This is a genomic window from Pelagimonas sp. KU-00592-HH (genome assembly GCF_040369695.1).
In the GTDB taxonomy this organism is placed as follows: Bacteria; Pseudomonadota; Alphaproteobacteria; order Rhodobacterales; family Rhodobacteraceae; genus Shimia.
Genome location: NZ_BAABWM010000003.1, coordinates 1 through 226,976, shown reverse-complemented (window position 1 = coordinate 226,976; position 226,976 = coordinate 1). Strand labels below are relative to the sequence as shown.

At 60.7% G+C, this 226,976-nt stretch carries 218 protein-coding genes, 3 tRNA genes and 1 riboswitch (1 of these 222 running past the window's edge); of the genes, 93 read left to right on the top strand and 128 right to left on the bottom strand.

Annotated elements, in window-relative coordinates; genetic code table 11:
• The 3 genes from ABWV42_RS13490 to ABWV42_RS13480 all read right to left on the bottom strand — a co-directional run.
• A protein-coding gene (locus ABWV42_RS13490) for a TRAP transporter large permease (protein ID WP_353340599.1) crosses the window boundary here: on the bottom strand, positions 1-1,205 show its 5' portion. It extends 175 nt beyond the left edge of the window; 1,205 of the gene's 1,380 nt are visible here — the first part of the coding sequence; the start codon lies at positions 1,203-1,205; the stop codon falls past the left edge of the window.
• The gene (locus ABWV42_RS13485) at positions 1,205-1,870 is read right to left on the bottom strand and encodes a TRAP transporter small permease (RefSeq protein WP_353340598.1); all 666 of its coding nucleotides are present in this window, start codon (positions 1,868-1,870) and stop codon (positions 1,205-1,207) included. Before ABWV42_RS13485 ends, ABWV42_RS13490 begins: the two co-directional genes overlap by 1 nt.
• A gap of 90 nt (positions 1,871-1,960) precedes the next feature.
• Entirely contained in the window at positions 1,961-2,965 is a 1,005-nt protein-coding gene (locus ABWV42_RS13480; protein WP_353340597.1) for a DctP family TRAP transporter solute-binding subunit, read from the bottom strand.
• Positions 2,966-3,326: 361 nt separating this feature from the next.
• On the opposite strand from ABWV42_RS13480, the gene ABWV42_RS13475 reads away from it, so the two are divergent.
• Both ABWV42_RS13475 and ABWV42_RS13470 read left to right on the top strand, forming a co-directional pair.
• Positions 3,327-4,289 carry a stealth family protein gene (locus ABWV42_RS13475; RefSeq protein WP_353340596.1) on the top strand — a complete coding sequence of 321 codons (963 nt, stop codon included), beginning with the start codon at positions 3,327-3,329 and terminating at the stop codon, positions 4,287-4,289.
• 46 nt (positions 4,290-4,335) lie between these two features.
• On the top strand, positions 4,336-5,424 hold the full coding sequence (locus tag ABWV42_RS13470; RefSeq protein ID WP_353340595.1) for a fatty acid desaturase: 1,089 nt from the start codon (positions 4,336-4,338) through the stop codon (positions 5,422-5,424).
• Here ABWV42_RS13470 and ABWV42_RS13465 read toward each other — a convergent pair.
• Together ABWV42_RS13465 and ABWV42_RS13460 are read right to left on the bottom strand one after the other, a co-directional pair.
• Positions 5,421-6,647 (bottom strand): sigma-54-dependent transcriptional regulator, encoded by a 1,227-nt coding sequence (locus ABWV42_RS13465; RefSeq protein ID WP_353340594.1) that lies wholly within the window; start codon positions 6,645-6,647, stop codon positions 5,421-5,423. The genes ABWV42_RS13470 and ABWV42_RS13465 overlap by 4 nt on opposite strands.
• Entirely contained in the window at positions 6,644-8,401 is a 1,758-nt protein-coding gene (locus ABWV42_RS13460) for a sensor histidine kinase (RefSeq protein ID WP_353340593.1), read from the bottom strand. Before ABWV42_RS13460 ends, ABWV42_RS13465 begins: the two co-directional genes overlap by 4 nt.
• Before the next feature lie 59 nt (positions 8,402-8,460).
• Between ABWV42_RS13460 and ABWV42_RS13455 the strand changes: the two genes are divergently transcribed.
• Positions 8,461-9,642, top strand: coding sequence for a cytochrome P450 (locus tag ABWV42_RS13455; protein ID WP_353340941.1), 1,182 nt, complete (start codon positions 8,461-8,463; stop codon positions 9,640-9,642).
• Here ABWV42_RS13455 and ABWV42_RS13450 read toward each other — a convergent pair.
• On the bottom strand, positions 9,639-10,115 hold the full coding sequence (locus ABWV42_RS13450; RefSeq protein ID WP_353340591.1) for an Lrp/AsnC family transcriptional regulator: 477 nt from the start codon (positions 10,113-10,115) through the stop codon (positions 9,639-9,641). The two genes, ABWV42_RS13455 and ABWV42_RS13450, sit on opposite strands and share 4 nt — an antisense overlap.
• A gap of 143 nt (positions 10,116-10,258) precedes the next feature.
• On the opposite strand from ABWV42_RS13450, the gene ABWV42_RS13445 reads away from it, so the two are divergent.
• From ABWV42_RS13445 to ABWV42_RS13420, 6 genes are all read left to right on the top strand, one after another.
• Positions 10,259-10,570, top strand: a complete 312-nt coding sequence (locus ABWV42_RS13445; protein WP_255106067.1) for a DUF2849 domain-containing protein — start codon at positions 10,259-10,261, stop codon at positions 10,568-10,570.
• A gap of 64 nt (positions 10,571-10,634) precedes the next feature.
• Complete coding sequence (locus ABWV42_RS13440; protein ID WP_353340590.1) at positions 10,635-12,302, top strand: nitrite/sulfite reductase; 1,668 nt, start codon at positions 10,635-10,637, stop codon at positions 12,300-12,302.
• Positions 12,292-13,053 (top strand): phosphoadenylyl-sulfate reductase, encoded by a 762-nt coding sequence (locus ABWV42_RS13435; protein WP_353340589.1) that lies wholly within the window; start codon positions 12,292-12,294, stop codon positions 13,051-13,053. Before ABWV42_RS13440 ends, ABWV42_RS13435 begins: the two co-directional genes overlap by 11 nt.
• The gene (locus ABWV42_RS13430) at positions 13,050-13,469 is read left to right on the top strand and encodes a DUF934 domain-containing protein (protein WP_353340588.1); all 420 of its coding nucleotides are present in this window, start codon (positions 13,050-13,052) and stop codon (positions 13,467-13,469) included. The genes ABWV42_RS13435 and ABWV42_RS13430 overlap by 4 nt, the downstream gene beginning before the upstream one ends.
• Before the next feature lie 100 nt (positions 13,470-13,569).
• Complete coding sequence (locus tag ABWV42_RS13425) at positions 13,570-14,427, top strand: ferredoxin--NADP reductase (RefSeq protein WP_255106057.1); 858 nt, start codon at positions 13,570-13,572, stop codon at positions 14,425-14,427.
• A gap of 154 nt (positions 14,428-14,581) precedes the next feature.
• Positions 14,582-15,859 carry a calcium-binding protein gene (locus ABWV42_RS13420; RefSeq protein WP_353340587.1) on the top strand — a complete coding sequence of 426 codons (1,278 nt, stop codon included), beginning with the start codon at positions 14,582-14,584 and terminating at the stop codon, positions 15,857-15,859.
• A gap of 54 nt (positions 15,860-15,913) precedes the next feature.
• On the opposite strand, the gene ABWV42_RS13415 is transcribed toward ABWV42_RS13420, so the two are convergent.
• Positions 15,914-16,477, bottom strand: coding sequence for a hypothetical protein (locus ABWV42_RS13415; protein ID WP_353340586.1), 564 nt, complete (start codon positions 16,475-16,477; stop codon positions 15,914-15,916).
• Positions 16,478-16,659: 182 nt separating this feature from the next.
• Here ABWV42_RS13415 and infC point away from each other — a divergent pair, with 182 nt between their 5' ends.
• From infC to ABWV42_RS13395, 4 genes are all read left to right on the top strand, one after another.
• Complete coding sequence (infC, locus tag ABWV42_RS13410; protein WP_502930969.1) at positions 16,660-17,217, top strand: translation initiation factor IF-3; 558 nt, start codon at positions 16,660-16,662, stop codon at positions 17,215-17,217.
• A gap of 169 nt (positions 17,218-17,386) precedes the next feature.
• The gene (locus ABWV42_RS13405; RefSeq protein ID WP_353340585.1) at positions 17,387-17,986 is read left to right on the top strand and encodes an SAM-dependent methyltransferase; all 600 of its coding nucleotides are present in this window, start codon (positions 17,387-17,389) and stop codon (positions 17,984-17,986) included.
• A 68-nt stretch (positions 17,987-18,054) separates the two neighbouring features.
• On the top strand, positions 18,055-18,429 hold the full coding sequence (locus ABWV42_RS13400) for a hypothetical protein (protein WP_353340584.1): 375 nt from the start codon (positions 18,055-18,057) through the stop codon (positions 18,427-18,429).
• Entirely contained in the window at positions 18,369-19,628 is a 1,260-nt protein-coding gene (locus ABWV42_RS13395; RefSeq protein WP_353340583.1) for a calcium-binding protein, read from the top strand. Before ABWV42_RS13400 ends, ABWV42_RS13395 begins: the two co-directional genes overlap by 61 nt.
• A gap of 71 nt (positions 19,629-19,699) precedes the next feature.
• Here ABWV42_RS13395 and ABWV42_RS13390 read toward each other — a convergent pair whose 3' ends face one another.
• The 7 genes from ABWV42_RS13390 to ABWV42_RS13360 all read right to left on the bottom strand — a co-directional run bounded on the left by ABWV42_RS13390 (position 19,700) and on the right by ABWV42_RS13360 (position 26,862).
• Complete coding sequence (locus tag ABWV42_RS13390; protein WP_353340582.1) at positions 19,700-20,488, bottom strand: FAD binding domain-containing protein; 789 nt, start codon at positions 20,486-20,488, stop codon at positions 19,700-19,702.
• Positions 20,489-20,500: 12 nt separating this feature from the next.
• Positions 20,501-22,864 (bottom strand): xanthine dehydrogenase family protein molybdopterin-binding subunit, encoded by a 2,364-nt coding sequence (locus ABWV42_RS13385; protein WP_353340581.1) that lies wholly within the window; start codon positions 22,862-22,864, stop codon positions 20,501-20,503.
• A 106-nt stretch (positions 22,865-22,970) separates the two neighbouring features.
• Positions 22,971-23,456 (bottom strand): (2Fe-2S)-binding protein, encoded by a 486-nt coding sequence (locus ABWV42_RS13380; RefSeq protein WP_255106043.1) that lies wholly within the window; start codon positions 23,454-23,456, stop codon positions 22,971-22,973.
• Positions 23,457-23,587: 131 nt separating this feature from the next.
• Positions 23,588-24,592 (bottom strand): molybdopterin-binding protein, encoded by a 1,005-nt coding sequence (locus tag ABWV42_RS13375; RefSeq protein ID WP_353340579.1) that lies wholly within the window; start codon positions 24,590-24,592, stop codon positions 23,588-23,590.
• Positions 24,589-25,557 carry an XdhC family protein gene (locus ABWV42_RS13370; RefSeq protein ID WP_353340578.1) on the bottom strand — a complete coding sequence of 323 codons (969 nt, stop codon included), beginning with the start codon at positions 25,555-25,557 and terminating at the stop codon, positions 24,589-24,591. The genes ABWV42_RS13375 and ABWV42_RS13370 overlap by 4 nt, the downstream gene beginning before the upstream one ends.
• Positions 25,558-25,716: 159 nt before the next feature.
• Positions 25,717-26,304: a DUF6691 family protein gene (locus ABWV42_RS13365; RefSeq protein ID WP_353340577.1), complete on the bottom strand. Its 588-nt coding sequence runs from the start codon at positions 26,302-26,304 to the stop codon at positions 25,717-25,719.
• A 3-nt stretch (positions 26,305-26,307) separates the two neighbouring features.
• A complete protein-coding gene (locus tag ABWV42_RS13360; protein ID WP_353340576.1) occupies positions 26,308-26,862 on the bottom strand; it encodes a YeeE/YedE thiosulfate transporter family protein in 555 nt (184 codons plus the stop codon).
• A gap of 128 nt (positions 26,863-26,990) precedes the next feature.
• On the opposite strand from ABWV42_RS13360, the gene ABWV42_RS13355 reads away from it, so the two are divergent.
• The 11 genes from ABWV42_RS13355 (at position 26,991) to ABWV42_RS13305 (ending at position 37,958) form a co-directional block, all read left to right on the top strand.
• Entirely contained in the window at positions 26,991-27,431 is a 441-nt protein-coding gene (locus ABWV42_RS13355; RefSeq protein ID WP_353340575.1) for a tellurite resistance TerB family protein, read from the top strand.
• The gene (locus ABWV42_RS13350; protein WP_353340574.1) at positions 27,428-28,162 is read left to right on the top strand and encodes a phosphate/phosphite/phosphonate ABC transporter substrate-binding protein; all 735 of its coding nucleotides are present in this window, start codon (positions 27,428-27,430) and stop codon (positions 28,160-28,162) included. The genes ABWV42_RS13355 and ABWV42_RS13350 overlap by 4 nt, the downstream gene beginning before the upstream one ends.
• A 128-nt stretch (positions 28,163-28,290) precedes the next feature.
• Entirely contained in the window at positions 28,291-29,067 is a 777-nt protein-coding gene (locus ABWV42_RS13345) for an ABC transporter ATP-binding protein (RefSeq protein WP_255106027.1), read from the top strand.
• 29 nt (positions 29,068-29,096) lie between these two features.
• Entirely contained in the window at positions 29,097-29,807 is a 711-nt protein-coding gene (locus ABWV42_RS13340; protein ID WP_255106024.1) for a transporter substrate-binding domain-containing protein, read from the top strand.
• Positions 29,808-29,915: 108 nt separating this feature from the next.
• Positions 29,916-30,800, top strand: a complete 885-nt coding sequence (locus ABWV42_RS13335; RefSeq protein ID WP_255106022.1) for an ABC transporter permease — start codon at positions 29,916-29,918, stop codon at positions 30,798-30,800.
• Complete coding sequence (locus ABWV42_RS13330; protein WP_353340573.1) at positions 30,797-31,603, top strand: ABC transporter permease; 807 nt, start codon at positions 30,797-30,799, stop codon at positions 31,601-31,603. Before ABWV42_RS13335 ends, ABWV42_RS13330 begins: the two co-directional genes overlap by 4 nt.
• Positions 31,604-31,715: 112 nt before the next feature.
• Positions 31,716-33,032, top strand: a complete 1,317-nt coding sequence (locus ABWV42_RS13325) for a glutamine synthetase family protein (protein WP_353340572.1) — start codon at positions 31,716-31,718, stop codon at positions 33,030-33,032.
• A gap of 133 nt (positions 33,033-33,165) precedes the next feature.
• Positions 33,166-33,846 carry a type 1 glutamine amidotransferase gene (locus tag ABWV42_RS13320; RefSeq protein WP_255106014.1) on the top strand — a complete coding sequence of 227 codons (681 nt, stop codon included), beginning with the start codon at positions 33,166-33,168 and terminating at the stop codon, positions 33,844-33,846.
• Positions 33,846-35,222: a glutamine synthetase family protein gene (locus ABWV42_RS13315; RefSeq protein WP_353340571.1), complete on the top strand. Its 1,377-nt coding sequence runs from the start codon at positions 33,846-33,848 to the stop codon at positions 35,220-35,222. The genes ABWV42_RS13320 and ABWV42_RS13315 overlap by 1 nt, the downstream gene beginning before the upstream one ends.
• A gap of 66 nt (positions 35,223-35,288) precedes the next feature.
• Positions 35,289-36,596, top strand: coding sequence for an NAD(P)/FAD-dependent oxidoreductase (locus tag ABWV42_RS13310; protein WP_353340570.1), 1,308 nt, complete (start codon positions 35,289-35,291; stop codon positions 36,594-36,596).
• A 144-nt stretch (positions 36,597-36,740) separates the two neighbouring features.
• Entirely contained in the window at positions 36,741-37,958 is a 1,218-nt protein-coding gene (locus ABWV42_RS13305) for a DegT/DnrJ/EryC1/StrS family aminotransferase (RefSeq protein ID WP_353340939.1), read from the top strand.
• Positions 37,959-38,014: 56 nt separating this feature from the next.
• Here the strand turns inward: ABWV42_RS13305 and phaR are convergent, their stop codons facing one another.
• The 3 genes from phaR to ABWV42_RS13290 all read right to left on the bottom strand — a co-directional run bounded on the left by phaR (position 38,015) and on the right by ABWV42_RS13290 (position 41,079).
• Positions 38,015-38,560, bottom strand: coding sequence for a polyhydroxyalkanoate synthesis repressor PhaR (phaR, locus tag ABWV42_RS13300; RefSeq protein ID WP_255106005.1), 546 nt, complete (start codon positions 38,558-38,560; stop codon positions 38,015-38,017).
• Between the two features lie 151 nt (positions 38,561-38,711).
• Positions 38,712-39,155, bottom strand: coding sequence for a phasin, PhaP (locus ABWV42_RS13295; RefSeq protein WP_255106831.1), 444 nt, complete (start codon positions 39,153-39,155; stop codon positions 38,712-38,714).
• Positions 39,156-39,285: 130 nt separating this feature from the next.
• The gene (locus ABWV42_RS13290; RefSeq protein WP_353340569.1) at positions 39,286-41,079 is read right to left on the bottom strand and encodes a PHA/PHB synthase family protein; all 1,794 of its coding nucleotides are present in this window, start codon (positions 41,077-41,079) and stop codon (positions 39,286-39,288) included.
• Positions 41,080-41,184: 105 nt separating this feature from the next.
• Here ABWV42_RS13290 and phaZ point away from each other — a divergent pair, with 105 nt between their 5' ends.
• Positions 41,185-42,468, top strand: coding sequence for a polyhydroxyalkanoate depolymerase (gene phaZ, locus ABWV42_RS13285; RefSeq protein WP_255106000.1), 1,284 nt, complete (start codon positions 41,185-41,187; stop codon positions 42,466-42,468).
• Between the two features lie 44 nt (positions 42,469-42,512).
• Here the strand turns inward: phaZ and ABWV42_RS13280 are convergent, their stop codons facing one another.
• The 5 genes from ABWV42_RS13280 to ABWV42_RS13260 all read right to left on the bottom strand — a co-directional run bounded on the left by ABWV42_RS13280 (position 42,513) and on the right by ABWV42_RS13260 (position 45,847).
• Positions 42,513-43,223, bottom strand: a complete 711-nt coding sequence (locus ABWV42_RS13280) for an alpha/beta fold hydrolase (RefSeq protein WP_255105998.1) — start codon at positions 43,221-43,223, stop codon at positions 42,513-42,515.
• Between the two features lie 86 nt (positions 43,224-43,309).
• The gene (locus ABWV42_RS13275) at positions 43,310-43,747 is read right to left on the bottom strand and encodes a VOC family protein (protein WP_353340938.1); all 438 of its coding nucleotides are present in this window, start codon (positions 43,745-43,747) and stop codon (positions 43,310-43,312) included.
• 18 nt (positions 43,748-43,765) lie between these two features.
• Positions 43,766-44,746, bottom strand: coding sequence for an alpha/beta hydrolase (locus ABWV42_RS13270; RefSeq protein ID WP_353340568.1), 981 nt, complete (start codon positions 44,744-44,746; stop codon positions 43,766-43,768).
• Positions 44,746-45,504, bottom strand: a complete 759-nt coding sequence (locus ABWV42_RS13265) for an alpha/beta hydrolase (protein ID WP_353340567.1) — start codon at positions 45,502-45,504, stop codon at positions 44,746-44,748. The genes ABWV42_RS13270 and ABWV42_RS13265 overlap by 1 nt, the downstream gene beginning before the upstream one ends.
• 70 nt (positions 45,505-45,574) lie before the next feature.
• On the bottom strand, positions 45,575-45,847 hold the full coding sequence (locus tag ABWV42_RS13260) for a hypothetical protein (protein ID WP_353340566.1): 273 nt from the start codon (positions 45,845-45,847) through the stop codon (positions 45,575-45,577).
• 247 nt (positions 45,848-46,094) lie between these two features.
• On the opposite strand from ABWV42_RS13260, the gene thrS reads away from it, so the two are divergent.
• The 5 genes from thrS to ABWV42_RS13235 all read left to right on the top strand — a co-directional run bounded on the left by thrS (position 46,095) and on the right by ABWV42_RS13235 (position 50,852).
• Positions 46,095-48,044 (top strand): threonine--tRNA ligase, encoded by a 1,950-nt coding sequence (gene thrS, locus ABWV42_RS13255; protein ID WP_353340564.1) that lies wholly within the window; start codon positions 46,095-46,097, stop codon positions 48,042-48,044.
• A 235-nt stretch (positions 48,045-48,279) separates the two neighbouring features.
• The gene (locus ABWV42_RS13250; protein ID WP_255105988.1) at positions 48,280-48,588 is read left to right on the top strand and encodes a BufA1 family periplasmic bufferin-type metallophore; all 309 of its coding nucleotides are present in this window, start codon (positions 48,280-48,282) and stop codon (positions 48,586-48,588) included.
• A gap of 90 nt (positions 48,589-48,678) precedes the next feature.
• Positions 48,679-49,536 carry an MNIO family bufferin maturase gene (gene bufB / locus ABWV42_RS13245; RefSeq protein ID WP_353340562.1) on the top strand — a complete coding sequence of 286 codons (858 nt, stop codon included), beginning with the start codon at positions 48,679-48,681 and terminating at the stop codon, positions 49,534-49,536.
• Positions 49,533-50,282 (top strand): HvfC/BufC family peptide modification chaperone, encoded by a 750-nt coding sequence (locus ABWV42_RS13240; RefSeq protein WP_353340561.1) that lies wholly within the window; start codon positions 49,533-49,535, stop codon positions 50,280-50,282. The genes bufB and ABWV42_RS13240 overlap by 4 nt, the downstream gene beginning before the upstream one ends.
• Positions 50,283-50,291: 9 nt before the next feature.
• Positions 50,292-50,852 carry a DoxX family protein gene (locus ABWV42_RS13235; protein ID WP_353340559.1) on the top strand — a complete coding sequence of 187 codons (561 nt, stop codon included), beginning with the start codon at positions 50,292-50,294 and terminating at the stop codon, positions 50,850-50,852.
• Here the strand turns inward: ABWV42_RS13235 and ABWV42_RS13230 are convergent.
• Together ABWV42_RS13230 and ABWV42_RS13225 are read right to left on the bottom strand one after the other, a co-directional pair.
• A complete protein-coding gene (locus ABWV42_RS13230) occupies positions 50,841-51,209 on the bottom strand; it encodes a hypothetical protein (RefSeq protein WP_255105979.1) in 369 nt (122 codons plus the stop codon). The two genes, ABWV42_RS13235 and ABWV42_RS13230, sit on opposite strands and share 12 nt — an antisense overlap.
• Positions 51,210-51,257: 48 nt before the next feature.
• A complete protein-coding gene (locus tag ABWV42_RS13225) occupies positions 51,258-51,569 on the bottom strand; it encodes an ArsC/Spx/MgsR family protein (RefSeq protein WP_255105977.1) in 312 nt (103 codons plus the stop codon).
• A gap of 206 nt (positions 51,570-51,775) precedes the next feature.
• Here ABWV42_RS13225 and ABWV42_RS13220 point away from each other — a divergent pair, with 206 nt between their 5' ends.
• Positions 51,776-51,982, top strand: a complete 207-nt coding sequence (locus ABWV42_RS13220; protein WP_255105976.1) for a cold-shock protein — start codon at positions 51,776-51,778, stop codon at positions 51,980-51,982.
• Positions 51,983-52,027: 45 nt separating this feature from the next.
• Here the strand turns inward: ABWV42_RS13220 and ABWV42_RS13215 are convergent, their stop codons facing one another.
• From ABWV42_RS13215 to ABWV42_RS13205, 3 genes are all read right to left on the bottom strand, one after another.
• Positions 52,028-52,327 (bottom strand): hypothetical protein, encoded by a 300-nt coding sequence (locus ABWV42_RS13215; protein WP_353340557.1) that lies wholly within the window; start codon positions 52,325-52,327, stop codon positions 52,028-52,030.
• Positions 52,328-52,436: 109 nt separating this feature from the next.
• Entirely contained in the window at positions 52,437-52,913 is a 477-nt protein-coding gene (locus ABWV42_RS13210; protein WP_353340555.1) for a dihydrofolate reductase, read from the bottom strand.
• A 4-nt stretch (positions 52,914-52,917) separates the two neighbouring features.
• Positions 52,918-53,751, bottom strand: a complete 834-nt coding sequence (locus tag ABWV42_RS13205; protein ID WP_353340554.1) for a thymidylate synthase — start codon at positions 53,749-53,751, stop codon at positions 52,918-52,920.
• A gap of 155 nt (positions 53,752-53,906) precedes the next feature.
• Between ABWV42_RS13205 and ABWV42_RS13200 the strand changes: the two genes are divergently transcribed.
• Positions 53,907-54,335, top strand: a complete 429-nt coding sequence (locus ABWV42_RS13200) for a VOC family protein (RefSeq protein ID WP_353340553.1) — start codon at positions 53,907-53,909, stop codon at positions 54,333-54,335.
• A 5-nt stretch (positions 54,336-54,340) separates the two neighbouring features.
• Positions 54,341-55,042: a DUF1194 domain-containing protein gene (locus ABWV42_RS13195; RefSeq protein WP_353340552.1), complete on the top strand. Its 702-nt coding sequence runs from the start codon at positions 54,341-54,343 to the stop codon at positions 55,040-55,042.
• Here ABWV42_RS13195 and ABWV42_RS13190 read toward each other — a convergent pair.
• From ABWV42_RS13190 to ABWV42_RS13180, 3 genes are all read right to left on the bottom strand, one after another.
• Positions 55,036-55,533: a MarR family winged helix-turn-helix transcriptional regulator gene (locus ABWV42_RS13190; protein WP_255105967.1), complete on the bottom strand. Its 498-nt coding sequence runs from the start codon at positions 55,531-55,533 to the stop codon at positions 55,036-55,038. The genes ABWV42_RS13195 and ABWV42_RS13190 overlap by 7 nt on opposite strands.
• 92 nt (positions 55,534-55,625) lie before the next feature.
• Positions 55,626-55,889, bottom strand: a complete 264-nt coding sequence (locus ABWV42_RS13185; protein WP_255105964.1) for a succinate dehydrogenase assembly factor 2 — start codon at positions 55,887-55,889, stop codon at positions 55,626-55,628.
• On the bottom strand, positions 55,882-56,307 hold the full coding sequence (locus ABWV42_RS13180; protein ID WP_353340551.1) for a helix-turn-helix domain-containing protein: 426 nt from the start codon (positions 56,305-56,307) through the stop codon (positions 55,882-55,884). Before ABWV42_RS13180 ends, ABWV42_RS13185 begins: the two co-directional genes overlap by 8 nt.
• Positions 56,308-56,394: 87 nt before the next feature.
• Between ABWV42_RS13180 and ABWV42_RS13175 the strand changes: the two genes are divergently transcribed.
• Both ABWV42_RS13175 and ABWV42_RS13170 read left to right on the top strand, forming a co-directional pair.
• Complete coding sequence (locus ABWV42_RS13175) at positions 56,395-57,597, top strand: pyridoxal phosphate-dependent aminotransferase (RefSeq protein ID WP_353340550.1); 1,203 nt, start codon at positions 56,395-56,397, stop codon at positions 57,595-57,597.
• A gap of 9 nt (positions 57,598-57,606) precedes the next feature.
• On the top strand, positions 57,607-58,014 hold the full coding sequence (locus ABWV42_RS13170) for a hypothetical protein (RefSeq protein WP_353340549.1): 408 nt from the start codon (positions 57,607-57,609) through the stop codon (positions 58,012-58,014).
• Between the two features lie 27 nt (positions 58,015-58,041).
• Here the strand turns inward: ABWV42_RS13170 and ABWV42_RS13165 are convergent, their stop codons facing one another.
• On the bottom strand, positions 58,042-59,409 hold the full coding sequence (locus ABWV42_RS13165) for an MATE family efflux transporter (RefSeq protein ID WP_255105952.1): 1,368 nt from the start codon (positions 59,407-59,409) through the stop codon (positions 58,042-58,044).
• A gap of 206 nt (positions 59,410-59,615) precedes the next feature.
• Positions 59,616-60,599 carry a polyphosphate kinase 2 gene (ppk2, locus tag ABWV42_RS13160; RefSeq protein ID WP_353340548.1) on the bottom strand — a complete coding sequence of 328 codons (984 nt, stop codon included), beginning with the start codon at positions 60,597-60,599 and terminating at the stop codon, positions 59,616-59,618.
• Positions 60,600-60,804: 205 nt separating this feature from the next.
• Between ppk2 and parE the strand changes: the two genes are divergently transcribed.
• Together parE and ABWV42_RS13150 are read left to right on the top strand one after the other, a co-directional pair.
• Positions 60,805-62,763: a DNA topoisomerase IV subunit B gene (gene parE, locus ABWV42_RS13155; protein WP_353340546.1), complete on the top strand. Its 1,959-nt coding sequence runs from the start codon at positions 60,805-60,807 to the stop codon at positions 62,761-62,763.
• 123 nt (positions 62,764-62,886) lie between these two features.
• Entirely contained in the window at positions 62,887-64,362 is a 1,476-nt protein-coding gene (locus ABWV42_RS13150) for a P-loop ATPase, Sll1717 family (protein WP_353340544.1), read from the top strand.
• Between the two features lie 120 nt (positions 64,363-64,482).
• Here the strand turns inward: ABWV42_RS13150 and ABWV42_RS13145 are convergent, their stop codons facing one another.
• Together ABWV42_RS13145 and ABWV42_RS13140 are read right to left on the bottom strand one after the other, a co-directional pair.
• Positions 64,483-64,896: a hypothetical protein gene (locus ABWV42_RS13145; protein WP_255105943.1), complete on the bottom strand. Its 414-nt coding sequence runs from the start codon at positions 64,894-64,896 to the stop codon at positions 64,483-64,485.
• 62 nt (positions 64,897-64,958) lie between these two features.
• Positions 64,959-65,393, bottom strand: a complete 435-nt coding sequence (locus tag ABWV42_RS13140; RefSeq protein WP_353340543.1) for a hypothetical protein — start codon at positions 65,391-65,393, stop codon at positions 64,959-64,961.
• 221 nt (positions 65,394-65,614) lie between these two features.
• Here ABWV42_RS13140 and ABWV42_RS13135 point away from each other — a divergent pair, with 221 nt between their 5' ends.
• Positions 65,615-66,355, top strand: a complete 741-nt coding sequence (locus ABWV42_RS13135) for a hypothetical protein (protein ID WP_353340541.1) — start codon at positions 65,615-65,617, stop codon at positions 66,353-66,355.
• A 43-nt stretch (positions 66,356-66,398) separates the two neighbouring features.
• On the opposite strand, the gene ABWV42_RS13130 is transcribed toward ABWV42_RS13135, so the two are convergent.
• From ABWV42_RS13130 to ABWV42_RS13115, 4 genes are all read right to left on the bottom strand, one after another.
• Positions 66,399-66,965, bottom strand: coding sequence for a PA14 domain-containing protein (locus ABWV42_RS13130; protein ID WP_353340540.1), 567 nt, complete (start codon positions 66,963-66,965; stop codon positions 66,399-66,401).
• Between the two features lie 44 nt (positions 66,966-67,009).
• Positions 67,010-67,669, bottom strand: coding sequence for a phosphoglycolate phosphatase (gph, locus tag ABWV42_RS13125; protein WP_353340539.1), 660 nt, complete (start codon positions 67,667-67,669; stop codon positions 67,010-67,012).
• A gap of 64 nt (positions 67,670-67,733) precedes the next feature.
• Positions 67,734-68,657 carry an MBL fold metallo-hydrolase gene (locus ABWV42_RS13120; RefSeq protein WP_502930965.1) on the bottom strand — a complete coding sequence of 308 codons (924 nt, stop codon included), beginning with the start codon at positions 68,655-68,657 and terminating at the stop codon, positions 67,734-67,736.
• 163 nt (positions 68,658-68,820) lie between these two features.
• On the bottom strand, positions 68,821-70,050 hold the full coding sequence (locus ABWV42_RS13115; protein ID WP_353340537.1) for a urate hydroxylase PuuD: 1,230 nt from the start codon (positions 70,048-70,050) through the stop codon (positions 68,821-68,823).
• A 102-nt stretch (positions 70,051-70,152) separates the two neighbouring features.
• On the opposite strand from ABWV42_RS13115, the gene ABWV42_RS13110 reads away from it, so the two are divergent.
• The 5 genes from ABWV42_RS13110 to lpdA all read left to right on the top strand — a co-directional run bounded on the left by ABWV42_RS13110 (position 70,153) and on the right by lpdA (position 78,613).
• The gene (locus tag ABWV42_RS13110; RefSeq protein ID WP_255105923.1) at positions 70,153-71,055 is read left to right on the top strand and encodes a LysR family transcriptional regulator; all 903 of its coding nucleotides are present in this window, start codon (positions 70,153-70,155) and stop codon (positions 71,053-71,055) included.
• Positions 71,056-71,407: 352 nt separating this feature from the next.
• A complete protein-coding gene (locus ABWV42_RS13105; RefSeq protein WP_353340535.1) occupies positions 71,408-72,748 on the top strand; it encodes a uracil-xanthine permease family protein in 1,341 nt (446 codons plus the stop codon).
• A 186-nt stretch (positions 72,749-72,934) separates the two neighbouring features.
• Positions 72,935-75,589 carry a pyruvate dehydrogenase (acetyl-transferring), homodimeric type gene (gene aceE / locus ABWV42_RS13100; protein WP_353340534.1) on the top strand — a complete coding sequence of 885 codons (2,655 nt, stop codon included), beginning with the start codon at positions 72,935-72,937 and terminating at the stop codon, positions 75,587-75,589.
• A gap of 23 nt (positions 75,590-75,612) precedes the next feature.
• Complete coding sequence (gene aceF / locus ABWV42_RS13095; protein WP_353340533.1) at positions 75,613-76,869, top strand: dihydrolipoyllysine-residue acetyltransferase; 1,257 nt, start codon at positions 75,613-75,615, stop codon at positions 76,867-76,869.
• A 13-nt stretch (positions 76,870-76,882) separates the two neighbouring features.
• Positions 76,883-78,613, top strand: a complete 1,731-nt coding sequence (gene lpdA, locus ABWV42_RS13090; protein WP_353340532.1) for a dihydrolipoyl dehydrogenase — start codon at positions 76,883-76,885, stop codon at positions 78,611-78,613.
• A 206-nt stretch (positions 78,614-78,819) separates the two neighbouring features.
• On the opposite strand, the gene ABWV42_RS13085 is transcribed toward lpdA, so the two are convergent.
• The 6 genes from ABWV42_RS13085 to mgtE all read right to left on the bottom strand — a co-directional run bounded on the left by ABWV42_RS13085 (position 78,820) and on the right by mgtE (position 86,596).
• The gene (locus ABWV42_RS13085; RefSeq protein ID WP_255105909.1) at positions 78,820-80,595 is read right to left on the bottom strand and encodes an SLC13 family permease; all 1,776 of its coding nucleotides are present in this window, start codon (positions 80,593-80,595) and stop codon (positions 78,820-78,822) included.
• A gap of 44 nt (positions 80,596-80,639) precedes the next feature.
• Complete coding sequence (locus ABWV42_RS13080) at positions 80,640-81,530, bottom strand: DMT family transporter (protein ID WP_353340531.1); 891 nt, start codon at positions 81,528-81,530, stop codon at positions 80,640-80,642.
• A complete protein-coding gene (locus ABWV42_RS13075; RefSeq protein ID WP_255105906.1) occupies positions 81,527-82,345 on the bottom strand; it encodes a TIGR00282 family metallophosphoesterase in 819 nt (272 codons plus the stop codon). The genes ABWV42_RS13080 and ABWV42_RS13075 overlap by 4 nt, the downstream gene beginning before the upstream one ends.
• A 103-nt stretch (positions 82,346-82,448) precedes the next feature.
• Positions 82,449-84,446, bottom strand: a complete 1,998-nt coding sequence (locus ABWV42_RS13070; protein ID WP_353340530.1) for a DEAD/DEAH box helicase — start codon at positions 84,444-84,446, stop codon at positions 82,449-82,451.
• 183 nt (positions 84,447-84,629) lie between these two features.
• Positions 84,630-85,187: a 5-formyltetrahydrofolate cyclo-ligase gene (locus ABWV42_RS13065; protein ID WP_255105896.1), complete on the bottom strand. Its 558-nt coding sequence runs from the start codon at positions 85,185-85,187 to the stop codon at positions 84,630-84,632.
• Positions 85,188-85,204: 17 nt separating this feature from the next.
• Positions 85,205-86,596, bottom strand: coding sequence for a magnesium transporter (mgtE, locus tag ABWV42_RS13060; RefSeq protein ID WP_353340529.1), 1,392 nt, complete (start codon positions 86,594-86,596; stop codon positions 85,205-85,207).
• Positions 86,597-86,840: 244 nt separating this feature from the next.
• Between mgtE and guaD the strand changes: the two genes are divergently transcribed.
• Positions 86,841-88,130 carry a guanine deaminase gene (gene guaD / locus ABWV42_RS13055; protein WP_353340528.1) on the top strand — a complete coding sequence of 430 codons (1,290 nt, stop codon included), beginning with the start codon at positions 86,841-86,843 and terminating at the stop codon, positions 88,128-88,130.
• A 46-nt stretch (positions 88,131-88,176) separates the two neighbouring features.
• Here the strand turns inward: guaD and ABWV42_RS13050 are convergent, their stop codons facing one another.
• On the bottom strand, positions 88,177-89,997 hold the full coding sequence (locus ABWV42_RS13050; protein WP_353340527.1) for a BCCT family transporter: 1,821 nt from the start codon (positions 89,995-89,997) through the stop codon (positions 88,177-88,179).
• 247 nt (positions 89,998-90,244) lie between these two features.
• On the bottom strand, positions 90,245-90,631 hold the full coding sequence (locus ABWV42_RS13045; RefSeq protein ID WP_353340526.1) for a nuclear transport factor 2 family protein: 387 nt from the start codon (positions 90,629-90,631) through the stop codon (positions 90,245-90,247).
• A gap of 196 nt (positions 90,632-90,827) precedes the next feature.
• On the opposite strand from ABWV42_RS13045, the gene hisB reads away from it, so the two are divergent.
• Positions 90,828-91,415 (top strand): imidazoleglycerol-phosphate dehydratase HisB, encoded by a 588-nt coding sequence (gene hisB, locus ABWV42_RS13040; protein WP_255105883.1) that lies wholly within the window; start codon positions 90,828-90,830, stop codon positions 91,413-91,415.
• 5 nt (positions 91,416-91,420) lie between these two features.
• The gene (gene hisH / locus ABWV42_RS13035) at positions 91,421-92,059 is read left to right on the top strand and encodes an imidazole glycerol phosphate synthase subunit HisH (protein WP_353340525.1); all 639 of its coding nucleotides are present in this window, start codon (positions 91,421-91,423) and stop codon (positions 92,057-92,059) included.
• Positions 92,060-92,114: 55 nt separating this feature from the next.
• Here hisH and ABWV42_RS13030 read toward each other — a convergent pair whose 3' ends face one another.
• Positions 92,115-92,840: an AraC family transcriptional regulator gene (locus ABWV42_RS13030; protein ID WP_255105878.1), complete on the bottom strand. Its 726-nt coding sequence runs from the start codon at positions 92,838-92,840 to the stop codon at positions 92,115-92,117.
• 92 nt (positions 92,841-92,932) lie between these two features.
• Between ABWV42_RS13030 and ABWV42_RS13025 the strand changes: the two genes are divergently transcribed.
• Both ABWV42_RS13025 and ABWV42_RS13020 read left to right on the top strand, forming a co-directional pair.
• The gene (locus ABWV42_RS13025; protein ID WP_353340522.1) at positions 92,933-93,469 is read left to right on the top strand and encodes a peroxiredoxin-like family protein; all 537 of its coding nucleotides are present in this window, start codon (positions 92,933-92,935) and stop codon (positions 93,467-93,469) included.
• Between the two features lie 202 nt (positions 93,470-93,671).
• Positions 93,672-93,926, top strand: a complete 255-nt coding sequence (locus ABWV42_RS13020) for a WGR domain-containing protein (RefSeq protein ID WP_255105874.1) — start codon at positions 93,672-93,674, stop codon at positions 93,924-93,926.
• Here ABWV42_RS13020 and ABWV42_RS13015 read toward each other — a convergent pair.
• Positions 93,923-94,315 (bottom strand): DUF2147 domain-containing protein, encoded by a 393-nt coding sequence (locus ABWV42_RS13015; RefSeq protein ID WP_255105872.1) that lies wholly within the window; start codon positions 94,313-94,315, stop codon positions 93,923-93,925. The genes ABWV42_RS13020 and ABWV42_RS13015 overlap by 4 nt on opposite strands.
• Before the next feature lie 134 nt (positions 94,316-94,449).
• On the opposite strand from ABWV42_RS13015, the gene hisA reads away from it, so the two are divergent.
• The 4 genes from hisA to ABWV42_RS12995 all read left to right on the top strand — a co-directional run bounded on the left by hisA (position 94,450) and on the right by ABWV42_RS12995 (position 96,841).
• Positions 94,450-95,172: a 1-(5-phosphoribosyl)-5-[(5-phosphoribosylamino)methylideneamino]imidazole-4-carboxamide isomerase gene (hisA, locus tag ABWV42_RS13010; protein ID WP_353340520.1), complete on the top strand. Its 723-nt coding sequence runs from the start codon at positions 94,450-94,452 to the stop codon at positions 95,170-95,172.
• Positions 95,173-95,246: 74 nt separating this feature from the next.
• A complete protein-coding gene (locus tag ABWV42_RS13005) occupies positions 95,247-95,702 on the top strand; it encodes a DUF2867 domain-containing protein (protein WP_353340519.1) in 456 nt (151 codons plus the stop codon).
• A gap of 63 nt (positions 95,703-95,765) precedes the next feature.
• Positions 95,766-96,527 carry an imidazole glycerol phosphate synthase subunit HisF gene (hisF, locus tag ABWV42_RS13000; protein ID WP_353340518.1) on the top strand — a complete coding sequence of 254 codons (762 nt, stop codon included), beginning with the start codon at positions 95,766-95,768 and terminating at the stop codon, positions 96,525-96,527.
• The gene (locus ABWV42_RS12995) at positions 96,524-96,841 is read left to right on the top strand and encodes a phosphoribosyl-ATP diphosphatase (protein WP_255105863.1); all 318 of its coding nucleotides are present in this window, start codon (positions 96,524-96,526) and stop codon (positions 96,839-96,841) included. The genes hisF and ABWV42_RS12995 overlap by 4 nt, the downstream gene beginning before the upstream one ends.
• Positions 96,842-96,925: 84 nt before the next feature.
• On the opposite strand, the gene ABWV42_RS12990 is transcribed toward ABWV42_RS12995, so the two are convergent.
• The 3 genes from ABWV42_RS12990 to rlmB form a co-directional block, all read right to left on the bottom strand.
• The gene (locus ABWV42_RS12990; protein ID WP_353340517.1) at positions 96,926-97,393 is read right to left on the bottom strand and encodes a CoA-binding protein; all 468 of its coding nucleotides are present in this window, start codon (positions 97,391-97,393) and stop codon (positions 96,926-96,928) included.
• A 198-nt stretch (positions 97,394-97,591) separates the two neighbouring features.
• On the bottom strand, positions 97,592-97,936 hold the full coding sequence (locus tag ABWV42_RS12985) for a hypothetical protein (protein ID WP_353340516.1): 345 nt from the start codon (positions 97,934-97,936) through the stop codon (positions 97,592-97,594).
• A 48-nt stretch (positions 97,937-97,984) separates the two neighbouring features.
• Positions 97,985-98,764, bottom strand: a complete 780-nt coding sequence (gene rlmB / locus ABWV42_RS12980; protein WP_255105856.1) for a 23S rRNA (guanosine(2251)-2'-O)-methyltransferase RlmB — start codon at positions 98,762-98,764, stop codon at positions 97,985-97,987.
• A 137-nt stretch (positions 98,765-98,901) separates the two neighbouring features.
• On the opposite strand from rlmB, the gene ABWV42_RS12975 reads away from it, so the two are divergent.
• Positions 98,902-98,985, top strand: a tRNA-Tyr gene (locus ABWV42_RS12975).
• A 198-nt stretch (positions 98,986-99,183) separates the two neighbouring features.
• Here ABWV42_RS12975 and nadC read toward each other — a convergent pair.
• From nadC to ABWV42_RS12930, 9 genes are all read right to left on the bottom strand, one after another.
• Positions 99,184-100,032 carry a carboxylating nicotinate-nucleotide diphosphorylase gene (gene nadC / locus ABWV42_RS12970; RefSeq protein ID WP_353340515.1) on the bottom strand — a complete coding sequence of 283 codons (849 nt, stop codon included), beginning with the start codon at positions 100,030-100,032 and terminating at the stop codon, positions 99,184-99,186.
• Complete coding sequence (locus ABWV42_RS12965; RefSeq protein WP_353340513.1) at positions 100,029-101,591, bottom strand: L-aspartate oxidase; 1,563 nt, start codon at positions 101,589-101,591, stop codon at positions 100,029-100,031. Before ABWV42_RS12965 ends, nadC begins: the two co-directional genes overlap by 4 nt.
• Before the next feature lie 7 nt (positions 101,592-101,598).
• Complete coding sequence (gene nadA / locus ABWV42_RS12960) at positions 101,599-102,648, bottom strand: quinolinate synthase NadA (RefSeq protein WP_353340511.1); 1,050 nt, start codon at positions 102,646-102,648, stop codon at positions 101,599-101,601.
• A 295-nt stretch (positions 102,649-102,943) separates the two neighbouring features.
• Entirely contained in the window at positions 102,944-103,744 is an 801-nt protein-coding gene (locus tag ABWV42_RS12955; RefSeq protein WP_353340510.1) for a phosphodiesterase, read from the bottom strand.
• A 10-nt stretch (positions 103,745-103,754) separates the two neighbouring features.
• Positions 103,755-104,369 carry an HAD family hydrolase gene (locus ABWV42_RS12950; protein ID WP_353340509.1) on the bottom strand — a complete coding sequence of 205 codons (615 nt, stop codon included), beginning with the start codon at positions 104,367-104,369 and terminating at the stop codon, positions 103,755-103,757.
• A 14-nt stretch (positions 104,370-104,383) separates the two neighbouring features.
• A complete protein-coding gene (locus ABWV42_RS12945; protein WP_353340508.1) occupies positions 104,384-106,435 on the bottom strand; it encodes a dipeptide ABC transporter ATP-binding protein in 2,052 nt (683 codons plus the stop codon).
• An 11-nt stretch (positions 106,436-106,446) separates the two neighbouring features.
• The gene (locus ABWV42_RS12940) at positions 106,447-107,289 is read right to left on the bottom strand and encodes an ABC transporter permease (RefSeq protein WP_353340507.1); all 843 of its coding nucleotides are present in this window, start codon (positions 107,287-107,289) and stop codon (positions 106,447-106,449) included.
• A gap of 1 nt (position 107,290) precedes the next feature.
• Entirely contained in the window at positions 107,291-108,241 is a 951-nt protein-coding gene (locus ABWV42_RS12935) for an ABC transporter permease (protein WP_353340506.1), read from the bottom strand.
• A gap of 72 nt (positions 108,242-108,313) precedes the next feature.
• Entirely contained in the window at positions 108,314-109,810 is a 1,497-nt protein-coding gene (locus ABWV42_RS12930; RefSeq protein ID WP_353340505.1) for an ABC transporter substrate-binding protein, read from the bottom strand.
• Positions 109,811-110,090: 280 nt separating this feature from the next.
• Between ABWV42_RS12930 and ABWV42_RS12925 the strand changes: the two genes are divergently transcribed.
• Positions 110,091-110,984, top strand: a complete 894-nt coding sequence (locus ABWV42_RS12925) for a LysR family transcriptional regulator (protein ID WP_255105833.1) — start codon at positions 110,091-110,093, stop codon at positions 110,982-110,984.
• Between the two features lie 3 nt (positions 110,985-110,987).
• Here the strand turns inward: ABWV42_RS12925 and ABWV42_RS12920 are convergent, their stop codons facing one another.
• The 5 genes from ABWV42_RS12920 to ABWV42_RS12900 are packed head-to-tail and all read right to left on the bottom strand — an operon-like array spanning position 110,988 to position 116,186.
• Entirely contained in the window at positions 110,988-111,836 is an 849-nt protein-coding gene (locus ABWV42_RS12920; protein ID WP_353340504.1) for a DMT family transporter, read from the bottom strand.
• A 57-nt stretch (positions 111,837-111,893) separates the two neighbouring features.
• Positions 111,894-112,676 (bottom strand): maleate cis-trans isomerase family protein, encoded by a 783-nt coding sequence (locus ABWV42_RS12915; RefSeq protein WP_353340503.1) that lies wholly within the window; start codon positions 112,674-112,676, stop codon positions 111,894-111,896.
• A gap of 9 nt (positions 112,677-112,685) precedes the next feature.
• A complete protein-coding gene (locus ABWV42_RS12910) occupies positions 112,686-113,846 on the bottom strand; it encodes a M24 family metallopeptidase (RefSeq protein ID WP_353340502.1) in 1,161 nt (386 codons plus the stop codon).
• Positions 113,839-115,032 (bottom strand): diaminopropionate ammonia-lyase, encoded by a 1,194-nt coding sequence (locus ABWV42_RS12905; protein WP_353340501.1) that lies wholly within the window; start codon positions 115,030-115,032, stop codon positions 113,839-113,841. The genes ABWV42_RS12910 and ABWV42_RS12905 overlap by 8 nt, the downstream gene beginning before the upstream one ends.
• Positions 115,033-115,037: 5 nt before the next feature.
• Positions 115,038-116,186 (bottom strand): amidohydrolase, encoded by a 1,149-nt coding sequence (locus ABWV42_RS12900; RefSeq protein WP_353340500.1) that lies wholly within the window; start codon positions 116,184-116,186, stop codon positions 115,038-115,040.
• Between the two features lie 114 nt (positions 116,187-116,300).
• Here ABWV42_RS12900 and ABWV42_RS12895 point away from each other — a divergent pair, with 114 nt between their 5' ends.
• Entirely contained in the window at positions 116,301-116,750 is a 450-nt protein-coding gene (locus ABWV42_RS12895) for an Lrp/AsnC family transcriptional regulator (RefSeq protein WP_255105819.1), read from the top strand.
• A 72-nt stretch (positions 116,751-116,822) separates the two neighbouring features.
• Entirely contained in the window at positions 116,823-118,775 is a 1,953-nt protein-coding gene (locus ABWV42_RS12890) for a sensor histidine kinase (RefSeq protein WP_353340499.1), read from the top strand.
• Here ABWV42_RS12890 and ABWV42_RS12885 read toward each other — a convergent pair.
• From ABWV42_RS12885 to ABWV42_RS12835, 11 genes are all read right to left on the bottom strand, one after another.
• On the bottom strand, positions 118,772-120,118 hold the full coding sequence (locus tag ABWV42_RS12885; RefSeq protein WP_353340498.1) for a sigma-54-dependent transcriptional regulator: 1,347 nt from the start codon (positions 120,116-120,118) through the stop codon (positions 118,772-118,774). The two genes, ABWV42_RS12890 and ABWV42_RS12885, sit on opposite strands and share 4 nt — an antisense overlap.
• Positions 120,119-120,126: 8 nt before the next feature.
• Positions 120,127-120,252, bottom strand: a complete 126-nt coding sequence (locus tag ABWV42_RS12880) for a hypothetical protein (protein WP_353340497.1) — start codon at positions 120,250-120,252, stop codon at positions 120,127-120,129.
• Entirely contained in the window at positions 120,249-121,571 is a 1,323-nt protein-coding gene (locus ABWV42_RS12875) for a c-type cytochrome (protein WP_353340496.1), read from the bottom strand. The genes ABWV42_RS12880 and ABWV42_RS12875 overlap by 4 nt, the downstream gene beginning before the upstream one ends.
• A gap of 4 nt (positions 121,572-121,575) precedes the next feature.
• Positions 121,576-122,766 (bottom strand): formate dehydrogenase subunit gamma, encoded by a 1,191-nt coding sequence (locus tag ABWV42_RS12870; protein ID WP_353340495.1) that lies wholly within the window; start codon positions 122,764-122,766, stop codon positions 121,576-121,578.
• A gap of 92 nt (positions 122,767-122,858) precedes the next feature.
• Positions 122,859-123,452 carry a formate dehydrogenase FDH3 subunit beta gene (gene fdh3B, locus ABWV42_RS12865; RefSeq protein WP_255105806.1) on the bottom strand — a complete coding sequence of 198 codons (594 nt, stop codon included), beginning with the start codon at positions 123,450-123,452 and terminating at the stop codon, positions 122,859-122,861.
• Between the two features lie 12 nt (positions 123,453-123,464).
• Positions 123,465-126,362 carry a formate dehydrogenase subunit alpha gene (locus tag ABWV42_RS12860; protein WP_353340494.1) on the bottom strand — a complete coding sequence of 966 codons (2,898 nt, stop codon included), beginning with the start codon at positions 126,360-126,362 and terminating at the stop codon, positions 123,465-123,467.
• A 105-nt stretch (positions 126,363-126,467) separates the two neighbouring features.
• The gene (locus ABWV42_RS12855; RefSeq protein WP_255105802.1) at positions 126,468-126,671 is read right to left on the bottom strand and encodes a twin-arginine translocation pathway signal protein; all 204 of its coding nucleotides are present in this window, start codon (positions 126,669-126,671) and stop codon (positions 126,468-126,470) included.
• Between the two features lie 49 nt (positions 126,672-126,720).
• A complete protein-coding gene (locus ABWV42_RS12850; protein WP_255105800.1) occupies positions 126,721-127,350 on the bottom strand; it encodes a TorD/DmsD family molecular chaperone in 630 nt (209 codons plus the stop codon).
• Positions 127,347-127,961 (bottom strand): DUF3306 domain-containing protein, encoded by a 615-nt coding sequence (locus ABWV42_RS12845; RefSeq protein WP_353340492.1) that lies wholly within the window; start codon positions 127,959-127,961, stop codon positions 127,347-127,349. Before ABWV42_RS12845 ends, ABWV42_RS12850 begins: the two co-directional genes overlap by 4 nt.
• Positions 127,958-128,527, bottom strand: coding sequence for a DUF3305 domain-containing protein (locus ABWV42_RS12840; RefSeq protein ID WP_502930964.1), 570 nt, complete (start codon positions 128,525-128,527; stop codon positions 127,958-127,960). The genes ABWV42_RS12845 and ABWV42_RS12840 overlap by 4 nt, the downstream gene beginning before the upstream one ends.
• 161 nt (positions 128,528-128,688) lie before the next feature.
• Positions 128,689-128,973, bottom strand: a complete 285-nt coding sequence (locus ABWV42_RS12835) for a hypothetical protein (RefSeq protein WP_353340945.1) — start codon at positions 128,971-128,973, stop codon at positions 128,689-128,691.
• Here ABWV42_RS12835 and ABWV42_RS12830 point away from each other — a divergent pair.
• Positions 128,861-130,810, top strand: coding sequence for a 4Fe-4S binding protein (locus tag ABWV42_RS12830; protein ID WP_353340490.1), 1,950 nt, complete (start codon positions 128,861-128,863; stop codon positions 130,808-130,810). The genes ABWV42_RS12835 and ABWV42_RS12830 overlap by 113 nt on opposite strands.
• Here ABWV42_RS12830 and ABWV42_RS12825 read toward each other — a convergent pair.
• Positions 130,804-131,502, bottom strand: a complete 699-nt coding sequence (locus ABWV42_RS12825; protein WP_353340488.1) for a hypothetical protein — start codon at positions 131,500-131,502, stop codon at positions 130,804-130,806. The genes ABWV42_RS12830 and ABWV42_RS12825 overlap by 7 nt on opposite strands.
• 115 nt (positions 131,503-131,617) lie before the next feature.
• Here ABWV42_RS12825 and ABWV42_RS12820 point away from each other — a divergent pair, with 115 nt between their 5' ends.
• Genes ABWV42_RS12820 through ABWV42_RS12805 form a run of 4 tightly spaced genes read left to right on the top strand, consistent with a single transcriptional unit; the run spans position 131,618 to position 134,062 of the window.
• The gene (locus ABWV42_RS12820) at positions 131,618-131,809 is read left to right on the top strand and encodes a DUF6494 family protein (RefSeq protein WP_255105791.1); all 192 of its coding nucleotides are present in this window, start codon (positions 131,618-131,620) and stop codon (positions 131,807-131,809) included.
• 5 nt (positions 131,810-131,814) lie between these two features.
• Entirely contained in the window at positions 131,815-132,882 is a 1,068-nt protein-coding gene (apbC, locus tag ABWV42_RS12815; protein ID WP_353340487.1) for an iron-sulfur cluster carrier protein ApbC, read from the top strand.
• Positions 132,879-133,586: a biotin/lipoate--protein ligase family protein gene (locus ABWV42_RS12810; protein ID WP_353340486.1), complete on the top strand. Its 708-nt coding sequence runs from the start codon at positions 132,879-132,881 to the stop codon at positions 133,584-133,586. Before apbC ends, ABWV42_RS12810 begins: the two co-directional genes overlap by 4 nt.
• On the top strand, positions 133,583-134,062 hold the full coding sequence (locus ABWV42_RS12805) for a DUF6505 family protein (RefSeq protein ID WP_353340485.1): 480 nt from the start codon (positions 133,583-133,585) through the stop codon (positions 134,060-134,062). Before ABWV42_RS12810 ends, ABWV42_RS12805 begins: the two co-directional genes overlap by 4 nt.
• Positions 134,063-134,163: 101 nt before the next feature.
• Here the strand turns inward: ABWV42_RS12805 and ABWV42_RS12800 are convergent, their stop codons facing one another.
• From ABWV42_RS12800 to katG, 5 genes are all read right to left on the bottom strand, one after another.
• A complete protein-coding gene (locus ABWV42_RS12800) occupies positions 134,164-134,931 on the bottom strand; it encodes a COG3904 family protein (protein WP_353340484.1) in 768 nt (255 codons plus the stop codon).
• Positions 134,932-135,122: 191 nt separating this feature from the next.
• Positions 135,123-135,926, bottom strand: a complete 804-nt coding sequence (locus tag ABWV42_RS12795; RefSeq protein WP_353340483.1) for an ABC transporter substrate-binding protein — start codon at positions 135,924-135,926, stop codon at positions 135,123-135,125.
• Complete coding sequence (locus ABWV42_RS12790; RefSeq protein ID WP_353340482.1) at positions 135,923-136,636, bottom strand: ATP-binding cassette domain-containing protein; 714 nt, start codon at positions 136,634-136,636, stop codon at positions 135,923-135,925. Before ABWV42_RS12790 ends, ABWV42_RS12795 begins: the two co-directional genes overlap by 4 nt.
• Positions 136,633-137,337 carry an ABC transporter permease gene (locus tag ABWV42_RS12785; protein WP_353340480.1) on the bottom strand — a complete coding sequence of 235 codons (705 nt, stop codon included), beginning with the start codon at positions 137,335-137,337 and terminating at the stop codon, positions 136,633-136,635. The genes ABWV42_RS12790 and ABWV42_RS12785 overlap by 4 nt, the downstream gene beginning before the upstream one ends.
• Before the next feature lie 368 nt (positions 137,338-137,705).
• Positions 137,706-139,871 (bottom strand): catalase/peroxidase HPI, encoded by a 2,166-nt coding sequence (gene katG, locus ABWV42_RS12780; protein ID WP_353340479.1) that lies wholly within the window; start codon positions 139,869-139,871, stop codon positions 137,706-137,708.
• 193 nt (positions 139,872-140,064) lie between these two features.
• Here katG and ABWV42_RS12775 point away from each other — a divergent pair, with 193 nt between their 5' ends.
• Positions 140,065-140,970: a LysR substrate-binding domain-containing protein gene (locus ABWV42_RS12775; RefSeq protein WP_353340478.1), complete on the top strand. Its 906-nt coding sequence runs from the start codon at positions 140,065-140,067 to the stop codon at positions 140,968-140,970.
• A gap of 112 nt (positions 140,971-141,082) precedes the next feature.
• A complete protein-coding gene (locus ABWV42_RS12770; protein ID WP_353340477.1) occupies positions 141,083-142,756 on the top strand; it encodes an FAD-binding dehydrogenase in 1,674 nt (557 codons plus the stop codon).
• Between the two features lie 75 nt (positions 142,757-142,831).
• On the opposite strand, the gene ABWV42_RS12765 is transcribed toward ABWV42_RS12770, so the two are convergent.
• Both ABWV42_RS12765 and ABWV42_RS12760 read right to left on the bottom strand, forming a co-directional pair.
• Positions 142,832-142,905: transfer RNA gene (locus tag ABWV42_RS12765), tRNA-Gly, on the bottom strand.
• 167 nt (positions 142,906-143,072) lie between these two features.
• Positions 143,073-144,074: a DUF2927 domain-containing protein gene (locus ABWV42_RS12760; RefSeq protein WP_353340475.1), complete on the bottom strand. Its 1,002-nt coding sequence runs from the start codon at positions 144,072-144,074 to the stop codon at positions 143,073-143,075.
• A gap of 213 nt (positions 144,075-144,287) precedes the next feature.
• Here ABWV42_RS12760 and ABWV42_RS12755 point away from each other — a divergent pair, with 213 nt between their 5' ends.
• Positions 144,288-145,121 (top strand): HTD2 family dehydratase, encoded by an 834-nt coding sequence (locus ABWV42_RS12755; RefSeq protein ID WP_353340473.1) that lies wholly within the window; start codon positions 144,288-144,290, stop codon positions 145,119-145,121.
• Between the two features lie 9 nt (positions 145,122-145,130).
• On the opposite strand, the gene ABWV42_RS12750 is transcribed toward ABWV42_RS12755, so the two are convergent.
• The 5 genes from ABWV42_RS12750 to ABWV42_RS12730 form a co-directional block, all read right to left on the bottom strand.
• Positions 145,131-154,577 (bottom strand): SPM autocatalytic domain-containing protein, encoded by a 9,447-nt coding sequence (locus tag ABWV42_RS12750; RefSeq protein ID WP_353340471.1) that lies wholly within the window; start codon positions 154,575-154,577, stop codon positions 145,131-145,133.
• Positions 154,578-154,611: 34 nt separating this feature from the next.
• Positions 154,612-155,532, bottom strand: a complete 921-nt coding sequence (locus tag ABWV42_RS12745; protein WP_353340469.1) for a hypothetical protein — start codon at positions 155,530-155,532, stop codon at positions 154,612-154,614.
• Positions 155,533-155,838: 306 nt separating this feature from the next.
• A tRNA-Leu gene (locus tag ABWV42_RS12740) sits at positions 155,839-155,924 on the bottom strand.
• Positions 155,925-156,000: 76 nt separating this feature from the next.
• Positions 156,001-156,528: a tetratricopeptide repeat protein gene (locus tag ABWV42_RS12735; RefSeq protein ID WP_353340468.1), complete on the bottom strand. Its 528-nt coding sequence runs from the start codon at positions 156,526-156,528 to the stop codon at positions 156,001-156,003.
• Positions 156,529-156,587: 59 nt separating this feature from the next.
• Entirely contained in the window at positions 156,588-157,064 is a 477-nt protein-coding gene (locus tag ABWV42_RS12730) for an Lrp/AsnC family transcriptional regulator (protein WP_255105745.1), read from the bottom strand.
• 99 nt (positions 157,065-157,163) lie between these two features.
• On the opposite strand from ABWV42_RS12730, the gene putA reads away from it, so the two are divergent.
• The 3 genes from putA to ABWV42_RS12715 are packed head-to-tail and all read left to right on the top strand — an operon-like array spanning position 157,164 to position 161,719.
• A complete protein-coding gene (putA, locus tag ABWV42_RS12725; protein ID WP_353340936.1) occupies positions 157,164-160,583 on the top strand; it encodes a bifunctional proline dehydrogenase/L-glutamate gamma-semialdehyde dehydrogenase PutA in 3,420 nt (1,139 codons plus the stop codon).
• A gap of 30 nt (positions 160,584-160,613) precedes the next feature.
• Positions 160,614-161,357 (top strand): rhomboid family intramembrane serine protease, encoded by a 744-nt coding sequence (locus ABWV42_RS12720; RefSeq protein WP_353340467.1) that lies wholly within the window; start codon positions 160,614-160,616, stop codon positions 161,355-161,357.
• On the top strand, positions 161,354-161,719 hold the full coding sequence (locus ABWV42_RS12715; protein WP_353340465.1) for a GFA family protein: 366 nt from the start codon (positions 161,354-161,356) through the stop codon (positions 161,717-161,719). The genes ABWV42_RS12720 and ABWV42_RS12715 overlap by 4 nt, the downstream gene beginning before the upstream one ends.
• 256 nt (positions 161,720-161,975) lie before the next feature.
• On the opposite strand, the gene ABWV42_RS12710 is transcribed toward ABWV42_RS12715, so the two are convergent.
• From ABWV42_RS12710 to ABWV42_RS12700, 3 genes are all read right to left on the bottom strand, one after another.
• The gene (locus ABWV42_RS12710; protein ID WP_353340463.1) at positions 161,976-163,010 is read right to left on the bottom strand and encodes a TIR domain-containing protein; all 1,035 of its coding nucleotides are present in this window, start codon (positions 163,008-163,010) and stop codon (positions 161,976-161,978) included.
• Positions 163,011-163,308: 298 nt separating this feature from the next.
• Complete coding sequence (locus ABWV42_RS12705) at positions 163,309-164,100, bottom strand: inositol monophosphatase family protein (protein ID WP_255105739.1); 792 nt, start codon at positions 164,098-164,100, stop codon at positions 163,309-163,311.
• 105 nt (positions 164,101-164,205) lie between these two features.
• Entirely contained in the window at positions 164,206-165,111 is a 906-nt protein-coding gene (locus ABWV42_RS12700; protein ID WP_255106826.1) for a LysR family transcriptional regulator, read from the bottom strand.
• Between the two features lie 97 nt (positions 165,112-165,208).
• On the opposite strand from ABWV42_RS12700, the gene metF reads away from it, so the two are divergent.
• From metF to dtd, 4 genes are all read left to right on the top strand, one after another.
• Positions 165,209-166,075: a methylenetetrahydrofolate reductase [NAD(P)H] gene (gene metF, locus ABWV42_RS12695; protein WP_353340462.1), complete on the top strand. Its 867-nt coding sequence runs from the start codon at positions 165,209-165,211 to the stop codon at positions 166,073-166,075.
• A 73-nt stretch (positions 166,076-166,148) separates the two neighbouring features.
• Complete coding sequence (locus ABWV42_RS12690) at positions 166,149-166,646, top strand: PaaI family thioesterase (protein ID WP_255105736.1); 498 nt, start codon at positions 166,149-166,151, stop codon at positions 166,644-166,646.
• A gap of 13 nt (positions 166,647-166,659) precedes the next feature.
• The gene (locus ABWV42_RS12685) at positions 166,660-167,568 is read left to right on the top strand and encodes a carbohydrate kinase family protein (RefSeq protein ID WP_353340461.1); all 909 of its coding nucleotides are present in this window, start codon (positions 166,660-166,662) and stop codon (positions 167,566-167,568) included.
• Positions 167,565-168,008, top strand: coding sequence for a D-aminoacyl-tRNA deacylase (gene dtd, locus ABWV42_RS12680; RefSeq protein WP_353340460.1), 444 nt, complete (start codon positions 167,565-167,567; stop codon positions 168,006-168,008). Before ABWV42_RS12685 ends, dtd begins: the two co-directional genes overlap by 4 nt.
• A gap of 3 nt (positions 168,009-168,011) precedes the next feature.
• On the opposite strand, the gene ABWV42_RS12675 is transcribed toward dtd, so the two are convergent.
• Positions 168,012-168,533 (bottom strand): PhnA domain-containing protein, encoded by a 522-nt coding sequence (locus ABWV42_RS12675; protein WP_353340459.1) that lies wholly within the window; start codon positions 168,531-168,533, stop codon positions 168,012-168,014.
• Positions 168,534-168,656: 123 nt separating this feature from the next.
• Between ABWV42_RS12675 and ABWV42_RS12670 the strand changes: the two genes are divergently transcribed.
• Entirely contained in the window at positions 168,657-169,775 is a 1,119-nt protein-coding gene (locus ABWV42_RS12670; protein ID WP_353340458.1) for a glycerate kinase type-2 family protein, read from the top strand.
• A 156-nt stretch (positions 169,776-169,931) separates the two neighbouring features.
• Here ABWV42_RS12670 and glpK read toward each other — a convergent pair whose 3' ends face one another.
• From glpK to ABWV42_RS12645, 5 genes are all read right to left on the bottom strand, one after another.
• Positions 169,932-171,416: a glycerol kinase GlpK gene (gene glpK, locus ABWV42_RS12665; RefSeq protein WP_353340457.1), complete on the bottom strand. Its 1,485-nt coding sequence runs from the start codon at positions 171,414-171,416 to the stop codon at positions 169,932-169,934.
• 71 nt (positions 171,417-171,487) lie between these two features.
• A complete protein-coding gene (gene glpD, locus ABWV42_RS12660) occupies positions 171,488-173,047 on the bottom strand; it encodes a glycerol-3-phosphate dehydrogenase (RefSeq protein ID WP_353340456.1) in 1,560 nt (519 codons plus the stop codon).
• A gap of 154 nt (positions 173,048-173,201) precedes the next feature.
• Complete coding sequence (locus ABWV42_RS12655; protein ID WP_353340455.1) at positions 173,202-175,100, bottom strand: acyl-CoA synthetase; 1,899 nt, start codon at positions 175,098-175,100, stop codon at positions 173,202-173,204.
• A 259-nt stretch (positions 175,101-175,359) separates the two neighbouring features.
• On the bottom strand, positions 175,360-175,782 hold the full coding sequence (gene lysM, locus ABWV42_RS12650) for a peptidoglycan-binding protein LysM (protein WP_255105723.1): 423 nt from the start codon (positions 175,780-175,782) through the stop codon (positions 175,360-175,362).
• Positions 175,783-175,851: 69 nt separating this feature from the next.
• Positions 175,852-177,651 (bottom strand): ABC transporter transmembrane domain-containing protein, encoded by a 1,800-nt coding sequence (locus ABWV42_RS12645; RefSeq protein WP_353340454.1) that lies wholly within the window; start codon positions 177,649-177,651, stop codon positions 175,852-175,854.
• Between the two features lie 280 nt (positions 177,652-177,931).
• Between ABWV42_RS12645 and ABWV42_RS12640 the strand changes: the two genes are divergently transcribed.
• Complete coding sequence (locus ABWV42_RS12640) at positions 177,932-178,735, top strand: RES family NAD+ phosphorylase (RefSeq protein WP_353340453.1); 804 nt, start codon at positions 177,932-177,934, stop codon at positions 178,733-178,735.
• A 217-nt stretch (positions 178,736-178,952) separates the two neighbouring features.
• Here ABWV42_RS12640 and ABWV42_RS12635 read toward each other — a convergent pair whose 3' ends face one another.
• Positions 178,953-179,657 (bottom strand): NAD(P)H-dependent oxidoreductase, encoded by a 705-nt coding sequence (locus ABWV42_RS12635; RefSeq protein ID WP_353340452.1) that lies wholly within the window; start codon positions 179,655-179,657, stop codon positions 178,953-178,955.
• 191 nt (positions 179,658-179,848) lie between these two features.
• Here ABWV42_RS12635 and ABWV42_RS12630 point away from each other — a divergent pair, with 191 nt between their 5' ends.
• Positions 179,849-181,054: an anaerobic sulfatase maturase gene (locus ABWV42_RS12630; RefSeq protein WP_353340451.1), complete on the top strand. Its 1,206-nt coding sequence runs from the start codon at positions 179,849-179,851 to the stop codon at positions 181,052-181,054.
• Here the strand turns inward: ABWV42_RS12630 and ABWV42_RS12625 are convergent.
• Positions 181,051-182,982: an acyl CoA:acetate/3-ketoacid CoA transferase gene (locus tag ABWV42_RS12625; protein WP_353340450.1), complete on the bottom strand. Its 1,932-nt coding sequence runs from the start codon at positions 182,980-182,982 to the stop codon at positions 181,051-181,053. The two genes, ABWV42_RS12630 and ABWV42_RS12625, sit on opposite strands and share 4 nt — an antisense overlap.
• A gap of 151 nt (positions 182,983-183,133) precedes the next feature.
• On the opposite strand from ABWV42_RS12625, the gene ABWV42_RS12620 reads away from it, so the two are divergent.
• Positions 183,134-185,494, top strand: coding sequence for a Tex family protein (locus ABWV42_RS12620; protein WP_353340449.1), 2,361 nt, complete (start codon positions 183,134-183,136; stop codon positions 185,492-185,494).
• 34 nt (positions 185,495-185,528) lie between these two features.
• Here ABWV42_RS12620 and ABWV42_RS12615 read toward each other — a convergent pair whose 3' ends face one another.
• The 6 genes from ABWV42_RS12615 to ABWV42_RS12590 form a co-directional block, all read right to left on the bottom strand.
• Positions 185,529-186,494 (bottom strand): GGDEF domain-containing protein, encoded by a 966-nt coding sequence (locus ABWV42_RS12615; RefSeq protein ID WP_353340448.1) that lies wholly within the window; start codon positions 186,492-186,494, stop codon positions 185,529-185,531.
• 3 nt (positions 186,495-186,497) lie between these two features.
• Complete coding sequence (locus ABWV42_RS12610; protein ID WP_255105704.1) at positions 186,498-187,085, bottom strand: heme NO-binding domain-containing protein; 588 nt, start codon at positions 187,083-187,085, stop codon at positions 186,498-186,500.
• Between the two features lie 64 nt (positions 187,086-187,149).
• Positions 187,150-188,907 carry a DUF4153 domain-containing protein gene (locus ABWV42_RS12605; protein WP_353340447.1) on the bottom strand — a complete coding sequence of 586 codons (1,758 nt, stop codon included), beginning with the start codon at positions 188,905-188,907 and terminating at the stop codon, positions 187,150-187,152.
• A 168-nt stretch (positions 188,908-189,075) separates the two neighbouring features.
• Entirely contained in the window at positions 189,076-190,638 is a 1,563-nt protein-coding gene (locus ABWV42_RS12600) for a trimethylamine methyltransferase family protein (RefSeq protein ID WP_353340446.1), read from the bottom strand.
• A 181-nt stretch (positions 190,639-190,819) separates the two neighbouring features.
• Complete coding sequence (locus ABWV42_RS12595; RefSeq protein ID WP_353340444.1) at positions 190,820-191,509, bottom strand: HAD family hydrolase; 690 nt, start codon at positions 191,507-191,509, stop codon at positions 190,820-190,822.
• Between the two features lie 81 nt (positions 191,510-191,590).
• Positions 191,591-191,875 carry a DUF3572 domain-containing protein gene (locus tag ABWV42_RS12590; RefSeq protein ID WP_353340442.1) on the bottom strand — a complete coding sequence of 95 codons (285 nt, stop codon included), beginning with the start codon at positions 191,873-191,875 and terminating at the stop codon, positions 191,591-191,593.
• 81 nt (positions 191,876-191,956) lie between these two features.
• Between ABWV42_RS12590 and ABWV42_RS12585 the strand changes: the two genes are divergently transcribed.
• Positions 191,957-193,351 carry a diguanylate cyclase domain-containing protein gene (locus ABWV42_RS12585; protein WP_255105696.1) on the top strand — a complete coding sequence of 465 codons (1,395 nt, stop codon included), beginning with the start codon at positions 191,957-191,959 and terminating at the stop codon, positions 193,349-193,351.
• 46 nt (positions 193,352-193,397) lie between these two features.
• Here the strand turns inward: ABWV42_RS12585 and ABWV42_RS12580 are convergent, their stop codons facing one another.
• The 4 genes from ABWV42_RS12580 to ABWV42_RS12565 form a co-directional block, all read right to left on the bottom strand.
• Complete coding sequence (locus ABWV42_RS12580) at positions 193,398-193,901, bottom strand: periplasmic heavy metal sensor (protein ID WP_353340440.1); 504 nt, start codon at positions 193,899-193,901, stop codon at positions 193,398-193,400.
• A gap of 4 nt (positions 193,902-193,905) precedes the next feature.
• Positions 193,906-194,274 carry a hypothetical protein gene (locus ABWV42_RS12575; protein WP_255105692.1) on the bottom strand — a complete coding sequence of 123 codons (369 nt, stop codon included), beginning with the start codon at positions 194,272-194,274 and terminating at the stop codon, positions 193,906-193,908.
• Positions 194,267-194,851, bottom strand: coding sequence for an RNA polymerase sigma factor (locus tag ABWV42_RS12570; protein WP_353340438.1), 585 nt, complete (start codon positions 194,849-194,851; stop codon positions 194,267-194,269). The genes ABWV42_RS12575 and ABWV42_RS12570 overlap by 8 nt, the downstream gene beginning before the upstream one ends.
• An 82-nt stretch (positions 194,852-194,933) precedes the next feature.
• Positions 194,934-195,437 (bottom strand): EF-hand domain-containing protein, encoded by a 504-nt coding sequence (locus ABWV42_RS12565; protein ID WP_353340437.1) that lies wholly within the window; start codon positions 195,435-195,437, stop codon positions 194,934-194,936.
• 215 nt (positions 195,438-195,652) lie between these two features.
• Between ABWV42_RS12565 and ABWV42_RS12560 the strand changes: the two genes are divergently transcribed.
• Complete coding sequence (locus ABWV42_RS12560; protein WP_255105687.1) at positions 195,653-196,042, top strand: DUF983 domain-containing protein; 390 nt, start codon at positions 195,653-195,655, stop codon at positions 196,040-196,042.
• Positions 196,043-196,066: 24 nt separating this feature from the next.
• The gene (locus ABWV42_RS12555) at positions 196,067-196,783 is read left to right on the top strand and encodes an NUDIX hydrolase (RefSeq protein WP_255105685.1); all 717 of its coding nucleotides are present in this window, start codon (positions 196,067-196,069) and stop codon (positions 196,781-196,783) included.
• Positions 196,784-196,791: 8 nt separating this feature from the next.
• Here the strand turns inward: ABWV42_RS12555 and ABWV42_RS12550 are convergent, their stop codons facing one another.
• The 3 genes from ABWV42_RS12550 to ABWV42_RS12540 are packed head-to-tail and all read right to left on the bottom strand — an operon-like array spanning position 196,792 to position 198,807.
• Positions 196,792-197,682, bottom strand: a complete 891-nt coding sequence (locus tag ABWV42_RS12550; RefSeq protein WP_353340436.1) for a DMT family transporter — start codon at positions 197,680-197,682, stop codon at positions 196,792-196,794.
• Positions 197,683-197,702: 20 nt separating this feature from the next.
• Positions 197,703-198,611: a fatty acid desaturase gene (locus ABWV42_RS12545; protein ID WP_353340434.1), complete on the bottom strand. Its 909-nt coding sequence runs from the start codon at positions 198,609-198,611 to the stop codon at positions 197,703-197,705.
• Entirely contained in the window at positions 198,604-198,807 is a 204-nt protein-coding gene (locus tag ABWV42_RS12540; RefSeq protein WP_353340432.1) for a DUF2061 domain-containing protein, read from the bottom strand. The genes ABWV42_RS12545 and ABWV42_RS12540 overlap by 8 nt, the downstream gene beginning before the upstream one ends.
• Before the next feature lie 125 nt (positions 198,808-198,932).
• Here ABWV42_RS12540 and ABWV42_RS12535 point away from each other — a divergent pair, with 125 nt between their 5' ends.
• Complete coding sequence (locus ABWV42_RS12535) at positions 198,933-199,790, top strand: helix-turn-helix domain-containing protein (protein WP_353340430.1); 858 nt, start codon at positions 198,933-198,935, stop codon at positions 199,788-199,790.
• Positions 199,791-199,872: 82 nt separating this feature from the next.
• Here the strand turns inward: ABWV42_RS12535 and ABWV42_RS12530 are convergent, their stop codons facing one another.
• From ABWV42_RS12530 to bcoG, 4 genes are all read right to left on the bottom strand, one after another.
• The gene (locus tag ABWV42_RS12530; protein WP_353340429.1) at positions 199,873-200,634 is read right to left on the bottom strand and encodes an SDR family oxidoreductase; all 762 of its coding nucleotides are present in this window, start codon (positions 200,632-200,634) and stop codon (positions 199,873-199,875) included.
• Positions 200,631-202,106, bottom strand: a complete 1,476-nt coding sequence (locus tag ABWV42_RS12525) for a carnitine 3-dehydrogenase (protein WP_353340428.1) — start codon at positions 202,104-202,106, stop codon at positions 200,631-200,633. The genes ABWV42_RS12530 and ABWV42_RS12525 overlap by 4 nt, the downstream gene beginning before the upstream one ends.
• A gap of 9 nt (positions 202,107-202,115) precedes the next feature.
• On the bottom strand, positions 202,116-202,427 hold the full coding sequence (locus ABWV42_RS12520) for a hypothetical protein (protein ID WP_353340427.1): 312 nt from the start codon (positions 202,425-202,427) through the stop codon (positions 202,116-202,118).
• A gap of 89 nt (positions 202,428-202,516) precedes the next feature.
• Positions 202,517-203,434 (bottom strand): 3-dehydrocarnitine:acetyl-CoA trimethylamine transferase BcoG, encoded by a 918-nt coding sequence (bcoG, locus tag ABWV42_RS12515; protein WP_353340426.1) that lies wholly within the window; start codon positions 203,432-203,434, stop codon positions 202,517-202,519.
• A gap of 77 nt (positions 203,435-203,511) precedes the next feature.
• Here bcoG and ABWV42_RS12510 point away from each other — a divergent pair, with 77 nt between their 5' ends.
• A complete protein-coding gene (locus ABWV42_RS12510; RefSeq protein ID WP_353340425.1) occupies positions 203,512-204,486 on the top strand; it encodes a GlxA family transcriptional regulator in 975 nt (324 codons plus the stop codon).
• Here ABWV42_RS12510 and modC read toward each other — a convergent pair whose 3' ends face one another.
• The 9 genes from modC to ABWV42_RS12465 form a co-directional block, all read right to left on the bottom strand.
• Positions 204,487-205,575 (bottom strand): molybdenum ABC transporter ATP-binding protein, encoded by a 1,089-nt coding sequence (gene modC / locus ABWV42_RS12505; protein ID WP_353340424.1) that lies wholly within the window; start codon positions 205,573-205,575, stop codon positions 204,487-204,489.
• Positions 205,572-206,270 (bottom strand): molybdate ABC transporter permease subunit, encoded by a 699-nt coding sequence (gene modB, locus ABWV42_RS12500; RefSeq protein WP_353340423.1) that lies wholly within the window; start codon positions 206,268-206,270, stop codon positions 205,572-205,574. Before modB ends, modC begins: the two co-directional genes overlap by 4 nt.
• Positions 206,267-207,010, bottom strand: coding sequence for a molybdate ABC transporter substrate-binding protein (gene modA / locus ABWV42_RS12495; protein WP_353340422.1), 744 nt, complete (start codon positions 207,008-207,010; stop codon positions 206,267-206,269). Before modA ends, modB begins: the two co-directional genes overlap by 4 nt.
• A gap of 43 nt (positions 207,011-207,053) precedes the next feature.
• Entirely contained in the window at positions 207,054-208,502 is a 1,449-nt protein-coding gene (locus tag ABWV42_RS12490; protein ID WP_353340421.1) for a cobyric acid synthase, read from the bottom strand.
• Positions 208,503-208,505: 3 nt separating this feature from the next.
• On the bottom strand, positions 208,506-208,850 hold the full coding sequence (locus ABWV42_RS12485; RefSeq protein ID WP_353340420.1) for a Lin0512 family protein: 345 nt from the start codon (positions 208,848-208,850) through the stop codon (positions 208,506-208,508).
• A 3-nt stretch (positions 208,851-208,853) separates the two neighbouring features.
• Positions 208,854-209,195 (bottom strand): Lin0512 family protein, encoded by a 342-nt coding sequence (locus ABWV42_RS12480; protein ID WP_353340418.1) that lies wholly within the window; start codon positions 209,193-209,195, stop codon positions 208,854-208,856.
• On the bottom strand, positions 209,192-209,662 hold the full coding sequence (locus ABWV42_RS12475; protein WP_353340417.1) for a metal-dependent hydrolase: 471 nt from the start codon (positions 209,660-209,662) through the stop codon (positions 209,192-209,194). Before ABWV42_RS12475 ends, ABWV42_RS12480 begins: the two co-directional genes overlap by 4 nt.
• A gap of 62 nt (positions 209,663-209,724) precedes the next feature.
• On the bottom strand, positions 209,725-210,333 hold the full coding sequence (gene cobO / locus ABWV42_RS12470; protein WP_353340416.1) for a cob(I)yrinic acid a,c-diamide adenosyltransferase: 609 nt from the start codon (positions 210,331-210,333) through the stop codon (positions 209,725-209,727).
• A gap of 81 nt (positions 210,334-210,414) precedes the next feature.
• Positions 210,415-211,584, bottom strand: coding sequence for an NnrS family protein (locus ABWV42_RS12465; protein WP_353340414.1), 1,170 nt, complete (start codon positions 211,582-211,584; stop codon positions 210,415-210,417).
• A gap of 36 nt (positions 211,585-211,620) precedes the next feature.
• Positions 211,621-211,834, top strand: a riboswitch (cobalamin riboswitch).
• Between the two features lie 83 nt (positions 211,835-211,917).
• On the opposite strand from ABWV42_RS12465, the gene ABWV42_RS12460 reads away from it, so the two are divergent.
• From ABWV42_RS12460 to cobJ, 7 genes are read left to right on the top strand one after another with little or no spacing between them, the layout of a single operon-like run.
• The gene (locus tag ABWV42_RS12460) at positions 211,918-212,301 is read left to right on the top strand and encodes a DUF1636 family protein (protein WP_353340413.1); all 384 of its coding nucleotides are present in this window, start codon (positions 211,918-211,920) and stop codon (positions 212,299-212,301) included.
• Positions 212,302-212,313: 12 nt separating this feature from the next.
• Complete coding sequence (gene cobW / locus ABWV42_RS12455) at positions 212,314-213,351, top strand: cobalamin biosynthesis protein CobW (RefSeq protein ID WP_353340412.1); 1,038 nt, start codon at positions 212,314-212,316, stop codon at positions 213,349-213,351.
• A gap of 6 nt (positions 213,352-213,357) precedes the next feature.
• Positions 213,358-216,645, top strand: coding sequence for a cobaltochelatase subunit CobN (gene cobN, locus ABWV42_RS12450; RefSeq protein ID WP_353340411.1), 3,288 nt, complete (start codon positions 213,358-213,360; stop codon positions 216,643-216,645).
• Complete coding sequence (gene cobG, locus ABWV42_RS12445) at positions 216,642-217,775, top strand: precorrin-3B synthase (protein ID WP_353340410.1); 1,134 nt, start codon at positions 216,642-216,644, stop codon at positions 217,773-217,775. Before cobN ends, cobG begins: the two co-directional genes overlap by 4 nt.
• The gene (locus ABWV42_RS12440) at positions 217,775-218,404 is read left to right on the top strand and encodes a precorrin-8X methylmutase (protein ID WP_353340409.1); all 630 of its coding nucleotides are present in this window, start codon (positions 217,775-217,777) and stop codon (positions 218,402-218,404) included. Before cobG ends, ABWV42_RS12440 begins: the two co-directional genes overlap by 1 nt.
• An 8-nt stretch (positions 218,405-218,412) precedes the next feature.
• Entirely contained in the window at positions 218,413-219,141 is a 729-nt protein-coding gene (gene cobI, locus ABWV42_RS12435; protein WP_353340408.1) for a precorrin-2 C(20)-methyltransferase, read from the top strand.
• Entirely contained in the window at positions 219,138-219,890 is a 753-nt protein-coding gene (gene cobJ, locus ABWV42_RS12430) for a precorrin-3B C(17)-methyltransferase (protein ID WP_255105633.1), read from the top strand. Before cobI ends, cobJ begins: the two co-directional genes overlap by 4 nt.
• Before the next feature lie 95 nt (positions 219,891-219,985).
• Here cobJ and ABWV42_RS12425 read toward each other — a convergent pair whose 3' ends face one another.
• On the bottom strand, positions 219,986-220,723 hold the full coding sequence (locus ABWV42_RS12425; protein ID WP_353340407.1) for a cobalt-precorrin-6A reductase: 738 nt from the start codon (positions 220,721-220,723) through the stop codon (positions 219,986-219,988).
• On the opposite strand from ABWV42_RS12425, the gene cbiE reads away from it, so the two are divergent.
• The 6 genes from cbiE to cobF are packed head-to-tail and all read left to right on the top strand — an operon-like array spanning position 220,722 to position 225,858.
• Positions 220,722-221,921, top strand: coding sequence for a precorrin-6y C5,15-methyltransferase (decarboxylating) subunit CbiE (gene cbiE / locus ABWV42_RS12420; protein ID WP_353340406.1), 1,200 nt, complete (start codon positions 220,722-220,724; stop codon positions 221,919-221,921). The two genes, ABWV42_RS12425 and cbiE, sit on opposite strands and share 2 nt — an antisense overlap.
• Entirely contained in the window at positions 221,903-222,283 is a 381-nt protein-coding gene (locus ABWV42_RS12415) for a cobalamin biosynthesis protein (protein WP_353340405.1), read from the top strand. The genes cbiE and ABWV42_RS12415 overlap by 19 nt, the downstream gene beginning before the upstream one ends.
• Complete coding sequence (gene cobM / locus ABWV42_RS12410) at positions 222,280-223,074, top strand: precorrin-4 C(11)-methyltransferase (protein WP_353340404.1); 795 nt, start codon at positions 222,280-222,282, stop codon at positions 223,072-223,074. Before ABWV42_RS12415 ends, cobM begins: the two co-directional genes overlap by 4 nt.
• The gene (locus ABWV42_RS12405) at positions 223,061-224,377 is read left to right on the top strand and encodes a cobyrinic acid a,c-diamide synthase CobB (RefSeq protein WP_502930963.1); all 1,317 of its coding nucleotides are present in this window, start codon (positions 223,061-223,063) and stop codon (positions 224,375-224,377) included. The genes cobM and ABWV42_RS12405 overlap by 14 nt, the downstream gene beginning before the upstream one ends.
• Positions 224,374-225,096: a uroporphyrinogen-III C-methyltransferase gene (gene cobA, locus ABWV42_RS12400; protein ID WP_353340400.1), complete on the top strand. Its 723-nt coding sequence runs from the start codon at positions 224,374-224,376 to the stop codon at positions 225,094-225,096. The genes ABWV42_RS12405 and cobA overlap by 4 nt, the downstream gene beginning before the upstream one ends.
• Positions 225,097-225,105: 9 nt before the next feature.
• A complete protein-coding gene (gene cobF / locus ABWV42_RS12395; RefSeq protein WP_353340398.1) occupies positions 225,106-225,858 on the top strand; it encodes a precorrin-6A synthase (deacetylating) in 753 nt (250 codons plus the stop codon).
• 6 nt (positions 225,859-225,864) lie between these two features.
• Here the strand turns inward: cobF and ABWV42_RS12390 are convergent, their stop codons facing one another.
• Entirely contained in the window at positions 225,865-226,719 is an 855-nt protein-coding gene (locus ABWV42_RS12390; RefSeq protein WP_353340396.1) for a glycosyltransferase family 2 protein, read from the bottom strand.
• Between the last annotated feature and the right edge of the window lie 257 nt (positions 226,720-226,976).

Genomic DNA, 226,976 nt, shown 5'->3' with positions numbered 1-226,976 from the left:
CCCACCGGTGGCGTGATCATCCCGATCTCCATGTTCACCACCATGATGATACCAAGGTGAATCGGGTCGATCCCCAGTTCGATGGCAATCGGGAACACCAGCGGCGCAACGATCACGAGAAGACCCGAAGGCTCCATGAATTGACCACCGATCAGCAGGATGATGTTGACCACGATCAGGAACATGACCGGACCAAAACCCGCCGAAAGCATCGCACCCGCAATGTGCTGCGGCACCTGCTGTTCGGTCAGAACATGCTTCAGGATCAACGCGTTGGCGATCACAAACAAAAGCGTGACAGTCAGCTTACCGGCCTCAAACAGGGTGTGTTTGGTGTCGGGGTGGACCCACGCCGTGAACAGGGCAATCGGCTTGCGCAGCAGGTTGCTTTTCTGTCCGCCATTCGCCCCTTCCGACAGCGGCCCCATGTCCTTGTAGATGAAGGACGCGATGAGGAAGGCATAGACAGCCGCAACAGCCGCCGCTTCTGTCGGCGTAAAGATACCACCGTAGATACCGCCAAGGATGATGACGATCAGGAACAGGCCCCAGCCAGCTTCGCGGCCAGACTGTACGATTTCACCAACGCCTTGCCATTCGCCTTTCGGCAGGTTCTTGACCTTGGCGATCACGTAGATCGTGATCATCAGCATCAGTCCGGCCATAAGGCCCGGAATAACGCCTGCAAGGAACATACGGCCAACCGAAACTTCTACGGCAGCAGCATACACAACCATCACGATCGACGGCGGGATCAGGATGCCCAGCGTACCCGCGTTACAGATCACACCAGCGGCAAACTCTTTCGAGTAGCCCACCTGACGCATCCCGGCGATCACGATCGAACCGATCGCCACAACCGTTGCCGGAGAAGAGCCTGAAAGGGCTGCAAACATCATGCAGGCAAAGACGCCCGCAATTGCCAGACCACCGGGAAGGTGACCGACGCAGGCAATCGAGAACCGGATGATCCGCCGCGCAACGCCGCCTGTCGTCATGAAGGACGATGCCAGGATGAAGAACGGGATCGCCAAAAGGGTAAAGTGCCCTTCAAAGGCCTCAAAGAGCGTACCTGCAACCGACGCAAGCGTCGCGTCCGAGAAGAACAACAGGAACAGGATCGAGCTCAGGCCAAGGCTGACCGCGATCGGCACGCCGATCAGCAACAGGCCGATGACCATGCCAAAAAGAAGTACCACGTCCATCAGTCATGCTCCCCTTGAAGTGCACGCACTTCTTCAATCTCGTCTTCGACCTCATGGCTCGCCACCAGACGGTCGGTTTCCCCACGCCAGATCTGGAGACCGGCCTGAATGAAGCGGAACAAGAGAAGAGCCATCGAAATCGGCAGCACAAGGTAAGGCACGACCTTTGGCAGTTTCTCGTATTCATCGCCGTAGTTGATCAAGTCTTCGAGGAAGCGCAGGAAGCCGACCATCGGTACGTCCTGAACTTCATAGAAGCTTTGCGAGCGGAATTTCTCTGCGAAACCGGTTGGGAACCAGCGTCCCGTTGTCGGCGGCAGATCCGCGAACACAGCCCAGTAGTCATAAGCGCCCTTGACCATGAACACCGCGAACAGCAGGCAGGCTGCCACGGAAATCAGGCCCAGCACGCGGGCAACGGCAGGCGATACCATGTTCAGGATCGCATCCACGCCCAGATGGCTGTGCTTTTTGACTGCGTATGACGCGCCCAGCAGGACCAGCCAGCCGAACAGGAACACGGTTAGTTCCAGCGCCCACAGAATGTTAGAATTGAACCCGAACCGGGCAATGACGTTGGCGAATGTGATCACCGTCATCAGCCCCAGGAGGATCGCGATCAGCGTCTCCTCGATCCGGTCCACAAAGCTATGCTTGTGTTGCATGTCCTCATGTCCCCGATTTTTGTTGAAAAAAGGGCGGACTCGTTGGCCCGCCCATAGTGTGACGCCCCGATTGCCGGGGCGCCGACGCGATTACATGGACGCGTTGATGGCTTGCGCCGCGTCGATGTTTTCTTGGCCCACGTCTTTCGAGAACTTGTCCCAGACCGGACGCATTGTTTCGACCCACTCCTGGCGCTGCTCGGCGGTCAGGGTGCGAATGGTGCCACCTGCATCAACGATCGACTGTTTCGCCGCGTTGTTCACAGCGGTCGATTCCGAGTTACGGACCGCGGTGACTTCACCCAGAATGGTCAGGAACTGGTCACGCACGTCGGCGTCAAGGCTGTCCAGCCAGTCAACCGAGGTCACAACGAGGTAGTCGATGATACCGTGGTTGGTTTCGGTCACACCGTCCTGAACTTCAAAGAACTTCTTGCCGTAGATATTCGACCAGGTGTTCTCCTGACCGTCCACAACGCCCTGTTGCAGCGCGCCGTACACTTCCGAGAAGGCCATTTTCTGGGGCGAACCACCGATGGCTTCCATTTGGGCAACCAGAACGTCCGACGACTGAACACGGAACTTCAAACCGTTTGCATCGGTCGGCGACACCAGCGGCTTGTTGGCCGACATCTGCTTCATGCCATTGTGCCAGTAGGCCAGACCTTGCAGACCGCGGCGTTGCATCGAGTCCAGCAGCGCCTGACCGTTTTCCGAAGCTTGGAAAGCGTCAACCGCGTTCACGTCCTTGAACATGAACGGAAGGTCAAAGATGCGGAACTGTTTGGTGAACTTTTCGAACTTCGACAGCGAGGGTGCTGCAAGCTGTACGTCGCCTTGCAGCATCGCTTCCAGAACTTTGTTGTCATTGTAGAGGGTCGAGTTCGGGAAGACTTCCATGCAGGCCTTACCGTTCATCTCGTCGTTGACGCGCTGTTCAAGCAGCGAGGCAGCGATGCCCTTGGGGTGCTTGTCGGTGTTGGTCACGTGGCTGAACTTGATGACGATCTCGCCCTCGTCGCAAGCGGCCTGAACGGCGGTGCCGGCAGTTACGGTAAGAGCCAGTGCGGTGGCTGCAGTTGTCAGGAATTTCATTGGTTTCTCCTCCCAGGGGTTTCCAATCCAAAAACTTACATCCGGCCCATCACGGACCGGGACGACAAAACAGTGACAATCCAAGAAATCTCGCTCAACACTTTGTTTGAACTTTTAGCGATCTGCACAAAAACTGTTTGTTTTCAGAAATTTGTCATGCACATCTTGCAACCCCGCCATTCGCAGCCAGCATTGTTGTGCGGTTTTCCACACACCCCTCAAAGCAATTGTGCGGAATTTCGCACAACTTTCCTTCGCCGCGTTTCGTCATCTGCCCCTGAATTCCATGGCACTTATCGGTACTGAACACTTGCCCCAATCGGAATGTTCCGAAATAGTTGGTCAAATTCGGCACGAAAAAATGAATAAACCAAACCAACCAATAGACGTTGTTTACACGTGGGTGGACGACGGCTTTCCTGGCTACTCAGACGCGCTTCAGCGCTACGCAGACGACCCGCGTGACAGCGACCCCAATCGCACACGCGACAACCTGGAAACCCTCCGATACTCGCTCAGATCGGTTTGGCAACACCTGCCGGATGTGCGGTCGATCTACATCTTTTCCTGCCGCCCACAGGTGCCCTCTTGGCTGGACACGAGCCATCCAAACATCAATCTTGTTCACCACGACGAAGTGATCGCCACGCGATACCTGCCCACCTTCAACTCTTTCTGCATCGTGTCGCACCTTCATCTCTTGCCCGGAGTTTCCCGCCAGTTCCTGTACTTCGAAGATGACGTGCTGGCGAACTCGGATGACCTGATGGATGCAATGTTCACCCCCGATGGCCACCCATGGGTTCATCTGGAGAGCCGCAAGGTCGTCCCGCACTGTAAGTTGGACACGGCCACCGCCAGCCCCTGGAACCTGTCGCTCGCCAATGCCGACAACGCCCTGACCAAGCGGTTCGGAGCCAAAGCTCGCCGCCACATCATTCACGGCCCACAGATCCTCGACTGCGATCTGTTGGAGCTGATGTGCCGGGAGTTCCCGGAACGGGTCGAGGCCACCCGAAACTCGAAATTCCGGTCGGGCGACAACATTCCGCCCGAGTTTCTCGCCCGCCATCTGGCGCTGGAAACCGGCGCGGCCAGCCTCGCGCCGTCTGCCCTTAGCAACAAGGTTCAGGGATACGCCTCGGTCGAGAACCTCAGACTTTGGACTTGGTATCAAATCAATCGCATCAACCGGCGCAAGCCTATGAGCATCACGCTGAACGACAGCTTTGGCGATACGCCGAACCCAAAGGTGGAAACCATGGTGAAAAAACAGCTGGAAACATGGTTTCACGATCCTGCCCCTTGGGAATTTCCCGCCTAGCCGCCTATAGTCCGACATAAAGCATCGAAGGGACACCATTTCGGAAATGACACAAGAGCCCGCCCCGAAACACGGCATTTCCCCGCAGTCACGCCGTCACAATGACATGCGCCGAGACGCCGTAAAGGCCCACCCCGAACTTGCAGGCCTGTCCGGCCCTGATCCGCGCACGGCTTTGGCTCTGCCGATCCTTCTCGCGGTGCATTGGGGAATCGCGTGGCTGGTATCGGATGCCGGCATCATCGTCATCGGCCTCTCGGCCTTTCTGGTTGGCCAGCTCGTCTACCACTCGGCCGCGTCGCTCATCCACGAAACCTGCCACAAACTGGTGTTTCGCGAACCGCGTGCCAAACTGGGCTTTGACCTCGCGCTGGAATTCATCCTCACGTCCTACGGCAAGCAACTGATCTACCAGCATCAGCACATCACGAGCCATCATCCCTTTGTCGGAGACTACGAACGGGATTACGAACACGAAGACATCTGCGCCCTGCAGGCCAGACAACACGTCATTCGCACAACACCAAAACGCCAGCGTGCGCTGACCCTCATAACCCTCGTCATTCACTCACTGCCCTTGGGCTTCATGCTGGCAGACGTCATTCTGCCGCGACTGAACGCCTGGGCATCCGGCCGGCCGATCAGCGATCCGGTAGATCGCTTTACCGGCACCCGTCCCACATCATCGGAAATGCGCCCCTTCATCGCGGTTTCGATCCTGTCTAACATCGCGATGATTGCCCTATTGGGGCCTTGGGCTCTACTCTACCACCTGTGGTCGCTGTCTTTCTTTCTTGGAAAGATGGGCATCTCCAACCTCGGCCAGTCGCTCAGCGAACATCCCGGCACGGACGACGTCAATCCGACCCGTTCCACCTATGGCCCTATCAACTGGCTGCTGTTCAACACCGGCTACCACAACGAGCACCACAGCTTTCCGAACGTCGCCTGGACCCGCCTGCCGGCCCTGCACAGGGGGGCGCCCGAGGTCTTTCATGCCGAGGCGGCGAAATCCTACCTCGGTTGCTGGTGGGACCACGTGAAAAACGACTTCACCGCCAGCCGTGCTTTGGAAATCCACGAACACGACCAGTCCGCCCGCTGCGAAGGACGGGACACAGCCCTCAAGACCTAGCGGAAATCCTCGGGTCGCAGACCGTGTTTGGCCAGCTTGTCATAGAACGTCTTGCGCGGCAGCTTGAGCGCCTCAGCCGCCGCCGCCGCACGCCCCTGCGCCCGCCGAAGCGCCTCTTGCAGCAAAGACCGCTCTACCTGCGCCATCTGTTCCGCAAGGCCCAGCGCGCCTTCGGTTTCGCTTTCGTCGTGCAGGCCCAGCGCAAAGCGCATCGCAACGCTCATCAACGCGCGGGCATTGCCCGGCCAGTCACGCGCCATGATATCCGCAATCACATCCGGCGTGATCTCGGGCGCCACCAATCCGGCCTGTTCCGCGGCCTGCGCAACATAGTGGCGGAACAACACCGGAATATCCTCGGGGCGTTCGGCAAGGGACGGAATACGCACCTGCATGGCATCCAGCCGATAAAACAGTTCGCCATGCAGCCTGCCATCATCCACCGCCGCCTTGAGATCGGCGGTGCTGCCAAAGATCAGGCGCGGGTGATCCCCCTGCTCCATCAGGGTCACCAGTGCAAACTGCGTCTCCATCGGCATGGCGGTGATCTCATCCAGAAACAGACTGCCGGAAGCGGCGGCAGCCACCGCCTCCTGAAAGCGCCCGACATCCATACCCGCCGCCGAATGCTTACCAAATGGGCCCTTCGAAAGTGGCGAACACAGGTGGACAACTTCCGCGACCTTGGAAATACCGACCCCTTGTTGACCCGTAACCAGAACTTCGGCCGTAGTCCGCGCAACCGATCGCACACGACCGCGCAGGTCATTGGCAAGACCAGAGGTGCCAAACAGCATCCTCGCCGCCGGATCCCCTGTTTCGAGTTGCAGTTTCAAGCGCCGGTTCTCAAGAACAAGACCTCGGGTTTTCAAAGCCCTTTCCACTACCCCGATCAGGTCTTTCGGCGCACAGGGTTTTTCAAGAAAACCGAAAGCCCCTTTGCCCATCGCAGAGACGGCCATCGGAATATCGCCTTCTCCGGTGAGAAGGATCACGGGCAACTCTGGGTCGACATCCTGCGTATAGGTCAAAAGATGGAAACCGTCCCTCCCCGGCATTCGGATGTCCGAAACGATCACACCGGGAAAATCACGCAGAATGTGATCCTTGGCTTCGATAAAACTGCCCGCCGCCGTCGCATCCAGATCGGCAAGCTCAATCGTCTGCTTGAGCGCCTCGCGCACATCGGCATCGTCGTCTACTACTAGAACCTTGGTCGTCATGCCGCCTTTTCCTCGTTCCAGGGATCAAGCTCAACCGTGAACATCGCCCCCCTCTCGGTATTGGTGCCACGGATACGCCCACCAAAGCTTTCGACAAGGCCATAAGAGATGGAGAGGCCAAGCCCCATACCTTCTGAACTGCCCACCGCCTTGGTTGAATAGAATGGCTCGAACATCTTCTCGGGGTCTTCAATACCCGGCCCGATGTCTCGCACGGAAACAGACAAACGCTCGGCATTTTCAATCGAGATGCTGATGCGCCTGTCCTCCTGCTCCATCATCGCATCGGCCGCGTTGTTAATCAGGTTCACGAAGACCTGCGCCAGACGCACCTCGCCCCCCCATGCAAGCACCGCCCCCCCATGCGTGTGGGGCTCCCATTCAAGCAACACCCGATCCGCCTTGAGCCTTGGCGTCGTCAACTCGACCGCCGTATTGATCACCTGCACGAGGTCCACCTTCCCCATCGGTTCGCTTTCGTTGCGGGCAAAGGCACGCAGGTTCTTGATGATCCGCGCCATTCGGGCGGCCATCTCGGATATCCGGCTCAGGTTATCCGAGGCCACCTCCTCCTTGCCACGTTGCAGGAACAAGGCCCCGTTCTCGGCAAACTGGCGGATCGCCATCAGGGGCTGGTTGAGTTCATGGCTGATACCCGCCGACATCTGCCCCAAGGCGCTCAGCTTCTCGGCCTGAACAAGCTCCTCCTGCGCCTTCTTCAGCGCCTTCTCGGCTTCCTGACGCTCCGTGATCTCGCGGCGCAGCTGAACGTTGGTCTCCGAAAGGGCGCGGGTACGCATGGCAACGCGTTCTTCCAAAATCGCATTGGCTTCGGCAAGGACCTGTCTTCGCTGCATCGCCTGATAGAGAAAGACCCCAAAGGCAAGGATCAGCGCCGCAACAACCGCAGCCTGCAATCCCGCAAGCCTTTGCGCAGGGGAAACATCAATCACCGCCTCTCCGATCAGGTCGATGATCGGCAGCGGTTGAACAAGGTGCAGCCCCCGCTTGGGCACATAATCCCCCCAGTCCAGCCGCCAGAGTTCATGGCCGGCCTGCGTATAGGCCCTGAACGGCGGTGCTGCCCCGCTTGGCGGCACCAGCCCGACATCCCCGCCACGCCGCTCCCAGAGCAACAGCTCGGAACGGTTGGTAATGAAGACAAGCCCCTCCTCGTCCACGAAAAACACCGCCGGTCCGTCCCCGCGCCAGTTATCTTCCACGTCAGCCACATCGACACTGACAATCAGCACACCCTGCACATGCCCGTCTGCAGCAAAGCTCGGGGCGGCATAGTAAAAGGCCCGCCGCCCATCCTTGCTCGACACGCCATGATGCGTCCCAAGGGCACCATGCATCGCGCGCATGAAATAGGGCGTTTTCACAAGCGACTCATCCGGCCCTTCAAAGGCAGACACAAGCACCCGCCCTTCGATATCGGCAAACATGATATTCAACGCGGTCGTCTTGTCGGCGGCATCCAGAAGCAGCATCCGCGCATCCCTCGGATTGCCTCGCCCTTCGACAAGGTCCGTCAACACCGGATGAGACGACATAAGCACCGCAAGCTCCTGATATCGCTGAAGCTGCGCGGTCAGCCTGTCCGCCGCAAGGGCAAGATCGGACTCGCCCTGTTCGACAAGCTGCGTCAGCGCCTGCCTGTAACCCAAGCGCCAAACCGTCGCCGAGGCCGCCACCATGACGATGACAAACACAAGCAGAATCATGAAACGGTGGCGCATCCAGGTCTTCATGCCCCCAACCTAACAATTGCCTGCTTGCATTGACCAGCAAGTTGGAAAACATGGGCGCTATGGAAATCCTGTCCCAATCCCCGACCGACCCCGCCTTCGTGCAGAACCCCTATGCTTTTTACGAAGAGGCCCGCGCAGAAGGGTCGATGTTCTATTGGCAGGACTATGACATGCCCGCGGTGGTCTCCCATGCGCGTGTCTCGCATCTCCTGCGGGATCGAAGCTTTGGTCGCGAAGTCCCGCCGGAAATGGCCCCCGATCACCCCGCGCACCTCAAGGCCTTCTATGACATCGAAGCCCACTCCATGCTGGAACTCGAAGCGCCGCGCCATACTCGCCTTCGCAAACTTGTTCTGCGCGCCTTCACAACCCGGCGCATCGAGGCCTTGAGAACCGAGATTACCAAAACCTGCCACGCGCTGATCGATAAATTTCCGGACGGCGAGTTTGATCTGCTCCCGACTTACGCAGCCCCCCTTCCTGTTGCCATCATCTGCCGTCTTCTGGGCGTCCCCGAAGACATGGGGCCACAGCTTTTACGCTGGTCGAACGACATGGTCGCCATGTATCAGGCCCGCCGCACCCGCGAGATCGAAGACGCCGCCGCCAAGGCGTCTACCGAATTCGCCGACTATATCCGCAGCTACGTCGACCAGCGCCGCACCTCTCCGACCGAAGATCTGATCTCGGAATTGATCGCCGCCGAGGAAGAAGGCGAAAAGCTCTCTACGGATGAACTCATCACCACATGTATCCTGCTGCTCAACGCGGGCCACGAGGCAACCGTACACACTCTAGGCAACGGCGTGAAAGCACTTCTCGAACACGGCTTTGGATCAGAGGCGCTGACACCTGAAACCGTTGGCGGGACCATCGAGGAAATCATCCGCTACGATCCGCCCCTGCACATGTTCACGCGTTATGCCTATGAAGATGTCGAAATCGGCGGCCATCATTTCAAACGCGGCGATCAGGTCGCCCTGCTTCTGGCAGCGGCCAATCGCGATCCCGGCCCCTGGGAAGACCCGGAAGTTTTCAATCCGTCCCGCCCCGTTGCCACCAACACCTCATTCGGCGCAGGCGTGCATTTCTGCGTCGGCGCGCCTCTGGCCCGTCTTGAACTCAGCATCGCCATGCCCATCCTCTTCGACCGCTGTCCGAACCTCGCATTGGTAGGCACGCCGCAATACGGCAATCTCTACCACTTCCACGGTCTCGAAGCATTGATGGTACGAACCTAGGACTTAGCAGGCAAAAGCGGCAGGTTGGTTGTCGACTTGATCTCTTCCATCGAAAGCAGCGCGGTCACGTTGTGAACCCGCACTTCCGAGATCAACGCCTGGTAAAAGGCATCATAGGCGCGGGCATTGGCCACCCGTACCTTGAGGATATAGTCAATGTCACCTGCAAGGCGATGTGCTTCCTGCACTTCCGGGCGATCCCGCAACGCCTTGAGGAAGTCCGCCTGCCAAGACGCCTCGTGTTCGCTCGTGCGTATCAGAACAAAGAAACAGGCCTCATACCCAAGGGCTTCGGCATCCAGAAGAACAGTCTGCTGACGGATCACTCCCGCGTCGCGCAGCTTGCGGATACGATTCCACACCGGCGTCTTGGAAGACCCCACGCGCTTGGCTATTTCATCAAGGGATTGTGAAGCGTCCCGCTGGAGCTCATCAAGAATTTTCCGGTCCAGTTCGTCAATTCGCAACGACATTCGCTTTTCCTTCAGGTTTGAGAATTTTCCTCGCCGCCGCGCAATCAGCAAGAACGATTATTCCTATTTACTCTCACACCTAGCGCAAATACGGAACAATTTCCTATATTGCAACCACAATCCACCACTCACGGAGCAAAGCAATGGCCCGCGCCTTCACGCCCAAAGTCATCACAGCCAACGACCTGATCGAAGGTGATGTGATCTATCTGACCGCAGATGACACATGGACACGTGAAATGTGTATGGCGGAATTGCTGACCGACGAAGCACATGCCGACCTGCGCTTGCTGGATGCGATCCAGCAGCCCGGCATCGCTGTCGGCCCTTATCTCGCGGATGCGAAGGCAGGCGAGAACGGTCCGGAACCAACGCATTTCCGCGAAGAGTTCCGCCGCACCGGCCCCTCGAACTACTTCCACGGCAAACAAGCCGATCTCGCCGCAGCCAGCTGAAATCTGCACTAGGTTTTTGACCGTCTCCCACCCCGAGACGCGCCACGCGAAAGGTCCCTGATCCATGTATCAGTATAACGAATTCGACTCCGCGTTCCTTGCCGAACGCAACCGCCAGTTCCGCCAGCAGGTCGAGCGCCGCATCTCCGGTGCCCTGACCGAAGATGAATTCAAGCCCCTGCGCCTGATGAACGGTGTCTACCTGCAACTGCACGCCTACATGCTGCGCGTCGCCATTCCCTATGGCACTCTCAGCAGCGCCCAGATGAACCAGCTCGCCCTTCTGGCCGAGAAATGGGACAAGGGTTATGGCCATTTCACCACCCGTCAGAACATCCAGTACAACTGGCCCAAGCTGACCGACATTCCGGACATGCTCGATGCGCTGGCCGAAGTGAACATGCACGCCATCCAGACGTCGGGTAACACCATTCGTAACGTCACCGCCGACCACTTTGCCGGCGCCGCCGCGGATGAAATCGAAGATCCGCGCCCGATTGCCGAACTGATCCGCCAGTGGTCGACCGATCACCCGGAATTCCAGTTCATGGGCCGTAAGTTCAAGATTGCCGTTTCGGCGGGCGAAAAGGACCGCGCGGTTCTCAAGGCACACGACCTCGCCGTACGTGTCGTGCGCAACGAGGCTGGCGAAACCGGCTACCAGATCCTCGTCGGTGGCGGCCTTGGCCGGACCCCGATGATCGGCAAGGTCCTCAATGACTTCCTGCCGCGCGCTGACCTGCTGCCTTATATCGAGGCCACCGTTTCCGTCTGGAACCAGATCGGTCGCCGCGACAACAAGTACAAGGCACGTATCAAGATCACCGTGCACGAACTGGGCCTGGACGAAATCCGCGCCCGTGTCGAAGAGCGTTTCGCCAAGCTGCGCAGCACCTTCGGTGGCTTTGACCAGGTCCTGTTTGACGAGATCAAGACCCACTTCGCCGCCCCTGCGTTCAAATCGGCATCGACCGAGGCCTTTGATGCGGCCTACAACAGCGATCCGCTGTTCCGCAGCTGGGCCGACACCAACCTGAGCGAACACCGTGCCGAGGGCCACACCATCGTGACCATCTCGATCAAGAAACACGGCGACACCCCGGGCGACGCAAGTGCCGCGCAGATGCGTGTGATGGCGGAAATCGCCAAGGCATATGGCTATGACGAGCTGCGCATCAGCCACGAGCAGAACGTGATCCTGCCGCATGTCCACAAATCGGACCTGCCTGCGATCTATGCCGCCCTGCGCGAAGCCGATCTGCACACCGCCAACATCGGTCTGGTGTCCGACATCATCGCCTGCCCCGGCATGGACTACTGTGCCCTGGCAACCGCCCGCTCGATCCCCGTTGCGCAACAGATCGCAACCCGTTTCGAAGAGTTGAAGCTGGAACACGACATCGGCCACCTGCAGATCAAAATTTCCGGCTGCATCAACGCGTGTGGACACCACCACGTGGGCCACATCGGCATTCTCGGCCTCGACCGTGCAGGCGTCGAGAATTACCAAGTCACGCTAGGCGGCGACGCCACCTGGGACGCGGCCATCGGCGAGCGCGCAGGTCCGGGCTTTGCCTACGACGAGATCGTGCCGGCCATCGAGCGTTTGGTAAAAGGCTATCTGGAACTGCGTCAGGATGAAGGCGAAACCTTCCTTCAGGCCTACCGCCGTCTCGGCCTCGCAGCGTTCAAACCTTACCTCTACCCCGAGGCACAGGCCCATGCCGCTTGACGAGATCCAGACCGAGCTGGGGGCCGACCGTCGTGCCCTCAGCGAAAAGGTCTCGGAGCTGAACGAACGCTATCGCCACCACAGCGCGACCGACGTCTTTCGCGGCGCGCTTCAGGATGGCGGCGAGATCGCGCTCGTGTCCAGTTTCGGGGCTGAATCCGTGGTGCTCCTGCACATGGCGGCCATTGCCGACAAGAACACGCCCGTTCTGTTCGTCGACACCCAGATGCTCTTTCCCGAAACCCTGGTCTATCAGGCCGAGGTGGCCGAGCGACTGGGTCTCAGGAACGTGCGCGTGGTGCGTGCCGAACAGGAAGACATCGACCGCGACGATCCCTACGGTGCCCTGCGCCTGAACGATACCGACGCCTGCTGCACCCTGCGCAAGACGATCCCGCTGCAACGTGCCCTCAGCGGCTTTGACGGCTGGATCACCGGGCGCAAACGCTTTCAGGCCGGCACCCGCGCCGCGCTCGATTTCTTCGAAGTCGAGGACGGCACCGGGCGCATCAAGGTCAACCCCCTCGCCCACTGGGCACCGGAAGACGTGCGCGCCTACATGGTAGAAAACCGCCTGCCCCGCCACCCGCTGGTGGCCAAGGGCTATCCTTCGATCGGCTGTGCGCCCTGCACCAGCCCCGTCAAGGAAGGCGAAGACCCCCGCTCGGGCCGCTGGCGCGGGCAGGACAAAAGCGAATGCGGCATCCATTTTGTAGATGGCAAGATGGTGCGAATTGGAGAGAAAACATGACTGTTATCGTAACCGACGCGGGCTTCGGCTCGGATGACTGGACCAAGGGTTTCGTTCCGTTCAGCGAAGCCGCAAATGACGTGATCTCGCTCGACGTGGCCTCGGACACCGATCCGGCCGCCCTGATCGAACAGCTTTCCGGCGTGGAAATGGTGCGGGTCGACTTCCCCTCCTTTGCCGATGGCCGCGGCTTTACCATCGCCCGCCAGCTGCGTCTGGCCGGCTACAACGGCCGCCTGCGCGCCAAGGGCCACGTCATTTCGGACCAATACGCCATGGCCCGCCGTTCGGGCTTTGACGAGGTCGAGATCAGCGATGATCTGGCAGCCCGTCAACCCGAAGGCGAATGGCAATTCCGTTCGGACTGGCGTGCGCATGACTACCAAACCCGGATGCGCGGTCACAATTCCGCTTGATGGATCACAATTTGCGTCAGATCAAAGCCGCAACCCAGATACATCTTTAAAAACCCTATCGAACTGCTAGTGAGGGGCGGCATTGTCCGCCTGTAATCTTATGACCGAGCAAAAACCCGTGACCGACGCCCAAGCAACCGCCGTACCCAAAGTGCCCACCCTGCCCGACGCACAGACCGTCACCGAGGTTCAGCACTACACCGACCGCCTGTTCCGCTTCCGCTGTACCCGCCCGGCAAGCCTGCGCTTCCGTTCGGGTGAGTTCGTGATGATCGGCCTGATGGGCGATCCCGACCCGAAAACCGGCAAACAGAAACCGCTCCTGCGCGCCTATTCCATCGCCTCGCCTTCGTGGGACGAGGAAATGGAATTCTATTCAATCAAGGTCGAAGACGGCCCGCTGACCTCGAAGCTGCAACACATCAAACCCGGCGACGAAGTCATCCTGCGTCCCAAGCCCGTCGGCACCCTGGTGCATGACGCGCTGATCCCCGGCAAACGCATCTGGTTCTTTGCCACCGGCACCGGTTTCGCACCCTTCGCCTCGCTCCTGCGCGAACCGCAGACCTACGAGGACTATGACGAGGTCATCATCACCCACACCTGCCGCACCGTGGGCGAACTGACCTATGGCCGCGAGCTGATCGAAGCCCTCAAGGACGACGAACTTCTGAACGAGGTGATCGGCGAAGGCTTCTGGAAGAAGATCAAATACTACCCGACCACCACCCGCGAAGAGAGCCCCAAGATGGGCCGGATCACCGACCTGATCCGCTCGGGCGAGGCCTACAAAGACCTCGACGTGGCCCCCCTCTGCCCGCAAAACGACCGCGCCATGATCTGCGGTAACCTCGCGTTCAACCTCGAACTCAAGGACATGCTGGAAGAGGCCGGCCTCGAAGAAGGCGCCAACTCCAAACCCGCCCAATACGTGGTGGAAAAGGCGTTCCTCGATTAAGACGCTGCGCAAATCCTGATTGGACAAAGCTGGCCTCGCGGCCAGCTTTTTCATTTGTAGCTCAACCAGATGACTACGTTTTTCCCCACCTTGACCCATCAAGGCGGACCGCGCACCATGCTGGCGAAAGTAAAAATTTCATTCGGATTTTCATATGTCAGCATTATCCCCCACCGCCAACGACGACAGAATAAACGGAACCGACTCGGGCGAACGTCTGAATGGGCTTGGCGGCAACGACACCATTCTCGGCGCAAGGGGCAACGACACCCTGAACGGCGGGTCCGGTGAAGACGAGCTCAACGGAGGTGCCGGTAACGACCGTCTCTTCGGGGGCAAGGGCAACGACTATCTGGCCGACGACAATGGCAACGACACGCTGGAAAGCGGCTCAGGGTATGACACGCTTACCTCGGGCGCCGGAGATGACAGCCTGATCTTGTTGCACAACGCAAAGGCAAAAGCCCGAGGCGAATGGGTGGATGGCGGTGATGGGCATGACTCTCTGTCCCTGCTCCTGACGGCCAATACTCCCCACACCTATGACTTTAATTTTCAGAATTTTCAGGTCATCAACACCAATTTTCTGGATATCCTGAAGGTCGAGGAAATCGAAGTCATAGCCAATGACAAGGCGGACACGCTGCGCGTCACCCTGTCGGAAAACGGCGAAGGCGTCAGCTTCTACGGCGAGGGCGGTGTCGACACGTTGTTCGTGGATGCCTCAGTCACTTCTGGCGTCATTGATTTCAGTTTTTCGGACAGTGGACGGGCGAGACGCACAACATGGGGCTCCGGAGGCAAGGAATGGTACGTCGCAACAAGCGATGTCGAGAAAGTCCATTTTACCGGCAATAAAACCCGTGACCTGATCTTTGGTGGCCAAAAATCTGACACCCTCGTTGGTGGCGGCGGCCAGGATGAACTCTGGGGCGACTATGGCAACGACAGCCTTTATGGCGGTCGGGGTGCTGACACTTTGAAGGGCGATCTGGGGCGCGACAGGCTATTTGGCGGCAATGGCGCGGACGATCTTGAAGGCGGGCACGGTAACGACACCCTGTTCGGTGGCAATGGCAATGACAGGCTCGCTGGCGGGGTTCACAATGACCGCCTGTTCGGCGGGGCCGGCGCTGACACTCTCGAGGCCTCCTATGGCACCGACACCCTGACCGGCGGCGGGGGCAGCGATGTCTTCTTGATCCTTTCGCTGGATGATCTCGATCAGGCCATTGTGACCGACTTCCAGGCTGGTTCAGACGTCATTCAGTTCCACGCCGACGGAGAGTTCGAATTTGACGACATGACGTTTACCCAGCAAGGCAACGATGTACGGATCACCGAAGGCAATGTTGGCTATGACGGGTATGTGCTTGTCCAGAACACGACGATTTCCGAAATCGACAACGCGGATCATTTCAGCTTTGTCTAAATGAAAAAGGGCGGCCCATAGACCGCCCTTTCCGCTCCCCGCGTTGGCTAGGGATTACATCCCCAGCGCCGCTTTCACGCTGTCCAGCGCGGTTTTCAGGAGGTCAGGATTGTTCTGCGCCTGCTCGACCGCGGTTTTCAGAGCGGCCTTTTTCAGCGCATCAAGCGACGATCCGTCAATCATCTCGCTGACCTTGGCAAAGTCGAACCCGTCGACACTCAGCACATCCGCCGCGGCCCCGGCCGTCTCGGTCGCGGTCTCGGTTGCGGCACCCGCCGTTTCAGTCACGGCTTCAGTTGCCGCTCCGGCAACATCCCCCGCCCCTTCAACGGCATCGCTCACCGCGCTCTCGACGTTTTCAACCGCCTCGTTCACGGCTTCCTCGGCAGCTTCCTTGGCCTCAGACACAGCTTCTTCGACTGCCTCAACGGCCTCTTCCACCTTTTCTTCAACCTCGGTAACAACCTCTTCCACCGGCGTTTCCTCGATCGCCTCGGGCTCTTCCACGACGGCCGGTTCCGTCACCGGCTGGGCAAGCTTATCTTTCTGGTTCATCATATAGAAATACCCGGCAGCAGCTGCGCCAAGCAGAACAACGACCCAAACGAGATTTTTCATTTCAAATTCTCCTGTCCGTACCGGGGCATTGGTTTTCCCGGCTTCTCGTGACAGATGCGGGCAGACAGAGGCCGCAACAAGGGGGAAACTCCCGAGATTTGCCTCACCCTTACCAAATCTCGGCTTGTATACGCCGACGGGCAGGCATAAATTAGCGCGCACATGAACTCCACCATTGAAGGATCAAAGCCATAGCCCGCAGACCCCATAACGCGCCTCCGCAGCGCGACACCGGCCCTCGCATCAACGAGCGAATCCGCGCTCCTGAAATTCGCCTGATCGGCGCAGACGGCGAAAATGTCGGTGTAATCCACCCCCGCGAGGCCTACCATATGGCTCAGGATGCAGGCCTGGATCTGGTCGAGATTTCGCCCAACGCAAACCCGCCGGTTTGCAAGATCATGGATTTCGGCAAGTTCAAGTACGAACAGCAGAAACGCGAGTCCGAAGCCCGCAAGAGGCAGAAGATCATCGAGGTCAAGGAAGTCAAATTCCGCCCCAACACCGATACGCACGACTATGACGTCAAGATGCGTAACGTGGTGAAATTCATCGAGAAGGGCGACAAGGTCAAAGTGACCCTGCGCTTCCGTGGCCGCGAAATGGCGCACCAGAACCTGGGTCGAGAACTGCTTGAACGTGTGGCCGAAGACGTCAAGGAAATCGGCAAGATCGAGAACATGCCGAAGATGGAAGGCCGCCAGATGATCATGATCATCGCGCCCCTGCCCCAGAAATAATCTGGCCTGACAATCCAATCGAAAACCCCGGTCCTGCCGGGGTTTTTTTTGTGCGCCCTGCAATGGCCTTTCATCACCAACAGACCTTTCGCCGCTGCGCGCCCTGATGATCCTTGCAATCCGCCCGCCATTCCTTACCTCTGAAGCAGTTAACAACAGGGATCGGCACATGTGGGAAGAACGTTTCGCCGCGTCAGAGGACTTTCTTTTTGGCAAGGCCCCGGCACGGTTTCTCGAGGAACACGCCGGCTATCTGAAAGCCGGCCAAAGTGCGCTGGCGGTCGCTGACGGCGAAGGCCGCAATTCCGTCTACATGGCAGAGCACGGCATGGACGTGACCGCCCTTGAATTCGCCCCCACCGCCATTGAACGGGCCCGAGAACTGGCCAAGGAACGCGGCGTGTCAGTCGATTTCCGGCAATCCGACGTCTTGACCCGCGAATGGGAAAGTGACGCTTACGATCTGGTGGCCGGTATCTTTATCCAGTTCGTCGGCCCTGACGGTCGCCGCATTCAGTTCAAAGGCATGCAGAAAGCCACCAAGCCCGGTGGCCTCGCCATGCTGCACGGCTATACGCCCAAGCAGCTCGAGCACGGCACAGGCGGCCCGCCCTTTGCCCAGAACATGTACACCGAGGTCATTCTGCGCGCGGCTTTTGTCGGCTGGGACATCCTTGAATGCCGCGAATACGAACGCGAGGTTCAGGAAGGGCGCGGCCACTCCGGCATGTCCGCCCTGATCGACTTCGTCGCACGCAAACCGGCCTGAGCCAAGAAAACAAAAGGAAAATGTGATACACTCTCCCGATGAACGTTTTCATTGGGGGATGGAACAACATGTCTGCGGAGCATTTTTTCAACTTCGGCACCACGTACCAGCGGTTCATCATCAACTTCCTGAACGACACAGCGAACAACTTCTTCCCAAGTTTTGACGGCACGAGTTTCTGGGTAAGTTCGCTGTTCGGCGCAAAGTTCTCGGTCACAATTTACGGCCAGAACCTCGCTATTGATGAAAGCGGCGCCGCCCCGGTCTTTTCCGGGACCTGCGATAGGATGGTGATCACCGAATTCGCAGCAACGGCCGGTTTGCATCCGACACTGTCCTCTGCGACGTCGATGGCCTTGGCGGCTTTGACTTCGGTGACTTCATGTCGGCTTGCAGCCAATGCGACGGCAATGAACCCGACTGGTCCGACCCCAATGTTCTGAGTTGTTATGACGCCCTGACGCCGAACCGCATTACCGGCTCCAACCAGAAAGACTTTCTGGAATGCGGGTCCGGCCCCTGCACGATCGAGGCTGGCCCGGGCAACGACGTGTGCCTTATCGGACCGGGGGGCGGCACAATCCGTATGGGCCTTGGCAAAAAGGACGCAATCGACGGCCGGAACATGCTGGATGCCATGACCGCCGATCTTGGCGCAGGCACAATTCAATCAGGCGGCTTCAACTGGACCATCGCAGGGGCCGAGGTTCTTTTCGGCACCGAATTTGCGGATCACCTCACAGGAAGCGGCGCAGGCGATCTGATTTTCGGACGCGCGGGCAATGACACAATCATCGGACTTTCCGGAGAAGACGTTCTTCACGGGGACGACGGTAATGACAGCATTTTTGGCGAACTCGGAAACGACAAGCTGTTTGGCGAAGCCAATCAGGACACGCTCAAGGGTCAGGAAGGCGACGACACGCTCAGGGGCGGCCTCGATGCCGACTTTTTGTTTGGGGGCAGCGGGAAAGACCTGCTCTATGGCGACAAGGGCGATGACATTCTCTACGGCAATGGCGGAAACGACCGGCTGTTCGGAGGAGACGGAGAAGACGTCCTGCGCGGACAGGCGGGGCAGGATGTGCTTTCCGGAGGCGCGGGCAAGGATTTCCTGAAAGGCGGCACGCAAAACGACCAGCTGTTTGGCAACTTCGGCCGCGATAGCCTGTATGGCAATGCCGGTGCTGACGAACTCTATGGCGGCGATCAGGCAGACCTCCTGTCCGGCGGGGACGGCGCCGACACCATGTTCGGAGGCAACGACAACGACAGGCTGTTCGCGGGCAGCGGAACTGACAGCCTTGACGGAGAAGACGGCAACGACAGGCTCTTTGGCGGCAACGGAGCGGACACGCTGACCGGCGGCGACGGCCATGACACGCTCGAAGGCGAACGCGGCAATGATGAAATGCAAGGCGGAGCCGGAAGCGACGACTTCGTGTTCAAGGGCACAGTCCTTGGCAAAGATACCATCACCGATTTCGATTTCGCGTTCGATGCCATCATCTTTGACGGACAGACATCCTCGGATGTCAGCTTGCAGAAGGTCTCGGGCGGCTACAACGTCACCCACCTGCACGGCGAAGTCCTTGTCCTGACGACGGATGATCTGGACGCAGACAGCTTTACCTATACCTAGGGTGCCCCCGCAGAAACAGAAAGGCCGCCAGGGATACCGGCGGCCTTGATTGGTGTTGATCAGGCAATCCCCTAGCCGCAGGCGGCCACGGCCCGACGGGCCATCACGCCCACAAGATGCGCGCGATAGGCGGAACTGCCATGCAGGTCCGAAATCATGCCATCTGCTGCCGGTGCCATGCCATCAAGCGCATCTGCCGAGAAATTCCCCGACAGCGCCGCTTCCGCTTCGCTCCAGCGGAACACGCCCTCTTCGGACGCGCCTGTCACGGCCACGCGCACACCGCCCGCCCCTTTCGAGACGAACACGCCAACAAGCGCAAACCGCGAGGCCGGCTGTTCGAACTTCTGGTAGCTCGCAGCTTCGGGAACCGGGAACGTCACCTCGGTGATGATCTCGCCTTCCTCCAGCGCCGTGGTGAACATGCCCTGGAAATAGTCATCCGCCGCGATCTCGCGCGCGTTGGTGACGATGGTCGCCCCCGAGCCCAGCGCCGCTGCCGGATAACAGGCGGACGGGTCGTTGTTGGCCAGCGACCCGCCAATGGTGCCACGGTTGCGCACCGCCGGATCACCAATGCCTTCGGCCAGGGCCGCAAGAGCCGGATAGCTTCCGGCACCTTCCGCGACATCGGCATGGCAGGTTGCGCCACCGATGCAGACCTCACCGGCATCCGACATGCAGATACCCTGCATTTCCGCGATCCCCTTCAGGCTCACCAGCTTGCTGGGGCTTGCCAGCCGCTGCTTCATGGTCGGGATAAGCGTCTGCCCCCCGCCCAGCGCCTGCGCGTCCTCGTCGGCAAGCGCCGCGACTGCATCCGCAATCGTGGAGGGCTTCTCAAAGTCAAAGTTATACATGGTCTGTCCTCCTTACTTGTTCATCGCGGCCCAGACACGCGACGGCGAGGCCGGCATGTCGATATGGGTCACATCATGGCCACCCGATTGCAGCGCATCCACCACGGCATTGATCACCGCCGGCGGAGAGCCGATCGCACCGGCCTCGCCACAGCCCTTTACGCCCAGCGGGTTATGCGTACAGGGCGTCTGGCTGGAATGGTCCACCGCATAGAACGGCACGTCATCGGCACGCGGCATCGCATAGTCCATGTAGGACGCCGACAACAGCTGGCCGTTCTCGTCATAGACGCAACTCTCGAGAAGCGCCTGGCCAATCCCCTGCCCGATACCGCCATGCACCTGGCCATCCACGATCATCGGGTTGATGATATTGCCAAAGTCATCAGCCGCGGCAAAGCGTTCGATGGTCACCTTGCCGGTGTCGGGATCAACTTCCACCTCGCAGGCATAAGCCCCCGCCGGATAGGTAAAGTTCGCCGGATCGTAAAAGGCCGTTTCCTCTAGCCCCGGCTCAATATCCTCAAGCGGATAGTTGTGCGGCACATAGGCTGCAAGGGTCACGTCTCCCCAGGCCACGGACTTGTCCGTACCGGCAACCGTGAACTGCCCATCCTTCAGCTCGATGTCGGCGTCCGAGGCTTCCATCAGGTGCGCAGCGATCTTCTTGGCCTTGGCAATGATCTTCTCGGTTGCCCGCACCATGGCCGAGCCACACACCGCAATCGACCGTGATCCATAGGTGCCCATGCCGAACGGGATTTTCGAACTGTCACCATGCACGATGTCGACCATGCCTTCATCGATGCCAAGCATATCCGCCACGACCTGCGGGAACGATGTCTCGTGCCCCTGCCCGTGGCTATGAGCACCAACCATGACACTGATCGACCCGGTCGCGTTCACACGCACCGTCGCGGCGTCGTAAAGACCAGCCCGCGCGCCCAGTTGCCCAACAAGGTTCGACGGCGCAATACCGCAGGCCTCGATGTAGCAGTTCACACCAAGCCCGCGCATCTTGCCCCTGGCTTCGCTTTCAGCACGCCGTGCCGCAAAACCGCTCAGATCGGCAATCTCTTCCAGCTTGTCCATGGTGCCGTTGTAGTCACCGGTGTCGTATTCCACCGCCACGGGCGTGGCATAGGGGAATTCGGTGATAAAGTTCTGCCGCCGCAGGGCAATCGGATCGACGCCCAGCTCACGCGCGGCCTTGTCGATCACCCGCTCCAGCTGGAACGTCGCCTCCGGGCGTCCTGCGCCACGATAGGCATCCACCGGAACCGTGTTGGTGAACACCGCCTTCACGTTCACATAGATGAGCGGCGTCTTGTAGTTGCCCGCCATCAGCGTGCCATGCAGCCACGTCGGAACCGAAGGCGCAAATGTCGACAGATACGCCCCCATGTTGGCGTGGGTCTCGGTGCGCAGCGCGGTAAAGTTGTTGTCCGCATCCAGCGCCAGTTCAATCGTGGTCACGTGATCGCGCCCGTGGGCATCCGACATGAACGCTTCCGAGCGCGACGCCGTCCACTTCACAGGACGATTCACCGCCTTTGCCGCAAAGGTACAAAACGCCTCTTCGGCATAGTGGAAGATCTTGGTGCCAAAACCCCCGCCCACATCCGGCGCGACAACGCGCAACTTGTGTTCCGGGATACCCAGCACAAAGGCCCCCATCAGAAGCCGGATCACATGCGGGTTCTGCGAGGTGGTGTAAAGCGTATGCTCGTCGGTCGCGCGACTATAGTCGCCAATAGCCACGCGCGGCTCCATCGGGTTCGCAACAAGGCGCTGGTTCGTCAGCTCGAGCGTCGTGACATGCGCTGCTTCGCTAAACGCCTGCGCGACGGCATCCTTGTTCTCTTCGACAAATCCCCAGTCATAGCAAAGGTTCGATGTCAGATCGTCGTGAACCTTGGTAGAGCCATCCTCAAGAGCGGCTTTCATGTCCACAACCGCCGGAAGCTCTTCGATGTCCAGTTCGATGGCCTCCGCGGCGTCGCGGGCCTCTTCAAGGCTCTCGGCAATCACCGCCGCGATCGGGTCGCCCACATGGCGCACCTTGCCTTGCGCGAGCACCGGGTGCGCCGGTTCCTGCATCGGTTCACCAAACCGGTCCGTCACCTGCCAGCCGCAGGGCAACCCGCCCACACCTTCAAAGTCCGCACCTGTAAAGATACGCACCACGCCGGGCATCGCCGCAGCAACTTCGGTGTTGATCCCATTGATTTTCCCATGAGCAACATCGGACCGCAGGAAATGGACATAGGCCTGTCCGTGTACGTTGATGTCATCGGTATAGTTTCCATTCCCGGTCAGAAACCGGACGTCTTCGCGCCGTTTCGGGCTGGCGCCAATGCCATGATCTTTTGGCATGAATTCCTCCCATCTGTCGGATCAAGCCGGGCCTCCTCGCCCTCGTGATCCTCAATCTCCTGAAAATGCTCCCTTTGCGCGCCCTCCTCTGGCGCGGTGCAAAGGGTCACTCAGCCGCGATGGCCCCCACGTCTTGACCGGACGCCGCCATGATCGCCTTGACGATATTGTGGTACCCGGTACAGCGGCACAGGTTGCCCTCAAGGTAATCACGGATTTCCGCCTCTGTGGGTTTCGGGTTCTCTTTCAGGAGCGCCGCAGCCGACATCACCATGCCGGGGGTGCAAAAGCCGCATTGCAGGCCGTGATGGTCCTGAAATGCCTGCTGGATGGTGTTCAGCGATCCATCCGCGTTGGCCTGTCCTTCGATCGTGTCCACGACGGCACCATCCGCCTCCGCGGCCAGCATCGTGCAGGACTTGACGGCCTTGCCGTCGACATGAACCACGCAGGCCCCGCATTGGCTGGTATCACAGCCGACATGCGTCCCCGTCAGGTTCAGGTTCTCTCTCAAGAATTGGCTAAGCAAAGTGCGCCCTTCGACATCGCCGGACGCAGTCTTGCCATTCACAGTCATAGTGACCTGTGACATTGGCTCCTCCCAAAGTTGCATTTTTATTAGTTGCTATATGTAGAACTTAAACACGTGTTCTCCATTCTGAGAACCCGATTTCTTTCCATCCGGTCAGATTTCCTATCCAATCCGGCAAAGTTCCGCAACGTTCACCCGCGTGGACGACGTCGTTCACGCGGCATCGGACGGGTCGGAATTTCCTTCAAAAGCCCGCCAACCGCCATCGACGCAATATCCTGCGCACTTACTTTGAGACCACAGGCAACACGGCTCAGAACCCAGTCGGCGCCGTTCAAGGCAGGCGATCGCGCACAGCCCGGAAGCCCGATCACGGGTGTTCCGCCAAGATCGCCAAGAAACAACAGGTTGCCGGGATCGACCGGCATTCCAAAGCGCTCAACCGTTCCTCCGGCCCGCCTCAGGGCCTCGGGGGCCACGTCAAAGGGATCGGATGTCGCTGATCCGGTCAGAACCAGCACCATATCGCCCTGTGCCGCATTGATCGCGGCGGCAATTTCCGCCGTGCGATGCGGCACGATCAGAACCTCGTCGAGAGTCATGCCAAGGGCTTCGACGCGCCCGCGAATGGCCTCTTCACCTTTGCGCCCGGCACCCCCATCAATCTCGGAAATCACCAGCGTGGCGGTCTCATAGACCACGGGTCGCAGGCGCAAGGCCCCTCGGGCCAAGTCACAGGCCGCACGCACTTCGGTCTCAGGCACCGCATAGGAAATGATCTTCACCGTGCCGACCATGTTGCCGGTGCCCATCTGCTGCCAGAGGGGCACGGTCGCAAGGGTGATCATCGGGTTGATAGCATTCACCGCCTCCAGCGCCGCAACATCCAACTCGACAACACCCGGGCAGGCCGCCGTGATATTGACCCGCCCGGTAAAGGCCCGCGTCACATCGAGTGAAGCAGCCGCCGGATCAGGCACCACCGCCGAGGCGATGGCATCGGCCGCCGCATCTTCGTGCAAGTCGCCCGCATCCAAACGCGCGACAATGACCTCCTCAAACCCGGCTGCGCGCAACGTCTCAACATCATCAGCGCCAAGCCACATCCCCTTGCGCAACTTCTTCGCACCGGCCTGAACCGAATGCGCCAGGATCGCACCTTCTGCCTCGCTCAAGGGGACCGCGCCGAACTTCATGCGCCCTTCCTCAGGACTTCGGTCATCTCTGCCATGACCGAAAGCGCGATCTCCGGCGGACTTGCCGCCCCGATATCAAGACCAACCGGTCCGTGAATGCGCGCGATCTCCGCATCCGAGAACCCGTCCGCCTGCAATCTCTCGACCCGTTTCGCATGGGTCCGCTTTGACCCCAGCGCCCCGATATAAAAGACCTCGGACCGCAACGCGACATGCAGTGCCGGATCATCCAGCTTGGGATCATGGGTCAGCAAAACAAGCGCGGTGCGCCCGTCCAGCCCGACCGCTTCAAGGGCTTCGTCCGGCCAGTCATCCAGAATGGTCTCTCCCGGAAACCGTGCCTCTGATCCAAAGGCGCTGCGCGGATCAACGATGATGGGATCATAGCCCGCAATCCGCGCCACCGGCACAAGCGCCTGCGCAATATGCACCGCCCCGACGATCACCACCCGCAAAGGCGGGTTGTGAATGGCCACGAACAGCCCGTCATCCTCCACGCCGGAGCGGTCCATCCGAAACCTCTCGACAAAACCGTCGGACACCAGCGCACCACCACCCGTTTCGGGATCACAGACATAGGCAACGGCGCGTCGCTCGGAACGGGCGAGCACAAGGTCTGCCAGAACCTTCTCGTTCAGGACCGCGCCCACGGGTTCCACCAGAACGCGGATCGTCCCGCCACAGGCCAGCCCCACGGCAAAGGCATCGCCGTCACTGACCCCGAACTCAAGCAACCTGCCGCGCCCGTCTTCCAGCGCCTCAAGCGCCTCGACCATCACGGCCCCTTCGACGCATCCGCCCGAAACCGACCCTTCGATCTGGCCATCGCCGGACACCACCATCTGCGCGCCAACACGGCGCGGGGCAGACCCCCAGGTCTCGACAACCGTTGCCAGAACGGCCCCGCGACCGGCGCGATGCCACTCCAGCGCAAGTTCCGGTGCGCCATTTAGTTCATTGCTCATTCCGCCCCCAGTCGACGGGGGCGCAAACACGGCCCCGTCTCAATCCATCTTCAACGGATATGATGGGCACCCGCCCGCCCAAAGACAAGGCGAACCCGAACAGAAACAGCCGGCCCCTGCGTCAAGGCCGGCTGCTCTCCCCTCGCTTTCGCGTGTTTGTTATTCGGCGGCCACCGGCGCCGGTCCGTCTCCAACAAGGCGTTCGGGCAACACGAAGGCCACCAGAACAAAGACGCCCCCCAAGACGATTCCCAGCAGGTCACCAGACACCGCCATCAGGCCGTCATACTTGGCCCCCGGCACTGACCCGAGGGTGACCTTGCCGCCGGCAATCTTGTCCAACAGACCCGAGGCCTTCCACGTCGGATAGGTCACCATGTAAGCCGCCGCGCCCAGCAGGCCGCCAGCGATGAAGAACAGACCATCCTTGCGGCCCGAAGCGGCGGCACAGACACCCGTGCCGGGGCAATAGCCCGAAGCTGCCCATCCGGCGCCCAGCATCAGACCACCGATGAACACGCCGACATATGCGGTTTTCACCGACATGTGCATGACATCGACCAGCCCAAGCATCTGGCCCCCGAACATCAGGATCGATCCGGTCCCGATGGCCAGCAGAATGGTTTTCATCAGGTGCAGGTTGCGCAGCGACAACATGCGAATAATCCAGTTCGGATTGGTTGCGCCGATCCGGTCAAGCACCGCGCCAAAGGCGGCACCGATCACAAGTGCGAGAACAATATTCATCGATCAGGCCTCCTTTCTGTACATCATCATCGCGACGGGAACCGCGGCGGCAAAGGCACCAGCGGCGAAAACATACCCCGACAAAGAGGTCTGCATCATCCCCGACATCATGTGCCCGGAGGTGCATCCCCCCGCAAGACGCGCGCCATACAGCACGATGAAACCGCCCAGGAACGCGACCGCATATCGTTTCATCGGGGTATCGCCATAGTTGGCGTACCAGATTGCCGGCAGCTTGCGTTCTTCCTTCGAAATCCCGCCCCGCGCCATCGCCGAAAGGAATGCACCCAGCATCATGGCGATCACGAAAACAAAGCTGTAATTCAAGGGGTTAGACGCGTTCTTTGCATACTTACCCTTTGATTTCGCAAGGTATTCGTTGGTTGAGGTATAAGCGCCATCCTCGGTCTGCGTGATCAGCTCGGGGTTCACCGCATCCGCAACGATGGCATCCAGAATGACAAACTGCGTCGAAACACCGATCGGTTTCACCAGCAGCACTGCCAGGAAAAACACGAAGCCCAGAAGGACCCCGCCCGTTTTCCAATTCAGAACCATGTGTCCATCCTTCCATAATATTCGATTTACTTTATATATAATTTTTCGAATTTATATGACTTGATCTCGATCAATCTTTGTCCAAGCGCATGCTTGCCGGATCTTTCCCAAGCGCCTAAGTCTTGGGCATGATCGCTGATTTCTTCAAACGCCTCGCCGCGTCCACGCCCGCCTCACTTGCACCTTCGGATGCCCGCCTGGCCCTGAGCGCCCTTCTAGTGCGCATCGCCCGCGCAGACGGCGCTTACACCGATGACGAAGCCACCCAGATCGACCAGGTTCTGCGCACCCGCTATGATCTATCGCCTTTTGAGGCCACCGCCCTGCGCAAAGAGGCCGAACAGGTCGAGGCCAAAGCCCCCGATACCGTCCGCTTCACGCGCGAAATCAAAGACGCGGTGCCCCACGAAGACCGCATCGGCGTGATCGAAGCCCTCTGGACAGTTGTCCTCGCCGACGGTGTACGCGAGGCCGAAGAAGACGCGCTCGTCCGACTGGCGGCGAATCTTCTGGGCATCAACGACCGTGACAGCGCCCTTGCGCGCCAGCGCGTGATGGCCTCCTCATGATCGCAATGCTGGGCATGTACGACCGGCCGGAAACGTCGGCGTCGAACGATCGCCTCTGGGCCGCCATTCGCGACGAACTGGGCCATGGCCCCGAATCCCTGACCCGCGACATGGACTTCTGGGAGGTCTGGCAATCGCCCGACCTGCTCTTTGCCCAGACCTGCGGCATGCCCTATCGCACCAGCCTGCATCGGCAGGTGCAGCTGGTTGGCACCCCCAACTATGCCCTGCCCGATTGCCCCGCTGGCCATTACTACAGCGTGATCATCACGCACATGGATGTCGGACACGCGACCCTGTCCGAACTTTGCCAGGGCACGTTTGCCTACAACGAACCCCTGTCCCAATCCGGCTGGGCCGCGCCCGTCAATCACCTGCAACAGATGGATCTCACCCCGACCAAGCGCCTGCAAACCGGTGCGCATTACCTCTCGGCGATGGCCGTGGCCGAGAAACGGGCCGATTTCGCCGCGCTCGACGCCCTGACCTGGGAACTGATCCGGCGGTACGACGATTTTGCCCAGAACCTGCATGTCGTGGCCCGCACTAGCCCCACGCCGACCCTGCCCTACATCACCGGTCCGAAACAGAATCCCGCGGAAATCCGGCTTGCGGTGACCAAGGCCATTTCGGCCCTCTCGGGCGAAGACCGCGCGATACTCGGCCTGAACGGTCTCGAATACATCCCGCCAAGTGCCTATCTCGCGGTGCCAACGCCGCCACTCCCCTGACCAATTGGACAATTTTACCGCCGATTTGGTCGAATTCCCCTCGCGTCATCCGTTTTGCAAGTTGCATTCAAGCGTTTTTTCAGCCCTATTGTGATGCTGATAACGCCAACAAAACGTGATTGCTGCCCTTGTCCGACACAACGCCTGTTCTCGAAATCCGCAACCTGCACAAAGCCTATGGCGCCCTTGAGGTGATCAAGGGGGTCGACATCACGGCGCATCGCGGTGACGTTGTTTCGCTGATTGGCTCGTCCGGCTCCGGCAAGTCCACGATCCTGCGCTGCGCCAACCTTCTGGAAGACAGCCAGCAGGGCGACATCCTCTTCAAGGGCGAGCCCGTGAAATGGAAAGGCGACGGACACACCCGCCATCCCGGAGACCCCAAACAGGTTCTGCGCATTCGCACCAACCTGTCGATGGTGTTCCAGCAGTTCAACCTCTGGTCCCACATGACCATCCTGCAAAACGTGATGGAAGCGCCGCTTACCGTGCTCGGCCGTGACCGCGCCGAGGTCGAGGAAGCGGCCCACGCCTATCTCGAAAAGGTCGGCATCGCGGACAAACACGATGTCTATCCGGCCCAGCTGTCCGGTGGCCAGCAGCAGCGCGCCGCAATTGCCCGCGCCCTCTGCATGGAGCCCGAGGCACTTCTGTTCGATGAACCCACCTCCGCACTCGACCCGGAACTCGAACAGGAAGTGATTAAGGTTATCAAAGACTTGGCCGCTGAAGGCCGCACCATGATGATCGTGACCCACGACATGAAAATGGCCGCCGACATCTCGAGCCACGTGGTCTTCCTGCATCAGGGCAAGATCGAAGAACAAGGCGATCCCGAAACCCTTTTCGGATCCCCAAAAACCGAGCGACTGCGCGGATTCCTCTCCGCGACGGCCGCCCACTGACATTCAAGAACCTAACTGGGAGTGAAAACATGAAGAAACTGATCCTCAGCACAGCCGCGCTGGCACTGACAGCCGGTTTTGCGATGGCCGACGTTGTCCGCATGGGCACCGAGGGCGCATATGCACCGTGGAACTTCGTCAACGACGCTGGCGAAATCGACGGTTTCGAGCGCGAGCTGGGCGACGAGCTCTGCAAGCGCGCAGAACTGAAATGCGAATGGGTCAAGAACGACTGGGATTCGATCATTCCGAACCTCGTGTCGGGCAACTACGACACCATCATCGCAGGCATGTCGATCACCGCAGAGCGCGACGAAGTCATCGACTTCACCCAAGCCTACACCCCGCCGGATCCGTCGGCCTACCTCGCGCTTGACGCAGGTCTCGACGTGGAAGGCGCCGTTGTTGCCGCCCAGGCAACCACCATCCAGGCGGCCTTCGTGGCAGAAAAGGGCTGGACCCTGATCGAATTCGCCACTCCGGAAGAAACCGTTGCCGCCGTCAAGAACGGTGAAGCAGACGCGGTTCTCGCCGACAAATCCTTCCTCGACACCATGGCTGGCCAGGACGGCCTCGTGATGCTCGAGCGCAAGGAAGCCATCGGCGGCGGCGTTGGCATGGGCATCCGTGAATCGGACGGCGACCTGCGCGCCAAGTTCGACGCGGCGATCCAGTCGATGAAAGACGACGGCACGCTGAACACCCTGATCGCCAAGTGGGAAGTTTCCTCCCAGTGGTAATCTGATCCCTTCGGGATTTCGGGTCCGCGGCCCCGGCTGCGGACCTTTTTGTTAGCGGGCTTTCCCCGGAAACGCCGCTGACAGAACGGAACAAGGACAGCCCAAGGCATGTTTTCCTATTGCTCAGATCCTTCAACACTCGAAGGGCTAACCTGGCTCTCGTGCTACCTGACCACGGGCAAGCACATGGGCCTCTATATCTCGGTCGTGACCGTGCTGGTCCTTCTGGCCATCACAGCTCCAGTCGCCCTTCTGTTCGGATTTGCCGGCGCCACCGCCGCACGATCCCGCATCGCGCCTCTGCGCTGGCTGGGCAAGGGCTATACCGCCATCGTGCGCGGCGTGCCCGACATCGCCTTCTTCCTGTTCTTCGTCATTGCGCTCGACCAGGCCTTCGAATGGCTGCGCCATCAGGTCAAATGCCCCGACTGGGACGCCCCTGTGCGTCAGGGCAACGATTTCGTGGTCTGCGACATCGCGAAACTGCCCCTGTCGTCCTCCCCGCAATGGGTTCATGAGACCTATGGCTTCTTCCTCGCCGTCCTGACATTTTCCATTGTTTTCGGGGCCTTCGCTTCGAATGTTCTCTTTGGTGCCATGCGCGCCGTACCGCAGGCACAGCTCGAAACCGCCGAGGCCTACGGCATGACCCGTCGCCAGACCTTCTGGCGCATTCTCGTCCCGCAGATGTGGGTCTATGCCCTGCCCGGCCTGTCGAACCTCTGGATGGTTCTGATCAAGGCCACCCCGCTTCTCTTCCTGCTTGGAATCGAGGACATCGTCTATTGGGCGCGTGAACTGGGCGGCACCAAGAACCCCAAGTTCACCGACTACCCGCACGGTGACTGGCGCATGTGGTACTTCCTCGCGCTGCTTGTCTTCTATCTCACCTTCACCAAGGTCTCCGAAGTGGTTCTGGATCGCCTCATGAAAAAGCTGACACACGGTCAGGCCACCAGCGGTGGCGAAGCCCAGAGAAAGGCCGCCGCATGAGCTGTTGGATCACCATTCAGGACTATGCCTTCCGCTCGATCGGCTTTGGCGAACGCCTGCTCCCCCGTGAAGACTTTACCCTCTGCCAACAGTTCACCCTGATTGGCTCGGGCATGATCTGGAACATCTATTTCGGCGTTCTGGCCCTCCTGGCGGGCTTCTTCCTTGCCGTGGCCCTTGCGGTCGGAAAGAACGCGAAATCCACCCTGGTGCGCAAACCGGCCGAGTGGTTCATCTTCGTCTTCCGTGGCTCGCCGCTGTTTATTCAGTTCTTCTTTGCCTACTTCCTGTTCCTCTCGCTGAAACAGGCTGTACCGATCTTCGCGCCCTTCACCGCCGCCTGGCTCGGGGCGCTCGTGGTGCTGTTCTTCAACACCGCCGCCTATTCGGGCGAAATCTTCTATGGCGCCCTCCTGTCGATCCCCAAGGGCGATACCGAAGCCGCCGACGCCTATGGCATGTCCGGATGGTCACGCTTCCGCCGGATCGTCTTCCCGACGATGATGCGCCTTGCTTGGCCCGCCTACACAAACGAGGCAATCTTCCTCTTCCACGCCACGACGCTGGTCTATTTCTCGGGCTTCCCGACACTCAAGCAAAAGGGCGATGCGCTTTATTACGCGAGCTATTTTGCGGACAAGACGTTCAACCCCTTCATCCCCTACCCGATCCTCGCGGGATATTTCATCCTCCTGACCCTGATCATCGTGGGGCTGATGGGCCTGATCAACAAACGCCTGAACCGTCACCTGCCACAGGAAAGACGAGGCAAGATGAAGTTCCGCCTGAACCTCATTCGCTGATCGAAAAGCCGCCTTTCAGGGCGGTTTTTCTTTGCCCGAAAATTTTTTGATCAAATTTTAATGACAGCTTTCATTCCCTGCGCTAGAACTTCTGCAAACAAGGGAGACGGACATGGACCTGTCACAATTTGCCACCATTCGCATCGCCGCCGCTGATCTCAATGGCCTGATGCGCGGCAAGCGCGTTCCCTCTTCCTATGCGGACAAACTGAGCTCCGGTTCCTTGCGGATGCCGCTATCCGCACTCAACGTCGATATCTGGGGCGCTGATATCGAGAATTCCCCCCTCGTCTTCGAAAGCGGGGATGCCGACGGCATTCTGGTCGCCACAGATCGCGGTGCCGTGCCGATGCCCTGGCTGGAAAACGACTCTGCGCTGGTCCCCATGACCATGCTGAACGAGGATCGCACCCCGTTCCTCGGCGATCCGCGTCAGGCCCTCGCCAGCGTTCTGGAACGCTACGAAGCCCGTGGCTGGAACGTTTTCGCCGCTACCGAGATGGAATTCATGCTGGTCGACGACAGCGGCGAGACGCTGAAACCGCCCCGCGACCCCCGCTCCGGCCGCCGTATCTTTGCCCTCGATGTCCTGTCGCTGGACGAGCTGGACGCTTTTGACGCCTTCTTCACCGAACTGCATCAGGGCTGCATCGACATGGGCCTGCCCGTGCAAAGCATCATCAACGAAAGCGGCCTGGGCCAGTTCGAAGTCACCCTGTCGCACCAGGCCGCATTGCGCGCGGCTGACGATGCCCTGCTGTTCAAACTTCTTGTGCGCGGCATTGCGCGCAAGCACGGAATGGCGGCAACCTTCATGGCCAAACCCTATCTGGACGACGCTGGAAACGGGATGCACGTCCACTTTTCGGTGGTCGATCAGGACGGCAGCAACGTCTTTGACAATGGCGGCCCCGAGGGCACCGAAACCCTGCTCTCCGCTGTAGCGGGCTGCGTCGCGGCCATGCCGGCCTCGACCCTGATCTTTGCCCCGAACGGCCCAAGCTACAATCGACTGGTGCCCGGCGCCCACGCCCCCACCGGCGCCTGCTGGGCCTATGAAAACCGCACCGCCGCCATCCGCATTCCCGGTGGCCCCTATGACGCGCGCCGGATTGAACACCGCGTAGCCGGCGGCGACATCAACCCTTACCTCATGTTCGCCGCCGTCATGGGCGCGGCGATTGAAGGCATCGAAGAGGGCCTAAAACCCGACGCCCCCATCACCGGCAACGCCTATGAGCACGATGTGCCGCAACTGGCCCCCGACTGGGCCGCGGCCATCGACCGGTTTGAGAACGATCCCTTCATCGCGCGCTGCCTGCCCCAGATGCTGATCCGGAACCTCGTCCTGACCAAGCGACAGGAACTTGCCAAACTGGCGGATCTGCCCGACAACGATCACTGGAAGCTCTATCTCGAAAGAGTCTGAGCCCTTCCGCGTGACCACCGGCCCGAACCGGGCCACGCGCGGAAGGTCGACCTTACGAGAGGCTGGCGAAGACACCCTTGCGAGAACGTCTTGGCTCAGCTACGCTAAATTTGATCAAAAAAATCGGTGACACATGAAAATCGGCATTCTCCAAACCGGACACGCCCCGGACGAGCTGCAACCTGTGCTCGGGGACTATTCTGACATGTTCCAGGACCTCCTGCATGGACAGGGGTTCGAATACGACGTCTACAACGTCGTCGACAATGAATTCCCCGAAGGGGTCGAGGCGGCTGACGGCTGGCTCATCACAGGGTCGAAACACGGTGCCTATGAAGACCACGACTGGATTCCGCCGCTCGAAGACCTGATCCGCGCCATCGTAACCGAAGGCCGCCCGCTGATCGGCGTGTGTTTCGGCCACCAGATCATCGCCCAGGCCCTTGGCGGCAAGGTCGAGAAGTTTGCTGGCGGCTGGGCCATCGGTCGACAGACCTATGATTTCAACGGCATCGAGATGTCCTTCAACGCCTGGCACCAGGATCAGGTGGTCGAACGCCCCGAAGGTGCAATCGTTCTGGCCTCGAACGACTTCTGCGAGAACGCGGTCCTTCTGTACGGCGACCGCGCCCTGACCATCCAGCCCCACCCCGAGTTTGATGCCCCGATGATCGAGGGCCTCGCCAACACCCGAGGCCGTGGCGTCGTGCCTGACGATCTCTTGGATGCGGCACTGGACAACCTCGACAAAGCCACGGCGAACGACACTTTCGCCGACCAGATGGCGGATTTCTTCCGCCGGGAGCGTGCATAATGGCCACTCAGAACACACAGGCCGAATGGCTGATCAACACACCCGAAGCGGCTCAGGAATACATCAACGGCAAACGCCTTGACGAGGTCGAGTGCATCATCGGCGATTTGCCCGGCATTGCCCGCGGCAAGGCCGTTCCGGCCACCAAATTCGCCCGCCAGTCGCACTTCCACCTGCCGGATTCGATCTTCTTCCAGACCATTACCGGTGGCTGGGGCGAAGCCGCCGGCGAAGATGGGTTCATCGAAAAAGACATGGTTCTGCGCCCCGACTGGAACACCACAAGCGCCGCCCCTTGGACAGGCGACTGGACGCTTCAGGTGATCCACGATGCCTATGATCTTGATGGCTCTCCGATCCCTTACAGCCCCCGTAACGTCCTGAAACGCGTGGTGGAACTCTACCGTGCGCAGGGCTGGGAACCGGTCATCGCCCCCGAGATGGAATTCTATCTCGTGGCCCGCAACATTGACCCCGCCAAGAAGATCGAACCAATGATGGGCCGCTCCGGCCGCCCTGCCGCCGCACGTCAGGCCTATTCGATGACCGCGGTTGACGAATTCGGCCCGGTGATCGACGACATCTACGACTTTGCCGAGGCACAGGGCTTCGAAATCGACGGCATCACGCAGGAAGGCGGCGCTGGCCAGCTTGAAATCAACCTGCTGCACGGCGATCCCGTCGAACTGGCCGATCAGGTATTCTACTTCAAACGCCTGATCCGCGAGGCCGCCCTGCGCCACGATTGCTATGCCACCTTCATGGCCAAGCCGATTGGCGAGGAACCCGGCAGCGCGATGCACATCCACCATTCGATCATCGACATCGAAAGCGGACAGAACATCTTTGTCGGCCCGCAGGATGGCGACACGGATGCCTTCTTCCACTTCATCGCCGGTCTGCAAAACCACATGCCCGCCGCGATTGCCGTGATGGCCCCCTACGTGAACAGCTATCGCCGCTACGTGCGCGACCATGCCGCTCCGATCAACCTCGAGTGGGGCCGCGACAACCGCACCACGGGCATCCGCATTCCGATTTCGTCACCGCAGGCCCGTCGCATCGAGAACCGCCTCGCCGGCATGGACTGCAACCCCTACCTCGGTATCGCGGCCTCTCTGGCCTGTGGCTATCTTGGCCTGATGGAAAAGAAACGCCCCGAGGCACAGTACAAGGGCGATGCCTACGAAGGCGAAGAAGACATCCCCCGCGAACTGGGGGCCGCGCTCGACATCTTCGACGAAGCAAAAGACCTGCACGATGTTCTCGGACCGGAATTCGCCCGCGTCTATTCCATCGTCAAACGCTCCGAGTACGAAGAATTCCTTGGCGTGATCAGCCCCTGGGAACGCGAACACCTTCTTCTCAACGTCTGAATCGGACCGGGCGCGCCACGCGCCCGTCCCATCCCCCGATCTGACCCACCTGATGAGAGGGACACCATGAATCTGCTCTATTCCAACGACACGCGTGGCCACTATCCCCAAAGCTGGTACGCCGCCACCACCGATCACCTCGCGCCATTCCCCGAACTGCGCGGCGAGGCCAAGGCCGATGTCTGCGTCGTCGGCGCGGGCTACACCGGCCTTTCAACCGCCCTGCACCTCGCCGAACGCGGCTATGATGTTGTGCTTCTGGATGCCCACCGCGTCGGCTTTGGCGCGTCTGGGCGCAACGGCGGCCAGCTGGGTTCCGGCCAGCGCATGGAACAGGACGGCCTCGAAAAGCTGATGGGCCTTGATGACGCCCGCAAGCTCTGGGACCTTGCCGAAAACGCAAAAGACCTCACCAAGGCCCTCATCGCCAAACACGACATCCAATGCCACCTCAAACCCGGCATTGCCCATGGCTGTCTGCACCCGTCCGAGGTGAAACACGAGCACGCCTATGTGGATCACCTGCGCGAAACCTACGGCTACGACCAGATCGAAGCGCTCGACAAGGACCAACTGCACGAAATCTGCCCCTCGCCCAAATACATTGGCGGCTCTCTCGACATGGGCGCCGGACACCTACACCCCCTTGCCTATGCGATCGGCCTCGCCCGCGCCGCAGACAAGGCAGGCGTTCGCATCTTCGAAAACACGCACGTCCACAACATTCAGGACGGCAGCAAACCGGTGGTCCAGACGGATCGGGGCCGCGTGACCTGCGATCATATCGTGCTGGCATGTAACGGCTATCTCGGCAGTCTCAACAACAATGTCGCTGCCCGCGTCATGCCCATCAACAATTTCATCGCCGCCACCCGCCCACTGAGCGACGATGAGCTGCAAACCGTACTGCGCCGTGACGTCGCCGTGGCTGACACCAAGTTCGTGATCAACTACTTCCGCCTCAGCCACGACAACCGCCTCCTATTCGGCGGCGGCGAAAGCTATGGCTACCGTTTCCCGTCTGACATCGCCGGCGTGGTCCGCAAACCGATGACGGAAATCTACCCGCATCTTGCCAATATCGAAATCGACTATGCCTGGGGCGGCACCCTTGGCATCACGATGAAGCGTATGCCCTATTTTGCCCGCCTCGCACCCAATATCCTCTCGGCCTCCGGGTATTCGGGCCACGGCGTCGGCACCGCGACACACGCAGGCCAGCTGGTCGCCATGGCCATAGCAGGCCAGAGCGAAGGTTTTGACACGATGGCCCGTGTGCCCGCCCCCACCTTCCCCGGCGGCGGCGGTTTCAGAACACCCCTTCTTGTGCTGGCGATGACGTGGTTCGCCCTCCGCGACCGTCTCGGCATCTAAATCCCCCCCAACTTTTCGGCAAAGGCCCGCCATCGCGCGGGCCTTTTGTCATTGAAAATTCACACCCGAACAAAGGAAACAACTGGATTTGAAAACGCCATTGTTTTAGGTTTTCCAAAGTTGAGTATAAGAAAAGTGAAAATCATGACCCTGCCGCCGAATGTTTACGACGCCGAGCCGATCCCCGAAGCGGCCCGTGCCGAGATCGAGCGCCTCCTGCAAACGGGTGATCTGTTCCGCTACACCGCTCCGAAAGACGCCCCCGTTGCGCTGCTCGAAGCGGAATTTGCTAAGATGATGGGCTCCAAATACGCCCTCGCCGTCTCGTCCTGTTCAGCAGCCCTGTTCCTGTCGCTCAAGGCCCTCGGCCTGCCGCGCGACGCACGCGTCCTGATCCCCGGCTTCACTTTCGCCGCCGTGCCGTCTTCGGTGATCCACGCCGATTGCGTGCCCGTCCTCTGCGAAGTGGGCGAAAACTACCGTATCGACATCAAAGACTTCGAAAAGCGTCTCGACCAAAGCATCTCGGCCGTCATCATCAGCCACATGCGCGGCCACACCTCGGACATGGACGCGGTCATGGCGCTCTGTGACGCCCGCGGCATTCCGGTTGTCGAAGACGCCGCCCACTCTCTCGGCACCACATGGCATGGCCGCAACATCGGCACCATTGGCCGGGTCGGCTGTTTCTCGTTCCAGTCCTACAAGCTTGTGAACGCCGGCGAAGGCGGTATCCTGATCACCGACGATGCCGATCTGGTGGCCCGCGCGGTCATCATGTCCGGCGCCTATGAACACAACTGGCAAAAGCACAAATCGCCCGAAGGCGACAACACCGGCGATCTCGACGCCGCCTTTGCCCGCTGGCAGAACAAGCTGCCCCTCTACAACCTGCGCCTGTCCAATCTCTCGGCGGCCATCATTCGCCCGCAGCTTGATGAAGTGCCGCGCCGCGTCCGCGACGGCCGTGCAAATCACGACTATGTCGCCGCCGCCCTGAATGCCTCGCCCTGGCTCAAGGTTCCCGAAAAGCTTGCACCGGAAGATCGCGCGCCGGATTCGATCCAGTTCAACCTCGTTGGCATGGACACCGACCAGATCCTGTCGTTCCAGGCCGCAGCCAACGCCCGCGGCGTCAAGGTGCAGGTCTTTGGCCAGTCCACCGACAACGCCCGCGCCTTCTGGAATTGGCAGTTCATGCGCGAAACCCCGGAGCTGCCGCAAACCCGCGAGATGCTCATGAATGCCTGCGACGTGCGCCTGCCCGCGCGCCTCAAAAAGGAAGAGCTCGACGTGATTGCCGGCGCCCTGACCGGTGCCGCAGAAGACGTCATGGGCCAGGTTCCCGCCTACGGCACCTGAGCCGGCAGCCCGATACAAATGAAAAGCCCCGGAGACATCTCCGGGGCTTTTTCGTATCAGCTCAGCTTGTTGAGCTTATCCTGCAACTCGGAAAGCTGCTTCTTTATATCGTCGAGATCCTCGCCCTCTTCTTCCTTGGGCTCTTCCGGGGTGGTGCTGCCCGCGCCCCAGTTGCCAAGGCCGCCTGTCATGGCCTTCATGAAAGCTTCCTGCTGCGCCTGCATCGCTTCAAGGCCGGGCATCTTCATGCCGCCGCCCATGCTTTCCATCATCTTTTCCTGCCCTTCCCGCAGCATCTCGAAAGATGCCTGAAGGAACTGCGGGACCACGCTGGTCGCCTGGGTGGTATAGCTGCGCACGAGATCGTTCAATACGCTCACCGGCAGCACGTTCTCACCGCGGCTCTCGTGCTCGGCAATGATTTGCAACAGGTATTGGCGGGTCAGGTCATCGCCAGTCTTGAGGTCAACGATCTGAACCTCGCGCCCATCCCGAATGAATCCTGCGATGTCTTCAAGCGTAACATAGTCGCTGGTCTCGGTGTTATAGAGCCGACGGCTCGCATAGCGTTTGATCAGAAGTGGTTTTTTGTCGTCAGCCACGGGCCTCTCCCAGAAATCTTTTTTGCGCGCTGCAGAAAAGCTTATGCGAGTGCAGAAGAAAAAGGAAACAAAAAGAAAGGGGCGGGCCAATGGCCCGCCCTCGCGATCGACACCTACAGGGAGGAATTGGTGCCGGTAGTATCGCTAGAACTTACTTCGAGGTTGCCTTCTTGGCAGCCGCGGTAACTTCGTCGGTTGCTTTTTTGACAGCAGCCTGAGCTTCTTCGGTTGCGTCTTTGCCAGCAGCCATCATCAGCTCAACGGTTTCCATTTGAACTTTTTTCGCAACTTCAGCGAAGGCAGCCATGTTCTCGGCAGCAACTTCTGCCTGAGCCGAAGCGAAATCGGTCATTGCTTTTGCATAGTCGGCCGGCTCGGCTTTGGCTTTCGACATGTCTGCCAGTTTCGACAGGGTGTCTTTGGTCCACTTCGACGAGATTTCCGACGATTTTTCTGCAGCTTCCAGAGCAACGCCAGCCAGCTTTTCGTTCAGCGAGGCGGTGTTCTTGAATGCGTCTTCCAGGGCAGCGGTGTCTACCGGGAATGCGCCCATCATGTCTTTCAGCATTGCGGTCATGTCTTGAGTCTTAGCCATCTTTTCAATCCTTTTGAGATGTGAGGGCCGTTCCCTCATTTCTGCATCTGCAAACAATATGCTTTCTGCATCGCAGCATTTCAAGATTTTTCTTGCTGCAATGCAGAAAAAGATGATTTACCTCATGAAATCAGCGCGTTGCGAGAACGCGAACATAGGTGCCGGGCGCATCACACAAGGCGGGGTGCTCCGAATCACCCGGCTCGCGTGCCGGAATTTGCTTACCAGACCGCGATGACAGCCAGGTATCCCAGCGCGGCCACCACGATCCCTCGTGGAACTCCGCACCTTCCATCCACTCATCCGCCGATCCCTTCACATCTTTGTTCGTGTAGTGGCCATACTTCTTTTTCGACGGCGGGTTCACGATACCGGCGATATGGCCGGACTCGGACACGATGAAGGTTTTCGAACGGCTCTTGGTTTGCTGGAACCCCTGGTAGCAGTCTTTCCACCGCGCAATGTGGTCGGTCTCGCAGGTCACCGAGCAAATCGGAATATCGACATCCGAAATGTGCAGTGTCTCACCGCAAAAGTTGACACCGTCCTTCACGAATTCGTTCGCCTGACACAAGCGACGCAGATACTGATGCGCCATTTTACCCGGCAGACCCGATCCATCACCATTCCAATACAAGAGATCAAACGCCGGCGGTGCCTCTCCCATCATGTAGCTCTTGATGGCCGGACCGTAGATAAGGTCATTGGACCGCAGGAAGGAAAAGGTCCGTTGCATGATGAATGACCGCAGAATGCCTTCGTCATCAATCTCGTCATCAATACCATCGATAAAGTCGTCCTGCAGGAACGGCGTGAACTCCCCCTGGTCAACAAAGTCCGTCAGCGTGGTAAAGAAGGTGGCCGACTTGACCGATTTGTCTCCGCGCTTCTTCATGAGCGCCAGCGTCAGGTGCAGGGTCGTCCCTGCAATGCAATAGCCAACAGCGTTGACCTGCTTCTGCTTTGTAAGTTTCTTCACCTCACTAATCGCGGTGAGGAAGCCATCCTCGATATAGTCTTCCATCCCCACATCGGAATAGGACCGGTCCGGGTTGATCCAACTGACGATGAATACGGTGTAGCCTTGGTCCACCGCCCATTTGATCATGCTGTTCTGCTCTTTGAGATCCAGAATGTAATACTTGTTGATCCAGGGCGGGAAGATGATCAGCGGCACTTCATGCACGGTTTCCGTGGTCGGCGTATACTGGATCAGTTCGAACATGCGGTTGCGGAACACAACCTTACCCGGCGTGGTCGCGATATTGCCACCGATCTCGAACGCTTCTTCATCGGCCAAACGGACAACAAGTTCGCCATTGTTTGCTTCCAGATCCGAAATCAGGTTCTCAAGCCCTTTGACAAGCGATGCCCCTTCAGTCTCGATGGCCTTCTCCAGAACATCCGGGTTCATGCCAAGGAAGTTGGTCGGCGACATCATATCGATGATCTGCTGCGAGAAATACTCGAGACGCTGGCGATCCTTGCCTTCGACGCCCTCAACATCGGCCACCGCGTTGCGGATCGCATCGGCATTGCGCATGTACTGCTGCTTGATGAAATTGAAGTAGGGATGTGTCTGCCAGAGCGGGTTGGAGAAACGACGATCGGTTGGGGTCTCGTCTTCTGCGGCTTCTAGTCGCCCCTGAAGCAACATGTGCTGCGCATCGACAAAGTGCTTCACCGACTTTGTCCAGAACTCGAGTTGATGCTCAATCATCTTGCCAGGATTCTGCACCATGGCCTGCATATAAGCGTTGGCGGCCCCAACAAAAACTTCTTCGTCCGGCGCATTGAGGTCCCGGCGCAGCGGTTTGCGGTGGGTCATAACGTCGACAAGGCGCTTTGAAAGCTCTTCAACACGGGCGAGGTTCTCGTTCATTTGTTCGAGATTCGCGCCTGCGGCATTCTCTTTAGTTGTCATATTCAAAAATTAGCCCTATTCTCGCTGCTACGCAGCATGACACACGCCCTTCCCAACCGGGCAACTTATCCCCGCAGTATAGCTCGGGGCAGATAGGAGACGCCAATGCGCTATATGGCCACGTACGACATGATGGAAACCATCCGTAACACGAACCAATGGATGGGGGCATCTGCTCTCGCTATGGCATCCTACCCTATCTTCTCCTGGATGCCTAACCCTGGGTTGCAATGGATGGCCGCATGGGGCGAAGTGACCGAGCGCACATTCCAACGCATGGTGGTCAAGCCTGACTGGGGTATTCGCACTTTTACCTGCGAAGACGGCAAGGATCACCTCGTCAACATCGAAACCGTGGTCGAGCGCCCCTTCGGCGATCTGATCCACTTCAATGTCGCCGGCCGCGAAGAACAGCCACGCAAGATCCTTCTGGTTGCCCCGATGTCCGGCCACTATGCCACCCTGCTGCGCTCTACGGTCAAAAGCCTGATCGTCAATTGTGAAGTTTACGTGACCGATTGGCATAACGCGCGTGACATTCCTGTCTCCGAAGGCAAATTCGACATCGAGGATTACACCCTCTATCTCGTCGACTTCATGAAAGAGCTTGGCCCCGACACCCACGTGATCGCCGTGTGCCAGCCCGCCCCGCTGACCCTTGCTGCTACTGCCTATCTGGCCGAGGAAGACCCCAAGGCACAACCGCGCTCGCTGACCCTGATCGGCGGCCCGATCGATCCGAACGCCGCCGCGACCGACGTCACCGACTTTGGCCACCGTGTCACCATGGGCCAACTCGAGGAAATGATGATCCAGCGTGTCGGCTTCAAATACCCCGGCGTCGGCCGCAAGGTCTATCCGGGCCTGCTGCAACTCGCGTCGTTCATGTCGATGAACTCTGATCGCCACTCCAAGGCGTTCCGCGACCAGATCATGCGCGTGGTCCGCGACGAAGCCTCCGACCACGACGCCCACAACCGTTTCTATGATGAATACCTCGCCGTCATGGACATGCCGGCCGAATTCTACCTTTCGACGGTTGAACGCATCTTCAAAAACGCCGAAATCGGCAACAACGAGTTCGTCGTTGCTGGACGTAAGGTCGATATCGGCAAGATCACCACAGTGGCCGTGAAAACCGTCGAAGGTGCCAAGGACGACATTACCGCACCGGGCCAATGCGTTGCCGCGCTTGATCTCTGCACCGGCCTGTCGGACGACAAGAAGGCAAGCCACGTTGAACCGGGTGCAGGCCACTACGGTATTTTCGCAGGCAAAAGCTGGCGCAACAACATTCGTCCGCTGGTTCTCGACTTTATCGACGCCAATTCGGCAGCGCCCAAGAAAGCCGCGTCCAAGAAACCTGCCAACAAGAACGCGGCAGCGTAAACCGCACGAAACAACGTTTCAAAGGGGCCCCAGCGGCCCCTTTTTTATTGCAGAACGTAGGGTTGCCGCATCCATTCTCGCAACGCAGCTGTCGTTGCCGCAGGCTGCTCAAGCGTCGGCAAGTGCCCTGCCCCCTCGATAATCTTCAATTCCGCATAGGGAATGAGATCCGCCATGAAAGTGTGGCGCTTCACCGGCGTCAGCCCGTCGTGCTCGCCGCACATCACCAACGCGGGAACTTTCGTCGTGCGCAGGGTCCGCTGCTGGTCAAGGCGCCGCTGCAAGGCACGCACCTGCTGGATGAAGATATCAGGCCCGAGATAGACGCCCATATCCACCACCATCTCCAGGATCGCTTCACGGTCTGGCCCGGGCGCAAGGAACTCGGGCCGCATGAAATCACGCATCACCTGGTCCAACCGCCCTGCCCGTGCGCCCACGATCATCGGTTCGTAAGCTGTCGAACTCTGCGGTGTCTCGGCAAGCGGATTGGTATCCATCAACGCCACACGTGACACCCGATCCGGTGCACGGCGCAAAATCTCCATCGCGACGATGCCGCCCATGCTCAACCCAGCTAGGGCAAATTTTTCTGGCAAGAGCGGTAAAAGCCCCGCGGCAATCTCTTCGATCCGGTCACCCTGTGTAATCGGAGCACAGGTGACAACAAACTCGGAAGAAAGCTCGGCGATCTGTGGCCCAAACACCCGCGCGTCACACATCATGCCCGGAAGCAGAACCAATGGTTCCTGCATGTCTACTCGTCCCTCTCACATCACAGCTTCTGGCGGCTGCAAGATCAGTGTGCCACAGGAAGTGCAAAGATCAACAGACAGGGCGCTCATTCACCCTCGTAACCGTTCCACCGAAACGCACCTGCAACAGATAGCGGCGAAAACGGGTTCCAGGCGATCTCCCAAACGTGCCCGTCGGGATCAGCAAAATAGCCGTGAAACCCGCCCCAGAACACATCCTGTGCCGTTTTCAGGGGCCGCCCACCCGCCGCAACCGCGCACTCAATCAGAGGGGCAACATCCTCCTTGTTGCGCACGTTATGCGCCAGCGTCACCCCCGAGAAACCGCCAATGGCATCCACGGGGATTCCCAACTCCTCTGCCAGATCTTCGCGCGGATAAAGCCCAAGCGTCTGGCCAAGCAGGTCAAACGCAATCACCCCATCGGGGCTTTCGACCCGCGTCCATCCAATGTCCTCGTAAAAAGCGGCAGATCGTTCCAAATCACGAACCGCAAGGGTAATAAGGCTGACACGCTGCTCCATCATCACTTTAACTCCACCTCACAAACCATTAATCCAAGTAATAAATCCCTCAGTTGAGATATCGTTCATCCCAGGTGACATGATGTCCCCCGCGATCACATGGGCATTTGGGTCATCGCCGGCTCCGACGGTGATGGAACTCACCTCGGCCGGTCCGCCCCATGCCACGGCCACGTCACGTGTCACGGCGTGATCAACCACGCTGTCCGCATCCGAGAACCAGAACAAGGCTGGCACCCTTGCCGCGGAATAGTCCTGCTCCCGCGCATGTTTCACGAGCGCCGCCATTTGGAACAGGGCCTCGGTTGGATAGCTCGAAGTCCAGTAGGTGGCGTGCCCCTCATTACTCGGCTCCCAACTGCGCGTCTCTCCCGCAACACGCGGCACCCAGTAACGTGCCCCCGGCATTGTCAGCACCGCAGCAGCCGGATCAGCGATTGCAAAATTCGGCGACACGAAAATGATCCCCGCCACATCCTCCATGAGCGCATCCTGAAGCGCCGCTTCCGCCGCCAGCGTCCCGCCGGTAGAGGTTGCCATCACGACGACCCGCTCACCGACACGCCGCCCGATCTCGACAGCCTCCGCAAAGTCATTCATCCAGCCCTGCGCCGTGGCCTCTGCCAATGCGGCACCGGGCCGCCCATGCCCTTGCAGCCGCGTGTAGACAAGGTTCGCACCCAGACGGTTTGCAACGCGATCAGGAACAGGACGGATTTCTTCGGAGGTTGCAGAAAACCCATGCACATAAACAATGGATACCGGCGTCACATCTCCCGCCGCACCATGCCAAACCATGCGTTTCTGAACACCTGCGGTCAGATCGCTAAAGGGCATCTCCCGTGATGCGAGGTAGGTATCCACATCAGGTCCGATCGACGTCTCATCAAAGGTCGGCACCACCGAAATATGCTCGCGCGGGACAAGAAACCAGGCCCCGAGCCCCAGAACAACCAGCACGAGCAGAACCCGCCCCAGAAAACGCCCGAATGTTCGCATTAGTCAACTCCTGATCGTTCAATCACCTTCTGAACCGTCTTTTCTATCAGATTAAGACAATCATCATCCGAGAACCGGTGATCCGCATCCTTCACCAAAGTCAGGCGAATATCGTCACCAGAGACATGTTCCAACAGGCGAACCGCCGTCTCGGTCGAGACCGCCGTATCGGCCGTTCCCTGCAGAAACCGCACTGGAAAATCGAGCGCGAGAGGCGCCCGCAGAACCAGTTGCGCACGCCCGTCTTCGATCATCCGCTTGGTGATGATGTAGGGCTCCATATAGTCCGACGGCAATTCAACGTGCCCAACGCTTTCAAGGTCGGCCTTCTGCTTATCGGTAAAATTTGCCCAATAGCCATCTTCGGTAAAGTCCGGCGCTGCCGCGATTGTCACCATACCGGCAATCCGCTCCGGCACCGCGCGCGCCAGCAAAAGCGCCTGCCAGCCCCCCATCGATGAGCCCACCACGACAAGCGGGCCATCGGTCAACGCCGCAACCGCGGCCAGCGTGTCTTCGTGCCAATCCCCGATACACCCTTCCTCGAAGGTTCCGGAACTCTCGCCATGGCCGGAATAGTCAAACCGCAGAAACGCCTGCCCCCGCGCCTTGGCCCAGGCCTCAAGGTGGACGGCCTTGGTCCCTTCCATGTCGGACTTTAGACCGCCAAGGAACACGACCGTCGGCCCTGCGCCCTCGGTCTTGTGATAGGCCAGCCTGCGGCCCTTGTCTGTTTCAAGAAATGCGGTCTGCCCCATTGCGCTCCCTCGCGTGGTCCTATTGGCTTTGCTCCAATAGACCCGCAAGCGTTCGACGCCGCAAGAGGCGTTACCCGCCGATATACACCTCTTCCCGCGGGCGGAAGAAAACCTTCTGATTATGAATGCGCCCCAACAGATCCTGAATCTGCTTCATGGTCTCATCCAGCTGGATCGCCTCCTCGTTCGGCGTGCCTTCCTCGTCAAACAATTCTATGTGCTGTTGCGAATAGGCTTCCTTGGTCTGGCGCAATGCGCTTTCAATAAGATCAATATCATCAATGGTCAGTTCGAAATTCGGATTGTATTCGGCCATGTGTTCGGTCTCCTGATTGCGCTGCATCCATCCATACCCAGCCTACTATCCTGCAACAGTCCTGCCTGATCTCCAAAGAATATTACCTCACCTTTTCAACGCCTTAGAAACTATCTTTGCATACATCGGCACACAAACCACATTTCCTCCGGTGCATGCCCCCTCGCCAAGTGACCACTTGACTTGCCACAGCCAAAGGCGCAAAACGCGCCCGAACCATATACCCGCAACCGGGCGTTCCGTGGGCGCCAAACTGACGAGGAGCTTGAGGCTGATGGCCGATATTTCCCTGACTTTCCCCGATGGCAATGTACGTTCTTACCAGAGCGGCATCACCCCTGCCGAAGTGGCAGCATCCATTTCTACCTCCCTTGGCAAGAAAGCGATCTCCGCAACGGTCGATGGCAAACACTGGGATCTCCAGTGGCCGATCGACACCGATGCCTCCATCGCGATCAACACCATGAAGGACAATGACGCCGAGGCGCTCGAGCTGATCCGCCACGATTGCGCACACGTCATGGCCCGCGCCGTTCAGGAACTATGGCCCGATGTCAAAGTCACCATTGGTCCGGTCATCGACAACGGCTGGTATTATGACTTCGACCGCGAAGAGCCCTTCACCCCAGAAGATCTCGGCGACATCGAAAAGAAGATGAAGGAAATCATCAACCGCCGTGATCCTGTCACCACCGAGGTCTGGGATCGTGAGCGCGCGGTGAAATTCTACGAAGCCAACAACGAGCCCTACAAGGTCGAGCTGATCGATGCCATTCCGGGCAACGAACCGCTGCGCATGTACTGGCACGGCCACTGGCAGGATCTCTGCCGCGGCCCGCACCTGCAACACACCGGCCAGATCCCGGCAGACGCCTTCAAACTGATGAGCGTCGCCGGTGCCTATTGGCGCGGCGACAGCGACCGCGCCATGCTGCAACGCATCTACGGCGTGGCCTTCAAGAACAAGGAAGACCTCAAGGCGCACCTGCACATGCTCGAAGAGGCCGAGAAACGCGACCACCGTCGCCTTGGCCGCGAAATGAGCCTGTTCCACCTGCAACCCGAAGCACCGGGCCAGATCTTCTGGCACCCGAACGGATGGACCATCTACACGATGCTTCAGGACTACATGCGCCGCGCTCAGAAACGCGGTGGTTATGTCGAGGTGAACACCCCGCAGGTCGTTGATCGCAAGCTCTGGGAGGCCTCGGGCCACTGGGACAAGTATCAGGAAAACATGTTCATCGTCGAAGTTGACGAGGAACACGCACGCGAGAAGGCCGTCAACGCCCTCAAGCCGATGAACTGCCCCTGTCACGTCGAGATTTTCAAACAGGGCCTGAAATCTTACCGTGACCTGCCCCTGCGCATGGCCGAATTCGGCTCTTGTGCCCGCTACGAGCCCTCGGGCGCGCTGCACGGCATCATGCGTGTTCGTGGCTTCACGCAGGACGATGCGCACATTTTCTCGACCGAAGAACAGATCGGTGCCGAATGCGCCGAGTTCATCCGCTTCCTGTCGGCTGTCTATAAAGACCTCGGCTTCGAAGAGTTCCGCATCCTGTTCTCCGACCGTCCGGAAAAACGCGCCGGCAGCGATGAAGTCTGGGACAAGGCCGAGACCGCCCTTCTCGAAGCCACCCGCGCGGCAGGCATCGAACCGGAAATGAACCCCGGCGAAGGCGCCTTCTATGGTCCCAAGCTGGAATTCAGCCTGACCGACGCCATCGGCCGTGTCTGGCAGTGCGGCACCTTCCAGGTCGACTTTGTTCTGCCGGAACGTCTTGATGCGAGCTACATCGGCGCAGATGGCGAAAAGCACCGCCCGGTCATGCTGCACCGCGCCTGCCTTGGGTCTTTCGAGCGGTTCATCGGTATCCTGATCGAAGAACACTCTGGCAAGCTGCCGTTCTGGCTGGCCCCGCGCCAGGTGGTTGTGGCGGCCATCGTGTCCGATGCAGATGACTATTGCCTGGAAGTGGTCGAGGCCCTCAAAGCCGTTGGCGTGCGCGCCGAGGCCGATCTGCGCAACGAAAAGATCAACTACAAGGTCCGCGAGCACTCGGTCAGCAAGGTTCCCGTCATTCTCGCCATCGGCAAGAAAGAAGTGGAAGAGCGCACCGTCTCGACCCGTCGCCTTGGGGAAAAGCAAAGCAAAGTCCAGACTTTGGACGAAATCGTGAGCCAACTGTCACAAGAGGCAACACCGCCCGATCTGGCATAACCGGCTTTGCAACAATTGCAGGGGCGCGCCACGGGAAACCGGGCGCGCCCTTTTCATTTTCGAAACATTTCCCCGATTCCAGCACTGGAATCTTCACGACACCATCAACCGGCCTCACGGGGCCGTGATACACGCCCCCGTGATTGGTACGTCAGGGGGTCTAGGGCTTAGATTTTTCTCATGTCGCCGAACACGGTGGCCCGAATTCACAACCTACCAAAGGGAAGAGAGAACCATGTCGAAGACCATCAAGACCCTCGCAGTCGCCAGCGCCGTTGCAGCAGCCCTGACCGCCACCACCCACACCGCGGCCAACGCTGCTGAAAAAGAAAAGTGCTACGGCGTTTCGATGGCAGGCAAGAACGACTGCGCCGCCGGCCCCGGCACCACCTGCGCAGGCACCTCGACCGTAGACTACCAAGGCAACGCCTGGACCCTGGTCGACAAAGGCACCTGCACCAGCATCGATCTGCCGGCAATGGCAGACGGCTCGGCCCGCATGGGTTCGCTGGAAGCTCTGGAGCGTGACCTCCCGGCTTCGTAAGCCAACAGGAAGCCCCGGCATAGCATCCCCGCGCCGGGGCTTTTCTCCCAAGGGTGGAAAGCCCCAACAACAAAAGACGGAATGACACCCATGTTTGATGCACCCACTCCCTCACCGGAATTGCCCAACTTGCCGGGTGTCGGCTACAAACCGCAACATTTCCAAGACATTATCGAAAACCCCGGTAGCGTCGGCTGGCTCGAAATCCACGCCGAGAACTACATGGGTGCCGGTGGCCGCCCGCACGCCCAGATGCGCCACATGGCCGAACGTTTTCCGATTTCCGTACATGGTGTTGGCCTGTCGATCGGCGGTGAAGGTCGCCTAGATCCCGAACACCTTGCCCGCCTCAAGCACCTCGTCGACTGGCTGAACCCGACCGTGTTCTCCGAACACCTCGCCTGGTCCTCGCACGAGAGCGCCTTTCTCAACGATCTCCTGCCCCTGCCCTATACCGATGACACGCTGACCCGCGTCTGCGATCACATCGACGAGCTGCAAGAAACCATCAACCGCCAGATGATGCTGGAAAACCCCTCCAGCTACCTCGCCTTTGCCGAAAGCACCTGGAGCGAGCCCGACTTCCTGCGCGAAGTCAGCAAACGCACCGGCTGTGGCCTGCTGCTTGACGTCAACAACGTCTTCGTCTCGGCCACCAACCTGAAATACGATCCGCGCGACTATATCGCTGCCTACCCGCTTGAAAAGGTGGGCGAAATCCATCTCGGCGGCCACGATGAAGACGAAGACGACCACGGCGCGCCGCTCCTGATCGACAGCCACGGCAAACCTGTGGTTGATCCGGTCTGGGCGCTTCTTGATCACACCCTCGAAATCGCAGGCCCGCGCCCGATCCTGATCGAATGGGACAACGACGTCCCCGATTGGCCGGAACTGGAAGCCGAGGCCGGACGCGCCGCCGCCGCCCTTGCCAAGGTGCCCGCATGACCGTCTCCCAGACCGATTTCCGCAGCGCCCTTCTGGACGCCGATCTTCCCATGCCCGAAGGGCTGGTTGATGATCAGGGCCGCCCCGCAGGCCGCCGATTCAGCGTCTACCGCAACAACGTCGCGGTCTCCCTGACCGAGGCCCTCGAGACGGCCTTCCCTGCCGTTGCGAAACTGTTGGGAAACGAGAACTTCAAGGCCATCGCCGGTGTCTTCCTGCGCCAATCTCCCCCCAGCAGCCCGCTGATGATGCACTATGGCGCGGCCTTTCCCGATTTCCTGCGCGGTTTCGAACCGCTCGCGCACCTCGGTTATCTTGGTGATGTCGCCGCCTTGGAACAGGCCCTGCGCCGCTCCTACCATGCAGAAGACGCCACACCGATCGCCGGCGATGCGCTGGCACAGTTTCCCGAAGACCAGCTTGCCGATGTGCACCTGACCCTCGCGCCCTCCGTCGAACTTCTCACCTCGCCCTGGCCGATCTACGACATCTGGGCCTTCAACATGCGCGACGGCGCACCCAAGCCCCGCCCCGTGGCCCAGGAGATCCTGATCACCCGCGTTGAATTTGATCCCGAGCCGCATCTGCTCGGTCCCGGAGCAGCGGTCTTCATCCGCGCCCTCCAGAATGGGAAAACCCTCGGCGAAGCCGCGGAAGATGCAACCACTCACTCTGCCGAGTTCGACCTCGGCGCCTGTCTCACCCTATTGCTGACCGAGCAGGCACTCACCACTGCAACTTTGTGAGGAAACACCATGAACACTCTGATTTCGCTTCACAATTCCATTTTCTCCCGTATTGAGCGGGCCGATTGGCTCGCCCCGACCCTGGCACGTTTTACCTTCGCCGCCGTCCTGCTGTTCTACTTCTGGAACTCCGGCGTCACCAAACTTGGTGACGGCGTCATGGGCATCTTTGCCCCCTCCGTCGGCGGCTATGCCCAGATCTTCCCCAAGGCGCTTGAGGCCGTCACCTATGACACCTCGCAACTGTCAATCTTTCACTGGGCGGTCGTAACCGCGGGCACATGGGCAGAGTTTATCCTGCCGGCCCTCATCGTTGTCGGCCTGCTGTCGCGTGTCGCCGCACTTGGCATGATCGGCTTTATCGTCGTGCAATCGCTGACCGATCTCTACGGTCATGGTGGTATCGAACACCCCGAAACCCTTGGCGCGTGGTTCGACAATATCTCGAACGCCGCCATCCTCGATCAACGGGCCTTCTGGGTGTTCACCCTGCTCGTCATCGTGATCAAGGGCGCGGGTCCGCTGTCTCTCGACCGCCTCCTCGCGCCCCGTCAGAAATCAGAAATGTGATTTCGGCTCGTCAGGTTTGCCCGCGGCAAGGGCCAGAACGCCCCCAAGCGCGGCAAAGCTGATCGGGAACATTGTAAAAACGTTAAACCCAAAGGCGGCATACATGCCGCCTGCGGACAGGATCAAAAGGATCCCGCCCCAAAGGGCTCGCGACCGCGCCATTGCGCCACCGGCAATCGCCAGCAACGGTGACAACAGCCCACCGGCCCGCACAAGCTGCACATTGTCCACCTGCTCGAAAAGGTCATCGACCTCGCCGAACCGTTCGATCAGATCGGTGTAGCCCCAGGTGAAAAAGCCAATGAACATCCCGACGATGCCCGCAATGATCCCAAGGGTGAGTGCTGCGTTGCGCATGTGTTTTCCTTTGCTATGCCTGTTCAGGACATAGGCGTCCTGCCCAGATCAACAAAGGGAAGATTGCACGTCTTTTCCCCATCCCAGATAGAGCTGCCCGTCTTTTTCGATCAGTGGGCGTTTCATCAACGCCGGGTGATCCGCCAACAGCTCCAGCGCCGGCCGCGCCCGCTCTGCCTCGTCCAGACCACGCCATGTTGTTGACCGTGTATTCACCAAAGCGCCCTCGAATTCCGCAAACGCCTTTTTCATGACGTCAGCCGGAACCCCCTCGGCGCGGACATCAACCAGCACGGCACCCTCAAGGGATTTCAAGGCCTTACGGCAGGTATCACAGTTCTTCAGACCATAAATCTTCATTGCACGCTCCCTAATTTGTGACCACTTCATCCAAATTCAGAGCAAAAATTCAATGCTGTTTTGCTTGCTTTTTACAAAACCCGTGCAATCCTTTGTTTAGCATTTATTCAGCTGCTCGTTTTCAATCGACATTTGCGGGCTTCGGGGGGTGCGTCCGCTGGTGCGGTTTGGCCGGCGGAATTGAAGACAATAGAAGGAGAAGCGGTATGCCAAGCGGCACCGTAAAATGGTTTAATACGACTAAAGGCTATGGGTTCATTGCACCTGACGATGGGGGCAAAGACGTTTTCGTGCATATTTCGGCGGTTGAACGGTCCGGTATGACCGGCCTTGCCGACAATCAAAAGATTGCTTTCGAATTGATTGAAGGCCGCGACGGCCGCCAAATGGCCGGCGACCTCAAGGCTCTCTAAGCCGGATGCAGGACGGGGCGCCTGAACGTCGCCCCATTCCATCCCTCAGCTACACCCTTTGACACCCGCAGGGCAGCTCATGCCGTGCGAGTAATACCGGCGTGTCTGTGCTGGCGCGATGTAGGACTCGCTGGTATTGGGCGTGCCACAGCAGATCACCCCTCCAAGCACAATCGGCTGAGTGCCCGTCGGACAATAGTTGGCCGAGGCATTATAAGGCTGAATCAAAATGCCTTCAGGCTGGTTGACCGGCCCGATCTTCGGAGCATTGCTGCTCCAGGTCTGAGCATAGGCCGGGGCCGCAGCAATCGACGCAACGACAGCAAGTTTCAAAACTTTACGCATTGGGAATCCTTCCCATTGAGGAACATGTTCACGTGAATAGGGGAATCCTACGGATTGGCGTCGAACAGGTCAATTTCCACAACGGAAACGATGTGTTTCCGCGCCTCCCCTAGCGCCGCAGATACTCATGCGCAACACAACGCGGCCCCTCGGCACGAATTTCATAGGTCCCGACACGCCGCCAGTCCGCGTCTTGAAATTCCGGAAAATGCGTGTCCGCGCCTTCCACCTCAAGCTCGACCTCGGTCACGAGCAGGCGATCGGCCAGTGGCAAAAGCGCCGCGTAAATCCGCTCTCCGCCCATACCATAGATCCGCCGGTAGCCTTCCGCCTCGGCCAGCGCGATGGCCGCCTCGATGCTTTCCACCCGGTGTTCGGCAATGCCTTCCTGCCGCGACACCACGATGTTCAGACGGTTTTTCAACGGCTTGAACGGCAGGCTGTCCCACGTGTTCCGCCCCATGATGACCGCACCACCGCTGGTCTCGCGTTGAAAGAACGCAAGGTCTTCGCGTACGCGCCACGGGATATCGTTGTCTTTGCCAATCGCACCATTGCGATCACGGGCAACAATCAATGTAATCATAGGGTTATACCGCCACTGGTGCCGAAATCGCCGGATCGGGATCATAGTTCAGAACATCGAAATCCTCGTATTTGAAATCGAAGAGCGACTCAACCTGACGATTGATCCTGACCTGCGGCAGCGCCTTTGGCGTCCGCGCCAGCTGTGTGTTCACCTGCTCAAGGTGGTTGGAATAGATATGCGCATCGCCAATCGTATGCACGAAATCCCCCGCCTCGTATCCCGTCACATGCGCCAGCATCATCAACAAAAGCGTATAGGACGCGATGTTGAACGGCACCCCAAGGAACATATCCGCCGAACGCTGGTACAGCTGAAGGTGCATCTTCTTGCCAACGATCCGCACCTGCCACAGGGTATGGCACGGCGGCAGCGCCATGTCCGGCACATCCGCAGGGTTCCAGGCCGACACGATCAGGCGGCGGCTGTCGGGGGATGTCTGGATCATGCGCACGAGGTCCGCGATCTGGTCCACCTCTCCTGCGTGAAACAGGGGCCGGCCTTCGCCATCCTCGCCCGCGCCGATCAGCTTGGGGAAATGGCGCCATTGATGGCCATAGACCGGCCCAAGATCGCCGTTCTCATCCGCCCATTCATCCCAGATCGAAACACCGTTGTCCTTGAGATAGCCGATATTGGTGTCCCCCGCGAGGAACCACAAAAGCTCGTGAATGATCGAACGCAGGTGGAGTTTCTTGGTGGTCACCAGCGGAAAACCATCGGCAAGGGAATACCGCTGCTGCATCCCGAAATAGGAAATCGTGCCCGTTCCCGTGCGATCGCTCGACTCTTCGCCCTGTTCCAGGATTGTCTTGAGAGCATCATGATATTGCTGCACGTCCCTCTTCCCCCGCTAGGTGTTGTGTTTCTTCCTGTTTACGAGGTCTCTTGCGCGGCTCCAAGCCTCAAAGTTGATCCTGACAATCACTTTGCCTTGGAAATGTCAGGATGCGGTGATTACATCTCCCTCAACAAGCGAAGGGGAAACACCACATGCACCTGAAATACCTGCACACTATGGTCCGCGTGAAGGATCTGGAAAAATCGATGGCCTTCTATGAACTGCTCGGCCTCAAGGAAACGCGCCGCTGGGACAACGAAGGCGGACGCTTTACCCTGATCTTCATGGCCCCCGAGGGCCAGGAGGAGTGCCCGGTAGAGCTCACCTACAACTGGGACGGTGACGATGAATTGCCAAGCGATTCCCGCCACTTCGGCCACCTCGCCTATGAAGTAGGCAACATTTACGAGGTCTGCCAGCACCTGATGGACAACGGCGTGACCATCAACCGCCCCCCGCGCGATGGCCGCATGGCTTTCGTGCGCTCGCCAGACAATATCTCGATCGAACTCTTGCAACAGGGCGAGGCTCTGGCACCGGCAGAACCCTGGTCCAGCATGGAAAGCACTGGCCACTGGTAAGCCCGGTGCGTGCACTCCTGCTCATCACCGCCGCCCTTTCCGCAATTGCGGGCGGGGCTTCCGCCAACTGCCGACAGGCGCTTGCCCTCGGGCTGGATGTCTCGGGCTCGGTCGATTCGTCGGAATACCGGCTACAGCTCGATGGCCTCGCCTCGGCGCTGCTGGCCCCCGACGTGCAGGACGTGCTGCTTTCGACCCCGCGCTGGCCCGTGCGCATTGCCATCTATGAATGGAGCGGGCCGCGCATGTTCAATCGCCGCCTGCTCGTGGACTGGACCGAGGTCAGCGATCTTGCCACCCTCACCTCCATCACCAACCGCCTGCGCGAAACCACCCGCCGCAAGGCCGATCCCTCAACCGCCCTCGGCGCGGCCATGCAGTATGGGGCTGATCTTCTGGCGACCCAGTCAGACTGCGCCAAACGCACCCTCGACATTTCCGGCGATGGCAAATCCAACACCGGCCCCCTGCCCCAGGACATTGCCGCGCCCGGCTGGCTCACCATCAACGGTCTCGTGGTGGGAGAAGCCCGCGCCAGCGTCACACCGGAACTTGGGGAACTGGTGTCTTACTACCACGCAAATGTCCTGCGCGGGCCCGACGCCTTTGTCGAAACCGCCTTGGGTTTCAACGATTTCCACGAGGCCATGCGCCGCAAACTCCTGCGCGAAATCCAGGGCCTGTCACTGGCTGGCCTGGATCAGTAGATATAGCGGATCTGGTCGGTCCAGTAGCGCTCCACCCGCCGCAGCGAAAACGTTATGTCCTCAATCCCCTGCGCCTCGATCACACCACGAGACTGCAGGCCATCGGCATGGCGTTCGAACAGGGCAGAAACAACATCCCGGATCATCCTGCCTTTCTGGGTAAGCCGCACCCGCACTGAGCGTCGGTCAATCTCACACCGCTGGTGGTGCATATACCCCATCTCGACCAGCTTCTTCAGGTTATAGCTGACGTTGCTGCCCTGATAATAACCGCGTGATTTCAACTCGCCTGCCGTCACCTCGTTATCGCCAATGTTGAACAACAAGAGCGCCTGAACCGCGTTCACCTCAAGAACCCCGACGCGTTCGAATTCATCCTTTATGACATCCAGCAGCAACCGGTGCAGACGTTCCACAAGGGCAAGCGCATCCAGGTAGCAGGTCATGAAACCCGCGTCTGTTCTCTGCTCGAGGGGGGCGTGAATGCTCATTCTTAGTCTCCGACATTCCGTATCGTTGTCGGAGACTGGGGCAGAATGCCCAATAATCGGTTAAATCGTCCGGTTAACGCCTAAAATGCGAATTACTCGGCGCCGCTGATGGCCTGAGAGATATCCTTGATCAGGGCTGCAAACTGCTCTGGCGCCGCCGCCTGGCCCGTGACCCACTGGTACAGGTCCTGATCGTTTTCGTGCAAAAGCGCATCGTAGAGATCAAGTGCGGCATCATCCATCTGCGCGAGGTTGTCGTCTGCATAACGTTCAAGGATGATGTCCATCTCCTTGATGCCCCGGCGCATCGAGCGCATCTTCATGCGTTTCAGGCGGTTCTCGCGGGTCTCAGTCATCGGTATTGGCTTCTTTCACTTTCAGGCGCAGCTTCTTTTCCAACCGGGCCAGCTGATCGAGGTTGTTCTTCATCTGCGCCCGGATACCACGGATTTCCACCAGAAGCCCACCCAGATCGGGATCGTGATGGTCCTCCTCCCCCGGTGCAGCCTCAACACCATCACCTTCCCCGGTCAGCAACCAGACAACCGAAACATTCAACAGGCCAGACATCATCTGAAGCTTGTTGGCGCGCGGTTCATTCAGGTCGTCTTCCCAGCCCCGAACCGTCGACAGTTTCACGCCAAGACGTTTCGAGAAATCCTCCTGGCTCAGCCCGGCATAGTCACGCGCAGCCGCAAGACGATCGCCAAAGGTCGCGACATCATCGCCATACCAATAGTCGTGATAGTCCTCATCGGTGAAATCTTCGGCCATCTGTGGCCTCCTTTGCTTCGATCATGCTTGAACGGTGTCCGGCGGCACCCTAAGACATGCACAGATTGAATACAAACGAGGTTCCCGATGACTTTCCTGTCCGCGACACTTTCCCGCGTAAAACCTTCGCCCACCATCGCCGTCACCACCAAGGCAGGCGAGATGAAGGCTGCCGGGCGTGACGTCATCGGCCTTGGCGCGGGGGAACCCGACTTCGACACGCCGCAAAACATCAAGGACGCGGCCATCGCGGCAATCAACGCGGGCAAGACGAAATACACCGCCGTTGACGGCATTCCCGAACTCAAGGCCGCGATCTGCGCCAAGTTCGAACGCGAGAACGGTCTGACATATGAACCCAAGCAGGTGAGCGTCGGCACCGGCGGCAAGCAGATCCTCTACAACGCCCTCGTCGCGACCCTGAATCCGGGCGACGAAGTGGTGATCCCCGCCCCCTACTGGGTGTCCTACCCCGACATGGTCCTGCTGGCGGGCGGCGAACCCGTCATCGCCACCGCAACGCTGGAAAATAACTTCAAGCTGACGCCAGAGCAACTCGAGGCGGCGATCACGCCCAAGACCAAGTGGCTGATCTTCAACTCGCCCTCGAACCCCACCGGCGCTGGCTACAGCCGTGAAGAACTCAAGGGCCTCACCGACGTCCTCATGCGCCACCCGCATGTCTGGGTGATGACCGACGACATGTACGAACACCTCGCCTATGACGATTTCGAATTCTGCACCCCGGCCGAGGTCGAACCCGCGCTCTACGACCGCACCCTCACCTGCAACGGCGTCTCCAAGGCCTATGCCATGACCGGCTGGCGCATTGGCTATGCCGCCGGTCCCGCAGACCTGATCGCCGCCATGCGCAAGATCCAGTCGCAGTCGACATCGAACCCCTGCACGGTCTCGCAATGGGCCGCTGTCGAAGCGCTGAATGGACAACAGGACTACCTCGCCGACAACGCCAAGATCTTTGCACGCCGCCGCGATCTCGTGGTCTCCATGCTTTCGGCAATCGACGGCATCACCTGCCCGAACCCCGAAGGCGCCTTCTATGTCTACCCCTCCATCGCGGGCCTGATCGGCAAGACCACCCCGGCCGGCACAAAGATTGAAAACGACGAGGCCTTCGCCACCGCTCTTCTGGAAGAGGCAGAGGTGGCCGTGGTCTTCGGCGCGGCATTCGGCCTTTCGCCAAACTTCCGCGTCAGCTACGCTACCTCTGACGACGCCCTCAAGACCGCCTGCGAACGTATCCAGGCGTTCTGCGCGTCACTGACCTGAGGAACGTGGATGTCCGCTGATCTGCCTGAATATTACTTCCGGGTTCGTGAAAACGGGGCACTGGTCTTTCGCGTCGACACGCAGAACCGCCAGCGCCGCATCGACATGGATCAGATCGCGGTGGTCAACATCCGCAACGGCGAGATCAAGCCGCACGGTGACCGCATCCTGTCAAATGACGACCTTGAGGTCATCCGCGACTGGATGCAGGAACGTCAGGAGGTGCTTGCGCATCGCGACATCGACGACATCCACCGCGCCGTCGACTACATGAACCTCACCACGCAATGGGCCCAGTCCCGCGCCACCGAGGAACAGCTGGAAGACGTCACCGACGCGCTTTTGCTTGCCATGCACGATCTGCGCTCGGTCCTTGTCCGCAAAAAGGCCGACCGCCTGCTCAAGGGCGGTCAGTAATCCCTTCGTCCCAATGCTCGAAAGCGCTCAGGCCGCAAACTGCCGCCTGAGCGTAGACAGTTTCGGCCCCCAGAAACGCCACATCAGCAGGATCGACGCCGCCGTCAGGCCAACCACCAGCCCTAGCCAGACGCCAACACCGCCCCAGCCCAGCGAGAACCCGAGGACATAGCCGCAGGGCACCCCGATGATCCAATAGCTGATCGCGGCAATGATCATCGGTGCCCGTGTGTCCTTAACGCCGCGCAACAGGCCCAGCGCCATCACCTGCGCCCCGTCCACGATCTGGAACAGCGCCGCCATATACAACAGCGCCACACCCGCGGTCAGGATCACCATCCGGTTCGGCTCATCCGGATTAAGGAACAGCCCCAAAAGGAACTCCGGATAGCTCAGAAACACGACAACAGCACAAACAGCCGTCGCAAAGGACATCAGGATCGCCACCTGCGCGCCCTTGGCAAGGTGTTCGGCATCCTTGCGCCCAATCGCGTTCCCGGCCCGCACCGTCGCCGCATTCGACAGCCCGAGGTGCACCATGAATGTCAGCGATGCCAGCTGAAGCGCGATCCCATGTGCTGCAAGCTGGATCGTCCCAAGCCAACCCATCATCAACGACGAGGCCGCGAACAGCCCCACTTCCGCAAGGTTGGTGATCCCGATAGGCAGGCCAAGCCGGAACACATGGGCAAACGCCTCCCAGTCCGGCCGCCAGAGACGCGCGAAAAGGGTATGCTCGGGAAGAACAACCGCCGCATAGATCATCACCCCGGCAAGCGAGATCACCTGCACCACCAGCGAGGCAATCGCTGCGCCTACAACGCCCAGTTCGGGCGCGCCCCAGTTGCCGAAGATAAGCGCATAGTTCACAAGCCCGTTCGCCACTGCAGCGGCAACCGTCACCCAGAACACCACGCGCGTTTTCTCAAGCGCCGCGAGATAGCTTTTCAGCACCATCACCAGTAGTGCGGGCACCAGCCCCCAACCGGCAATACGCAGGTATTCCTGCGCCGTTGCAGCCACGTCCGGATCCTGCCCCAACGCCAAAAGGATCGCCTCGGAGAACCAGAACAGGGGCAGCGCCACGAAGGCCGCAATCACCGACAGCCACATCCCCATTCGCGTCACACGCCGCAGCGTCGTCTCGTCGCCCGCCGCATCGGCTTCGGCGACCAAGGGCATAACAGCAATGGCAAATCCGGACTCAAGGATAAAAATCACGAAGAAATAGGTACCGCCAAGCACCACAGCAGCCAGCGCCGCCACCGAGTACCAGCCAAGCATGACTGTATCGGTCAAATGAATGGCAAACTGCGCCACGTGCCCTCCGATCAAGGGCAGTCCAAGGCGCAATACCGCGCGCGAATGATCGCGATAGGTGAAAGAACTCGTCATACGCCAAGCCTTAGGCGGCCTGCGACATTCTGGCAAGCACCCTCTTTGCGAGAAACACTCTTCGCATTATCCAGATGGTTCGACACCTCGGATACACCCATAGAAAAAGGCGGCTTGATCCCAACGATCAACACCGCCTTTTCCGAGCTACTGCCCATTCAGAGCGCGCTACATCCCCTCCTCTGGAAGCAGCGCAGCAGCAGCCCTTATTTCTTTCGGGTATCCGGATGCAGCGCCGTGCCCAAGATATGCTCCGAACGATGGATGACATGGCTCGCGGTCGACACGATCAGCGGATCAGGTGCCTGCGCGATATCCAGATCCTTGCCCGGATAATCCAGAGAGTTCAGGAAGTGCAGCATACAGTTCAGACGCGCACGTTTCTTGTCGTTCGACTTGATCACCGTCCACGGCGCATCGGCGGTGTCGGTGTAGAAGAACATCGCTTCCTTGGCCTCGGTGTAGTCATCCCACTTGTCCAGCGACGCCTTGTCGATCGGCGACAGCTTCCACTGCTTGAGAGGATCGGTCTCGCGGCTCTTGAACCGGCGGCGCTGTTCGTCCTGCGTGACCGAGAACCAGTATTTGTAAAGGCGGATGCCCGAGCGCACCAGCATCTGTTCGAAATCAGGGGTCTGGCGCATGAACTCAAGGTATTCCCCCGGCTCGCAGAACCCCATCACACGCTCAACGCCAGCGCGGTTGTACCACGAACGGTCATAGAGCACGATCTCGCCCGAGGTCGGCAGGTGGTTGATATAGCGCTGGAAATACCACTGGCCGCGCTCTTCATCCGTCGGCTTGTTCAACGCCACAACGCGCGCCATCCGCGGATTGAGGTGCTCGGTAAAGCGCTTGATCGTCCCCCCCTTACCGGCGGCATCACGGCCTTCAAACAGCATGACAAACTTCTGGCCGGTTTCCTGCGCCCAAAGCTGAACCTTTAGAAGCTCGGCCTGAATCTTGGCCTTCTGCGCCTCGTAGGTCGAGCGTGACAGCTTCTTGGCATAGGGGTATTCGCCACTTTCAAACGCAGCACGTACCTCTTCGGGGCTTGGGTTGGCCTTGCGTTCTTCCGCAGCGGTTTCCGCCACAACAGGCGCGGTCGCACCATTGGCAACAGGTGCCTCGGCAGCGTCGTTGGTGGTTTTTTTCGATGCAGCGGAAGTGTTCGCAGAAGTTGCGGTCATGTAATTCTCCAATTTTCTGAACTCGCGCACACCCTAACCCAAACACCTTGACGCTGCATTGATGCACGTCAACATGGCCTCGCCTGACAGGCTTTTTCTGCCCGCAATCAATCCCTCCACAGCTATCTCGCGCTGCCCCCTTCCCCATGCCGCGCCCTCCTGCCATAATGGCCCCCAATCAACACCAAGAAGAGCAGCCCGACGCATGGCAAACGATCTCCTGACCGAGACCCAATCGCAATCCTACGACGCCTCCTCCATCGAAGTCCTCGAAGGGCTCGAACCTGTCCGCCAAAGGCCGGGCATGTATATCGGCGGCACGGACGAGCGCGCGCTGCACCACATGGTGGCCGAAATCCTCGACAACTCCATGGACGAGGCCGTTGCCGGTCACGCCAACCGGATCGAGGTGGAACTGCACGCCGATTATTCGGTCACGATCCGCGACAACGGCCGCGGCATCCCGATTGATCCGCACCCCAAGTTCCCCGACAAATCGGCGCTCGAAGTGATCCTCTGCACCCTGCACGCGGGCGGCAAGTTCTCGGGCAAGGCCTACCAGACCTCGGGCGGTCTGCACGGCGTTGGCTCTTCGGTCGTGAACGCGCTCTCGGATTCCCTCGTGGTCCAGGTCGCCCGCAACAAGGAACTGCACGAACAGCGGTTCTCGCGCGGCAAACCGCTGGGTCCCGTCGAAAAGGTCGGCAGCGCCCCCAACCGGCGCGGCACCACAGTGACCTTCCACGCCGACGCCGAGATCTTCGGCTCGCACCGCTTCAAGCCCAAGCGCCTCTTCACCCTCGTGCGCTCCAAGGCCTATCTCTTCTCCGGCGTCGAAATCCGCTGGAAATCCGAGATCGACGACAATGAAACCCCGACCGAGGCCACCTTCCACTTTCCCGGCGGCCTCAAGGACTACCTGACCGAGGTGCTCGGCAGCGCCTCGACCTATGCCGACGCGCCCTTTGCCGGCAAGGTCGAGTTCCGCGAGAAATTCGGCGAGGCAGGCTATGTCGAATGGGCGATCAACTGGACGCCCTCGCGCGACGGCTTTACCCAGTCCTACTGTAACACCGTGCCCACCCCCGAAGGCGGCACCCATGTCACCGGCTTCTGGGCCGCGATCCTCAAGGGCATCAAGGCTTACGGCGAACTGGTCGGCAACAAGAAGGCCAGCCAGATCACCCGCGACGACCTGATGACCGGGGGCTGTGCGCTGGTCTCCTGCTTCATTGCCGATCCCGCCTTTGTCGGCCAGACCAAGGACCGCCTGTCGACCGAGGCCGCCAACAAGATGGTGGAAAACTCGGTCCGCGACCACTTTGACAACTGGCTGGCCGCCGATACCAAATCCGCCGGTGCCATTCTCGACTTTCTGATCCTGCGCGCCGAGGAACGCCTGCGCCGCCGTCAGGAAAAAGAGACCCAGCGCAAATCGGCCACCAAAAAGCTGCGCCTGCCGGGCAAGCTCACCGACTGTTCCGCCACCAATCGGGACGGCACCGAACTTTTTATCGTCGAGGGTGACTCGGCTGGTGGCTCGGCCAAGATGGCGCGCAACCGCAAGACCCAGGCCCTCCTGCCCCTGCGCGGCAAGATCCTCAACGTTCTGGGCGCGGCCTCGTCCAAGATCGGCTCAAACGCCGAGATCAACGACCTGACACAGGCGCTTGGCGTCGGCCTTGGCACCAAGTTCAACGTCGATGACCTGCGCTATGACAAGATCATCATCATGACCGATGCGGACGTCGACGGTGCGCACATCGCCTCGCTTCTGATGACCTTCTTCTTCACCCAGATGCGCCCGATGATCGATCAGGGCCACCTCTACCTCGCCTGCCCGCCGCTGTTCCGCCTGACGCAGGGCGCAAAACGCGTCTACTGCATCGACGAGACCGAGCGCGACGAATGGCTGGAAAAAGGCCTTGGCGGCAAGGGCAAGATCGACGTCTCGCGCTTCAAGGGTCTTGGTGAAATGGACGCCAAGGACCTCAAGGAAACCACGATGGACCCCGCCTCGCGCACCCTGATCCGCGTCACCATCGACGAGGACGAACCGGGCGAAACCGGAGACCTCGTGGAACGTCTGATGGGCAAGAAACCCGAACTGCGCTTCCAGTATATTCAGGAGAACGCGAAGTTCGTGGAGGAGCTGGATGTTTGAGCAACTGAAATTCTGCATTGACTACTGACGCCAAATAGAGACAAATCGACTTAACGAATTAGTTTTGAAGAAGTTCCAAGCATCCGTGCTTCTGGAACATCGTAGGCAGTTGTGAGTTGAAACGTGAAACTATCAGAACTTTACTTTGGCGACCTTGAAGCTTTTGACGAAGCGAAGAACGAAACAGATTTTTTTTCCAAAACCTTTGTCGTACCTCTCTCTCTGAGTATGCAATCGCTCAGAAATAATCGTAGGTTTATAGTAGTAGGCCGGAAGGGAGCAGGTAAGACGGCTGTGCAGATGCGCCTCGCGTCCGAATTGGAGCAATCCGGGTATTTTACTTTGTTTTTTCGATTTGCAGAAGACTTACGCGCGGATGACTACAGCGAAATTTCCAAGACTCAAAGCCATATCAGCTTGGCGGACGTGGCCAACCCGAAGCAGTTATTCCTCCATTACGATTTTCGAGACGTTTGGGAGAGGACGTTCTTCAATCGAATTGGAAACCTGCTACTTGAAGCAGGTTATCAAAACAAATTCACACGTTTTGTAAGCCCTGCACACTCCCCCCTTCAGAATATTTTTGCTGGTCTTACACGCTCCCTTTCTATCAAACTAAGTACAGACGCTGGCGCGATTGCCGCCGAAGTCGGCGTAGATCTTTCCAAACTCGAGAAACCTGACGAAATTTCTCTTAAAGAGTTCAACCGTGTTGCTAGAAGACTATTTGTAGAGAGTTGCGCTCAATACCGAATGTACTTTTTTATTGATGAGCTCGTTTTCTCAAAATTAGACGCCCTAGAGGATGAAATTCGTATTCGAGCCGCAATGGTGAGAGACATTGTAAAGACTTGCAGGGAATTAAATAACTTTGCAAACCAGAATGATCTGGATTTTCATTTTATTTGTACTCTTCGCCCCGAAATTCGCAATTTAATCAACGACTTTGATTCGGAAATCGGCAAGGTTGTCGATGGGCGAGACGTGGCCCTAACTTGGTACATTGACGGGGAGGACGGAACATCACTTCTCGAGAAGGTTTTTAATCTCAAAGTAGCTCATTCGGTGGACGGCCTGTCTCAAACGCCATTAGACGTTTCTCAATTTGTAGACAGAAGCGTGACGTTTGGAAAACACAAAATGACCGTTTCAGAATTTCTGAAAACGAACACTTGGGGTAGGCCGCGCGATGTTGTCAGGCTGCTGCTGGCTATCGCAAAAATGAACCCAAACTCAAAACGAATTGGCGAACAACAAGTGAAAGCCTCGTTGGACGAATACTCTAGAGCATCTGCAAAAGAACTTATAGATGAACTTAGCGTGGTGCACGGCAAAGCAATTCTTCATGCGCTTAGAAAAGGAATTACAAAAAAGACATACGATGACGCCGACGAGCTTCTCAAGGCTCTCCCAATTCCCAATGTGAACGAAGAGCGTTTCCTGACAGAACTATTCGAACTCGGATTAATCGGAGGCTTTCAACCTGAAACTGGGAATTACTTCTGGGCTCATCGCGGCGAGAGTTTTTTGCATCCACAAATGAAAATTCGAATTCACCCAGCCCTTTGGAACGAATTCGGGATTAGAGGATACGACTGACTAGGCGCGACCAAGACACTGTGTGCGCACTCGTCAATTCGAGAGAGAGGTTCTTGAAGGAGAAACCAGCTTAATGAACACCTTGGAGGTATTGTCGCTGCGGTTTGCGGGAATACACCCTCAGATCATCCGGTTGCGGATTGCTGTCCGGTTGCCGTCGCGTTTGGCGATCGCCCGCAGGGTCTCGATCACCGGGCAGCGTTCGATGTCAAAGCCCGGATGGTCCACCGGCGCGCCGTTGCGGTCGCGGAAACAGTGGCTGCGGTTGCGGCAGGTGTTGCAGCTTTCGACCAACAGCTTAGCCTGTGTGTTGGGATGGGCGATCTGCTGTTTGCTAAGGCCAAACAGGTGCCCCATCCGCATCAGCCTGCGCGCTACGTCGGTCGAATTGGCGTATTCGTCGATCAGCGCCCCAAGGCCCAGCGTGTCGCGATGAAGACTCACCTTCGCGCGCGCCTGTTCTTCGGTCAGAGGTTTGTCCAGCGGCTTGATGAACCAGGCCCAAACCCGCGATGCAGTTTCTTGTCCCACCATGTCACTACTCAATCATCACGTCTTCTTTCCCAGCCCTACACAACCATAGGATTATGGTGAAATTATGATCGTCCGAGAAATTTTGGCATCCGGAACATCTGGTGCTTGATCGGCGCGCGGTTGCCATCCCGTTTCGCAATCTCGCGGTAGGTCTCGATATTGGCGCAGCGCTCCTTGTCAAAACCCGGCGTGCTGGTCCACTTGTGGTCGCGGTCCCTGAAACACCGGCCGCGCATCGAACAGTTGTTGCAGCGCAGAACAAGCATCCGCCCTTGCGTGTTGGGATGGGCGATCTGCTGTTTGCTCAACCCGAACATCCGCGACATCCGCAGCATCCGCATCGGCACTTCATCGTGTTCGGCGTATTCCTCGAACAGTTCCTCAAGCCCCATCTCATCATCCAGCGGATCACGCGACAGATGCGGATTGGGATGACCAAGTTCATGGTGCGGAGCGCGACCGCGCCCTGAAAATAGCTTCTTAATATGTCCCAGCATGACTGCTCCTTTCCTGCTAGGTAACCCCTCACTCTCCTCAAAATTGTTCTTACCTAGGGTAATTTATACCTTAAGAATATGCCGCAAATGTGGCAGGCCGACAGAATGACGTGAATTTGCGTCACCCCTCTTGCGGAGTACACACCCGCGTGAGGCCGGTTGCCCCTGCACAGCCCCGCTCCCTAAACTCTCCCCTGACCCAACCCGTCTCAGGTGCCTGCATGAACTTTGTCGTGGACAACCAACTCCCTCTCCTCCTTGGCTGTTTCGCCACAGGGATCGTCGCAACAGCCTTCCTGTTCCGCCTGCCAAAATCCTCCCGCGCCTGGAAAATCGCCGATCTCGTCTGGGTTCTTCTTGGCGGCATCGGCGCCGTCACTGCCATTCTCGCCGGCATCTACACCGAGGACACGGCCCGCCTCGACCGCCAGATCGACATCGCCTACACCGCCAGCCACGAATTCGACGCCGACGCCGCCCGCTTCCGGCTGCGCTACTGCCTCTCCGCCACGGATGACCATGTCAGCACCCTGTGCGAAAAGGTCGAATTCCTCTCTGCCTCGACCGCAGGCAACAGCGACCTTCCCCTGTTCCTGACGGTCACCCGCGCCGCGGCCCCCCTGCAAGGTTTGAACTTTCTTGTCGGGCGCAGCGAGATGCCAGAAATGCAGGAAACCGCCAACGCCTTTGATCCGGCCGAGTTCCTGGCTTTCGAGCCGCGCGACGCGATCACCCGCCCCGCCCTCGCAAATGTGCGCCTGTCGCAGCCGGTGATCGCCGCCGACTTCCAGATTCTAGCCGATTCCTATGACGAGCTGATCACACAGGTCAGCGAGCTGAAACAGGAATGGGAGTTCCTTCAGGACAACGCCCTGATCCTCGTGCTCCAGATCATCGCCCTATGCCTCGTGGCCTTCGCAGCCCCTTTCAGGCTTGGCAAATCCCTCGTGGAACTGATCTAGCCGCCGGCCACGAAAAAGGCGGCGCATTTCGGCCGCCCGCTCCCTAGTATCCGAAAACCGCGTTGGACACCTGCTTTCGCTTCGCCCCGTCCTTGCCCATCTCCATCTGAAGGCAACTGGTGCCCATCCGCTGGAAATAAACTGCCGAAAGCTTGTACCAGCCGGCGTCCTTGACCTCGACCCGGCGACGCCCCGCGCTGCCACAGGGCGCGCGCTCGTCCAGCTTGGCAATCCGCTGCCCGCCAAGCGACAGATCCAGACCATCATTCGAGAACATCTCGATCTCGTACACACCCGGCGCATCGAACTTCATATAGCCGTTGATCCGCGCTGCCACCACATAGGCCTTGTCCGAGGTCATGACCTTGGCACCTTCACGAGTATCAGGATAGTCCAGCCCCGCCAGCGGGCGCCCTGCCACGCCTTCTTTCTTCAACGCGGTGCGCGCATCGCTCAGGGTCTTCACATCAATCGGATAAGCATAGGTCACCGCAAGGCCGGATTTCACCGACTTCGGCTGGGGATCGGCAAGTTCAAGAACCGGCGGCCCGGCCATCGCCGCACCTGCTAGCCCAAGAACCATCGCCGCCGTAAGCATCGCTTGTTTCATCATTCACTCCCTGTTTTGCCCAAGACTAGGCAAAACAGGGCGCGTCAGGCAACGTTTGCAAAGCTGTCTGATACGATTTTCACCAAGTCGTCATAGTCCGAGAACACCGCGTTATGCGCAATCTCGTCAATTTCGCGCTTGCGATACCCTTCCGAGAACAGCGCAAAGGGGATTGCCGCACGCTGCGCCGTTTCCCCGTCAATCTCGCTATCCCCCACAAACACCACCTGCGTGGCGCCGATTTTCTCCATCGTGGCGATCAGCGGGGCCGGATCGGGTTTGCGCTGCGCCAGCGAGTCCCCTCCGATCACACCTTCAAAGAAATGATCGATCCCCATCGCCATCAGAACCTTGACCGCCGGGCCAAAGGGTTTGTTGGTGCAAACCCCCATCCGGTAGCCCTTGGCCTTCAAGGCAGCCAGCGCCCCTTCGATTCCGGGATACAGGCGCGAGTGGGTCAGGTCCGCTGTTTCATAGACCTGCAGAATATCCGCTGTTAGGCGCGCATGATGTTCCATGCCCAAACCAAGATGCAGGATGACGCGCTCGGTCAGCTTGGGAAGCCCGTCGCCCACAAAGGACTTGATCGTATCCACATCAAGCGCTTCCTGGCCTTCCTCGGCCAGCACGCGGTTCACCGACGCCTGAATATCCCAGACGCTATCAACCAGCGTTCCATCAAGATCGAAAATCACTGCCTGCATGATGGCCTCCTGTCTGCCCTGCCCCGTCATATCCGGGCAAGGCGCACAGGTCTACTGTTCGGGGTCACGCCCCCTGAGGCACAAAGCGATAGGCGTCGCCCGTGCGTTCGACATGTCCCATGCCGCCGCCCGGGAGGTGATAGCCGATGATCCGCGTCTTTTCGGCGCTCATCTGGTCCAGAAGGCTTTGCCGCGTGGCCGCTGCGGTCTCCTTGTCCTGATCCGACCCCGAATGCCAGCCCGGCGCGGCAAAGGCCACGTGGTGGTTGCCGATGGAATCCCCCACAACCATCACGCTCTCGCTGCCCGACCGCAGCTCGAATGCCATGTGGCCTGGCGTGTGCCCGTATGACGCCCGCGCCATCACCCCCGGCAGAATTTCCTGCCCCGCATCAAACAGGGTAATCGCGTCTTCCAGAACCTCCATCCGGCGCTTGGCCCCAACGGCCATCGTGGTTCGGGCTTCCTCGATGGTGTTCACGGTCTCGGGGTTCCACCAATAATCCCACTCGGACCGCCCCATCATGTGAACGGCCTCAGGAAACAGCGGATCGTCAAAATCATCCAATGCGCCCCAAAGGTGATCCGGGTGGCAATGGGTAAAGACAACGTGGGTCACATCCTCGACCGCCACACCTGCTTCGTCCAGCGAGTCCACCAAAAGCCCTGCGCTCTCCTGAAACGCCGGACCCGAGCCCGTATCAAAAAGGATTGTGCGCTCACCGTCCTGAAGCAGCGTTACATTGCATTCAGGCGTCAACGGCCCGTCGCCAATCCCGTTCGCAGCAAGGATCGGCGCCAGCTTGTCTTTCGGCATCGGCCCGAAAATGAATTCCCCCGGCAGGTTCAGATTGCCATCCGACAGTGTCGTGATTTTCATGCTGCCGATCTCGGCCATATCCGAGGCCAGCGCCAGCTTGCCTCCCATGCCGGCCAGGGCCGTTCCTGCAACTGCCCCCTGAAGCAGTTGTCTCCGCGTCATTGCCATTTGAATGATCCTCTCCTCACCTAGGCGAATTGCCTACATGCTGACATTCAAATGTGTGAATTACAATATCTTCATTTTTTGGAAACACCGGTAAACGCCCATCGAGACGGATACTGCACCTCCGTAATACCGACGTAATACCGACGTTGCACCGACGCGGGTTTCAGCCCCGCTGCGCCGCCTTGAACCACCGCACGATGGCCGCCCGTTCTTCGGGCTCCATCCAGCTCACATTGGCCGGCGGCATGGCCGTGCTCAGCCCGGAATGCAAATAGATCCGCTTGGCCTGAAAAGCAATTTCTTGTGGAGTTTCAAGGAGTACCTGCTTCGGCGCATGGCCAATCCCGTCAAAGCCCGGCTCTCTCGCATGGCACATCGAACACCGCCCCAGCACGATGTCGATCACCTCTTCAAAGCCCTCCGCTTCCGCATAAATCGCCTCCGCCGGCGTAAACGCCCGCGCCTCCTCCTCATCATAATCCGTCCCCCCCGGCCCCGCCGACGAAAGCAGGATGATCGCTGCAAACAAGGCCGCGGTCGCGCCCCAGGTCCACCACTTCATACCGCCGCGCGCATGCATCGTGTTGAAGAAATGCCGGATCGTGACGCCCATGAGGAATACCAATGCGGCGATGATCCAGTTGTACTCGGTCGCGAAGGCCAAGGGATAATGGTTTGACAACATGAGGAAAATCACGGGCAAGGTGAGGTAGTTGTTGTGCGTCGACCGCAATTTGGCAATCTTGCCGTACTTCGGATCAGGCTTTCGCCCCGCCTTCAAATCCGCCACCACGATCCGTTGATTGGGCATGATGATGAAAAACACGTTCGCCGTCATGATCGTTGCCGTGAAAGCGCCCAGATGCAGCATCATGGCGCGGCCCGTGAAGACTTGTGTATAGCCCCACCCCATGACTACAAGCAGCACAAACAACAACAGCATCAAAGCTGTCGGATTCTGCGCCAGTCTGGATTTGCAAAGGCGGTCATAGACCAGCCAACCGATGGTTAGTGAAACCGCTGAAATGCCGATCCCCTGCCAAAGGCTCAGCTCCGACTTGGTGGCATCGATCAGGTACATTTCGCCGCCAACCCAGTAGACAGCCATCAGAAGCGCCGCACCACTCAGCCAGGTCGAATAGCTTTCCCATTTGAACCATGTCAGGTGTTCAGGCATTGCCTCCGGCGCCACGAGGTACTTGCGGATATGATAGAACCCGCCACCGTGCACCTGCCACTCTTCTCCATCCGCCCCGCCAAGCTCACCATCGCGACGCAAACCCAGATCCAAGGCAATGAAATAAAAAGAAGATCCGATCCATGCGATAGCCGTAATCACATGCAACCAACGCAGGGCGAATTCCACCCAATCCCACAGGAACACAAAATCCATACCCGGCCCTTCCGTGACTTTTTCGCAAATTAACGTGACACACGATTATCCGCTATCGTAGAAAAAACCCGAACAGCTTCAAAGAAAACCAAAAAATAACAAATGTCCTACCTCGACAATATCCGAACCTTCGTCCGTGTCTATGAATTGGGCAGCATGTCCGCAGCCGCCCGCGATCAACGTATCTCGGCGGCGGTGGCCTCGTCGCGAATTTCCCAGCTGGAAGAATACCTTGGGGTCAGGCTTTTCATGCGCACCACGCGACAGTTGAATGCAACGGAACAGGGTCAGATATTCTACTCGGGCGCCTGCAAAATTCTCGAAACCATCGACGAGGCAGAGGCCGCGGTCTCATCAGTCACCCAGTCGCCGCGCGGCACTTTGTATGTCGCCGCTCCACTGGGGGTAGGACGCCGCTTGATTGCCCCACATATACCCAGCTTCAAGAAAGCCTATCCCCTTGTTGACCTGAGATTACGCCTGTCGGATCGAAAGCTGGATCTGACCGCCGAGGGACTGGACGTGGCGTTTTTTCTTGGTCTGCCCGAGGACAGTACGTTGCGCATTAGGAAAATTGCAGATTGTCCCCGCATATTGTGCGCATCGCCTGCCTATATTCAGGAACGCGGCATGCCCACGCAACCGGAAGACCTCATTAACGGAACGCACGATGCACTTAATCTTCGTTATCCCGGGGCACCCGAATTTCAGTGGCAGCTCCAGACGCAAGACGGCACCAAAAAATTTGCCGTAAAGGGTCCGTTTGAAACTGACGACGGAGACGTTTTGACGAATTGGGCACTTGACGGGCAGGGCATTGTTCTCAAACCCGTTTTTGAAGTGGCCGAACACCTCAAGTCCGGCTCTCTTGTGCCCGTGTTGACGGATAATCTCCCAATTCCCATCCAGATGGCCTGCCTCTATACGCATCGCCGTCACCAGGACCCCAAGACCCGATTGTTTATCGATCACATGGTGGAACGTATTCAGCAAGAGCTTGTCTGATCCGAGCCAATCCAAGGCTCCCGCAGAACAAAAAATCCAAAGTTTGTAAACACCTGCCCCATCGTTAGGGGGCCACATTTTTGCGCGGCGCCCAAATTTCGGCCGGCCTGCCCCAAGCCGCATCACAAGTCACAAAGAGAACTTTCAGGAATTCCTTGAAAGTCCTGCTTACAGCTCTGCTGTAGGATGCGTCGACACCGCTACCAGGGATCTGCGCAGCCTTATCACGCGCCCGGTCAAAAGCATCTTTGGTGGCAGGCCTCCGATGGCAGGGTCCCCGACCCGGCCAAATCACCCAAAGCCGCACGTCAAACGAAGGCGGCGAACACCCCATACAACAGGAGAAAAACGTATGGATACGACTACGACAGGGACGACACCAAATCTCAAGGATCCCAACTACACCCCTCCACTGGCACAGGCTGTGCCGCTTGGGTTGCAACATGTCCTGGCGATGTTTGCCTCGAACGTGACGCCCTCCATTATCGTTGCCGGGGCCGCTGGTCTTGCCTTTGGCGGCGCGGAGCAGGTTTACCTGATCCAGATGGCAATGCTATTCGCGGGCGTTGCCACGCTGTTTCAGACAATCGGCATGGGCCCGATCGGCGCACGCCTGCCCATCATGCAGGGCACGAGCTTTGCATTTGTCGGCGTTCTTGCCGGTGTGGCTGCCACGCAGGGACTTGGGGTCGCACTCACGGCCTGCATTATCGGCGGGGCAATTCACTTTGCACTTGGCTCGGTGATCGGTAAGCTTCGCTGGCTGTTCCCCCCGCTTGTCACCGGCCTGGTCATTCTGGCCATCGGGCTCTACCTAATCCCGGTCGCAATCAAATATGCCGCTGGCGGCGCGGCCAAGTTCCAGATGGAAGCAGAGAGCTTTGGCTCGCTAATGCACTGGTCGGTTGCCCTGACGGTGGTCATTGTTGCCTTGGGCGTAAAGTTCTTTGCCAAGGGCACGCTTTCGAATGCGGCGATCCTGATCGGTCTGATCGCAGGCTATATCCTTGCCTACTTCCTCGGCATGGTGAATTTCGCCGCCGTTGGCAAGGCATCCTGGGTCACGGGTATCACACCACTGCCCTATGGATTTGAGTTCAGCCTTGGCGCCGTGATTGCGGTGACGCTCGTTTCCGTGGTTTCGGCAATCGAGACCGTCGGCGATGCTTCGGCAACCGCAAAGGCCGGTGCGGGGCGTGATGCTACCGACGCCGAAATTCAAGGTGCGACCTACGCTGACGGTCTGGGAACCGCAGTCGCGGGCGTATTTGGTGGTCTGCCAAATACCTCCTTCAGCCAGAACGTGGGCATCGTTGGCATGACCGGCATCATGAGCCGTCACGTCGTAACCATCTCGGGCCTGATCATGATTGTCTGTGGCCTGCTTCCCAAGATCGGCGCCATCATTGCCTCGATGCCTCTGCCGGTTCTTGGTGGTGGCGTGATCGTGATGTTCGGGATGGTCGCAGCCGCAGGCATGAACGTTCTGTCCGAAGTCCAGATGAACCGCCGCAACATGGTGATCATCGCCGTGTCGCTGGCCGCAGGCCTGGGTCTGAACCTTGTCCCCACTGCGGTTCAGTATCTTCCCGGTGTGGTCAAAACTCTCATGACGTCAGCCGTGGCACCGACAGCTCTCTGTGCTGTTGTTCTGAACCTCGTTCTCCCACATGAGGACAACTCGGCGACCTAGACAGCCCCACATCAAAAAAATCAAAGGCGCTGTGACGGTCTTCACAGCGCCTTTTTTGTTTTCCAGCCCCTAAACCAAGTCTCCCATCTGACGCATGGCAGCTATGTCAGCAGTGGACTAGCTAGATTGTTTAATATTAAACTATAAGCAAGAAACGCCACGTCAATCAGGAGGAGGACGCTGCGAATGGCGACCCAATTCGAAGACATCGACCCAATTGAAAGCCGTGAATGGCAAGAAGCCGTCGAAGATGTAATTGCACGCGACGGTGCCGAACGCGCCCATTATTTGCTGGATAAAGCTGTTCAACAGGCCCGCGCATCCGGGGCCAACCTGCCCTTCTCGGCAACCACGCCCTACCAGAACACCATCCCGGCCGATGATCAGGAAGAGTTTCCCGGCGATCTGGAAATGGAATGGCGCATTCGCACCATCAATCGCTGGAACGCCATGGCGACTGTTGTACGTCGTAACAAGGAATCCAGCGAATACGGCGGCCACATCGCCTCCTTCGCCTCTTCGGCCGTTATGTATGATATAGGTTTAAACCATTTCTGGCGCTCCAAGTCTGCGATCCACGGTGGCGACCTTGTGTTCTTCCAGGGCCACGTGATCCCCGGCATCTACGCGCGGTCCTTCATGGAAGGGCGTATCAGCGAAGAGCAACTTGAGAACTTCCGTTCGGAAGTTGCCGGCAACGGCCTGTCCTCCTATCCCCACCCCTGGTTGATGCCTGACTACTGGCAGTTCCCGACCGTCTCGATGGGTCTTGGCCCGCTCATGGCGATCTACCAGGCGCGGTTCATGAAATACATGCACAACCGCGGCCACATCGACATGGCCGACCGCAAGGTCTGGTGTTTCCTTGGCGATGGCGAGATGGACGAACCGGAAAGCCGTGGCGCCATTGACCTCGCGGTGCGCGAAGGTCTCGACAACCTGATCTTCGTCGTAAACTGCAACCTGCAACGCCTTGATGGCCCCGTGCGCGGCAACCACAAGATCGTTCAGGAACTGGAAGGTGACTTCCGCGGTGCCGGCTGGAACGTGATCAAGCTCCTCTGGGGCAAGGGCTGGGATGAACTTCTCGAGAAAGACACCACCGGCAAGCTGCGCCAGCTGATGGATGAAACCGTGGACGGCGACTATCAGACCTTCAAGTCGAAGGATGGTGCCTATATTCGCGAACACTTCTTCGGCAAATACCCCGAAACCGCGAAGCTGGTTGAGGACTGGACCGACGAACAGATCTGGTCGCTGCGCCGCGGTGGTCACGACCCGCAAAAGGTCTACACGGCGTTCAAACGCGCCAGCGACACCAAGGGCACCCCGACCTGCCTTCTGGTCAAGACCGTCAAGGGCTACGGTATGGGGTCTGCCGGTGAAGGCATGAACATCACCCACCAGCAAAAGAAACTCGCCGAAGACCAACTGCGTGCCTTCCGCGACCGTTTCAAGATCCCGGTAAGTGATGAAGATCTGCCCAAGGCACCGTTCGTTCAACTGAACAACGCGCAAAAAGCCTATCTCGCGGATCGTCGCAAAGCTCTGGGTGGTGAATTCCCCAAACGCTTCCACGACGCACCGAAACTCGAAATTCCGGCACTCGAGAAGTTCGATGCCCAGCTCAAGGGCACCGGTGATCGCGAGATTTCGACGACGATGGCCTTTGTCCGCATCCTGACCACGCTGCTGCGTGACAAGAAGATCGGCAAGAACGTGGTTCCGATCGTTCCGGACGAAAGCCGCACCTTTGGCATGGAGGGCCTGTTCCGTTCGGTGGGCATCTACAACCCGGAAGGGCAGAACTATACGCCGGAAGATGCCGACCAGATGATGTACTACAAGGAATCGACCAACGGTCAGGTTCTTCAGGAAGGCATCAACGAAGCCGGCGCAATGGCAGACTGGATCGCTGCCGCTACCGCTTATTCGAACCACGGCGTGCCGATGATCCCGTTCTTCATCTACTATTCGATGTTCGGCTTCCAGCGGATCGGCGATCTGGCCTGGGCCGCAGGGGACAGCCGTGCGCGTGGCTTCATGCTTGGCGGCACCGCAGGGCGCACAACCCTGAACGGTGAAGGCCTTCAGCACGAAGATGGCCACAGCCACATCCTGGCCGGCACCATCCCGAACTGCGTCAGCTATGACCCGACCTTCCAGTACGAGGTTGCGGCCATCGTACAGCATGGTCTGAAGCGGATGTACGAAGATCAGGAAGACGTGTTCTTCTACCTCACCCTGATGAACGAGAACTACAGCCACCCGGATATGCCGATGGGTGTCGAAAACGAGATCATCAAAGGGCTTTATCGTTTCAAAGAGGTTAAGAAGCCGTCCAAGAAACACGTCACCCTCATGGGATCGGGCACCATTCTGGTTCAGGCCATCAAGGCTGCCGAGATGCTGGAGGCCGATTTCGGCGTGACTTCGGAAATCTGGTCGGCGACCAGCTACAACGAACTGGCGCGTGATTGCCAGGACGTGGCGCGCTGGAACCGCCTGAACCCGCTGGAAGAGCCGAAAACCTCTTTCGTGGCCGAGCAGCTTGCCAAGGCCAAGGGGCCGGTCATCGCTGCCACCGACTACATGAAGAACTATGCAGAGCAGATCCGCACCTGTGTTCCGGGCCGCTACACGGTGCTTGGCACCGACGGGTTCGGCCGGTCGGACAGCCGTGTAAACCTGCGCCGTTTCTTCGAGGTGGACGCAAACCACATCGCAGCAGCCGCCATGGTGGACCTGTTCCGCGAAGGCAGCATTACCAAGAAAGTGCTGGAAGAGGCGCTTGCCAAATATGACATCGACGGCACCAAGCCGAACCCGCGCCTGGTGTGATCGGGAAGAGAGGAGATTGAACAATGACTGTTGAAGTAAAAGTTCCCGATATCGGTGATTTCTCGGAAGTTCCGGTTGTTACCATCCTGGTCAGCGTTGGCGACGTGATCGCGGAAGAAGACCCGATTGTTGAGCTGGAAAGCGACAAGGCCACGATGGAAGTGCCATCGTCTGCGTCGGGCAAGGTTGTCGAGATCAAAGTCGCCGAGGGTGACTCGGTTTCTGAAGGCTCGCTCCTGCTTTTGGTGGAAGGCGAAGGCGCGGCGGCAGCCCCAGCCGAAACCGCCCCGGCAGCGGCGCCTGCCGCCGCTCCGGCAACTCCTGCGGCTCCGGCCCCTGCCCCGGCAGCGGTAACCGATGCGGGCTTTGGCAAGGCGCATGCCTCGCCGTCTGTGCGCGCCTTTGCCCGCCAGCTTGAGATCAACCTGTCAAAAGTCAACGGCACCGGCCGCAAGGGCCGTATCCTGCGCGAAGACGTCACGGCCTTCCTGAAATCCTCGACGGCCGCCGCTCCGGCAGCGGGTGGTGCGGTTCAAGGCGGCATGGGCATTCCGCCGATCCCCGCGGTCGACTTCTCGAAGTTCGGGCCGGTCGAAGACGTGGACATGCCGCGCATCAAGAAGATCTCGGGCCCTGCGCTGCACCGTTCGTGGCTCAACGTGCCCCACGTGACCCACAACGACGAGGCCGACATCACCGACCTCGACAAGTACCGCAAGGAAATGGACACGTTGGCCAAGGAAGACGGCTATCGCGTGACCCTGCTGTCCTTCGTGATCAAAGCCTCGGTTTCGGCACTCAAGCAGCACTGGGAAGTGAACTCGTCGATCCATCCCGACGGCGACAAGCTGATCAAGAAAGACTACTACAACATCGGCTTCGCGGCGGACACGCCGAACGGCCTTGTTGTTCCGGTCATCAAGGATGCCGATCGCAAGGGTCTTGTCGAGATTTCCAAGGACCTGATGGAGCTGTCGGGCAAGGCGCGCGCAGGCGAGCTGAAGTCGGCAGACATGTCGGGCGCGACCTTCACGATCTCGTCGCTGGGCGGTATCGGCGGCACCTCGTTCACCCCGATCGTGAACGCGCCGGAAGTAGCGATCCTTGGCCTGACGCGCTCGAAAATGGCACCGGTCTGGAACGGCGAAGAGTTTGTACCGCGCCTGATGCAACCGCTTAGCCTGAGCTATGACCACCGCGCCATCGACGGGGCCCTGGCCGCACGCTTCTGCGTGACGCTCAAGACCCTGCTCGGCGACATGCGCAAGCTGATGTGGTAAGGAGGACGACACAATGGAAGTTCAAGTCCCTGATATTGGTGATTTTTCCGACGTTCCCGTGATCTCGATCCTGGTTTCGGTTGGCGACACTGTCGCCGCCGAGGACCCGCTGATCGAACTGGAGAGCGACAAGGCCACGATGGAAGTGCCCTCGCCCGCAGCGGGCGTGGTCAAGGAAATCAAGGTTGCCGAAGGCGACAGTGTTTCCGAAGGCACGGTCATCATGGTGTTCGAAGGCGCAGCGACAGAAGACGCCCCCAAGGCAGAGGCACCTGCGGCTCCGACCGCACCGCAAGCCGTGGCAGCAACAGGCACCGCAACTGGCGCGGGCGACGTTCATGCCGAGGTGGTGGTTCTGGGTTCCGGCCCGGGTGGTTATACCGCGGCGTTCCGGTCGGCGGACCTTGGCAAGAAGGTTGTCCTGATCGAGAAGGACTCGTCGCTTGGTGGCGTCTGCCTCAACGTCGGCTGTATTCCGTCCAAGGCCCTTCTGCACGCGGCCAAGGTCATGACCGAGGCCGAAGAGATGGCCGATCACGGCATCACCTTTGCCAAACCGGAGGTCGATCTCGACAAACTGCGCGGCTGGAAAGAGAGCGTTATCAACCAGTTGACAGGTGGTCTTGCAGGTCTGGCCAAAGGGCGGAAGGTTCAGGTCGTCAATGGCTATGGCACCTTTACCGGGCCGAACATGATTGAGGTCGACAACGACGGCGAAAAATCCACTGTCAGCTTTGACCAGTGCATCATCGCCGCCGGGTCCGAGCCGGTGACCCTGCCCTTCATCCCGCATGACGATCCGCGCGTGATCGACTCGACCGGTGCGTTGGAACTGGAAGATGTTCCCGGTCGCCTGCTGGTTCTGGGTGGCGGGATCATCGGTCTGGAAATGGCAACCGTTTATGATGCGCTTGGCTCTGACGTGACCATCGTCGAGTTCATGGACCAGATCATTCCCGGTGCCGACAAGGACATCGTCAAGCCGCTGCAAAAGCGCATTGAAGCGCGCTATGAGGCGGTGCTGACCAAAACCAAGGTCACGGCTGTTGAGGCAACCGACGAAGGTCTTAAAGTAACAATGGAAGGTCCGGACGGCGAGAAGGTGGATACCTTCGACAAGCTGCTGGTGGCTGTCGGACGTCGCCCGAATGGTGCCAAGATCAATGCTGGTGCGGCTGGTGTGGCTGTGGACGAGCGTGGCTTTATCGCGGTCGACAACCAGCAACGCACTGGTGTGCCTCATATTTTTGCCATCGGTGACGTTGTTGGCCAGCCCATGCTGGCGCACAAGGCCGTGCATGAGGGCAAGGTTGCGGCAGAAGTCTGCGCGGGTCACAAGCGCTTCTTTGATGCGCGCGTCATCCCCTCGGTCGCCTATACCGACCCAGAGGTTGCCTGGGTGGGTATCACCGAGACGCAGGCCAAGGCGGAAGGCATCAAGGTTGGCAAGGGCGTGTTCCCGTGGGCTGCCTCGGGTCGCTCGCTGTCGCTGGGTCGCTCGGAGGGGATCACCAAGGTCATCTTCGACGAAGACGGCGACCGTGTGATCGGTGCCGGTATCGTGGGCCCCAACGCTGGCGACCTGATCGCCGAGGTGGCGCTGGCCATCGAAATGGGCGCTGATGCGGTTGATCTGGGCCATACGATCCACCCGCACCCGACGCTGTCGGAGACGGTGAACTTTGCCGCTGAAATGTTCGAAGGTACCATCACCGATTTGATGCCGCCGAAGAAGCGGAAGTGATCGGTATCGCATATCAATGACAAAGGGCCGCCCGTTTGGAGCGGCCCTTTTCGAATCAAGGGGTTAACTGGTCTGGGACCCCGAAAACCCAACGTCGGTATTACGTCGGTATCGTGACGGTATTGCGGAGGTGCGGAGTTTGGAGATTCCGCGGTTTCGCAAACGCACGTTGCCTTTTGACGAAGGAAAGGGTCTGGCCGCCAAGATCAGAGCGGCCAGAAGAACGGGATCAGAAGTGACGCAAGCAGACCAACGCTGAGGTTGAGCGGGATACCCACCTTCATGAAGTCGGTAAACCGGTAACCGCCGGGGCCATAGACCATCATGTTGGTCTGGTAGCTGATCGGTGTCGCGAAGGTGGCGCTTGCCGAGATCATCACGGCCACAACAAGGGGACGCGGGTCGATGCCAAGCGAGGTGGCGATACCGATGGCCACCGGCGTCAGGACGACCGCAACCGCGTGGTTGATGGTTTCCGACAGCACCGAGGTCAGAAGGTAGATCGACCAGACGATGAAGAACGGCGAGAGTTCCGCGATATAGGGCGTGATGGCATGGACGATCAACTCGATCGCGCCGGAGGTCTCGAGCGCCGTGGCCACCGCCAGCATGGCGAAGATCAGGGCAAGCAGGCGCCCGTCGACAAAGCCGAAGGCCTCGTCACTGTCGATACAGCGGGTCAGGAAGACCAGCGCCATCGCCAGAACCGCGAGGAGCAGGATCGGGGCGACACCAAAGGCCGCGAGGGCCACGATGCCCGCCAGCGCACCAATTGCCAGGGGCGCATGGCTTCGGCGGTAGGCACGGTCCGTGGGTTTGGACACGTCGAGCATGTTCATCTCGGTCGACAGGCGCTGAATGTCTTCGGGCGAGCCTTCGAGCAGCAGGGTGTCACCGGGCTGAACCATCAGGTCGTCAAGCTGGCGGCCGATGTTCTTGTCGCGACGGTGCGCAGCGATGACGTAGACACCGAAACGACGGCGCAGACGCAGTTCGCCAAGGCGGCGGCCAACCATCTTGCAGTTCGGCGTGATGAGGGCTTCGACTGTGGTGGTTTCAACGGCCGATACCTGATCGACGCGCTTGAGGCTCTTGTTGCGTTGCAGGCTCAGAAGTTCGGTCATCTTGGTGCGCAGGACCACACGGTCGCCGACCTGAAGGGTGACACCATCAAGGTTGCGGCGCAGCGAGGCATCGCCGCGGATCACGTCAACAAGGCGCACGCCATCACGTTTGAACAGCTGAACACCGGTGACTTCCCGTCCGATCAGGTTGGATTCCGGCGGAACCACGGCTTCGGTGAAGAACTTTTTTGAGGCCTTGTCGGACAGGAGGTCGGACATGCTGCCCCGGCTGGGCAACAGGCGGGGGGCGATGACGCTGAGGTAAAACGCGCCCCAGAGTGCGAGGATCGCAGCCAGCGGCGTGACCTCGAAAATGGTGAAGGGTTCCATGCCGCGCGAGCGGGCCACACCGTCAACCAACAGGTTGGTCGAGGTACCGATAAGGGTCAGACAGCCGCCGAGGATCGCCGCATAGGACAGCGGGATCAGCAGCTTACTGGCCGAAACGCCCAGTTTGCGCGAGAGCTGAATGAACACAGGGATCATGACCACCACAACGGGGGTGTTGTTCATGAAAGCCGAGGCGATCATCACAAACCCCATAAGGGCGCCAATGGCGATCAACGGGCTGCGTTCGGCCTGGGATTCCGCGAGTTGGGTAAACCAGTCAAGCGCGCCAGTCCGCACCAAAGCCCCCATGACGATGAACATCGCCGCAATGGTCCAGGGGGCCGGGTTCGACAGGACGTGCAGCGCCTCGTCATAGGGCAACAAGCCAAGGATCAGCAGCACCGAAGCGCCTGCGATCGCAACCACTTCTGCCGGATAGGCTTCACGCATGAAAAGGGCGAACATGCAAACCACGACGCCCATGGCGAGGTAGGCTTGAGTTGTCTGAGAAAAATCAAAAAGGTCCATTCGTCTTCCGAAATTTGCCTGCGATCACAATTGCCGATGCCCACCTAGGAGGCAAGCACATCCTTGCGCCGGGGCTGTACAATAAACATTCCAACAAGAATAAGAAGCAAAGAGGCCCATACCCAACCCGAGTAGCGTTCGGACAACAGGAGCATGGACCAGATTACGCCCATGCCGGTTACGACATAAGCGACTTGAGAAGCAAAGACTGCGCCAGCCTGTGAAACCAGCCAGACATAGCCAGTGTAAACGGCCACGTGGATGACCGCCGCCCCGAGAATTGCAAACTCGGGCGCATTCCATTCGGTGCGCGGGTCGATGAACTGGCCTGAGCCAATGGCCAGCGGCAGGGCGATGATCGCTCCGAGGACGGATGCCCCAAAGAGCACATGGCCGGGGCCAAGATCCTGCATTCCGACCTTGGCCACGATATTGCCTTCGAGCCCGTAGCAAAGCGGGGCAACCAAAGCGATGGGAATCCAAAGTGCCATGCCGGCTTCGGGCAGGCTGTCGGGGCCGACCAGAAGCACAACGCCGGCAAGGCCCGCAGCCAGCCCGCCAAGGCGCAGCCAGTCGAAACGGTCGGTGCGCAGGGCCAATGCGATGGGAAAGGCAAAGATCGGCACCAGCGAGATGCAGACCGCCATCACCCCCGCCGGGAGATGCGCCGCGGCGCGGTAGGAGAAGGTGTTCGGCAGGACCGTTCCCAGCAGCGCCACCATCAGGAAGAACCACAGCTTGCCCCGTGGCATACCGACGGGTTTGCGCCGGATCACGCGGAACAGGCCAAGCGCGACGGCACCGATGGCCATCTGCCAGAAGATCAGGCCAAGCGGCTCGTAGCCTTCGCTGACGGCGACCTTGGTCAGCGGGATGGTCAGCCCCCACCCCGACCCGAGCAGGAGCAGGATGGCAAAGAAGTGCCGCTGGTTCATGCAGGTCCGGCCTGCGTGAGGCGTCCGCCCTGACGGACCATTTCGATACGGGTGGCCGCGCCGGTGCGATCGTCGGTTTCGACATAGACGCCGGACAGCGTGGCTTCGCCCAAGGCGGGTGTAAAGCGGGCTTTGGGCATACCGGTGACAAAGCGGCGCATGGGTTCGGTTTTTTCCATGCCGATCACCGAATTGTAGTCACCGCACATGCCGGCATCGGACTGGAAAGCGGTGCCGTTCGGCAGGATCTGGGTGTCAGCCGTGGGAACGTGGGTGTGGGTGCCGACCACGAGCGAGGCGCGACCATCGCAGAAATGGCCCATCCCCATCTTTTCCGAGGTCGCCTCGCAATGCACATCGACGATGGAGGCCTGCACCATGCCGCCGCGCGGATGCTTGCGCAGGATCGTGTCAATCGCAGAAAACGGATCATCGAAGGGGCGCTTCATGAAGACCTGGCCCAGCACCTGCGCCACCAGCACCTTGCGCCCGCCGCGTGCCTCGAAGACGCGGTATCCACGCCCTGGGACATCGCCGTGGGCATAGTTCTGCGGGCGAATGATGCGCGGTTCGGTCTGGATGAACTGCATCATGTCTTTCTGGTCGAAAGCGTGATCGCCAAGGGTGATGCAATCGGCCCCTGCATCCAGCAGGATCTTGGCATGGTCGGCGCTGAGCCCCATGCCGTTCGAGGCGTTCTCGCCGTTGACTACTACGAAATCGAGCCGCCAGTCTTCACGAAGCCGCGGCAGAGTATCTTTCACGGCAGCGCGCCCCGCACGCCCCATGACATCGCCCAAAAAAAGAATTTTCATGGCCCCATGCCGTAGCCGTTTGGCTGCGCACGGGCAAGAGGGCACGACAGGTCGCGATGCGGTTTTAACGCGCCAAAGGGACGCGACCTGACGTTATGGCGGGTTACTTGCGGCCGCCCTTGCGCTTTTCTGCGGCCTTGGTTTTTGCGGCGGCGGCGGCGCGGGCCTTGTTTTTCTTGCTGTTGGGCTTGCCGACGGGCGGCGGCGGACCCTTGGGCTTGCGCGGCTTGGATGGCGCATCTGACTTGGACCGGCGCGGCATGTCGTTACCGCCCTGTTTGCCGGGTTTGCCTTGTGGTTTGCCCTGCGGCTTACCCTGTGGTTTCGCCGCGCGGTGTACGTCGGGATCGGCCTTACGGGGCGGCTTGCCCGGTTTGGACTTGCGGGTCTCGCCCTCGCCGCCCTTGGTGTCCTCACGCGGTGGGCGCGGCTTGTATCCGTCGTCCTTGCGCGGTTTACCACGATGCGGCTTGGGGCCGAACTTGCCCGACGGCTTGCCGCCAAAGCGCGGTTTGCCGCCTTGCGGGGCAAGCTTGGGCTCTTCGGCGAGACGTGTCATAGCGGCGCCGTCTTCGACTTTCATCTCGGCGCCGATGGCGGCAAGGAAGCCGTCGACACTGGCCTCGAGAATCTGGACGTAGGTCTGATCCTTCTGAACGCGGATTGCGCCGATGTCATCCTTGGTGATGTCGCCCATCTTGCAGAGCATCGGCAGGACACGGCGCGGCTCGGCCCCGGCGTCATGGCCGCCTTCGATCGAGAACCAGACGCTTGGCCCGAAATCCTTGTGCAGGGGGCGTTTCTTTTCAAACTCGGACAGCTCTTCCGGCGCGGTGTGGATCGAGTGCAGAAGGCGCAGGTACGCGGCGGCGATCTGTTCGGCGCTGAAGGCCTCTGTCAGCTTGGTGACGGTCTCGAGATCGCTTTCGGCAATAGGTTCGGCCCAGACCGGATCGGCGAACATGCGTTCCTCGTCGCGGGCCTTGACCTCATCGGCTGAGGGCGCGTTGTTCCATTCCGCGGTGAGCTTGGCCCAGCCAAGGATGCGCTCGGCCTTCTTGCGGCTTTTCTTGGTCACAACCAGCGCGCTGACGCCCTTGCGCCCTGCCCGACCGGTACGGCCCGAGCGGTGCAAAAGGGTTTCATGGTTCGACGGCAGTTCGGCGTGCACCACGAGATCGAGTTTCGGCAGGTCGATGCCACGAGCCGCCACGTCGGTGGCCACGCAGACCTGTGCCCGACCGTCGCGCATGGCTTGCAGCGCATGGGTGCGTTCGCTTTGAGAGAGTTCACCGGAAAGCGCTACGACGTTGAAACCACGGTTCGACAGGCGCGTGGTCAGGCGGTTGACCATGGCGCGGGTGTTGGCAAAGACGATGGCGTTGGGCGCCTCGTAGTAACGCAGCGTGTTGATAACGGCGTTGTCCACGTCGCGGTCGGCCACCAGCATCGCGCGGTATTCAATGTCGGCGTGCTGGGTTGCTTCGGACTTGGCAACCACGCGGATGGCATCGCGCTGATAGCTTTGGGCCAGCGCGGCGATGGATTTCGGGACCGTGGCCGAGAACAGCAGTGTCTGGCGGTCTTCGGGCGCTTCGCCAAGGATGAATTCGAGGTCTTCGCGGAAGCCGAGGTCAAGCATCTCGTCGGCCTCGTCCAGAACCACGGCGCGGATCTGCGAGAGGTCGATGCTTTCGCGCATGATGTGATCGCGCAGGCGGCCCGGTGTGGCGACAACGATATGGGCACCGCGCGCCAGGGCGCGGCGTTCATCGCGCATGTCCATGCCACCGACACAGGAGGCCACAAAGACGCCCGCTTCGGCATAGAGCCAGCCCAGTTCGCGCTTGACCTGAAGGGCCAGTTCGCGGGTCGGCGCGATGACGAGGGCCAGCGGTGCGGAGGCCGGGCCAAAGACCTCTTCTTCGCCCAGAATGGTGGGCGCGATGGTCATGCCGAACGCCAGCGTCTTGCCAGAACCGGTCTGGGCCGAAACCAGCAGGTCCGCCCCTTCGTACTCGGGGTTGAGAATGGCCTCTTGCACGGGGGTGAGCGAGGTGTAGCCGCGTTTGTCCAGCGCGGTCTGAAGGGCGTTTTTCACGACGGTGTCTTCTTTGTCTATCCGGGGGTGCCATCAAGGCAGCGTCGCATGACCCTTGCCACGGGGGCGATCATGATCTGGCCATCTCGGGGAGCGGTAAAGCCCGCGCCTTAGCCCATTGGCGCGGGTTTGTATAGGGGGGATAGGATGCGCAGGCTGCAAACCCGCCTTGCGGTGGGCCGATTATTTGAACGTGCGCACACCGCTTTCGGTGATGATCATGTCGAGCGGCTGGTCGGTGGGCTCAAGCGGCAGGCTCTCGGCTTCCTGGGCGTCGAAGGCGAAGCCGATGGCGAGCGTGGCACGGCGGGCGCGGAGGCGTTCGAGGGTGCGGTCGTAGAAGCCGCCGCCATAGCCCAGACGGCCGCCATTGGCATCGAAGGCCACCAGCGGCACGATGACGATCTCGGGGTCAAAGTAATTGTCCTCGACCGGCACCTGCGCACCGAAGGGGCCTTCGCGCAGGGGGCCGTCGGGTTCCCAGCGGGAAAACTCCAGTGGCATCGCCTCGCCCTGAATGACCGGCACGCCGACGGGGCCGTGCGCGGCGGCTTCGGCCATGGCGGGCAGCGGGTTGATCTCGGTCCGGATCGGCATGTAGCCCGCGACGGGCACGCCGCGATAGCCTGCGAGGACTTCGGAAAGATGGGCGGACTGGCCGGGTGCAGCGGCGTGGAACGCCTCTTTGCGGCGGGCAAAGGCGGCCTTGCGGGCGGCGGCCTTGATCTCGGTCAGGTCCATGAAATCCCTCGTTTTTCTTAGGTCAGAACGGCGGCGGCAAGGCCCAGGAAGGCAAAGAAGCCGACCACATCCGTGACCGTTGTCACGAAAGAGCCGGAGGCCAGGGCCGGGTCGACGCCGACCTTTTCCAACAACACCGGAATGACCGTTCCGGCAAGCCCGGCCACGACCAGATTGATCACCATCGCGACAGCAATCACATAGCCAAGCTGGGCCGAGCCGAACCAGATAACGCCAACGATGCCCATCACCACGGCGAAGGCGAGGCCGTTGAACAGGCCGACAAGGCATTCACGACGGATCACGCGCCAGACGTTGGCGCCGGTAAGGTCCTTGGTGGCGATGGCGCGCACCGCAACCGTCAGCGACTGGGTGCCGGCATTGCCCCCCATCGAGGCGACGATCGGCATCAGGACGGCCAGGGCGACAAAGCGGCCGATGGTGTCTTCGAACTGGGCAATGACCAGCGAGGCAAGGATCGCGGTCACAAGGTTCACAGCAAGCCATGGCAGGCGCTGTTTGGTGGTGTCGACCACGGTGTCGGACATCGAGCTTTCACCAACACCGGCAAGGCGCAGGATGTCTTCCTCGTGTTCCTCGTCCAGAACGATCATGGCGTCGTCGATGGTGATGACACCCACAAGGCGCTCGTTTTCATCGACAACCGGGGCCGAGATCAGGTGGTACTGGTTGAACGCATAGGCCACGTCTTCCTCGTCCTGATAGACGGGGATGACCTGAAACATCTCTTCCATGATGTCCTTGAGCAGGACTTCGCGGCGCGAGCCCATGATGCGGCCCAGCGTGACATTGCCGATGGGGCGCATGCGCGGATCGACAAGGATCACGTGGTAGAACTGTTCCGGCAGGTCGTCGGCATTGCGCAGGTAGTCGATACACTGCCCCACGTTCCAATGCTCGGGCGCCCATGCGGTTTCGCGCTGCATGAGACGGCCGGCGGATTCCTCGGGGTAGGACAGCGCCTGTTCGACGGCGACACGGTCGGCATCTTCGAGAACCTCTAGGATGGCTTCCTGCTGAGGTTCATCGAGGTCTTCGACGAGGTCGACAACGTCATCGGAATCAAGATCCCGCACCGCTTCGGCAAGGACATCGGGCTTGAGGACCGACATGACGTCTTCACGGATGTTTTCATCCAGTTCCGAAAGGATGTCACCGTCGAATTCGCGATCATAGAGTTCGATCAGGCGACGACGGTCAAAGGCGTTGATCTGTTCCAGCACGTCGGCGATGTCGGCCGGGTGCAGCGGGTCCATCAGCGCGGTCAGCTGGTCCTTGTCGTGAACCTCCACCGCATAGAGGATCGCGGAGATAACCTTGGGATCAAGCGCATAGACGTCTTCGTCGGCTTCGGATTCGGGGGTGATCTGGTCGGTCGCTTGGCTCATGGTTCACCCTCCAAGTGTTCTGCTCGTGGCCGGACAATAGGGGAAAATTCGGGGGGAACTCAACGGAAAGCGACGGAATTTTCGAGATTTTTCACAATCTTCAGGCATGTGGCTCAAGGGGACAGCGGGATTTTCTGGAAACCCTTTAAACACCTATTTTCGATGGGGCGTTTCGAGCGGTGGTCGCTTCCCGTATACCCCGAAAGGCTTTAGACTCGGAATGCGCGAATGCAAGGAGACAGGGATGAGCAAGGCAGTGCTTTTGCTGGGGCAGACGCTGGGGTTCACAGGCAACCCGTTCGACATGCCCGTCGAGGAGGCGGCGGTTTTCCGGCGGCGCGGCGGTGTTCTGGTGGAAGACGGCAAGATCGCGGCCGTGGGCGAAGGGGATGACCTGCGCGCGGCCCATCCGCAGGCTGACGTGGTGGACTATGGCGACGGGCTGATCTGCGCCGGGTTCGTCGATGCGCATGTGCATTATCCGCAGACCGGTATCATCGCGAGTTGGGGCAAGCGGCTGATTGACTGGCTGAACAGCTATACCTTTCCTGAAGAAATGCGTTTTGGCGATCCGGCCTATGCCGCCGAGATGGCAAAGCTGTATTTCGACCTGACCCGCTCGCATGGCGTGACGACGATGGTGAGCTATTGCACCATCCATCCGGAATCGGTGGATGCCTTCTTTGGCGAGGCAAGCGCACGTGGACAGCGTGTGGTGGCGGGCAAAACCTGTATGGATCGCAATGCACCAGAAGGCCTGCGCGACACGGCGCAGCTGGCCTATGACCAGAGCAAGGCGCTGATCGAGAAATGGCAGGGTATTGACCGTATTTCTTATGCGATCACGCCGCGGTTTTCCCCGACCTCGACACCCGAGCAACTGCGGGCGCTTGGCGACCTGTGGGCGGAACACCCCGAATGCCTGATGCAGACCCACCTGAGCGAACAGACCGACGAAATCGAATGGGTGAAGGGCCTGTTCCCCGAGGCGCGCGATTATCTGGATACCTACGAGGCCTTTGGGCTGCTTGGTGAAAAGGGACTTTATGGTCATGCCATCCACCTTGAAGACCGTGAAAAGGCGCGACTTCGAGAGGTTGGCGCGGGCCTGATCCATTGCCCGACCTCAAACACCTTTATCGGCTCGGGCCTGTTCGACATGGGCGGGTTGATGGCCGAGGGGCAGCGTGTGGGTCTGGCAACGGACACGGGCGGCGGATCAAGCTTTTCAATGCTGCGCACCATGGCTGCGGCCTATGAGGTGGCGCATCTGCGGCACAATTCACTGCATGCGGCACAGCTTTTGTGGCTGGGTACGGCGGGATCGGCCAAGTCGCTGCATATGGAAGACAAGATCGGCAATGTCGCAGAAGGCATGGAAGCCGATCTGGTGGTGCTTGATCTGGCCTCTACCCCCGACATCGCGCAACGCACGAACCGCGCCGAGGATATCTGGGAAGCCCTGTTCCCGACGATCATGATGGGCGATGACCGGGCGATCCGGGATGTCTGGATCAACGGAACGCGCGGATAGAAAAACCGGGCAGGATCTCCCCTGCCCGGCTTTGATGCTTGGTTGCTTATTCTGCGGCAGCCGTGGACGCGGCGGTGTCACGCTTCTGGTCGCGGAACAGCGCCTTGGCGAGCGAGACACACATCAGGCCCATGACCATGGTAAACGGCAGTGCACCGATGATCATCGCATTGCGCAGCGCATCCAGCGGGTTGTTTTCACCTGCCGCCAGCAACAGCGCACCGATGACCGAGGTCAGGATCAGGCCCCAGATGATCTTGTGCTTGTTGCCGATTTCCTGATCACCGCCCGACATGATGGTGTTCATCACGAGGATGCCCGAGTCAGCCGAGGTGACAAGGAAGGTCAGGATCAGCACAACACACATCACGGTGATGGCCGACAACAGACCGCCTTCGAGCATCTGGCCGAGGGTCACGAACAGTTTGGCCGTGTTGGACGCGCCGATGATGGCCCCTTCTGCGTTGCCGGTCAGCTCCAGATCGATCGCGGTGCCACCGAGGATGGTCATCCAGGCAAAGCAGACCAGTGCCGGGGCGAAGACGCAGCCGATGATGAACTCGCGCACGGTACGACCTTTGGAGATGCGGGCCAGGAACAGGCCGACGAAGGGCGAGAAGGCAATCCACCAGGCCCAGTAGAAGGTAGTCCAGCCTGCCTGCCAGCCGAACAGGCGCTGGTCGGCACCGGCGTCGTAGGCGGCACGAAGGGTGTCTTCGTCGAGGGCGGCTGCATCACCGCTGAGGCCAGCGACAAAGCCGTCATAGCTGCCCCAGGCGTTGCGCGCGCCATCCGCGAGGGCGGCGGCGTGCGGCTGGGCGGCTTCAGGCAGGGCTGCCGAGAAGGCCTCGACCGACTGGGGGTTGTAGGCTTCGAAGCTCAGGGAGATGAAGTTCAGGATGTAGTCCACCATCGCCGAGGCATAGGTGGTCATTGCGAACAGGAACGAGCCGAAGACAACGAAGGTCAGCAGCAGGATGATCGAGAGTACGAGGTTGAGGTTGGAGAGGTACTTCACCCCGCGGCCAACACCAGACACGGCCGAAATGATCGAGAGGCTCATGATCACGAGAAGACCTGCAATCAGGCCAACGGTGGCTGGTGCGGGTGCGTCCCCGGTCATGTCCATCATCCACTCCATGCCAGTGATCGCATAGAGGCCGTCGATGAACTGCGAGACGCCAAAGCCGATGGTGACCGACACGCCGAGGATGGTCGCAACCACACCCAGAACGTCGACGACGTGGCCGAGGAAGCCGTTCATCAGCTTGCCGAACAGCGGCGTCAGCGCGGAGCGGATGGTCAGCGGCATGTCACGGGTATAGGCGTAGTAGGCCAACGACAGGCCGGTCACCACATAGATCGCCCAGGCGTGGAAGCCGTAGTGCAGGAAGGTGTAGCGGAAGCCGGAGGTCAGCGCCGCTTCGGTGTTGCCAGCTACATCGCCGGCGACAACAACGGGGTTCGACCCCCAGAGGCCCAGCGGCTCGGCAGTTGCAAAGACCATCAGGCCGACACCCAGACCGGCACCGAACATCATCGAGAACCAGGAGAAGTTCGAGAACTCGGGCTTTTCGCCGGGGGTGCCCATGATCCGTTTGCCGGTTTGCGGCAGTAGGGCCACGATAAAGAGGAAGAACGCAAACAGGCCGACAATGATGATGTAGAAGGCGTTGAACCCTTCAAGGAGGGCCCAGTTCAGGCTGCCCAGAACACCGTTGGCATTTGCCGGCCAGACCAGTGCCCAGATGACCAAAGCCACCATGATGCCCTTGCTGAGAAAGGCGATTGCGAGGCTGTGCCCCTGGTAGAAGCCGCTTGCGGCCTTGCGGATCTCCAGATCCGTGAATGGGGGTTTTATAGACATACGCGTTACTCCCTGCTGTTGAATATTCCGGCCATCCTTTCGTCTGTTCGGTGTTTGCATTGGTTTGCCAGCGGTATGATTGTGCCTTTTTGCGACACAAAACGCACAAATCGACCACGATTTGGGCAAAAACTATACGCAATGGTATGGAATCATCTCTGGCGCGGCACGAAATGCGACAAAAGCGACTCGGTCGGAGCCGGGAACCGGCAGCGCTCACATGTTATTTTTGAAATATGTCAGGGACTTAGAAAAGGCCGTTGTCATTGGCACTTTCTGAAGGGACGATCTGGAGAACGTCCCAATGTTCGACAACCTTGCCGTTTTCATCGAAGCGAAAGATGTCGATTCCGGCGTAATCTTCGTCCCCCGGCCAGATCTGGTGGCAATGCAGCACCACGTAGTCGCCCTCGGCAATCGCGCGTTTGAAGTGCACCTGTTTGTCTGGATACTCCGACGCCATGCGCTCAAAATATGCGACGAAGGCCTCTTTGCCGTCGCCAACATGCGGATTGTGCTGAATATAGTGATCCCCCACATAGGTGGTGATCGCCTGCCGCGGTTCGTTCTGGTTGAACATCATGTCGTAGAAAGCCATCGCGTTGGCCTTGTTCTGTTCCTGCCGGGTTGCCATGAGAGGCCCCTTTCCTGTCTGCTGTCACACCGTCAGAATGCCGGATCGTGTGCCTGTCCTGTCAACCGGGCACATTGAGGATACCAGCTGCGCAATGGCGCATTTGGCACGGGTTCGGGGAATTAACAGCTTGTCCTCTTGGCCTGTGCCCACGTGCCGCCTATAAGGGCCTCGCAACAAACAAGGATCACGACAGATGCGCAGCGCAGAGGTCAGCCGCACAACGGCGGAAACCGAAATCACGGTGCAGATCAACCTCGACGGCACCGGGGTGTATGACAACCAGACCGGCGTGGGGTTCTTCGACCACATGCTGGACCAGCTGTCGCGCCATTCGCTGATCGACATGACCATCCGCGCCAAGGGCGATTACCACATTGACGATCACCACACCGTCGAGGACGTGGGCATCGCGCTGGGTCAGGCGTTGACTCAGGCGCTTGGCGACAAGAAGGGCATTCGCCGCTATGCGGCGTGTCACCTGCCGATGGATGACGCGCAGGTGCGCGCGGCGCTCGATTTGTCGGCGCGTCCCTACCTGATCTGGAACGTCGAGATGCCGACCCAGAAGATCGGCACCTTTGATACCGAGCTTGTGCGCGAGTTCTTTCAGGCGCTGTCGACCCACGGCGGGATCACCCTGCACGTGGACCAGATCCACGGATTCAATAGCCATCACATTGCCGAGGCTACCTTCAAGGCCGTGGCCCGTGCGCTGCGGGACGCGGTCGAGACAGATCCGCGCAAGGCAGATGCCATTCCGTCGACCAAAGGGGCGCTGTAAGCCAGATGCTGACTGCAATCATTGACTACGAGAGCGGCAACCTGCACTCGGCCGAGAAGGCATTCCAGCGCATGGCGCGGGAAGTGGATGGCGGCGACGTCGTCGTGACTTCGGATGCGGATGTCGTGGCCAAGGCCGACCGGCTTGTCCTGCCGGGTGACGGGGCGTTTCCGGCCTGTGCCGCGGAACTGCGCGGCCACAAGGGTATTTATGATGCCATGATCGAGGCGGTCGAGCAGAAAGGCCGGCCGTTCCTTGGCATCTGTGTCGGCATGCAGCTGATGGCGACCACGGGTCACGAATACGAAGAAACAGCCGGTCTTGGCTGGGTTGCTGGCGACGTGGAAAAGATCACGCCGGAAGACAAGGCATTGAAAGTGCCGCACATGGGGTGGAATGATCTGGTGATCGAACGCCCCCATGCGGTTCTGGACGGTGTCGAGACCGGCGACCACACCTATTTCGTGCACTCCTACCAGTTCCATTTGGCAAAAGCCGAAGAGCGCATTGCCCATGTGAACTATGGCGGTGACGTGACCGCAATCATTGGCCGCGACACCATGCTGGGTATGCAGTTCCATCCGGAAAAGAGCCAGCATGTCGGCCTGCGCATGATCGGCAATTTCCTGCGCTGGACCCCGTAAGGCAGCTTGGGGGCGCTGCCCCCAACCCCCCGGGGTATTTGCACCAAGAAGAAGATCAGGACGGTCTGAGGGCCGAAGGGGCCGTGCCATAGGCCTTGCGAAAGGCGCGGGTAAAGCTTTCGGCTGAGCCGTAGCCATAGCGGCGGGACACGGCGTCAATCCGGTCGCCGCGCAGCACATCCTGTCGCGCAAGGATCAGGCGCCAGCGGCGCAGGTATCCCATAGGTGTTTCGCCAACGATCTGGCCAAAGAGTTCCGCAAAACGCGACAGAGACAGCCCGGCCACCTCGGCAAGGTCGGCATTTGACCAGAGCCGCTCGGGGTGATCGTGGATCGAAACGATGGCCCGGTGCAGCCGCGGATCGGCCATGCCAGCCAGAAGCCCGGCCTCGGTGGTGCCGCGCTCGATCTGGTCGCGCAACAGGCGGACCATCAGAACCTCGCCCAGGCGATTGATCACGGTCTGCGCACCGCAGCGGTTTCCCCGCGCTTCTTCCGACATGAGTGACACCAGGGCACGGGTGTCTTCCTGCGTGGTCAGGTCGAAGTCGACCTGCGCGGGCAAGGCCGCGAGCAGCGGATTGGCGGGTCCGGACCAGTCGACATGAGCAGAGAAGATCACACCGGCGGCCTCTTCAAGGCCACAGTTTTTCGAGACGTAGAAGGTCACACGCGCCGGGGTGCCATCGGCCGCGGCGAAGGCGACGAGATTGGCGTCGGGCAAGGGTGCGCCCTGCACGGAGAGGTGAAATCTTTCAACAAGCGTGGTCAGGCGGTCCATATAAATCGGTGTTCCGGTACGGTATTTCGGATTTATTGAACATTAAACCCTGCCATAACAGGCTTCAAGGACATTCATTCATAGGAGCACCCATGCTTATCCCTCGCCAGAAGACCCCCGGCCTGACCCTGCCGACCCTGGACAACGGCACCTTTGACCTCGCCTCGGAATCCTCCGAGCGCGGTACGGTGATCTGTTTCTATCGCGGACTGCACTGCCCGATCTGCGCGAACTATCTCAAGGAACTTGAAAAGCGGGTTGCGGATTTCGCAGAACGGGGTGTGAACTGCATCGCGGTCAGCTCGGACGGGGAAGAGCGGACCCGCCAGATGGCCGAGAAGATCGACGCCAAGGCCCTGCGCTTTGCCTATGACCTGCCGCTTTCGGTGGCCAGGGACTGGGGGCTTTATATCTCCACGTCGCGCGGCAAGACGTCGATCGGCATTGAGGAGCCGGCGCTGTTCTCGGAGCCGGGCCTGTTCATGGTGACGCCCGAGCAGACCCTCTACTATGGATCGGTGCAAACCATGCCTTTCGTACGCCCGCATTTCTCGGAGCTGGTCGGTGCGCTCGATTTCGCAATTGCCAACAACTACCCGGCCCGCGGCGAATATACCGGCGCGGTCTGAGTCCGGCTTCGCAGGAGCACGGGGAGCTCTTGCAGGCGCGTTTTGCACCTTCGTCTTCCGTTGGCGGGTGTGAAACGCGAAAGGAGCGTGTCCTATGGGGCACGCTCCTTTTTTCGTGAAGCTTTGCGATGCGTTGGAAGATGGACTTCATGCCGGGATGTCGCCATAGCTAGGGCCCCGACGTGAACAAAGGGCGCGTGATTTGCATATCCGGCTTGAAAAGTTCAACCACACGAAACGCCAGAAGCGCTATTACGCTCTGCGCGTGACGAAGACGTTGTTCGGGGACTGGTGTCTTGAGCGGGAATGGGGCCCGATCGGCAAGACCGGTCAGAAAGAGCGGACCTATTTGCCCGAGTTTTCCGAGGCCCAGAAAGAAGCCGAGCGCCAGAAGGCGCTCAAGCTGGAGAAGGGATACGCGGTGATCCCGGTTCAGATGGGGCTGTTCACCCCTTAATTGACGCGGCTCCACTTGCCACCGTCACGGCAGATGCCCAGCACGCAGCCCTTGACGCCAAGCGAGTTGCCCTTGAGCACCATCTTGGAGTTGTAGGTCTTGTCACGGTCCGGGGACCAGACCTTGCCGCCGCCATAGTTGCCGTCGCCCTTGTTCTCCATGTTCCAGATGATCTGTTTGCCGTTGTTGGGCGAGTTGAGCGGCTTGCCATCGGGGCCGAAGGATTTGACCAGCGTGCCGCAGATCTTGGCGCCGCAGGCCGCGACCTTGATATGGCCGAAGTTGCCGTTGTCATCCGGCGTGGTTTTCCAGGTGCCGTAGACCGGATCGGCAAGGGCAGCCCCTGCCCCGATCAGGACCATCGCAGTGGCCAGAGCCATCTTTTTCATGTTGTTCCTCCCGTTGATTGGAGAAATCTTGAGACAGTCGCCATTTTCGATCAAGCCTGACTTGGGGTCACGTTGCATTTCCGGCGATGCCGTGCCAAAGCACCCGCGATGATATCTGCAAGACTGGGTGCCCCATGATCCTCTATCCCGCCATCGACCTCAAAGACGGAAATGCCGTGCGTCTCGTACATGGTGACATGGAGCAGGAGACAGTGTTCAACGAGAATCCCGCCGCGCAGGCGCTGGAGTTCGTGAAAGCGGGCTGCGAATGGCTGCACCTTGTTGATCTGAACGGTGCCTTTGCGGGCGAGCCGGTGAACGCGGCGCCGGTTGAGGAAATCCTCAAGCAGACCAAGGTGCCGGCCCAGCTGGGCGGTGGCATTCGCGACATGAAGACCATCGAAAACTGGATCGACAAGGGGCTGGCCCGCGTCATCCTTGGCACGGTGGCAGTGGAAAACCCCGATCTGGTGCGCGAGGCGGCCCGCGAGTTCCCCGGCAAGGTCGCCGTGGGCATCGATGCGCGCAACGGCAAGGTTGCTACCAAGGGTTGGGCCGAAGAAACCGACGTGATGGTGACCGATCTTGCGAAATCCTTCGAGGATGCGGGGGTTGCGGCCATTATCTACACCGACATCATGCGCGATGGCGCGATGAAGGGGCCAAACGTCGAGGCCACGGCAGAGCTTGCCAATGCGGTCTCGATTCCGGTGATTGCCTCGGGGGGCGTCTCGTCCCTTGACGATCTGCGCAATCTCAAGACCTGCGGTGCGCCGCTGAACGGTGCGATATCGGGCCGCGCGCTTTATGACGGGGCGATCGACCTGACCGAAGCACTGAAAGTCATGAAAGCATGACTTGATCGCCGGCCGGGGCGTCCTTAGGTCGTGGGAAAGGTGGTGATTGCCTTTTTTGCGAGGGAGGCCCCGATATGGCGGATATCCTGAAAACCCCGATCCCCAAGGATGCCCATTGGTGGCAGCACGTGCTGCCGGGCGACTTTACCGATGGCTATGCGGTGCGAAGCCCGCTGTCACCGCAGGAGGCCGCCGCGATCGCTTTTTCCATGCCGGGATGGGCCGCAGGGCTTTTGCGGCTGCGCAACCTCTTGATGAAGCCCTTCGGCCTCAAGACCGAGTCCTCGGACAGCGGCAAGAATGCCATCTTCCCGCAGACCTACAGCGACAAGGACGAGCTGATCCTCGGCACCGATGACAGGCATCTGAATTTCAGGATTTGCCTGCGTCGCCAGGACGGCCGGATCCATATGGGCACATGGGTGCATCGCAACAACCTGATGGGGCATATCTACCTCGCGGCTGTCATGCCGTTTCACGTTTTGATCGTGCGAGATGCAATGCGTCGCATCGCACGCGCCGCAGCGTGATTGCATCCTTGCAAGCGACACAGTAGAGACAAGGCAAATACGCCTGCGGTCAAAGGACTTGTGATGCTGAAAACCCGTCTGATCCCCTGTCTTGATGTTGCCGATGGCCGCGTGGTCAAAGGTGTGAACTTTGTCGGCCTGCGCGATGCCGGTGATCCGGTCGAGGCCGCACGCGCCTATGACGCGGCGGGCGCAGATGAAATCTGTTTCCTCGACATTCACGCCACGCATGACAACCGTGGTGTGATGATCGACATGGTGCAGCGCTGCGCCGAACAGTGTTTCGTACCGCTGACAGTGGGCGGCGGTGTGCGCACGGTGCAGGATGTACGCCGCCTGCTGCTTGCCGGGGCCGACAAGGTGTCTTTCAACTCTGCCGCCGTCGCCAACCCCGACGTGGTCGCCGAGGCCGCCGCGCAATTCGGTAGCCAGTGCATCGTAGTGGCGATTGACGCCAAGACGGTGAGCCCCGGAAAATGGGAAATCTTCACCCACGGCGGACGTAAACCCACCGGTATCGACGCGGTGGAATTTGCCAAGCTGGTGGTCGAGAAAGGGGCCGGGGAAATCCTGCTGACCTCGATGGACCGCGACGGCACCAAGGCGGGCTTCAACCTGCCGCTGACCAAGGCGATTTCCGACGCCGTCGATGTCCCCGTGATTGCTTCGGGCGGTGTCGGCACGCTGGACCACCTTGTTGACGGTGTGACCAAGGGCGGCGCAAGCGCGGTGCTGGCGGCGTCGATCTTCCACTTTGGTGAATACACCATTCAGGAAGCCAAACAGCACATGGTCGATGCCGGCATTCCGATGAGGCTACAATGAACACTTTGACGGATCTCGCCGCTACCATCGCGGAACGTGCCAAGGCCGACCCCGAGTCGAGCTGGACAGCCAAGCTACTGGCCAAGGGCCCGGAGAAATGCGCCGAGAAATTCGGCGAAGAGGCCGTTGAGGCCATCATCGAAGCGGTCAAGGACAACCGCGAGGGGCTGATCTCGGAGAGCGCAGATGTGCTGTTTCACCTGCTGGTGATGCTGCAATCGCGCGGCGTGGGCCTTGACGAGGTGCTCGCGGAACTGGCGCGCCGCCAGGGCACCAGCGGCATCACGGAAAAGGCCAACCGTCCCAAGGGCTGATTTCTTCTTGGTGCCAGTACCCTGGGGGTGAATTGGCAACGCCAAGAGGGGGCAAAGCCCCCTTCCCGCCTGACCAAGGGGCCGTTACAGTTTCGAGCTGATCACCCCTGTTGCGAAACCACCCATGCGCAGCTCTCCGAACAGGCGCTGGTATTCGATCTTGGGACAGCGGTTCTGGATCACCGTGACACCACGGTCTTCGGCCTTTGCCGCCGCATCAGCGTGTTCCACCCCGATCTGCATCCAGATGGTCTTGAGGTTTGGAAAGGCCCCCAGCGCCTCATCAACGATGGGCGGCACCGCCTCGGAACGGCGGAAGATGTCGACCATGTCGACGGGGGCGTCGATCTCCGAGAGGCTGGCAACAACGGTTTCCCCGAACAGCATCTTGCCTGCATGGCCCGGGTTGACGGGGATCACGCGATAGCCCTTGAGACCAAGGTAGCGCGCCACATAGTAGCTTGGGCGCACCGGGTTCATGGACACGCCCACGACCGCCACACACTTGGTGCGGGTCAGGACAGATTTCAGAAGGTCGTCAGAATAATTCATGCAGGCACGCTAGCGGTCTTTTGAGGAATAAAAAAGCGCCCAAGGAGACCCTTGGGCGCATAGTTACGGAACGAGGGACAGTGAAGTGAGAAGCAGAAGTTCCGTTTCTGCCTCTCTCACAGTTCAATTTAGGGGTGAGATCGCAGATTTAAAGGGCTGGTAAAGAACCTGTGAACGATTGACCGACGGCGCCGCGGGTCAATCAAAGATATCTTCGACCACGTCAAAGACCTCTTCCATGAAGCGTTGGGACCAGCCTTTGCGCCGCTTGGATTTCTTGGCCTTCTTCGGCTTCTTTTCCGGTTTGTCGCGGTAGGCCGGCACATGCACCACCTTGACCTTGTCACGCGTCTTTTCCCGTTTCGGCGCGGCGGGCAGGTGTTTCAAATCGTGCAACGGCGCGCCACAGGAGGCGCAGGCCAGTTCGTGGCGGGTGTCGCCGGTCAGCACGAGGGCAGCACGGGTGCCACAATAGTTGCAGGTTGCGATCTTGGCGTTGTGTGGAATGGGTTTGCTCCGCGTCTGTGCCGGTGTTTGACCCAATGTAGGGTGCGAAGGCCCCGTTTGGAGCCTTGCGCACAAAATTTTCCGCTAGTGCGGCAGCGACGCATAAAGCGCCACGGCAGCGGCGTTGGAGACGTTGAGCGAGCCGAAACCGCCGGCAAAGTCGATCCGCACCAGCGCGTCGCAGGTTTCCTTGGTCTTCTGGCGCAGGCCCGGGCCTTCCGCGCCAAGCACAAGCGCCACAGGGGCATCCAGCTTGCCCTCGAGCGCCTGCTCGATGGTCTGTTCGGCCTCGCCGTCCATGCCAAGCACGAGGTAACCCATCTGCTGCAGTTCGACGATGGCGTCCGAGAGGTTGCGCAGGCGCAGGTAAGGCTGCCGTTCAAGCGCACCGCTGGCGGTTTTGGCCAGAGCGCCGGTTTCGGGGGCGGAATGGTGGCGGGTGCCGATTACGGCGAGCGCACCGAACACCTCGGCCGAGCGCAGGATGGCGCCGACGTTGTGCGGATCGGTGACACGGTCCAGCAGCACGAGACGCTGGGGGCGGTCCTCGGTGCCGATGGCGCGATCCACCAGACGGCCCCAATCGAGCGGTTTTACCTCAAGCGCGGCCCCCTGGTGCACGGATTGCGGATCGATCGGCACGTTGAACTTTCGCGAATCGACGACTTCGGCGGTGATTCCCGACTCGGCAATCGCGTCAGCCAGCTTGTCCGAGGCGTTTTTTGTCACCACAAGGCGCAGTTTCTCGCGTGCCGGGTTCAGGAGCGCGTCGCGCACCGCGTGCAATCCGAAAAGCCACACGGTTTCGGCGGCTGCCTTGCGCTTGGCCTGTTCCTTTTCAACGACCCATTTGGGTTTTTTCATCGCTCTGATCCGCTGTTTTCTTAGAGGTTTTACCAATGCGTGCAGAAGGCGGCCACTGCAAGCGATTTTCTTGTTGACGCTCCCTGAAAGGCCCTATAATCAGCCCCTCACGCAAGGGCCGCAAGGCACTGCTAAGTGGGCGACAGGCCGCAAGGTGTGGCAGGGGACTGTAACTCCCTCGAGGCGACTCACGCTTGGTTCGATTCCAAGGTCGCCCACCATTCTTACCATGTATGACATGGTAAACGTTGACGAAGACAGGCGCATCGAGCGCCTGTTTTTGTTTTTGGAACAATGTTTTGCACGATGATCTTCGCCTTGCGCGGTCACGAGATCGCACGTCAGGCATGATCGGCCCGGCGGTGGCATCGGGCGATTGATTTGCGGTTTGACTGTGTCTGGTTTCGCGAAACGCGGGATCAGAAATCGAGACCGAGATCGACGGTGCGTGCCGAATGGGTCAGCGCGCCGGACGAGACGTAATCCACGCCCGTGGCCGCAATCGACGCGATGCGCTCAAGCGTGACATTGCCGCTGGCTTCGGTCTGGATGCGACCGTCGACCATGGCCACAGCCTCGCGCAGCATGCCGTTGTCCATATTGTCCAGCAGCACCACGGAGGCGCCGCCGACTTCGAGGACCTCGGCCAGCTGATCAAGGCGGTCGACTTCGATCTCGACGGCCATCATGTGGCTGGCATGGGCCTTGGTGGCCTCAAGAACCGCCCTCACGCCGCCGGCGGCGGCGATGTGGTTGTCCTTGATCAGGATGGCATCAGAGAGCGAGTAGCGGTGATTGAAGCCGCCACCGTGCAACACGGCGAGCTTTTCGACGATGCGCAGGCCCGGAGTGGTCTTGCGGGTACAGGTGACGCGGGTCTTGGTGCCCTTGGTCTCGGCCACGAAACCGGCGGTCTTGGTGGCGATCCCGGTCAGGCGGCCCGCAAAGTTCAGCGCCACGCGTTCCCCCGACAGGATCGAAGCCGCAGAGCCCCTGATCGTCATCAGCGCATCGCCCTTCTTGCAGGGCTGGCCGTCGGCGATATGGGTGGTGATTTCGAGCGTGGGATCGACAAGGCGGAACGCCAGGGCCGCGATCTGCATGCCCGAGACAACCGCGTCTTCACGGGCGTTCAGGGCGGCGTTGTAGGTGGTGCCGGCGGGGATCACGGCGCGGGTGGTGACGTCACCGTAGGAGCCAAGATCCTCCATCAGCGCGTTGCGCACGATGGGTTCCAGAACGAGATCAGGGAGGGTGGCGTAGCTCATGACAGATCCTTGCAAGCCTGCGCCCGGATGGCGAGCGCGGTGGTCAACATCAGGCGGGACCGTTTGCCCGGTCCGGGCAGTGGTTCGGGGAAATCGGACCGCTCGTGGGCACCGCGGCTTTCCTCGCGTTTAAGGGCGGCGGCGGCGATCAGGGTGGCGGTGGCGCACATGTTGAGAAAGGCGCGGCTCGTGCTGGCCGCTTCGAGGGCCGCAATGGTATGCAGCGCTCTGCGCAGGTCGTCGCCGTTGCGCACCACACCAACCAGATCGGTCATGGTGTTGCGCAGGGTTGCAACCGCTTCGGCATCGGGGGCTTCGCCGCCTTCCTCGAACGTGAGGTCCAGAGGCGCGGCCTCGGTGCAGGAGACTTTATCGGCGATGTTCAGGGCACAGATACGTGCGAAAACAAGGGCTTCGAGAAGGCCGTTGGAAGCCAGACGGTTGGCGCCGTGCAGGCCGGTGCTCGAGGCTTCGCCGCAGACCCAGAGGTTTTCCAGCGTGGAGCGGCCCTTGGTGTCGGTGGTGATGCCGCCCATGTGGTAGTGCGCAGCAGGGGCGACCGGGATCGGCTCTTGCGCGGGGTCGATCCCGTTGCGGGCACAGTATTCCGCGACTGATGGGAACTGGGTCTTGATCTTTTCACCCAGCGCGGCGCGGGTGTCGAGCATGGGGCGATTGCCTGCCTGCTTCTGGGCATAGATCGCGCGGGCCACCACGTCGCGCGGTGCCAGTTCGGCGTCGGCGTGGATGTCTGTCATGAAGCGGTGGCCGTCCTTGTTGATAAGGATCGCCCCCTCCCCGCGCAGGGCCTCGGTGGCCAGCGGTGCAGGATCTTCGCCGACGTCCATAGCGGTCGGGTGGAACTGGACAAACTCGGCGTCGGAGATTTCGGCTCCGGCGCGGGCGGCCATGCCGATCACCTGTCCACGAATGCGGTGGGGGTTGGTGGTCAAGGCATAAAGCCCGCCAGAGCCACCGCCAGCCAGCAGGAAGGCCGCGCCACGCACCATGATGGGGGCCGAGCGATTTTCATCCGACTTCTGGATGGCAACGCCGGTGATGCGGTCGTCGGACACTTCGAGATCCACCGCCATCGTGCCCTCAAGCACCTGAATTGACGGGGTTTCGCGGACCTGTTCGATCAGTGCGGCCATGATCTCGGCCCCGGCCTGATCGCCTTTGACGCGTACGACGCGGGCAAAGCTGTGGGCTGCTTCGCGGCTCAGGACATAGCCGCCATCGGGTGTGCGATCAAAGGGGGTGCCAAGAGTGGTGAGGTCGAAGATATATTCCCGCGCCTCACGGGTCACGAGATCGGCGACAACCGGATCAACCGTTCCTGCCCCGGCGCGTTCGGTATCGGCGGCGTGGGATTGCGGGCTGTCCTTGGCGTCCATCGCGGCGGCAACGCCCCCCTGCGCCCAGGCCGAAGATGCGCCTTCGCCAAGGGGTTCAGGGGAAATCATCACGACCGGACGCGGCGCCAGCTTGAGCGCGGCATAAAGCGCCCCCAAGCCGGCACCGACGATGACGATGCGGTCGGTCGTGACGGTTTTCATCGGGCGATCAGATCCCCAGCTTGCGGCTCAGGTCGATCATGGCCTCAACCGACTGGCGGGCCTTGTCTGCCATCTCGGGATCGACCTCGACCTGGTTCTCCATGGTGTGGAGAACGTAGAGCACCTTTTCGAGGGTGATCTTCTTCATGTAGGGGCACATGTTGCAGGGCTTGGCGAATTCGACCTCGGGTAATTCGTCCGAGATGTTCGAGGCCATCGAACATTCGGTGACGAGCATGGCCTTGGCGGGCTTGTTGTCGTGGACCCACTTGATGATACCGCTGGTCGAGCCCGCGAAATCGGCTTCGGCGACAACGGCGGGGGTGCATTCGGGGTGCGCGATGATCTTCACCTCCGGATCATAGTCGCGGTAGGCGCGCAGATCCTCGGCGGTGTAGAGTTCGTGCACGATGCAGGAGCCGGGCCAGAAGACGACGTTCTTCTTGGACTCGTTGGCAACGTTCTGTGCGAGGTACTGGTCAGGGGTCATGATGACCGTGTCGCTTTCCATCGCATCGACGATCTGGACCGCGTTGGACGAGGTGCAGCAGATGTCGGAGGCGGCTTTCACCTCGGCGGTGGTGTTGACGTAGGAAACCACTGGGGCGCCGGGATACTTGGCGCGCATTTCCTCGACCCCTTCGGCGGTGATCGACTCGGCCAGCGAGCACCCGGCCTCCATGTCAGGCATCAGTACGATCTTGTCAGGGCTGAGGATCTTGGAGGTTTCCGCCATGAAGTGCACGCCGCACTGGACGATCACGTCGGCCTCGACCTCGGTGGCCTTGATGGCCAGCTGAAGGCTGTCACCCACGAAGTCTGCAACACCGTGGAAAATCTCGGGCGTCATGTAGTTGTGACCGAGAATGACCGCGTTACGCTCTTTCTTGAGCTGGTTGATCGCCTTGATGTAAGGCGCGTAGATCGCGAAATCGGCGGGGGGAACAACCCGGTCCATCTTTTCGTAGATATCGCCAAGTTCTTCGGCGATTTCCGCGGAGGGAGTGAGGTCGTAATGTTCGGAAAGCGTTGCGCGCAGCGCGGGTAGATCAAACAAGGTGGAAGTCTCTGCCTGTTGAAGTCACCGGGACGTTAGAGCCGCCTATATATCAAAATCCCAGAGGCTGGCTAGGACAATAGACTTTGTTTTTAAGGGTATTGCCCACGTTAGCGCCCAAACACGGCCTGAAATGTCCCACTTTTTGTTTCCGATCATGCACAAAAAGCGGGAATCGACAGAACACATCCCGCCCGCGGGGCGGCAGGCAGAATGTGTTACCGGAGCGCAAAGGTCGCACTTACGAGGACTGTCCTAGTCTGGATTTGCGACAGGGATATGTCAGGTCCCTGCCCTAACCGCTTGCGGACCCCATGCTCTCGCGAACGGCGTTTGCCGCAAAATCGTGGTAGTGGACGACGGTGCGCTCATCATCGGCAAGAACCACGGCATACTGCGGCTCTTCGTAGATTGCGTTGACCTCGTGTTCGGTGACCAGATCGAGGGCGCATTGCAGCATCATGGACCGGTGAGACGAGAACGGGATGCCACGCCACACGCCCGACATCGGGCGATGATAATGGCCAAAGAACAGATGCGCGACATTGCCATGTTTCGTGAGCAGATCACCAAGTTTGTTCGCGGCGTCCCGATCAAGGCCTATGCTGTCCATCGCAGCAAGGCCGGTGGCGAAGGGCGCGTGGTGCATGAAGATCCAGACCGGACCAGGATGCGCAGAGAGGTGTTGAGACACCCACTCCAGACGTTTGTCGCAAAGCATGCCTGCGTGGGTTCCCTCTGCGAGGGTGTCCAGGGTCAGAAACAGGCCGCGAGATGTCGGGATCGCCTGTTGCAGAAAGCCATCGCTGGTTTCGGCAACACACGACAGTTGGCGGCGGGCCATGTCGCGGTCATCGTGGTTCCCCAACAGGCCGACTGTCGGCATGGACAGTTCGGAAATGATGTCCTGCGCGAGATCGTAGGAGGCCGGATCCGGATCGGCCACGATGTCCCCGGTGATGATGCACAGTTCGGCATCACCATGCAGGGCGTTGATTTCCGCAATAGCCTGACGGGTTCTGTCCGCAGTGCCCGCGAGCGCGGGCTCGGGTCGGTTTACCGCAATATGGAGATCGGTGAGGTGAATGAGCTTCATGTCTGGGGCCTCAGGTTAGAAGAGAGCGGCAAGAATTCGCAAGCTCGGCTGGCGAGCCGACAATGGCGTCGGGCGAAAAAGCCGCGAGGAACTCGGGAGATTGCCAGCCCCATGCCACGGCAATGGTATGGATACCGGCCGAGCGACCCGCCTTGATATCGCTACAGGCATCGCCGACCATCACGTGTTTTTCGTCCCGCAGATCCGCCACAAGCGCGGCGATCTTTTCCGGTTTCTGGCCCGGTGTATCGCCACCGATGATGTGCTTCATGAGCGCATCGATCCCCTGCTGGGCCAAGACAGTTCGAATAACGGAACTATGGCTGGCGCTGATCACGGCGAGACTGTGGTCTTTGGCCAAACCGGACAGCGCATCGAAGATGCCATCGAATACAGGCGACGGGGTCTCGAAGGAGGAAACGGCGGTTGCCACGTCCGCCGCGAACTTGTCGGGATCCAGATGGTGCCGTTCTGCCAGGGCTTCGAACGTCAGAGGATCGAGCGTGGCAAAGGCCCCGGTGTCAAAACTCAGCTCGCGGCCCTGTTGTTGCGCCGCAACCTCGCAGGCTGACAGGCAGGTTTGAAGCGAGTCCGCCAGAACCCCGTCGAAATCAAAGATGATCATGCTTTGCGCGTCCCTCAAGCCATTGCGTTTTCTGCCGCCTCGTTCGAAACCTGATCCACTGAGGTGTCAGCAGAGCGAACCAACTGCTTGGGCAGCATGTGGCAGTGTATCAGGTGACCGGTACCAAGATCGCGTGCAGGCGGCACCTCGGTGTCGCAAACATCCCCCATGTGGCGCGGACAGCGGCGCTGGAACGGACATCCCTTCGCGGGCGGAGACTTTTCGGTCATGTCGTTGGCAAGCAAGGCGGGCGCGGTATCCGGATCCGGTTCGAGAACTGCGCCCATCAGGGTCGAGGTATAGGGGTGATAGGGCGGCGCATAGACCTGCGCGGAGGGGCCAATTTCACATATCCGCCCCTGGTACAGCACCGCTACCCGATCCGACACCGCACGCACGACGGCAAGATCGTGGCTTACAAAGATATAGGACGAGCCGTTCTCATTTTGCAGACGGGTCAATAGCGCAAGCGCGGCGGCCTGAACCGACACGTCGAGGGCAGAGGTGACCTCGTCGCAGAGTGTCACCTCGGGATTGGCCGCAAAGGCACGCGCCACTCCGACGCGTTGTTTTTCCCCACCTGAGAGTTGCCCCGGGAACCGATCGAGGTAACGCGCCGGCAGGCGGACGGCCTCAAGGAGATCTTCGGCGCGCTTGCGGGCGTCATCGCCCTTGAGACCAAAGTAGAGACGCAAGGGCGCGGCGAGAATTTCGCCGATGGTCTGGCGCGGGTTCAACGATGCATCTGCGTTCTGGAAGATCATCTGGACACGGCGCAGGGTTTCGCGATCACGGCCGTTGACGGGGGCTGCCAGGCTTTCGCCGTCTGACAGGGTAACGGACCCGTCCTTTGTGCCCACAAGCCCGGCAATGGCTCTCAGGATGGTTGACTTGCCTGATCCGGACTCGCCCACGAGGCCTAGGGTTTCTCCCTTCTTCAGGCCGAAAGTGGCGCGTTCCACCGTCGGAGTTGGGTCTTTTTTCCCGATCAGGCGATCAAACCAGCCGATCTTGGAATAGGAGATCGCCACCTGGTCGAGGGTAAGCGCGGGGGCGTCCTTGATCTGGGGGTCGCGGATCGTGGTCTCGCGGGGCTGTCCGGGGTCGTTGGAGAAAAGGCACCGCACGCGACCATGCGGTGCTTCCAGAAGCGCCGGTACCGATTGACGGCATTCGGGCCGGACCTGATCGCACCTGTCTGCGAAGGCACATGTCGTGAGTTCGGAGCCCACGGCAGGCGGAACGCCGGGCATCGACGCTGGGATGCCCGGCTCGCCCAGGCGTGGGATCGAAGCAAGAAGACCCCGTGTGTACGGGTGTTGCGGGGCGCGAAGCACCTCTCGCGTCAGGCCCTCTTCGGCAAGTTGGCCGGCATACATCACGGCCACACGGTCGGCGACGCGGGCGATCACGCCGAGATCGTGGCTGACGTAGATCATGGCGACGCCCATTTCCTGCGCCAGATGGCGAAGGAACTCGAGGATGTGGGCTTGGGTGGTGACATCAAGGCCGGTGGTCGGCTCGTCCAGCAGGAGCGCCTTGGCATTGCCCGCCAGCGCCATTGCCACTGCTGCGCGTTGCTGCTGGCCACCGGAAAGCTCGTGCGGGTAGCGCAGGGCCATATCTTCGGGGCTTGGCAGGCGGACGCGTGACAGCAGTTCTATCACCCTTCCGGCACGGGCCGACGCATCAAGTTCGGTGTGTAGCCTCAGCGCTTCATTGATCTGTTGACCAATCTTGAGCGTCGGGGTCAGGGCCTGACCTGCGTTCTGCGGGATCAGAGCAATTGACGATCCGCGCAGGCGGGCTCGTTCCTTTTCCGGCAGGGCAAACATGTCGTGGCCGTCGAAAAAGGCGTTGCCTCGAAAGACCGACAGACCGGATTTCAGGTAGCCCATCATGGCCAGAGCCACCGTCGATTTGCCGGAGCCGGATTCGCCCACGATGCCAAGGGTTTCGCCAGCGCGCAGTTCCAGGGAAACACCCCGCAGGATCGGGGCCTGCCGACCGTCCCTGGCCGTGAAGCCAAGCGAGAGATCGTCGATCTTGATCAGAGGTTTGGTCATGGTGTTTCTCCTCAGACGGCGATGGCTGTGGCGCGATCAAGACCGAGGGCCTTGCCGACGGCATCTGCCAGAAGGTTGATCCCGATGATGAGCGACGACAAGGCAACACAGGGCCAGAACACGCCCCAAGGCGCGGTCGACAGGAGGCCGCGTTCCTGGGCCACCATCAACCCCCAATCCGGTGTCGGGGGTGTTGCGCCGAAGCCGAGAAACGAGAGCGAGGAGAAGGCCAGGAGCATCCAGCTCCAGCGCATCGCGCCTTCGACCAGAAGGATGTCGGAGAGGTTCGGGAACATTTCTCGGCTCAGGATCGGCCAGAGAGCCTCGCCCCGGGCTTTGGCGGCCGTGACAAAGTCGCGTGCGGCGACCTGCATCGCGGCACCGCGGATGACGCGCAGCACGGCAACCCCGTAGAAAAAGCCCAAGGTCGGAATAATGGTCACAGGCCCTGCCCCGCCAATGGAAATGATCAGCAGAAGGAACAGGAGCCAGGGCATCGACAGGAAAGCATCGACGATGCGCATCGAGTATTCATCGACCCGCCCGCCGACCGTGCCAAAGAATATGCCCGCAAAACCGCCCCAGAGAGTCGCGATCACGGCGGCCGAAAAGGTCACGGCAATGGCGAGACGCCCGCCGTGCAACACGCGCGAGAACACGTCGCGCCCGAGGGTATCGGTGCCCATCCAGTGCTGCGTGGACGGGGCCATGAGGATGGCATCCGCGTTCTGGGCCGTGGAATCGAAAGGTGCGATCCAGGGGGCACAGAGTGCCATCAGGATGTGAAAGACCGTCAGGCCAAGACCAATCGCCCCGGATGGGCGCGAAACGATGGTTTTCAGGAGTTTCAGCATATCAGTGTCCTTTCCGGCGCAGGCGCGGATCGAGAGCAAGCGCAGCGAGATCGGCCAGAAGGTTCACGCCGACGTAGATCACCGAGAAGATCAGGGCGATGGCCTGTACCATCGGCAGATCCCGGTCATAGATCGCCTGAATCATGAGAGTGCCGAGACCGGGGTAGTTGAAGACCTTCTCGACCACGACAACGCCCGCCAAGAGCCACGCAATCGTCAGGGCAATCACATTCAAAGCCGGGATCATGGCGTTTGGCACGACGTGTTTGCGAATGATCTGGTGTTCCGGCACCCCTTTGAGGCGGGCCATCTGCACATAGTCCGAGGCCATCACGTCAATCACGCTGGCGCGCATCATGCGCATGATGTGGGCAACTAGAACCGCAGACAGAACGATGACGGGCAGTACGATGTTGGGCAGCATCTGTGCCAACGAGGCACCGGGAGAGACGATGGTGACCGCCGGAAACCACTGGAGCGTCACGGCAAAAATGTAGATCAGGGCGGTCGCCGTCACGAATTCGGGGATCGTCATCGCAAGCATGGCAGCGCTTGAAAGGGTGAGGTCTGCGGGTCGGTCCCGCCTGACGCCTGCGACAATGCCCAGGAAGATGGCCAGGGGAATGGCCAGAAGCGCCGCAATCCCGCCAAGAAGGGCAGTGTTGCGGAAACGCTCCCAGATCAGTTCGTTGATGGGTTTGCGCTTTTTCAGGGAATAGCCAAAATCGCCTTTTGCCGCCCCGGCGACCCATACGCCGTAGCGCACAAGCGCAGGACGATCGAGTCCCTGCTGTGCAATACAGCGTTCGAGACGCGGCCCCTGGGCGAAACGTTGCAGGAACGATGTGCAGACGTTGCCCGGCAATGCCTCGACTGCGGCGAACATCACGACCGAGACAAAGGCAATAGTGAAAGCCGCAAAGCCGAAGCGGCGGAAAATCAGGGCGATCATGGCTATCCCTTGATGCAAAGGAGCGCAGCCCGGTGGGGCTGCGCCAAGTTGATGGAGTTGAGTAGCGAGGTCTTAAGACCCCGAGCCCGACTTGGTGACGTCTTCGTAGCGGATCGAGAAATCCTCGACCGGCTGGATGCCGCCCAGCTTGGACGAGAAGGCGCGTACCGTGTTGAGGTGAACCGGAATGAACGAGCCGCCGTTCTCCCACAGTTCCTTTTGCAGGTTGCCGTAGAGCGCCTTGCGTTTGTCGAAATCGAGTTCGCCACGGGCAGCGTCGAGACCGGCATCGAAATCGGCCGAGTTCCATGCGGTCTCGTTCCAGGCGGCGGTCGAACGGTAGGCTTCGTTCAGGATCTGGTCCGCGGGACGCTGCGACCAACCGGTGGCGAAGAAGGCTTCTTTCATCCACACGTCGCCCCAGTAGCCGTCCGACGGTGCCTGGACCAGTTCGATGGTGATGCTCGCATCCTTGGCCTGGTTCTGAAGGACCTCGGCCATTTTGACGGCACCTTCCGAGATGTCCGAAACGAAGAGTTCAACGGTCAGGCCGTTCGGATAGCCCGCTTCGGCCAGCAGGGCCTTGGCTCCTTCGATGTCACGCGGACATTCGATCTCGGCGCGGTATTGATCGCCAGACCAGACCGGATGGTCACAGGAGGTAATGAACCCGTCTTTGCCATACACCAGTTTGCCCAGTGCGTCGCGGTCTGCGGTCATTCGGATCGCCTTGCGAACGCGCGGATCGTTGAAGGGTTCGAGGGTGGTGTTCATCACCAGACCAACCCAACGCCCGGTCGGAACCGACTGAACGGTGAAGTTCGGGTTGTTCTTGAACAGCGGTACCTGTTCTGCCGACAGGGCATAGATGAAATCGATCTGGCCCGCCTGCAGGGCGGCAACGCGCGCGTCCTGATCTGCAATGGCGATCAGTTCCATTTTTTCAACGCCAGCGGCGCCGCCATAGTAATTGTCGAAGCGGTCCAGTGTCGTGGTTCCCAGCGGATCATAGCCAGTCAGCTGGAACGGGCCGGTCCCGACACCGCTTTCGCACAGGGCGTCCAGATCACCGCCGCAGGTTTCCGCGTCGAGCATCTTGATGCGGTAGTCCATGACCAGCAGCGGGAAATCCGCATGGGTCTGCTTCAGAACAACCTTGGCCGTCAGCGGATCGACCACTTCGACGTGGTCGATGATTTCCATCACACCCTTGGTCGGGCTGTCGATGGTTTCCGACTGCGTGCGCATCAGCGAGAAGGCCACGTCTTCGGCGGTGAATTCGTTGCCGTTGTGGAAGGTTACACCGGGGCGCAGCTTGAAGGTCCATTCCTTGGCGTCAGGAGTGGCTTCCCAGCTGAGGGCCAGATCTGCCGAGGGGCGACCGTCATCACCTTGACGCACAAGGCGCGAATAGACGTTCTGGATTGCTTCGTAGAAGCGCTGCGGCGAAATCGGGTCGATGGACTCCGAACCGCCATAGCCGAGTTCGTGCGGGATGCGCAGGGTTTCGGCAGTCGCCGCGGTGCTTGCAACGGCGATGGCTGCGGAAAGCAGGAGAGTTTTTTTCATGGGTCTACCCTTGGGGAGGTTTAGGGGCGTGATTGGAGGCGTTGGCGCCTTGCCGCCGAAATTTCGATTCTTTGTAAAAGTTTTGTGTCCAAAGTGACCCTGCGTTAGACGCGGAAGTGCGTCTGATGCCGCCAAAGCCCTATTTTCAAGGGCTTGGGCCATGACCGTCTTCAAACCATTCGCAAGACTTTACAAAACATTCACACTCAAACCCGTGATTTTTCCGGTCTAGGGCAGTAAATTTTATGCCCATCACACAAATTCCTAATGGATCAATTCAATGCTTCGTGATTCGAATATCAACCTTGCCTGGCTCTCGGCTTTTGATGCCGCGGCACGGCACCTGAACTTTACCAAAGCCGCGGACGAGTTGGGCCTGACCCAAGGGGCAATTTCGATCCAGATCAGGAAGCTGGAAGAGGCGTTGAACGCGGCGCTGTTCGAGCGGCGGGGGCGGCACGTGGTTCTGACCGACGAAGGTCATGCCTATTTTCCGCATGTGAACGAGGCGCTGGATTCGCTGTCGACCACCACCACGCGGATGTTTTCGCGCCAGAGCCGCAACGTGGTGACGATCCGTTGTTATTCGCCGACCTTCGCCGACCACTGGATCGCGCCGCGCCTGCCGGCGCTGATGGCGGATATTCCGGAACTCGAAGTGAACCTGATCATCGACTATCAGGCCAGCAGCCGCCAGGCAGAGCGGGATGATATCGTGATCGCCTACGAGGCGGCGAAGTCCTCGACCTTCGTGCCGCTGGCGCGAGAGACGCTGATCGCGGCCTGCACACCAGCCTATCGTGATGAGGTGGGTGAGGACTGGGGGCAAGGCGTGTTGATCGAAAGCGCAGGCCCACGGGTCAGCTGGCCCGCGTGGCGAGCGTCGACACGCTATGCCGGCGCCCTTGATGGACGGGTGATCCAGGCAAACTCCATGGGCTCGACACTCCAGCTGACCCGGATGGGGATCGGGGTTGGCCTTGTCGCGCTACCCTTTGCCAACGCGGCGCTTGCGGCGGGTGAACTGGTCGAGATCGTCCCCAAGAAACGGCTGATCGGCAAGACGCACGGGTTGTCGACCGTTCGCCTTGAAAAATCGCGCCCTCTGAACAAGCGCGTGGCGCGGTGGTTGCTGCGCGACAGCGGGATCGACGTGCCCTCGTATCTGACCTGATGATCAGCGCAGGCGCGCGATGCCGAAGGCGATGCCGCCAAGGATCATACCGGCCGCCAAAAGCGCGTGAAGCGTTATGGCTTCGCCCAAGAATACCGCGCCCAGCGCCAGTGCGATGGCGGGGACGGAAAGTTGGGCAAGGCCCGCGACGGTCGTGCCGAGGTTGGGAAGCACGCTGTACCACAGCGCATAGCCCAAGCCCGAAGCGATTGCGCCAGAGGCAATGGCCAAAAGGATGCCGTGTTGGGACACAGGCTCGCCCGTGCCAAGGGCCAGCCATGCAAGGGCCATCACCGGCAGGCTGTAGGCAAAGTTCCACGCGGTTGCCTGCAGGGGATCGGACACGCCGCGCCCGATCAGCGAATACGCCCCCCACCCCAGAGCTGCGAGGGACATAAGGGCAAAGGCGGAGCCGGACAGGGTGATCTCGTCCGAGGGCCAGACGAGATAGGCCAGACCGCCAAGTGAAATCAGCACACCAAGCCAGCGGTTTACCGGCGGGCGTTCGCCTGCTTTCAGGGCGCCTGCGAACATGGTGATCTGCACGCCACCAAAGAGGATCAGTGCACCAAGGCCCGCGTCCATCGACACGTAGGCAAAGGAAAAGCCAAGCATATAGGCGGACAGACCGGCCACGGCGGGCAGGTTCAAGGCCATGGGCTTTGGCAGGGTCTTGTCCCGCAGGGCAAGCAGGATCAGCAGCGTAAGGACCCCTGCCCCGACACGGATCAGGGAAAAGGCCGACGGCCCCATGCCGCCATCCAGCAAGGCGGCGCGGTTCAGCAGGGAATTTGCGGAAAAGGCCACCATCACCACGGCGGTCAATAGCCCGATGCCCTTCAGTTTCGCCATGCCCTGCCCTCCTGTTGCCGTGGCACAGTGGGCCGCGCCCCCGGCAAGTGCAAGGACCTAGCGGTTTCGTGATGCCATGAGATCGGCGCGGGTCTTGGTGAACAGCTGGCCGAACCCCTGCAAGTCATCATCAACACCTGCAAGGCGCAGGCAGGCCCAGAACTGTGCCTGATTGGAGGTGATGACCGGCTTGCCCGCGGCCTGTTCAATCTCTTCGATCACCTCAAGCGAGCGGATACCGGTGCAGGACAGGAAAATCGCCTCGGCGTCAGGCTGGTCGATCTCAAGCGCAAAGGCCTTCCAATAGGCGGGCGTGACCCGTCCGAATTCAATGCCGGTGGAGAGGTTGAGGCCCTGAATGTCGAGCACGTCAAAGCCCCTGTCCTGAAGAAACAGGGCTTCGGCCTCGTTGATTTCATCAAGATAGGGCGTGCCGACAACGATCTTCTTGGCACCCAGCGTGCGCAACGCGTCCTGAACCCCAGTCACAACGGTCATTGGCGTCGTCCACGGGGCACCTTCGCGGATGGCCTCGAACACGCGGTCTTCGCCATTCACGATCGAGCCGCTGGTGCAGCTGTAGCTGATGACATCGGGGCGGGCATCGGGCTGAAGGCGGGCGGCGGCGTCGGCCATGGTGTCGATATGGCGGGCCAGCGTTTCCTTGGTGGTGTGGTCCTCGGTCAGCAGGCGGGTAATATGCACGCCCACGCCCGGCGGGGCCATGCGAAAGACATCGTCCTCGAAGGCAAGGTCGGTCGACATCAGGATGAACCCAAGGCGTGCGCGGTGGTGGCGACCCTTGTCCATCTCGGGGGTGCGGGGTTTGGAGCGGAACATGTGGTTTCCTCAAATCACCGGCAGGTCAGGTGCGGCGCGGGTGGTCAGCAGATGCGCACCATCTGCCCGCACGACGATGTTTTCCTCGTGCACCATGATACGACCATCGCCATAGCCAAGCGAGGGTTCCAGCGTGAGCACCATGTTTTCCTCGATCACCGTCTCGTCAAAGGCGGCGTGCGAGGGCCATTCGGTGAGTTGCATTCCGAGGCCGTGGCCAAGGCGGCCCACGTCGCCGCCCTGATCGTCCATTTCGCGGATCACGGTCTGCATGGCGTTGAACAGATCACGGCAGGTGGCGCCGGGACGGGCGGCGGCAAGGCCGGCTTCGGTGGCGCGCCACAGGACATCATAGGCGCGACGGGACAGGTCATCGGCAGAGCCAATCGCGAAGTTGCGGTCAAAATCGCAGTAGTAACCGTCCCATGTGGCGCCGGTGTCCAGCATCAGGATGTCACCCTTTTGCAGCGGTCGGGCCGTTGGCGGAGAGATCACATCGTCATACCCCCCCGGTGCCGCGCCCCCGACAAGGTAGGGCACATCATCTACACCCTGTGCCAGCGCCTCGCGGCGGAAGGTGCGGAAGGCCGTGTCGAAGGGCATGCCTTCATGGATGATCTCGGGCACGCGGGCAAAAGTGGCCGAGCCAAGGGCGCAGATATGGGCGAGCTTTTCGATCTCGGCTTCGGATTTCACCATGCGCAGGGCGCGGACAAGGCCCGTGCAATCCGCGACGTTCAGGCCGGGAAGGTTGGCCATCAGGCGCTCATAGTCGCCAAGCGGCATGCGCATATGGGTTTCGTGACCCTTGAGCATGCCGATGGTGTCGCCTTGCAAGGGTGACAGGAGGTCAGTGAGAAGCGAGATGCCGTCATCCTCTGGCGCGGGCGCGCTCCAGGTGCGGATGTCGGTGATCCACGTCCGCCGCATGAGGGCCGCGCCGATTTCGGGGATCACGGCGATGGGTTTGCCGCTTGCGGGCAGGAACAGGAACCACGGGCGCGTCGGGCTTTGCCAGAACAGCGTTTGAAAGCCCGTGAAATAGCGCACTTCGGGCTCCGTGGTCAGCAACAGTCCGGCCAACCCTTGTTCTGCCATCAGCGCCTGTGCCCTGGCGGTGCGGGCGGCAAATTCAGCTTCGGGAAAACCGCGTGCGGGGGTGTCAGGCATGTTCGACCTCGGCCATGATCTGGGCAAAGATCTCGGGATCGGTGACCCCTTCGGAGCCGATCAGGAGCACGCGGGAGGTGGCATCGAGGCCCAGTTCGGCAGAGAGGCTGGCGTTCTGGCGGGCGGCGATCAAGGCCGCGAGCCCCGCGACGGCGCTTTCCCCGGCTTCCAGCGCACCATCGCCATAGGGGGCATGGGCCAGCATACGCACCGTGGGGGCGACGATGCTGTCGGGGATGGTGAGGTAGTTGGAGGCTTCATCCTCAAGGATTTCCCAAGCCATTGGCGAGGGTTCCCCGCAGGAGAGGCCCGCCATGATGGTTTCCTCGGCAATCTGTACATCCCGCATCTCCCCGGCCTTTGCGCTGGCGTAAAGGCAGGCGGCCAGTTCAGGTTCAACCACGACCACGCGGGGGGCATCCGCGCCCCAGTATTGGCGCAGGCCCGCAGCCACAGAGGCCGCCAGACCGCCGACGCCACCTTGCAGGAAGACATGGGTCGGGGCCTGATCCATGGCTTCGCAAGCCTCGCGGGTCATCACGCCATAGCCTGCCATCACGTCGCGTGGAGGCTCGCTGTAGCCCTCCCAGGAGGTGTCGGACACCACGAACCAGCCGTTGGCTTCGGCCTCATCCCGCGCGAGGGCAACCGAGGCGTCGTAGTCGCCGTCAATCCGGATGACCTCGGCCCCAAGATCGCGCATGGCCTTTGCGCGGCCTTCGCTGACTTCGGCGTGGATGTAGATGCGACAGGGCGCTCCGAAACGCTGGCATCCCCAGGCGAGAGACCGTCCGTGGTTGCCATCGGTTGCCGACACCAAGGTGATCCCTGCACAGGTCTCGGCATGGTGTCCGGCGCGGATGTCGGCAAGGGATACCTCTTTGCCCAGCGTCTCGGAGACCTGACGCTGGAGAACCCGTAGCGCGGCGTAAGCACCGCCAAGCGCCTTGAAGCTGCCGAGGCCGAACCGCGGGCCTTCGTGTTTGTAAAGGATGGCCCCCACGCCGATTTCGCGGGCAAGACCGTCGAGCGATGCCAGGGGCGACGGGGCATACCCCTGCCACGAGGTGATTTCCTGCCAGGAGCGGGCGAAATCATCCGACGACAGGACACGTTGCGCCGCATCACCGCCCTTCGGCGTCGTGGCAACATGGTCGATATGAGCGGTTTGGAATGCGGGGTGCATGATGCTCAGCCTTTCTTGTCAGTTGGCAGGCGGTCGCGCACGAGCGCGGCCCAAAACGCCGCCCCGAGGGGCAAGAGCGCGTCGTTGAAATCATAGTCGTCAGAGTGCAGCGGCCGCCCCTGCGGCCCGTCGGTGCCGTTGCCCATCAAGAGGAAACAGCCGGGCACGGCGGCGCTGAACTGGCCGAAGTCCTCGGAAAAGCTCATCGGAGGGCGGTCGGCGATGGTGTCGTGGCCAAGCGCGGTGCCGACGCGGGCGACGGCCTCGACCGGAGCGGTGGCGTTCATGGATTCCACGAATTCGGTAACGAAACTCACCTCAACCGTCACACCGTGCGCTGCGGCAATGCCCGAAGTGATCTGGCGCATGAAGGTTTCGACCTGCGCGCGATCCTCGGGAGATCGCGCCCGCACGTCCCCCTTGAGGACCGCCTGCCCCGGCAGCACGTTGCGCTGGCCGTTGGTCAGAAACTCGGTGATCGAGACCACCACGCCAGCGCCGGGTGCGAGCTTGCGGGACACGATGGTTTGCAGGGCCTGCACCATTTCCGCGCCGACGGTGATCGCATCGACCCCGACCTGCGGCATGGAGGAATGCCCCCCCTGCCCCGTGATCGTGATCTCGAACAGGCTTTCGCTGCTGCAGATCAGGCCGGGACGGGTGGAAATCTGGCCCACGGGCGCGCCCGGCAGGTTGTGGATGGCGTAGACCTCTTCCACGGGGAAGCGTTCGAGCACACCTTCGTCGATCATCGCCTTGGCGCCGTGGCCGGTTTCCTCGTCGGGTTGGAACAGAAAGACCACCGTGCCGTCAAAATCCCGCGTCGCGGCGAGGTCTGCCGCAGCGCCAAGAAGCATGGTGGTGTGGCCGTCGTGGCCGCAGGCGTGCATGACGCCGGTGTTCTGCGAGACGTAGTCATGGGTGCTTTGCTCGGTGATTGGCAAGGCATCCATGTCGGCGCGAAGGCCGATGGCGCGATTGCCGGTGCCGGCGCGCAGGATGCCGACAACACCTGCGCCCTCGTGAACCTCGAGCCCCAGATCGCGCAGGAAACCGGCAACAAAGGTCTTGGTGCGCGCTTCCTGCATCCCAAGTTCGGGATGGCGGTGCAGATCATGCCTGATCTCGACAAGGTGCGTGTGGCTTTGGGGCATGGGGTCTCCTTTCCGGCTTAAGGTACGGCAAGCACCGTCGGATGGTGCGCGAATATCGCGCGAGGTGCGAGAAATTTGATTGCAAATTCTGTCGATGGCGACGATTTTCCGAGCATGGATGACAAAGACCTCGAAATTCTTCGCCTTGTTCAGGGCAATGCCCGCCTGACCGCCGATGTGATCAGCCAGGAGGTCCACCTGTCGCCTGCGGCCGTTCAGAAGCGGTTGAAAAGGCTGCGCGAAAGCGGCGTGATCGAAAAGGAAATCGCGGTCCTGTCGCCCGGTGCCCTTGGGCGGGAAATGACCATCATCGTCGAGGTCATTCTGGAACGGGAAAGCCGTGCACATCTGGACGCCTTCAAGCGCAAGATGCGGCAGGCTCCGGAAGTGCAGCAGTGCTACTATACCACTGGCGAGGCAGATTTCGTGATGATCCTCGCGGTGGAAAATATCAAGGAATACGAGGCCTTTACCCAACGCCATTTCTTTGATGAATCCAACGTCAGCCGATTTACCACCGCTGTCGTGATGGATCGGGTCAAAGTCTCGCTGGATGTGCTGTGACGCCAGAATTGCAATATGGCGGCCCCTTCCCTACACTCTTCCCATGTGCCCGAAAGCAAAAGGATTTCCCGCGTGAAGTCGGTCCGCCTCCGTCTCTTGACGCTGGCGCTTTTGCCGCTCGTGGTGTTGATGCCGCTTCTGCTGTTGCTGGGCATGAGCCGCTGGACCGCGGACTATGACAAGATCCTGATCGCCAATGTTCAAAGTGATCTGCGGATTGCAGAACAATACCTGTTTCGCATCCTCGCGCGGACCGGTGCAAACGTGGAAGGAGTAGCGGATTCCGCCGAGTTCCTTGGACAGCTCGAGTTCGGACACGAGCGGGTCGACACCTATCTGATGGAGAAGAAAAAGGCGCTTGAGCTGGATTTTCTCTATTACCTGCCCGTCGAAGAAACCCGTGCTCTTGCCAGCAGATGGCCCGTGATTGACGCGGCATCTACAGGCATCCTCTCGACCGAAATCGATATTTTCTCTGGCGAAGACCTGACGGCGTTGTCGGATGATCTTGCCCAGCGTGCCAGCGTTCCCCTGATCGAAACCGTGGCGGCCGTTCCGACGCGGCGCACGGTCGAGGATCGCGGCATGGTGGTTCATACCGCAAGCCCCGTGGGCCTTGGGGATCAGCGCGGGGTGCTGGTGGGTGGTATCCTGTTGAACCGCAACCTTGATTTCATCGATACCATCAACGCGCTGGTCTATCTGAACGCCACCACAGGCGGCGAGCGTCAGGGCACCGCGACCCTTTTCCTTGAGGATGTGCGCGTTTCGACCAATGTGCGCCTGTTCGAGGACGTGCGCGCCCTTGGCACCCGCGTTTCAGCGGCGGTGCGCCACGAGGTGCTGACCGAAGGCAAGACCTGGCTGGATCGCGCCTTTGTGGTGAATGACTGGTATATTTCGGGCTACTTGCCCCTGTCCGACAGTTTCGGAAACCGCGTGGGCATGTTGTATGTCGGGTTTCTCGAAGCACCGTTCAATGCGGCCAAACGGGCCGCCTATATCACCATGCTCGCGGCCTTCCTTGTGCTTCTTGGATTGTCGGGTCCGATCTTCCTGCGCATGGCCAAGGGGATTTTCTCGCCGCTGGAACGGATGATCCAGACCATGACACGGGTCGAGCGCGGCGACCTCGCTGCCCGCAACGGCAATGTCGGGTCGAACAATGAAATCGGTCAGGTTGCTCGACATCTGGATACCCTGCTGGATCAGGTACAGGAGCGCGATCAGGCGCTGCGATCCTGGGCCGGTGAATTGAACACGCGGGTTGAACAGCGCACCGCGCAGCTCAAGGAAGCCAACCAGAAGCTGGAAGATACCTTCAAACAGCTGGTGATGTCGGAAAAGCTGGCGTCGATCGGGGAAATCACCGCCGGCGTGGCCCATGAGATCAACAATCCCGTCGCGGTTATTCAGGGCAACGTGGACGTGATCCGCCAGACGCTGGATCAACGCAGTGACGACGTTGCAACGGAACTTGCCCTGATTGATCAGCAGGTCCAGCGGATCGAAGCGATTGTCGGCAAATTGCTTCAGTTCGCGCGACCAACCGAGTTTGGCACGTTTGAGGAAAGCATCGATATTGCGATGGTCACCGAGGATTGTCTGGTGCTGGTCGACCACGTTCTGTCCAAGACCAATATCGCGGTTGAGCGGTCGTTTTCAGATGCGCCGCTGGTGCGCATCAATCCCGGCGAATTGCAGCAGGTGATCGTGAATATCATCGTCAACGCCGCCCATGCGATGGGCGAGGACGGCACCCTGACGGTTGCGATCGGAACCGAGACCCGCGAGGGGATCGAGGGCGCCTGCCTGCGTGTGGCCGACACCGGCCCGGGCATTCCCGGTGATTTGCTGGACACGGTGTTTGATCCGTTCTTCACCACCAAGCTTGCCGAAGGCACCGGACTGGGCCTGTCGATCAGCCAGACGCTGATCCAGCGTTATGGCGGGCTGATCAGCGCCACCAACCGCGATGCGGGTGGCGCCGAATTCTCGGTCTGGCTACCGGCAGAGCAGGTCTAAACCCCCCACGAGGCGCATTTGCGGTCGATTGTCTTGCGCGACACGCCGAGACGACGGGCCGCTTCGGCGCGGTTGCCGTCGCATTCATCAAGGATGTGCATGATGTGGCGTTGTACCACGAGATCAAGGTTCTCCATCGCCTGCACGCCGGTGATCTGGCCACTGCCCGAGAACTTGTCAGGAACGGCCCCGAGGATGACGGAGCGTTCGATCAGGTTGCGCAATTCGCGCACGTTGCCGGGCCAGTCATAGCGCGAGAACTTGAGAAGGGTTTCCTCGTCCAGTTCCAGTGCGGGCAGGCCAAGGGTTGTGGCGAACTGCTGGATGAACAGCGCCGCCAGTTCGACGATATCCTCGGACCGGTCTCGCAGTGGTGGCATGTCGATCGTCACCACGTTGATCCTGTGATAGAGATCGGCGCGGAAGCTTCCTTCCTCGACCGCTTTTTCAAGATCGGCGTTGGTGGCGAACAGAAAGCGCAGGTTGAGAGGGATATCACGTTCCGCCCCGACAGGACGCACGCGTTGATCTTCAAGCACCCGCAGCAGCGCCGCCTGTACCTGATCGGGCATCTGCACCACTTCATCAAGGAACAGGGTGCCCCCTTCCGCGTGCAGGAAAAGGCCATCGCGGCGACGGTCCTGCTCGTCGATCACGCCAAAGAGTTCCTGCGCCATGCGATCCGGTGAAATGGCCGCGCAGTTGACGGCGACAAAGGGTTTTTCCGCGCGATCAGACAGGGAATGCAGGGTGCGGGCCGCCACCTCCTTGCCGGTGCCCGTCGCGCCAGTGAAGAGGACGGGTGTCGGCAGCGGGGCCAGACGTTTCAGCATGTCGCGGGCGTCGCAGATGGCTGCGGAGTTGCCCAGAAGCCGACCACGGGCAACATTGGCCTCGGCCGAGAGTTCGTGTTTGAGAAGATAGTTCTCGCGCCGCAGGTTCTGGCGATCCAGCGCGCGGGCCACGGCATTCAGGATCTGGTTGGCGCGGAACGGCTTGAGGACGAAATCCGCCACGCCCGTGCGCAGGGCCTTGATCGCGGTTTCAAGGTCGGCATAGGCCGTGATCAGGATGGTATCGGAGTAAAGCCCCACCTGATTTTGCTCGCGAATCCAGTCAAGCCCGGTCTTGCCCGGCATGATATTGTCGAGGATCACCAGATCGAAATAGGCACGGTCCAGAATGGCCGAGGCTTCGGCAGCGGAGGCCGCCTGTTCGACGCGTTTGCAGCGTGGCGACAGGATTTTGGTCAGGAAGTTGCGCATCCCCGGTTCGTCGTCGATCACGAGAACCGAAGCATTGGCAAGGCTTTCGCCGTATTCATCCTGTTGTGGTCTTTGCATGTTCATCCTTAGTCAAGCCGCACCGCATCGCCGGAATTGACATCCGCCGAGGCAAAGCCCGCGCGCTCGAGCGCGAAGTTTGCTGCTACCGCAATTAGAATGATCGCAACGAAACCGGTCAACATGGCTTTCATGGTTTTTGTTCCTTGAGGTGAGTGTAGGATTTGAGAAAGGCGATCAGGTCAAGCCGATCCCGGGCTGACCTGATCCTTTGCATCGGCATCTTGGAGCCCGGGATATAGTGATCCGGCCCAAGGTCGAAGAGCTGGTCAATGGTGTCATCCGACCAGATGATTTCGGACCCCCGCAGGATCGGGGAATAGGCATAGCCCGGCACGGTACCGGCGCGGCGGCCAAACAGGGCATGCAGGGTTGGACCGGCCTTGCGCGAGGCACCGGGTTCCAGCGCGTGGCAGATGGAACATTTGCGCATGAACTGGCGTTCGCCATTCGGCATGGTCTCGGGGGCTTGCAGAAAGCTGCGATCCTGCCCCATCTGGGGGGCAAAACGATCCATGAGCGCCACGGGCCAGCCATAGACCACATCGTCAAGGCCGCCGGCAAAGACGGTTTCGCCATCCTGCGAGAAGGCCAGCGCCCAGACCGGGCCACGGCGGGTCGCGCGGAAATCGCGGGTGATGGCGCGGGTCTTGGTATCGACCATCATGATGAACCCATGCCCGTCGCCCACCGCCAGCTGGTTGCTTGCCGCGTGATGGGCCATGGCAAGGATTGGCCTGCGATCAAGGGTGAGATCGGCAAGTGTTGCGCCGGTAAAGGGGGCAACGATGCGTGTGCCGCCGTCCACCGCGCCATAGGCTAGCCACTCGCCTTCGGCGTCCACCACGAGCGCATTCACCCCGAAGCCGTGTTTGACGATGGCGCGGGATTGGCCGGTGGCAATGTCCCAGAGGCGGATCGAGCCGTCGCTGGAGGCCGAGAACAGGCCCTCTTTGGCAAAGGCCACGGCATTGATACCTGCGGTATGTCCTTTGAGTACCGGACCTTCGTCAAAGACGGTCTGGCCTTGTGCGTCAGTCCTGACAAAGCGAAGGGCGATGCTGCCATCCCAGCTTGCCGTGGCGATGAGACCGCGCTTGGCATCATAGGCGATGTCGGCCACCTTGCCCTTGTGTTCGACAATGGTTTGATGGGCGCCCGTGTCGAGATGCCAGGCGATGACCTGAAAATCATCGCCACCCGTCAGCAAGAGATCGCGGCCGGCGAAGGTAACGTCGATGACCGCCGCATCGTGACCTTCAAGCCAGAGCGGGGTTCTGTCGGTCCACAGGCCAACCGAATTGTCAAAACTGGCGCTTGCCACCTGCCCCGTCGGAGCGACGTCCAGCCCCATGACCGGACCACCGTGGCCCTTCAAAGTGGTAAACTCCTGCGCCGCAAGCGGGGCGGCGCAGGAGAGACAACAGAGGGTCATGAAGATCAGGCGCTTCATGGGATCACTCGGCGGGTGTAGCCTCTTTGGGCGCTGAGGCGTCGGCCTCTTTCATCTCGTCCAGCCAGATCGAATGGTGCTGGTGCGCCCATGCCTCGTCAACCTCGCCAGAACCCATGGCGTCATAGGCCCCTTCCATCCCGACCGAGCCGATGTAGATATGGGCGAGGATAATCGCCATCAGGACAAAGGCCATGATCGCGTGCCAGCCCTGCGCGAACTGCATCTCCTCTTGCGGGGAGAGTTCGGTCGGGAGCTGTTCAAGCCCGATCAGGCCGGGAATGCCCATGTCGTTCAGAACCGTGAAGGTCTTGGCAAACAGCGGCAGTTCATAGGGGAACAGCAGCGAGACACCGGAGACGGCAATCGAGCCGCCAAAGACGATCACCGACCAGAAGATCACCTTTTGACCCGCGTTAAACTTTTTCGCGGGCGGGTGGGCCTTGCCGATGATGCCCCCGAATTGGCGCAGCCAGACCAGATCGGTGCGGTTGGGAATGTTGTGTACGACCCACATCACGAAGATCATCACGAGGCCTGCGATAAAGGCCCAGGCCACGTTGTTGTGCACCCATTTGGAGACTTCCAGAAGGGTGGCATTGGCCTCCTTGCCGAAAAAGGGCGCGATAAAGATGCGGCCGAACAGGATGAGGAGCCCCGTAAGGCCAAGCAGGATAAAGGAACCGGCCAGAAGCCAGTGGCCGAAACGCTCAAAGGCTTTGAAGCGGGTGACCGTGCGCCCTGTCATCGGCTCGTCGATCATGATCTTGCCGCGCAGCAGGTAGAAGACAAGCAGCGCCGCCAGCGTTCCGACGAGGAACCAGCCGCCGTAGGTGCGCAGCGGGCCGTCGCGCCACGCCAACCACTTCATGCCGCCGTCCTGCATCAGGACAGACGCCACCTCGCCGCCCGAGGACACCTTGACCTCGGCAGAGCCATAACGCACCGCGCGCCAGACTTCGGGATCGGACAGGCCTCCGAGCGTGCCAAGCTGGTTCATTGCGCCAGCCGCGCGTCCCGGATCGCCCACATCATCCCGCCGGAAGCTGTCGTCGATGGACTGCCCCTGCTGGCGTGCGAGGATATCTTCAAGGGTTTGCGCCCCACCGGTGGCGCTGCGATCCGGGGTCTCTTGGGCCTGGGCCATGATGCCCAGAGACAGAGACAAAATGAGTGCGAGTGCCACGCGAAGCATGGGCCACCTCCTTGTTTTTCAAGACGATCGAGGAACCGGTCGCCGGGGCGGCCCATTGCAGGCCGCCCCGGATTTGTGTTGCAAGACCGGGATCAGCCGCCCTTCTGGTCGTAGGCGGTACCCCAACCCCAGGCGCCGGAGCCGAAGCCACGGGCCACGACACGCTCGCGGTAGATGGCCGAAACCACGTCACCGTCACCTGCCAGGAGGGCCTTGGTCGAGCACATCTCGGCGCAGATCGGCAGTTTGCCTTCCGCGATCCGGTTGCGACCGTACTTGGAGAACTCTGCGTTCGAGTGGGTCTCCTCGGGGCCGCCGGCACAGAAGGTACATTTGTCCATCTTGCCACGGCTGCCGAAGTTGCCCGCCTGCGGGTATTGCGGTGCCCCGAAGGGGCACGCGTAGAAGCAATAACCACAGCCGATGCAGAGATCCTTGGAGTGCAGAACCACGCCTTCTTCGTTCTGGTAGAAACAGTCTACCGGACAGACGGCCATACATGGCGCATCGGAGCAGTGCATGCAGGCCACCGAGATCGACCGTTCGCCGGGTTTACCATCGTTGATGGTAACAACACGGCGGCGGTTGATCCCCCAGGGAACCTCGTGCTCGTTCTTACACGCGGTCACGCAGGCGTTGCACTCGATGCAGCGTTCGGCATCACAGAGGAACTTTGCTCTTGCCATTCTCTTGTCTCCTTATGCTGCTGAGATCTTGCAGAGAGTCGTCTTCGTCTCCTGCATCTGGGTTACCGAGTCATAGCCATAGGTCTGGGCGGTGTTCGAGCTTTCGCCGAGCACATAGGGGTCGGCACCTTCGGGATACTTCTCCCGCAGGTCGGCCCCCTGGAAATGACCGCCGAAGTGGAAGGGCATGAAGGCGACGCCCTCACCCACCCGCTCGGTGACCAGTGCCATGACCTTGACCTTGCCGCCTTCCGGACCTTCGACCCAGACCTGCGCCCCGTCCCGAACACCAAGATTGTTGGCGTCGCGCGGGTTGATCTCGACGAACATGTCCTGTTGAAGCTCTGCCAGCCAGGGGTTCGAACGGGTCTCCTCGCCGCCACCTTCGTATTCGACCAGACGGCCGGAGGTGAGGACGATGGGATAGTCCTTGGAGAAATCGTTCTTCTGGATCGAGGCATAAAGCGTCGGCAGACGATAGGCCTGACGGTCTTCATAGGTCGGATAGTCCGCAACCAGATCGCGCCGCGGGGTATAGAGCGGCTCGCGGTGCAGCGGCACCGGATCGGGGAAGGTCCAAACCACGGCGCGGGCCTTGGCGTTGCCGAAGGGCGCACACTCGTGCTTGATCGCGACCCGCTGGATACCGCCGGAGAGGTCGGTTTTCCAGTTGGTCTTGGGACCGGCCACCGCGTCGATGCTGGCGCGTTCCTCATCCGTCAGGTCCGCATCCCATCCGAGATCCATCAGCATCTGCATGGTGAATTCCGGATAGCCGTCCTGGATTTCCGAATTCGCCGAGTAGACGCCTTCGGCCAGAAGGTTGTCGCCATCACGTTCAACGCCAAAACGGGCGCGGAAGGTCAGGCCGCCTTCGGAGACAGGTTTGGACATGTCATAGAGGTTCGGCGTGCCCGGGTGCTTCATATCCGCAGTGCCCCAGCACGGCCACGGCAGACCATAGTAGTCTCCGTCAGCGGGCCCACCGATGGCGCGCAGCGTCGTGCGGTCAAAGGTGTGCTGGTTGGCCATGTGCAGCTTCAGACGTTCCGGGCTCTGACCGGTATAGCCGATGGTCCACAGACCCTTGTTGAACTCGCGGGTGACGCTCTCGATGTTCGGGGTGTTCTCGTCTTCCATCTCGATGTTGCGGAAGAAACGATCTGCCCAGCCGAACTTGTTCGCGAACATGCCCATGATTTCATGGTCTGTCTTGGATTCGAACAGCGGTTCGACAACCTGATCCCGCCACTGGAACGACCGGTTCGAGGCCGTGACAGAACCACGGGTTTCGAACTGGGTACAGGCCGGCAGCAGGTAGCAGCCATCGGTGCGGTCATGCAGAACGGCCGAGACGGTGGGATACGGGTCGACCACGACCAGCATGTCCAGCTTCTCCATCGCCGTTTTCATTTCCGGACCACGGGTCTGCGAATTCGGGGCATGGCCCCAAAGCACCATCGCGCGCACGTTGTTGGGCTGATCCATGTTGTCCTTGTCTTCAAGAACACCATCAATCCAGCGCGACACCGGAATACCGCGCAGGTTTTGCAGCGATTTTTCCTTGCCGTCCTTGCCGACAAGCGTGTCGAACTGGGCGTTCAGCCACTCGCCGTCTTCTTCCCAGACACGTGCCCAGTGTGCCCATGCGCCCTTGGACAGGCCATAGTAGCCCGGCAGGGTATGGGACAGAACACCAAGGTCGGTTGCGCCCTGAACGTTGTCGTGGCCACGGAAGATGTTGGTACCACCGCCCGAGGTGCCCATGTTGCCAAGGGCCAGTTGCAGGATGCAGTAGGCACGGGTGTTGTTGTTGCCGTTGGTGTGCTGCGTGCCGCCCATACACCAGATCACGGTGCCGGGGCGGTTGTTGGCCATGGTACGGGCCACGCGCTTGAGCTGCGATCCCGGGGTGCCGGTGACACGCTCGACTTCTTCGGGGTTCCACTTGGCCACTTCCTCGCGGATCTGGTCCATGCCCCAGACACGGGTGCGGATGAACTCTTTGTCTTCCCAACCGTTTTCGAAGATGTGCCACAGGATACCCCAGACCAGCGCAACGTCGGTACCGGGACGGAACCGGACGTATTCATCGGCGTGTGCCGCGGTACGGGTGAAACGCGGATCGCAGACAATCAGCGGCGCGTTGTTCTGTTCCTTGGCCTTCAGGACGTGCAACAGCGAGACGGGGTGCGCCTCGGCTGGGTTGCCGCCGATGATGAAGATGGCCTTGGAGTTGTGGATGTCGTTGTAGGAGTTCGTCATCGCGCCATAGCCCCAGGTGTTGGCAACACCTGCAACCGTGGTCGAGTGACAGATCCTGGCCTGGTGATCCACGTTGTTCGTACCCCAGTAGGCGGCGAACTTGCGGAACAGGTAGGCCTGTTCGTTGTTATGCTTGGCCGAACCGAGCCAGTAGACGCTGTCAGGTCCGCTCTCGTCGCGGATCTTCATCATGCCGTCGCCGATCTCGTTGATCGCCTGTTCCCAGCTGATGCGCTTCCACTCACCACCCTCTTTCTTCATAGGGTACTTGAGGCGGCGTTCACCATGCGCGTGTTCACGCACCGAGGCGCCCTTGGCGCAATGCGCACCGAGGTTGAACGGGCTGTCCCAACCGGGTTCCTGCCCGATCCAGACGCCGTTTTGCACTTCGGCAACAACGGTACAGCCCACCGAACAGTGGGTGCAGACCGATTTGATGGTTTCGACAGTGCCAGACGCGGCGGCCGCGGCGGCATTGGCTTGCGTCACCGTTCCTCCGGTGGCGCTGATCGCGGCAAGGCCCCCAATGGCCAGACCGCTGCCCCGCAGGAATGCGCGGCGGTCGACAGATTTCTCTGCGACGTCAGACAGGATACTTGTCCGCTGGGGGCGTCTCGCTACCCCGTTGGTCTTTTTCCTAAGCATTTAAACCTCCCTTGCTGTCCCCTTCGGGAACCTAGCTGGGTTAACGAAAACCTCGGGCAGTCGGGCCAATCGCAACCAGTCGCCCTTGGCAGAAAACACCGTCCGTCAGAAACGGGCGCTGTCGAAATACGCACGGGTGTGCGCTGTATCCTGCATCTTTTCCAAGGACAGGTCCGGCTCTGCGGCCTCGGCCGCACCTCCGGTGGTCGCAACAGCCACTGCGGCAACAGGGGCGGTGGTCGCGGCCAGTTTCAGAAAATCTCGGCGGCCCTGATCTGCGATCCGGGTCTCCTCGGCTTTCTTGGTCATGAGAGTCCTCCTCTCTGGTTGATGGCGGTTGCCCGCCGGTGAATGCGGCTCACTCCGCGATCATTCGAAAGCCCTCGGCTTCGATCTCCATGAACAGGCGGCCCATCTGGCCTACCGGTGCAAAAAAGACCGAGGTCTTGGCGGCTTCCAAATCCGAAAAGAAATGCCCGGCCCATGGGGCGATGTGCCGGTTGAAGAAGGTTTTCTGGTCTTCAAGCGTGGCAGGCGTGCCAAAGCGCCCGACGATCAGCGCGGCCATCATCTCCATCAGCGAAGCGATGTTGTCTTCTGGTTCGTAGACGTTTTCCGCGCGGCTGAGGCCACGGGCGGCCATGTCACGACGCAGGGTGGCGAGGGGCTTCTCGTTCAGGAACCCCGTCATGTAATAGGACGCATAGGGCAGCAGTTCGCCGCGACCCAGCCCGATGAAAAGCTGGTTGAACTCGCGTTCAACCGTCTTGGGCGCGACCACTCGGGCCACGCGGGTCAGGGATGTGATCGCCTGCCCCAATTCCGTGTCGTTGCCTTCCAGACCGGCAACCATGTCGAGCGAGAGTTGGTCGGCCGGACGGGCAAGGATCATGCCAAGGAAGTTATAAAGATCGGCACGCATGCGATCTTCGGGGGAAATCGGCGGGGCGGCGGTTTCAGGTGCTGTCATCATCTGTTCCTGCATCATGCGGTGGCGTCCTCTTGGAAGGAAAAGCGCATACGGCGCGGGATGGGTTGGGTGGCCTGCTCTGGGAGGTCTTCGTAGACGTCCGCCGCGGCAGGGGTGGGTGTCGGTGCGGGCTGGCGTTCGGCAAAGACGGTCTCGGGCACCTCTTCGACGGCGTCGGGTGCGTCGGGCTCCGGTGTCTCCGGTACTGCCTCACCTTCCTCTTCCGCAGCCGCCTGACGGGCCATTTCGAGCACGTGTTCCGTCATGCCCTTACCAACCTGATAGGCGGTCTGGAGGTTCTCGATCACGCAGGAGGCGTCGGTAAAATCCTCGCCGTAATCGACAAGGCCATCGACATTGGCCAGAACGGGATTGGTCAGCCAGAGACGCCGCAAAGCGCGGGTACGGATGCGTTGCGGCACGGTTTTCGACAGGAAAACGGTGAAGTCATCGCCTTGGCCCAGATCATCGGGATCGGGCAGATCAAGATCGGCCAGGATTTCCGCATCGCTCTTGTCTTCCAGCGCCGCATCACGCTCGGCTTCGGCGCGTTCCTCGGCAAGACGGGCCTCAGCGGCCTGTTCTGCTTCGACGGCAGCCTTGCGACGTGACCAGAAATCCCCGCTCATTGCAGCCGCTCCTTCTTGGCCTGAACCGGCGAACGGTAGACATCAGCCATCTGCGCGATGCGCGGGTCGCCAATGCCGTCTTCGACAAGGGTGATGTCCTTCTTGTCGCGGCGGCGTTTCTTGAAAACCTCTTCCTTGTGATGCAGCGCAACGAAGGCGTGGACCCAGGATGCAATGGCCGCCGGCATCGCGATTTTCTCGATCACCTCTTCGCCGCTGTCGGCATAGTCCTGCGCCTCGTAGGGCGAGGCAGTGACGAGAACGATGTCGAAGGGACGGGCCTCATCTTCGGTTTCGCGCATCACGACGTAGAGACAGGGTACCTGCGCAGTGAGGCCGTGAAGATAGGCTTCGGTCTCGTCTGCGTAGAGTTCGAGCGACGGGGTTGCGGCGTGGAAATCGGTGACTTCGGCTTCGCTGCGGAGTTCTGCCCAGTCGGCATCCCCGGCGCCGGGCAGAACATCGACACAGCGCCAGGACCACTTGGCCCAGCGGGTCACGCCAGGGCTTCGGCGCAATACGACGCCGAGCGGCATTGCCGCGTATTTCTCGGATTCGATGATCACGCCTCCCAAAGTCCTCTCGTGATGCTCTCACTCAAAGGTGCCGTAGGGACATGGCTGGGCAAAGGGTCTTGAGCGGGTTTTCAACGCTTCGGGACAAATTGGGCAGACCGGAGGGGAGCGGGGTGTGTCAGGGGACGAAATGTCCAATCCGACTAATTTTATCAGAAAGCCGACATGGGCATTTTTACGCGAATCATCGGCTTTGATTCGGCGATTCCAAGCACGGGAAGACGACAGAAAACTGGTTTACGACCCGCGGGAATCATGCCTAGTTGAAGAGGGAAATCCAGCCAGAAATCGCCGAATATCCGGCAAAAACCAGCGAGGAAAAACATGCCTAAGACATTGATTTTGTGTGATTGTTCAGGATCACAAACCATCGATGCGGCGGGTCTTGAGGCCACGACCGGACTGGCATGCTCAAAGTTGTATACCGGGCTTTGCACCAGCGAAGTTCAGGCCGCCGCCGAGGCGATTTCCACGGGTGAGGCAATTATTTGCTGCGGGCAGGAAGAGGCGTTTTTCACCGCCCTTGCAGACGAGATAGACGCCCCCGCACCGGCACTTCTTGACCTGCGTGATCGGGCCGGATGGTCGGCTGACGCGGCCCCGAAACTACCCAAAATGGCCGCGCTTGTGGCCGAGGCCAGCCTGCCGCAGGGGGCGGCCAAGACGGTCGACGTGATGTCCGAGGGGATCTGCCTGATCCTCGGTTCCGAAGAGGTGGCGATTGCAGCGGCGGAAAAGCTCAAGGACCTGCTGACCGTGACGGTTCTTCTGGACACCCCGCCGGAACAGGTGACGTCGCGGGCCTATGATGTCGTTGTCGGCAATCTCAGGTCAGCGCGCGGGTCGCTTGGACAGTTCGAGGTCCGGATTGATGCGCTGCGTCAGGGCATTCCCGGAGGGCGCGGTGCCATGCAGTTCACGGACCCGCGCGATGGCGGCCTGTCCCAATGCGATCTGATCCTTGATTTGCGCGGCGAAACCCCTCTGTTTCCCGCGCCAGAGAAGCGCGAAGGCTATGTCCTGGCTGATCCGGGCAGCATCCCTGCAGTCGCGGATACCATTCTCGAGGCCTCGCAGCTTGTCGGAACGTTCGAAAAGCCCCTGTACGTCAAGGCGGAACCCCTGCTTTGCGCCCATTCGCGGGCCAGCCAAACCGGGTGCAGCCGGTGTCTGGACGCCTGCCCGACGGGAGCGATCACACCCAATGGCGATCACGTCAGCATTGATCCGATGATCTGTGCGGGCTGCGGTGCCTGTTCTTCGCTCTGTCCGTCCGGCGCGATCAGCTATGACGCCCCTGCCCCCGACATCCTGTTCCGCCGCGTTCAGACACTTGCCAAGGTCTATCTCGAAGCGGGTGGCAGCCAGCCGCGCCTTCTGGTGGTTGATGATCACGGCAGCGAAATGATCCGCCTGTCCGCGCGTTTTGGCGATGGCCTGCCCGCTAATGTCATTCCGCTTGAGGTGGACGCCCTGAACACCTTCGGACACGCCGAGATGGTTGCGGCCCTTGCCGCCGGCTTTGCGGATGTGTCTGTCCTCCTCGCGCCCAAGACCGACCGCGAGGTCATGCAGGCGCAGGCCGATCTGGCGGGGGCGCTTGCTGGGTCGAGCATCGCCCTGATCGACACGATGGACCCGGACGCGCTGTCAGGAATGCTGTTTGAAGGCACGGACAACCAGCCGATCGCCGTACCGGTGCGCCCGATGGGGACCCGCAGGCAGGTGACCCGCACCGCGACCAAGGCGCTTAATCCGGATCAGGCGCTGATTGCCCTGCCCGAGGGCGCGCCCTATGGCGCGGTTCTCGTGGATACCGACAGTTGCACCTTGTGCCTGTCATGCATTTCGCTCTGCCCGTCCGGCGCGCTTGGCGACAATCCGGACCTGCCGCAACTGCGTTTTCAGGAAGATGCCTGTCTGCAATGCGGGTTGTGCGCGAATGTCTGTCCCGAGGACGCCATCACCTATGAGCCGCGCATGAACCTCGAGAATACCGCGCTGGAACAGGTGGTTCTGAACGAGGAAGAGCCTTTCGCCTGTGTCGAGTGCGGCACCCTGTTCGGGGTCAAATCAACCATCGACAAGATCACCGAAAAGCTCGCGGGCAATCACGGTATGTTCCAGAATCCCGAAGCCATCCGCATGATCCAGATGTGCGATGACTGTCGGGTGAATGCCCAATTCCATTCGAAAAACAACCCCTTCGCCGCAGGGGATCGGCCTGCACCACGCACCACCGAAGACTATCTCAGCAAGCGCCGGGATCATTGATGTTGCAGGGGGGCACCAAGGTTGGCGGGCTCAAGCAGCGCCACGTAGGACAGGATCGCTTCGAGGTCTTCGAGGGTCATCTCTATCGGCACGATCGGGGATGGTCTGTCGTCGGCAAAGGGGGGCGTGATTTCGGCAACCTGCGTGAAGGAAGGGTGAGGGTTGAGGGCGTAGAACGCCGTGAACCTCTCGTCCCAATCCGACAGCGTACGCAGGGCAAAAAACGACGGTGTGGAGCCGATGGCGTTCATCCGGTTGGCATCGCTCACCACGTGGCAGCGGCCGCACATTTGCAGGGAAAGCACCTGTCCGGCCTCGGCGTCTCCGTCAAAGGACACCGTGGCGACAACCTGCGCCTCGGCCTTTGGCAGGGTGAAGGGCGACGTGCCATCAACGGTGAAAGACGTGATCGTGCGCTGGCCCACGTCCGAGCGCAGCCAATCGACAAAGCGGCGTGCGCCCGTGTGGTCGGGATTGTCCAGACGCACCGCCCAGTTTCGCCCCAATCCGTTGAACACCGGCGTGCCTTCGGTTCCGAGAGAAACCGCAGAGGTTTCGCCCGGTTCCACCAGTTCGATACGCACCTGGGTCTTGAGAGAGAAGCGCGGCAGCAGGTATTTCAGCACCCCGCTTTCGACCAGACCGGCCGGAGCGGACAGGCGAAATTGCCGTTCATTTGCAGACACTTGCATCGCGAAGGTGACGCAAAGAGCGGCAGCAAAAAACCATATATTCAGAAGGGCGCGCATGGAAAATGGTAAAAACACACGGCCCGTTTCGTCAACAACTCAAAAAGGAGAGGCTCGGATGAGCGATGATTTCAACATGTCGATGCGCAAGTTTCTGAAGCAGGTTGGGGTCACCTCCCAGCAGGCGATTGAAGAGGCCATGCGCGGCGCGGAGACCGCTGGAAAAGAGTTCACCGCCAAGGCCGTCATCACGATTGACGGGCTGGACATGGAGCATGTGGTGACCGGCACGATCAAGGGACAGGAGTGACGAAGGTGGCAGCAACGCGAGAAGCGGTTCTTGAGGTTCTGAAAGGGATCGCCGATTTGTCGGGCAGCGGGGATATCGTGTCGAACGGTGTCATGCGGGCCTTGAACGTCGACGGCGGCACGGTGCGGTTCGTGCTTGAGATCGACCCCGCCAAGGCAGAAGGTTACGCGGCGATCCAGGCGGCGGCCGAAACGGCCCTTCGCGAGTTGGATGGCGTGGAGGAGGTCTCGATCGTGATGACCGGCCACAGCGCCCAGCCGGCCCCACCCGACCTGAAGATGGGGGCGCGGCCCAAACCGCAGGGCCCCGAGAAAATCCCCGGTGTTGCCAAAATCATCGCGATTGCCAGTGGCAAGGGCGGCGTCGGCAAATCGACCGTTTCGGCCAACCTCGCCTGTGCGCTGGCGGCAGAGGGCAAGCGGGTTGGCTTGCTGGATGCGGATGTCTATGGGCCAAGCCAGCCGCGGATGCTGGGCGTGTCGGGGCGTCCGTCGAGCCCGGATGGCAAAACCATCCTGCCGATGCGCAACCACGGGGTCACGATGATGTCGATTGGCCTGATGACCAACGATGATCAGGCGGTGGTCTGGCGCGGGCCGATGCTGATGGGGGCCTTGCAGCAGATGATGATGCAGGTGCAATGGGGGGCGCTTGACGTCTTGTTGGTGGACCTGCCGCCGGGCACGGGGGACGTGCAGATGACACTGGCCCAGAAGGCCGAGGTGGATGGCGCCATCGTGGTCTCGACCCCGCAGGATGTGGCGCTGATTGATGCCCGCAAGGGGATCGACATGTTCCGCCAGCTGAACGTGCCGATCCTTGGCATGATCGAGAACATGTCGACCCATATCTGTTCGAACTGCGGGCATGAAGAGCATGTATTCGGGCATGGCGGCGTGGCCTCGGAAGCGGAAAAAATGGAGGTTCCGCTGCTTGCGGAAATCCCGCTACACCTTAAAATTCGCATGGCCGCAGATGGCGGCGCGCCCATAGTGGTCTCGGAACCGGACAGTGCCCAGGCGGCGGGATTCCGTGAAGTGGCCCAAGGGCTTATTGCGAAGGGACAGGTATGAACGAGGTGATTTTTCCACCATTGATGGCGGGCCACGAGGTGTCGGGATCGGACGATCCGTTCCAGACGGCCTGCATGAAGGCGGCGCTTGGCTGTGATGCCGGGATGGTGGTTTATGCCTTGGGCAGCGACACGCTGCGCGCGGCGTTGGTGTTTGCGCCGGAAGTGCCGTTGCAGGACGCGATGGCCATGCTGCCGACCTGCGGGGTGGGCTTTCAGAACGCGCTTGGGGCGCTTGCGCCGCCAGAGGTGGCGGTCCACCTTGAATGGGGGGGTGGCCTGCGGGTCAACGGGGCGCGGTGCGGGCGCTTGCGGGTGGCGGCGTCGACGGGGGTGACAGATGAGGTTCCCGACTGGCTGGTTGTGGGGCTTGAGCTGCCGCTCTGGCCGGCCAGCGACGATCCGGGGACGACACCGGATGACACCGCGCTTTATGCCGAGGGCTGTGCCGATGTCGAGGCCCCTGCCCTGTTGGAAAGCTGGGCGCGGCATACGCTGAACTGGATCACCCGCTGGGAGGACGAAGGCGTGAAACCCTTACATGCCGAATGGCGCGGGTTGGCGCATGGCATGGGCGAAGAGATCGAGATCATGGGCAAGGCGGGCACCTTTCTTGGGGTCGATGAACGCTTTGGCATGCTGCTGCGACAGGACGAAGATACCACTTTGATTTCATTGACAGAACTTCTGGAGGACGGGCGATGAAGCTGGCACGGGCCATTCATTTTGACGAGAGCGACAGCCGTGTTTTCGCGGTATCGGCCCGCACCGGCGAGTGGTGCATCTCGGGCGGCTTTGAGTTCTCGAACTGGAGCGAGGCGGACCTCAGCGGCAAGGCCCGTCAGGCCTTTGCCAACGGCTGGTTCGGGCTCGAGACCTCGGGGCGCGTGACCTTTGTTGCCGTGACCGAGATAGAACCCTTTGAAGTCAACACCTTGACCGACCTTCTGGCGCAACATTTCGTGGACTACTATGGCGCGCCAAGCCTTGAGGCCGCGCGTCCCGTGGCGGCGGAAGAGATTTCCCAGATGGCAGACCTGTGCGACGAGCACGAGGCCAATACCCTGCTGACCGTGGCACGTGAGCTGTCGGATGCCGGTGTGCGCGAGGCCTATCGCGTGATCCAGCCGCAGGATGCAGGGCTGGAACAGTTCGCCGTGCATGGCTCTTTGGACGAATAGGTTAACGCCAAAACGCCTGTCGGTGTCACGTCGGTATTACGTCGGTATTGCGGAGGTGCGGTGACCGACGGGCGGTCAAACGTTAAGACCCTGCGGGACGGTCATTCAGGATCACTCAAGACCCCCGCCGCCTGCATCTCCTGCCGAGTGGGGTGCCACATCTTGTCGGGCGGGGTTTCGTAGATCCGGCGGACAAAGGCCGGGTCGATGCCACGGGCAATCAGATAGGCCTGATCCTTGGCTTCCTGTTCGGCGACATTCAGGGTTTCGACGCGCATGTCGTGGTCGAAACGGTAGCTGTGAAAGCCAATCACCGCATCCGGTGCGGCAGAGCGGTGGGTGCCACCGGCGAGGACCATCGTGCAGGCAGACAGGCAGCGTTCGGGCACGTGGGTGTCGCGCTGTTCGGCCTCGATCACCGTTGCGATCACCCGCGCGGCGATGACATGCCCGCCCCCGCTATTGAGCCAGACCGGCAGGGCGGGATGGTCGGCAAGGGCCGTGCGTAATTGGGACAGGGTGCGATAGTCGATCTGGCCCGTGATCAGGAGGTGATCGTCGTGGGCTTCGACGCGGACGCGGGTGTCGTGCGGCGTGAGATCGACAGCCGGCTTTTCAAGCCACAGCCCCGGCAGTGTGACCAGCAGCAGGGCCAGCACGATCGTGATCGAGCCATAGCCAAGCCACGCCAGCCCCATGTGGTTGTCACGCGCGTGCCTGTCGCCGAACCGGAAGGCCCCGATGACTTGCCAAAACGCCAATAGACCAAGCGCTCCTGTGACGGCCACCGCATACAGCAGGCCAAGATGGTGGGACAGCAGGGTTGCGGCCAGAGAGAGGCCAATGGTGTTGCACAGCAGGGCAAGCATGCCCTGCCTGCCCTTGAAGTGTGCTTGCAGCCACCCTTTCACCGCTTGCCTCCCATCCACGCGCCGGACGTTCAGGGAAGTCTATCCGAAACGAGGTGAATCAAAAGGGGGTTGGTGCGGGGCTGGTTCTGGCCCACGAAAAAGGCCCGGAGGGGAAGCTCCGGGCCTTTTGGGGAATTTTTAAAATGCGCTCAGGGCTTGGCGTTGAAGACAAAGAGTGTCTCGCCGTTGATGGTATAGGCGTTGATCAGCGCCTTGGCCTTGTCCGAGACCAGCCAGCCTTCGAGTTTTGCCGCCAGTTCGGTTTTCACATGCGGGTGTTTCGCGGGATTGACCGGCAGGTAGGCGTATTGGTTGAACAGCACCGGATCGCCGGAATAGAGCAGCGCCAGATCGCCCTTGTTGCCGAAGTTGAGCCAGCTTGCACGGTCGGACATGATATAGGCGTTCATCCCCGACGCGGTGTTGAGGGCGGCGCCCATGCCTGCGCCGACGGCGTTGTACCAGCCATCAAAGGCAGCGGCATCAAGACCGGCGGTCGACCAGAGGCTCAGTTCCTTCTTGTGGGTGCCACTGTCGTCGCCGCGGCTGACGAAGGGGGCCTTGGCGCCTGCGATCTTTTGCAAGGCGTCGGTGGCGGCGGTGGCTGTCGCGATGGCGGCTTCGTCCGACTTGGGACCGATAAAGACGAAATCGTTGTACATGATCTCGCGACGGTGCGTGCCATAGCCGCCGGCGAGGAACTTGTCCTCGGCCTTGCGGGAGTGGACGAGGATGGCGTCCACGTCGCCCGCCTCACCCAGACGGATGGCCTGACCGGTGCCGACGACAAGCAGCTGCACCTCGAGACCAAGGTCTTGCTTGATCGCGGGCAGCAGGATGTCGGACAGGCCTGAGTTGTGGAACGAGGTGGTGACGGCCATCTTAATGTCCTCTGCCAGGGCAGCCGTCGACAGGGCAAGTGCAGCGACTGCCCCCAGGATCGCTCGTTTCATTCGACAATATCTCCTCTTAGGAATGCGCGGGCCTGTGCGGTTTGCGGCCCTTCGAAAAATGGTGTTGCAGGTCCGAATTCGTGGACCTTGCCGCCGAGGATGAACAGCACCTCGGAGGCGAGCCTGCGGGCCTGTCCCATGTCGTGGGTCGACATGATGAGGCGGGTGCCGGATGCGGCGGCCTTTTGCAGGATGTCTTCGATTTCGCGGGTGGCGCGGCCGTCGAGCGAGGAACAGGGTTCATCAAGGAACAGAACGTCCGGGCTTCGGATCAGGGCGCGGCCGATGGCAAGTTTCTGGCGTTCGCCGCCGGAGAGAACCGTGGCCGGGCGATTGACGGCATAGCCAAGGCCCACGCGTTCGGCCCAGTCGTCGGCCTGTTGCAAGGCATCCGCGCGGGGTGTGCCAAGGACGCGCAGGGGATAGGCGAGGTTGTCGCGCACCGAGCGGCGCAGCATGACCGGGGTCTGGAACACAAAGGACTGTCGGCGCTGTGCTTCGTCCTGGGGGCAGTTCCAGGTGATCTTGCCTGCATTCAGGCGGGCGATGCCGTGCAGCATACGCAGAAGCGATGTCTTGCCCGCGCCATTGGGGCCGATCACGACGGTGGTGCCTCGGGTGTCGAGGGTCAGGTCCACCGGACCAACCAGCACCTTGCCGCGCCTGCGCGAGACGGCCTGTTCGACCTTGAGAGGGAAGAGATCGCTCACCAGCGGCCCTCCCGTTCGGTCTGGGTCAGCCAGTGGATGGCGATGTTCACGAGGATGGCGAGTCCGATCAGGATAAAGCCAAGCGCCAGCGCCATGGCGAATTCACCCTTGCCGGTTTCCAGCGCGATGGCGGTTGTCAGCACGCGGGTGTGGTGGTCGATATTGCCGCCCACCACCATGATCGCGCCGACTTCGCCAATGGCGCGGCCGAAACCGGCCAGCGCGGCGGTCAGGAGGGCGCGGCGGCCATCCCACAGCAGCGTCTGGATGCGCTGGATGTGGGTGGTGTTCATCGAGATCAGGAGATCGTGGTAATCGGACCAGAGTTCGCGCAGGGCCTGATGCGCGATCGAGGCGATCAGCGGCACGATGATGATGATCTGAGCGATGATCATCGCCGTGGGCGTGAACAGCAGTCCGAAGACACCAAAGGGGCCAGAGCGGCTTAGGAAGACATAGACGATCAGGCCAACCACCACCGGCGGCAGCCCCATCAGCGCGTTCAGGACGGCAATCGTGGTGCGACGGAAGCGAAAGCGGCGCACGGCCAGAAGCGCCCCGAAGGGCAAGGCGATCAGGGAGGCGATCAGCAATGCGGTCAGCGTCACCCTGAGCGAACGCAGGGTGATCTCGACGAGATCGGCGTCGAAGGACACGAGCAGGAAGAAGGCACGGGACAGTCCGTCCCACAAATCCGTCATGTCTTTTTCTGGCCTCCCTCGCCCATGCTGCGCCGCCGTTTTGCCGCACAAAATCACGAAGACTCGGGCGGAAAAACGACAAAAATCATACTGGTATCCACTTTGGACAAAATGACCATGCCTGAAAGAAGGTCCGAAGGTCAAAAAGTCAGCCTGTCCGAAACCGCCGTCGGTGGCGGGGCGGGCCATGTCGGAAATGGGGGGCGCAACAGGCGGGGGACGCAGTGGAAAGGTCTTGGTTGGGCTCTTCGAGTGGGGGGGGCGGGTGCTGGATCGGGTGGAGAGATTCGCGGCGCGTGCAGTTGACCGCGAAAAAGGCGCGAGGGGTGCCTCGCGCCTTTCGGGATCAGGGACTGGACCTGAGCGGATTACGACAGGTCGTAGCGGTCGGCGTCCATGACCTTGGTCCAGGCGGCGACGAAGTCCTTGACGAAATCGCCTGCGGAGTCGTCTTGCGCATAGACCTCGGCGATGGCGCGCAGTTGCGAGTTGGAGCCGAACACGAGGTCAACGCGTGTGGCGGTCCATTTCGCATCGCCGCTGGCGCTGTCGCGGCCTTCGTAGATGCCCTCTTCCGACGAGGGCGTCCAGGTGGTGCCCATGTCGAGGAGGTTCACGAAGTAGTCGGTCGACAGAACGCCCGGACGATCGGTGAAGACGCCATGGGCGCTGTTACCGTGGTTGGCACCAAGGGCACGCATACCACCGATCAGGACGGTCATCTCAGGCGCGGTCAGCGTCATCAATTGGGCGCGGTCCACCAGCAGTTCCTCGGGCGATACCGAATACTGGGCCTTCTGGTAGTTGCGGAACCCGTCGGCCACCGGTTCGAGGTAGGCAATGCCAGCCTCGTCGGTCTGATCCGCCGTGGCATCGCCGCGTCCGGTGCTGACCGGAACGGTGACATCATGGCCTGCGTCCTTGGCGGCCTTCTCGATTGCGGCGGCACCGCCAAGCACGATCAGGTCTGCCATCGACACCGACCCGCCGACATCGTTCTGAACGCCTTCCAGCGCGGCCAGAACCTTGGACAGGGCTTCTGGCTCGTTCGAGGCCCAGCCGTTTTGCGGTGCAAGGCGGATGCGGCCACCGTTCGCGCCGCCGCGGTGATCCGAACCACGGTAGGTTGCAGCCGAGTTCCACGCGGTCGAGACCAGCTCCGAAATCGAGAGGCCGGTTGCCAGAATGCGCGCCTTGATGTCGGCCACCTGATCGTCGCCAAGAGCGGTGCCAGCCGGGATCGGATCCTGCCATGCGAGATCTTCGCTTGGCACTTCCTCGCCCAGGTAGCGGGATTTCGGGCCCATGTCGCGGTGGGTCAGCTTGTACCATGCGCGGGCAAAGGCCTCGGCGAACTCTTCGGGGTTTTCGTGGAACCGCTTGGAGATCGGGCCATAGATCGGGTCCATGCGCATCGCCATGTCGGCGGTGGTCATCATGGTCTTGACCTTCTTGCTCGGATCATGCGCGGCGGGGGCCATGTGCTCTTCGGGCACGCCGACCGGTTCCCAGATCCATGCGCCGGCGGGCGACTTGGTGAGGTTCCAGTCATAGCCGAACAGCAGGTCGAAATAGCCGTTGTCCCATTTGATCGGGTTGGCCGTCCACGCGCCCTCGATGCCGGAGGTGGTGGTGTCACCGCCCTTGCCCGAGCCATGCGCGTTGATCCAGCCAAGACCCATCGCCTCGATCGGGGCCGCTTCGGGTTCCGGCCCGACCAGTGCAGGATCCCCTGCCCCGTGCGCCTTGCCGAAGGTGTGACCGCCCGCGACCAATGCCACGGTTTCCTCGTCGTTCATGCCCATGCGGCCAAAGGTGTCGCGGATGTCTTCGCCCGAGGCGAGGATGTTCGGCTCACCATTGGGGCCTTCGGGGTTCACGTAGATCAGGCCCATCTGCACGGCGGCCAGCGGGTTATCCAGCTGACGTTCGCCGGTATAGCGGTTCTCGGCCAGCCATTCGGCTTCCGAGCCCCAGTTGACGTCTTCTTCCGGCTCCCAGACATCGGCACGACCGCCGCCAAAGCCGAAGGTGCGCCCGCCCATGGATTCAATGGCACAGTTGCCGGCAAGGATCATCAGGTCAGCCCAGGAAATCTTGTTGCCGTACTTTTTCTTGATCGGCCACAGAAGACGGCGTGCCTTGTCGAGGTTGCCGTTGTCCGGCCAGGAGTTGAGCGGCGCAAAGCGTTGCTGGCCGGTGCCGCCGCCACCACGACCGTCGCCCATACGGTAGGTGCCCGCGCTGTGCCACGCCATACGGATGAACAGGCCGCCATAGTGGCCATAGTCAGCCGGCCACCAATCCTGGCTGTCGGTCATCAGGGCATAGAGGTCTTGCTTGAGCGCCTTGAAATCCAGCGATTTGAACGCGGTGGCATAGTCGAAATCCGTGCCCATCGGATCGGACTTGGAGGAATTCTGATGCAGGATCGACAGGTTAAGCTGGTTCGGCCACCAATCGCTGTTGGTGCGCGTTGCGTGGGTGCTGTGCGAATGCATGACTGGGCATTTGCCGATGTTGTTTCCGTCCATGGGGCTCTCCGATCTGGCTATGGATGTGACGCGTGGGTCTCGGGAAATGTAGGTCTTGCGGAGGAAAAAACAGGCCGTCGGCATCTGCCGGGGCCTGAGGCTGACCTCCCTTTCAACCTCGATGATTTGAGGCTAGCAAAGGGTTTTGATTTGAAGAAGTTGCATTTTCTGATCGGAACGATAGGTATTTCTTATGATGAATCTCACCCTCCGCCAGCTGCGCTATTTCAAGGCGCTTGCCGAACACGGGCATTTTGGCCGCGCCGCCGATGCCTGCGCCATTTCCCAGCCCGCATTATCCCTTCAAATCAAGGAGTTGGAGGAAACCCTTGGGCTCCCCTTGTTTGAACGCAGCGCCCGCAAGGTGCGGCTGACAACCTTTGGGGAAGACCTTCAGGAGCGTATCCGCGATATCCTGCGGGCGGTGGATGAAGTCGGCGAAATGGCGCGCGCAGCCCGTACGGGGCTTGCCGGGCGGCTGAGAATCGGGGTCATTCCGACCATCGCGCCCTATATCCTCCCGGCGGTGATCCGCGAGTTGACCAAGCGCCACGAGGGGTTGGATATCCACGTGCGCGAAACGCTGACCTCAAAGCTTCTGGCGGATCTTTCGGAGGGGCGGATTGACACCGCCATCGTCGCGCTTCCGGTTTCGGAGCCGCATCTGACCGAAGTGGCCCTGTTCGAGGAAGAGTTCGTTCTGGTGCGGCCCGACGGGGATGCGGACAAGCCGATCCCGGATGCCGCAAAGCTCAAGGAAATGAAGCTCTTGCTGCTTGAGGAAGGGCATTGTTTCCGCGATCAGGCGCTGTCGTTCTGTAGCGTGCAAAGCGCGGTGCCCCGCGACGGGCTGGACGGCAGTTCGCTATCGACGCTGGTGCAGATGGTCGGATCGGGGATCGGTGTCACGCTGATCCCGGAAATGGCGGTGCCGATCGAAACGCGTTCGGCCGATGTCAGCATTGATTACTTCCCTGCCCCGCGCCCGTCGCGCATCGTGGGCATGATCTGGCGCAAGACCAGCCCCCTTGCCCCGCAGCTTGCCGAGATCGCGGAAGTCGTTCGCGACGCGGCACAACAGATGCGCGAGTTGGGCTAGCCGGGCGCGCGCAAGGCGGTTGGTTGACGTGGCGTTTCCTGCGCGCTTGCGTTGTCAGGCCGCAAAAAGGCGACAATACTTCCCCAAAGCACATGTTTTCGGGGAGGGACACATGGCGCAGCAGGCAGATGTGATTGTCGTTGGCGGGGGATTGGCCGGTCTCGTGGCCGCAACGGAGGCGGCAGATGCAGGGCGGCGTGTTATCGTACTTGAACAGGAAAGCGAGGCCAATTTGGGCGGCCAGGCCTTCTGGTCGCTGGGTGGCCTTTTTATGGTGGATACCCCCGAACAGCGCCGCCTTGGCGTGAAGGACAGCTTTGATCTTGCCTGGCAGGATTGGCAGGGCACGGCCGGTTTCGACCGCGACGAAGACCACTGGCCGCAGAAATGGGCCCGCGCCTATGTCGAGTTTGCCGCCGGGGAAAAGCGCGATTGGCTGCGGGGCATGGGGCACCGGATCTTTCCGGTGGTCGGCTGGGCGGAACGGGGCGGCATTGATGCCTCCAAGAACGGCAACTCCGTGCCGCGGTTCCATATCACTTGGGGCACCGGACCGGGGATTGTCGAGGTGTTCGAAACCCGTGCGCGGGCGATGGCGGCCGAGGGAAAGATAGACTTCAGATTCCGCCATCAAGTGGATGATCTTATTGTCGAAAACGGATCATGTGTTGGCGTCTCAGGCTCGATCCTCGCGCCAGATACGCGGCCGCGCGGCGAAGAAAGCAACCGCGACGTGACCGGCAGTTTCGAGCTGCGGGCGCCTGCGGTGATCGTCTGTTCTGGCGGGATTGGCGGCAACCTTGATCTGGTGCGTCAAAGCTGGCCCAAGCGGCTTGGCCCACCGCCTGCGCATATGATCAAGGGGGTGCCCGCGCATGTCGATGGCCGGATGCTCGGGATTTCCGAAAACGCCGGCGCCAACATCATCAACCGCGACCGGATGTGGCACTATGTCGAGGGGGTGCGCAACTGGGATCCGATCTGGCCCGATCACGCCATCCGCATCCTGCCCGGCCCCTCTTCGATGTGGTTCGACGCCACGGGCCAGCGGATGCCCGCCCCGAATTACCCAGGCTACGACAGCCTTGGCGCGCTGGAACACATCATGCAGACCGGCCATGATTACACGTGGTTCATCCTCACGCAGGCGATCATCAAGAAGGAATTCGCGCTGTCGGGATCGGAACAGAACCCCGACCTGACGGGGCGTGACTGGAAACAGGTGCTGGGACGCGCCATTGGCCCCAAGGCGACGGGGCCGGTTGAGGCGTTCAAGGAACACGGGGCGGATTTCGCCGTGGCCGACACCCTGCCCGAGCTGATTGGCAAGATGAACCGCATCGCCGGCAATGAGTTGCTGGATGTTGACACCGTGCAGCGCCAGATCGAGGACCGGGACCGCCAGATTGACAACCCCTATACCAAGGATCAGCAGATCATGGGGCTGCGGACATTCCGGAACTATATCGGCGACAAGCTGATCCGCACGGCCAAACCGCACAAGATCCTTGACCCTTCCAAAGGGCCGCTGATTGGCGTGAAGCTGAACATCCTGACGCGCAAGACGCTTGGCGGTCTGGAAACCGATCTGGGAGGGCGGTGTTTCCGTATCGCCGAAGGGCGTGGCGCAGAGATCATGCAGGGGCTTTATGCGGCGGGTGAAGTCTCGGGCTTTGGCGGTGGCGGCTATCATGGCTACCGCAGCCTCGAAGGCACCTTCCTTGGCGGTTGCATTTTCTCGGGTCGCAACGCAGGCCGCGCGGCCGCGGCTGATGTTGGCGGATAAAAGCCCGGAGTTAAACGCGCAAAAACAGCGCCTTACGTGACGTCTCTAATTCAAGGAGAGCAAGCGGGGATTTCTTGGAGCGGGTAGCGGGAATCGAACCCGCACCTTAAGCTTGGAAGGCTCTTATGATACCATTTCACCATACCCGCTCGAAGTTCTGACTTCGTAGTTCAGGCTGAAAACAAGGTCAACACCATACCTCAAAAAAGGTGAAATGGGGGACGTTCTTCGAGTGGGATCAAAGATACTCGTTCAAGCTTAGTGACCCGCCCACCTAAAGCGCCCCCTCTAACAATACTCCTTTGAAGACACGCATTCACCTCCTGCATTCGAGATCGATTATTTCGTTTACTTCCGAAAGAGTTTCTTCGTAGCCCTGCCCAATCTCAAAATCCGGCCTATAAAGCAAACGCATCATCACATAATCGCGGTCCCCGTATACAAAAAAGCCTGGTGCTGGCCACTCAGGGCCTCTCCACCTAAGGTCCGTAAACAAGGATTGGTCTCCCTGTGGATCTCCCACAAGTCCCAAGCTATTGAACGCTTCTTCTCGCACACACGAAGCGATCTTTTCAGGAGTGCCATAATGCTCAGCATTTATGAAAGCTAAGGCAGGTTCAGACACATCATTCCATTTAGGAAAACTCGCAAAGCACGTTGTGTCAGGCAAAATCGCCGCTCGGATTAGCCTGTTGAGAGATGTATGCCCCGAGAACAACTCTAGAAAAACCTGCATATTGCTCTTGTCCACCGCAAAAAAGACAATTGTACCTCCCTTGCCCACATTTGGTTCTAACAGGGGGCGAATAGTCACTGAGAGTCCTGTTGTATCCTCAGCAAACAACTCGAAGTTAACTAGGGCCTGTAAAAAGGCTTCAATCTGCGCGTCTTCTGATGGAACAAACGAAACATCAATGTCGAGCGTCCGTTTGCGCAATGGAGCAGAGCAGCTTTCGCTACAATCATCGGCCGTTAAGTCCAATGTATGTGCCATATAGGCGAAGTCAGACGCGAAATTGTAAGAGTCGTTTTCTTGATCGTACGTTTCAATGAATTCGCACTCCGCCTTGGAAAGCACTTTTGCTTCAAATTGTGCCGAACCGGCATCTGGCGAAACAATGGCTGCAATTCCAAACGCAACAAATGCTAAACATGGAATTCTTCTATTAAACCTAAACAAAGAAAGGCGATTGGCTTCTTTCTCACACTTCATTGCTTTGTTCTGTGCCAAGCGTAGTGGTACCAAAGGATTTGCCCTGCGTCTTTTCCCGCCTTGTATCGTCGGGATGGTCCATGAATCTCTAGCAGCATAGCTCACGACAGTTCACGAGTGTCGCCAAAAACTTAAAAAAACACTCTGAGGACTCTCCGCGAGGTGTACAAAACTTGGAGCTCAGGTCACGGCTTACGAGACATCCTTGAGAAAACCACATTCTTGCGTTGCTTTCGCCTGTGATGAAAACCGCGATTGCCAAGACCGATCATTGAGGGTGTAAATGGCTGCGGTAAAGCTGGGATCTGGAGAGTGAGAATGACTGACGCCATCGAAAGCTGGATCGGGCGCAGCGAGGGATATACCGACATACTGCGCAGTGAACCGGCGCGGTTCATGCAGGCGACCCTGGGGCGTGAGGCGAGCCTGATGGATGGCGATGACCTGCCCCCGCTGTGGCACTGGCTGTATTTCCTCGAGGCCAAGCCGCTTGGGGAATTGGGGCGGGACGGACACCCGCAGAAAGGCGGTTTTCTTCCCCCCGTTGCCCTGCCCCGCCGCATGTGGGCCGGTGGTCGGTTCATTTTTCACAGGCCGCTCCGGATTGGCGGTACGACGTCGAAAACATCCACGATCAAGAATATCGTCGAAAAGTCAGGACGGACCGGAGACCTGTGTTTCGTGACGGTCCTGCACGAGCTGTTCCTTGAAGATGGCACGCTGGCGCTGAGCGAAGAACATGACATCGTCTACCGGGAAGACCCTGATCCGGATGCCCCGTCGCCGACACCGGCGATGGCCCCCGAGACGGCGGAAGTTTCAGAACAGATCACACCCTCTCAGGTGATGCTGTTCCGCTATTCCGCCCTGACTTTCAATGGCCACCGCATTCACTATGACGTGGATTATGCCCGGCAGGTGGAAGGCTATGACGGGCTGGTGTTCCACGGGCCACTGACCGCGACCCTCTTGGTGGATCTGGCGGCGCGAACGATGGGGCGCGCGCCGAAAACCTTTGAATTCCGCGGGCTTGCGCCTCTGGCCGGAATGCAGTCGTTCCACATCGAGGGCAACTCCTCGGGGGACGACATGACCCTTTGGGCCCGCCGTCACGACGGGGCACTGGCCATGAAGGCCAGCGCCACGTTCTAGGCTGCACTCTTACAGCAGATCGAAGCTGCTGCCGTCCGAGAGGGTCACCGTCTCGATGCGGTAGTCATCGCGGTAGAAGTGGTTGCGCACCAGGATGTCACCGCCCGACCAGGAGATGGCAAGGTCGTAGGTGCCCGACCGCTGGATCGTCAGATCGCTGGCCGAGGCGACATTGCGGAACAGGATGGTATCGTCGCCGCCATAGCCCTGCTCGTCAAAGACGTCACTGCCGCTGCCCGCGACATAGACATCGTTGTCTGCACCGCCATAGACAAAGTCATCCCCAAGGCCACCCAGCAGCGTATCGTTGCCGTCATAGCCATAAAGCGAGTCATTGCCGTCTTTCGCGACGAGGCTGTCATTGCGGCTGCCGTATAGTTCGCGATTGCCGTAGACACGTTCGCTGCCGCCCGTGCCCATGGTGGCGATTTCCAGCGTGCGCACATCGGTCGAAGCGCCATTGGCCCAGTCGATGCGGGCAATGTCATAGCGTTCGTCGAAGGCGTTGTTGACACGCACGGACCCGCCATTCCATTCCACCAGAAGATCACCATCCAGCATCCGCGACAGGGTGGCATCGGATTTATTGATGCCGTTCAGCAGCTTGATGACATCGTCGCTGGTCTCGCCCGAGGCCGAGTAGTCGGAGATATAGTCGTGCCCCTGCCCCACGCGGTAGGTGTCGGCATCCACGCCGCCGTACAGGCTGTCGTTTCCAAGCCCGCCAACAAGCGTGTCTGCACCGTCATGACCGTTCAGAACGTCATTTCCGGCAAAACCGAAGATGAAGTCATCGCGCGAGCCGAATTCCTGACGGTTGCCGTTCAGGGTTTCGTTGTTGCCTGACCCGTGGGTCTCCAGTTGCAGGCTGGTCAGGTCCCAGGTGGTGCCATTGCGGAACTGAAGCGTTTCGATGCCATAGCGTTCGTCGAACATGTAATCGACATAGACCGAGCCACCGTCCCACATGATTTCCACATCGTCATTGCTGCGGCGGATCAGGGTCACATCGCTGGGTTTGACGCCGAAGGGCAAAACGATCGTATCGTTCTCGCCAACAACACCGACATCGGAAATATAGTCGTCGCCCGGGCCGACATAGTAGGTGTCTTCGCCGTCCGCGCCATACATCGAGTCGTTGCCGTTGCCGCCAGCCAGGGAGTCATCGCCGTCATAGCCGTAGAGCGCATCGTTGCCATCGCGGCCCTTCATGCTGTCATCCCGGCTGCCAAAGGCTTCGCGGTTTCCATAGATGCTTTCGCCCGCGTGGGTGCCTTCGGTGACAAAGGTCAGATCAGCGATGTTCTGGGTCGTGCCGTTGGCAAAGGTGAGCTTTTCGACATGGTAACGCGAGTCGAAGGCTTCGTTGATCCGGACCGATCCGGTGCTCCACGCGATGACAAGATCACCGTCTTTCAGGCGGGTGAATGTCACATCTGACGGGGACACGCCAACCGGCAGGAAGATCGTGTCATCGCCGTCGCCATCAACGGTGGTGTAGTCCGAGATATAATCGTGGCCGTTGATATCAATGCGGTAGTTGTCACCCCCGCTTTCCCCGTAGAGCGTATCATTGCCCGGGCCGCCGATCAGATCGTCGTTGCCGTCATAGCCATAGAGGATGTCATTGCCTTCAAAGCCACGCAGCGTGTCGTTGCGGCTGCCGTTTTCCTCGCGGTTGCCGCGCAGGGTTTCATTGACAAGCGTGCCGTGGGTTTCCACCGCGAGGGTGGTCAGGTCGACCGTGGTGCCATTGGCATAGCGCAGGGTTTCGACCGCCGAATTGAGATCGAAGGCGTTGTCGATGCGCACCGATCCAAAGCCCCAGTCGATCAACAGGTCGCCATCGTTTAGGCGCGTGAAGGTCACGTCGCCCGGAACCACTCCGGCAGGCAGTTCGATGACATCGGCACCGTCCGTGGCCAAGCCGTTGTCGTCGATATAGTCGTGGCCTTCGCCCACGCGGTAGACATCGGCCCCGTCGTCGCCATAGAGCGAGTCATTACCTTCACCGCCAATCAGGGTATCGGCGCCCTCGTAGCCGTAAAGCGAGTCATTGCCTTCCTTGCCGACAAGGGTTTCGTCTGTCGCGCCGTGGGTTTCGCGGTTGCCGTAAACCCGGTCGTTGCCGCCTGTACCGCGTGTTTCCACGGCAAAGGTGCGCAGGTCGATGGTGCTGCCGTCGCTGAATTCCAGCGTCTCGACGGCGCGGATTTCGGTGTAGGCAAGGTTGATGACCAGCGAACCGCCAGCCCAGGTGATGATCAGATCGCCATCCGGGCGACGGTAGATGTCCACCTGGGCCTGTGTGACCGGCAGAACGGCAATATCCGCCGTATCGGTCGCAAGCCCTGAGTCATCGATGTAGTTGTGACCATTGCCAACGATCATGCGGTCATTGCCTGCGGCACCGTAGAAGGTATCGTTGCCCGCCGCACCATCAAGGGTGTCGTTGCCCTCGTAGCCATAGAAACGATCATTCCCGGCAGTGCCCGTGAGGGTGTTGTTGGTGGCATCCCCATAGAAGGTTTGCCCGCTTGTCGAGGTGATCGGCGTCGGGGTGATGGTCGACAGATCAAGCGTGCTGCCATCATGGAACCGCGCGGTCTCGATCTTGTAGCGGTCGGTGGTCCAGTAATCGACGGTGACGATGCCGCCGCCCCAATCGATCAGCAGATAGCGGTTGTCGAGCAGCGAGAAGCTGAGATCGGAGGCTGTCACACCGGGGCCGAACAACAGCGTATCGGCCGGATCACCGACGGTGCCATAGTCGCGGACAAAGTCATTACCAGCCGAGACCACATAGGTGTCGCCGCCTGCCTCGCCATAGAGCGTGTCGTTGCCGTCGCCGCCGTTAAGCGTGTCGTTGCCATCATAGCCATAAAGCGTGTCGTTGCCGCCCTCGCCCTGCAGCAGGTCGTCACGCGAGCCGCTGGGATCGGTGTTGCCATAGAGGCCTTCGCTCGCAGCGGTGCCAATAGTCGGGGCCGCCAGTGTGGTCAGGTCGACCTCGGTGCCGTCGTTGAACCGCAGGGTTTCCACGCGGTAATTGTCTTCGAAAGCGTTGGCAATCTGGACAGAGCCGTTGGGCCAGCTGATCAGCAGATCGTCGCCATTCACGCGGTTATAGCTGACATCGCCCGGGGCCACGCCCGCGGGCAGGACAATCACATCCACGCCCAGCTTGGAGGTGTCGTAGTCGCTGATGTAGTCATGACCTTCACCCACGATGTAGGTATCGTTGCCCTCTGCGCCGTAGAGGGTGTCATTGCCCAGACCGCCATCCAGCGTGTCATTGCCATCATAGCCGTACAGCGTGTCGTTACCGGCAAAGCCATAGAGGCTTTCGTTGCGGCCACCATAGGTTTCCTGCTGGCCATAAACGCGGTCGTCGCCCAGCGTGCCATGTACCGGCGGTGTGACCGTGGTGAGATCGAGCGTACCATCCGCCGCAACACCGTATTGCAGGGTTTCGATGGCGTAGCGCGGGTCAAAGGCGTTGTCGATCAGCACCGATCCGGTGGACCAGGTGATCAGAAGATCCCCACCGGTGACACGGGTCAGGGTGATGTCGTCCTTGCCAACGCCATTGGGCAGGATCAGGGTGTCAATCTCGGTGCCCGAGGCCTCGTAGTCATAAATGTAGTTGTGACCATTGCCGACGATGTAGGTGTCGCTGCCTTCGGCGCCATAGAGGCTGTCGTTGCCCGGGCCGCCGTTCAGCGTGTCGTTGCCATCATAGCCATAGAGCGTGTCATCGCCGTCATAGCCGATGATGTGGTCGTTGCGGCTGCCGAATTCCTCGCGGTTGCCGTTGAGCCGCTCGCTGGCCGTGGTGCCCAGCGTACGCAGCGCAAGCGTGGTCATGTCGAGGGTGGAACCGTCGGTGAACTGCACCGTTTCGACGATATAGTCCTTGTCGAAACCATAGTTGATTTTCACCGAATGGCTGCCCCAGGTCATGTAGATATGCCCAGCGCTGTCGCGCCACATGGTCATATCCGATGCCAGCACGTTGCCGACGAATTCAAGGCGGTCGGCGGTGTCGGTCTCGTCGCCCTGATCGCTGATATAGTTGTGGCCGCTGCTGATCTTGTAGGTGTCGTTGCCATCGGCCCCGTAGTGGGTATCGTTGCCAGTGCCGCCAACCAGCGTGTCGTTGCCGTCGTAGCCATAGAGCGTGTCATTTCCGGCAAAGCCGAAGATGTGGTCGTTGCGGCTGCCGTGTTCCTCGCGGTTGCCGTAAATGGCTTCCGAAGCGGCTGTTCCAAGCGTGTCGACTTCGAGCTGGGTCAGGTCCACCGTCGCGCCGGATGCCAGGCGCAGGGTTTCAATCGCGTAACGCTCGTCGAAGGCGCGTTCGATCAGCACACTTGCCGTGGCCCATGAGATCAGAAGGTGACCATCGGGTGTGCGGGTATAGGTGAGGTCGGCCTTTTTCACGCCCGCCGGAAGCACGACAACGTCGGGATCGTCACCCACGTTGCCATAGTCTTCGATGGTGTCGTTGCCCTTGCCGACGATGTAGGTATCCGCCCCGTCGCGCCCAAGGAGCGAGTCATCCCCCTTGCCGCCGTCCAGCGTGTCCTCGCCGTCGTAGCCGTTCAGGGTATCGTTGCCGTCGCGTCCCAGAAGGTGATCGTCGCGGGTGCCGAATTCCTCGGTGTTGCCGTAGATGTTCTCAGAGCCGTTGGTGCCCGCCGTCTTGGCGATCAGGTCCGGCAGATCAACCGTGGTTCCATCGCCGTAGACCAGCTTTTCAATCAGGTAACGTGCATCATAGGCGCGGTCGATACGGATCGACCCGCCTTCCCAGGTCAGCAGCAGGTCGCCATCCAGAAGGCGCGCCACCGAAAGATCGGCCGCCTTGACCTTTTTCGGCAGGATGATGGTGTCATCGGGATCACCGACATCGCCGTAGTCGCGGATATAGTCGTCGCCTTTGCCCGCGATATAGGTGTCACCGCCTTCGGCACCATAGAGATTGTCGTTTCCGGCGCCGCCTTCCAGCGTGTCATTGCCGTCATAGCCGTAGAGGTTGTCATCTCCGGCAAAGCCCTTGAGGTGATCGTCGCGCCCGCCAAGGGGCGACCGGTTTCCGTAAATCGACTCGCCGTTCTCGGTGCCGCGTGTTTGCAGGGCAAGGTCGAGCAGGTTCACCGTCTTACCGCCGCCGTAGATCAGCTTTTCGATGGCATAGCGCGACTCGTAGGCACGGTCGATGCGCACGCTGCCGCCATTCCACGAAATCATGATGTCGCCATCGACCATGCGGTACATGGTGATGTTGCCCTCATGCAGGCCTTGCGCCAGCTTGAGCTTGTCATTCACATCGGTGTCGGCACCATAATCCTGAATGAAATCATTACCTTCGCCAACTTCGTAACGATCATTTCCATTGCCGCCGTAAAGGCTGTCGTCGCCGGCTTCGCCTTTCAGCGTGTCATTCCCGTCAGCGCCATAGAGATAGTCGGTATCATCGCCGCCACGCAGTTCATCGTTGCCGCCATAGCCATAGAGGCGGTCGATGCCTTCAAGACCAACAAGAACGTCGGGGCGTTCGATGCCGTCCTCGTCACCGCGTAGATAGTCATAGTTGGCCGTGCCGCGGGTTTCGATGGGCAGGTCAACGATCTTGCGGTGATAGGTGTTGCCATTGATGGTAAAGCGCAGACGTTCCACCGCGCTGTCGGCATCTTTGAAGTGATTGAGGATCGTCACACTGTGCGATCCGGCCAGGATGGTCAGGTCGTCCGAGTTCACGGTGCGGAACAGGGTGATATGCTTGACGCCGATACCCGTCGGGAAGGCAATGGTGTCAAAGCCGCCGGTTTCCTCGATCGTGTCGTGTCCAAACACCTTGTAGAGGTCATTACCGCGACCGCCATGGTTCACGTCGTTGCCCGCGCCACCGACCAGCGTGTCATAGCCTTCGCCACCAATCAGGATGTCGCCTTCTGCGCCGCCGAACAGTTGGTCCTTGCCCTTGCCGCCTTCAAGCACGTCCGAGCCCAGCTTGCCGAACAGCTTGTCGTTACCCTTGAGGCCGATCATGCGGTCGGACAGGACGCCCGAGTTCTGGTCCCCGTTCAACTTGTCGTTCTGGGCCGTGCCCACGATGCCGCGCGCCATGCGCTTGAGATCAAACAGGGTGCCGTCATCAAGACGCAGGCTCTCGATCGCGCCGGCATCGGTATAGAAGCCCTCAACCCGGATAATCAGCGCACCATCGAGGTAGATTTCAAGATCGTCCTCGTTGCTGAGCGAGCGGTGGAAGGCAAGATTGGCAAGGGTCACGTTGCCCTTAATCAGGATGGTATCTTCACCGCCGCGTTCGACAAAGGTGTCAAAGCCGCTGCGATAGATATAGGTGTCGTTGCCAAGATCGCCCTGCACAAGGTCGTTGCCGCTGCCGCCGTCCATCGTGTCGTTGTCGGCGCCGCCGTTCAGGACGTCATCGCCGCGGAAGCCCTTGAGGTAGTCATTACCCGCACCGGTCGAAAGGTTGTCACGACCGCCGCCGCCATTCAGGTTGTCATCGCCGCTGGTACCGTTGAGGCCAAGGCTCTGGGCCGGATAGATGGTGAGCAAGGCGTTTTCGACGGTGATGCCCGTGCCGTTCGACGTGGCCTGCACGAGGTTATCAAGGCGCGTGCGCTGTTGCGCCGTGAGATTGTCGATACCGACACCGGTGTCATAGATGCGGATCAGGTTGGTCCAGACATCCTCCATGTCGGCGCCCGCCGCCAGATAGCCGTTCACGAGATTCTCGAGGCCCGTGAACTTGATTTCCAGCGGCCTGCTGAACGTGTCAGTGGCCCAGTCATACTGCGGGTTCTGTTTGAAGATTTCGCTGCCGATGGTCTGAACCGCGATGCGCAGGAGCGCGTTGTTCATCGCCGTTTCAAAGGCGCTTGTCAGGGTGCGGCTGGCTTCCGGGGCCGGATTGGGGCGGCCGCTTTGCAGGAAGTCGCGGTCGGTAAAGGCTTCGACGAACCCAAGCTGGCGTGCATCCACATAAGAGCCACGGCTGGTGGGGTCGATGTTCTCGGTTCCGGCCCAGCGATAAAGCAGCGCCTCCATCTTGCCGACAAGATCAAACGTCGGATCGAACATGCCCGCGGCACCGGCCTGCTCAATGGCCTGCATCATGTCGCGCAGGGTGTCATCCTTGGACATCGCGGTGCGCATGTCTTCAAGACGCCCATAGCCACGGATCTGCGGCAGGGCCGCCGCGATCAGATCAAAGGTCGGCAGGTCGCTGCTACGGCTGTTGAGGTTGCTGTAAGTGAACCAGGCATCGACAATGTCGCGGGTCTGGCCCGAGGTGGTGACATAGGTCGACTCGTGGCTGATGCGGTTGCCCGCGATCACATCGGTCGAGGTGGTGGCGTTGACATTGATCGAGCGCACGCCGGCCTCATCCAGTGTCTGGATTTCACCAACATCCGAGCGCCCGTTCTGGTTCAGGTCGCGCCACACGACGAGATCGCCAAAGGCATCGTCGGTATTGTCGATCACGCCATCGAGGTTGGAGTCAAAGACCTGAAGAACCGAGAAACCATCGGTGGTTTCGGTGCCGAACAGTTCCGAGTGGTCGTCAATCTCGCCGTTTTCGTTGGTATCAATGGCAAGAAGCCCGTCATCGGGTTTGACCCAGCCAGTGCGTTCCAGCATCCCGTCTAGATCAATATCCCAATAGACCGCGCCGCGACTAGTCGGGCCGGCCAGTTCGATGCCGTCGCCATCCAGGTCAAGCACCAGCGGCGAGGCTTCGGTGCGGGCGGTGGTCGAACGGTCATCAACGTCGTCGGAATAGTCGGCCGTGTCATCGTCATCGCCGTTCCACCACTCGCTGAGGTCGTCCCAGAGATCATTGGCGGCACTGGTCAGGCTGTCCTTGGCGTCCCCAAGGGCATCCAGACCTTCGTTGAGCTTGTCGCCAACCGCATCCTTGAATTCATCGACGCCGTCACCGATGCTATCAAGAAAATCATCCGCCCGATCAAGCAGGGTATCGACCCGGTTTTCGAGCCAGTCCCGCGCGCTATCGAGCGTGTTGTTGGCCGTTTCAAGCAGGTCGTCTTTCTGTTCGCCCAGCCAGTCAAGCGCATCATCCTTGGCATTGTCAAAGGCATCGCTGGCGTCATCCCAGAGATCCGACAGATCGTTGCCGAGTTCGGTCGCGTTATCGCTGAGCCAGTCCGCGAAATCGTCGATCGCCTCGCCTGTATCGTTGACGAAGTCATAGGCGGACTCGATGCCATCATCGACCCAGGCCTCGATGTTGTCGGCCTGCACGTCGAACCAGTCGAGCGCGTCATCCTTGAGATCGCCGAGATAGTCATAGGCGTCCTGAACCGTCTGCGTCGTCCAGTCCGTGGTGTTGTCGAGGAATGTGGAAAACTTGTCCCACAGATCGCCCGCGGCCTCACCCGCCCAGTTGTACCCTTCCACAACGACTTCGCCGAGGTCTTCACCCAGGTCGATCAGGCCGTTCCATGCGGCTTCGGCGGTTTGCAGGGCTGGGTCAACGATATAGTCGTTCACGCCGTCCTTGATCTCGATCCCGATGCCCTCGAGTATGTCCTGCACAAAATCCAGCGCCGCAGGGGTCTGGGTGACAAAATCAAGGTTGTCGAGCACCACCTGCATCGTGTTGTCAAAATCGTTCGAGAACGGATTGACGCTGTCGACACCCATGGCCCAGGCGAGCTGACCGAGGAAGGCGGCATAGGCCCCGGGATCGGACTGAATCGCCGACATCTGGTAATAGTCCGGATTGCCGGCAACCGCGCGATCAAGCACGGCATCGGTAAAGCCGTCCCCGGCGTGTGCCGTATAGACACCGTCAACGCCATCGCGGAACGAGCCCACGTTGTAGGTATCGCCGACGTGACCATCGCCAAGGCGCGGCACGCGGTCGTCTTCGTTATAAAGGTTGGCCGTGTCCGCATCGCCGATCCGCGAGGAATCATAGGGGCCTTCGTTTTCCTCGATCCCGTTCTGCGCCCCCAGACCATTCAGGGTGACCATGTTCATGTCGCCGGTCCGGTCCGGGTGCTGGCCCGCGATGTCGTAAAGGGCGTATTGCGAAAGCGCGCCACCAAGGCTGTGGCCGGCAAAGGTGACGTCGGCGCCCGCATCCCAGTTGTTGGCAAGATAGTTGCGAACTTCGCTGCGGGCCTCTTCCCACTGGCGATAGCCAAGGTTCGTGGCATCATCGATCCAGTCGCGCCCTTCGTAGGACCCTCGGAAGGCAATCACCACCTCGCCCGTGTTCGGGTTGCGCAGCGCATAGGCATTCAGACCATCCGGATCGGCCTTGTCGCCGAAATAGCGTTCGACCTTGAAGCCATTCAGGCTGGCATAGTTCGGATCGTTGATCGTGCTTCCGACCTTGAGGTCCTTGTAAGCAATATTCGCGGCATCACGGCCAAGTCTGTTATTCGGCATGGGTCATCCCCCCCAAAATGCTAGGCGGCAGGTCTCAGTCGTCTGAGCGACACAGAGTTGCGCTGCGGATCTGTCTTGGGCCACCGGCAGATGCCGCATCTTCGCGCTCATGCCAGAGCACGCGGCACCCGTCGGGGCTGATTTCCAAAGTTTCTGGTAATACGTCCGTCTTGCGGATCTGGCGCCAACCGTCCGGCCCCAGGTGATAAAGACCGTCAATCGCGTCATTGCGGCGGCTTGTGGCAGCAAGCAGCCATCCGACACGGCTTTCGGCAATCTTGTAGTTCCCGACCTTCTTCCAGCCCGGCCAGGGCAGGTCACGCATTTCAAAGTCGCCATCGGCGGAGATCACGAAGGTCGGAATGCCCTCGTACCCGAACTGGTCCTTCAATTCGGCCTGACGGCGTGCGCCGACATCGGCATAGAAGAGGAAGCTGCCGTCGGGCCGGGCCACGGCCTCGACAGGATCACGCCAAAGATCACCGGCGATTATCCAGCGGCCAAGGATGTCCTGCGCATCGTACAGCACGATTTCCGAGGTATCCTCGCCCGCAGCCAGAAGCCCCGCAAACCGCGTGCCGTCGGTGGCAAGAACGTTCTGGCGGCCAAAGCGGTCCTCGTTGTCGCGATTGGCCTTAGCCAGTTGCGATTTGCAAAGGGTGATCACCTGCGGGCTTTCCAGCGGCGTGGTGGTGCGATCCACGCGCCATTCCACGGCTTCCGGCGCGCTGCGCGTGCCAGTGCGCAAAAGGAACCTGCGGTCAGGAGTGATGCAATGGCCCTGATCGGCCAGGGGCAAGGCCAGTTCCGACGATCCGTCTTGCGCCAGTGTCAGCAGGCCGTAGGACACCCCGTTGGCGCCGCCCTTCTGGGCGATCACGCCGATTTCGGTATTGGACACCCAGAAGCTATCGCTTGACGGCAACCATCCATCGCCAAGCTGAAATTCCGACACATCCAATTCACTTGCGGACCCTGTGCCCGCCAATCCGGCTGCAACCATAATTCCTATCGCGACAGCGCGATGCCGTGGGCTCAACGCCATGCTTCGCCTTGTTAAAATGATTCAGGTACTCGGAGGAGTGTACCCAGAAAATCGCCAAAATACACTTCGATTTTGTGACAGCTCGCGTTTTCAGGCCTTGGATTGGCTGACACCAGCGCTTTCCAAGGGGCGAGTCGAGCTTGATGCGAAAGTGCCGCATGGCGAAAAGGTCGCCCAATCGGGCGCCGTTCGTCGGCAATCACGAAGGATAGAAATTGGTACCCGCGGCCGGACTCGAACCGGCACGGCCTCTCAGCCTAGGGATTTTAAGTCCCCTGTGTCTACCATTCCACCACGCGGGCACTCGTAAAATCCTGACCTAAAGGTCAACTGGCGGCAACATAGCGTCTGTGGCCTAGGTGTAAAGTATCGATATGGCTATAATTCTTCTTCATTCGAAGGGTTTACAGGCGGTGCTTTAAGAAGCGATCGCTCCGGCAACCAGGGGTTCAGTTCGAGGGCTTCGGCAAGCGCATCCTGCGCCTCGGCCTCGCGGCCCAATGCTATAAGGCTGAGCGCCTTCCCGGAAAGCGCACCGATGTGGCGGGGCGACAGGCTGAGCGCGCGTTCCAGGTCCGGCAAGGCCGCCGCATAGTTCTGCGACAAAAAGTTCACGAAGGCGCGCTGGTTGTAGCCCTCGGCGTACTCGGGACAATAGGTGACCAGCGCATTGAAATCCTCAAGCGCCCCCAGGAGATCCCACCCCGAGCGTTTGCGCATCCCGCGGTCGAGAATCTCCTGCGCGGTTTCGTCGGGGGCATCTGCCCAGTAGGACCACATGTCATCCGAGAGCGAAGAGGCCGCGGCCTGGTTCGGGGCGGTCTGGATCTGCGCGATCAGCGTATCCAGCACTTCGCTATGATCCGGAGCGGCGGGGCATGTCGCGGCAAAAGCCGGGGACGCCATGAAAACAAGGGCAATGACTGTTCGCATGGGTCAAGAGGATGACGCATTGCCAAGCGAAATCAAGTCACGTCCGCGAGAGGCCCCTCCTTGACCGCTTCCATCGCGACATAGGTCGAGGTGCTGGCCACATGCGGCAGGGTCGAGATTTTCTCTCCCAGAACAGTTCGGTAGGCCGCCATATCGCGGGTTCGTATCTTCAGAAGATAGTCGAAATTCGACGCCATCATATGGGCCTGTTCGATCTCGCCCACCTTGAGCACCGCGGCATTGAAGGCGGCCAGCGCGGCTTCGCGGGTGTCGGTCAGCTTGACCTCGACGAAAGCAACGTGATCCAACCCAAGGCGGATCGGGTCCATCATTGCAGAGTAGCCCGTGATGACCCCTTCGGCCTCAAGCCGTCTGAGACGGGCCTGCGTCGGGCTTTTGGACAGGCCGATCTGCTTGGCAAGGTCGGTAATCGAAATGCGCCCGTCCGAAGACAGAACATCCAGAATCTTATGATCGAAGCGATCAAGCCCCACCTGACCGTTTTGCATTGCCTTACTCCGATTATTCAGTCGTTTCGAAAATCATTTCCGATCAATTCGGGAAAATCAACCTGATTGAACGTGATACTCTGGTCGAAACAACTGGAGATGCCGATGTCTGCCCGCACCCTTATCGACACCACAACCTATCGTGACGAAGCCGCGCTTGTGGCCGAGCTGATCGAACAGGCCGGCCTGAGCGCCGAGGACCGCGCCCGCATCTGCGATCAGGCAGCTGATCTCGTGCGTGCGATCCGCGACACCACCAACCCCGGTCTGATGGAAGTGTTCCTCGCCGAATATGGGCTGTCGACCGACGAAGGTATCGCACTGATGTGCCTTGCCGAAGCCCTGCTGCGGGTGCCCGATGCGGAAACCATCGACGCGCTGATCGAGGACAAGATCGCCCCCAGCGACTGGGGCAAGCACCTCGGCGCATCGACCTCGTCGCTGGTGAACGCCTCAACCTGGGCCCTGATGCTGACCGGCAAGGTGCTTGAAGATCGCGAACCGGGCCTGATCGGCACCCTGCGCGGGGCGGTCAAGCGCCTGGGCGAGCCGGTGATCCGCACGGCGGTTGGCCGCGCGATGAAGGAAATGGGGCGTCAGTTCGTTCTGGGGGAAACCATCACCGGCGCAATGGAACGCGCGGCGGGGATGGAGGAAAAGGGCTATACCTATTCCTATGACATGCTGGGCGAAGCCGCGAAAACCGACGCCGACGCCATGCGCTATCACCTTGCCTATTCCCGTGCGATCACCGCGATTGCGGCGGCCTGCACCAAGGAAGATATCCGCGAAAACCCCGGCATCTCGGTCAAACTGTCGGCGCTGCATCCGCGCTATGAAGTCTCTCAAAGCGACCGCGTGATGGAAGAACTGGTTCCACGCCTCCGGTCGCTGGCGCTCTTGGCGAAATCTGCCGGTATGGGCCTCAACATCGACGCCGAGGAAGCCGACCGCCTGTCGATCTCGATGGACGTGATCGAAAGCGTGCTGTCCGAGCCGGCGCTTGAGGGGTGGGATGGTTTCGGCATCGTGGTGCAGGCCTATGGCAAACGGGCCGGTGCGACGCTGGATTATCTCTACGACCTTGCCACGCGACTGGATCGCAAGATTATGGTGCGCCTTGTGAAAGGGGCCTATTGGGACACCGAGATCAAGAATGCTCAGGTACTGGGTGTCGACGGCTTCCCTGTCTTCACTTCGAAAGCGGCCACCGACGTGAGCTATATCGCCAATGCCCGCAAGCTGCTGGGCATGACCGATCGCATCTATCCACAGTTCGCCACCCACAACGCGCATACGGTGGCCGCCATTCTCGACATGGCCGAGGACATGAGCGCCTTTGAATTCCAGCGCCTGCACGGCATGGGAGAGGCCCTGCATGGCATTGTTCTGGAAGCACAAAACACCCGCTGCCGCATCTATGCGCCGGTTGGGGCCCACCGGGATCTGCTGGCGTATCTGGTGCGCCGCCTGCTGGAAAACGGCGCGAACTCGTCTTTCGTGAACCAGATCGTCGATGAAGAGGTCCCGGCCGAGGAAGTGGCGCGCGATCCCTTTGTGGCGCTGGAAGATGCCGCCGCCCCCCTGCCCACCGGTCCCGAACTCTTTGCACCGGAGCGCCCGAACTCGGTGGGTCACGACCTGCGCGATCTGCCGACGCTTGACCGTCTCGAGGCCGCACGTGCGCCCTATCGCAAGGCAACCTGGCAGGCAGGCCCGCTGATCGCAGGCGAGGCCCAGCCGGAAGCTCCGCAACCGGTCACCAACCCCTACCTGCAATCCGACAGCCCCGGCACCGTGGCCCACGCCAGTGCGGCGGATGTCGAAACCGCGCTCGCGGCCGCCAAACCCTGGGATGCGACACCGGCAGAGCGGGCCGCGATCCTGGCGCGGGCTGCGGACCTCTACGAAGAGAACTATGGCCTGTTCTTTGCCATCCTGCCGCGCGAGGCGGGCAAAACCCCGCTGGATGCGGTGGCAGAACTGCGCGAGGCGGTGGATTTCCTGCGCTACTACGCCGCCAACGCGCCGCAAGAGGCACCGGCGGGTGTGTTCACCTGCATCAGCCCCTGGAACTTCCCGCTCGCGATCTTCACCGGCCAGATTTCGGCGGCCCTTGCCGCGGGCAACGCGGTGCTTGCGAAACCCGCCGACCAGACGCCGATCATTGCCCATGAGGCCGTGAAACTCTTGCACGAGGCGGGTGTTCCGCGCGACGTTCTGCAATTGCTGCCCGGCTCGGGCGCTGTTGTCGGCGCAGCGCTGACCTCTGATCCGCGCGTGAACGGCGTGGCCTTCACCGGCTCGACCGCCACCGCCCAGCGCATTCGCCGGACCATGGCAGACAATCTTGCACCCGGCGCCCCCTTCATTGCCGAGACCGGCGGCCTGAACGCCATGATCGTGGATTCCACCGCCCTGCCCGAACAGGCCGTGACCGCCATCATCGAAAGCGCCTTCCAGTCGGCGGGCCAGCGGTGTTCCGCCCTGCGCTGCCTCTATGTGCAGGAAGACATTGCCGAGGGTCTGCTCGAGATGCTGATCGGGGCCACCAAGGAGTTGCACCTTGGCGACCCGTGGGAGCTGCGCACAGACAGCGGGCCGGTGATCGACGAGGCCGCACGTCAGGGCATTGCCGACCACATCGCACAGGCACAGGCCGAAGGGCGCGTGGTGTTCCAGCTGAGCACGCCGCAAACCGGCACCTTCATCGCGCCGACCATCATCAAGGTGGGTGGCATCGACGATCTGGAACGTGAAATCTTTGGCCCGGTTCTGCATGTCGCCACCTTCAAGGCGGATGAACTGGACGCGGTGATCGACACAATCAACGCCACCGGATACGGCCTGACCTTCGGCCTGCAAACCCGGATTGACGACCGCGTTCAGCATGTCTCGGATCGCATTCACGCGGGCAACATCTATGTGAACCGCAACCAGATCGGCGCCATCGTCGGATCGCAACCCTTTGGCGGCGAAGGCCTTTCCGGCACCGGCCCCAAAGCGGGCGGCCCGAACTACCTTGGCCGTTTTGCCAAGGTCGCACAGCAAGACGCGGGCCAGTGGCAGGCACCGATGCCCGCCGATGTGGCCCAGGCGGCGCTTGCTGCGGCCCCCGCACAGCCCGCCACCACCACGGTCAGCCTGCCGGGACCAACCGGCGAGTCCAACCGCCTGACCACCTTTGCGCGCCCGCCGGTCCTCTGCCTTGGACCAGGCCACAACGCAGCCGCGGCGCAGGCGGCGGCGATCGAGGCACTGGGCGGCGTGGCGGTTCAGGCCACAGGCACCCTGCCCGCCGAGGCGCTGGAAACGCTTGACGGTTTCTCGGGGGCCATGTGGTGGGGCGACGGCGATCAGGCCCGCGCCTACGAACAGGCACTGGCACAGCGCAGCGGCCCGATCCTGCCGCTGATCACCGGTCTGCCGGATCGGGCACGGGCGGTGGGCGAACGTCACGTCTGTGTCGACACCACCGCAGCAGGCGGAAACGCCGCGCTTCTTGGCGGGGCGGCTTGACGCCCCTGCCAGAACCGCCACATTGGGAGCATGCTTCCGATACGTGACCACAACCCGTCAGGGCGGACGCCCTATGTCGTCTACGCCCTGATGGCCGCCAATATCGGGATTTTCCTGATGTATTGGCCCATCCTTGATGACCCCTACAGGATTGCCAGCTTCTTCAACGACTGGGCACTGATCCCGTCCGAGGTCAGCAGCGGCCGCGACCAGATGGGCCTGTTCACCTCGATGTTCCTGCATGGCGGCTTTATGCACCTTGCCGGCAACATGCTGTTCCTGTGGATCTATGGCGACAACATGGAAGACGAGATTGGCCATGTCGGCTTTGCCCTCTTCTATGTGCTGGCCGGGCTTGCCGCGGGCATGGCGCAGGTTCTGTCCGAACCATATTCGCATATCCCCACGGTCGGGGCCTCGGGGGCCATCGCCGGTGTCATGGGCGGCTACCTGTTGCTGTTCCCCAAGGCGCGGGTCGACATCCTGTTGATCCTCGTGATCTTTTTCAAGGTTTTCACGATCCCGGCGTGGATCGTTCTGGGGCTGTGGTTTGCCTTTCAGGTGTTCAACGGCCTGCTTCTGGATGCCGCCAGCAGCGGCGTTGCGCACTGGGCCCACGCGGGCGGGTTTGTCGCCGGTGTCGTGCTGACCCTGCCGCTTTGGCTGCGCCGCGGCGGAACCGGGTTCTGGGCGCGCACCGCAGGCCATCCGCCCCACCCCGAAACCCGCTATGGTCGCAGTTCCATTCCCGTTGTCAGAAGGATCAGAAAATGAGCCACAAACTTACCTGCCATTGCGGCGCCGTCGAATTGCGTGTCGATCTTCTGGACGGGCTGAACACGGCGCGGCGCTGTGACTGTTCCTTCTGCCGCCGCCGGGGCGCGGCCGCGGTGACGGTGCCGCTGGAGGGGCTGGAAATCGTCAAAGGCGCGGACAACCTCTCGATCTATCAATGGAACACCAAGGTGGCGAAACACTATTTCTGCAAGACCTGCGGCATCTACACCCACCACCAGCGCCGCTCGAACCCGAATGAATACGGCGTGAACCTCGGTGCCCTCGAAGGTGTAAACCCGCGCGACCTTGGCGAGATCGGCTGGGTCGACGGGGTCAACCATCCCTCTGACACAAAGTGAGAGGACGCCGCAAAGGGCCGGCGCTTTACGGTAAATCCTGTTGCATCTGAGCGACCGGATCTTATCTTTGGCGACGCGCCTTTTCCTAGAGCGGTTCTCGTATATATCTTTGGAAGGTGCATGTATAGAAACGGCAGCTACGCGCTCAAAGCGCCAACCTACTGCGCCGCTTGCTCCCGCAGTTTCCGAGAAGTCAACTCGAAAACTGAAATACTTCTTGTTACGCCTAATCTTTTCAAGGTTTTGGAAGTGCCTGTTATAAATTGAGATGGTGCTCGAAAAAAGTACGGTCCTCTAAATCCATTGGCACGTCTTGATCCTCTTTCGCCGAAATGAACTTTTCGTTTTCAGGGTCATCTAAGAATGCGGATAGATTTCTTAAAGCGGCTTCAACCTTTTTCAACTTTTTGGTGCCCCACAAAACCGGATAACCATCATCGTCTGATATGAGCTTGTATTGTATGGCAGCTGTAAATTCAGCCTCGTCATTTTGCCAATCAATCTTTCCGGACAAACCGAAGTAGTCCAACAAAATATGGAGATAGACACCTGTCCACACTCTTGCGGGTTTAGCGTCAGATAGGTTTTCAACAAGTTGTTCAAACTCTTCATTTTTTGAAGTGTCTGAAAATCCCTTCAGCACATCCTTGACCTGCTCTGAGTCTTTGCAGGCTTTCAAAGCGTCGATTTGAGAACTCGCTCGATCAAGTTGGCCTTCCAAGTCCGAAATTATCTCCTTTAGGTTCGAAACAACACCGTTGGCCTTGTCTAGCTCTTGCCTAGTTGCAATTGTTCCTTTGGGTAGTTTTGGCAGGATCTTCGAGAGCTTCGCACGCCACTCGCTACGCTTGTCGTCCCAGGCGTGAGGACCTCTTCGTTCGAGCTCGATATCTGTGGCGACAATCATTTGTTTTAAGTCATTTAAACCCGCATGATTCGAAATATTCCATGCCTGTTTTAACCCGATTGTGTTTGTAACCGTCGCAAAAGAGACATCACCTACGACAACAGGACATGCGTTCAATGACCTCGCCCAAGCAGCACCAAGCTCCATCAAGCAAAAATGGCGTTCTAGATATGTTTCGGTGATGAGCAGAATGACAAGTTTGGGTTCTTGGATTTTACTCTTCATATATTCGTTGAAATCCGCACCTAGTGGAATGCCATGGCCTTCAACGCTAGAGCAGAAGATACTCTTTTCTGGAACACCAATCGCTTCTTTGAGAAATGACACAAGAGCTCTTGCCAGTTTCTTGTCGGCTACGGCGTGACTGATGAAAATTTCTGACATGAACCACCTATTCAAACCTTCGCGAGCTAATTTTTTCAGTATGGATATGTTGGCAAAAAAACATTGAAATCAAGGCTGTATTTTAGATCAGAACGCACAGAACAATGAAACGTTAGTTCTCGAAAACTCGTTTTTTCTTCACAGAACGCAATTTAGTCATTCGTGGAATACACAGTAGTCATCGCGATGGGCTCAAAGCGGCCATCGCGCCTTGAGCCTTCCAGGTCTTCAGATACTTCGGTTGTTGCACAGGGTTGGCCACGAAAGCGCCTTGTTCACAAAGGCTTACGCCCCAGTCTTATCCCTGACGGATCACCTTGGCGAACTGATCGAAGATCGGTTCGTTGGCGCAGATCACTTCGCCGTCCTCAAGGATATTGCCCTCGGGGTTCAGCGGCTGCACGAAGCCACCTGCTTCTTTCACGATGATGATACCCGCGGCCATGTCCCAGGCGTTCAGGCGGCGTTCCCAGAAACCTTCGTAACGACCGGCCGCCACATAGGCCATGTCCAGCGCCGCAGAGCCGAAGCGGCGTACACCGGCGGTTGCGGGCAGCAGGCGCGCGAGGTCTTGCAGGGTTTGAGGCAGATCGCCACGTCCACCAAACGGCAGGCCGGTGGCAAAGATCGATTCAATCATCCGCGAACGGCCCGACACGCGCAGGCGCACCTTGTCGTTCAGCCATGCGCCCTCGCCCTTCTCGGCCCAGAACATTTCGTCCTTGGCCGCGTCATAGATCACGCCAGCCACCACGTTGCCCTTATGCTCGAGCGCGATCGAGATCGCCCAGTGCGGCAGGCCGTGCAGGAAGTTGGTGGTGCCATCCAGCGGATCGACAATCCAGCGGCGGGTCGGGTCTTGGCCGGCTTCCTCGCCACCTTCTTCGGCGACCCAGCCATAGGTCGGGCGGGCGCCCATCAGTTCTTCCTTGAGGATTTCCTCGGCGCGCAGGTCGGCGCGGCTCACAAAGTCGCCAGCCCCTTTCATCGACACCTGAAGGTTCTCGACTTCGGTGAAGTCCTTGACCAGTGAACGCCCTGCTTTACGGGCGGCCTTCATCATGATGTTCAGATTTGCGCTGCCCGGCATGGCACGGCTCCTATAAGATGTTCAGGGCGCGCGTATACGCGTCTAAAGTCCGCTTGCCAAGCCTTTAGACCCTTGTTTCCCGCGCGAATCCGCCATGCGCAGGGCTCAAGCCTCCTGAAGGCGGCGGGCTTCCTCGCCTGCGAGGCGGATCAGGTCGCGCATATAGGGTTTTTCGAGGTCGTCATCGCGGGTTGCGGCAAAGAGTTGACGGGTGAGTCCCTCCTTGGTCAGGGGCCGGGTGACATAGTCGGACGAGTATTTCACCTCGCGCACCACCCAGTCGGGCAGCACCGAAACGCCGCGGTTCGAGGCCACCAGAAGCAGGATCACCGCCGTCAATTCCGCCTGACGCACTGAGGCGGGTTCGACCTTGGCCGGGGTCAAAAGCTGCGAGAAGATGTCGAGACGTGCCCTTTCGACCGGGTAGGTGATCAGCGTCTGGCCCCGGAAATCCTCTGCATCGATGTAGTCTTTCTGCGCAAGCGGGTGCTGGGCGGCCGCCACGAACACCGGGGAATAGTCAAACAGGTGCGAAAACGAGATACCGGGCAGGTTCTCGGGGTCGGAGGACACCACCAGATCGACCTCTTCTTTCTGAAGCGCCGGCATGGCCTCGAAGGCCAGCCCGGGGCGGATGTCGACATCCACATCGGGCCAGATCTTGCGGAACTTCTCGAGCACCGGGAACAGCCATTCGAAACAGGCGTGGCACTCGATGGCGATGTGCAGGCGGCCGGAACTGCCGTCGCGCAGCCCGTTGAACTCGGCCTCAAGCGCGTCGATCTCGGGCAGGATCTTGTTGGCGAGCCGCAGCAGGCGCAACCCGGCCGCCGACAGTTTCATCGGTTTCGAGCGGCGCACGAATAGTTCGACCCCGGCCTGCGCCTCGAGCCCCTTGACCTGGTGGCTCAGCGCCGACTGCGTGATGTTGAGCTGTTCTGCCGCCTTGGCGAGACCGCCTGCCTCGTGGATCGCCCGCACCGTTTTCAGGTGACGAAGCTCAAGATGCATCTTCATGTGGAACTCATATTGTTCTTGAGGATTATGAATTTGCTGTAAGGTGTCACGTCTGCAATATGAGTGCAACAGCAAGATTGGACCAGAGATCATGACCGCACCTGCAATATCCTTCGAATTCTTCCCGCCTCAGAACCTTGAGGCCTCGTTTCGTCTTTGGGATACCGTTCAGACTCTGGCACCGATGGACCCGCGCTTTGTGTCGGTCACCTATGGCGCCGGTGGTACCACCCGCGATCTGACCCGCGATGCGGTGGCAACCCTGCACAAATCCAGCGGCCTGAATGTTGCGGCGCACCTGACCTGCGTGAACGCCACCCGCGAGGAAACCCTGCGCATCGCCAACGACTTTGCCGCCGCCGGTGTTTCCGAACTGGTTGCCCTGCGAGGCGATCCGCCGAAAGGCAGCGCCAACTTCGAACCCCACCCCGAGGGCTTCGCGAACTCGGTCGAACTGATCGAAGCCCTTGCCGAGACGGGCAAATTCAACATTCGCGTGGGGGCCTATCCCGACAAACACCCCGAAGCTGCCAGCGCGCAGGCTGACATCGACTGGCTCAAGCGCAAGATCGACGCCGGTGCCTCGGAAGCCATCACCCAGTTCTTCTTTGAGCCGGAGACATTCCTGCGCTTCCGTGACGCCTGTGCCAAGGCTGGCATCGACGCGCCGATCATCCCCGGCATCCTGCCGATCGAGAACTGGAAAGGCGCGCGCAACTTTGCCAAGCGCTGTGGCACGGAGATCCCGGCATGGCTCGACAATGCCTTTGCCAAGGCCGAACGTGACAACCGTCAGGACCTTCTGGCGACCGCGCTTTGCACCGAACTGTGCTCGGACCTGCTTGATGAAGGTGTGGATGCGCTGCACTTCTATACGCTGAACCGCCCCGAACTGACCCGCGACGTGTGCTTTGCCCTGGGGATCACCCCGCAGATCACGCTTGAGAACGTTGCGTAAATCCCCGTCGGACCGCTTGTAGCGGCCCGCAAATTGCGGCCTTCTGAGAGAGGAGACTCAGGAGGCCGCAACCATGTCCAACCATTTCTTTGCCACATCCCCCGACCAGCTTGCCACGATGGACGACATCCTGGACTGTACCGGGCTCGAGTTCATGCAAGGCATTCTGGATGGCAAGTTCGCCGCCCCACCGATTGGCCAGACCCTCGGTTTTCGCCTGCACCACGTCGAAGACGGGAAGGCCATTTTCGAAGGCGTGCCGGAATTCAAGGTGATGAACCCCATCGGCACGGTTCATGGCGGCTGGTATGGCACGATCCTGGACAGCTGCATGGCCTGTGCGGTGCAGACCAAGCTGAAAGCGGGTCAGATTTACACAACGCTGGAATACAAGATCAACATCATCCGCCCGATCCCCCTTGGCACGCGGGTACATGCGGTGGGGACGGTGCATCACTCCGGCCGCTCGACCGGGATTTCCGACGGTGAAATCATTGGCGCAGACGATGGTCGCCTCTATGCGACGGGGTCGACCACCTGTATCATCATGGACGGACCGAAACGCGCCTGACGAAAGCCCTGCCATGATCCTGACCTGCGGCGAAGCCGTGATCGACATGCTGTCAGCCGAACTGGCGGATGGTGCATCCGGCTTCCGCCCCGTGACTGGGGGCGCGGCGGTCAACTGTGCAATCGCCCTTTCGCGACTTGGCCAGAACGTTGGCTTTTTCGGCGGGATGTCGAACGACACCTTCGGGCAGTTCCTGATGCAGGAGATGCAACGCGAAGGCGTTGACCTGTCCCGCATTTCCCCCGTCGCGCAGCCATCGACGCTGGCCTTTGTGCACCCTGCCGGAGAAAGTCAGGGGTTTTCGTTTTTTGACACCGACAGCGCCGGACGGTCCCTCGCGGTGACCATGCTGCCCGACCTGACGGGCGTTCAGGCGCTGGTTTTCGGGGGGATCAGCCTGATCCATCGCCCTACCGCCGGGGCCTTCGAGGCGCTGATGCAGATGGCGGGCCACGATCGCCTGATTCTGATCGACCCGAACATCCGCCCTGCCCTGATTGGGGAGGAGGAAGCCGGCTATCGGGAACGGCTACAGCGCATGATGGCGATGGCGGACATCATCAAGCTGTCGGACGAAGACATTGACTGGCTGCACCCCGACCCGCCGGAACACCTGCTGACCGGCCGTGCCGCACTGGTGATCCACAGTCATGGCGCACAGGGCGCCACGCTTTATTCGCGCCATGGAGCACAGCATATCCCCACCTCGCCGGTCGAGGTTGTCGACAGCGTCGGTGCCGGAGACACCTTGGTGGCGGGTCTTCTGGCCTCATTGTTCGAACAGGGCATCACCACGCCGGCGCAGCTCGCTCGGACAGACATGGGCACCTTGAACCGTGCGCTGGCCTATGGCATTCGCGCGGCCACCTATTCCGTCACCCGCGCCGGGGCCACCCCGCCAACCAAGAAAGACCTTGCATGAGAGCCCTTATCCAACGTGTCAGCGAAGCCTCGGTCACCGTAGAGGGCGAGGTTGTCGGAGAAATCGGCCAAGGCCTCCTGGTTCTGATCTGTGCGATGCAGGGCGATGGGGAGCCACAGGCCGACAAGCTCGCGGCCAAGATCGCCAAGCTGCGAATCTTCCAGGATGACGCGGGCAAAATGAACAAATCGGTCCGCGATACTGGTGGCAGCGTGCTTGTGGTCTCGCAGTTTACCCTTGCCGCCGACACCCGCAGCGGCAACCGCCCCGGGTTCTCGACCGCCGCCGCCCCGGCAGAGGGCGAACGGCTTTACGAATACTTCGCAGATCGCATTGCGTCCGAAGGGCTGCCCACCGCGAAAGGCCGGTTCGGGGCAGACATGAAGGTGCGCCTGCTGAACGACGGCCCGGTCACGATCTGGATGGATACCGACAGCTAACCGTCAGGATTTCTTGACAAACTTGGTGAGGATCACGATCCGCTGGCCTTCGACGCGGCCTTCAATGTGTTCGGCATTGTCCGCCACGAGCGAGATGTTGCGCACCGCCGTCCCGCGCTTGGCGGTAAAGCCCGCGCCCTTGACCGGCAGGTCCTTGATCAGCACGACCGTATCGCCCCCCGCCAGCACCGCGCCATTGCTATCGCGGTGGGTGAGAGCGTCCGGATCGGGCAGGCCAGCTTCGGCCCAGGCCATGACATCGGGTTCAAGATAGGCAATGTCCAGAAGATCACGCGCCCAGGGAGCCGACGTCAGCGCGTTCAACAGACGCCATGCCACCACCTGCACCGCCGGTTCCGTGCTCCAGATGGCCTCGTGCAGGCATTGCCAGTGCGGCGCGTCTTCGGGTGTGCCTTCGACACCGGCCAAACATGTCGCGCAAAGCGCAATTTCTTCCGTTTTGGGCGCGACAACATGGGGCGCGATCCCGTCAACTGCCCCGCAAAGGGCGCATTGGTCTGACATGGGGTGATCCTTGCGTGTTTGCCCCGCTTATGGCCCTACCCTCTGCCCCCGTCCAGAGCTTTCCTCTGGTGCGGGAACAGGATATGAAGCGACGTTAGCGTTAACGTGTGAGAGGAGACACGGATGAGCGAGATTGCCCGGCAGCAGGCCCAGGAAATCTGGTGGCACGGCGTGAACGCGGTGCGCGGCACCGAGGCCGTGAAACGTGCACTTCTGTCCGAACAGGTTGCCCGACCGGATCATATCATTGCGGTAGGCAAAGCCGCCTGCGCCATGGCCGCGGGGGCGTTCGAGGTGTTCGGTGGCGATATTCCGGCGCTTGTGGTCACCAAGTATGATCACGCAGAGCCCCTGCCCCCCTCGGCCCGGATCATTGAGGCGGCCCATCCGGTGCCGGATGAAAACTCGCTGATTGCTGGTCATGCCTTGCTGGCCGCCGTCCGCGACCTGCCGGAAGAGGCCCACCTTCTGGTGCTGGTCTCTGGCGGGGCATCGGCGCTGGCGGAACTGCCCGAGGACGGCCTCTCGCTGGCCGCGCTGCAAACCGAGAACACGCGCCTCCTGTCACAGGGGCTCGACATTCACGCGATGAACGCACGCCGCAAAGAGCTTTCGCAGATCAAGGGCGGCAAGCTGCTCGCGAACTTCAACGGGGCCCTTGTCACCACTCTGGCAATCTCGGACGTCGAGGGCGACGCGCTGTCGGTCATCGGGTCGGGCATCGGCGATGCGCCTGAATTCTATCGGTTTTCCTTTGATCCCTTCATCGTTGCCTCGAACGGCATCGCCCGCGCGGCGGCGGCGGAAAAGGCAACCGGCCTCGGGCTGAACGTGCTGTCTGACAAGGAAACCCTTTACGCTGATGTCTTCGAACTCGCAGAAGAGATCGGTCATTACCTGCGTGATGCGCCCTCGGGTGTGCACATCTGGGGCGGCGAGCCGACGGTCGTCCTGCCGCCAGACCCCGGTCAGGGCGGTCGCAATCAGGCGCTGGCCCTTGCGCTGGCACGCGAGGTATCGGGCGTGGTTGGCCTGACGGTTCTGGTGGCCGGAACCGATGGCACCGACGGGCCAACGGATGCGGCAGGCGGGATCATCACCGGGGCAACCTGGCGCGAAGACGGCGATCGCTATCTGCGACAGGCGGACAGCGGGCGATTTCTGGAACAGCATGGGGCGCTGTTCACCTCCGGCCCGACCGGCACAAACGTGATGGATCTGGTGATCGCGATCCGGGATTAATCCCCGTCTGGCAACGATATTTGGGAGTCAGCCAAGTCTGTTACGCCCGGCGGCACCGCCGGGCTGCGCCTGCCTGCCCCCGGCAGGCGCATTCGCGCCCGCCCAGGCAGACGCAGCCCTCTAATTATTAGTAAGCCGCCACTTCACCCGGCCCGATCAAACCGCCAACGTGGCCGCGACGGCGCGGTTCCAGCCCTCATAGCGATGCGCGCGATCTTCCGGCGTCATCGTGGGCTGGAACCGGCGATCACGCGCCCAGGTTTCGGAAAAACCCTGCATATCCGGATAGATACCGGCGCACATACCGGCAAGCCACGCCGCCCCCATCGCGGTGCTTTCGAGAACCGTCGGACGGTCAACCGGCGCGCCGATGATGTCGGAGAGGAACTGCATCGTCCAGTCGCTGGCCGTCATGCCCCCGTCGACGCGCAAGACGGTGTCCGGAGCGCCTCCCATGTCGGCAATCATCGCCTCGATCAGGTCTCGGGTCTGGAAACCGACGCTTTCCAGCGCGGCGCGGGCGAATTCAGCAGGGCCGGAGTTTCGGGTCAGGCCGAAAACCGCACCGCGACAATCCGGCGCCCAATAGGGCGCACCAAGGCCGGTAAAGGCGGGCACCATGATCAGTGACTGCTCCCTGTCGCTGGCCTCGGCAAGGGCCTGCGTCTCGCTGGCGGCCTCGATGATCTTCAGTCCATCGCGCAGCCACTGCACCACCGCACCGGCAATAAAGATAGCACCTTCAAGGGCATAGGTGGGTTTTCCATCGAGCTGGTAGGCCACCGTGGTCAGCAGGCGGTTCTTGGACGCAACCGCCGTATCGCCGGTGTTCAACAGGGCGAAACAGCCGGTGCCATAGGTGGATTTCATCATGCCCGGCGCAAAACAGGCCTGCCCGATGGTGGCGGCCTGCTGATCCCCGGCGACGCCCATAATCGGGATTTCCGCCCCAAGGATGGCGGCATCGCTCACACCATAATCTGCCGCACAATCAAAGACTTGCGGCAGCATCCCCATCGGCACATCCAGCATCTCGCACATCTCGGAACTCCAGCCGCCGGCGTGGATGTCATAAAGCATGGTGCGCGAGGCATTGGTGGCGTCGGTGGCGTGGGTCTTGCCGCCGGTCAGACGCCAGATCAGGAAACTGTCGACCGTGCCGAACAGCAACTCACCCGCCTCGGCCCTCTGGCGGGCGCCTTCGACGTTGTCGAGAAGCCAGCGTAGTTTGGTGCCGGAGAAATAGGGATCAAGCAGAAGGCCAGTGGTAGCGGACACTTTGGCTTCATGTCCCATCTCCTTGAGGTCACGACAGAAATCGGCAGTGCGACGATCCTGCCAGACGATCGCGCTGTGGATCGGCTGGCCGGTGGTACGATCCCAGACCAGAGTGGTCTCGCGCTGGTTGGTGATGCCGATCGACACGATGTCAGAGGCGGAAATCCCTGCTGTCTCAAGGGCTTGCCGACAGGTCGCGACCACGGTGTTCCAGATGTCCTCGGGGTCATGTTCCACCCAGCCGGAGCTTGGAAAATGCTGGGTGAACTCCTCTTGCGCGGTGGCGACGATCTGCATGTCGGCGTCGAAAATGATGGCGCGGGAAGAGGTGGTGCCCTGGTCGATGGCAAGCACAAAAGTCATGTCGGTATCACGTCGGTATCATGGTGGTATTGCGTAGGTGCCAGATTGGCCGCAAATCCCCGGCTTGCCAATCAGTTTTGCAGCGTAAACCACGCCCCAACCGCATCGCGTTCCGCCTCGGAGAGGCGCAGGCCGAGCTTGGAGCGCCGCCACAGCGCATCTTCGCCCTTGGTGGCAAACTCTCGCGCCTTCATCCAGCGCAGTTCAACCTCATAGAGGGTGTCTCCGAAATGCTGCCCAAGGTCTGCAACCGTGGCCGCTGCGCCCAGAACCTCCCAGGCGTCGCGGCCATATAGCCGGATGAGGCGAGCCGCCCAAGGGGCCGTCAGAAACGTATAGTCATCCTGCAAGCGGGCGGTCAGCTTGGCGACATCACCCACCGCAAAGTCCCCCCCCGGCAGGGCCACGCCTGCGGTCCAGTCGGGGCTCGCTTGCGGGAAATGCGGCACCAGCCGCGCCAGCGCGGCTTCGGCCAGTTTGCGATAGGTGGTGATCTTGCCGCCAAAGACATTGAGGAGCGGCGCACCGCCCTCGTCCAGCGTCAGAACATAGTCGCGGGTCGCCGCCGTGGCCGAACTTGCCCCGTCGTCATAGAGCGGGCGCACCCCCGAATAGGTCCAGACCACATCGTCGGCAGTGATCGATTGCTTGAAATACTGGGCCGCGAAATCAATCAGATAGTCGCGTTCGGCATCCGTACAGCGCGGCGGCGTATCGGGATCGGTGTGCGGTTCATCGGTGGTGCCGATCAGGGTGAAGTCCTGCTCGTAGGGAATGGCAAAGATGATCCGCCCGTCGCTGCCCTGAAGAAAGTAGGCGCGATCGTGATCGAATATCTTGGGCACGATGATATGGCTGCCGCGCACAAGAGTGACACCCTCGCGACTTTGGGTGCCGACCACCCCCTTGATCACGTCGCCCACCCACGGCCCCGCCGCGTTCACGAGGGCGCGGGCCTGAACCACACGCTCACCAGAGGCGCTGCGCAGGGTGATCTGCCACAGGTCCCCTGCCCGTTCGGCGCGGATGACCTCGGTCTGGACATGGATCGCCGCGCCGCGCGCCTCGGCATCCCGGGCATTCAGAACCACAAGACGGGCATCATCCACCCAGCAATCGGAATATTCGAAGGCCCGTCGCATCTCAGAGCGAAGCACCGCGCCCGCCTCGTCGCTTGTCAGGTCAACCGAGCGCGTTCCGGGCAGGATTTCGCGCCCGCCCAGATGGTCATACATAAACAGGCCAAGACGGATCAGCCATGCAGGCCGCCGCCCCTTGGCCCAGGGCATGAATAGACTCATCAGGCGGGATGTCGGCGTGCCACCGGGAAAGCGCATCTCGGGGTGCAGCGGCAGGATGAACCGCATCGGCCAGCTTATGTGCGGCATCGCCCGAAGAAGAACTTCGCGCTCGATCAGGCTTTCGCGCACCAGGCGGAACTTAAAATATTCAAGATAACGCAGCCCCCCGTGGAACAGCTTGGTCGAGCCAGACGACGTGGCCGAGGCCAGATCGCCCTTTTCCGCGAGCATCACAGACAGGCCACGACCCGCTGCGTCACGTGCGATGCCGGTGCCGTTCACGCCGCCACCGATTACGAAGATGTCCACGATATCCAAGTTGTCCGTCATGTCTCTGATCTTTCCTGAACAGGAAAACCGTTAGCGCCCAAACACGTCGCTTGAAAGCCCAAAGCGACACCGGGTGGCAGGTCTCCCCGCCACCCGGCAAAAATTCATCGAACTGTTACGCGCCCCGCCTTTTTCGGGGTCGCGTCATGGTGTTTCAGACCTGCTCGCTTTCCTGCGCCCATTCCCACGGACGGATAAAATCGCCAAGCACCTTGCCCACTTCCTCGTCCGAGGCATCGCCGTTGTTGGTCAGCTGGGCCACCAGACCGCGCTTCTTGTCGTCGAGAACCGAGGTCACGCGGGCCGGTACACCCTCTTTTTCAAGAGCTGCATTGTAGATGCGCGTGATCGCCGATTTGCGCAGGTCGGGTTTGAAGATCTTGCCGACAGCGGTTTTCGGCAGTTCCGGCATGACCTCGACGTGCTTGGGCATGGCCGCGCGTTCGTGGATGTGAACCTTGGCGTGTTTCTCAAGCTCTTCCTGCGAAACACTCGCGCCCTCAACCAGTTCGACATAAACGCAGGGCACCTCGCCGGCGTAGGCGTCCGGCTGACCGATGGCACCGGCGAAGGCAACATCGTGGTGCGCCAACATGGCTTCTTCGATCTCGGCGGGATCAATGTTGTGACCGCCGCGAATGATGAGATCCTTGGCACGGCCGGTGATCCAGAGATAGCCGTCTTCGTCAATGCGCCCGAGATCACCGGTGCGCAGGTATTTCTCGTGATGATAGAGATCGGCGTTCTTGTCGGCTTCGGTATAGGTGTTGCCGGCATAGACGCCCGGGTTCGAGACACAGATTTCCCCGACCTCATCGGTGGCGCATTCGACCGGACCATCCGGGGTATCGCGGAAGATGCGCACGTCGGTATGCGGGAACGGCAGGCCGACCGAGCCGACCTTTTTGGCGCCGGTGGGCGGGTTGCAGGAAACAAGGCAGGTCGCCTCGGTCAGGCCGTAGCCTTCGACGATGTCCACACCACAGGTGCTTTCAAACCGTTTGAACAGTTCAAGCGGCATCGGTGCAGAGCCGGAGAAGGCGGTTTTCACCGTCGAGATATCGGCATCCACCTCGCGCTGCATCAGGGCGGCAACGGCGGTTGGCACGGTGATGATGAAAGAGGTTTTCCAGCGTTCGATCAGCTTCCAGAAGTTGTCGAAAACGCCATCCCCACGATAGCCCTGCGGCGTCGGGAACACCACGTGGGCGCCGGACGAGATCGCCGCTTGCATGATGACGTGTACCGCGAAAACGTGGAACAGCGGCAGCGGGCACATGATGCTGTCTTCTTCGGTGAACAGCAGGCGATCCCCAAGCCAGCCATTGTAGATCATGCCGGAATAGAGGTGCTGGGCCACTTTCGGCATCCCCGTGGTGCCGCCGGTGTGGAAATAGGCGGCCACCCGGTCACCATCGGAATCGGCGAAACCCAGAGTGGTGTTCTGCCTGGCGATTTCCTTGTTGAAATCCTTGTAGTCGGCGTGCGGCTTGCCCTCGAGCTTGGGGCGGATCAGCGGCACGATCCAGGATTTCGGCGGGGTCAGATAGCGGTTGAGATCAATCTCGAGGACGGTGTGCACATGCGGTGCGTGGCGCACGGCCTCGGCCACCTTCTGGGCCACGTCGGTCTTGGGAAACGGTTTCAGCGTGACCACGACCTTGGCATCGGTTTCGCGCAGGATCGCACCGATCTGCTCCGGCTCGAGCAGCGGGTTGATCGGGTTCACGATGCCCGCGATCATGCCGCCCAACAGCGTGAACATGGTCTCGTTCGCGTTCGGCAGGATATAGGCGATGGTGTCCTTTTCGCCCACACCCAGATCGCGGAACAGGTTGGCCGCCTGCACGCTCTTGCTGTGCAACTCGGCCCAGGTCAGGGTCTCGGCCTTGTCCTTGGCCCCCGACAAAAGCTGGTAAGAGATCGCGGGACGGTTCGGGAAGCGATCCTTGGTGTGGGTCAGAAACTCGTAAAGAGTCGTGGGAAGCTCCCGCTCGGACCAGGGCATTTCCTGTTCAATCTTTTGCAAGTCTTCAACCGATGAAAACGTCATATGTGATACTCCTCCCGTATTGCCCGTCACGCGCGCATCTGTTGCGCCCAACGATGGGGGCAAAAACACCATCCCGCAAGTGTTTGGCCACAGCCTACGCAGGGTCAAGCGAATTAGAAACGTTGCGTTAAAACACTTGTAGTTGAACTAAATATGCCAAGTTTGCGCTATCGCAATGGCAAAGGGGCCGCTGCCTTGCCGCAGAACGCAAAAAGGGCGGCCGTCTGGCCGCCCCCGAGAATGCGCATGTCTGCCCCTCTCAGCCGTCCTGCGGAATGCGCAGAACCTGGCCGGGATAGATCAGGTCGGGATCTTTCAGCATCGGGCGGTTGGCCTCGAAAATCTCGGTATAGCGCGAGCCGTTGCCAAGGGTTTTCGTCGCGATGGCCCAGAGGGTATCGCCCTTCTCGACCGTGTGGAACACCGGCTCGGGGCCGCTCACGTTGTCCTCGACAGCAGAGACGCCCTCGACGTTGCCCACAGCGAGGATCACCTTTTCACGCATCTCCTGGCTCGCGGCTTCGCCGGTCACCTTCACAGTGTCACCCTCGACGGTGATGTCCAGGCCTTCGGCATCCAGACCCAGCTCATGCACCTCTTGCTTGAGGGCCTCTGCGTCCGGCGTGTCGTCTCCGCCCACCAGCGATTTGCCCGCGCCCTTCAGAAAATTCCACAGTCCCATGTCTCTTGTCTCCCAGAGTGTTTCGTGGCGCGACCCTGCCGGAGGAAAGAGAGGGAAGTTAGGGGGAATTCAGAGCCCGTTGGCCCCGTCGGTGAACTGAAGCCGGGCCAGCTTGGCATATAGCCCGCCCTCTGCAACGAGGTCGTCGTGTTTGCCCTGCGCCACGATGCGGCCCCCTTCAAGAACGATGATCCGGTCGGCCTTTTTCACCGTCGCAAGACGGTGGGCGACAATGATCGTGGTCCGGGTGCGCGCCATTTCGTCAACCGCTTCCTGCACAAGCCGTTCGCTTTCCGCATCGAGCGCCGATGTCGCCTCGTCCAAGAGCAGAACAGGCGCATCCCGCAGGATCGCGCGGGCAATGGCGATCCGTTGCTTCTGGCCACCGGACAGCATCACGCCGCGTTCGCCGACGAAACTGTCATAGCCCTCGGGCAAGGCCGTGATGAAGTCATGCGCAGCAGCGGCACGGGCGGCGGCCTCGACCTCGGCGTCAGTGGCATCAAGACGGCCGAAACGGATGTTCTCGCGGGCGGTGTCGGCAAAGATCACCGGATCCTGCGGCACAAGGGCAAGGTGGCGGCGGAAGGTGTCACGCGACACATCCGTCAACGGGATGCCATCAAGGCAGATGCGCCCATGATCGGCGTCATAGAACCGCTGGATCAACTGAATAACCGTGGTCTTGCCCGCCCCGGACGGGCCAACAAGCGCCACGGTTTCGCCCGGCGCGATGGTCAGGTCCACCTCGGAGAGGGCCGAGATATTGGGCCGCGAGGGATAGGCAAATGACACGCCCTCAAAGCGGATCTCTCCCCTCACCGGCGACGGCAGGGCCTTGGGGGCGGCAGGATCGTTCACGCTGTCTTCGGCGTGCAGCAGTTCGACAAGACGTTCGGTGGCCCCGGCGGCCCGCTGGAGTTCGCCCCAGATTTCCGACAGCGCGCCAACCGCGCCCGCCACCATGACCGAATAGATCACGAATTGCACCAGCGCGCCGACGCTCATGCCCCCTGCCCGCACGTCGCGGGCCCCCATCCAAAGCACGCCGACAACGCCGGTGAAGATCAGGAAGATCACGATCATCGTCATCACGGCGCGGGTGTTGATGCGCCGCTTGGCCGCCAGCAGCGACAGGTCGGTCACATCGGCAAACCCGTCCTTGGCACGGGTCTCGTTGGTAAAGGCCTGCACGGTCTGCACCGACAACAGCGCCTCGGAGGCATTGCCCGAGCTTTCGGCGATCCAGTCCTGGTTTTCCCGGCTGAGCTTGCGCAGGCGACGGCCCAGAACAAGGATCGGCACGATCACGGCAGGCACGATCAAAAGCACCATGCCCGTCAACTTGGCCGAGGTGAACAGCATCAGCACAAGGCCACCGATAAAGATCAGCACATTGCGCAGGGCCACCGAAACGGACGAGCCGATCACCGACTGGATCACCGTGGTGTCCGTGGTGATCCGGCTCAGGACTTCACCGGTCATGATCTTTTCATAGAATGCGGGGCTCATGCCGATGACGCGGTCAAACACGGCCTTGCGGATGTCGGCGACCACGATTTCGCCAAGACGGGTGACCAGCAGATACCGAAGCGCGGTTCCCACCGCCAGCAATCCGGCAAAGGCAAGTGCGGCAAAGAAATAGCGGTCGAGCAGCATATCGCTTTCGGTGCCGAAATTGTCGACCACACGGCGCACCGCCACCGGCAGGATCAGCGAGACACAGGCGGTCAGCGTCAGGGCAAGACCGGCCAGCGCCACCATTTTCCGGTAGGGGGCCAGGAACGGGCCAAGGCCGCGCAATGCGCTGACGCGTTTTGATTTCTCGCGTTCCGCTTCACCCTGCTGAGGTGTCGGAGTTCTGGCCATGATCTGTTCCCCAAGACGTTTTCCTGCCGGTTGTAGTGGCGAAGCCGACCTCAAGGGTCAACCCGCCAGATACCGGCGCTATGCGATGTCAGGTGGGGAAACCATGACAAAAGGCAAGAGGGGCGACGATTTGCGCAAGCCTCTTAGAGGAAGTGTTGCTGATCTGGTGGGTTGGGTAATGTCTGGTGTGAGCCCGAAGTACCGGATGTTGCATCTTGTTCCAATGACCACTTCACATCTAAAGATGTGATATGGAATGTCAGAAAATGGGTGCTCCAATTTGAAATTTTCCGAACACGACCCAAAGGTCATTTTAGATGCATTGTCGATTGGTGGGTTGGGAGACTTGCGACGCGCGTGTGATTTTGCAGATAGAATTGTCAACATTGTTGAGCGGGCAGGAGATGAGGAGGAGCTTAAGCAGGGCTTCCTCGCATACAGAGCTCGCAAAGACTACATTGAAGAAGAGGACACGCAAACGGGGCGCTTAGACCATCATCCGCTATCCCGAGACGATGTTTGTGCTCCTCCAGCAAACAAGACACAGCTTGGAAGGTTTAACGCGCCACGCAATCCAGTTCTCTATTTGTCAACCACACCCGAAGTGGCCATTGCAGAAACGCGAGCATTGTCTACTGACACTTGTACTGTGGCGAAGTTTGAAACATTGCGCCCTTTACGTTTGGCAAAGCTATTGCAAAAAGGCGGTGTCCCTATTGGGTTCATTTTAAACGACAAACAAACAGACGATGACTGGGATAAATGGCTACTGTACCAAACTGCTGATTTTGTTTCCCGACGAGTTTCAGACACAGATCGGAAACTACACTATCGTGCGTGCAATCTTATCGCATCTGCCTTCAAAGAGCGTGGTTTTGATGGAGTAGCCTATCGCACGTCATTCTGGTCAAATGGTTGGCGTGATCTAGGGCATTCTGAAGAGGAAGAAAGCATCTTCGCTTCAAACATTGCCCTATTCGACCCCCAATCAGCAACGCCAATTCAAGCTGGTCTTTATCGCATAGATTGGAAGCGCCCCATTGCAGAGATAAACGGGAATAGTAGTTGGACAGCAAGGTCGTAGAGCAATCTGACAACGTGAGGCGCTCGAACAGAACCGGACATCGTTAGCTAATTCAGCGAATTGGCGCTTTGTTCCGCAAAGCCACCGTTCCGAAAACTTCCCTCGCAGAAACCTGCGAGGGGTGTTTTTGCTGCAAGCGCCTGTTGCGCTTTGCGATCTGTATGACCTTACACCACGTCCGGCAAGAGGCTTGCGCTGTGCGCCGCTCCTTTTGGTGTCAGAACCACTGAACCATCTTGTCGGTTTCGCGGCGGGTTTTGCCAAAGGCGGGTTCCGCGGCGCGGTAGCCGAAAGCGAACATCACCGCCGGACGGTAGGCCTTGGGATCGACGCCGAAATGTTCTTGCAGAACGTCTTGCGTGCGCGCGACTTCAAAGCCTTCGATGGGGCAGGAATCGATCCCCATCAACGCGCCGGCCGTCATCATGTTGGCCAGAACGATATAGGCCTGACGCGCCGACCAGTCGGTGATCTGGCGGTCACCCTGAATGTCGAAATCCTCGGCCTGAAACTTGCCATAGGCGCCGTTGAACAGCTCGATGACCTCTTCCGGCAGCAGTTTCACGTCGCGATAGAAGGACTGGAGATAGGGCGACCCGGCGGTCATGGTTTCGGAGGTATGGGCGAGGATGATGCCAAAGTGGCTGGCGGTACCAAGCTGCCCGCTGGTGCCGTGCATCGAGCCATTGGCGCCCCAGGCAAAATCGCGGAACAGCTCGCGTTTGTCCGGGTTCTGGATCATCAGGATCTGGAAAGGTTCGTGCCCGAAGGATGTGGGCGACAGGCGGGCGGCTTCGAGGATGGTGTCGAACTGGTCGTCCGGCACCTTGCGCTCGGCGTCGAACAGTTTGCAGGCGTGGCGGAAGGTGAAGGCCTCGATGATCTGGGCCTGAACGTCCTGAAGGGTGGCGATGTCTTTCATGGGAATGCTCCGGGTTCTTGTTCGAAGCGCTTATAATCCCGCTGTCAGGCGGGGAAAATCGGGGCAAAGACGAATTGATTATTCGCAAACCGCGAATACTGAACCATCGCCACCGGCATCGCGCATGAAACGATTGCAAAGCATATGCCTTCCGGGCCACAACAGGGATCAGGAAACGCGGAAGGCACACCATGGCAGGTCAACCCACACCGTTCAACATCATGACCAAGCCGATTGGTCCGCGGTGCAACATTGATTGCACCTACTGCTATTACCTTGAAAAGGAAAAGCTTTTCCCGTCGGAAAAGAAGTTTCGGATGTCTGACGAGGTGTTGGAGAGCTATATCCGCCAGACCATCGAGACCTCGCTTGAGGCGGGCATGCCCGAGGTGCATTTTGCGTGGCAGGGCGGGGAGCCAACGATGCTGGGCGTGGATTACTTCCGCAAGATCGTGGCACTTCAGCAGAAATACCTGCCCGACGGCGTGACCTGTTCAAACGCCTTCCAGACTAACGGTATGCTTCTGGACGACACCTGGGGCAGCTTCCTGAAAGACAACCGCTTTCTTGTCGGGCTGAGCATCGACGGCCCCAAGAAAATCCACGACCGTTACCGCATCGACCGGGCGGGCCGCCCCACCTTTGACGCGGTGATGCGCGGTCTTGATGTCCTGCAGCGCCATGGGGTCGAGCACAACGCGCTGACCACCGTACATCGCGCCAATGGCGGCAAGGGGCGCGAGATTTACAAGTTCCTCAAGGGGGCGGGCTTTGACTATATCCAGTTCATCCCGATTGCCGAGCGCAGCGCCGGTGACGGGCTGGCGAGTGCGCCGCAGGTCGATATGGACCCCGGCAACGCCGTGACCGAATGGAGCGTTGCCCCCCGCGCCTATGGCAAGTTCCTGTGCGATGTCTTTGACACCTGGTTCAAGGCCGACATCGGTAAGGTCTTTGTCCAGTATTTCGACACCCAGGTCGGGCTCTGGCTGAACGGGCAGTCTTCGCTCTGCGTCTATGCCGAAACCTGCGGCAACGGCCTTGCGCTTGAGCATGACGGCAGCCTCTATTCCTGCGATCACTATGTTTACCCCGAGTACCGCCTTGGCAAGATCACCGAAACGCCCCTGCGCGAGATGCTCTGGACCGAACGGCAACAACAATTCGGACGCGATAAGAAAGAGACGCTGACCAAACAGTGCCAGTCCTGCTCATTCCGCTTTGCCTGCAATGGTGGCTGTCCGAAACAGCGGTTTGCGACCTCGAAAGATGGCGAGGCGGGGCACAACTATTTCTGCGAAAGCTATACCATGTTCCTGCGCCATGCAGGCCCGCGCATCAAGACAATGGTGGACCTGATCGCACGCGGCCGGCCGGCGTCCGAGGCCGCGCGCTAGGACTGCGCCGCGTCGAGGAAAGACCGTGCCTGTTCGCTTGTCTCGAAGATATGCGGGCGGGCATGCGGGAAAACCTCGTGCAATTTCATTCGCATGAAGGCCGATCCTGAATAGCGTGAAACCGTGCGATAGTATTGCGCATCCAGCGCCGCCACCATCCGCGCCCATTCGTTTTCCAGTGTCTCGTCGATCTTGAACCCGTCATAGTTCACGATCACATCCACCTTGTCGGCCAGCGGCGCGCAGGCCGCAGCCACCAACTCGCCAACGCGGTCCACCTCGGACTGGCGACGCACTCGCATCTTTTCAAAGTTGAGGTAGAGACGGCCCACGCTCGGGTCGACGGCAATGCGATCGGGCAGATCAAGGTGCAGCAGATCGGTGCGCAGCCCCATTTCACCCTCGCGGAAAATCCGGTCATCCATCAGGCGCAGCTCGTCGTCGATCACCGGCGGCACGGCCATCTGGCCGATGATGTCGCGCTCCAGATCGACACCCGGCGCGATTTCCATGAGCTTCAGGCCCTGCCCCGACAGTTCGAACACCGCGCGTTCGGTCACGTAGAGTACGGGCTGGCCCAACTGTCCGGCACGCGCGCCAGAGAAGGTGATCTGCTCGACATCGGCCAGGAATTTCTGCGCCTTGCCTTCCTCACGCACCGCGATCTTCCCGTTCTCGATGGCAAGATCGAGGCCAGAGGCCGTGAAGGTGCCGGCAAAGACCACGCGCCGCGCGTTCTGCGAGATATTGATAAAGCCCCCGGCCCCGGCCAGACGCGGCCCAAAGCGCGAAACATTGACGTTGCCGTGGCGGTCGGCCTGCGCAAGACCAAGACAGGCCATGTCGAGCCCGCCGCCATCGTAGAAATCGAACTGGTTGTTCTGCGGGATCACCGCGTCGGTGTTGATCGCCGCCCCGAAATCCAGCCCCGAGGCGGGCTGCCCCCCGATCACCCCCGGCTCTGCCGTCAGGGTCATATGCTCCAAAAGCCCCTCTTCCGCGGCCACGGCGGCCACCCCTTCGGGCATGCCGATGCCAAGGTTCACAACCCCGTTCACCGGCAGTTCGAAGGCACAGCGCCGCGCGATGATCTTGCGCGCATCCAGCGGCATCGGCGGGATTTCCCCCTGTGGAGAGCGGATGCGGTTGGTGAACCCGTGGCTAAAGGCCGTGCGATAGGTCTGAAGGTGGTTTTCCGGCTCGGCCACGACCACGGCATCAACAAGAATGCCCGGTATCTGAACCTCGCGCGCCGGCAATGTGCGGGCCTGTGCGATGCGCTCCACCTGAACGATCACCACGCCGCCCGCGTTATGAACCGCCATGGCCTGTGCAAGGTTGTCGATGGTCAGCGCCTCGCGCTCCATCGTGATATTGCCCGCCTCATCCGCCGTGGTGCCACGCAACAGGGCCACGGTCAGGCGCGGAGCGGGATAATACAGCACCTCGTCCCCGCCGATCTCCATCAGTTCGACCTGCGGTTCGGTGCTGATCTCGTTGATCGCGCCGCCGCCAAGACGCGGATCGACAAATGTGCCAAGCCCGACCTTCGACAACATGCCCGGCTTGCCCGCCGCGATGTCGCGATACAGCTGGCTGATACAGCCCTGCGGCAGGTTCCAGCCCTCGATCTTTCCCTGCGTCGCCAGCTGCGCCACCTTGGGAATCAGCCCCCAATGCCCGCCGACAACTCGTTTGAGCAGCCCCTCGTGGCCAAGCCGGTTCAACCCGCGCTCCTTGCCGTCGCCTTGCCCCGCGGCAAAGACCAGCGACAGGTCACGCGGGTGCCCGGTCTCGACAAACCGTTTCTCAACAGCAGACAAGAGTTCATCCGGCACGCCGATCCCGACGAATCCGGAGGTGGTGATGGTGTCGCCATCCTTGATCAGGGCGGCAGCTTCGGCGGCGGAGACTACTTTGCGTTTCATCCCTTCACTTCGCGCAAGCCCGCCCCCGCCGTCAATCGTAGGACTACGGGATCGTATTTTTACGGAACCCCGCGCATCGCGGTTTCTTCCACTTGGCAGCCCCCCTGCACGCCGCTATCAAGACCCTCCCAACAGTCGGAGAAAAGAAGCCTTGGACACCACCGCCGCCCGCATTGCCCGCACCATCGCCACCGAGATCGGCGCCGCCGCAACCCAGGTTTCGGCCGCTGTGACCCTTCTTGACGAAGGCGCGACCGTGCCCTTCGTGGCCCGCTACCGGAAAGAGGTGACCGGGGGGCTGGACGATACGCAGCTGCGCACCCTGTCCGATCGCCTGACCTATCTGCGCGACATGGAAGCCCGCCGCGAAACGATCCTGCAATCGATCAAGGATCAGGGCAAGCTGACGGATGCGCTGGCGAAATCCATTGCCGGTGCCGACACCAAGGCGGCGCTGGAGGACATCTATCTGCCCTACAAACCCAAGCGCCGCACCAAGGCGATGATCGCACGGGAAAACGGGCTGGAGCCGCTGTTGCAGGCCATCTTAGATGACCGCACGGCCGTGCCGGAAACCCTGGCCGAAGGGTATCTATCCGAAGCGGTGGCAACCGTCAAAGACGCCCTGAATGGCGCGCGTGACATCCTCGTGGAAACGCTGGCCGAAAACGCGGGCCTTCTGGGATCGCTGCGGGATTTCATGAAGAAAGAGGCCTTTGTCTCGGCACGGGTTCAGGAGGGCAAGGAACAGGCCGGGGCCAAGTTCTCGGACTATTTCGATCATCGCGAGGCCTGGGCGACGATCCCCTCGCACAGGGCCTTGGCGATCCTGCGGGCCTCGAAAGAGGAAATCGTCAGCATCGAGATCGCCCCCGATGCCGACACCGGCGTTCCCCGCGCGGTCGACATGATCGCCGCCGAGATCGGCATCCACGGTGATGGCCCCGGCGATCAATGGCTGCGCGCTGCGGCTTCCTGGACATGGCGGGTCAAGCTGAGCCTGACCATGTACCTTGACCTGATGACCGAGATGCGCCGCGCCGCCCATGAAGAGGCGATCACGGTTTTTGCACGCAACCTCAAAGACTTGCTCCTCGCTGCTCCGGCAGGTGCGCGGGCGACACTGGGCCTTGATCCGGGTATCCGCACCGGTGTCAAAGTGGCCGTGGTGGATGCCACGGGCAAGCTTCTGGATACGGCAACCGTCTATCCCTTCCAGCCCAAGAACGATCTGCGCGGCACCGAAGCCAAGCTGATCGAGCTGATCCGCAAACACGATGTGGAACTGATCGCCATCGGCAATGGCACCGCAAGCCGCGAGACCGAACGTCTTGTGGGCGACCTGCTGAAACTGCTGCCGGCCAGCATCAAGAAACCAACCAAGGTCGTGGTCTCCGAGGCCGGTGCATCCGTCTATTCGGCCTCGGAAACCGCAGCTGCCGAATTCCCCGATCTTGATGTGTCGCTGCGTGGCGCGGTGTCGATTGCCCGCCGCCTTCAGGACCCGCTGGCCGAACTGGTGAAGATCGAACCGCAATCGATCGGCGTCGGCCAGTACCAGCACGACGTGGACCAGCGCCGCCTGTCACAGGCGCTTGAGGGCGTGGTCGAGGACGCGGTGAACGCGGTTGGGGTTGATCTCAACATGGCCTCGGCGCCGCTGCTGTCGCATGTCGCGGGCCTCACGCCATCGCTGGCCCATGCGGTGGTGATGCACCGTGACATCCACGGCGCGTTCTCGGCACGCAAAGACCTTCTTGATGTGCGCGGGTTGGGGCCGAAGGCTTACGAACAATGCGCGGGCTTCCTGCGTATCCGCGAAGGGGCCGAACCGCTGGATGCCTCATCCGTCCACCCCGAGGCCTATGGCGTGGCCCGACGCATCGTCGAGGCCTGCGGCCGTGACCTGCGCAGCATCATGGGCGATGAAGGCGCATTGAAACGCCTGCGCGCCGAGGACTTTGTTGACGACAACTTTGGTCTGCCGACCGTGCGGGACATCCTGTCCGAACTCGAGAAACCGGGCCGCGACCCGCGCCCGAGCTTCAAGACCGCCACCTTTACCGATGGTGTCGAAGAGATTTCCGATCTCAAGCCCGGCATGGTGCTGGAAGGCACCGTTACCAACGTGGCGGCCTTTGGGGCCTTTGTCGACATCGGGGTGCATCAGGACGGGCTGGTCCACATCAGCCAGTTGGCGGATCGCTTTGTCAAAGACCCGCACGAGGTGGTGAAAACCGGTGACGTGGTCAAGGTCCGCGTGACCGAGGTGGACGCGCCGCGCAAACGCATCGGCCTGTCGATGCGCAAGGACGGCGGGGGCCGGGATGCGGCGGGGGCCGGAAACCGGGGCGACAAGCCCCAGCGCGGCAAACCGCAGGGCGGACAGCGCAGCTATCAGGGCAAGGGCAAACCACAGGGTGCCGGCCGTCATCAGGGTGGCAAACCCCAGGGCGGCGGCACGGGCGCTTTGGGCGATGCCCTGCTGAACGCGATGAAAAACAAACGCTGACGGGTCTGCCCGCCCCTTTCGGGCGGGCGAACGCCTAGGCCATGCGAAAACGGCCACGACCGCCATTCTTGGCGGCATACAGCGCGGTGTCGGCGCGCGCCCACAGTGTTTCGCCTGTATCGCCACTGCCAAAGGCGTTGGTCGCGATGCCGATCGACGCAGAGATTTCACAGGTGTCACCACGCCAGCGGATCGGGGCCTCGATCCGTTTAATCAGGCGTTCGGCGATATGGGCAACCGCGGCCTCGTCCACCTCACCAACAAGGATGATGACGAATTCGTCACCGCCCACCCGCGCCACGCAATCGCCCTGACGGGTTTCCTGCACCAGCACGCGGGCGACGTTTTGCAACACGTGATCCCCCGCCGGATGGCCATAGGTATCGTTCACCGCCTTGAAGTAGTCGAGATCGACCTGCATCAGCGTCACCGCCTCGCCCCGGTCGATCAGGCGGGGCAGCACGTGATCCACCGCGCGGCGGTTCTTGAGGCCGGTCAACGTGTCGGTAAAGGCCTGTTCCTCGGCCGCGATCTTGGCCCCCTGAAGCCGCTGGTTAAGCTTGCGCGACACCTCCATCGCTGCCGATTTGGCCTCGATCAGGTAGAGCATCTCGATGGCGAGGTCGGTCACCGCGAAATCAGAGGCACTGAGTTCGAAATCACGGACCCCATCCATGATCGCGATGCCAAAGGAGAGGTCGAGAATACCGCCCTGCCCGGGCACCGCCACGAACACCCCCTTGAAGGCATGCCCCCCATGCCCGCGCAGACGCAGAGAAAGTTTCTGCCGCTGTCGCGCCAGCAGAGCCTTCATATTGCAGACACCGCTTGGCCGGCGCACTTCGATCAGGTCAAACAGGCAGGCGTCATCCTTGCGCTTGTCCGGCAAGAGCTTGGCAAGTGTCGGACCGATGTGCATCACCTGCCCCTGCTCATCCACCGCAAGGTGCATGGGGCACAGCCGCGCCAGAAGCTGCGCGATATCGCGATCATGCAACATGCCCTAGACCGCCCGCGCCCCGATCTCGAAACTGCGCCCCTTGGCAAAGGCCGTTTCGATCAGGGTAATGTCGATTTCTTCTGCACCGGCCAGAACCCCGTTATGTTCCAGAAAGACAAGCGCCCCATAATCATCAGCCAGCGTGCGTAGAATTCCGACAGCCACATGCCCGAACCCCGGGCGCGGAAATCGGCAGGTGAGACGGAAATGATGCGGGTCGACTTCGCGGACGTCCAGTTGCGGCAGAACCAGATCATCCACCGCCAGCCGCGCCCGATCGGGAAGTTCCTCAAGCGAGTTCAGGAAATCCACAAAGGTCTCGCCCCCGAACCGCAGCAACCTGCGTAAGGCTTCGACGTTGGGATGCGACACAAGGTAGGTTCCGATGTCTTCCAAAACGGTGTCACGGGGGGATTTCAGCGCGGCCGAGACCATATCAAGCAACTGGTCCGTCAGTTCATCCTCATAGTGCAGCATCGCTTCGAACTCGACCTCGTCCAACCCGGCGGCAAAGCACATGCTCTGCCAGCGGTCAAAGCCGTAGTTGTCCTGAACGAAACACTGGATCGCCCTGTTGATCAGACCATGCATGCCTTCTGCCCCGACTGTTCGAGGCCGATCCTGCGATCAAAGGTTTAAGAAGCCTTCAATAGTTTCAATTGTCAGGACTTATTTCCAGATCATCCAACCAGAGCGACTTGCGGCTTGAAGGGGCGATTTCAAAGTCGCCTGCCTTGATCCGCGCCACGTCGTCCGCGGTGATTTCGGCCACACCGTCGCGGCTCTGGTTGCGCAGGAAGGCACCGGCAATCAGCCTGTCCTCTTCGAAGCGCAGCTGGATGGCGTCATAGTGCACCCCTCGGCGCGGCAGGAACAGGATGCCTTCCGCGCCCTCGGCCCCGCCAAAATCCCCGATCACCACAACACAGCCGGGATCGCTGGCCCGGGCACAGACCTGCCCCCAGTCGTCAAGGCGGAAGTCTGGCAGAATGGACAGCGCATCCGCGGTCATCTCGGCAGCGGAGCCGACCACCGTCAGGTTCGCCAAAAGGTCTGCCACCTTGATCTCGCGCGCCTTGTCACCAGAGCGCCGCTGAAAGACATGGCGGCGGTCGGTCTGGCCCGCAAGGTCAATCGCCTTGCGGATGTCGGCGTGTTCTTCGCCTTCCAGCGCGGCCAGACGCGCAAGGCCCACCTGCCCGGCCCGCCCCCAATCATGCGCCATTTCCCAGACCGCGGCATCATCGGCAGACACGCGGCCGTCAAGGTAGCGCGCAACCTGGCTGTTGGTGGCGATCCGTTCGGGATTGAGGACCGGGGTCAGCCAGAGAAAGGCCACACCGATCACCCCCATCGCCACCCAGACATTGGCATCGCGCACGTGCTGCATCCAGCCGCCGCGCCGGGCAACGGCAAGGGCGTAAACCACGGCATAAGTCGAAACGATGCCGGCTGCGATGGCCGCGGCAAGGCGTTCAGGCGTCCAACCGTGCTGATCAACCCGGAGCCAGATCGCATAAACCGTCAGCCCGGCCAGAACCACGAGCAGAATGGCAAGCGCTTCGGTTGCCAGACGCATGAACCGCAGCGCCACGGCACGATCATCACTGCGGTCGACGGCAACGCTGACCAGGGTGATACTGCCGATGGCGACCACCAGGAGCGTGGCCGAGGGGGACAGCCCGCCAAATAGATTGTTCATGTCGCGAAACGGCAGAGCAAGCGCAAAGACGCCAACCACGACGACCATCACCGGCACGAGGATGCGCATCAGACGCAGCACCATGAAGGGCGAGAGGTATTCCCGCATCTCGTAGACCACGGTCAGCGCAAGACCCAGCACCGCGCCGGTCAGGACATGGGGTACGGGATCGATGTCCAGAAGGTCTTCGATAATGGTGATCGCGACGATCTCGAACAGGGCGTTCGACAAAAGGAGGATGCCCCAGAACACACCGGCAAACAGCCAGGCCGCCGAATAGCGCACCACCACCGACCAGCTGAAATCAAAGAGTTCGCCATAGTTGCGCCAAAGATCGGGGTGAATCAGGCGCACGGCCATGAACGGCGTGCCCACGAAGAGGATCACCGCCCAGGCCAGCAGGGCAAGCCCGTCGTCTCCGAACCCCTGAAGCGTCTCGTGGCGCAGACTGGCCCAGCCCAGCGCAAGGGCCGCCGGTATCGCAAGCCCAAGAGCGCCCGGCACCGCTCGCCGCAATGGCGCCGGCCCGACAATCCCGAGCAAAACGCCGCTGAACCCCGCCACCGCCGCCGTGACCGTCACAAAGACATGCGGGTTGGTCAGGACGTCGGGCACCACGTCGATCAACATCCACATCGCAAAGCCCACGACGCCTCCGATCAGGGCCATCGTTGCGCGGCTCGAAATATCCTTGCTGTCGGCTGGTGTCATGCCAAGTCCCCCTTAACCCGCTTTAGTTTAAAGCCTTTTGCCAAAAACTTGAAAGCGAAGTTTCCACGGAATGCCGTTGCGGCATGACGGCGCGTGGTGGGTGCAACAGCTCCAAACGCGAAAGGGCGCCCCACGGGGACGCCCTTTCCAGTCGGTAACAAACCCTGCTCAGAAGTCGGTGGGGGCCCCGCCCTCTGCCTTGCGGCGGGCCACGAAATCGGCGAGTTCCTCGCGGATCGCCTCGTCCATGGGCGGCGCTTCGAAGCTGTTGATGATGTCCTTGTAGACATGGTGCGCGCGTTCCGGCGTCCAGACCGATCCGGCCGCTTCCCAGGCCTCGTAGTTGCGCCAGTCCGAGACAAACGGCTGATAGAAGGCGGTGGTATAGCGGTCCTGCGTGTGCTGGATGCCAAAGAAGTGGCCCGCGTTGCCCACATCCTTGATCGCATCCAGCGCGATTTCATCGGGGCCGGTTTCGGTGATCACCGGCTCCATGTAGCGCTGGATCATTTGCAGGACTTCGCAGTCCATCACGAATTTCTCGGGGCTGGCAATCAGACCGCCCTCAAGCCAACCGGCCGCGTGATAGACCATGTTGGCCCCGGCCTGCACGGCAGACCACAGCGAATTCGAGGTTTCCCACATCGCCTGACCGTCCGGCACGTTCGCAGCACAGACGCCGGAGGCACGCATCGGCAGACCGTAGAACCGCGCCATCTGGCCGGTCATCTGGGTGGCGCGCATGTATTCCGGCGTCCCGAAGGCCGGCGCCCCCGATTTCATGTCGACGTTCGAAGTAAAGGTACCGATCGCACAGGCTGCGCCGGGGCGGATGTACTGGGCCAGCGCCACCGCGCACAGGCCTTCGGCCAGCGACTGCGCCACTGCGCCCGACATGGTGACCGGAGCCATCGCACCTGCCAGCGTGAAGGGCGTCACCACGAGGCCCTGGTTGCGACGCGCCATGCGCATCCAGCCGTCCATCATCGGTTCGTCATGCTTGAGCGGCGATGTCGAGTTGATGTTGGTGTACATTTTCGGGCTGGCTTCGAATTCCTCGTCGCTCCAGCCGCCGGAGATCCGCACCATCTCCATCGAATCCTCGACCCGCTCTTTGCCAAGCGAATAGGTGTGCGCCACCTTGTCGGTCAGGGTGAGCTTGTCATAGAGCACGGCAAGGTGACGCACGCTGGCGTGGATGTCCTGCGGTTCCACCGGATAGCCGCCGACAAAGTGGATACAGTTGAAATACTGGCTCAGCTTGAACAGGTTGGCGCACATTTCGCGCGTGCCCGGCACCTTGCGCCCCAGTTCCATATCCCAATAGTTCGGCGGCGAGGACACGTTTCCGAACAGGATGTGCTTGTCACCCAGCGTGATCTGACGCTCGGCATTGCGCGGCGTCATGGTCCAGCTTGACGGCGCCTTGCCGACCATCTCCATGACGAAATCGCGGCCCATGCGCACGTTGTCACCATCAACGGTACAGCCGGCTTCCTTGAGGATGCCCTTGGCTTCCTCGTTGTAGAACTCGATGCCGATCTCCTCGAGAATGCGCATCGCGCCGTCGTGGATCGCCTGAACGCCTTCCTCGGTCAGCGGTTCGGTCGGCCGGTCGATATTGACCGGCTGACGCCATGGCATCTGTTCGATAACCCCCGCGCTTGTGCGCCGCGCCGAATTGCCCGCGCGGCCACCACCGCGCCGCCTGCGTCCACCTGTGTCACTCATGACAGTCTCCTCATGCGTTGTTCCCAACAGCAAACACGAGGGCCGGATCGATTAATCAGACCTTTACGACAAAACTCGTCGTTTTTTGAACAGGCACCATCTCGATACGCAAAGGAAGGCACAAAAGGAAAGGGCACGCCCCTTGGCACGCCCTGTTCAAAAAGATGGATTCGCTTGTGGCCTAGCCCTGCACCCAGGCGGTCAGATGGCCGATATCTGGAAAGACCGCATCGGCATAGGGCGCCAGTTCATCCTCAAGTGCAACGCCGGTCAGAACCGCGACGGTCTGCATCCCGGCACGGCGTCCGGCAACGAGATCATGGGTGCTGTCGCCCACCATCACCACACGTGCCGGATCAAGCGACATCTGATCGGCAAAGGCCAAGAGCGGCGAGGGATCGGGCTTGGCACCGAATCCGCTGTCAAAGCCCGCCACGAAATCGAATTTCTCGACCACGCCGGCCTCGCCCAGATGCGCCCGGGCCGCATATTCCGTATCGTTGGTCATCACGCCAAGACGCATGCCAAAGCCCGCCAGATCATCCAGAAACGCGCCCAGAGGCACTGCCTCGACCAGAGGGGCCGTGGCCGCCGCCCGCATCAGGCGCTCTTCCAGCGCGGCCACGTCGGCCCCGGGCAAGGCACTGGCCACCGCTTCGGCTGCATCGCGGTTGGTCCCGGCAATGATGATGCTTTGCGGCAGGAAGGCACCGGACGCGAGATCGAAATCCATTGCGCGGGCAATGCGTTCGGCCAGGGCGTCGTCGCCATTGGCAAAATCACGGATCATGCCGCCTGCCCAGCTGTTCCAGGTCGCCCCGAAATCAAAAAGCGTCCCGTCCTTGTCGAACAAAAGCCCGTCTACACGCATTCTACTCGCTCCCCGTTTTGGCGGCAGTCCCGCCGCGCCGCGCCCATTGGCACGATTCTATTGCAGTTTGATGTCAGAAAATCACGTCCAATGACGCCCGGCCTCGCCGCGCAGGGCATTCAGGGCCATCATCGGCGTCATGTAATCCTCGCTGATGGTGTCACAAAAACTGACAACCCATGCGTCGTCCATCGTCAGGAACTCAAGCACCGAAGCCTGAAACCCCGGATCGGCCGCCTGCGCACGCAGATCATCCGCCGAGGCGCCCGTCGCCCCCATAAAGACCGGCATCAGCTCGTCATTGCTGACCAGCCAGGCCAGCGCCTTGAGGGCAATCGTGGAAGCGGCTTCCTGGGAAAGGGTCATGTTTCGGCTCACTCGCAATCTTTTCTTAACCAATGCGAATACAGAGTGAATCATCCTTAATGCAACCTTCCAGGGCGACCCATGCCAGGAAAGATCCTGATCATCGACAGTGTCCCGACCAATCGCATCCTGCTCAAGGTCAAACTCTGCGCTGCGTCCTACCATGTCTGCCAGGCCAGTTCCGAGACCGAGGCGCACGCCGCCTTGGAACGGGAACGCCCCGACCTTGTGGTGATGAACGGGGATTGGCAGGATCAGAGCAGCGGAACCGAGATTTGCCGACGGCTCAAGGCCTCCCCTGCGGGCGCACAAACCCCGATACTGATGCTGTCGTCCGACACCAGTCTTCCACGCCGCAAGGCGGCCCTGCGGGCACGGACAGACGACATCCTTCTTAAACCCGTGGACGAACTCGAGCTGCTGGCCCGGATCCGCAGCCTGATCCGCAGTCGAGACCCGTCTGACGGACTCGCGCTGCAGGACGGCGCGGCCGAGGCGTTGGGATTTGCCGAGCCGGCAAGCACGGCCTTTGTCCCGCAGGCCCGCGTTCTGCTTGCCGCGCCGGACGCGATCACCGGCGCGCGCTGGAAACTGGGGCTGCAACCGATGGTGCCCTTCGCGGTTGCAAGCCACCCGGTCGCTGATCTGCTACGCGGCCTGTCCAAACAACCCCCGCCGGATGCGCTGGTCATTGCGCTGCCGCCCGATCACCTCGAAGAGGGGCTGCGCCTTCTTGCAGAGGTGCGCGCACGCCGTGCCACGCGCCATGCGCGGGTTCTTGTTCTCTTGCCGCCGCAGGGCCGCGAGCTTTATGCCGATGCGCTCGACCTTGGCGCGGACGACATTGTCACAGACGGTTTCGACGCCGAGGAAATCGCCCTGCGCCTGTCGCGACTGGTGCAGCGCAAGCGCCTGGCCGACCGGTTCCGCCAGAACGTGCGCGAGGGGCTTGAGGCTGCCATCATCGATCCCCTGACGGGGCTGCACAACCGTCGCTATGCCCTTCCCCATCTTGCGCGGATTGCCGAACTGGCCCATGCGACCGGACGCGACTTTGCTGTCATGGTCGCCGATCTGGACCACTTCAAACAGATCAATGACCGCTATGGCCACGGGGTCGGCGACAAGGTGTTGCGCGCTGTCGCACGCCGGTTGCGCCGCAGCCTCACGCCGTCGGATCTGCTGGCGCGGATCGGGGGAGAAGAGTTCCTGATCGCAATGCCCGCAACCTGCCCCGCGCGGGCCCAGTCTGCAGCCGACACCCTCTGTCAGGCGGTGCGCAGCGCGCCCGTGTTGATCAAGGAGCGTGAATTGAACATTCCGGTCACAATCAGCATCGGCATTGCCATGGCCCGCGACGTGGATCTTTCCTCTGCAGAGGTGGCCGAAACCCTGCTCGACCGGGCAGACCGCGCGCTTTACGGAGCAAAATCAACCGGGCGCGACCAGGTCACGATCAACTCACCCGCCGCATGAGAAAGGCCGGGGAAACCCCGGCCTGAACAGCGCTGATCGCAGACCGTCAGTCGTGATCGTCCTTGTCGCGCTTTTTCTTGGTCAGCGAATGGCGCAGGCGGTCGGCATAGGCTGCCCGCTCCCGGTCCGTCATGCTCTCGACGTGATCCAGCCAGATATCACGGGCACGACCAACCCGGCGAGACATCACGCTTTCAAGTTCGACCTGAACGGCCTCAAGGCTGGCGCGGTCAAAGGGGCTGGCTTCGATCGCGGCCGCCATCTTTTCAAGCTGGCTTCGTTCGGTGCGCGCGCCCAGACCGTCTGCGCGATAGGCCTTGCGGATCGCCTTGCCGATCTCGCGCCGGTGGTCCCAGTCCAACGCGCGTACGTGGGGCGGCAGGCTGATATTCGGCCGACGGCGGTCATCATCACGGGAATGACCAACAACCGCCCCGATGATCAGGCCGACAACAATCACGTTGAGCGCCAGCGAGGCAATCAGGATGATCCGCATCCCCCGGCGCATACGCGGCTTTTCGGTCGGTGTTGGCTGGGTGTCTTGTGTCATTTGGTCATTCCTCACCGGCGAGCGCATAGCTGGCATCGACATAGGCCAGGTAGGTCTGGCTGTCGCCTTCAATCAGATCGGCGACGCTTGAAGGCACGATGGTGCCATAGGCGCTGAACCCGATCCAGACACCGGCCACGGTTGCGGTGGCCAGCCCTGCCAGCGACGGCCAGCCGCCAATGGCCTGCATGAACTGGGAAAACAGCCCTTGGCGTGCGGGTCGTGCCGCCAGCGCCGCCGCGGTGGGTTGCATCGCCTCGGCATCCGCCAGGATGCGTGCCATAAGGTCGGCAGACACCTCGGGCTTTCCGTCTCCGGCCGCTTCCGCAAACAATGCATCAAGCAATGCGTCGTCCTGATGTTTCTCAGCCATCGCTATACCCCAGTTCTTCCCGTCGGCCGGCCAATACCTTGGCCAGGGCCCGTTTTCCCCGTGCGGTGAGGCTTTCGACAGCCTCAACGCTGATCTCCATGATCTCTGCAATCTCGGGATTGCCAAGACCTTCTATATGGCGCAGCACAACCGCCTGTCTCTGGCGATCCGACAAGGTGCCCAGTGCCTGTTGCAGCGCATCCATCCGGGCGCGCTCCTGCATCATGTCTGCCGCCGAGGCCGTATCGTCCTCTGGCTCGGGCACCGCATCGAGATCAACCCCGCGCCGTTTGCGCAGGCGATCCGTGCACAGATTGGCCACCACCCGGAACAGCCAGGTCGTCACCTTCGCCTCGCCGCTGCGCCAGTCAGGCGCGATCTTCCAGAGGCGCATCAGTGCCTCCTGCGCGACGTCTTCCGCCTCGGCCCGATCCCCCAGCACACGATAGGCATGCGAGAATACCCTTGGCGTCATCCGCAGGGTCAGAATACGCGCGGCCGACGGATCACCGTTGGCATAAAGCACCAACAGCGCCTCGTCCGGCACCTCCTCCTGCGCATCATACGGCATGTCCATGGTCCAGTTGGCTAGCCCGATTTTTTGTGTCTTTCAATGCCGGCCACGTGCTCACCTACTACGCACGTGGCCGACGAGGGACTTAGTTGTCCTGCTGCTTGTGGCGCTTCTTCATCTTGTGGCCACGCTCTTCCATGTGGGCGCGCGCCTCTTCGAACTCTTCCTTCGAAATGGCACCATCGCCGTCACGATCGAGGCGGTTGAACATCTTGTCCTTGCGCTTCTCGTTGGCCGACATCTCTTCGAAGCTCAGCTTGCCGTCCTTGTCGGCATCCTTGCGCTCGATCATCTTTGCCGACCGCTCTTTCATACGCTTCTGCGCATTTTCCAGCGCCTTGGCCTGCATCTCTTCCTGGCTCAGAAGGCCATCGCCATCCGTGTCAGCCTCGGTGAACTTGGCCTTGGCAAAGGCTTCCATCTCGGCCTTCGTCACCTTGCCGTCCTTGTCGGCATCGAATGCCTCGAAGTTCATCATCGGGCGCGGCCCATGATGGCCGCCCGGGCCCCAACCCTTGGCCGAAGCCGACACCGCCGTCAGGCCCATCGCTGCTGCCAACACACCGGAAATAATCATTGCACGTTTCATCTACTCGTCTCCTTTGTCAGGTCAGGAACCGGCTTCATTTCCCGTTTCCTGACCATAAAACGCACCACCCCAGCCTTTCCGTCGAAAAAAGTTTCCCGCGGGTTTCAGAGGCTTCCGCGACGGTTTTGCGACATCGGGACGCGGGGCGGTTTTGACCACTTTCAAAGAACCCGATGCCGTCACATCTTGGATACGGGATAAGCGAGGAAACATTGATGACTTCTGTAGCCAAGGCACCGGAGCGCGCCTTGTGGCCTGCCCTATTCAAGGGCTGGCGACGAAAGTGCCCCAATTGCGGCAGCGGCCCTATGCTCAAGGGCTATCTCAAGGTGCGCAGCACCTGCTCGGTCTGCCGTGAAGACCTGTCGCCGCAACGGGCCGACGACGGGCCTGCTTACCTGACCATTCTCATTGTCGGTCACCTGATGGCGCCGCTGCTGCACATCGTGTTCGTCCGCTGGCGTCCCGAGCCTCTCATCATGTTCACGATTTTTGCGGTTGGCTGTGTCGCTCTCTCGCTCTACCTTCTGCCAAGACTGAAGGGGGTGGTTGTTGCCTTCCAATGGGCACGGCGCATGCACGGCTTCGGAACCGACGACCGCTGACATAACAAGACCAAGGGGCGCAGAATGAGCGAAGACAAGACGGCAATCCGCAATGCGGCCACGGTGATCGTGCTGCGGGATCGTGAGACCGATCCGCAGATCCTGATGGGTCAGCGCGGTGCCAAGGCCGCTTTCATGCCCAACAAGTTCGTCTTTCCCGGTGGCGCCGTGGATGCCGAGGACTTCGACATCCCCCTGGCGCTTGGGATCGAGGCGCCCTGTGACGAACGCCTTGCCGAGGACCTGCGCGACGACACGCCGGAAACCATTTCGCACGCGCTGGCCGTGGCTGCGGTGCGCGAGCTGTGGGAAGAAACCGGCCAGATCCTTGGCACCCCCGGCAATTGGGAGGGCGAACCACCCGCCGACTGGAAGGGCTTTGCCGAAACCGGCCATCTGCCCGTCGCGCACGGCCTGCAATTCGTGTTTCGCGCCATCACCCCTCCGGGCCGACCGCGCCGGTTCGACGCCCGGTTTTTCCTGATTGATGCAACCGCCCTGCAAAGTGATCTCGACGATTTTTCGCAGGCCTGCGAAGAGCTTTCGCACCTGCAATGGGTGTCACTGCGCAAGGCGCGGGAATATGACCTGCCCTTCATCACCGAGGTGGTTCTGGCCGAGGTCGAAGCCCGCCTGCATGATACCTCGCCGCCGGATGCAGTGCCGTTCTTCAAGAACGATGACGAGGCCAGCCTGTTCAAGCAACTGAAAGGCCGCACGCCGGACTGGCGCGACGACTGATCGCGCCGTCAAAGCACCAGCACAAGCGCCAGGATGCTGCCTGACAAGAGCGCCATGCCCAGCCATTCGCGCCCGCTGATCCGTTCGCGAAAGATCAATACCGTGCCGAGAATGCCAAAGATCAGCTCGACCTGCCCAACCGCTTTGACATAGGCCGCGTTCTGCAAGGTGAAAGCCGTGAACCAGCAGAAGGTGCCGGCCATGCTGGTCAACCCGATCCAGCCGGCGCTGCGCCACGCGCCAATCACGCGGGTCATCTCGCCCGCTTCGCGCAGCCGCAGCCAGAACGCCATGCCGATCATCTGCATCGAAGTGACCGCCGCAAGCGTGACCACCGCCCGCAGGACCGGATCCTCTCCGACCACCTCAAGCGAGGCCCCGCGATAGCAGACCGCCGAGACCCCGAACAAGGCGCCCGCCGACAGGCCCAGCGCCGCAGAGGGGCTGATCAGGCGGCGCAGCAAGGGGCCGCTGCTTTCGACCGGGCCACCCAGCACCAGAACCCCGGCGATGCCGACGATCATCGCCAGCAGACCCGCAGGGCTGACGGCTTCGCCAAGCACCACCATGCCAATCAGGGCGGTCAACAGGACTTCGACCTTGATAAAGGTCATCCCCACTGCAAGGTTGCGCCGCCCGAACAGCATCACGGTGCAAACCGTCGCCGTGATCTGCGCCGCCCCGCCAACGATGCCAAAGCCCCAAAAGGCCGACCCCGGCAGAACAGGCAGACCGCCATAAAGCAGCATCAGCACCACCGCCACCGGTGCCGAATAGACAAACCGCGCAAATGTCGCCCCCGCTGCCGAGAGCGACACCTGGCTCAGATGTTTCTGAAGCATGAAGCGCACGGTCTGAAACAGTGCGGCTGCAAGCGCGGCGGCAATCCATAAATCCATGCCGCCGTTAGATCACGGGTTCACTTTCGCCGCCAGAGCGGATGCGGCACCGGATCTTTGGCGCGCAGGAAATAGAGGCTGAAAATCTCGCGGTAAGACCGGAAATAATAGCTGTCGTTGCGCGACATGTAGCGGTCGCGGTTGTCACGGAACAGGACCGGCAGGTTGTACCAGGCGACCTTGGGGTGCATGTGATGCACCACGTGCAGGCTGTTGTAGAGGAAAATCCACGCAAGCGGCCCGTGATCCTCGATGATGACGGTGCGCCCGCGTGCCCGCTCATGCGCCTGATGTTCAAGGAAGGTGCGGATTTTCAGGATCGACAGCGCCATGTAGGCCGACAGAAGATAGGCCCAGATCGGCAGAACCGAGACCGACACCATCCACCAGACCGCGATGGCCAGTGCCGGAACATGCCAGAGCCAACCTGCCAGAACCGCGCGGTCGCCCGCCCTGATCGCCTTCCAGTCGGCGGCCATGAAACAGACCTGCCCCAGCGCCGGGCCCAGCACCAGCCGCCCCAACAGCGTGTTGTTCATGCGACGGATCACCTGCAACCAGCCCGGCATCGCCTCCCAGTCGGACACGTCGAGATAGTTGCTCTCGGGATCGTCGTAGGGATCGGTCAGGATCGAGTCGTTGTGATGCGCAAGGTGTGTATCGCGGAACCGGTAGTAGGGAATGGCCAGTCCAATTGCCGGGAACACTGTCAGGTCGCTCAGGCGCTGGCTGCGGAACGGATGGCCGTGCAGAACCTCGTGGGTCAACGACGAATGCAGCGCAATCGCCAGCGTGGTCAGGACAATACCCAGCGGCAGGAACACGGCTCCGGCCCAGGTGGTGCCAAGGATGAAGGTACCATAGCACAGCATCAGCATGGCCAGCGTCGGCCATTCGATCATCGGGCGGTGACGGCGCGGATCAGACATGACGCCCCCAGCGGATCGCCGACCAGACGCGCTCGTAGAGCACATACATCGTGAGACCGATCCCGGTGTTGACCACCGCAAGTTTTCCACCGACGGCCGCAGATCCCGTTGCCAGGAACCCCACAAGGCTCATCGTGCAAAGCCCGATGATGTTCCAGATCACCGCCTTGACCAGTGAACGCCGACGCGTTTCCATCTTCCCTCCATGTCGTTGAAATCGGGGCAAAATCCCCTGCTCACGTTTTTGTTACCCCAGCAGGGTTCCGTCGGGAATTCTGAATGTAATTCACAAAATTCCCAGATGGTGATATTAGTCAACACATGACGCAAAACATCGACAAACGCCTGCGCGCCGACCGCTTCCGCCAGCGACTCGCCACCGCCCTGCGCGACAAGGCCATGAGCCAGAGCGAACTGGCCCGCAGAATCGCCGTTGACCGTTCGACCATCTCGCAGCTTCTCAAGGATCAGGGCGCGCGCCTGCCCAATGCGCAGGTGGTTGGAGAATGCGCCGCCGCGCTGGGGGTTTCCGCCGACTGGCTGCTCTCGCTCACCGACCGGCCCGAAAGCGCCGCCGACATCCTCGCCAACTCGCTCACCCTCACCGCCGCCCCGCGCGCGCTGGTGGACGAACAGATCTTCAACTGGCACCTCGAGGCACAGGGCTACAAGATCCGCCACGTCCCCGCTGGCCTGCCCGACATGCTGAAAACCCGCGAGGTTCTGGAATGGGAATACTCCCCTCACCTCGGGCGCACCACCTCACAGGCCATCGGCGCCTCGGAGGACCGGCTGAACTGGATGCGCGCCTCGCAGTCCGACTATGAAATCGCCCTGCCGCTCTATGAACTGGCCAGCTTCGCCAAGGGTGTCGGCTACTACGAAGGCGTGCCGCGCGACCTGCGACAGGCGCAGCTCAACCACCTCTCGACCCTCTGCGCACAGCTCTATCCGCGCCTGCGCGTCTACCTCTACGACGCCCGCAAACTGTTCTCATCGCCGGTCACGGTTTTCGGCCCCCTGCTGGCCGTGCTCTACCTCGGGCGCAACTACCTCGCCTTCCGCGATACCGAACGCGTTCAGGGGTTCACCGAGCATTTCGACAATCTGGTGCGACAGGCCTCTGTCACCGCGCGGATGCTGCCCGACCATATCGCCGAGCTGCAAAAGGATATCTGATCCGGCCCTTCTTCTTGGGCCAAATACCCCGGGGTGAATTGCCCCGAAAGGGGCAAGAGGGGCAGCGCCCCTGCCCCCGGCTTCAGACCTGCGGGTCCGGATTGACCGTGTGGCCATCCACCGCGATCACCTGACCCGACACGGCCTTTGCCGCGTCCGAACCAAGAAACACCGCCATGTCGGCAATCTCGCTGGCCTCGACAAACCGCCCCAGCGAGGTTCCCGAGGCATAGCCCGCATAGACCGCGTCGCGGGTCATGCCCTTGGCCGCCGCCTCGCGCTCCAGCACGCCCTCCATGCGCGGCCCGCTGACCGCTCCGGGGCAGACCACGTTGCAGCGAATGCCAAACGGTCCCAGTTCCATCGCCAGCGTCTTGGCAAGGCCGATCACCCCCCATTTCGACGCCGCATAAGGCGATCGGTTGGGATAGCCATACTGGCCCGCGGTGGAGGAGGTCACGACGATGGACCCTTCCCCGGCCCGTTTCATCAACGGGGCGGCGAACTTGGCACAGAGGAACACACCGTCCAGCGTCACCGCCGTGCAGGCGCGCCACTGCTCCAGCGTCACATCCTCGACCGCCGCCGTTGGCCCGGCCACACCGGCGTTTGCACAAAGCACGTCCAGACCGCCCCAGGCGGTTTCGATCTCGGCAAAGAGCGCCGCCATGGCCGCCTCGTCCGAGACATCCACCTCGGAGGCCCGCCAACTGGCCGGCACCGAGGCCAGCGCCGCCCTGTCGACGTCGCTCACCCAGATGTCATAGCCCGCCGCGGCAAAGGCCTCGCCCATGGCAAGGCCAATGCCCGACGCGCCAGCGGTGATCAGAACACGGCGGGTCAACGGGGCTGTCCGACGTAACGACCCACACCTTCGGGCGCGTCCAATCCGGCCTGCGCCTCGCTGATCATCTTGAGGTTGGCCGCGATTTCAGGGCTGAAGGGCGCCGGACGACGGGTCTCGAGGCTGACATGGATCAGGATGTGTTCGCCGGTCGCCAACAGCTTGTCGCCCGCATACATCTCGTGCCAGAGGTGCATCTTCTTGCCTTCCGCCATCAGAACCCGTGTCCGCACCTCGATACGTGCGCCCAGATGGGTTTCGTCGATGTGGCGAATGTGGGTTTCGGCGGTAAAGAACGACCCGCCGGTGGCGATATACTCCTGATCACAGCCAATGATCTCCATCAACCGGTCCGAGGCATCCGCAAAGGCCTGCAAATAGCGGCTCTCGGTCATGTGGCCGTTGTAGTCGAGCCAGTCGATCGGCACCGCACGGGCCACGGTCACGATGGGTTGCGACGGATCGGCAATGTCCGCGACCTTGCGCACCATGCCCGCATCCGCCATCAGCTTGGCATCGTGCTTGTTCAGAACCGCGCCCGAGGCCCAGTTCTGCGCCTTCAGCGCCCGCATCATCGCCACCACGTTGTTGTCGCGGATACGCTCCATCTCGCGGATATCAAGGTGGCCGGACTGGTCGTCCGACTGCCCCGCAATCAGGTCAACCAACTCGTCATTGAACTCCGGTACGTCCATCAGTTTGGTCCAGGGCCATTTCAGGGCCGGACCGAACTGGGCCATAAAGTGCTTCATGCCCGCTTCGCCACCCGCCACGCGATAGGTGTCAAACAGGCCCATCTGCGCCCAGCGGATGCCAAAGCCCATGCGGATCGACTCGTCGATCTCTTCGGTGGTGGCCACGCCGTCCTTGACCAGCCACAGCGCCTCGCGCCAGACCGCCTCGAGGAAGCGGTCGGCGATATGGGCGTCGATCTCCTTGCGCACATGCAAGGGATACATGCCGATCTCGGTCATGATCTGCTTGGTCCGCTCGACACGCTCGGGCGCGGTCCTGTCGCTTGGCACCACTTCGACCAGCGGCATCAGGTAGACCGGATTGAACGGGTGGGTCACAAGGATCTGTTCCGGGCGCGGCGCCACCTCCTGCAACTCGCTGGGTTTGAACCCCGAGGTCGAAGAGCCGATGATGGCCTCCTCGCTACAGGCCGCCTGAAGGCCGGCATAGACCTTCTGCTTGAGGTCGAGCCGCTCAGGCACGCTTTCCTGAATCCATTCGGCACCGGCCACCGCGTCTTCGATGGCGTCATGGAAGGTCAGCTGCCCTTCGGCAGGCAGCGCCGTATCGCTCAAGCCCGGCATCGAGCGGCGGGCATTGTCGAGCACCTCGCCGATCTTGCGTTCGGCTTCGGGGTCCGGATCGAACACCTGAACATTCCAGCCATTCAGCAGGAACCGCGCGGCCCATCCGCCGCCGATGACCCCACCACCGATGATTGCCGCTACTCGCGTCATGAAACTCTCCTAGTCGATACAGATCTCGGCATGGCTGCCGTCGTCCAACAAAATCGGGTGACAGCCGAACATCGGAGTCACCGCTGAACAGGTGCGGGTTTCGGCCATGCAGAACCCGCTACAGTCGCTTTCGGCGGAACAGGATTTGCCCGCGTCCACCGTGGGCCGGATGCAGACATACTGTCCCGCGATACCGGCGATTTCATAGGTGCCCCCCTCCGCCAGACAGGCCGCTTGCGCAGCCTTGTCTGGCGTGGGGCCACGGGGGGAAGACGGCGTTTCGGGAATGCAGGCCGCTACAGAGGTAAATGCACCTGCCACCAGTGCTGCGCGGCAGCACCGTCGCAATACCGACGTAATACCGACGTGACACCGCATGGTGTTTTTTCCGAAAACGCCGCCCCGCAGCATTACTTGGCCACCGGTGCGCGCTTGGTCAGACCGAGCTTTTCACGCACCTCCTGCGGGCCGATCACACGGGCGCCCATGTTCTCAATAATGGTCACCGCGCGTTCGACCAGTTGATAGTTCTCGGCCAGCACACCCTTGTCGAGCCAGAGGTTGTCTTCGAGGCCAACACGCACGTTACCCCCTGCCAGAACGGCAGCAGCAACATAGGCCATCTGGTCGCGGCCAAGGCTGAAGGCCGACCAGTCCCAATCGCCCGGCACGTTGTTGACCATGGCCATGAAGGTGTTCATGTCGTTCGGCGCGCCCCACGGCACGCCCATGCACAGCTGCACCAGCGCGGGCGAGGTCAGGATACCTTCCTTTACCAGTTGCGTTGCGAACCAGAGGTGGCCGGTGTCAAAGGCTTCGATTTCAGGCTTCACCCCAAGATCTGTCATCATCTGGCCCATGGCACGCAACATGCCGGGGGTGTTGGTCATGACATAGTCGGCTTCGGCAAAGTTCATGGTGCCGCAATCAAGGGTACAGATTTCGGGCAGGCACTCGGCGATATGGGCCATGCGCTCGGTCGCGCCGATCATGTCGGTGGCAGCTTCATTGATGGGGAACGGGTTCTCGGTATCGCCGAAAACGATGTCACCGCCCATGCCGGCGGTCAGGTTCAGAACCACGTCAACTTCGGCGTCACGGATGCGGTCTGTCACCTCGCGGTAGAGGCCAAGATCACGGCTCGGCGCGCCGGTTTCCGGATCCCGCACGTGGCAGTGGACAACGGCGGCCCCCGCCTTGGCCGCAGCGATCGCGCTGTTGGCGATCTGTTCAGGCGAACGCGGTACATGTGGGCTACGGTCCTGCGTGCCGCCCGATCCGGTGACGGCGCAGGTGATGAATACTTCGCGGTTCATTTGCAAAGGCATGGCGATTCCCTTCTCGACTTTCCCCAATCTTCCCCCCACTTGCCGTTAGCTAATTTGCACTTTACGAAGGGTACTTGATGAAAGGCGCAAAAAACCTCCTCCCAAACGGCCGTGAACCGCTGGAAATGGCGGTTCTGGTCACGAACGACAGCAACACGCTGAGCTTTGCCGCAGCGGTCGATCCGATGCGCGCCGCCAATCGACGCGCAGGCCGCACCTTGTTTCGCTGGCACTTTCGCACCCCCGAGGGACGGCCTGTTCAGCTGACCAGCGGGTTGCAGATCGAAGGGGAACCGATTGCCGAACTGGCGCGTTGCGACGTGCTGGTCATGGTCGCCGGTTTCGATCTCGAGGCGCAGGCGACGCCGCGGTTGCTGGCCTCTCTCAGACGGTTGCACAGTGCCGGAACCGCAATGGCCGCGATTGACGGTGCCCCCTGGCTTTTGGCGCGGGCGGGCGTTCTGGATGGGCATGCCGCCACGACCCACTGGGAAGACCTCGAAGAGTTCGCAACCCGTTTCCCCAATGTCGACACGCGCCGCGACCGCTATGTCATCAGCCCGCCTTTCGCAACGTCCGGCGGGGCGGCACCGGGGATCGACATGATGCTGCACCTGATCGGCACCCGTTTCGGGGCCTCGCTTTCCAGCCGCATCGCCTCGGCCTTCTTGCATGACCCCGCCCCCGCAGGGGCATTGGGGGCTGTCAGCATGGATAGAAGGGTGCGCCGTAACCCTTTGATCTCCAAAGCGCTTGACCTGATGGAGACACATCTTGAAGAGCCGCTCAGCATCGCTGACATTGCAGATGTGCTGAATGTCTCCCCGCGCAGTCTGGAGCAGAAGTTCAAGGCCCACCTCGGCCAATCCCCCCGCGATCACTATCTGCAACTGCGTCTGGGCGAAGCCTTTCGTCTTGCCAGTGACACGTCCATGACCGTTCAGGACATCGCGGTCGCGACCGGCTTTTCGTCGCTGGCAAGCTTTGCCCGCGCGTTCAGACGGGCGCATGGCCTGTCTGTCAGGGAGCTTCGGGCCGGTCAGGCGCGGTAGTCAGCCGCCAACATCGCCCTGTGCGACAGACACAGATTTCACGATGGCGTGGATCATATCGCCTTCGGACAGGGACATCGCCTGCGCAGACCGGCGGGTGATCCGCGCGAGGATATGTTCGTCGCGGCAGGCGATGCGCACCATGACACCCGGACCCTGCCCCTCGCGCAGCGACACGATCCGGCCGTGCAGGATGTTCAGCGCCGAAAGCCCCTCGGGCGCGGTACGGGAAAGGATCACATCGTGCGCACGGATGCGGACGCGAATGACCTGATCAATCTCGACACCCTTGACGCGCGGCAGGAACAGGGCACCGCCACAGGTCTGCAACTCGCTCAGACCGTCGTCGTGATGCGCAACGAGTTTACCGCGGATCACCGCCCCGGCCTCGCGCACGCCCAGCGCGGGCACGGCGTCGGGATCAGAGAGAACGGAAGCCGTTGGCCCAACCTGTGCCACGCGGCCATTGTGCAGCGCGACAACCGTTGTGGCGAGGCGTGCCACCTCGGCGATGGAATGGCTAACGTATAAGATCGGAATGCCGGAGTGATCCCGAAGGCGTTCGAGGAACGGAAGGATCTCGGCTTTGCGGGCTTCATCCAGCGCGGCAAGGGGTTCGTCGAGCAGCAGAAGCTCGGGGGCCGCCAACAAGGCACGCCCGATCGCGACGCGCTGTTTCTCACCACCCGAGAGACGACCCGGACGGCGAGACAGAAGGTCCCCGATACCAAGCATCTCGATGATGCGTTTCTCGTGGGCTACGTCCCTTTTGGTGCGCTGAACCCTGGCCCCGTAGGCAAGGTTCTGCGCGACGGTCATATGTGGAAAAAGGCGCGCGTCCTGAAAGACATAGCCAAGGTGACGCTTGTGAACCGGCAGGGAAATTCTGGTGGTGCTATCGAAGAGAACCCGGTCCCCAACACAAATGCGCCCCGCCGTTGGTTGCATCAGTCCGGCCACGGCATTCACAACCGTCGTCTTGCCCGCGCCAGAGCGGCCAAACAGCGCCGTGACCCCGTCGGGCGCGTCGAAGGTCGCGTCAAGTTCGAACCTGTCCAGAGTGTGGCGAAGGAAAACCGAAAGCGTCATTGGCCGGCGATCCTCCGGGCAACGCGCCGCGAGATCAGCTCGGACAGCAAGAGCGCCGCCATGGCCACCGCGACCGATACGATTACCAGGCGAAGGGCCTGGGTTTCTCCGCCGGGAACCTGCAGGAAGCCATAGATCGCGGAAGGCAGGGTCTGGGTCCGTCCCGGGATGGCCGAGACAAAGGTGATCGTGGCGCCGAATTCGCCCATCGCCTTGGCAAACCCAAGAACCGCACCCGTCAGGATACCCGGCGTTATCAGCGGTAGCGTGACCGTCGAGAAAACCCGCCAGCGGGGGGCGCCCAGCGTGGATGCCGCGTCTTCAAGGCCGGGATCAACCGCGTCGATGGCAAGGCGGATCGCCCGCACCATCAGGGGAAAGGCCATGACCGCAGCCGCCACGGCGGCCCCGGTCCAGCGGAAGGCGAGGACAAGGCCAAAGGTGTCTTCCAGAAAGCTGCCAATCGGGGCGCGGCGGCCAAAGACCATCAGGAGAACGTACCCCGTCACAACCGGCGGCAGGATCAGGGGCAGATGCACAATGCCGTTCACAAGCTGCTTGCCGGAAAACTCTTTGCGAGACAGCACCAAGGCGATGGCGATGGCGAACGGCAGGCTGATCAGGGTGGCCCAGAAGGACACCTTGAGCGACAGGAGCACCGCCTGCCAACCTTCTTCTCCGAGCCAGGCTATCATTCATCCCTCACTGAAAAGCCGTTCTGGATGAATACGTTACGCGCCGAAGACGACGCAAGATAGGTCACGAGATCAGCGGCAGGGGCACGCGTGGTCACCTGCGCGACCGGATAGACAATCGGCGCGTGTGTTGTTTCGGCAAAGCGGGCAACGACGCTGACGCGGGGTTCCGCGACGGCGTCACTGCCATAGACAATGCCCAGCGGGGCCTCTTCCAATGCCACAAGCGCAAGCGCCGCGCGGGCGTTGGAGGTTTGGGCCACCATCGGGGCAAGATCCCCCCAAAGGCCCAGCGCGGTCAGAGCCTCTTTGCCATAGAGACCTGCGGGCACGGAGTTGACCATTGCCATGGCAAGGGGGCCGGTTTCCAAGCGGCTTGCGATGGCCTCTGCTGTCAGGTCCAGCGGTTCCGCCTCTGCCCCGACCATGACCAGATCGTTGCCAAGTAGCGCACGCGGGTTTGCTGCCAGCAAGCCATCGTCAACCAGCACATCCATCCATGCCTGATTGGCTGAAAAGAAAATGTCGGCAGGTGCCCCTGATTGAATCTGCCGCGCCAGTGCCGAGCTTGCGCCGTAGGAGACCAGAACCTCATGGCCCGTCTCTGCTTCCCAAGCGGTCACGATTTCGTCCAGCGCGGTTTTGAGGCTGGAGGCGGCGAAGATCGTCACCTCTTCGGCCTGCGCGGCAAACCCGCCCAGACAAAGGGAAAAAGCCAGAAGGACGCGACGCATGTTCATGCGCCGACTATCCCCCAAGGTGCCGCAAGGCACAAGATGAAGTTCAGCGCGCCGCCGCGAGGATCGCCTCGACATCAAGATGCGCTTCCATGTGGTCGGCGAGATCGTCCAGCACGGCTTCGACCGAGGCCTCATATCCCACATCACTGGTGTCCGCGCCCAGCGCCGAGAGCCACGCCTTGCGGAAGCCGTCATCGCGGAACATGCCGTGCAGATAGCTGCCGGAGACCTTGCCGTTGGTGCTTGTGGCCCCTTCCGGGGCGCCGTCGACATGCGCAAAGGGGCGCGCGCGGGCCGGACCTTCGGTGCGACCGATGTGGATTTCATATCCCGTGAAGGCCTGTCCCGAAGCCGCGTGCACGGCATTGGTTTCGGTCAGGCGCTTGTCTGGCGTCATGGTGGTTTCAAGGTCCAGCAGACCAAGACCCACCGTTTCGCCGGCAGGGCCTTCGATGCCTTCGGGATCATGAACGCGATGGCCAAGCATCTGGTATCCACCGCAAATCCCAAGAACATGCCCGCCGCGCCGCACATGCGCCTGAAGATCCACATCCCAGCCCTGTTCACGCAGAAATGCCAGGTCACCGCGGGTGGATTTGCTGCCTGGAATGATCACGAGATCGGTATCGCTCGGAATCGGCTGCCCGGCGCGCAGCATTGTCAGGCGCACGCCGTCTTCCTGCGACAGGGGATCGAGATCGTCGAAATTGGCAATGCGCGACAGGGTCAGGCAGACAATCTTGAAGTCCCCCGCACCGCGCCCATCGGCAATGTCGAGGGCGTCTTCGGCCGGAAGTTTCCAGGCCTCGGTGAAATAGGGCAATACGCCAAACCCGCGCCAGCCGGTGCGTTCTGCGATCAGGTCGTAACCATCGTCAAACAGACGCGGGTCGCCGCGAAACTTGTTGACCATGAAGCCTGCGACCATCGCGGCATCTTCGGGATTGATCACCGCCTGCGTGCCGATGATCTGGGCAATCACGCCCCCGCGGTCGATGTCACCGGCAAGGATCACCGGCACGTCCGCCGCCACGGCAAAGCCCATGTTCGCGATGTCGCCCTTGCGCAGATTGACCTCGGCAGGGCTTCCAGCGCCTTCGACAATCACTAGATCGTTCTGCGATTTCAGGCGATTAAAGCTTTCCAGAACGCTCGCCATCAACTGCGGCTTCAGCTTGGCATAGTCGCGTGCCTTGGCCGTGGTCAGGCGCTTGCCCTGCACGACAACCTGCGCCCCGACATCGGTTTCGGGCTTGAGGAGAACCGGGTTCATGTCCACCGTCAGGGGTTTGCCACAGGCCAAGGCCTGCATCGCCTGCGCGCGACCGATTTCACCACCGTCCGAGGTGACGGCCGCGTTGTTCGACATGTTCTGCGGTTTGAACGGGGCCACCGAAAGCCCCCGCCGCACCGCGGCACGGCAAAGCCCCGCAACCAGCATCGACTTGCCGACATTCGAGCCGGTGCCCTGGATCATGATGGATTTGGACATGGTTCACCCCTGTTTCGGCAGAAAGGCCTCGACGGCGGCGCTGGCGATAACGAGGGTGTTGCCGCTGTCGGGATTGGTGACATTCAGGCCGCCATGGACGGCGGTCACGGTTGCCTGCCCGCGTGGAAGTTTGGCAACCAAAGCATCGCAATCCACCTTGTCAGGTTCCTGAACACCAACGGTGACCTGCACCCGCATTTCGGCGTGATCGAGGCCGAGCGCATCGAACATCGGGATCGAGGAATGGCGGATGGCGTCTTCGATCGCACGGGCCGCAGCCTTGGTATAGTCCTGCCCGTACTGGTCGTTGCCCATGCCCATTTCGATGATGAAACGTTGGTCACCCATGGCCTAGCCCTCCAGATCCAGCGAGACATTGATCGCGACATTGGCGATCACCGTCGGCTTGCCACCATCGGCACGCGGCACGTCCAATCCGCCGCGAACAGCCGTCACGGAGACCTGACCATAGGGAAAAATCTCGGCGATGGCAGAGGCATCGATCTGGTCGGGCTGACCCACGCCCACTTCGACGTCGATGATCATCTCGTGCTTTTCCTTGCCAAACAGTTCCGCAAGGTTGATCGAGTTGTGCCAGAGCGCATCTTTCACCGCCCGCCGTGCGGCCTCGGTATAGTCCTGACGGCGCAGGGACGAGCCCATGCCGAATTCTGTGAGAAGGCGTTTTTTCACGTCTTGTCCTTTCGGAAGTTGGTACGCCAGAAAAGGATCGCGGCCAAAATCGCTATGAAGATTTCAACCTTGAAAGTCCAATGCGCCAAGAACGAGAGTATCCAGTGACTATGCGTCGGCTGAACCTCAACAAGCGTCGTCAGATGACTGGAAAACGGCCAAAGCCAAGCGATTTGCCCTGCAATGCTATCAAGCGCCACGTGCAGAAGCCCGCCAATCCCCACGCCCAAGATCGAAGCCTGCCTGAGGATTACCCCCAGTAGCAGCACAGATGCCCAAATGATCGGGCGGTGCGTTATGTAGTGGTGGTGGTGCGTGCTTCCGTGATCGGCGAAGTGGAACCAAAGCATATCCAAGTCCGGCGCAACACTGCCAAGAACGATGCCGACGAACATGGTCTGCGACGCTCCAAACACCTTTGCACCATGGGCAGCAAGGTATCCGGCAGGAAGATGGCCAATGATCACGGGGTATTTCCTTTTTGGCTATCCATTTTCGACACTCAAACGGGATGGGCAGTTTTCGTTTCCTAGAACTCCACCCCGGCCTGCGCCTTGATGCCATCGCGGAAGGGGTGTTTCAGCAGGGTCATCTCGGTGACCAGGTCTGCCGCTTCGATCAGTTCGGGCTTGGCGTTGCGGCCGGTGAGCAGGACGTGGGTCATTTCGGGTTTTTCTTCCAGCAGGAAATCTACCACGTCGTCAATATTGAGATAGTCATTGCGCAGGGCGATGTTGATTTCATCCAGCATGACGAACCGGTTGGCGGGATCGCGGATCAGGTCTTTGGCCAGTTCCCAGCCCGCCTCGGCCTTGGCGATATCGCGCTCGCGGTCCTGGGTTTCCCAGGTAAACCCTTCGCCCGACACATAGAATTTCACCTCTTCGGGGAAATGTTCTTCGAGGAAGGCGCGCTCGCCAGTTGCCATCGCGCCCTTGATGAACTGGACCACGGCAACCGGCATCTCGTGGGCGATGCAGCGCATGATCATGCCGAACCCCGAGGATGATTTGCCCTTGCCGGGGCCGGTATGCACGATGATGAGCCCCTTTTCCTCGGTCTTGGTGGCCATCATCCGATCACGGGCAGCCTTGATTTTCTTCATCTTTTCCGTGTGACGGGTGTTCTGTTCGCTCATGTCCGGCCTCGTTCAACGCGCGTGTTCGGGCGCACGAAACCACAAGGGCCAGCCAATCACAAGCCGATCCGCGACATGCCACTAGCGACGTGCGCCACTGAAGACGGGGCGCGGCAGCGGGCCAAAGGCGTGACGCAGGACAAGCCAAGCGTAGAGCCCCCATCCCGCGCACCACATCAGCGCGGCCGCATCGAGAAGACCGCCCATGCGGAGGGGCACCGACGCCACGACCAGTGCAAAGGCCAGTCCGGTGCCACGACGGCCCTTGAGGCCATCATCGCTGCGACGGGCAAAGCTGCGCGCCGAAATGGCAAGGATCAAGCCGCCCATCGCGCCCATCATCAGGCCGTGCTGCGCCTCCACCGAGGTGAAGAACAGGTCGAAGAGAGCAGCCCCCCAGAGAAGGAGTCCTAGGGGGAGCCAAAGGAAGGACAGGACCAGCATGGCCAGAAGCAGATCGGTTCTGGCCGGAAACAGCGGCCAGCGGGCGACGAAGAGCGCAAGGCAGGCCCCGGCGGTGATCAGAGCGAGGGCGGCAGAGAGCTGGCTTTCAGAAAGGAACAGACCGGCGGCGGTGACGATCAATCCGAGGACGGCTATGCGAGGCCAGTCTGGCGGGACGACGACGGGGCACGCGGTCCATTTCGCGGAATGAACAAGAAAGGCGGGCACCATCCTGCCCCCTACGAACACCAGGAGAAACGCGAAGCCAAGAACGGGAGACACCGACCAGACCGGTGCGGGGCCGCCTGTGGACATGGCCGCAATCCAGGTAGCGGAGCCAATACCCGCCAGCAGGCAGAAGGCCACGAAGACAGGTTGGTGCCCCCTGCCCGCTGCACGCGCCTCCAACCACAGGAGGAGCGCAATGGACCAGAAGAATGCAGCCGCCGGAACCATGACAAGCCAGTAGGAGACCGCATCGCCTACGACCAGCCCGATGCGCACCGAGACCCAGAGGCAGGCCACCACGATCAAGGGCCGGCCATTCACCGGCGCGCGGCCTGTCCAGCTGCTGACGGCGGTCAGCAGGTATCCGGCCACGGCAGCGCCCGCAAAACCAAAGGTCATCTCATGCAAATGCCACATCACCGGCGCGGGCAGATTCGACCAGAGCGTGGGCAGCCATTGCCATATGGCAACCGCCAGCACCGCCCAGATCGCGACCAGCGCGAACATCGGGCGCGCCGCAGCGGCCCAGAAGCCGCTTTTGGGCCAATGGCGGTCGGATGTGGGCTCTGCACGGGTCAAGTATCCACTCTCCTGCTTGACAAACCCCTGTGCGCTCCTTCACTTGGGCGCGCTGGTGCCTGTCCTACGACAGGTGAAAAGGGAATGCGATACGGGTTCTTGCCGCAAGGCCCAAAGCGCAGCCGCCCCCGCGACCGTGATCGGAGAGGTTGCCCGTTGCCACTGGAGACAGTCCGGGAAGGCAGGATGACCAACAGGGAAAGCCCTGAAATCCGTAAGCCGGGAGACCTGCCAGCGGACGAGACTTGTAACCGGACGGGGTGTTTCTGGTGTCGGGCTGGCGCTGCCAGAGGATCCCGCACACTGCCCTGTCCCCGAATTGGGATGGACGCCATGACCGAAGCCCCCGCCCCGGTCGAGCTTCTGGTCTGCACCACATGCCGTGCAGGACAGCCGACCGATCAGGAAGGCCCTCGCCCGGGCGCGCTTTTGGAGAGCGCCTTACAGGGCAAGGACTGGCCCGAACACGTGACGGTAAAGGCCGTTGAATGCCTGTCCAACTGCGACCACGGCTGTTCCGTCGTGGTGCGCGGCGGCAGCGACCGCTGGACCTATGTCTACGGCAACTTCACAGGTGCCGATGATGTCGATCTCGTTCATGAAGGTATCACGAAATACGCGGCGACCACCGATGGCCTTGTGCCGTGGCGCGAACGCTCCACCCATTTCCGCAAAAACTGCATCGCGCGCATCCCGCCGCTTGTTCTTCCAGAGTGAGACCCGACCAACATGTCCAACCTCGAAAAACTTCCCGTCACCATCATCACCGGCTTTCTGGGATCGGGTAAGACGACCCTGATCCGCAACTTGATGCAGAACCCGCAGGGCAAGCGCCTTGCCGTGGTCGTGAACGAATTTGGCGACGTCGGCGTTGACGGAGAAATCCTGAAATCCTGCGCCATTCCGGATTGCCCGGAAGAGAACATTTTGGAGCTGGCCAACGGTTGTATCTGCTGCACCGTTGCCGATGATTTCATTCCCACCATCGAAGCCCTGATGGCACTCGAGCCGCGCCCCGAGCATATCGTGATCGAAACCTCGGGCCTTGCCCTGCCAAAGCCGCTTTTGAAGGCGTTTGACTGGCCGGATATCCGTTCGAAAATCACCGTTGATGGCGTGATTGCCCTGGCCGACGCCGAAGCGGTGGCTGATGGCCGCTTTGCGTCGAACGTGGCGGCGGTGGACGCCCAGCGCGAGGCCGATGATAGCCTTGACCACGAAACCCCGCTTTCGGAGGTCTTCGAGGATCAGGTCTCCTGTGCCGATATCGTGTTGCTGACCAAGCCTGATCTTGCAGGGCCGGAAGGCGTTGCCAAGGCAAAGGAAATCGTTCTGGCCGAGGCCCCGCGCGCCCTGCCGGTGGTGGAAGTGGCCGAAGGTGTGGTTGATCCGCGCGTCATTCTTGGCCTCGAGGCCGCAGCGGAAGACGATATGGACAGCCGTCCGAGCCACCACGATGGCCACCACGATCACGAACATGATGATTTCGAAAGCGTTGTCATCGACGTTCCCGAACAGACCGATCCGGCAGCCCTTGCGGCACGGATCGAGAAAATGGCCAAGGAACAGAACATCCTGCGCGTCAAAGGCTATGCTGCCGTCGAAGGCAAACCGATGCGCCTTCTGGTTCAGGCCGTAGGTGCGCGTGTTCGTCACCAGTTCGATCGTCCCTGGAAGCCGGAAGAAGGCCGTCGTGGCCGGATGGTCGTGATTGCGGAACATGATGACGTAAACGTGGAAGCCATCCGCGCCGCGCTGGTGGACTAACGTCAAATGCACGTCATTTTCCGCGAAAGCCATGGGCTCGACGAGACCGAAACACCAACCGATCTGGGGCAGTCGCCCGCAGATATGGTGGTGTTGTCTTTCTCGGATTCCGATCTCGGCGCTTTCGCGGCAGGGTGGCAACGTGGGAGGGACAGCCTGCCCACGCTTCGGCTTGCCAATATCTCGGCACTGAAACACCCGCTGTCTGTCGACACCTACGTGGAACAGACGCTCGAGGGCGCCAAGGCGATCCTGATCCGCCTGATTGGTGGAATTTCCTACTGGTCATACGGCATTCAGCAGATCGAAACCCTGTGCCGCCAGAAGGGCATCGCGCTGGCGGTTCTTCCGGCGGATGGCCGGCCTGACCCGCGGCTGGACGAAGTTTCGACCCTACCAACATCGACGCTGCACCGCCTGACCCATCTCTGTGATACGGGCGGCGCGATTGCGGCGCAGGCGGCTCTGGCGCAGCTTGCCCTGGCCGCCGGTCTCTATGCCAGCCCGGTGATCGGAAAAAAGGTTCTGCCCGACGTCGGGGCTTGGACGCCGGAAACGGGTGTCTGCGACGCGGAAGAGGTGCGTGACACCTCCAAGCCGCTGATCGCCCTGACGTTTTACCGCGCTTACCTGAGTGCGGCCGACACGGCCCCGATCGAGGCCATGTTCAAAGAATTCCGCGCGCGTGGGTTTGACGTGATCGGGCTTTTCGCCCCGTCGCTCAAGGCGCCTGTTGCGCGGCGCGAAATAGCAGATCATCTCGTCGCGCTCGAGCCGGTGGCCATCGTGAATGCTACCTCCTTCTCTGGCAAAGGCAAAGACGGGGTGTCGCCGCTGGATGTGACCGGTGCGCCGGTGTTTCAGGTCGCGCTGGCGACATCGAACCAGAAGGCATGGGCAGAGGCCGAGCGCGGGTTGTCGCCTGCGGACCTTGCCATGCACGTCGTCCTGCCCGAGGTGGACGGCAGATTGTTTGCCGGCGTGGCATCGTTCAAGGAACCGGGTGTTCGTGACGACGACCTGCAGTTCACGCGCCTTGCCCACCAGCCGAACGCGGATCGCATCCGCGCTATCGCCGACCGGGTGGTGGGGTGGATCAACCTGAGCAAAACCGAGAATGCTGCAAAGCGGACGGTTTTTGTCTTGTCGACATACCCCGGACGCGACTGGAACATGGCCCATGCTGTGGGTCTTGACCCGCTGGCCTCGGTCGAGGCGATGCTGGCTGACCTGCGGACGGCAGGCTATGACATTGCCGAAGGTGCGCCCCTGTCCGATGCCCTTGCGGATGAGAGCATTTCCTGGCCTGTAGAAGACTATCTGGCGGCCTTGAAATCGCTGCCGCAGGATTTGCAGGCGGACTTGCACGACACCTGGGGCAACGCGGCCAACGACACAGCCGTCAAGGACGGTGCCTTTCACTTTGCCGCCACCCGACGCGGATCGGCCCTGGTCGCGCTGCAGCCGGAACGCGGCATTCCCGAAGAGCGGGATGACGAGTATCACGACCTGTCCCGCACTCCGCGCCATGCCTATGTGGCGTTTTACCTGTGGCTGCGGCAGGTGCATCAGGCACATGGGCTGATCCATGTTGGGGCGCATGGCACCCTTGAGTGGTTGCCCGGAAAATCCGTTGCCCTTTCAGACGATTGCTGGCCCGAAGCGTTGATTGGCAACCTGCCGGTCATCTATCCCTTTATCGTGAACGACCCCGGTGAAGCGGCGCAGGCCAAGCGGCGCGTCGGCGCTTTGACCCTTGGCCACGTTCCACCGCCCTTGAAGGCCAGCGCGACGCCACAACGGTTTGCCCGGCTTGAAAACCTGCTGGACGAATTCTCGAACGCGGACGGGCTTGATCCGCGTCGCCGTGACCGGTTGCAGGAAAACATCCGCGACGAAGCCAACGCGTTGGGCCTGCAATCCGAGCTGGGCTTGGACGAGGTTACGTCGCTGGCAGAGACCATCACCCGCATCGACACCTTTGTCTGTGACATCAAGGAAAGCCAGTTTGGCGACGGGCTGCACATCTTCGGACGCGTGCCGGACCAAGCGGGCGGCTTTGATGTGGCCCCTTCGGCCGAGGCGGAACGCAGCGCCCTTCTCGATGCTCTTGATGGCAAACGTATTGCGGCAGGTCCTTCGGGGTCGCCGTACCGTGGGCGCACTGACGTGCTGCCAACCGGGCGCAACCTGTTCACCACCGATCCGCGATCTGTTCCGACGCGCGCTGCCTATGCCCAGGGCGTCAAGCTTGCCGAGGAACTGGTGCGGCGCCACCTTCAGGAAGAAGGGGATTATCCCAAAAACCTGATTGTCGATCTTTGGGGGTCGGCCACGATGCGGACGGCAGGTGAAGAATTTGCCATGGCGCTGCATCTGCTTGGGGCCAAGCCGGTCTGGGATGAAGGCAGCGAACGCGTCTCTGGCGTTGAAATCCTGCCCATTGCCATGCTGGACCGGCCTCGCCTTGACGTGACGCTTCGGGTCTCCGGCCTGTTCCGCGATGTCTTCCCCACCCTTTCGGCGCTGTTCAGCCAGGCCGTAAAGGCGCTGGCGGCACGCGACGAAGCACCCGACTGGAACCCGTTTGTCGAGCGGCAAGCCGGACCGCGCGTCTATGGGCCTGCACCGGGCAGCTATGGTCTGGGTATGGGCAACAGCGTCGACAATTATTCGGACGACGGCCGCAAACAGGCGGGCGAAGCATGGCTCAACGCCTCGGCCTTTGCCCTCGACGGCGAGACCATCACCCGTGACCGCGAAGGTATCACCGAGCGGGTCGCCAATGCGGACAGCTTTGTGCACCTTCAGGACATGCCGGAAACCGATGTCCTGCTGGCCAGCGACTATGCCACCCACGAAGCGGGGTTCGCAGCGGCCCAGAAGGTGGCGGGTGGCAAGACGGCAGCCCTCTATCACCTGGATAACACCAATCCGGAAAACCCGCGCGCACGGACCCTGACCGAAGAAATCGCGCGGGTTGTTCATGCCCGTGCCACCAATCACGACTGGCTTTCGGGCATGATGCGGCATGGCTTCCGTGGCGGTGCCGAGATCGCGGCGACGCTTGAGCATATGGCCTCTTTCGCCAACCTGGCCGAGGCCGTACCGCCGCAGTTGTTTGACGCCTACCACGAGGCAACGCTTGGGGACGACGAGGTGCGTGCCTTCCTGGAAGAGGCCAACCCGCAGGCCCTTCAGGCGATGCGCGACAGGTTTGCGGCCCTTTATGCAGCGGGTCTCTGGCAGACACGCCGCAACTCGATCCTTGCCGAACTGGAGGGGCTGGCATGACGCGTCCCGAAGCCAAAGGATGGTGTCCGGGCGCCTATCGCCCGATGATGTCCGGCGACGGCCTCGTGGTGCGTGTGCGCCCAGAATTCGCGCGCCTCGACCGTGATCAGGCATTGGGTCTTTGCGCGGCCGCCAAGACGTTTGGCTCGGGGGTGATCGACCTCACCAGCCGCGCCAACCTGCAAATTCGCGGGGTGTCTGAGGCACAGCACACGCCACTGCTTCAAGAGCTAGAGGCGCTTGGCCTCTTGAACGATGATCCCGAACTGGAAAGTCGCCGCAACATCCTGATGCCACCTCTTTGGGAAAAGGGCGATGACAGCTATCGCATCGCCAGTGACCTCATGGCACGGCTTGGCGATCTGCCTGCCCTCCCGGCGAAGGTTGGCTACGCGGTGGATGCAGGGCCTTCTCCGGTCATGCAGCAGAACTCGGCCGATTTCCGCATCGAAAGAGACACCGAGGGCGGGCTGATCCTGCGAGGCGACGGGGCTAATGCCGGACGTTCCGTGACCGTTGACACTGCGGTTGATGCCATTGTGGAAATGGCGGACTGGTTCGTTGCAACCGGTGGGACGGCCAATCGCCGAATGGCCGCGCATCTCTCGCACAGGGCCTTGCCCGCCGAATGGCAAACGCACGCCCCCGCCCTTGCTGCCGCGCGGCTTGTTCCCGCCGCGACACCTGTCGGAACCGTTTTCGGTGTCGCCTTCGGGCAAATTGATGCCACTGCGCTGGACTACCTGTTGCGCGCCACAAAGGCCGAAGGGCTGCGGGTCACGCCCTGGCGTTTGTTCCTTCTCGAAAACGCCAGCGGCGAGACGACGGAAGGCTTCATTACCGACGCCGACGATCCCCTTCTCCGCGCCGATGCCTGCCCCGGCGCACCGCTTTGCACCGCGGCCAGCGTCGAGACCCGCAGCATCGCGCGCCAGCTGGCGCAGCATATCAAGGGACCTTTGCATATTTCGGGCTGCGCAAAGGGCTGCGCGCGTCCGCGCAAATGTCGCACCACTCTTGTTGGCCGCAACGGCAAGTTCGATCTTGTCCGTGATGGCCTGCCGTGGGATGAGCCTCTTTTGACGGGTCTCGCCCCGGATACACTTCCACACAGCATCGGAGACCATTGATGCCGTATGAATACGAAAAAAACGGCCAGGCGATCTATGACGAGAGCTTTGCCACCATCCGCCGCGAGGCAAACCTTGGCGGTTTCGACAAGGATGAAGAACAGGTTGTGGTGCGTATGATCCATGCCGCCGGAATGGTCGGGCTTGAGGAACACGTGAAGTTCACCCCGGGCATGGTGGCCAAGGCCCGCGAAGCCATGGAGAACGGCGCGCCGATCTTCTGTGACGCGCGTATGGTTTCGGAAGGGGTGACCCGCCCGCGCCTGCCCGCAGACAACGATGTGATCTGCACCCTGCACGCCGATGGCATCTATGAGCTGGCCAAGGGAATCGGCAACACCCGTTCCGCTGCTGCGCTCGAACATTGGCGTGACAAGCTGGAAGGGTCGATCGTAGCAATCGGCAACGCACCGACCGCGCTGTTTCACCTGTTGAATATGCTGGAAGACCCCGACTGCCCGCGCCCCGCCGCGATCATCGGCTGTCCGGTGGGCTTTATCGGCGCGCGCGAATCCAAAGACGCACTCTGGGCCGACCAGCCCGTGCCCTGCATGATCGTCGAAGGCCGCCTTGGTGGGTCCGCCATGACCGTGGCCGCCATCAACGCGATTGCAAGCCGCAAGGAATGACCCCCGATATGACCACTGGCACCATCTACGGCGTCGGGCTTGGCCCCGGCAATCCGGACCTCATGAGCGTCAAGGCAGACCGCCTGCTGCGCAATGCCAAACACGTTGCCTTTTTCCGCAAGGCAGGCCGCAAGGGACAGGCGCGCCAGATTGCCGATGGCATGTTCCGCGAGGACGTGATCGAATTTCCGATGGAATATCCGGTCACCACGGAAATCCCGGTGTCCGATCCGCGCTACAACGAAGTGCTTTCGGCGTTTTACAAGGAGGTCACCGACCACCTTATTGCCCTGGCCCAAAGCGGCGAGGACGTGGTGGTTCTGTGCGAGGGCGATCCGTTTTTCTATGGCTCGTTCATGCACATCTACACCCGCGTCAAGGATGTGGTCCCGACCGAGGTGATCCCTGCGATCACCGGCATGTCCGGCGCATGGACAGCGACCGGCACGCCGATCACCTGGGGCGATGACGTTCTGACGGTGGTTGCTGGCACGATGGAGAAGGACAAGCTTGTCGAGCATATGTCCGCCACCGATGCGCTTGTGGTCATGAAGATCGGGTCGAACTATGACAAGGTGATCGACGCCCTCAAGATTTCGGGGCTCTACGATGCGGCCTGGCTTGTTCAGTTCGCGACCATGGGCAAACAGACCGTTAGCAAGCTTTCCGAAGTGACGGACAAGGTGACCCCCTATTTCTCGATCATCATCGTGCATGGTCATGGACGGCGTCCATGAGCGGCTGGGTAGTGATCGCGGGGCTTGGCCCCGGCAATGAGGCTCTGGTGACCCCCGAGGTGCAGGACGCGCTGGATCAGGCCACTGATATTGTTGGATATATCCCCTACGTTGAGCGGGTCGAACCGCGCGAGGGCCTGACGCTGCACCCGTCGGACAACCGGGTTGAGATCGACCGGTCACGCCATGCGCTTGAAATGGCGGCCGAGGGCAAACGCGTTGTGGTTGTCTCTTCGGGCGATCCGGGCGTCTTCGCGATGGCGGCCGCCGTTCTGGAAGCTGTGGAACATGGTGAGCCAGCCTGGCGTGATCTGGACATTCGCGTCTTGCCGGGCATTACGGCGATGCTTGCCGCTTCGGCGGCCTGCGGCGCACCTCTGGGGCATGATTTCTGCGCGATCAACCTGAGCGACAACCTCAAGCCATGGGAGCTTATCGAAAAGCGCCTGAAGCTGGCGGTCGAGGCCGATTTCGCGATGGCTTTCTATAACCCGCGTTCAAAATCGCGCCCCGAGGGGTTCGTGAAGGCGCTGAAACTGTTGCAGGACACCGCCGGAGATTCCCGTCCGATCATCTTTGCCCGCAACGTCAGCCGGCCGGATCAGAGGATCAACATCGTGCCACTGGACAAGGCGACGCCCGATATGGCGGATATGCGGACTGTTGTGCTGCTGGGATCATCGCTGACGCGGATCATTGAACGTGACGGGGCGCCGCTGGTCTATACGCCGCGCTCGGTAGAGAAGTGATGCGCTTCCTCACTCTCGGAGAGGGCATGGCCCGACCCGGGGGTGGGCGTGAAGCGCCCGCCCTGCGCGGCGTTCCGAGGGCTGTCAGGCATCCACTAGTGCGCATCAATCCAGTCAAACACCGCCTTGACCGTCGCCACCTCATCGCGCGGCGGCAGGTCTGGTCGGTCGATCATGACCATCGGCAAGCCAAGCTCGCGTGCAGCATGAACCTTGGCTTCGGCCCCCTTGCCGCCAGCGTTCTTGCACACGACCATGTCGATCCGCTGTTCCCTGAACAGCGCGATGTCAGCCTCGGTCGTGAACGGACCGCGTGCGACGATCACACTGTGATCGGGCAGTTTCGGGGCAATCTCGGGCTCGTCGACCAGGCGCAGGACATAGTGGTTGTCGGGCGCAGCGGCGAACTCTTCCATGTGCAGCCGACCAAGCGCCAGCATCACCCGTTTGGGGCTGCCGGATACCGCCGCAACCGCACCATACATGTCGGACACATGCACCCACTCGTCCCCGGCCTGCGCCACCCAGGGCGGGCGCGTGAACGCCAGAAGGGGAACCCCTGCCTCGGTGCAGGCGTTGTAGGCGTTCCAGCTCATCTTTGCGGCAAAAGGATGTGTGGCATCAATGACATGGGTGATGTTATTGTCGCGCAGATAGGCTGCAAGCCCGTCGACACCGCCAAAGCCGCCCACCCGTTGCGGGATCGGCTGTTCGCGCGGAGAATTGACGCGGCCCGCATAGGAAAACACCGCCTTCAGCTTTCGCTTGGCCACGGCCTTGGCAAGACTGCTGGCCTCGGTCGTTCCGCCAAGAATAAGGAGATTGGCCGACATGTCTGAAACTCCGTGGTTGACCATCGTGGGGTTGGGGGAAGATGGACCGGATGGCCTGTCGCCCGCAAGCCATCAAGCACTTAAAGACGCCGAAATCGTGATGGGGGCGGAACGGCACCTGTCGCTGTTGCCGGACCTGAGCGCGGAAACCGTGGAATGGCCTGTGCCCTTTGCGGATGGGGTGGATATCCTGCTGTCTTACAGGGGCCGGAAGGTGGTCATGCTGGCATCGGGCGATCCGTTCTGGTTCGGGGCCGGGTCGGTCATGGCGAAACATTTGGACGCCGGAGAATGGCAGGCGCTGCCTGTGCCTTCGACCATGTCGCTGGCGGCGGCGGCTTTGGGCTGGCCGTTGGAGAAGGTTCTGACAACCGGTTTGCACGCGGCCCCCTATGCGCGGCTAAAGCCGCATCTGTTTCCCGAAGCCCGCATTCTGGCGACGCTGCGCGACGGCGACGCGGTTGCCGACCTTGCGTCATGGCTGTGCCGCGAAGGGTTCGGGCCTTCAACATTGCATATTCTCGAAGCTCTTGGCGGTCCGAGACAGCGCATTCGACGGGCAACAGCCGACGGCGATTTGCCGACCTACATTCAACACCCGGTCAGCATCGGGATCGAGGTTGCAGGCGATGGGGCCGTGATCCCGCTCTCGTCCGGGCGTCCGGACCACCTGTTTGACAACGACGGCCAGATCACCAAGCGGCCCGTGCGGGCCTTGACCCTTTCGGCCCTCGCGCCTTGTCCGGGGGAACATCTCTGGGACATTGGCGGTGGATCGGGGTCGATCGGGATCGAATGGCTTTGGGCGCACCCCACAACCCGCGCAACCGCCGTGGAAATCAACGCAGAACGCGCGGATCGCATTCGCGAAAACGCGGCGCGCCTTGGTGTGGATCGCCTCAATGTGGTGACTGGTGCCGCTCCGAATGCACTGGAGGGGCTGGAGCAGCCCGATGCCGTGTTCATCGGCGGCGGCATCAGCCAGGAAATGCTGGAAATTGTCTGGGCCTCGATCCCGGACGGCACCCGTCTGGTGGCCAATGCCGTGACACTGGAGGCCGAAGTTCTGCTGGCCAACTGGCAGGCGGACAAGGGCGGAGATCTTCTGCGCATCGAGCTGGCGCAAGCACACCCGCTTGGGCGCAAACGCGGTTGGAAATCCTCCTATCCGATCGTGCAGTGGAGCGTTGCCAAATGATTGTCGCGGGGTTCGGGTTTCGCGGTGCCGTGACCGAAGCGGCATTGGCGGATGCGCTGGCGCAGATGGGCGATGTCGTGCCTGACGTATTGGCCGCGCCGGATGACAAGATCGACACCCCCGCCTTTCGATCCTTTGCCGCGAAGACGCAGGCGCAGGTCGTGCCCGTGACAGCCGAAGCCCTGCAATCCGTCCATACCCCGACACAGGCGGAACGCATCCTCGAGAAACGCGGCACAGGCAGCGTGGCCGAGGCTTGCGCTCTGGCCGCCGCTGGGCCAAAAGCGGCTCTACTCACGACCCGGCACATCTCGTCTGACCGAATGGCGACCTGTGCCCTTGCCAAGGGAGAACGCGCGTGACCGTGCATTTTATCGGCGCTGGCCCCGGTGCCCCGGACCTCATTACCCTGCGCGGGCGCGACCTGATCGCCTCCTGCCCGGTCTGCCTCTATGCGGGGTCGCTCGTGCCCGAGGAAATCCTTGGCCATTGCCCGGAAGGCGCCGAAATCCACAACACGGCACCGATGGACCTTGATGCCATTGTCGCCGCCTGCCGCAAGGCGACCGACGAAGGCAAGGATGTGGCCCGCCTGCATTCCGGCGACCTGTCGGTCTGGTCCGCGATGGGCGAGCAAATCCGCCGCCTGCGCGAAGAAGGCATTCCCGTTTCGGTCACGCCCGGCGTGCCGTCCTTTGCGGCGGCTGCCGCGGCGTTGGAGACCGAACTGACCCTGCCGGGGCTGGCACAGTCGGTGGTTTTGACCCGCACGCCGGGACGCGCCTCGACCATGCCCGAGGGTGAAACCCTCACCAACTTTGCCGCCACGGGCGCGACGCTTGCGATCCACCTGTCGATTGGCAATCTCGATCACGTCATCGCGGAGCTGGCCCCTGCGTATGGCGAGGGATGCCCCGTTGCGGTGGTCTACCGCGCGAGCTGGCCGGATCAGCAGATCATCCGCACCACGATTGCCCGCCTTAAAGACGACGTCACCGAGAACATCACCCGTACCGCCCTGATCCTTGTGGGGCCAGCGCTTGGTGGTGAAGGGTTTGACGAAAGCTGCCTTTACGCAACCGATTACGACCGCCGCTACCGCCCGCAAACGGCTGATAGCCCGTGGTCCAGCTGGAGACATGGCGATGACTAATGCCCCCGGTATCCTGATTTCCGCGCCCTCCTCGGGCACCGGCAAAACCACCGTGATGCTTGGGCTTTTGCGGGCCCTTGCAGAAGATGGCCTGACGGTTCAGCCGTTCAAGTCCGGCCCCGACTATATCGACCCGGCCTTTCACCGTGCCGCAGCGCATCGCCCGTCGTTCAACATTGACAGCTGGGCCATGCACGAAGGCCTGATCGGCGGCATTTCCGAACAGTCGCAAGGCGCAGACATCATCGTCGCCGAAGGCTCGATGGGGCTTTTCGACGGGGTTGCAACACGTGGCGAGAGCGGCTTTGGCTCTTCTGCCGAAACCGCCCTGATGATGGGATGGCCGGTTGTTCTGGTGATCGACGTTGGCGGACAGGCACAGTCTGCCGCGGCCACCGCCCTGGGGTTCAAGGCCTATAATCCCGACCTGCCCTTTGCCGGCGTGATCCTGAACCGTTGCGCCTCGCCACGTCATGAACGCCTGGCACGGCTTGGGATGGATAAGGCCGGGATCAACGTGCTGGGCGTCTTGCCGAGGCGCGGTGACCTTGCCCTGCCCGAACGCCACCTTGGCCTGATCCAGGCGGTCGAACATCCCGATCTGGAAGCCGCGATTCAGGGCTATGCGACCTTCCTGCGCGATCACGTGGACCTTGAGGCCATCAAGGCCGCCGCCAAGGCGGGCGCTGCGCGCACGGGCACCCAGCCCAAGCCGCCGGCACAACGCATTGCGCTGGCACAGGACGCGGCCTTCAGCTTTACCTATCCCCATGTCCTGAGCGGCTGGCGTGCGGCAGGGGCCGAAATCCTGCCCTTTTCGCCCCTTGCTGATGAAGCTCCGGCAAAGGATGCCGATCTGGTCTGGCTGCCGGGTGGCTATCCCGAACTGCATGCCGGCACTCTTGCGGCGGCATCGACCTATCTGGCGGGCCTTCGTGAGCACGCAGCCACCAAGCCCGTTCACGGCGAATGCGGCGGCTACATGGCCCTCGGCGAAGTCCTGATCGACAAGGAAGGCACCCGCCACCAGATGGCAGGGTTGCTTGGCCTCGTCACCTCATACGAAAAGCGCAAGTTCCACCTTGGCTATCGTCAGGCTGCGCTCAAAGCACCGATGCCCGGTTTCGAGACCGGCGCACGCCTGCGCGGCCACGAATTCCACTATTCCACCATCCTGGAAGAACCCGATGCCCCACTCGCCGAGGTTGGCGACGCTGACGGCAACCCGGTGCCCGAGACCGGCTCGGTCAAGGGCAACACCACCGGCACCTTCTTCCACCTGATCGCAGAGGCAAGCGCATGAGCGGATTTGTCAGCTTCGTGGGCTCCGGCCCCGGAGACCCGGAACTCCTGACCCTGAAGGCCGTGGATCGCCTCAAGAAGGCCGACGCCATCCTGTTTGACGATTTGTCCTCGGGTCCGATCCTCGAGCACGCCTCATCGGACGCCGATCTGGTTGGCGTCGGCAAACGCGCCGGTCGCCCCTCTCCCAAACAGGACCACGTCAGCCGCCTGCTGGTCGACTATGCCAAGACCGGGGCGCATGTGGTGCGTCTGAAATCCGGCGACAGCGGCATTTTCGGCCGTCTCGAGGAAGAGATCACCGAGCTGCGCGCCAATGGCATCAAGTTCGAGATTATCCCCGGTGTCACCTCGGCCTGTGCCGCGGCCGCGGCGGCCCAGATCCCGCTGACCCGTCGGCTGGTGGCCCGTCGCGTGCAGTTCGTGACCGGCCATGATGTTGCAGGGGCCCTGCCCGGTGACCTGAACCTTCAGGCGCTGGCTGATCCGGGCGCGACAACGGTTCTCTTCATGCCCAAGCGGACCTTCCCGGCCTTGGCTGAAAAGCTCTTTGAAACCGGCCTGCGCCGCGATTGCCCTGCCCTGCTGGCGGAAAACGTGAGCCATCCGGAACAGACCCTCCAGCGCACCACGATGGAAGAGCTTGCCAAACAACTGGCCGAAGAGATTTCCACCGCCCCCGGGCTAATCCTCTTTGGCGAATTGGCCGAGCAGGAGTAACCCCGCGACATGATCGACCTTTCTCTTGTTGGTATCGGTTCGGGCAACCCCGAACACCTGACACTTCAGGCCATCCGCGTTCTGGAAAACGCGGATGTGATCCTCTTGCCTCGCAAGGGGGACGAAAAAACGGAACTGGCCGATCTGCGCCGGATGATTGCTGCCGACATCCTCAAGACATCCCCCAAGATCGTCGAATTTGACTATCCGGTGCGCGATGCCAAGACGCCCAGGTACCTTGATGGCGTGAACACGTGGCACGATGCACTGGCGACCATCTGGGGTGATCTGATCCGCGAACATGTGGTTAACGGTGGCAAAGTTGCGCTCATGGTTTGGGGCGATCCCTCGCTCTATGACAGCACGCTGCGCATTGCCGATCGTCTGCTTGCACAGGGCTTTGACATCGCGGTGAACGTGGTGCCTGGCATCACGTCCCTCCAGATGCTGACCGCAGCCCATGCCATTCCGCTCAACTCGCTGGGCGCACCGGTTCAAATCACCACGGGCCGCCGCCTGCGCGATCATGGTTGGCCCGACGGGGTGGATACGATTGCCGTGATGCTGGACGGCGAGTGTTCGTTCCAGAGCATCGAGGACGCAGGCTACCACATCTGGTGGGGGGCCTATGTCGGCATGCCCGACCAGATCCTGCTGGACGGTCCCTTGGCCGAAGTTTCGGAAAAGATTGTTCAGACTCGCGCCAGCGCCCGCGAACGGCACGGCTGGATCATGGACATCTACCTGATCCGCAAGGGATAATCACCCCTAGAGCGTTGCGAACCACGCGGGCAGAACCGTGCGCTGGCGCAGTTTCACCGCCCGCACCTTGACGATGTTCCGCTTCTCCTTGCGGCTCGGCTTTGAGGAATAGGTCGAATAGGCATGCGCCTCGGCCTTTTCCCACGGCACCTTGCGCTTCTGTTCGAAATCCAGAAAGAAGCGCATGGTTTCGACATCCGCTTCCTGCCACGCGGTTCCGGGCAGGCCCTTCCCTTCCCGATTGGCCACCGCCATCCGCACAGCATTGGCCTCATCCAGGGCGCCTCGATTGGCGTATTTCAGGTGCACGAGGTAAAGCCCCCTTGGCAGGCGGAATGGGAACGTCTCCAAGTCTTCGGATGCAACCTTGACCCCGTGCAAGGCAAAGGGAACGGCGCGCGCGGCTGCCACGGGCTTGCTGTAATGTCCCGAAAAGGCGGCATCCCTGATCTCCGAGAAGATTGCTTGCCCGCCCTGTCCCAGGTCGACAAGGTCCATCCCAAGCGCCGTCACGACGGGGACATCGGCTTTCTCTTGGAAAACCTCTTCAAGACCAGCGTAACGCTCTGAATCCCAACACAAAAGCTCATCGGCATCTAGCCTGATGACCCAGTCGTATTCGTCTAGAAGCCTGGCCTGCAAATCATCGAGAAAACGCCCGCGCTTACGATCAAAGCCTTCCAAGCTATCCCGCGGATAAACAGAGACATGCGCACCGACGCAGATGTCGCGAATACGCGGATCTTCCCCATGCGACACCACGAACAGGTTTTCTACCCCCAAATGGCGGGCATGGTGTTCATACCATCTCTCAAGCGCCCAATAGTCCTTGTAGACCATGGTCATGGCAGCAATTCGCATGGACCCTCCATCCTTGGCAGGAATGATCCTGCGCTATTCCTCTCTACGTGGATTTGTTGCCTCAAGAAAGCACGGCGACACTCATATTTCTCTGGATTGGCAGATCCCTTACAAATCCGATTGGCCCAGTCCATTTAAGTTCAAACGGCCAAAAGCGCCCGTTTGGGCGCTATCGTTTTGTATTTTTGTGGTTTTTTTGGTTGCGGGAGCAGGATTTGAACCTGCGACCTTCAGGTTATGAGCCTGACGAGCTACCG

Bases quoted from the DNA above. Each gene is read 5' to 3' on its own strand.
- ABWV42_RS13485 (WP_353340598.1), bottom strand. From the start codon at position 1,870: ATGCAACACAAGCATAGCTTTGTGGACCGGATCGAGGAGACGCTGATC.
- ABWV42_RS13480 (WP_353340597.1), bottom strand. From the start codon at position 2,965: ATGAAATTCCTGACAACTGCAGCCACCGCACTGGCTCTTACCGTAACT.
- ABWV42_RS13475 (WP_353340596.1), top strand. From the start codon at position 3,327: ATGAATAAACCAAACCAACCAATAGACGTTGTTTACACGTGGGTGGAC.
- ABWV42_RS13470 (WP_353340595.1), top strand. From the start codon at position 4,336: ATGACACAAGAGCCCGCCCCGAAACACGGCATTTCCCCGCAGTCACGC.
- ABWV42_RS13465 (WP_353340594.1), bottom strand. From the start codon at position 6,647: ATGACGACCAAGGTTCTAGTAGTAGACGACGATGCCGATGTGCGCGAG.
- ABWV42_RS13460 (WP_353340593.1), bottom strand. From the start codon at position 8,401: ATGAAGACCTGGATGCGCCACCGTTTCATGATTCTGCTTGTGTTTGTC.
- ABWV42_RS13455 (WP_353340941.1), top strand. From the start codon at position 8,461: ATGGAAATCCTGTCCCAATCCCCGACCGACCCCGCCTTCGTGCAGAAC.
- ABWV42_RS13450 (WP_353340591.1), bottom strand. From the start codon at position 10,115: ATGTCGTTGCGAATTGACGAACTGGACCGGAAAATTCTTGATGAGCTC.
- ABWV42_RS13445 (WP_255106067.1), top strand. From the start codon at position 10,259: ATGGCCCGCGCCTTCACGCCCAAAGTCATCACAGCCAACGACCTGATC.
- ABWV42_RS13440 (WP_353340590.1), top strand. From the start codon at position 10,635: ATGTATCAGTATAACGAATTCGACTCCGCGTTCCTTGCCGAACGCAAC.
- ABWV42_RS13435 (WP_353340589.1), top strand. From the start codon at position 12,292: ATGCCGCTTGACGAGATCCAGACCGAGCTGGGGGCCGACCGTCGTGCC.
- ABWV42_RS13430 (WP_353340588.1), top strand. From the start codon at position 13,050: ATGACTGTTATCGTAACCGACGCGGGCTTCGGCTCGGATGACTGGACC.
- ABWV42_RS13425 (WP_255106057.1), top strand. From the start codon at position 13,570: ATGACCGAGCAAAAACCCGTGACCGACGCCCAAGCAACCGCCGTACCC.
- ABWV42_RS13420 (WP_353340587.1), top strand. From the start codon at position 14,582: ATGTCAGCATTATCCCCCACCGCCAACGACGACAGAATAAACGGAACC.
- ABWV42_RS13415 (WP_353340586.1), bottom strand. From the start codon at position 16,477: ATGAAAAATCTCGTTTGGGTCGTTGTTCTGCTTGGCGCAGCTGCTGCC.
- ABWV42_RS13405 (WP_353340585.1), top strand. From the start codon at position 17,387: ATGTGGGAAGAACGTTTCGCCGCGTCAGAGGACTTTCTTTTTGGCAAG.
- ABWV42_RS13400 (WP_353340584.1), top strand. From the start codon at position 18,055: ATGTCTGCGGAGCATTTTTTCAACTTCGGCACCACGTACCAGCGGTTC.
- ABWV42_RS13395 (WP_353340583.1), top strand. From the start codon at position 18,369: ATGTCGGCTTGCAGCCAATGCGACGGCAATGAACCCGACTGGTCCGAC.
- ABWV42_RS13390 (WP_353340582.1), bottom strand. From the start codon at position 20,488: ATGTATAACTTTGACTTTGAGAAGCCCTCCACGATTGCGGATGCAGTC.
- ABWV42_RS13385 (WP_353340581.1), bottom strand. From the start codon at position 22,864: ATGCCAAAAGATCATGGCATTGGCGCCAGCCCGAAACGGCGCGAAGAC.
- ABWV42_RS13380 (WP_255106043.1), bottom strand. From the start codon at position 23,456: ATGTCACAGGTCACTATGACTGTGAATGGCAAGACTGCGTCCGGCGAT.
- ABWV42_RS13375 (WP_353340579.1), bottom strand. From the start codon at position 24,592: ATGAAGTTCGGCGCGGTCCCCTTGAGCGAGGCAGAAGGTGCGATCCTG.
- ABWV42_RS13370 (WP_353340578.1), bottom strand. From the start codon at position 25,557: ATGAGCAATGAACTAAATGGCGCACCGGAACTTGCGCTGGAGTGGCAT.
- ABWV42_RS13365 (WP_353340577.1), bottom strand. From the start codon at position 26,304: ATGAATATTGTTCTCGCACTTGTGATCGGTGCCGCCTTTGGCGCGGTG.
- ABWV42_RS13360 (WP_353340576.1), bottom strand. From the start codon at position 26,862: ATGGTTCTGAATTGGAAAACGGGCGGGGTCCTTCTGGGCTTCGTGTTT.
- ABWV42_RS13355 (WP_353340575.1), top strand. From the start codon at position 26,991: ATGATCGCTGATTTCTTCAAACGCCTCGCCGCGTCCACGCCCGCCTCA.
- ABWV42_RS13350 (WP_353340574.1), top strand. From the start codon at position 27,428: ATGATCGCAATGCTGGGCATGTACGACCGGCCGGAAACGTCGGCGTCG.
- ABWV42_RS13340 (WP_255106024.1), top strand. From the start codon at position 29,097: ATGAAGAAACTGATCCTCAGCACAGCCGCGCTGGCACTGACAGCCGGT.
- ABWV42_RS13335 (WP_255106022.1), top strand. From the start codon at position 29,916: ATGTTTTCCTATTGCTCAGATCCTTCAACACTCGAAGGGCTAACCTGG.
- ABWV42_RS13330 (WP_353340573.1), top strand. From the start codon at position 30,797: ATGAGCTGTTGGATCACCATTCAGGACTATGCCTTCCGCTCGATCGGC.
- ABWV42_RS13325 (WP_353340572.1), top strand. From the start codon at position 31,716: ATGGACCTGTCACAATTTGCCACCATTCGCATCGCCGCCGCTGATCTC.
- ABWV42_RS13320 (WP_255106014.1), top strand. From the start codon at position 33,166: ATGAAAATCGGCATTCTCCAAACCGGACACGCCCCGGACGAGCTGCAA.
- ABWV42_RS13315 (WP_353340571.1), top strand. From the start codon at position 33,846: ATGGCCACTCAGAACACACAGGCCGAATGGCTGATCAACACACCCGAA.
- ABWV42_RS13310 (WP_353340570.1), top strand. From the start codon at position 35,289: ATGAATCTGCTCTATTCCAACGACACGCGTGGCCACTATCCCCAAAGC.
- ABWV42_RS13305 (WP_353340939.1), top strand. From the start codon at position 36,741: ATGACCCTGCCGCCGAATGTTTACGACGCCGAGCCGATCCCCGAAGCG.
- ABWV42_RS13295 (WP_255106831.1), bottom strand. From the start codon at position 39,155: ATGGCTAAGACTCAAGACATGACCGCAATGCTGAAAGACATGATGGGC.
- ABWV42_RS13290 (WP_353340569.1), bottom strand. From the start codon at position 41,079: ATGACAACTAAAGAGAATGCCGCAGGCGCGAATCTCGAACAAATGAAC.
- phaZ (WP_255106000.1), top strand. From the start codon at position 41,185: ATGCGCTATATGGCCACGTACGACATGATGGAAACCATCCGTAACACG.
- ABWV42_RS13280 (WP_255105998.1), bottom strand. From the start codon at position 43,223: ATGCAGGAACCATTGGTTCTGCTTCCGGGCATGATGTGTGACGCGCGG.
- ABWV42_RS13275 (WP_353340938.1), bottom strand. From the start codon at position 43,747: ATGGAGCAGCGTGTCAGCCTTATTACCCTTGCGGTTCGTGATTTGGAA.
- ABWV42_RS13270 (WP_353340568.1), bottom strand. From the start codon at position 44,746: ATGCGAACATTCGGGCGTTTTCTGGGGCGGGTTCTGCTCGTGCTGGTT.
- ABWV42_RS13265 (WP_353340567.1), bottom strand. From the start codon at position 45,504: ATGGGGCAGACCGCATTTCTTGAAACAGACAAGGGCCGCAGGCTGGCC.
- ABWV42_RS13260 (WP_353340566.1), bottom strand. From the start codon at position 45,847: ATGCAGCGCAATCAGGAGACCGAACACATGGCCGAATACAATCCGAAT.
- thrS (WP_353340564.1), top strand. From the start codon at position 46,095: ATGGCCGATATTTCCCTGACTTTCCCCGATGGCAATGTACGTTCTTAC.
- ABWV42_RS13250 (WP_255105988.1), top strand. From the start codon at position 48,280: ATGTCGAAGACCATCAAGACCCTCGCAGTCGCCAGCGCCGTTGCAGCA.
- bufB (WP_353340562.1), top strand. From the start codon at position 48,679: ATGTTTGATGCACCCACTCCCTCACCGGAATTGCCCAACTTGCCGGGT.
- ABWV42_RS13240 (WP_353340561.1), top strand. From the start codon at position 49,533: ATGACCGTCTCCCAGACCGATTTCCGCAGCGCCCTTCTGGACGCCGAT.
- ABWV42_RS13235 (WP_353340559.1), top strand. From the start codon at position 50,292: ATGAACACTCTGATTTCGCTTCACAATTCCATTTTCTCCCGTATTGAG.
- ABWV42_RS13230 (WP_255105979.1), bottom strand. From the start codon at position 51,209: ATGCGCAACGCAGCACTCACCCTTGGGATCATTGCGGGCATCGTCGGG.
- ABWV42_RS13225 (WP_255105977.1), bottom strand. From the start codon at position 51,569: ATGAAGATTTATGGTCTGAAGAACTGTGATACCTGCCGTAAGGCCTTG.
- ABWV42_RS13220 (WP_255105976.1), top strand. From the start codon at position 51,776: ATGCCAAGCGGCACCGTAAAATGGTTTAATACGACTAAAGGCTATGGG.
- ABWV42_RS13215 (WP_353340557.1), bottom strand. From the start codon at position 52,327: ATGCGTAAAGTTTTGAAACTTGCTGTCGTTGCGTCGATTGCTGCGGCC.
- ABWV42_RS13210 (WP_353340555.1), bottom strand. From the start codon at position 52,913: ATGATTACATTGATTGTTGCCCGTGATCGCAATGGTGCGATTGGCAAA.
- ABWV42_RS13200 (WP_353340553.1), top strand. From the start codon at position 53,907: ATGCACCTGAAATACCTGCACACTATGGTCCGCGTGAAGGATCTGGAA.
- ABWV42_RS13190 (WP_255105967.1), bottom strand. From the start codon at position 55,533: ATGAGCATTCACGCCCCCCTCGAGCAGAGAACAGACGCGGGTTTCATG.
- ABWV42_RS13185 (WP_255105964.1), bottom strand. From the start codon at position 55,889: ATGACTGAGACCCGCGAGAACCGCCTGAAACGCATGAAGATGCGCTCG.
- ABWV42_RS13180 (WP_353340551.1), bottom strand. From the start codon at position 56,307: ATGGCCGAAGATTTCACCGATGAGGACTATCACGACTATTGGTATGGC.
- ABWV42_RS13175 (WP_353340550.1), top strand. From the start codon at position 56,395: ATGACTTTCCTGTCCGCGACACTTTCCCGCGTAAAACCTTCGCCCACC.
- ABWV42_RS13170 (WP_353340549.1), top strand. From the start codon at position 57,607: ATGTCCGCTGATCTGCCTGAATATTACTTCCGGGTTCGTGAAAACGGG.
- ABWV42_RS13165 (WP_255105952.1), bottom strand. From the start codon at position 59,409: ATGACGAGTTCTTTCACCTATCGCGATCATTCGCGCGCGGTATTGCGC.
- ppk2 (WP_353340548.1), bottom strand. From the start codon at position 60,599: ATGACCGCAACTTCTGCGAACACTTCCGCTGCATCGAAAAAAACCACC.
- parE (WP_353340546.1), top strand. From the start codon at position 60,805: ATGGCAAACGATCTCCTGACCGAGACCCAATCGCAATCCTACGACGCC.
- ABWV42_RS13145 (WP_255105943.1), bottom strand. From the start codon at position 64,896: ATGGTGGGACAAGAAACTGCATCGCGGGTTTGGGCCTGGTTCATCAAG.
- ABWV42_RS13140 (WP_353340543.1), bottom strand. From the start codon at position 65,393: ATGCTGGGACATATTAAGAAGCTATTTTCAGGGCGCGGTCGCGCTCCG.
- ABWV42_RS13135 (WP_353340541.1), top strand. From the start codon at position 65,615: ATGAACTTTGTCGTGGACAACCAACTCCCTCTCCTCCTTGGCTGTTTC.
- ABWV42_RS13130 (WP_353340540.1), bottom strand. From the start codon at position 66,965: ATGAAACAAGCGATGCTTACGGCGGCGATGGTTCTTGGGCTAGCAGGT.
- gph (WP_353340539.1), bottom strand. From the start codon at position 67,669: ATGCAGGCAGTGATTTTCGATCTTGATGGAACGCTGGTTGATAGCGTC.
- ABWV42_RS13120 (WP_502930965.1), bottom strand. From the start codon at position 68,657: ATGGCAATGACGCGGAGACAACTGCTTCAGGGGGCAGTTGCAGGAACG.
- ABWV42_RS13115 (WP_353340537.1), bottom strand. From the start codon at position 70,050: ATGGATTTTGTGTTCCTGTGGGATTGGGTGGAATTCGCCCTGCGTTGG.
- ABWV42_RS13110 (WP_255105923.1), top strand. From the start codon at position 70,153: ATGTCCTACCTCGACAATATCCGAACCTTCGTCCGTGTCTATGAATTG.
- ABWV42_RS13105 (WP_353340535.1), top strand. From the start codon at position 71,408: ATGGATACGACTACGACAGGGACGACACCAAATCTCAAGGATCCCAAC.
- aceE (WP_353340534.1), top strand. From the start codon at position 72,935: ATGGCGACCCAATTCGAAGACATCGACCCAATTGAAAGCCGTGAATGG.
- aceF (WP_353340533.1), top strand. From the start codon at position 75,613: ATGACTGTTGAAGTAAAAGTTCCCGATATCGGTGATTTCTCGGAAGTT.
- lpdA (WP_353340532.1), top strand. From the start codon at position 76,883: ATGGAAGTTCAAGTCCCTGATATTGGTGATTTTTCCGACGTTCCCGTG.
- ABWV42_RS13085 (WP_255105909.1), bottom strand. From the start codon at position 80,595: ATGGACCTTTTTGATTTTTCTCAGACAACTCAAGCCTACCTCGCCATG.
- ABWV42_RS13080 (WP_353340531.1), bottom strand. From the start codon at position 81,530: ATGAACCAGCGGCACTTCTTTGCCATCCTGCTCCTGCTCGGGTCGGGG.
- ABWV42_RS13075 (WP_255105906.1), bottom strand. From the start codon at position 82,345: ATGAAAATTCTTTTTTTGGGCGATGTCATGGGGCGTGCGGGGCGCGCT.
- ABWV42_RS13065 (WP_255105896.1), bottom strand. From the start codon at position 85,187: ATGGACCTGACCGAGATCAAGGCCGCCGCCCGCAAGGCCGCCTTTGCC.
- mgtE (WP_353340529.1), bottom strand. From the start codon at position 86,596: ATGAGCCAAGCGACCGACCAGATCACCCCCGAATCCGAAGCCGACGAA.
- guaD (WP_353340528.1), top strand. From the start codon at position 86,841: ATGAGCAAGGCAGTGCTTTTGCTGGGGCAGACGCTGGGGTTCACAGGC.
- ABWV42_RS13050 (WP_353340527.1), bottom strand. From the start codon at position 89,997: ATGTCTATAAAACCCCCATTCACGGATCTGGAGATCCGCAAGGCCGCA.
- ABWV42_RS13045 (WP_353340526.1), bottom strand. From the start codon at position 90,631: ATGGCAACCCGGCAGGAACAGAACAAGGCCAACGCGATGGCTTTCTAC.
- hisB (WP_255105883.1), top strand. From the start codon at position 90,828: ATGCGCAGCGCAGAGGTCAGCCGCACAACGGCGGAAACCGAAATCACG.
- hisH (WP_353340525.1), top strand. From the start codon at position 91,421: ATGCTGACTGCAATCATTGACTACGAGAGCGGCAACCTGCACTCGGCC.
- ABWV42_RS13030 (WP_255105878.1), bottom strand. From the start codon at position 92,840: ATGGACCGCCTGACCACGCTTGTTGAAAGATTTCACCTCTCCGTGCAG.
- ABWV42_RS13025 (WP_353340522.1), top strand. From the start codon at position 92,933: ATGCTTATCCCTCGCCAGAAGACCCCCGGCCTGACCCTGCCGACCCTG.
- ABWV42_RS13015 (WP_255105872.1), bottom strand. From the start codon at position 94,315: ATGAAAAAGATGGCTCTGGCCACTGCGATGGTCCTGATCGGGGCAGGG.
- hisA (WP_353340520.1), top strand. From the start codon at position 94,450: ATGATCCTCTATCCCGCCATCGACCTCAAAGACGGAAATGCCGTGCGT.
- ABWV42_RS13005 (WP_353340519.1), top strand. From the start codon at position 95,247: ATGGCGGATATCCTGAAAACCCCGATCCCCAAGGATGCCCATTGGTGG.
- hisF (WP_353340518.1), top strand. From the start codon at position 95,766: ATGCTGAAAACCCGTCTGATCCCCTGTCTTGATGTTGCCGATGGCCGC.
- ABWV42_RS12995 (WP_255105863.1), top strand. From the start codon at position 96,524: ATGAACACTTTGACGGATCTCGCCGCTACCATCGCGGAACGTGCCAAG.
- ABWV42_RS12990 (WP_353340517.1), bottom strand. From the start codon at position 97,393: ATGAATTATTCTGACGACCTTCTGAAATCTGTCCTGACCCGCACCAAG.
- rlmB (WP_255105856.1), bottom strand. From the start codon at position 98,764: ATGAAAAAACCCAAATGGGTCGTTGAAAAGGAACAGGCCAAGCGCAAG.
- nadC (WP_353340515.1), bottom strand. From the start codon at position 100,032: ATGAGCTACGCCACCCTCCCTGATCTCGTTCTGGAACCCATCGTGCGC.
- ABWV42_RS12965 (WP_353340513.1), bottom strand. From the start codon at position 101,591: ATGAAAACCGTCACGACCGACCGCATCGTCATCGTCGGTGCCGGCTTG.
- ABWV42_RS12955 (WP_353340510.1), bottom strand. From the start codon at position 103,744: ATGAAGCTCATTCACCTCACCGATCTCCATATTGCGGTAAACCGACCC.
- ABWV42_RS12950 (WP_353340509.1), bottom strand. From the start codon at position 104,369: ATGATCATCTTTGATTTCGACGGGGTTCTGGCGGACTCGCTTCAAACC.
- ABWV42_RS12945 (WP_353340508.1), bottom strand. From the start codon at position 106,435: ATGACCAAACCTCTGATCAAGATCGACGATCTCTCGCTTGGCTTCACG.
- ABWV42_RS12940 (WP_353340507.1), bottom strand. From the start codon at position 107,289: ATGCTGAAACTCCTGAAAACCATCGTTTCGCGCCCATCCGGGGCGATT.
- ABWV42_RS12935 (WP_353340506.1), bottom strand. From the start codon at position 108,241: ATGATCGCCCTGATTTTCCGCCGCTTCGGCTTTGCGGCTTTCACTATT.
- ABWV42_RS12930 (WP_353340505.1), bottom strand. From the start codon at position 109,810: ATGAAAAAAACTCTCCTGCTTTCCGCAGCCATCGCCGTTGCAAGCACC.
- ABWV42_RS12925 (WP_255105833.1), top strand. From the start codon at position 110,091: ATGCTTCGTGATTCGAATATCAACCTTGCCTGGCTCTCGGCTTTTGAT.
- ABWV42_RS12920 (WP_353340504.1), bottom strand. From the start codon at position 111,836: ATGGCGAAACTGAAGGGCATCGGGCTATTGACCGCCGTGGTGATGGTG.
- ABWV42_RS12915 (WP_353340503.1), bottom strand. From the start codon at position 112,676: ATGTTCCGCTCCAAACCCCGCACCCCCGAGATGGACAAGGGTCGCCAC.
- ABWV42_RS12910 (WP_353340502.1), bottom strand. From the start codon at position 113,846: ATGCCTGACACCCCCGCACGCGGTTTTCCCGAAGCTGAATTTGCCGCC.
- ABWV42_RS12905 (WP_353340501.1), bottom strand. From the start codon at position 115,032: ATGCACCCCGCATTCCAAACCGCTCATATCGACCATGTTGCCACGACG.
- ABWV42_RS12900 (WP_353340500.1), bottom strand. From the start codon at position 116,186: ATGCCCCAAAGCCACACGCACCTTGTCGAGATCAGGCATGATCTGCAC.
- ABWV42_RS12895 (WP_255105819.1), top strand. From the start codon at position 116,301: ATGGATGACAAAGACCTCGAAATTCTTCGCCTTGTTCAGGGCAATGCC.
- ABWV42_RS12885 (WP_353340498.1), bottom strand. From the start codon at position 120,118: ATGCAAAGACCACAACAGGATGAATACGGCGAAAGCCTTGCCAATGCT.
- ABWV42_RS12880 (WP_353340497.1), bottom strand. From the start codon at position 120,252: ATGAAAGCCATGTTGACCGGTTTCGTTGCGATCATTCTAATTGCGGTA.
- ABWV42_RS12875 (WP_353340496.1), bottom strand. From the start codon at position 121,571: ATGAAGCGCCTGATCTTCATGACCCTCTGTTGTCTCTCCTGCGCCGCC.
- ABWV42_RS12870 (WP_353340495.1), bottom strand. From the start codon at position 122,766: ATGCTTCGCGTGGCACTCGCACTCATTTTGTCTCTGTCTCTGGGCATC.
- fdh3B (WP_255105806.1), bottom strand. From the start codon at position 123,452: ATGGCAAGAGCAAAGTTCCTCTGTGATGCCGAACGCTGCATCGAGTGC.
- ABWV42_RS12860 (WP_353340494.1), bottom strand. From the start codon at position 126,362: ATGCTTAGGAAAAAGACCAACGGGGTAGCGAGACGCCCCCAGCGGACA.
- ABWV42_RS12855 (WP_255105802.1), bottom strand. From the start codon at position 126,671: ATGACCAAGAAAGCCGAGGAGACCCGGATCGCAGATCAGGGCCGCCGA.
- ABWV42_RS12850 (WP_255105800.1), bottom strand. From the start codon at position 127,350: ATGATGCAGGAACAGATGATGACAGCACCTGAAACCGCCGCCCCGCCG.
- ABWV42_RS12845 (WP_353340492.1), bottom strand. From the start codon at position 127,961: ATGAGCGGGGATTTCTGGTCACGTCGCAAGGCTGCCGTCGAAGCAGAA.
- ABWV42_RS12830 (WP_353340490.1), top strand. From the start codon at position 128,861: ATGCCTAAGACATTGATTTTGTGTGATTGTTCAGGATCACAAACCATC.
- ABWV42_RS12825 (WP_353340488.1), bottom strand. From the start codon at position 131,502: ATGCAAGTGTCTGCAAATGAACGGCAATTTCGCCTGTCCGCTCCGGCC.
- ABWV42_RS12820 (WP_255105791.1), top strand. From the start codon at position 131,618: ATGAGCGATGATTTCAACATGTCGATGCGCAAGTTTCTGAAGCAGGTT.
- ABWV42_RS12810 (WP_353340486.1), top strand. From the start codon at position 132,879: ATGAACGAGGTGATTTTTCCACCATTGATGGCGGGCCACGAGGTGTCG.
- ABWV42_RS12805 (WP_353340485.1), top strand. From the start codon at position 133,583: ATGAAGCTGGCACGGGCCATTCATTTTGACGAGAGCGACAGCCGTGTT.
- ABWV42_RS12800 (WP_353340484.1), bottom strand. From the start codon at position 134,931: ATGCTTGCCCTGCTGTGCAACACCATTGGCCTCTCTCTGGCCGCAACC.
- ABWV42_RS12795 (WP_353340483.1), bottom strand. From the start codon at position 135,926: ATGAAACGAGCGATCCTGGGGGCAGTCGCTGCACTTGCCCTGTCGACG.
- ABWV42_RS12785 (WP_353340480.1), bottom strand. From the start codon at position 137,337: ATGACGGATTTGTGGGACGGACTGTCCCGTGCCTTCTTCCTGCTCGTG.
- katG (WP_353340479.1), bottom strand. From the start codon at position 139,871: ATGGACGGAAACAACATCGGCAAATGCCCAGTCATGCATTCGCACAGC.
- ABWV42_RS12775 (WP_353340478.1), top strand. From the start codon at position 140,065: ATGATGAATCTCACCCTCCGCCAGCTGCGCTATTTCAAGGCGCTTGCC.
- ABWV42_RS12770 (WP_353340477.1), top strand. From the start codon at position 141,083: ATGGCGCAGCAGGCAGATGTGATTGTCGTTGGCGGGGGATTGGCCGGT.
- ABWV42_RS12755 (WP_353340473.1), top strand. From the start codon at position 144,288: ATGACTGACGCCATCGAAAGCTGGATCGGGCGCAGCGAGGGATATACC.
- ABWV42_RS12750 (WP_353340471.1), bottom strand. From the start codon at position 154,577: ATGCCGAATAACAGACTTGGCCGTGATGCCGCGAATATTGCTTACAAG.
- ABWV42_RS12735 (WP_353340468.1), bottom strand. From the start codon at position 156,528: ATGGCGTCCCCGGCTTTTGCCGCGACATGCCCCGCCGCTCCGGATCAT.
- ABWV42_RS12730 (WP_255105745.1), bottom strand. From the start codon at position 157,064: ATGCAAAACGGTCAGGTGGGGCTTGATCGCTTCGATCATAAGATTCTG.
- putA (WP_353340936.1), top strand. From the start codon at position 157,164: ATGCCGATGTCTGCCCGCACCCTTATCGACACCACAACCTATCGTGAC.
- ABWV42_RS12720 (WP_353340467.1), top strand. From the start codon at position 160,614: ATGCTTCCGATACGTGACCACAACCCGTCAGGGCGGACGCCCTATGTC.
- ABWV42_RS12715 (WP_353340465.1), top strand. From the start codon at position 161,354: ATGAGCCACAAACTTACCTGCCATTGCGGCGCCGTCGAATTGCGTGTC.
- ABWV42_RS12710 (WP_353340463.1), bottom strand. From the start codon at position 163,010: ATGTCAGAAATTTTCATCAGTCACGCCGTAGCCGACAAGAAACTGGCA.
- ABWV42_RS12705 (WP_255105739.1), bottom strand. From the start codon at position 164,100: ATGCCGGGCAGCGCAAATCTGAACATCATGATGAAGGCCGCCCGTAAA.
- ABWV42_RS12700 (WP_255106826.1), bottom strand. From the start codon at position 165,111: ATGCATCTTGAGCTTCGTCACCTGAAAACGGTGCGGGCGATCCACGAG.
- metF (WP_353340462.1), top strand. From the start codon at position 165,209: ATGACCGCACCTGCAATATCCTTCGAATTCTTCCCGCCTCAGAACCTT.
- ABWV42_RS12690 (WP_255105736.1), top strand. From the start codon at position 166,149: ATGTCCAACCATTTCTTTGCCACATCCCCCGACCAGCTTGCCACGATG.
- ABWV42_RS12685 (WP_353340461.1), top strand. From the start codon at position 166,660: ATGATCCTGACCTGCGGCGAAGCCGTGATCGACATGCTGTCAGCCGAA.
- dtd (WP_353340460.1), top strand. From the start codon at position 167,565: ATGAGAGCCCTTATCCAACGTGTCAGCGAAGCCTCGGTCACCGTAGAG.
- ABWV42_RS12675 (WP_353340459.1), bottom strand. From the start codon at position 168,533: ATGTCAGACCAATGCGCCCTTTGCGGGGCAGTTGACGGGATCGCGCCC.
- ABWV42_RS12670 (WP_353340458.1), top strand. From the start codon at position 168,657: ATGAGCGAGATTGCCCGGCAGCAGGCCCAGGAAATCTGGTGGCACGGC.
- glpK (WP_353340457.1), bottom strand. From the start codon at position 171,416: ATGACTTTTGTGCTTGCCATCGACCAGGGCACCACCTCTTCCCGCGCC.
- glpD (WP_353340456.1), bottom strand. From the start codon at position 173,047: ATGACGGACAACTTGGATATCGTGGACATCTTCGTAATCGGTGGCGGC.
- ABWV42_RS12655 (WP_353340455.1), bottom strand. From the start codon at position 175,100: ATGACGTTTTCATCGGTTGAAGACTTGCAAAAGATTGAACAGGAAATG.
- lysM (WP_255105723.1), bottom strand. From the start codon at position 175,782: ATGGGACTGTGGAATTTTCTGAAGGGCGCGGGCAAATCGCTGGTGGGC.
- ABWV42_RS12645 (WP_353340454.1), bottom strand. From the start codon at position 177,651: ATGGCCAGAACTCCGACACCTCAGCAGGGTGAAGCGGAACGCGAGAAA.
- ABWV42_RS12635 (WP_353340452.1), bottom strand. From the start codon at position 179,657: ATGAAAGACATCGCCACCCTTCAGGACGTTCAGGCCCAGATCATCGAG.
- ABWV42_RS12630 (WP_353340451.1), top strand. From the start codon at position 179,849: ATGGCAGGTCAACCCACACCGTTCAACATCATGACCAAGCCGATTGGT.
- ABWV42_RS12625 (WP_353340450.1), bottom strand. From the start codon at position 182,982: ATGAAACGCAAAGTAGTCTCCGCCGCCGAAGCTGCCGCCCTGATCAAG.
- ABWV42_RS12615 (WP_353340448.1), bottom strand. From the start codon at position 186,494: ATGTTGCATGATCGCGATATCGCGCAGCTTCTGGCGCGGCTGTGCCCC.
- ABWV42_RS12610 (WP_255105704.1), bottom strand. From the start codon at position 187,085: ATGCATGGTCTGATCAACAGGGCGATCCAGTGTTTCGTTCAGGACAAC.
- ABWV42_RS12605 (WP_353340447.1), bottom strand. From the start codon at position 188,907: ATGACACCAGCCGACAGCAAGGATATTTCGAGCCGCGCAACGATGGCC.
- ABWV42_RS12600 (WP_353340446.1), bottom strand. From the start codon at position 190,638: ATGAGTGACACAGGTGGACGCAGGCGGCGCGGTGGTGGCCGCGCGGGC.
- ABWV42_RS12595 (WP_353340444.1), bottom strand. From the start codon at position 191,509: ATGCGTGTAGACGGGCTTTTGTTCGACAAGGACGGGACGCTTTTTGAT.
- ABWV42_RS12590 (WP_353340442.1), bottom strand. From the start codon at position 191,875: ATGACCCTTTCCCAGGAAGCCGCTTCCACGATTGCCCTCAAGGCGCTG.
- ABWV42_RS12585 (WP_255105696.1), top strand. From the start codon at position 191,957: ATGCCAGGAAAGATCCTGATCATCGACAGTGTCCCGACCAATCGCATC.
- ABWV42_RS12580 (WP_353340440.1), bottom strand. From the start codon at position 193,901: ATGACACAAGACACCCAGCCAACACCGACCGAAAAGCCGCGTATGCGC.
- ABWV42_RS12575 (WP_255105692.1), bottom strand. From the start codon at position 194,274: ATGGCTGAGAAACATCAGGACGACGCATTGCTTGATGCATTGTTTGCG.
- ABWV42_RS12570 (WP_353340438.1), bottom strand. From the start codon at position 194,851: ATGGACATGCCGTATGATGCGCAGGAGGAGGTGCCGGACGAGGCGCTG.
- ABWV42_RS12565 (WP_353340437.1), bottom strand. From the start codon at position 195,437: ATGAAACGTGCAATGATTATTTCCGGTGTGTTGGCAGCAGCGATGGGC.
- ABWV42_RS12560 (WP_255105687.1), top strand. From the start codon at position 195,653: ATGACTTCTGTAGCCAAGGCACCGGAGCGCGCCTTGTGGCCTGCCCTA.
- ABWV42_RS12555 (WP_255105685.1), top strand. From the start codon at position 196,067: ATGAGCGAAGACAAGACGGCAATCCGCAATGCGGCCACGGTGATCGTG.
- ABWV42_RS12550 (WP_353340436.1), bottom strand. From the start codon at position 197,682: ATGGATTTATGGATTGCCGCCGCGCTTGCAGCCGCACTGTTTCAGACC.
- ABWV42_RS12545 (WP_353340434.1), bottom strand. From the start codon at position 198,611: ATGTCTGATCCGCGCCGTCACCGCCCGATGATCGAATGGCCGACGCTG.
- ABWV42_RS12540 (WP_353340432.1), bottom strand. From the start codon at position 198,807: ATGGAAACGCGTCGGCGTTCACTGGTCAAGGCGGTGATCTGGAACATC.
- ABWV42_RS12535 (WP_353340430.1), top strand. From the start codon at position 198,933: ATGACGCAAAACATCGACAAACGCCTGCGCGCCGACCGCTTCCGCCAG.
- ABWV42_RS12525 (WP_353340428.1), bottom strand. From the start codon at position 202,106: ATGACGCGAGTAGCGGCAATCATCGGTGGTGGGGTCATCGGCGGCGGA.
- bcoG (WP_353340426.1), bottom strand. From the start codon at position 203,434: ATGCCTTTGCAAATGAACCGCGAAGTATTCATCACCTGCGCCGTCACC.
- ABWV42_RS12510 (WP_353340425.1), top strand. From the start codon at position 203,512: ATGAAAGGCGCAAAAAACCTCCTCCCAAACGGCCGTGAACCGCTGGAA.
- modC (WP_353340424.1), bottom strand. From the start codon at position 205,575: ATGACGCTTTCGGTTTTCCTTCGCCACACTCTGGACAGGTTCGAACTT.
- modB (WP_353340423.1), bottom strand. From the start codon at position 206,270: ATGATAGCCTGGCTCGGAGAAGAAGGTTGGCAGGCGGTGCTCCTGTCG.
- modA (WP_353340422.1), bottom strand. From the start codon at position 207,010: ATGAACATGCGTCGCGTCCTTCTGGCTTTTTCCCTTTGTCTGGGCGGG.
- ABWV42_RS12490 (WP_353340421.1), bottom strand. From the start codon at position 208,502: ATGTCCAAATCCATCATGATCCAGGGCACCGGCTCGAATGTCGGCAAG.
- ABWV42_RS12485 (WP_353340420.1), bottom strand. From the start codon at position 208,850: ATGGGTGACCAACGTTTCATCATCGAAATGGGCATGGGCAACGACCAG.
- cobO (WP_353340416.1), bottom strand. From the start codon at position 210,333: ATGAGCGAACAGAACACCCGTCACACGGAAAAGATGAAGAAAATCAAG.
- ABWV42_RS12460 (WP_353340413.1), top strand. From the start codon at position 211,918: ATGACCGAAGCCCCCGCCCCGGTCGAGCTTCTGGTCTGCACCACATGC.
- cobW (WP_353340412.1), top strand. From the start codon at position 212,314: ATGTCCAACCTCGAAAAACTTCCCGTCACCATCATCACCGGCTTTCTG.
- cobN (WP_353340411.1), top strand. From the start codon at position 213,358: ATGCACGTCATTTTCCGCGAAAGCCATGGGCTCGACGAGACCGAAACA.
- cobG (WP_353340410.1), top strand. From the start codon at position 216,642: ATGACGCGTCCCGAAGCCAAAGGATGGTGTCCGGGCGCCTATCGCCCG.
- ABWV42_RS12440 (WP_353340409.1), top strand. From the start codon at position 217,775: ATGCCGTATGAATACGAAAAAAACGGCCAGGCGATCTATGACGAGAGC.
- cobI (WP_353340408.1), top strand. From the start codon at position 218,413: ATGACCACTGGCACCATCTACGGCGTCGGGCTTGGCCCCGGCAATCCG.
- cobJ (WP_255105633.1), top strand. From the start codon at position 219,138: ATGAGCGGCTGGGTAGTGATCGCGGGGCTTGGCCCCGGCAATGAGGCT.
- cbiE (WP_353340406.1), top strand. From the start codon at position 220,722: ATGTCTGAAACTCCGTGGTTGACCATCGTGGGGTTGGGGGAAGATGGA.
- ABWV42_RS12425 (WP_353340407.1), bottom strand. From the start codon at position 220,723: ATGTCGGCCAATCTCCTTATTCTTGGCGGAACGACCGAGGCCAGCAGT.
- ABWV42_RS12405 (WP_502930963.1), top strand. From the start codon at position 223,061: ATGGCGATGACTAATGCCCCCGGTATCCTGATTTCCGCGCCCTCCTCG.
- cobA (WP_353340400.1), top strand. From the start codon at position 224,374: ATGAGCGGATTTGTCAGCTTCGTGGGCTCCGGCCCCGGAGACCCGGAA.
- cobF (WP_353340398.1), top strand. From the start codon at position 225,106: ATGATCGACCTTTCTCTTGTTGGTATCGGTTCGGGCAACCCCGAACAC.
- ABWV42_RS12390 (WP_353340396.1), bottom strand. From the start codon at position 226,719: ATGCGAATTGCTGCCATGACCATGGTCTACAAGGACTATTGGGCGCTT.